Source organism: Paenibacillus sp. cl130 (genome assembly GCF_900116035.1).
Lineage (GTDB): Bacteria > Bacillota > Bacilli > Paenibacillales > Paenibacillaceae > Paenibacillus > Paenibacillus polymyxa_B.
In genome coordinates this window covers 1-217,894 of the sequence record NZ_FOYG01000011.1, presented here as the reverse complement: position 1 = coordinate 217,894, position 217,894 = coordinate 1, and the positions used below count along the sequence as shown (strand labels likewise).

The 217,894-nt window shown below is 44.9% G+C and carries 171 protein-coding genes, 1 rRNA gene, 1 pseudogene and 1 riboswitch; of the genes and pseudogenes, 23 read left to right on the top strand and 150 right to left on the bottom strand.

Going from position 1 to position 217,894, the window contains the following annotated elements:
• The 12 genes from BM358_RS24265 to rfbC form a co-directional block, all read right to left on the bottom strand.
• Positions 1–274, bottom strand: a 16S ribosomal RNA gene (locus BM358_RS24265); the annotation flags it as partial.
• 377 nt (positions 275–651) lie between these two features.
• Positions 652–2,667 carry an NAD-dependent DNA ligase LigA gene (ligA, locus tag BM358_RS24260; protein WP_028542090.1) on the bottom strand — a complete coding sequence of 672 codons (2,016 nt, stop codon included), beginning with the start codon at positions 2,665–2,667 and terminating at the stop codon, positions 652–654.
• Between the two features lie 89 nt (positions 2,668–2,756).
• Positions 2,757–5,081 carry a DNA helicase PcrA gene (gene pcrA, locus BM358_RS24255; protein WP_023990577.1) on the bottom strand — a complete coding sequence of 775 codons (2,325 nt, stop codon included), beginning with the start codon at positions 5,079–5,081 and terminating at the stop codon, positions 2,757–2,759.
• 41 nt (positions 5,082–5,122) lie between these two features.
• On the bottom strand, positions 5,123–5,833 hold the full coding sequence (locus tag BM358_RS24250) for a heptaprenylglyceryl phosphate synthase (protein ID WP_049828463.1): 711 nt from the start codon (positions 5,831–5,833) through the stop codon (positions 5,123–5,125).
• 126 nt (positions 5,834–5,959) lie between these two features.
• Complete coding sequence (locus BM358_RS24245) at positions 5,960–6,832, bottom strand: phosphatidylinositol-specific phospholipase C/glycerophosphodiester phosphodiesterase family protein (protein WP_023990579.1); 873 nt, start codon at positions 6,830–6,832, stop codon at positions 5,960–5,962.
• Positions 6,833–6,938: 106 nt separating this feature from the next.
• Positions 6,939–8,339 (bottom strand): undecaprenyl-phosphate glucose phosphotransferase, encoded by a 1,401-nt coding sequence (locus BM358_RS24240; RefSeq protein WP_023990580.1) that lies wholly within the window; start codon positions 8,337–8,339, stop codon positions 6,939–6,941.
• Positions 8,336–9,244 (bottom strand): glycosyltransferase family 2 protein, encoded by a 909-nt coding sequence (locus BM358_RS24235; protein ID WP_028542092.1) that lies wholly within the window; start codon positions 9,242–9,244, stop codon positions 8,336–8,338. The genes BM358_RS24240 and BM358_RS24235 overlap by 4 nt, the downstream gene beginning before the upstream one ends.
• 371 nt (positions 9,245–9,615) lie before the next feature.
• Positions 9,616–9,693: a putative holin-like toxin gene (locus BM358_RS27225; RefSeq protein ID WP_354005523.1), complete on the bottom strand. Its 78-nt coding sequence runs from the start codon at positions 9,691–9,693 to the stop codon at positions 9,616–9,618.
• Positions 9,694–9,892: 199 nt separating this feature from the next.
• Positions 9,893–10,804: a glycosyltransferase family 2 protein gene (locus tag BM358_RS24230; RefSeq protein WP_028542093.1), complete on the bottom strand. Its 912-nt coding sequence runs from the start codon at positions 10,802–10,804 to the stop codon at positions 9,893–9,895.
• Between the two features lie 191 nt (positions 10,805–10,995).
• Complete coding sequence (gene rfbD, locus BM358_RS24225) at positions 10,996–11,868, bottom strand: dTDP-4-dehydrorhamnose reductase (protein WP_028542094.1); 873 nt, start codon at positions 11,866–11,868, stop codon at positions 10,996–10,998.
• Between the two features lies 1 nt (position 11,869).
• Positions 11,870–12,889: a dTDP-glucose 4,6-dehydratase gene (rfbB, locus tag BM358_RS24220; protein WP_028542095.1), complete on the bottom strand. Its 1,020-nt coding sequence runs from the start codon at positions 12,887–12,889 to the stop codon at positions 11,870–11,872.
• Between the two features lie 27 nt (positions 12,890–12,916).
• Complete coding sequence (rfbC, locus tag BM358_RS24215) at positions 12,917–13,462, bottom strand: dTDP-4-dehydrorhamnose 3,5-epimerase (protein ID WP_028542096.1); 546 nt, start codon at positions 13,460–13,462, stop codon at positions 12,917–12,919.
• A gap of 83 nt (positions 13,463–13,545) precedes the next feature.
• On the opposite strand from rfbC, the gene BM358_RS24210 reads away from it, so the two are divergent.
• Positions 13,546–15,420: a hypothetical protein gene (locus BM358_RS24210; protein ID WP_028542097.1), complete on the top strand. Its 1,875-nt coding sequence runs from the start codon at positions 13,546–13,548 to the stop codon at positions 15,418–15,420.
• Positions 15,421–15,490: 70 nt separating this feature from the next.
• On the opposite strand, the gene BM358_RS24205 is transcribed toward BM358_RS24210, so the two are convergent.
• The 8 genes from BM358_RS24205 to BM358_RS24170 form a co-directional block, all read right to left on the bottom strand.
• The gene (locus BM358_RS24205; RefSeq protein WP_028542098.1) at positions 15,491–16,591 is read right to left on the bottom strand and encodes an acyltransferase family protein; all 1,101 of its coding nucleotides are present in this window, start codon (positions 16,589–16,591) and stop codon (positions 15,491–15,493) included.
• A 65-nt stretch (positions 16,592–16,656) separates the two neighbouring features.
• Positions 16,657–17,385, bottom strand: coding sequence for a sugar phosphate nucleotidyltransferase (locus BM358_RS24200; protein ID WP_028542099.1), 729 nt, complete (start codon positions 17,383–17,385; stop codon positions 16,657–16,659).
• 13 nt (positions 17,386–17,398) lie between these two features.
• Complete coding sequence (locus tag BM358_RS24195; RefSeq protein ID WP_028542100.1) at positions 17,399–18,535, bottom strand: glycosyltransferase family protein; 1,137 nt, start codon at positions 18,533–18,535, stop codon at positions 17,399–17,401.
• Positions 18,536–18,604: 69 nt separating this feature from the next.
• Positions 18,605–22,441 (bottom strand): glycosyltransferase, encoded by a 3,837-nt coding sequence (locus BM358_RS24190; protein WP_231517230.1) that lies wholly within the window; start codon positions 22,439–22,441, stop codon positions 18,605–18,607.
• 42 nt (positions 22,442–22,483) lie between these two features.
• Complete coding sequence (locus BM358_RS24185) at positions 22,484–22,897, bottom strand: FAD synthase family protein (RefSeq protein WP_013312205.1); 414 nt, start codon at positions 22,895–22,897, stop codon at positions 22,484–22,486.
• Positions 22,894–24,432, bottom strand: coding sequence for an asparagine synthase (glutamine-hydrolyzing) (gene asnB / locus BM358_RS24180; RefSeq protein ID WP_028542102.1), 1,539 nt, complete (start codon positions 24,430–24,432; stop codon positions 22,894–22,896). Before asnB ends, BM358_RS24185 begins: the two co-directional genes overlap by 4 nt.
• A 13-nt stretch (positions 24,433–24,445) precedes the next feature.
• Entirely contained in the window at positions 24,446–25,753 is a 1,308-nt protein-coding gene (locus BM358_RS24175; protein ID WP_028542103.1) for an ABC transporter ATP-binding protein, read from the bottom strand.
• A 10-nt stretch (positions 25,754–25,763) separates the two neighbouring features.
• Entirely contained in the window at positions 25,764–26,552 is a 789-nt protein-coding gene (locus tag BM358_RS24170) for an ABC transporter permease (RefSeq protein ID WP_028542104.1), read from the bottom strand.
• A gap of 150 nt (positions 26,553–26,702) precedes the next feature.
• Here BM358_RS24170 and BM358_RS24165 point away from each other — a divergent pair, with 150 nt between their 5' ends.
• The gene (locus BM358_RS24165) at positions 26,703–29,159 is read left to right on the top strand and encodes an O-antigen ligase family protein (RefSeq protein WP_028542105.1); all 2,457 of its coding nucleotides are present in this window, start codon (positions 26,703–26,705) and stop codon (positions 29,157–29,159) included.
• A gap of 83 nt (positions 29,160–29,242) precedes the next feature.
• Here BM358_RS24165 and galU read toward each other — a convergent pair whose 3' ends face one another.
• Positions 29,243–30,124, bottom strand: a complete 882-nt coding sequence (galU, locus tag BM358_RS24160) for a UTP--glucose-1-phosphate uridylyltransferase GalU (protein WP_028542106.1) — start codon at positions 30,122–30,124, stop codon at positions 29,243–29,245.
• A 188-nt stretch (positions 30,125–30,312) separates the two neighbouring features.
• On the opposite strand from galU, the gene BM358_RS24155 reads away from it, so the two are divergent.
• Both BM358_RS24155 and BM358_RS24150 read left to right on the top strand, forming a co-directional pair.
• Positions 30,313–31,344 carry a glycosyltransferase family 2 protein gene (locus tag BM358_RS24155; RefSeq protein ID WP_028542107.1) on the top strand — a complete coding sequence of 344 codons (1,032 nt, stop codon included), beginning with the start codon at positions 30,313–30,315 and terminating at the stop codon, positions 31,342–31,344.
• A gap of 14 nt (positions 31,345–31,358) precedes the next feature.
• Positions 31,359–31,796, top strand: a complete 438-nt coding sequence (locus tag BM358_RS24150) for a GtrA family protein (protein WP_256253398.1) — start codon at positions 31,359–31,361, stop codon at positions 31,794–31,796.
• 136 nt (positions 31,797–31,932) lie between these two features.
• Here the strand turns inward: BM358_RS24150 and BM358_RS24145 are convergent, their stop codons facing one another.
• The 3 genes from BM358_RS24145 to BM358_RS24135 form a co-directional block, all read right to left on the bottom strand.
• Positions 31,933–34,443: a U32 family peptidase gene (locus tag BM358_RS24145; protein WP_028542109.1), complete on the bottom strand. Its 2,511-nt coding sequence runs from the start codon at positions 34,441–34,443 to the stop codon at positions 31,933–31,935.
• A 766-nt stretch (positions 34,444–35,209) separates the two neighbouring features.
• Positions 35,210–37,123 carry a stalk domain-containing protein gene (locus BM358_RS24140; protein ID WP_028542110.1) on the bottom strand — a complete coding sequence of 638 codons (1,914 nt, stop codon included), beginning with the start codon at positions 37,121–37,123 and terminating at the stop codon, positions 35,210–35,212.
• A 48-nt stretch (positions 37,124–37,171) separates the two neighbouring features.
• The gene (locus BM358_RS24135; protein WP_023990600.1) at positions 37,172–38,416 is read right to left on the bottom strand and encodes a S1C family serine protease; all 1,245 of its coding nucleotides are present in this window, start codon (positions 38,414–38,416) and stop codon (positions 37,172–37,174) included.
• 359 nt (positions 38,417–38,775) lie between these two features.
• On the opposite strand from BM358_RS24135, the gene BM358_RS24130 reads away from it, so the two are divergent.
• Positions 38,776–40,401 carry a nitrite/sulfite reductase gene (locus tag BM358_RS24130; protein WP_028542111.1) on the top strand — a complete coding sequence of 542 codons (1,626 nt, stop codon included), beginning with the start codon at positions 38,776–38,778 and terminating at the stop codon, positions 40,399–40,401.
• A 112-nt stretch (positions 40,402–40,513) separates the two neighbouring features.
• Here BM358_RS24130 and BM358_RS24125 read toward each other — a convergent pair whose 3' ends face one another.
• The 3 genes from BM358_RS24125 to uvrB form a co-directional block, all read right to left on the bottom strand.
• Positions 40,514–41,725 (bottom strand): hypothetical protein, encoded by a 1,212-nt coding sequence (locus BM358_RS24125; protein ID WP_028542112.1) that lies wholly within the window; start codon positions 41,723–41,725, stop codon positions 40,514–40,516.
• A 412-nt stretch (positions 41,726–42,137) separates the two neighbouring features.
• Positions 42,138–44,999, bottom strand: a complete 2,862-nt coding sequence (uvrA, locus tag BM358_RS24120) for an excinuclease ABC subunit UvrA (RefSeq protein WP_023990603.1) — start codon at positions 44,997–44,999, stop codon at positions 42,138–42,140.
• Between the two features lie 171 nt (positions 45,000–45,170).
• Positions 45,171–47,162: an excinuclease ABC subunit UvrB gene (uvrB, locus tag BM358_RS24115; RefSeq protein WP_023990604.1), complete on the bottom strand. Its 1,992-nt coding sequence runs from the start codon at positions 47,160–47,162 to the stop codon at positions 45,171–45,173.
• A 208-nt stretch (positions 47,163–47,370) separates the two neighbouring features.
• Between uvrB and BM358_RS24110 the strand changes: the two genes are divergently transcribed.
• Both BM358_RS24110 and BM358_RS24105 read left to right on the top strand, forming a co-directional pair.
• Complete coding sequence (locus BM358_RS24110; RefSeq protein WP_028542113.1) at positions 47,371–48,198, top strand: flagellar motor protein; 828 nt, start codon at positions 47,371–47,373, stop codon at positions 48,196–48,198.
• On the top strand, positions 48,182–48,997 hold the full coding sequence (locus BM358_RS24105) for a flagellar motor protein MotB (RefSeq protein ID WP_028542114.1): 816 nt from the start codon (positions 48,182–48,184) through the stop codon (positions 48,995–48,997). Before BM358_RS24110 ends, BM358_RS24105 begins: the two co-directional genes overlap by 17 nt.
• Before the next feature lie 236 nt (positions 48,998–49,233).
• On the opposite strand, the gene BM358_RS24100 is transcribed toward BM358_RS24105, so the two are convergent.
• Both BM358_RS24100 and BM358_RS24095 read right to left on the bottom strand, forming a co-directional pair.
• Positions 49,234–49,461, bottom strand: a complete 228-nt coding sequence (locus tag BM358_RS24100; protein WP_023990607.1) for an aspartyl-phosphate phosphatase Spo0E family protein — start codon at positions 49,459–49,461, stop codon at positions 49,234–49,236.
• A gap of 204 nt (positions 49,462–49,665) precedes the next feature.
• Positions 49,666–51,075, bottom strand: a complete 1,410-nt coding sequence (locus BM358_RS24095; RefSeq protein ID WP_028542115.1) for a DNA-binding protein — start codon at positions 51,073–51,075, stop codon at positions 49,666–49,668.
• 254 nt (positions 51,076–51,329) lie between these two features.
• Here BM358_RS24095 and BM358_RS24090 point away from each other — a divergent pair, with 254 nt between their 5' ends.
• Positions 51,330–51,710 (top strand): helix-turn-helix domain-containing protein, encoded by a 381-nt coding sequence (locus BM358_RS24090; RefSeq protein WP_028542116.1) that lies wholly within the window; start codon positions 51,330–51,332, stop codon positions 51,708–51,710.
• An 86-nt stretch (positions 51,711–51,796) separates the two neighbouring features.
• Here BM358_RS24090 and BM358_RS24085 read toward each other — a convergent pair whose 3' ends face one another.
• The 9 genes from BM358_RS24085 to ftsE all read right to left on the bottom strand — a co-directional run bounded on the left by BM358_RS24085 (position 51,797) and on the right by ftsE (position 65,249).
• On the bottom strand, positions 51,797–53,194 hold the full coding sequence (locus BM358_RS24085) for a hypothetical protein (protein ID WP_028542117.1): 1,398 nt from the start codon (positions 53,192–53,194) through the stop codon (positions 51,797–51,799).
• A 187-nt stretch (positions 53,195–53,381) separates the two neighbouring features.
• Positions 53,382–57,437: a glycosyl hydrolase gene (locus tag BM358_RS24080; RefSeq protein WP_028542118.1), complete on the bottom strand. Its 4,056-nt coding sequence runs from the start codon at positions 57,435–57,437 to the stop codon at positions 53,382–53,384.
• A 302-nt stretch (positions 57,438–57,739) separates the two neighbouring features.
• A complete protein-coding gene (locus tag BM358_RS24075) occupies positions 57,740–58,123 on the bottom strand; it encodes a hypothetical protein (protein WP_023990615.1) in 384 nt (127 codons plus the stop codon).
• A gap of 273 nt (positions 58,124–58,396) precedes the next feature.
• Positions 58,397–58,954, bottom strand: a complete 558-nt coding sequence (locus BM358_RS24070) for a class I SAM-dependent methyltransferase (RefSeq protein WP_023990616.1) — start codon at positions 58,952–58,954, stop codon at positions 58,397–58,399.
• A gap of 177 nt (positions 58,955–59,131) precedes the next feature.
• Complete coding sequence (locus tag BM358_RS24065) at positions 59,132–60,448, bottom strand: PDZ domain-containing protein (RefSeq protein ID WP_028542119.1); 1,317 nt, start codon at positions 60,446–60,448, stop codon at positions 59,132–59,134.
• Between the two features lie 164 nt (positions 60,449–60,612).
• Positions 60,613–62,079, bottom strand: a complete 1,467-nt coding sequence (locus BM358_RS24060) for a S41 family peptidase (RefSeq protein WP_023990618.1) — start codon at positions 62,077–62,079, stop codon at positions 60,613–60,615.
• A gap of 206 nt (positions 62,080–62,285) precedes the next feature.
• Positions 62,286–63,569, bottom strand: coding sequence for a M23 family metallopeptidase (locus tag BM358_RS24055; protein WP_023990619.1), 1,284 nt, complete (start codon positions 63,567–63,569; stop codon positions 62,286–62,288).
• Between the two features lie 86 nt (positions 63,570–63,655).
• Positions 63,656–64,573 (bottom strand): permease-like cell division protein FtsX, encoded by a 918-nt coding sequence (gene ftsX, locus BM358_RS24050; RefSeq protein ID WP_013312238.1) that lies wholly within the window; start codon positions 64,571–64,573, stop codon positions 63,656–63,658.
• Positions 64,563–65,249, bottom strand: a complete 687-nt coding sequence (gene ftsE, locus BM358_RS24045; RefSeq protein WP_023990620.1) for a cell division ATP-binding protein FtsE — start codon at positions 65,247–65,249, stop codon at positions 64,563–64,565. The genes ftsX and ftsE overlap by 11 nt, the downstream gene beginning before the upstream one ends.
• Positions 65,250–65,472: 223 nt before the next feature.
• Between ftsE and BM358_RS24040 the strand changes: the two genes are divergently transcribed.
• Positions 65,473–66,891 carry a VanW family protein gene (locus tag BM358_RS24040; RefSeq protein WP_028542120.1) on the top strand — a complete coding sequence of 473 codons (1,419 nt, stop codon included), beginning with the start codon at positions 65,473–65,475 and terminating at the stop codon, positions 66,889–66,891.
• A gap of 71 nt (positions 66,892–66,962) precedes the next feature.
• Here BM358_RS24040 and BM358_RS24035 read toward each other — a convergent pair whose 3' ends face one another.
• Positions 66,963–68,126, bottom strand: a complete 1,164-nt coding sequence (locus BM358_RS24035; protein WP_028542121.1) for an S-layer homology domain-containing protein — start codon at positions 68,124–68,126, stop codon at positions 66,963–66,965.
• Positions 68,127–68,392: 266 nt separating this feature from the next.
• Here BM358_RS24035 and BM358_RS24030 point away from each other — a divergent pair, with 266 nt between their 5' ends.
• On the top strand, positions 68,393–69,181 hold the full coding sequence (locus BM358_RS24030) for an alpha/beta hydrolase (RefSeq protein ID WP_028542122.1): 789 nt from the start codon (positions 68,393–68,395) through the stop codon (positions 69,179–69,181).
• Positions 69,182–69,255: 74 nt separating this feature from the next.
• Here the strand turns inward: BM358_RS24030 and BM358_RS24025 are convergent, their stop codons facing one another.
• The 13 genes from BM358_RS24025 to argC form a co-directional block, all read right to left on the bottom strand.
• Positions 69,256–70,890, bottom strand: a complete 1,635-nt coding sequence (locus tag BM358_RS24025; protein WP_028542123.1) for a glycosyltransferase family protein — start codon at positions 70,888–70,890, stop codon at positions 69,256–69,258.
• A gap of 102 nt (positions 70,891–70,992) precedes the next feature.
• Positions 70,993–72,594, bottom strand: a complete 1,602-nt coding sequence (locus tag BM358_RS24020) for an ArnT family glycosyltransferase (RefSeq protein ID WP_028542124.1) — start codon at positions 72,592–72,594, stop codon at positions 70,993–70,995.
• Positions 72,591–73,010: a GtrA family protein gene (locus BM358_RS24015; protein ID WP_023990626.1), complete on the bottom strand. Its 420-nt coding sequence runs from the start codon at positions 73,008–73,010 to the stop codon at positions 72,591–72,593. Before BM358_RS24015 ends, BM358_RS24020 begins: the two co-directional genes overlap by 4 nt.
• A complete protein-coding gene (locus BM358_RS24010) occupies positions 72,973–73,980 on the bottom strand; it encodes a glycosyltransferase family 2 protein (RefSeq protein ID WP_023990627.1) in 1,008 nt (335 codons plus the stop codon). The genes BM358_RS24015 and BM358_RS24010 overlap by 38 nt, the downstream gene beginning before the upstream one ends.
• Positions 73,981–74,003: 23 nt before the next feature.
• Positions 74,004–76,463: a cyclic di-GMP-binding domain-containing protein, MshE-related gene (locus BM358_RS24005; RefSeq protein WP_028542125.1), complete on the bottom strand. Its 2,460-nt coding sequence runs from the start codon at positions 76,461–76,463 to the stop codon at positions 74,004–74,006.
• Positions 76,456–76,707 carry a hypothetical protein gene (locus BM358_RS24000; RefSeq protein WP_028542126.1) on the bottom strand — a complete coding sequence of 84 codons (252 nt, stop codon included), beginning with the start codon at positions 76,705–76,707 and terminating at the stop codon, positions 76,456–76,458. The genes BM358_RS24005 and BM358_RS24000 overlap by 8 nt, the downstream gene beginning before the upstream one ends.
• Before the next feature lie 515 nt (positions 76,708–77,222).
• Positions 77,223–78,635 (bottom strand): argininosuccinate lyase, encoded by a 1,413-nt coding sequence (argH, locus tag BM358_RS23995; RefSeq protein WP_028542127.1) that lies wholly within the window; start codon positions 78,633–78,635, stop codon positions 77,223–77,225.
• Positions 78,636–78,721: 86 nt separating this feature from the next.
• The gene (locus BM358_RS23990) at positions 78,722–79,957 is read right to left on the bottom strand and encodes an argininosuccinate synthase (protein ID WP_023990631.1); all 1,236 of its coding nucleotides are present in this window, start codon (positions 79,955–79,957) and stop codon (positions 78,722–78,724) included.
• Positions 79,958–80,017: 60 nt separating this feature from the next.
• Complete coding sequence (argF, locus tag BM358_RS23985; RefSeq protein WP_028542128.1) at positions 80,018–80,974, bottom strand: ornithine carbamoyltransferase; 957 nt, start codon at positions 80,972–80,974, stop codon at positions 80,018–80,020.
• A gap of 48 nt (positions 80,975–81,022) precedes the next feature.
• Positions 81,023–82,285, bottom strand: a complete 1,263-nt coding sequence (locus BM358_RS23980) for an acetylornithine transaminase (protein WP_028542129.1) — start codon at positions 82,283–82,285, stop codon at positions 81,023–81,025.
• A 53-nt stretch (positions 82,286–82,338) separates the two neighbouring features.
• Positions 82,339–83,178: an acetylglutamate kinase gene (gene argB, locus BM358_RS23975; protein WP_025723996.1), complete on the bottom strand. Its 840-nt coding sequence runs from the start codon at positions 83,176–83,178 to the stop codon at positions 82,339–82,341.
• 118 nt (positions 83,179–83,296) lie between these two features.
• On the bottom strand, positions 83,297–84,523 hold the full coding sequence (gene argJ / locus BM358_RS23970) for a bifunctional glutamate N-acetyltransferase/amino-acid acetyltransferase ArgJ (RefSeq protein WP_028542130.1): 1,227 nt from the start codon (positions 84,521–84,523) through the stop codon (positions 83,297–83,299).
• A gap of 103 nt (positions 84,524–84,626) precedes the next feature.
• Positions 84,627–85,676 (bottom strand): N-acetyl-gamma-glutamyl-phosphate reductase, encoded by a 1,050-nt coding sequence (argC, locus tag BM358_RS23965; protein WP_023990636.1) that lies wholly within the window; start codon positions 85,674–85,676, stop codon positions 84,627–84,629.
• A 389-nt stretch (positions 85,677–86,065) separates the two neighbouring features.
• Here argC and BM358_RS23960 point away from each other — a divergent pair, with 389 nt between their 5' ends.
• On the top strand, positions 86,066–86,986 hold the full coding sequence (locus tag BM358_RS23960) for an SMP-30/gluconolactonase/LRE family protein (RefSeq protein ID WP_013312255.1): 921 nt from the start codon (positions 86,066–86,068) through the stop codon (positions 86,984–86,986).
• Positions 86,987–87,084: 98 nt separating this feature from the next.
• Here the strand turns inward: BM358_RS23960 and BM358_RS23955 are convergent, their stop codons facing one another.
• The 4 genes from BM358_RS23955 to hpf all read right to left on the bottom strand — a co-directional run bounded on the left by BM358_RS23955 (position 87,085) and on the right by hpf (position 93,063).
• Positions 87,085–87,984 carry a YitT family protein gene (locus BM358_RS23955; RefSeq protein ID WP_023990638.1) on the bottom strand — a complete coding sequence of 300 codons (900 nt, stop codon included), beginning with the start codon at positions 87,982–87,984 and terminating at the stop codon, positions 87,085–87,087.
• 96 nt (positions 87,985–88,080) lie between these two features.
• A protein-coding gene (gene prfB / locus BM358_RS23950; protein ID WP_103744773.1) for a peptide chain release factor 2 occupies positions 88,081–89,194 on the bottom strand; the annotation gives its coding sequence in 2 pieces (ribosomal slippage) (positions 88,081–89,121 and positions 89,123–89,194; 1,113 coding nt in all).
• 445 nt (positions 89,195–89,639) lie between these two features.
• Positions 89,640–92,090, bottom strand: coding sequence for a preprotein translocase subunit SecA (gene secA / locus BM358_RS23945; RefSeq protein ID WP_023990640.1), 2,451 nt, complete (start codon positions 92,088–92,090; stop codon positions 89,640–89,642).
• A gap of 412 nt (positions 92,091–92,502) precedes the next feature.
• On the bottom strand, positions 92,503–93,063 hold the full coding sequence (gene hpf / locus BM358_RS23940; RefSeq protein ID WP_023990642.1) for a ribosome hibernation-promoting factor, HPF/YfiA family: 561 nt from the start codon (positions 93,061–93,063) through the stop codon (positions 92,503–92,505).
• Positions 93,064–93,496: 433 nt separating this feature from the next.
• Here hpf and BM358_RS23935 point away from each other — a divergent pair, with 433 nt between their 5' ends.
• Positions 93,497–104,572, top strand: coding sequence for a DUF7507 domain-containing protein (locus tag BM358_RS23935; RefSeq protein WP_028542133.1), 11,076 nt, complete (start codon positions 93,497–93,499; stop codon positions 104,570–104,572).
• Positions 104,573–104,731: 159 nt separating this feature from the next.
• Here BM358_RS23935 and BM358_RS23930 read toward each other — a convergent pair whose 3' ends face one another.
• The 4 genes from BM358_RS23930 to BM358_RS27030 form a co-directional block, all read right to left on the bottom strand.
• On the bottom strand, positions 104,732–104,929 hold the full coding sequence (locus BM358_RS23930; RefSeq protein ID WP_013312263.1) for a cold shock domain-containing protein: 198 nt from the start codon (positions 104,927–104,929) through the stop codon (positions 104,732–104,734).
• 261 nt (positions 104,930–105,190) lie between these two features.
• Positions 105,191–105,556, bottom strand: a complete 366-nt coding sequence (locus BM358_RS27040; protein WP_256253395.1) for a hypothetical protein — start codon at positions 105,554–105,556, stop codon at positions 105,191–105,193.
• A gap of 32 nt (positions 105,557–105,588) precedes the next feature.
• Positions 105,589–105,741 carry a hypothetical protein gene (locus BM358_RS27035; RefSeq protein ID WP_231517226.1) on the bottom strand — a complete coding sequence of 51 codons (153 nt, stop codon included), beginning with the start codon at positions 105,739–105,741 and terminating at the stop codon, positions 105,589–105,591.
• Between the two features lies 1 nt (position 105,742).
• On the bottom strand, positions 105,743–106,177 hold the full coding sequence (locus tag BM358_RS27030) for a hypothetical protein (RefSeq protein ID WP_226887713.1): 435 nt from the start codon (positions 106,175–106,177) through the stop codon (positions 105,743–105,745).
• A 792-nt stretch (positions 106,178–106,969) separates the two neighbouring features.
• On the opposite strand from BM358_RS27030, the gene BM358_RS23915 reads away from it, so the two are divergent.
• The gene (locus BM358_RS23915; RefSeq protein ID WP_028542134.1) at positions 106,970–107,818 is read left to right on the top strand and encodes a hypothetical protein; all 849 of its coding nucleotides are present in this window, start codon (positions 106,970–106,972) and stop codon (positions 107,816–107,818) included.
• 124 nt (positions 107,819–107,942) lie between these two features.
• Here the strand turns inward: BM358_RS23915 and BM358_RS27220 are convergent.
• The 32 genes and pseudogenes from BM358_RS27220 to BM358_RS23745 form a co-directional block, all read right to left on the bottom strand.
• A pseudogene (locus BM358_RS27220) lies at positions 107,943–108,280 on the bottom strand (aminotransferase class I/II-fold pyridoxal phosphate-dependent enzyme).
• Between the two features lie 765 nt (positions 108,281–109,045).
• Positions 109,046–109,945, bottom strand: coding sequence for a polysaccharide deacetylase family protein (locus BM358_RS23900; RefSeq protein WP_028542137.1), 900 nt, complete (start codon positions 109,943–109,945; stop codon positions 109,046–109,048).
• A 2-nt stretch (positions 109,946–109,947) separates the two neighbouring features.
• Positions 109,948–111,090, bottom strand: a complete 1,143-nt coding sequence (locus BM358_RS23895) for a GNAT family N-acetyltransferase (protein ID WP_028542138.1) — start codon at positions 111,088–111,090, stop codon at positions 109,948–109,950.
• Positions 111,091–111,147: 57 nt separating this feature from the next.
• Positions 111,148–111,390 carry an acyl carrier protein gene (locus tag BM358_RS23890; RefSeq protein WP_254348531.1) on the bottom strand — a complete coding sequence of 81 codons (243 nt, stop codon included), beginning with the start codon at positions 111,388–111,390 and terminating at the stop codon, positions 111,148–111,150.
• Positions 111,378–113,045 (bottom strand): HAD-IIIC family phosphatase, encoded by a 1,668-nt coding sequence (locus tag BM358_RS23885; RefSeq protein ID WP_028542140.1) that lies wholly within the window; start codon positions 113,043–113,045, stop codon positions 111,378–111,380. The genes BM358_RS23890 and BM358_RS23885 overlap by 13 nt, the downstream gene beginning before the upstream one ends.
• A gap of 31 nt (positions 113,046–113,076) precedes the next feature.
• Complete coding sequence (locus BM358_RS23880) at positions 113,077–113,922, bottom strand: TylF/MycF/NovP-related O-methyltransferase (RefSeq protein ID WP_028542141.1); 846 nt, start codon at positions 113,920–113,922, stop codon at positions 113,077–113,079.
• Positions 113,923–114,022: 100 nt separating this feature from the next.
• Positions 114,023–115,168 carry a DegT/DnrJ/EryC1/StrS family aminotransferase gene (locus BM358_RS23875; protein ID WP_028542142.1) on the bottom strand — a complete coding sequence of 382 codons (1,146 nt, stop codon included), beginning with the start codon at positions 115,166–115,168 and terminating at the stop codon, positions 114,023–114,025.
• Positions 115,169–115,187: 19 nt separating this feature from the next.
• Positions 115,188–115,814 (bottom strand): acetyltransferase, encoded by a 627-nt coding sequence (locus tag BM358_RS23870; protein ID WP_028542143.1) that lies wholly within the window; start codon positions 115,812–115,814, stop codon positions 115,188–115,190.
• A 12-nt stretch (positions 115,815–115,826) separates the two neighbouring features.
• The gene (gene neuC, locus BM358_RS23865) at positions 115,827–116,966 is read right to left on the bottom strand and encodes a UDP-N-acetylglucosamine 2-epimerase (RefSeq protein WP_028542144.1); all 1,140 of its coding nucleotides are present in this window, start codon (positions 116,964–116,966) and stop codon (positions 115,827–115,829) included.
• The gene (neuB, locus tag BM358_RS23860; protein WP_049828464.1) at positions 116,963–117,991 is read right to left on the bottom strand and encodes an N-acetylneuraminate synthase; all 1,029 of its coding nucleotides are present in this window, start codon (positions 117,989–117,991) and stop codon (positions 116,963–116,965) included. Before neuB ends, neuC begins: the two co-directional genes overlap by 4 nt.
• A 16-nt stretch (positions 117,992–118,007) precedes the next feature.
• Positions 118,008–118,724 carry an acylneuraminate cytidylyltransferase family protein gene (locus BM358_RS23855; protein ID WP_049828465.1) on the bottom strand — a complete coding sequence of 239 codons (717 nt, stop codon included), beginning with the start codon at positions 118,722–118,724 and terminating at the stop codon, positions 118,008–118,010.
• On the bottom strand, positions 118,724–119,743 hold the full coding sequence (locus tag BM358_RS23850; protein ID WP_028542147.1) for a UDP-N-acetylglucosamine 4,6-dehydratase family protein: 1,020 nt from the start codon (positions 119,741–119,743) through the stop codon (positions 118,724–118,726). Before BM358_RS23850 ends, BM358_RS23855 begins: the two co-directional genes overlap by 1 nt.
• A gap of 57 nt (positions 119,744–119,800) precedes the next feature.
• Positions 119,801–121,582, bottom strand: coding sequence for a motility associated factor glycosyltransferase family protein (locus BM358_RS23845; protein ID WP_256253393.1), 1,782 nt, complete (start codon positions 121,580–121,582; stop codon positions 119,801–119,803).
• A 128-nt stretch (positions 121,583–121,710) separates the two neighbouring features.
• Positions 121,711–122,055, bottom strand: coding sequence for a hypothetical protein (locus tag BM358_RS23840; protein WP_028542148.1), 345 nt, complete (start codon positions 122,053–122,055; stop codon positions 121,711–121,713).
• The gene (fliS, locus tag BM358_RS23835; protein WP_028542149.1) at positions 122,055–122,438 is read right to left on the bottom strand and encodes a flagellar export chaperone FliS; all 384 of its coding nucleotides are present in this window, start codon (positions 122,436–122,438) and stop codon (positions 122,055–122,057) included. The genes BM358_RS23840 and fliS overlap by 1 nt, the downstream gene beginning before the upstream one ends.
• Before the next feature lie 14 nt (positions 122,439–122,452).
• The gene (gene fliD / locus BM358_RS23830) at positions 122,453–123,922 is read right to left on the bottom strand and encodes a flagellar filament capping protein FliD (protein ID WP_028542150.1); all 1,470 of its coding nucleotides are present in this window, start codon (positions 123,920–123,922) and stop codon (positions 122,453–122,455) included.
• A 14-nt stretch (positions 123,923–123,936) separates the two neighbouring features.
• Positions 123,937–124,320, bottom strand: coding sequence for a flagellar protein FlaG (locus tag BM358_RS23825; RefSeq protein WP_028542151.1), 384 nt, complete (start codon positions 124,318–124,320; stop codon positions 123,937–123,939).
• 172 nt (positions 124,321–124,492) lie between these two features.
• Positions 124,493–125,263 carry a flagellin N-terminal helical domain-containing protein gene (locus BM358_RS23820; RefSeq protein WP_025719133.1) on the bottom strand — a complete coding sequence of 257 codons (771 nt, stop codon included), beginning with the start codon at positions 125,261–125,263 and terminating at the stop codon, positions 124,493–124,495.
• 298 nt (positions 125,264–125,561) lie between these two features.
• Positions 125,562–125,795, bottom strand: a complete 234-nt coding sequence (csrA, locus tag BM358_RS23815) for a carbon storage regulator CsrA (RefSeq protein WP_028542152.1) — start codon at positions 125,793–125,795, stop codon at positions 125,562–125,564.
• Positions 125,795–126,241 (bottom strand): flagellar assembly protein FliW, encoded by a 447-nt coding sequence (gene fliW, locus BM358_RS23810; RefSeq protein WP_028542153.1) that lies wholly within the window; start codon positions 126,239–126,241, stop codon positions 125,795–125,797. Before fliW ends, csrA begins: the two co-directional genes overlap by 1 nt.
• A gap of 83 nt (positions 126,242–126,324) precedes the next feature.
• Complete coding sequence (gene flgL, locus BM358_RS23805; RefSeq protein ID WP_028542154.1) at positions 126,325–127,233, bottom strand: flagellar hook-associated protein FlgL; 909 nt, start codon at positions 127,231–127,233, stop codon at positions 126,325–126,327.
• A gap of 24 nt (positions 127,234–127,257) precedes the next feature.
• Positions 127,258–128,838, bottom strand: coding sequence for a flagellar hook-associated protein FlgK (gene flgK, locus BM358_RS23800; RefSeq protein ID WP_028542155.1), 1,581 nt, complete (start codon positions 128,836–128,838; stop codon positions 127,258–127,260).
• 15 nt (positions 128,839–128,853) lie between these two features.
• Positions 128,854–129,354 carry a flagellar protein FlgN gene (locus BM358_RS23795; RefSeq protein ID WP_028542156.1) on the bottom strand — a complete coding sequence of 167 codons (501 nt, stop codon included), beginning with the start codon at positions 129,352–129,354 and terminating at the stop codon, positions 128,854–128,856.
• Positions 129,355–129,364: 10 nt separating this feature from the next.
• The gene (flgM, locus tag BM358_RS23790) at positions 129,365–129,640 is read right to left on the bottom strand and encodes a flagellar biosynthesis anti-sigma factor FlgM (RefSeq protein ID WP_013312286.1); all 276 of its coding nucleotides are present in this window, start codon (positions 129,638–129,640) and stop codon (positions 129,365–129,367) included.
• A gap of 196 nt (positions 129,641–129,836) precedes the next feature.
• Entirely contained in the window at positions 129,837–130,247 is a 411-nt protein-coding gene (locus tag BM358_RS23785; protein ID WP_023990675.1) for a TIGR03826 family flagellar region protein, read from the bottom strand.
• A gap of 745 nt (positions 130,248–130,992) precedes the next feature.
• Positions 130,993–131,460 (bottom strand): LysM peptidoglycan-binding domain-containing protein, encoded by a 468-nt coding sequence (locus BM358_RS23775; protein ID WP_028542157.1) that lies wholly within the window; start codon positions 131,458–131,460, stop codon positions 130,993–130,995.
• Between the two features lie 381 nt (positions 131,461–131,841).
• The gene (locus tag BM358_RS23770; protein WP_256253392.1) at positions 131,842–132,669 is read right to left on the bottom strand and encodes a ComF family protein; all 828 of its coding nucleotides are present in this window, start codon (positions 132,667–132,669) and stop codon (positions 131,842–131,844) included.
• Positions 132,670–132,755: 86 nt separating this feature from the next.
• A complete protein-coding gene (locus tag BM358_RS23765) occupies positions 132,756–134,870 on the bottom strand; it encodes a helicase-related protein (RefSeq protein ID WP_028542159.1) in 2,115 nt (704 codons plus the stop codon).
• Positions 134,871–135,070: 200 nt separating this feature from the next.
• Entirely contained in the window at positions 135,071–135,511 is a 441-nt protein-coding gene (locus tag BM358_RS23760) for a hypothetical protein (protein WP_025719114.1), read from the bottom strand.
• Between the two features lie 169 nt (positions 135,512–135,680).
• Positions 135,681–136,403: a response regulator gene (locus tag BM358_RS23755; RefSeq protein ID WP_007432713.1), complete on the bottom strand. Its 723-nt coding sequence runs from the start codon at positions 136,401–136,403 to the stop codon at positions 135,681–135,683.
• A 4-nt stretch (positions 136,404–136,407) separates the two neighbouring features.
• Positions 136,408–137,568, bottom strand: a complete 1,161-nt coding sequence (locus tag BM358_RS23750; protein ID WP_013312293.1) for a sensor histidine kinase — start codon at positions 137,566–137,568, stop codon at positions 136,408–136,410.
• A 47-nt stretch (positions 137,569–137,615) separates the two neighbouring features.
• Positions 137,616–140,333, bottom strand: coding sequence for a stalk domain-containing protein (locus BM358_RS23745; RefSeq protein ID WP_028542160.1), 2,718 nt, complete (start codon positions 140,331–140,333; stop codon positions 137,616–137,618).
• A 266-nt stretch (positions 140,334–140,599) separates the two neighbouring features.
• On the opposite strand from BM358_RS23745, the gene BM358_RS23740 reads away from it, so the two are divergent.
• Genes BM358_RS23740 through BM358_RS23730 form a run of 3 tightly spaced genes read left to right on the top strand, consistent with a single transcriptional unit; the run spans position 140,600 to position 146,081 of the window.
• The gene (locus tag BM358_RS23740; protein WP_023990682.1) at positions 140,600–142,009 is read left to right on the top strand and encodes an efflux RND transporter periplasmic adaptor subunit; all 1,410 of its coding nucleotides are present in this window, start codon (positions 140,600–140,602) and stop codon (positions 142,007–142,009) included.
• Positions 142,006–145,122 (top strand): efflux RND transporter permease subunit, encoded by a 3,117-nt coding sequence (locus tag BM358_RS23735; RefSeq protein WP_028542161.1) that lies wholly within the window; start codon positions 142,006–142,008, stop codon positions 145,120–145,122. The genes BM358_RS23740 and BM358_RS23735 overlap by 4 nt, the downstream gene beginning before the upstream one ends.
• Before the next feature lie 56 nt (positions 145,123–145,178).
• Positions 145,179–146,081 carry a TetR/AcrR family transcriptional regulator gene (locus BM358_RS23730; RefSeq protein WP_028542162.1) on the top strand — a complete coding sequence of 301 codons (903 nt, stop codon included), beginning with the start codon at positions 145,179–145,181 and terminating at the stop codon, positions 146,079–146,081.
• A 129-nt stretch (positions 146,082–146,210) separates the two neighbouring features.
• Here the strand turns inward: BM358_RS23730 and metK are convergent, their stop codons facing one another.
• From metK to BM358_RS23455, 53 genes are all read right to left on the bottom strand, one after another.
• Positions 146,211–147,413 (bottom strand): methionine adenosyltransferase, encoded by a 1,203-nt coding sequence (gene metK / locus BM358_RS23725; RefSeq protein ID WP_013312298.1) that lies wholly within the window; start codon positions 147,411–147,413, stop codon positions 146,211–146,213.
• Between the two features lie 332 nt (positions 147,414–147,745).
• On the bottom strand, positions 147,746–148,036 hold the full coding sequence (locus tag BM358_RS23720) for an alpha/beta-type small acid-soluble spore protein (RefSeq protein ID WP_013312299.1): 291 nt from the start codon (positions 148,034–148,036) through the stop codon (positions 147,746–147,748).
• Between the two features lie 141 nt (positions 148,037–148,177).
• Positions 148,178–148,756, bottom strand: a complete 579-nt coding sequence (locus tag BM358_RS23715; RefSeq protein WP_028542163.1) for a hypothetical protein — start codon at positions 148,754–148,756, stop codon at positions 148,178–148,180.
• A gap of 46 nt (positions 148,757–148,802) precedes the next feature.
• Positions 148,803–150,338 (bottom strand): stalk domain-containing protein, encoded by a 1,536-nt coding sequence (locus BM358_RS23710; RefSeq protein WP_028542164.1) that lies wholly within the window; start codon positions 150,336–150,338, stop codon positions 148,803–148,805.
• Between the two features lie 99 nt (positions 150,339–150,437).
• Positions 150,438–152,810: a copper amine oxidase N-terminal domain-containing protein gene (locus tag BM358_RS23705; protein WP_028542165.1), complete on the bottom strand. Its 2,373-nt coding sequence runs from the start codon at positions 152,808–152,810 to the stop codon at positions 150,438–150,440.
• A 542-nt stretch (positions 152,811–153,352) separates the two neighbouring features.
• Entirely contained in the window at positions 153,353–154,699 is a 1,347-nt protein-coding gene (locus BM358_RS23700) for an efflux RND transporter periplasmic adaptor subunit (protein ID WP_028542166.1), read from the bottom strand.
• Between the two features lie 19 nt (positions 154,700–154,718).
• Complete coding sequence (locus tag BM358_RS23695; RefSeq protein WP_028542167.1) at positions 154,719–157,856, bottom strand: efflux RND transporter permease subunit; 3,138 nt, start codon at positions 157,854–157,856, stop codon at positions 154,719–154,721.
• A gap of 352 nt (positions 157,857–158,208) precedes the next feature.
• Positions 158,209–162,228, bottom strand: coding sequence for an S-layer homology domain-containing protein (locus tag BM358_RS23690; RefSeq protein ID WP_028542168.1), 4,020 nt, complete (start codon positions 162,226–162,228; stop codon positions 158,209–158,211).
• A 190-nt stretch (positions 162,229–162,418) separates the two neighbouring features.
• Positions 162,419–163,549 carry a glycosyltransferase family 4 protein gene (locus BM358_RS23685; protein ID WP_028542169.1) on the bottom strand — a complete coding sequence of 377 codons (1,131 nt, stop codon included), beginning with the start codon at positions 163,547–163,549 and terminating at the stop codon, positions 162,419–162,421.
• Between the two features lie 137 nt (positions 163,550–163,686).
• Positions 163,687–164,448 carry a WecB/TagA/CpsF family glycosyltransferase gene (locus BM358_RS23680; protein WP_025724242.1) on the bottom strand — a complete coding sequence of 254 codons (762 nt, stop codon included), beginning with the start codon at positions 164,446–164,448 and terminating at the stop codon, positions 163,687–163,689.
• A gap of 8 nt (positions 164,449–164,456) precedes the next feature.
• Complete coding sequence (gene csaB, locus BM358_RS23675) at positions 164,457–165,593, bottom strand: polysaccharide pyruvyl transferase CsaB (RefSeq protein ID WP_028542170.1); 1,137 nt, start codon at positions 165,591–165,593, stop codon at positions 164,457–164,459.
• A complete protein-coding gene (locus tag BM358_RS23670; RefSeq protein ID WP_025724240.1) occupies positions 165,569–167,584 on the bottom strand; it encodes a DUF5693 family protein in 2,016 nt (671 codons plus the stop codon). The genes csaB and BM358_RS23670 overlap by 25 nt, the downstream gene beginning before the upstream one ends.
• A gap of 259 nt (positions 167,585–167,843) precedes the next feature.
• Positions 167,844–169,562, bottom strand: a complete 1,719-nt coding sequence (locus tag BM358_RS23665; protein WP_023990696.1) for a phospho-sugar mutase — start codon at positions 169,560–169,562, stop codon at positions 167,844–167,846.
• A 98-nt stretch (positions 169,563–169,660) separates the two neighbouring features.
• Positions 169,661–170,107 carry a 3-hydroxyacyl-ACP dehydratase FabZ gene (fabZ, locus tag BM358_RS23660; RefSeq protein ID WP_013312312.1) on the bottom strand — a complete coding sequence of 149 codons (447 nt, stop codon included), beginning with the start codon at positions 170,105–170,107 and terminating at the stop codon, positions 169,661–169,663.
• Positions 170,108–171,008: 901 nt separating this feature from the next.
• Positions 171,009–171,221 (bottom strand): DNA-directed RNA polymerase subunit beta, encoded by a 213-nt coding sequence (locus BM358_RS23650; protein ID WP_028542171.1) that lies wholly within the window; start codon positions 171,219–171,221, stop codon positions 171,009–171,011.
• 10 nt (positions 171,222–171,231) lie between these two features.
• Positions 171,232–172,059: a flagellar hook-basal body protein gene (locus tag BM358_RS23645; RefSeq protein ID WP_028542172.1), complete on the bottom strand. Its 828-nt coding sequence runs from the start codon at positions 172,057–172,059 to the stop codon at positions 171,232–171,234.
• Between the two features lie 13 nt (positions 172,060–172,072).
• A complete protein-coding gene (locus BM358_RS23640) occupies positions 172,073–172,957 on the bottom strand; it encodes a flagellar hook-basal body protein (protein WP_028542173.1) in 885 nt (294 codons plus the stop codon).
• 121 nt (positions 172,958–173,078) lie between these two features.
• Entirely contained in the window at positions 173,079–174,077 is a 999-nt protein-coding gene (locus BM358_RS23635) for a rod shape-determining protein (RefSeq protein WP_023990703.1), read from the bottom strand.
• A 171-nt stretch (positions 174,078–174,248) separates the two neighbouring features.
• Complete coding sequence (gene spoIIID, locus BM358_RS23630; protein WP_007432737.1) at positions 174,249–174,536, bottom strand: sporulation transcriptional regulator SpoIIID; 288 nt, start codon at positions 174,534–174,536, stop codon at positions 174,249–174,251.
• A 201-nt stretch (positions 174,537–174,737) separates the two neighbouring features.
• Positions 174,738–175,478 (bottom strand): M23 family metallopeptidase, encoded by a 741-nt coding sequence (locus tag BM358_RS23625; protein ID WP_013312318.1) that lies wholly within the window; start codon positions 175,476–175,478, stop codon positions 174,738–174,740.
• 70 nt (positions 175,479–175,548) lie between these two features.
• A complete protein-coding gene (spoIID, locus tag BM358_RS23620) occupies positions 175,549–176,988 on the bottom strand; it encodes a stage II sporulation protein D (RefSeq protein ID WP_028542174.1) in 1,440 nt (479 codons plus the stop codon).
• 227 nt (positions 176,989–177,215) lie between these two features.
• Entirely contained in the window at positions 177,216–178,571 is a 1,356-nt protein-coding gene (murA, locus tag BM358_RS23615) for a UDP-N-acetylglucosamine 1-carboxyvinyltransferase (protein WP_028542175.1), read from the bottom strand.
• A 323-nt stretch (positions 178,572–178,894) separates the two neighbouring features.
• The gene (locus BM358_RS23610) at positions 178,895–179,146 is read right to left on the bottom strand and encodes a DUF1146 family protein (RefSeq protein WP_013312321.1); all 252 of its coding nucleotides are present in this window, start codon (positions 179,144–179,146) and stop codon (positions 178,895–178,897) included.
• Between the two features lie 346 nt (positions 179,147–179,492).
• Entirely contained in the window at positions 179,493–179,906 is a 414-nt protein-coding gene (locus tag BM358_RS23600) for a F0F1 ATP synthase subunit epsilon (RefSeq protein ID WP_028542176.1), read from the bottom strand.
• Between the two features lie 69 nt (positions 179,907–179,975).
• Positions 179,976–181,376, bottom strand: a complete 1,401-nt coding sequence (gene atpD / locus BM358_RS23595; protein WP_013312323.1) for a F0F1 ATP synthase subunit beta — start codon at positions 181,374–181,376, stop codon at positions 179,976–179,978.
• Positions 181,377–181,497: 121 nt separating this feature from the next.
• Positions 181,498–182,364, bottom strand: a complete 867-nt coding sequence (gene atpG / locus BM358_RS23590; protein ID WP_023990707.1) for an ATP synthase F1 subunit gamma — start codon at positions 182,362–182,364, stop codon at positions 181,498–181,500.
• Between the two features lie 214 nt (positions 182,365–182,578).
• A complete protein-coding gene (gene atpA / locus BM358_RS23585; protein WP_013312325.1) occupies positions 182,579–184,093 on the bottom strand; it encodes a F0F1 ATP synthase subunit alpha in 1,515 nt (504 codons plus the stop codon).
• Between the two features lie 19 nt (positions 184,094–184,112).
• Positions 184,113–184,658 carry a F0F1 ATP synthase subunit delta gene (locus BM358_RS23580; RefSeq protein ID WP_028542177.1) on the bottom strand — a complete coding sequence of 182 codons (546 nt, stop codon included), beginning with the start codon at positions 184,656–184,658 and terminating at the stop codon, positions 184,113–184,115.
• On the bottom strand, positions 184,655–185,143 hold the full coding sequence (atpF, locus tag BM358_RS23575; RefSeq protein WP_023990709.1) for a F0F1 ATP synthase subunit B: 489 nt from the start codon (positions 185,141–185,143) through the stop codon (positions 184,655–184,657). Before atpF ends, BM358_RS23580 begins: the two co-directional genes overlap by 4 nt.
• A gap of 109 nt (positions 185,144–185,252) precedes the next feature.
• On the bottom strand, positions 185,253–185,477 hold the full coding sequence (gene atpE / locus BM358_RS23570) for a F0F1 ATP synthase subunit C (RefSeq protein WP_007432750.1): 225 nt from the start codon (positions 185,475–185,477) through the stop codon (positions 185,253–185,255).
• 104 nt (positions 185,478–185,581) lie between these two features.
• Positions 185,582–186,406: a F0F1 ATP synthase subunit A gene (gene atpB, locus BM358_RS23565; protein WP_028542178.1), complete on the bottom strand. Its 825-nt coding sequence runs from the start codon at positions 186,404–186,406 to the stop codon at positions 185,582–185,584.
• A gap of 29 nt (positions 186,407–186,435) precedes the next feature.
• Complete coding sequence (locus BM358_RS23560) at positions 186,436–186,816, bottom strand: ATP synthase subunit I (RefSeq protein WP_013312329.1); 381 nt, start codon at positions 186,814–186,816, stop codon at positions 186,436–186,438.
• Entirely contained in the window at positions 186,809–187,063 is a 255-nt protein-coding gene (locus tag BM358_RS23555; protein WP_023990711.1) for an AtpZ/AtpI family protein, read from the bottom strand. The genes BM358_RS23560 and BM358_RS23555 overlap by 8 nt, the downstream gene beginning before the upstream one ends.
• 171 nt (positions 187,064–187,234) lie before the next feature.
• Positions 187,235–188,404 carry a non-hydrolyzing UDP-N-acetylglucosamine 2-epimerase gene (wecB, locus tag BM358_RS23550; protein ID WP_023990712.1) on the bottom strand — a complete coding sequence of 390 codons (1,170 nt, stop codon included), beginning with the start codon at positions 188,402–188,404 and terminating at the stop codon, positions 187,235–187,237.
• A 109-nt stretch (positions 188,405–188,513) separates the two neighbouring features.
• Positions 188,514–189,143: a uracil phosphoribosyltransferase gene (gene upp, locus BM358_RS23545; protein ID WP_013312332.1), complete on the bottom strand. Its 630-nt coding sequence runs from the start codon at positions 189,141–189,143 to the stop codon at positions 188,514–188,516.
• A 356-nt stretch (positions 189,144–189,499) separates the two neighbouring features.
• Positions 189,500–190,765 carry an ABC transporter substrate-binding protein gene (locus BM358_RS23540; protein ID WP_023990713.1) on the bottom strand — a complete coding sequence of 422 codons (1,266 nt, stop codon included), beginning with the start codon at positions 190,763–190,765 and terminating at the stop codon, positions 189,500–189,502.
• Between the two features lie 15 nt (positions 190,766–190,780).
• The gene (locus tag BM358_RS23535; RefSeq protein WP_028542179.1) at positions 190,781–191,617 is read right to left on the bottom strand and encodes a carbohydrate ABC transporter permease; all 837 of its coding nucleotides are present in this window, start codon (positions 191,615–191,617) and stop codon (positions 190,781–190,783) included.
• Positions 191,617–192,525: a carbohydrate ABC transporter permease gene (locus tag BM358_RS23530; RefSeq protein ID WP_371263112.1), complete on the bottom strand. Its 909-nt coding sequence runs from the start codon at positions 192,523–192,525 to the stop codon at positions 191,617–191,619. Before BM358_RS23530 ends, BM358_RS23535 begins: the two co-directional genes overlap by 1 nt.
• Before the next feature lie 147 nt (positions 192,526–192,672).
• Positions 192,673–193,923: a serine hydroxymethyltransferase gene (gene glyA / locus BM358_RS23525; protein ID WP_013312336.1), complete on the bottom strand. Its 1,251-nt coding sequence runs from the start codon at positions 193,921–193,923 to the stop codon at positions 192,673–192,675.
• A 120-nt stretch (positions 193,924–194,043) separates the two neighbouring features.
• Complete coding sequence (locus tag BM358_RS23520; protein WP_023990717.1) at positions 194,044–194,631, bottom strand: TIGR01440 family protein; 588 nt, start codon at positions 194,629–194,631, stop codon at positions 194,044–194,046.
• A gap of 220 nt (positions 194,632–194,851) precedes the next feature.
• Positions 194,852–194,933, bottom strand: a riboswitch (ZMP/ZTP riboswitch).
• 78 nt (positions 194,934–195,011) lie between these two features.
• Positions 195,012–195,596, bottom strand: coding sequence for a low molecular weight protein arginine phosphatase (locus tag BM358_RS23515; protein WP_028542181.1), 585 nt, complete (start codon positions 195,594–195,596; stop codon positions 195,012–195,014).
• A gap of 104 nt (positions 195,597–195,700) precedes the next feature.
• The gene (locus BM358_RS23510; protein WP_023990719.1) at positions 195,701–196,261 is read right to left on the bottom strand and encodes a manganese efflux pump MntP; all 561 of its coding nucleotides are present in this window, start codon (positions 196,259–196,261) and stop codon (positions 195,701–195,703) included.
• 142 nt (positions 196,262–196,403) lie between these two features.
• The gene (locus tag BM358_RS23505) at positions 196,404–197,651 is read right to left on the bottom strand and encodes an L-threonylcarbamoyladenylate synthase (RefSeq protein WP_028542182.1); all 1,248 of its coding nucleotides are present in this window, start codon (positions 197,649–197,651) and stop codon (positions 196,404–196,406) included.
• A 154-nt stretch (positions 197,652–197,805) separates the two neighbouring features.
• Positions 197,806–198,498, bottom strand: coding sequence for a stage II sporulation protein R (gene spoIIR / locus BM358_RS23500; RefSeq protein WP_028542183.1), 693 nt, complete (start codon positions 198,496–198,498; stop codon positions 197,806–197,808).
• A 258-nt stretch (positions 198,499–198,756) separates the two neighbouring features.
• Entirely contained in the window at positions 198,757–199,950 is a 1,194-nt protein-coding gene (locus BM358_RS23495; RefSeq protein WP_028542184.1) for an FtsW/RodA/SpoVE family cell cycle protein, read from the bottom strand.
• Positions 199,951–200,025: 75 nt separating this feature from the next.
• Complete coding sequence (gene prmC / locus BM358_RS23490; RefSeq protein WP_028542185.1) at positions 200,026–200,925, bottom strand: peptide chain release factor N(5)-glutamine methyltransferase; 900 nt, start codon at positions 200,923–200,925, stop codon at positions 200,026–200,028.
• A 3-nt stretch (positions 200,926–200,928) separates the two neighbouring features.
• Positions 200,929–201,996 carry a peptide chain release factor 1 gene (prfA, locus tag BM358_RS23485; protein ID WP_023990723.1) on the bottom strand — a complete coding sequence of 356 codons (1,068 nt, stop codon included), beginning with the start codon at positions 201,994–201,996 and terminating at the stop codon, positions 200,929–200,931.
• A gap of 271 nt (positions 201,997–202,267) precedes the next feature.
• Positions 202,268–203,368 carry a redox-regulated ATPase YchF gene (gene ychF, locus BM358_RS23480; RefSeq protein WP_023990724.1) on the bottom strand — a complete coding sequence of 367 codons (1,101 nt, stop codon included), beginning with the start codon at positions 203,366–203,368 and terminating at the stop codon, positions 202,268–202,270.
• A 133-nt stretch (positions 203,369–203,501) separates the two neighbouring features.
• Positions 203,502–203,993 carry a GNAT family N-acetyltransferase gene (locus BM358_RS23475; RefSeq protein ID WP_028542186.1) on the bottom strand — a complete coding sequence of 164 codons (492 nt, stop codon included), beginning with the start codon at positions 203,991–203,993 and terminating at the stop codon, positions 203,502–203,504.
• Positions 203,990–205,090 carry a type 2 isopentenyl-diphosphate Delta-isomerase gene (gene fni / locus BM358_RS23470; protein ID WP_023990726.1) on the bottom strand — a complete coding sequence of 367 codons (1,101 nt, stop codon included), beginning with the start codon at positions 205,088–205,090 and terminating at the stop codon, positions 203,990–203,992. The genes BM358_RS23475 and fni overlap by 4 nt, the downstream gene beginning before the upstream one ends.
• 311 nt (positions 205,091–205,401) lie before the next feature.
• Positions 205,402–205,893, bottom strand: coding sequence for a DMT family transporter (locus BM358_RS23465; protein ID WP_028542187.1), 492 nt, complete (start codon positions 205,891–205,893; stop codon positions 205,402–205,404).
• A gap of 59 nt (positions 205,894–205,952) precedes the next feature.
• A complete protein-coding gene (locus BM358_RS23460; RefSeq protein ID WP_023990728.1) occupies positions 205,953–206,657 on the bottom strand; it encodes a Crp/Fnr family transcriptional regulator in 705 nt (234 codons plus the stop codon).
• 59 nt (positions 206,658–206,716) lie between these two features.
• Positions 206,717–207,142 (bottom strand): DMT family transporter, encoded by a 426-nt coding sequence (locus tag BM358_RS23455; RefSeq protein WP_023990729.1) that lies wholly within the window; start codon positions 207,140–207,142, stop codon positions 206,717–206,719.
• A 235-nt stretch (positions 207,143–207,377) separates the two neighbouring features.
• Here BM358_RS23455 and BM358_RS23450 point away from each other — a divergent pair, with 235 nt between their 5' ends.
• On the top strand, positions 207,378–208,874 hold the full coding sequence (locus BM358_RS23450) for a phospholipase D family protein (RefSeq protein WP_028542188.1): 1,497 nt from the start codon (positions 207,378–207,380) through the stop codon (positions 208,872–208,874).
• A gap of 34 nt (positions 208,875–208,908) precedes the next feature.
• Here BM358_RS23450 and cls read toward each other — a convergent pair whose 3' ends face one another.
• Positions 208,909–210,420, bottom strand: coding sequence for a cardiolipin synthase (cls, locus tag BM358_RS23445; protein WP_023990731.1), 1,512 nt, complete (start codon positions 210,418–210,420; stop codon positions 208,909–208,911).
• A 204-nt stretch (positions 210,421–210,624) separates the two neighbouring features.
• Between cls and BM358_RS23440 the strand changes: the two genes are divergently transcribed.
• The 4 genes from BM358_RS23440 to BM358_RS23425 are packed head-to-tail and all read left to right on the top strand — an operon-like array spanning position 210,625 to position 212,907.
• Positions 210,625–211,218 (top strand): TetR/AcrR family transcriptional regulator, encoded by a 594-nt coding sequence (locus BM358_RS23440; RefSeq protein ID WP_023990732.1) that lies wholly within the window; start codon positions 210,625–210,627, stop codon positions 211,216–211,218.
• Between the two features lie 44 nt (positions 211,219–211,262).
• Positions 211,263–211,604, top strand: a complete 342-nt coding sequence (locus BM358_RS23435) for a DMT family transporter (RefSeq protein WP_028542189.1) — start codon at positions 211,263–211,265, stop codon at positions 211,602–211,604.
• Positions 211,604–211,918 (top strand): DMT family transporter, encoded by a 315-nt coding sequence (locus tag BM358_RS23430; RefSeq protein WP_028542190.1) that lies wholly within the window; start codon positions 211,604–211,606, stop codon positions 211,916–211,918. Before BM358_RS23435 ends, BM358_RS23430 begins: the two co-directional genes overlap by 1 nt.
• 56 nt (positions 211,919–211,974) lie before the next feature.
• Positions 211,975–212,907, top strand: coding sequence for a 1-phosphofructokinase family hexose kinase (locus BM358_RS23425; RefSeq protein ID WP_028542191.1), 933 nt, complete (start codon positions 211,975–211,977; stop codon positions 212,905–212,907).
• A gap of 106 nt (positions 212,908–213,013) precedes the next feature.
• On the opposite strand, the gene BM358_RS23420 is transcribed toward BM358_RS23425, so the two are convergent.
• Positions 213,014–213,448, bottom strand: a complete 435-nt coding sequence (locus BM358_RS23420; protein ID WP_023990735.1) for an Lrp/AsnC family transcriptional regulator — start codon at positions 213,446–213,448, stop codon at positions 213,014–213,016.
• 157 nt (positions 213,449–213,605) lie between these two features.
• Between BM358_RS23420 and BM358_RS23415 the strand changes: the two genes are divergently transcribed.
• Positions 213,606–214,067, top strand: coding sequence for a VOC family protein (locus BM358_RS23415; RefSeq protein ID WP_023990736.1), 462 nt, complete (start codon positions 213,606–213,608; stop codon positions 214,065–214,067).
• A gap of 169 nt (positions 214,068–214,236) precedes the next feature.
• A complete protein-coding gene (locus BM358_RS23410; protein WP_023990737.1) occupies positions 214,237–214,701 on the top strand; it encodes a DUF3592 domain-containing protein in 465 nt (154 codons plus the stop codon).
• A gap of 11 nt (positions 214,702–214,712) precedes the next feature.
• Here the strand turns inward: BM358_RS23410 and BM358_RS23405 are convergent, their stop codons facing one another.
• The 3 genes from BM358_RS23405 to BM358_RS23395 form a co-directional block, all read right to left on the bottom strand.
• Positions 214,713–215,327: a LysE/ArgO family amino acid transporter gene (locus BM358_RS23405; RefSeq protein ID WP_023990738.1), complete on the bottom strand. Its 615-nt coding sequence runs from the start codon at positions 215,325–215,327 to the stop codon at positions 214,713–214,715.
• 74 nt (positions 215,328–215,401) lie between these two features.
• Positions 215,402–216,154 (bottom strand): molybdenum cofactor guanylyltransferase, encoded by a 753-nt coding sequence (locus BM358_RS23400; protein WP_177235836.1) that lies wholly within the window; start codon positions 216,152–216,154, stop codon positions 215,402–215,404.
• Between the two features lie 144 nt (positions 216,155–216,298).
• Positions 216,299–217,894, bottom strand: a 1,596-nt coding sequence (locus tag BM358_RS23395) for an S-layer homology domain-containing protein (RefSeq protein ID WP_177235835.1), incomplete at its 5' end; no start/stop codon positions are given.

Here is a 217,894-nt window from a genome sequence, read left to right as displayed (position 1 = left end):
TTTACCCCACCAACTAGCTAATGCGCCGCAGGCCCATCCACAAGTGACAGATTGCTCCGTCTTTCCTCCTTCTCCCATGCAGGAAAAGGATGTATCGGGTATTAGCTACCGTTTCCGGTAGTTATCCCTGTCTTGTGGGCAGGTTGCCTACGTGTTACTCACCCGTCCGCCGCTAGGTTGTTTAGAAGCAAGCTTCTACTTAGCCCCGCTCGACTTGCATGTATTAGGCACGCCGCCAGCGTTCGTCCTGAGCCAGGATCAAACTCTCCATTAAAGACCAACCGAAGTTGGTTTATAGAAAGAGCGATAAGCTCATTTTTAATGCTAGCGATTCTTCTTATAAAAGAAGAAATCTTTATTTCATCATCCATTTGTTCAGTTTTCAAAGAACTTGTCTGTTCTCGTTCATTCAACGAGCCAGGAATTAGATCATACCATGTTAGTCGCTTTCTTGTCAAGTCTTTTTTTGATTAACTTTTCAGCAACCTCGCTTCAAGAAATGTTATTCTCAAAGCAACGTCTAATAATATATCATGCCTAAAGTTATTTAGCAAGCATTTATTTATATCTATTTTATTTCCTACTATACAACAGATAATAAGGCAGCCACCCCGCCCCAGAGCGGAATGACTGCACTCATTGCAAAACTATTTATTCTTGTTCCAGCAGTCTGATAAATTCATCCTCATCTTCTATGGTGTCAATTCCGAGCTGTTGGGCCTTAGCCAGCTTACTCCCAGCCTTTTCACCAGCTATGACTAGATCCGTCTTTTTCGATACAGACCCCGCAACTTTGGCTCCCAGCGCCTCCAGCTTGGATACAGCTTCTTCACGCGTAAGCTGATGCAAGGTACCTGTAAGCACGACCGTTTTGCCACTGAAAAAGCTGTCTGTCTTCTTCTCCTGTGGAGCTTCAGGGGCTTGAGCTTTCACCCCTAGAGACAGCATCTTTTCAATTCCCGCCTGAGTAAATGGATCGGCAAAGAAAGCCACAATGCTTTCGGCTACAATCCCGCCTACATCCGGTAGTTCTATCAGTTCTTCCACCGTAGCGGACATCGTCTTGTGCAAATCACGGTAATGTTCAGCCAACATGCGTGTTGTCGCTTTACCGGTATTCGGTATACCCAGAGCATAAAGGAAAGAAGCCAAATCTCTCTCTTTACTCTTTTCTAGTGCCGCCAAGAGGTTACTGGCCTTTTTCTCACCAAACCGCTCCAGCTTCACAAGATCATCATATTGGAGTGTATACAGATCCGCAGGCTCGCGCACTTCCAGTTCGTCATGTAGCTGTATGGCCGTTTTGTCACTGAATGTCTCAATATCCATAGCATCACGTGAAGCAAAATGGGAAATACGAGCCACAATTTGTGGTTTACACCCCAGCTTATTGTCGCAAAACAAATGGGCACCTCGCTGCTGCAACGGAAACCCGCAGGCTGGACAATGATCTGGTACGACAATTTCCTCCCCGTCGTTCTCAGACGTTACCTTTCCTAATATCTCCGGAATGACATCATTTGAGCGACGGATAAACACACGTGCCCCCAAAGCAAACTTCAGGTTTTTGCGCTCAATGTCACCAGCATTGTTCAGTGTACAATTTTGTACAGTGACTCCCGCCAGCTCTACCGGCTCTACCCTTGCAAGTGGGGTGATTTTACCGGTTCGTCCTACATTCCACTCAACCGAGTTAAGCACCGTTGTCGTTTCCTCAGCTTCGAACTTATATGCCACCGCCCAGCGTGGGAATTTATCGGTATACCCGAGAGCCTCACGTGTGCGCATATCTGTAATTTTCAATACTGCCCCATCAATGAGGTAATCCAATCCGGCACGAGATTCTTCAATCTCAATCAGTTGCTCCATTACATCTTCAAAATTATCAAAGTAAGTCAGGTAAGGGTTTACCTTAAAATGATTTTCACGCAGGAAAGTCATCATTTCCTGGTGGCTGTCAAATTGGATACGGTCTGCATATCCCACATTGTAGAAAAATGCATTCAATCGTCGTTCTGCTGTCACTTTGGGATTCAAGTTACGCAAAGCGCCAGCTGCGGCGTTGCGTGCATTTTTAAGAGGGTCCACGGCAGTCTCATTATATTTGGACAGTACAGAGAGATTCATTATCCCTTCTCCCTGTACTTCAATTGTTCCATTTCGAAAAGGAATTGTAAGTGGCACGGATTTAATGGTCTTCACCTGTGCCAATATTCCCTCACCCACCACGCCATTACCGCGGGTAGAAGCCTGTACCAGCTGTCCATCAGTATACGTCAGGTTCAGCGTCAGTCCATCAAATTTAAGTTCTATTGCATAGCCTGGAGATGGCAAAGGTTGCTCCGGGTTCTTGGTATTGTAATCATTGACCAGTTTAACAACACGCGCGTTCCATGCACGCAGCTGTTCCATATTCTGAGCTTTATCAAGGCTCCATAATGGGGCAAGGTGGCGATGCGGTGTGAAACCTTTGAGTAACTCCCCACCCACACGCTGTGTCGGCGAATCCGGCAGCACAAGACCGCTCGTCTGTTCAAGCGCTACCAGCTCGTCATAAAGCACATCATATTCTTTGTCGCTGATCTTGGGTTCATCCAGTGTGTAGTAATGATAGTTATATGTGTTCAGTTCAGCAACAAGCTGCTCCATCCTGTGCATTGGGTTCATGCAGGCGTATCCCTCCGGGAACTTCATCAGGGCAGAGGCCTAAGCCAAGCTGCCACTCATGAGGTTCGAGATTTAATGATGTTTGAGATTTATTCTACTTTTGTAATTGGTGCAAAGCCAGCCAGCAGTCGTTTAACCCCTACTGGAGCCGGGAAAGCAATTTGAAGCTCCATATCATTACCCGTCCCTTTTACAGCGACAATGGTTCCAATCCCCCATTTGCCATGCTGTACCTTGTCTCCAGCAGCAAAAATGGAGGGGCCTCCTGCCGAAGCAGCCGGAGTTGCTTTCGCAGATGAAGATGTCGTTACTGTTACGCGGGGTGACGCGGAAGCGGACGAACCACTGCGGCTCATCGTATCAAACGAGCGTTCTCCACCAAAGTTGCTGCCACTACCTTTATTCAGTCCGCGCCCACCATAAGATCCGCCTACATTGCCTGAACGGCGGTAGCGGTCACGTTTAATGATCGTATCCTCTTTTAACTCGTCCGGAATCTCTTCGAGAAAGCGGGAAGGCGGGTTAGCTGTGGTGCGGCCAAACAGAGTGCGCATCTGTGCGCATGTAAGGAACAGTTGCTCCTCTGCACGGGTAATCCCGACATACGCCAATCTGCGCTCTTCCTCCAGCTCTTCGTTATCCAGAAAAGCACGACTATGAGGGAATACTCCCTCCTCCATACCGACAATAAATACGATAGGAAACTCCAGTCCTTTGGCGCTATGCATGGTCATCAATACAACCGCATCGCTTTGCTCTTCTTCATCGTCATTCATGGAATCAATATCGGCAATCAGAGCAAGGTCGGTCAGGAAGGAGACGAGTGACTTGTCTTCCGCTCCTTTTTCAAATTCCATGGTTACCGAAAGGAACTCATCAATATTCTCCAAACGCGAGCGTGACTCAAGTGTATTCTCGTTTTGCAGCTCCAATCGATATTGGGTGGTTTCCAGCATTTTTTCTGTTAACTCGGTAACCGACAGGTAGTCTACCATCCGACTTAAACCTTCGATCATATCGTAAAACTCTACCAACGCATTGCGCGTACGTCCTGCAAAGCCCAAATCGTCTACAACTTGAAGGACACGGAAAATCGAAACTCCACGTTCCGCTGCAGCTGCCTGCAATTTACCGACGGTCGTGTCTCCGATGCTTCGTTTTGGCACATTAATGATTCGGATCAAGCTGATGTCGTCGTCAGGATTGGAGAGTAGGCGAAGATACGCCAGCAAATCCTTAATTTCTTTACGATCATAGAACTTGATACCGCCCACGATCTGGTAAGGAATATCCGATTTAATCAAAATTTCCTCGACAACCCGAGACTGAGCATTCGTACGGTACAAAATGGCATGATGGCTATAGGTTTTGCCCGCATTAATATTCTTATGAATTTCTGAGGCGATGAAGTAGCCCTCATCATGCTCGGAGTCAGCACGGTAAACTTTAATCTTGGCTCCGCCTTCTTTGTCAGTCCATAGTTTCTTCGGCTTGCGGCCTGTATTTTGACCAATAACTTCGTTGGCAGCATTGAGAATATTTGAGGTGGACCGGTAGTTCTGCTCCAGCAAAATGGTGCGCGCTTCCGGGTAGTCCTCTTCAAAATTCAAAATGTTGCTAATATCCGCCCCCCGCCACCGATAGATGGATTGGTCACTGTCACCTACTACGCAAATCCGGTGATGCTTGTCGGCCAGCATTTTGCACAGCATGTACTGCGCACGGTTCGTATCCTGATATTCATCAACATGAATGTATTGAAATTTCTTCTGGTAGAAATCCAGTACCTCAGGTACTTCTTTAAATAGCTGAATCGTTGCCATGATCAAATCATCAAAATCAAGAGAGTTGTTGTTTTTGAGCCGTTGTTGGTACTTGGTATATACCTTCGCCACAATCCCCTCAAAATAGTCGCCAATCTTGCGCTCATACATTTCGGGAGTGACTAGTTCATTTTTAGCCGTACTCATCATAGACTGAACCGCTTTGGGTTCAAACTTTTTGGTGTCTATATTCAGATCCTTCATGCAGCTCCGAATGACAGACAATTGATCCGTAGAATCCAAAATGCTGAAATTGGAGGTGAAGCCAATCCGCTCGATATCCCGACGTAAAATACGCACACACATCGAGTGGAAGGTGGATACCCATACATCTCTTCCCTGTGGGCCAATCAGCTTGGATACGCGATCCTGCATTTCACGCGCAGCCTTGTTCGTAAAGGTAATCGCCAAAATGCCCCATGGAGCCGTCTTGCGGGTCGCGATGAGGTAAGCTATTCGGTGCGTGAGCACCCGTGTTTTACCACTGCCTGCGCCAGCCATAATCAGCAGCGGACCATCTACCGCCTCCACAGCCTGACGCTGAGGCGGATTAAGGCGAGCTACCGCCTCATGTATATCTATTGATTGCATGCGTGCATGCTCCTTTCCCTGAGCTTCCATAAATTCACGTTCTATACTTCCAATTTCACAGCTATCGTCTCCAGCGCCTTCGCCAAGTCACGATAAATGATGTTACCTACTACAATGGTGTCACAAACCGCAGCCGCTTGTAACGCGGTAGATTTATCCACGATTCCTCCCCCGTATAGGACACGAGAGCGCTCCGTACTGCGATGTATTTTTTGCACCAGCTCCATATCCCCAAAAGCACCGCTATATTCCACATATACAATCGGCAGATGCATGAGCTTGTCAGCAATCTGTGCATATGAGGCGGCAGATGAAGCACCCAGCGAAGCATCTGCTCCGGTAAGCTTAGCGACCGTGGAATCACCGTTCAAAACAATATATCCTTCCGCCACAAGCAAATCCCACGGGATCACATAACCAAGCTGTTCAATCGCACGTTGGTGCTGCCCTAGAATCCAATTACTGTCAGTGGTATTCAGTACCATGGGAATCATATATAGATCAAACCCTGGCACTACAGCCTCCAGATCGGACACCTCAAGCACACACGGCACCTCATAACGCCGAACCCGTGACAGCAAATCCACCGTATTTTCATAGGTTACGCCCGATGAACCTCCTACCATAATGGCGTCCGTACCAGACATACACACGGCGTCAAGTGCCTCGTCATCCAGTTCCTTGTCAGGATCAAGCTTAAACACATGCTTCCATGATTGAATTGAATCTGCCAACACACATTCCTCCAGCATCCATTGCTTTTGTTATGATCCAGTCGAGCCGAATTCCAATATCCAAAAGCGTTCTATGCTAAGTCTATGACAGTGCTTAAAAGGTGTCAATGTTCGTATCAAATGGGAACACCCCGTTCAGACAACTCATGGTCGTAGCGCATACAACCAACTGCGTTTACTAAGTTCTTTTTCCGTTAAAATATCTGTATAGAAACCTCGCACACCCATCTGTTCATACTCAGCCGCATCCTTCAACTCATTAATAGTATTTACGTAGCACACTGCCCCTGCCTGACGCAAACTTTCCACTAAAGCACCACTCACCCGATTCTCTGGTAAAGTTACTGCCGTTATATCATTTTGCTGTACAAATCGAATGATCTGGTCATCTTTATCCTCTGTGGCGTAGAGCGTATAAATAACGGATGGATAGGGATAAATACTCCGCAACGTTTGCAGCATTTCTTCATTGTAAATTTGAGGAACAATACGGGACAAAAGCTCGGGGTTTTTCTCCTGTGCCTGACGGGTCAGTTGTGCAAACAACTGTTTGATTTGGGCAGGGTCCTGTTCTTTCGTATCGGTCACAATATAAGCATCCGGGTATGTCTCCAATAGATCCAATACATCCTTCCAATCTACTGGAGTATAGGAACCGTGTATGGGTGTGTTTTTAAATTGATGATAGCTCCAAGGTTTTCCGCCCTGTTCTGTAGCAACTGCGTGTTCCTGTTGCATTTGCTCTGTAAAAGATTCTGTCCATTCATGGCGCGCCACCAAATGTCCGTCCGAAGTAAACATCAGGTCGACCTCGAATACGCGGCTGCCTTTTTTATAATTTTCCACAAACGCTTCACGCGCATTAGTATAGGCCAAACCATCAACGGCTCCCATGGCATGCGAAATCACACGGTGCGTGGTAAAGCCAGTATGTTCTTCTGTAGATTGCCCTTTGTAACCCAGTAAAAATGTGCCGGTTAATATTAAAAGAATGACCGCAGCAATTAGTCGTTTCATAGGGTGTCACATCCTTTTCGTACAGGTCAATACCCCACATACGCATACTCAAAACAACTGCCAGACGCAAAAACACCCTCCGGCTAAACCGAAGGGTGACTCTGGATTAATACGCATTCTTGAAACCATTGCGAATCGTACGGAAAATAATTTTAATATCGAATAAGAGCGACCAGTTCTCAATATAGAAAATGTCATGCTTAATCCGTTCCTCAATAGATGTATCTCCACGCAACCCGTTGCTCTGTGCCCAGCCTGTGATTCCAGGACGAACATGATGCTTCACCATGTATTTTGGAATTTCCTCACGGAACTGATCCACATAATAGGGTCGTTCTGGGCGTGGACCAACGACACTCATATCACCCAGCAGAACGTTGAAAAATTGCGGCAACTCGTCGAGACTCGTTTTACGAATAAAAGTACCAAAACGTGTGCGTCTTGGGTCATTAGCAGTCGTCCAGCCCGTATCTTCAGTTCCAGGGGGCAGCACCTTCATCGAACGAAATTTGTACATTCGGAAGGTGCGACGGTTCAAGCCTACCCGCTCCTGCTTAAAAATGATTGGCCCTCTGGATGTAATCATCACACCAATCGCCACCCCTAGCATGATCGGAGAGGTCAGGAGAATCGCGAATAAAGAGAATAAAATATCGAACAGACGCTTAAACAATCGATTCCCCGCCACATCCAGTGGAATATCCCGTACATTGATCATCGGCATACCTGCAAAGTTGTCAAAGTACGGGCGAGCCGGCAAATAATCGAAAAAGTCGGGGATTATAAGCGTGCGCACTCCAGCTTTTTCACACATGTTGATAATCTTGGGGTACTTATCATGAGCATCCAGCGGCAGCGCCAGAATGACCTCGTCAATCATCAGACGCGACAGCGTAGCCTCCAATTGATCTAAGCCTCCAAGAATCGGGCGAAAATGCGCCTCTTCCTCTTCACTCCAATGCCGCTTATCATCCAGAAAACCCACTACCTCGTATCCCAGATCAGGATACTGTCCAAGGTTATGATAAAATCGTTGGCCTAGAGTACCCGCCCCGAGAATAAGCATGAATTGCTTGTTGTATCCTTTTTGACGGAGAGCTTTAAGAACTTGCTTCAAAAAAAATCGGTAAAACAAAATAAGCAGAACGTTTCCAATCATATAGATTGCCAAATAGGACCGCGAAATGTCGATTTGCTTCACGAAGAACATCACACTCAACAGCACGAACAGGCCAACAATATGAATCTGGGTGACGCGGAATACGTCGTCTGCAAACCGTTTTTTGCGTTTGGGCGAATAGAGCGAGAATAACATCCCCAATACTACAGCAATCAGGCCGTAGATTAAGCTCCAGCCTCCATATACTTGAATAGGAAGCGGTTCTTTATAGGTGATCCATTCACTTTCAAATTTGAAAAACCAAGCGATCAGAAATGACAACTGAATGACCGCGAAATCCGCCACAATATATAATTGGGTTAAAAAACGCTGATTTCTGCGTATCATGCTTTCACCTCAGTACGAGATTGTTCCCCGCCGTCTGGCTTGACCGGTGCGGACAACTTATTTTTTAGAAAGGCCATTCCAAATTTCACGGTAATTCCCGCATATACAGCCATATTGGTGATCCAACTGTATTGCTGTTTATAATGCTTACGATGAAATACCCACATTGCTCTATGAAACTCATAAATAATTTTCAAAGGACGACGGCGAGCGCTGCCCCCTTTGATATGAATAATATATGTGCGCGGGTAGTAGTAAATGCCCCACCCGGCTTGCTTAATCCGGTAACACCAGTCAATATCCTCACCATACATAAAAAAGGTTTCGTCCAAACCCCCGACCTGGTCAATCGTCTCCCGGCGCACCAGCATAAAAGCACCTACCAGTACATCTACAGGATACTCATCGTCCGGGCTTAGATGCCCAAGCTGATATTGATTGTACTTCGGGTTATCCGGGTGACGCTTCGACCAGCCGAAAGCGTAGTAAAAAGAAGCTGACGGCGTTGGAAATCCTCGCTTACAAGCCTTGTCTAATGATCCATCCGGCAAGATGACCTTGCAACCCGATGCCCCCATCTCCGGATGCGTATCCATAAACTGAACCATTGTATCCAGCGTGTCCGGTTGCACCAACGTATCGGAGTTCAATAACAATATATAACGCCCGCTGGCTACTTCCATCCCCTGGTTGTTCGCCTTGGCAAAACCTGTATTATTCTTATTGGCTATCAACGTAATCTCCGGGTATGCAGCACGAATAGCCTCAACAGATCCGTCACTGGAGTGATTATCAATAACAATCACTTCATATCGGTACTGCGACTTTGACGCATACACCGATTGCAAACAATCCAGCGTCAATTGACACGTATTATAGTTGACGACCAGTATGCTTACATCCATATTTAAAACGCTCCTGACAAATTCAGTAATCTATTCTACTATCGCCTATTATAGCATACCGCGCAGACCACGGGGCGCAAAAAAGCACATAACTTGTAACCTTACATAGTTAGTAGAATTTCACAAAATTCGATTCCTGTCGCTCCAAAGTGCAAATATAGACAAACGAAACCATTTCGATCTATATATTGTTCATTGGGAGTCGTTTATTAGATTTTTGTAAAATCCTCGGTTGAGGTCTAAAATTCATCGTGGTAAGATATACATGGAAAAAGGGCTGGTGCCAGCCAGCCCCTGCGCAACCAACGCTCCAAGAGCGGACGGTTTTGGAACAATCAGGCCGAAAATAGACCCTTCCTTGCGGGGGCGGTCTATTTTCGTTTGTTAAACTCTAACAGTGTGACGATTAACGCCCCGAACGTCAGCATTAAACTGAGCGCCTCAAACACTGTCACAGGCTTCACCCCCCTCCTCGGGAGAGTTAGCCGACCGCCCTTGCCAGCTCTATCGGTTGCACGTTTCAATTATACTATATTTTTCCATAAAGGAACACGCATTCGATGGTATTTTATCTAGTATTCATTTGCACCTTTGACTATTTGACGCTCATATATGGAAAAAAGTTTCAATATTTTTCTTTCCATACCTCTATAACTTCCTCATTATGAAAACCAACTTATAAATCCAGTTGTCCAACCGTGACTGCCTATAAAATGGAGACTGCCAAATATATTTCATACGAGAAAATACGCCCTTTTGGTAGCTTTCCAGGAACTGATCCATATCTTTATACATTTGAGGAGACATGTCTTGTCCATAAAGTTGAATAAATTGCTGGGCTTGTTTGCTTAAAATATAGCGATTTTTTCCTTTTATAAATCTACTTAGTCTTTTCCTCCACTTGCTAACCCAGCCATCGGTAGAACCTCCTAGCACATTGTTTTGATGCTGCCGATACCAAATGGACGGCTCGGGGTCAAAAACAACCTCACCAAAAGAGGAGGTGCATAAATAAATCCACCAGTCATGCATAATAATGTTATCCAAAGAAGTCGGAATTCTCTTTTTCACGAGCTTGAGTGTTTCTGTATTGATCACCATGGTACAACCTACACACACATTCTCAATGAGAGCATTATAGAAGGATACAGGTCGTGGGATGTCAGCTGGCCATACTTTAAGTGGTTCCAATGTTTGAGAGACCATTTGTGTAGCAGAACAGTACATCAGCGGCCGGCTTCCATCCTGATCCCTCAGATGAGCCGCAGCCTGAGCAAGTTTGTTCGGCATCCACACATCATCCTGATCACAAAAAGCGTAATAGTCGAATGCCTCAGACGATCTTTGAATCAAATCAAAAAAGCTTTTAATAACCCCTACATTGCTCTCGAGGCATAAAATAATCTGTTGAGGATAACGTTGCTTCAGCACTCTCAACTTGGCAACCGTATCATCTGTCGAGCCATCATCACGAATTAGAATCTGAACTTCTACGTCTTTTTGATTGATGAGACTTTCTATTTGCTCATCTAAATAAGCTGCTCCATTATATGTAGACAATAAAATTTGTATGTTAGGTCTGTTCAGAGTAATGACCTCCTTCTTTTAAAATGTGTAATAGAGGGACAATAGGTTCCATCTGCTTATACATTATAATGCTCAGCGTCCTTAATCAACATAGGCTTTAATATAATAAAATCTCCCAATCATGAACTGATGGGAGATTGTTGATATTTATAATAAGGTTTTAATTACTCGGATTTACTAAGACACTCCTGCAAAAAATCACGCAATCCCTCACGCCATTCGCGCAAATCATTTAACCCGTTGGTTCGGATCGCTATATGCTCCATAACAGAGTTGCATGGCCGCGCTGCCGGTCTGGGGAATTGCTCTGTGCTGCACGGCTCCAATTTCGCTGTGATCTTGGCATCTAATATTTCCGCCGCATCCTGTAAAATAGCTTGCGTAAATTCATACCAGGTACAGGAGCCACTATTGGATGCATGGTATACGCCATACTTCTCCGTTTGAATCAATTCCGCCAAAAAACGTGCCAAATCCACTGTATAGGTAGGTGAACCCTTCTGATCATTCACCACCTGCAGGAGCGGCTTCTCCTGACCAAGCTTCAGCATCGTTTTGACAAAATTGTTCCCGTGCAATCCATAAACCCAAGATGTACGAACAATAAAATACCTAGAGGAAAGTGTTTGGGTCAATACCTCTCCCGCCCGTTTGGACTTTCCGTAGATACTCTGCGGATTGGTATTATCGTACTCATGATATGGCTGCTTTGCCGTTCCATCGAACACATAATCTGTACTGATATAAACCAGCTTGGCTCCAACCTTTTCCGCAGCCAGCGCCATATTACGTGTACCTGCCGCGTTGACTTGATAAGCCCCGTCTACATCGGTCTCCGCTGCATCCACAGCCGTATACGCTGCACAGTGGATTACGGCGTCAGGTTGATATTGTCCTACAATCTTCACCGTCTGCTGCAAATCCGTGATATCTAATTGTTCGCGATCGTAACCCAGGACATCATGTCCTTGCTCCTGAAAAACCTTTACTACATCTTTACCAAGTTGACCGGATGCTCCAGTAACCAATACCTTCATTCTACTCATCCCCCAAGCGGGAACCGTACTGCTTTGCATAGTATTGTTGATATTCGCCAGATTGAATGCGAGTCCACCATTCTTCATTGTCCAGATACCAGCGAATCGTTTCTTTAATGCCGGTTTCAAAAGAGTGCTTTGGCTTCCAGCCCAACTCATTCATCGTCTTCGTTGGATCAATGCCATAACGGCGGTCATGACCTGGACGATCCTGCACATACGAAATCAGAGATTCTGGCTTGCCCAGCTCCTCCAATACCGTTTTGACGATATGCACATTTGTCCGCTCGTTATTTCCCCCGATATTGTATACTTCACCCAGTTTACCCTGATGAATGACCAGATCAATTGCACTGCAATGATCCTCTACATACAACCAGTCGCGAATGTTCAAGCCATCCCCGTATACAGGTAGCTGTTGATCGCTCAGTGCACGTGAGATCATTAGCGGGATCAATTTTTCAGGAAACTGGTATGGACCATAGTTGTTAGAACAACGCGTGATATTCACTGGTAAACCGAAGGTTTCATGATATGCACGAACTAGCAGATCGCCACCTGCCTTGGATGCAGAATAAGGACTATTAGGCTGCAACGGAGTTTCCTCCGTAAACAATCCTGTTTCTCCCAGAGAACCGTACACCTCATCTGTTGATACCTGTACAAACTTGGTCACGTTATATTTCTTGGCTGCGTCCAGTAGCACTTGCGTACCCAATACGTTTGTTTTCACAAACACTTCCGGTTCCAAAATACTCCGATCCACATGTGACTCCGCTGCAAAATTAACTACCACATCGATTCCCTGCTGCATCAGCTGGTCAATCGCTTGTGCGTCGGTAATATCTATTTTGATGAAGCTATGTTTGGGATTATTTTCAATGGATTTCAAATTTTCCAAGTTACCTGCATAGGTAAGAGCATCTATATTTACAATTTCGTAATCTGGATGGTGTTTTAGCATATACAATACAAAGTTACTGCCTATAAATCCGGCCCCGCCGGTGACAAGAAGTTTCATACAGACCTCCTAAATCTTATTATTCCTCTAATCAAAATTAATGTTTGCGTCAGCCAGTGCTGGATGCTTCTGATCCTTCTCCGAAAGAATAGCATGAGAAGTTGGCCAATCAATCCCTAGTGCAGGATCATTCCACAGAATTCCACGATCATTTTCAGGTGAATAATACTCGTCTACCTTATACAGCACTTGAGTGTTAGGAACAAGCGTACAGAACCCATGAGCAAAACCCTTAGGCACCAGTAGCTGACGTCTATTATGCTCGCTTAAGATGACTCCGACCCATTGACCGAACGTCGGAGAACTTTTACGAATATCCAAAATCACATCGTAGATAGCTCCAGAAAGCACACGAATGAGTTTGGTCTGCGCTTTAGGATTAAGTTGGTAATGCAAGCCACGAATCACACCGGCTTCTGCAGACAAGGATTGGTTATCCTGAATAAAAGCATGGTCTATTCCGTTTTCTTTCATGATCTGTTCATTGTAACTTTCCATAAAAAAACCACGGTGATCACCATGAACCACGGGTTCAATGATTTTTGCACCTGAAAGTACTTCCTTTATTATCATTCACGAAACCTCCAACATCTTGAGTATATACTTTCATTTATGATTACTATAAGATTAATAAGCACACTATATTGGGAGGGAATATGCTTTTGAATTTATCGAGAGTTAATAAAAATTTTGTTTGGTCCTATTTGGTTTTGATGTGGCTACTTATCCCGATTCTAATACTGTTTAAAGTCGATTCTTACTATATTTCCATATTATTCGGTCTAAATATTGCGCAGTCGTTTGTCATAGGTGCTACATACATTTTACACATTAGTGGTATCTTAACATATGCCAAGAAAGAAATAATGGTGCAATACCTAGCTTTTGGCGGTTATCTAGTTGGGATAATATTCATTTACGCATTCCTTCAAAGGGAGCATTTCATTTATTATTGGGACTTTTCAGCCTATTGGAATACGTCCATACAATTTAATAACCTTTTAAGTACAGATTTTATAGCAGCATCTAAACAAATCTATGCAAGCATTTTAAGAGACGATTATTCCGTTTTCCCAACAGTCTTTCTCTCTTTACCATTAAAGTTCTTAGGTACAAGCTACATGAGCTATGTCTTGGCAATCTATACCTGCTTCTTGTATCCTTCTTGTTTGATACTTTTCTTATTATGTATCAAGATTGCTGATCAAATCCAGTTAAACACAAAGTTGAACGTTTTTATGATCTTTGTACTTACATTTACCTTTCCAATTATGATAGCTCCTATGTTAGGTGGATATCTGGATTCTATAGGACTCATTTTTATTTGCTTGTCCCTTGTTATCTTATTTAATAATGATTTTGAACGCTTAAATTTAAAAGCAGTTTTACTCTTAGCAGCTTGCTTGGTATTACTAACATTCACAAGAAGATGGTATGGGTTTTGGATCGTATCTCTTTTTGGCTCGATCAGTATCGCTTTTTTGTTCAAATGGATTCTAGAAAAAGAGTTTCGCTTCAAACAGCTCTTGCAGGTTATTTTAAATTTTTTCATTATAGGATCTTCAAGCGCGTTATTTCTTATTATATTCTTCAATGAATTTATTCAAAGAGCCCTAACCAATAACTTCAAAAACGCCTACTCAGCTTATTATTTTGGTGACGTCTTAAGTAACTTACAGAATTTATTTTATCATTATGGTGCCTTCATTTTTCTGATAGCTCTTGTTGGTTGCATAGGCTTGTTATTTATTAGTACAACTAGGTATATATCAATCTTTGTAGTTACGAACTTATTTATTACGTACTTTCTTTTTACAAGAATTCAAAGCTTAGCTTCTCAGCATTATTATCTTCTTACAGTGAACGTATTAATTCTATTTATTTGTGGCGTTATTCTTATTCTAAACTATTTGTCCAAGATAAAGTATGCAAAAAGTGTTTTCTTAGTTATTATAGTTTATTTAGTCGCTTGTAATTTCTTGGTAACGTTCACTAATGTAAATGCACGACCTGTTACCTATTTTTCTTCTTTATTCAGTGACTTTAAACAAACACCTAGAGTAAGAACGGATATACCTGTTTTAAAACAATTAACGGCTTATCTTAAGGAAATCTCATCAGAGCAGCATAAAGTATATGTTCTGTCTAGCTCTGGAATTCTTAATGATGACATACTCAGACAGATTGAAATGCCTGACAATAGCAACGCTCTTCCATTTATGAATCTGACCCATCACGTTGATTTAAGAGATGGCTTTCCAGTGTCGTTTTTTGAGTCCGATTATGTCGTGATCGCATCACCTACACAATACCATTTAGGTGAAAGTGGTCAAAAAGTTGTAGGTATTCTCGCAGAAGAGGTAATGAACGGATCTCTTAAAAATAATTATATACCTTTAAAGAGCTATACTCTTGATAATAACGTAAAAACCATAGTCTTGAAAAAAACATCATCCATCACGAAAGAAAAAATTGAACTTATACGTTCACAATTCAAAAAAATATACCCTGATAATCCAGATCTATTCTAATTCAATACAGATGTCGATGCATACACAAAAGCCCTCGAAAAAAATCGGGGGCTTTTGTGTAAGTTAATTATCAAGCATTCTTATAAGGAATAGTTGTTGTTTTAGAGCTGCCAAAACTAAATTTTTTGCCAATCAGGAAAGGTAAGAATCTATTAAATAGTTCAATAAAAAGAATACAACTTAAGAAGACAAGTAAGGTAGAAATAACAACAAATGAAATACCGTCTAAATACATATTTGTTTTAACAGAAAACTTCTCGTAAAAATTCACATTCTCCCAGAAGCTAAGTATTAAACCATGCAGACCAAATATAATTAAAGAATTCTTGCCAAAATAGGACAGTAAGCTAGACGACTCTATTTTTTTGGATACGTATATATAAAATATTAAACTAGCCAACACTGACAGATAAAATAATACATAATTATGTCCATAGTAATTTCCTGACATGCCTGGTTTATCATTTATTAAAAATAATAAAAGACCCAGGAAACCCGCCGCGTAAGCAAAATATGGTTTGTTAATTCTGATTTTTTCAATAAAATATTGCTCATTCAACTTGAATATATAACCACAAATAATTAAAGAAGCTGCATTAATTGACGTGCCAAATGACCAAGGAAGTGCATGTGTGTCAAGCTTACTTAAGAATGCACCAAGTATGGTTAGCAATATCCAAAATACATACATATAACTTCTTTTAGACGAAATTTTCAAGACTAAGTACGAAATGATCTGGGCTAAGAAGAGACAAGGTAGGAACCAAAGAGACATATTTAGAATACCCAAGTGATTTCCATCTGCATATAAAAAAGTTTCAATAACAACCATTGGATCAAGCGTTCCGACAATCCCCATCCAATGCATCCAACCAAAATACAATAATGAGCATATATAAAGAGTCGTATATGGTAAAAGAATTGTTTTGATTTTAGACCACAAAAAACTACTAAACTTATACTTTTGAAAATTAGAAGTAAACCCAGAAGCAAAAAAGAAAAGAGGCATATGGAAGGAATAAAAATAACCTATAATAAAGCTCTTATCCATCATCTCATTCCCTTTAAAACCATGAGGCACCAAATGTGAGAAAACTAAAAAAATAATTGCCAATCCCTTTAGTACATCCACCCACTTTATTCTAGTTGGAAGAGCATTCACAATTTGCATTTAAACAGTCTCGCTTTCTTAATTATTTAGTATCACCATAAGATGTCGCTAGTTCTATGATAATACTAAGAAAAAAGCTCATAATTCATTTCACTTACTAATTTGTTAGCAAGCATCAATGAACTATGTGTTCCCGCATCAGTCCACCAATTCTCTAAAATATCAAATGTAAGTTGGTTTCGTTGAATATAAGCGTTATTAACATCTGTTATTTCATATTCTCCTCTTGCTGAAGGAGTCAAGGTCTTGATGATATTGAATACCGAGTGGTTGAACATATAAATGCCCGTAACTGCATAATCACTCTTAGGAATCTCCGGCTTTTCTTCAATATTTACAATGTTATCGCCTTGTAATTCTGGTACCCCATAGCGGTTAGCATCAGGCACTTTATGAAGTAGTAATTTCGCTCCTGATTCTTGAAGTTTGAATTTTTCAACAAAAGATGATATATCATCTTTAAAAACATTGTCCCCCAAAATAACAACCATCTTGTCATTGCCAACAAAGTGCTCAGCTAAAAGCAAAGCCTGGGCAATCCCCCCGGCTTCATCTTGCACTTTGTAAGTCAGAGTAACTCCAAGGTCGACACCACTTCCTAAGAGATTAACTACATCTCCCATATGTTCTTTTCCGGTAACGATTAAAATATCATTTATATTCGCCTTTTTGAGCTTATCAATAGAGTAATATATCATCGGATATTTACCAATTGGCAATAAATGTTTGTTTGTAACTTTAGTAAGGGGGTATAATCTAGATCCAGTCCCTCCAGCTAGTATAATCCCTTTCATATCTAAGTTCCTCCTATTGAAGCTCTTTTATAAGCAGCTCCATAATGGTTTTTGCACGAGCTTCCCAATTATTATGGACTACGAAGTCCTCCAGTTGCTCTTGATCATAAAAAGGGCGTTGCAGGGTATCTATATCCTTTAGATATTTTCTTATTTCCTCTAAACTATTATATAGATAAATCCCTTCCTGATTTAAAAGCCTTGTTTCTTCGCTATCCACCGCTAATATCACTTTATTAAAACTCAAATACTCATAAACTTTTACTGGATTGATCGTATCAATTCTATCCGAATTCCTCAAAAAGGGGTATAAACAAATATCAAAAGCATCAATAATCGCACCAATTTCTGATTTAGGGACAGTCTCATAATATTTAATCCTATTATGCTGTTCAAAATTATAATTCAGGTTATTTCTCCCAACCAAACATACAACAAATTTCTCATCAAATTCAGTAATAGCCCTAACCGCTTCCACATCAAACCAGTGGTCAATCGCCCCTACATATCCAAAAATGTAGTAGCCTTCGTGCTTTAACCATTTTAACTCGCTAACAACCAAGCTAGCTACATTTATATTTAGTATAGCTGTATCAACAGCATTTTTCACCAAATAAGATTGTCTACACAATGTTTGAGAATGCTTATGCAAATGGTTACTTGTAGAAATAACAAGATCCGCCTTGGCAAGTAATTCAAGTTCCCACTTTTCGAGTAATTTCTTCATCAATGCATTGTTAGTTAGAAATACATAGTCGTCCATTCGATCAAACACAATCTTCTTATTATTATTTGATTTAATAAGAGGATAAAAGACTGGACTTCCCAACCAAATGATATCTGCACTGGAAACTAAATCTTCCAACTGTCTCTTTTCAAACCATTGATTCATATGAAATACGTCTAAGCTTTCAAAGCTTCGGGGTAATCTCAGACTGCCCGAAGGCCTGAATATTTGAAGGCTATCATTTATGGTTTGATTTCTTTTTTTATAATCTGAGTTCTGCCTTACAATACTATTAAGTATACTAATGGATGGTTCTACAAAGGTGATGTGAACCCCCGGCATTTTAGCAAACTCTTCGGCCAAATGTTGCGGACGTTGTTTTAAATCATCCCAATAGATCGGGGAGAAATATAAAATTTTCAATTTAACCGCTCCATACTAATAAAGGCGCCCCTTATTTTTATAAAAGAGGCGCCTTTAAAGTTTTATTAATTATCTATACGATCCTGCCAACTGTTTTCGCGAATTCATATCGTTTTCCTTCATTTGTATTAACTCTTCATACGCTTCAACTGTGTATTGTTTATACAGAATATCAATTTCAACGTCTCGATTTTTAGTCGGAATCTTCTGCAAATGATCTAATTCAGCTTTAACAATTTCGAGGTGATTCTTATCTGCCTCAATATCCGATTCCATCGGCGCATACAGATCCTTTTGCAATTGGTAATTGGTTAAAATACTGTTTCGCATTGTCTTTCTAACATGCTCAACAGTATATCGGGAGGTGTCCACATCATGAATGACCTTCATCTTAGGATTAAGACCAACCTTATAGCCGATTTCTCTCATAGCAAAAGATACAACAATTTCTTCTCCTCCAGCGTAATTGTTTCCTTTACGCCCATAGGCGCTTCTAAAGCCCCCAATTCGCATTAGCGCAGCATGTCTAACCGCAAAGTTGGCTCCATAAGGGAACTCCCACTGAAAATTAGAATCGATAATTTCGTCGCCTTCCACAATAAGCTGACTCCAGTATGCTTCAGTACCTGGTTTAACCACTTCAGGCCGTTCCTCGTGTAAATTGAGTATGATATTCCCACCCATGACCCCGATATCGGGACGATCTGAGAATCCTCTGATGGTTTCCTCAAGCAAGTTGGAGTTTGCGATAGCGTCATCATCAATATAGAGTATGACCTCCCCCTCTGCCCCAAATAAACCAACATTACGTGCAAAGGAAAGACCTTTTAATGGAGCCTCCATATATCGCAGGAAGGATTGGTCAATATTATAGGTTGCTCTGAACTCACGAACCAAATGATGAATCTCCTCATTCAGATAATCATTATTTACAACAATAATTTCATAGTCCGCTTTATCCAACGACTGTTCTATGACAGATTTAATCGCATTTGAAAGTTTCTCGCTCCGCTGGTACGTGCAAATAATAACGGATAATCCCTTATTATAAACGGGTTCACTTTCAATTACCGCCTCAATACGGTACAAGTGATCGTTCTTAACCTTCGTATTTATAAGAGAGAACAGAACTTCCGTATCCTGCGCAAAAAAGTCATAGTTGCTATCTGTTTCACCATTCATTTTATCTTTTATTTTCAGATCCCAAGGATAGTCAGCTACAAATGTATCTGTTGTATGCTCTGATTTATCTATAAGCAGTGCATACGTAGACGTTGAAGCATTAAAATCAATAAATTCAAAATCATGGACTTCACCTGTTTTTATATACAAATAGCAAATAGGCGTTGCCAAATTAAGACCAACAATCGTATTCACTTCATCTCTTCCAACCACAGTATGTCCTTTAGTCAGAACATAGTTCTTAAACTCACCAGTTTCAGTAGCATCTCCCTCAATGATCCACACTAATGGGGTCAGATAAAAATCTCTTCTAAAATCATCAAGTACCATGAGTTTATATCTGTTAGAGGTGATGCCCAGTTCTTGATCTAAAGCGGTCAGTGACTTATCGTGCCAGCGATAATCATATATAGGCTCATCGAACGTCACATGTTTGAGCTCAAATAGAGAGTTCACTCTCATCCAGTAATCATAATCTTCAAGGGTATGCTTATAACTAGAATAGTCACCCAATAACTGGGTTACCTTGGCCCTATACATAAAAGCTGCACCAATCGTATTGTTAGGATATACGTTTAACTCCAATGCAGACTTAGGCAGCATAACATTGCCACTGAACTGTGGTTCTTCATACCAGCCATGGTTGGAAATCACTTGACCGGCAGAGTCGATTAACCTCATGTTCGCATATACCATACCAATATTTTCATCACGTTTAAGATCAGCAACCATCTTCTCCAAGAAATTTTCAGGGAGGATATTATCTGCACTTGTCCACGTATGATATTCACCCTTGGCTAGCTTAAAACCTCTAGATAATGTTCTTGGTATCTTACGATTTTCCTGATGAACTACTCTGATACGATGATCTGCTTTAGCATACTTATCAATAATTTCTGCCGTTGAGTCTTTTGAACCATCGTTAATAATAATGAGTTCAAAATACTTGTAAGATTGCTGCAGAATACTATCAATAGCTTTTGATACATAATCCTCACCGTTATATACAGGAAGGACAACCGATATAAGATCCTTCTCAAACTCAATCTCGAACTTATCAAGAGCCAGAGAAAATGAGTTGTCTTTAGATACTTTATAATTGTAAAATTTATACTCATACCAGGTTAATAACTGATTGTAATTCCCTTCATCTTTGCGTAGATCAATCGGCTGATCCCCCGCGTTAGTTCTTTTAAGCTTATGCGACACTTTAGATTTTATCTTTTTCAGTAAAATAGTGGTGCCATAACTTTTCCATACTCTATATCCCTTAAGAACATATATCATTTTGGACTTGTGTAAGATATGTTTAAGTTTATTCGCCATTTTCCACCTTTTAGAGTTATAAATATTATGAATCTCTGTAGACAGTCTTCCATTATATTCTTCCAACTCACTGAACTGGGTGTTCAGTTCATTATATTGACCAAATAGTTGTCTATATTGATGATTTAATATATCCAAGTTGTTTTTTTCATTATTATAATCCTGTGTAAGTTGAACATATTGCTGTTCTAATTCATCTTTCTTTTCAGACAGAGATTTAAAATCTGCTGACATGCTGCTTATTACATTTTCCTGATGATCTCGTGTTTGAATCAATGTGTTAATCTGATCCATATGCTCAACAATGTGTTGTTTTTGCTGCTCTATTTCTTGGCTTTGAGTTTGATTATGAGTTTGTAATTCATTAAATTCATTTTTCAGGCGTGTATGCCCTGCTCTATAAGCATGGTCCACGTCATCTTTTAGAAATCTGTTAATTACATCCATACACTTATCTATCGTCTCTCTTCCTTTAACCGGAAACATCTCTAGAGTAAATTTCCTTCTTTGTTGTATTAGTTGTTCATCTAAGATTGCATTAAGTAAAGTTTGTTTAATATTGCCGTTATCGCTCACAAAAGGAACAATGTTTTGCTGAACTATTTGCTCTTCCAAAGGTAAAATCCCCTCGAAAGATTCTGTTTGGGGATGTTGGAATATTACAATTGGAGTGTCCGTAAACAGCGCATCAAATATAGCTCCAGAGCCGTCAGACAATATCACATCAGCTTCCTCTATTAAATGAACAAGAGAAGCCTTGTGATCAAGCACATCAGGGATATGCGACTTAACTAGACTAACCCGTTCATGCTCCAAAAAAGAAGTGCCATGATGCAATTTCACCTTCATATTAAAGGTATCTGACATTTCTTCAATATGGTTCATAACAAGCTCAATAGACGACTCATTCCCATACGTAGGCAAATAAAGCAAATTATATTTATCCGTTTCGCGCTTCTTCCTTTGAAATTTGGCGTATTTAATCATTCCTACGATTTCTGTCTGAGTGTACGCTGCCAGAACCGAGGAATCATACAGCCCATTACAAAAGATAAAATCGAAATTCCGACTCCATGTATCTAAATTCCAGTTTGGTTTAGCCATTCCATACTGGTATCTAAACTTATAATCGGACTTAACTTCCAAATAATAAGGGAGATAAGGATAGAAAGCTATTTTATATGCCTTGTCAGGTACAGAGCTTGTTAGAGTCACTTTTATACCGTTGTTCTTCAAATAATGATAGGTATCTAAGGACATGTCGCCCCAATCTTCTTCTTCAATGTGAGGGACATAAATATCACAAACGATCTGCTTTCTTTCACACTCCTCAATTAAAGGCTTAATCGTTTCATATAAAACTAGATTGTGAATGACAAAAGCTATAGATCTGTTCATATTCACTGCAAAACCTCTTCCTTTCAGGCAAAAATCTTATACTTATTTTCTTAATTTCAGTAATGTCTCATTCAGTAAAGTCGATGATGTACTCTTCGTATAGGGAAAATATATAATTTTCACTCCAACTTCCTTAAACTGCAACTCATACTGGTCCCAACGTTCATTTTGAAACCAATCATCACCAACGAACATTACGTCATATTTTAATTTTTGCCAAACCTCAAATTTATCCATGGAGTCCTGAGGAATTACAGTATCAACAAAGCTGATGTTTCTGACAATCTCAATTCTTTCCTCAAAAGGAATTACTGCTTTTTTGTACTTATATGAAACTAACTCATCTGTTGTCACACCAACAATGAGTTTATCACAGAGTGATTTAGCATTTCTCAACAAATTCAAATGCCCAATATGAAATAAATCGAAGACTCCGGAAGTATAGCCGATAATCATAAGATTTCTCCTAACGTAGTTAAATTGAAGTTAAACCATTTGTCGAATGTCGTCTTCCCTTCAATTTTCTCAGAAGATAGGACTCTTTCAAGTTGAACAGGAAAACCCACCTTTTTTCTGTTTACAATCTCTGCAGGGACAATATCTTTAAAAATTCTCTTGAGAGGAGCCTTAACAACCCCATCCTTCATTTTGTACAGAGAGTCTACACCTGCAAGCCTTTCAATTAATCTATAGTCCAAGAAAGGAGATCTTGCTTCTACGGAATTTAACATTGAGGCACTATCCAGCCTTTTAAGTAACCCTCTCAAATGGGCTTGCTGGAAGAATGCAGCTACGATTTTTTGAGGTGACTTTAACTTCATGAAAGGTGTCAAAGCGTCTTCTACAATCTCTATATCATCTTCAGATCCGTAGGTGTAGAGTTCACTAAAGGCTCGGATATCAAAGTCTGTAGCGCTACTAGCCCATCTGAAAATACGGTCATACCCAAAAAAAAGCTCATCAGCGCCTTCTCCGCTTAATATGACTGTATTTTTAGCAGATGCTTGCTGAGTCATATGATACAGTAACACTTCGTTGGGCACAGACAGAGGCTCTTTTTTTACAGTTATAAGCTCTCGAGCTAATGATAAAAAGTGATCAGGTTCAAACAATATCGGATGATGAATGGTATTGTATCTTGTTGCTGCGATTTCAGACCACTGAAACTCATTATAATCTTCAAAACCAACAGTCCAAGTATGCTCTACTTTGGCAAGTGCAGTAATAATCGTGCTGTCCAATCCCCCGCTTAGGTAACTTCCAATTTCAACATCTGCGATCTTACGGTACTCTACTGCAGAGCGAATTAGAAACTCAAGTTCCTCATCGGAAGGAGGTTCTTTTTCAGAGTAATCAATTTCCCAATATTTAATAAATTCGCCATTCTCGTAATAATATCCTGGTGGAAACTCTTTTATTTCATTATAGATAGTACGATCATTAAAAAAGCATCTCATCTTTTTATATTGTCTTACGGCTTCTTGATCTATAGAAATGTTGTGGACTAATGGGAGCAATGGAGCAATTTCAGAACTGAAAATGAACTCTTCCCCATATCTGTTGTAATAAAGCGGTTTTACTCCCATACGATCTCGTGCTACAAAAAATGATTTCTGCTGGACGTCTAAAACAATAAAACTGAACATTCCATTAAGCCAATTCAACATTTGGGGACCATATTGAATATAAAGCTTCAATAAAAGTTCAGTATCTGAGTTTGTTCTCATTTGAATTGAATAATTGGAGGCTAATTCTTTATAATTATAAATCTCTCCGTTAAATATAATCACATATCTTCCGTCATCAGAGAAAAAAGGCTGATCACTTCTCCGATCCAAATCTAAGATACTTAATCTGTTATGCCCCAGCATATAGTTTTCACTCTGATATACACAAAGTGGGGCCGTAGGCCCCCGGTGTTTCATTATATTTAATGAATTAAGAAATACTTCTTTATTTATGGCTACATTAGAAAACAAAATCCCACACATTTTATCACCAGCCTTAATTAATGACTTGCAAATCTATTGTGTTATCTACAAATATTAATCCTGGTACGTAATTATTCTCTGGCTTAGGAACCTCAAAAACAGCTGCTATACTTACGCTATCCAGATAAAGAGGCTCAAAAGGCTTAGGCTTCAAACCAATAGAAATGGTGTATTTACCACTTTCAGATAATAGATTACGGAAATTAAAGTTAACCTCCAGAATGCCCCCCGCTTGCATTTTCGGAACTAATTTTGCTTTATTATAGATATTCATGCCAAACACATCGACACCAGTATGGTTTCTAACCATGTAGCCAATGGTTCCCTCAGAATCTATATCTTTATAATATTGTGCCAATAAACGCAAAGTAACCATTTCTCCAAAAGGGACCTGGTTAACAACTTCTCCATTGACTAACAAGTCTGCTCTTATAAAGCGCGCATCTCCCGTTCCAGAACGAAACTCATTAGCACGTTTTGCAAAAGCAGGGTCCTCTTCTAATAGCAACAGCGAACTTTTCTTATCTGTTTCAGAATTAACAAATACATCCAAAGATTGAACACGTTTCATATCTGCAATTTCCTGGTTAACAATGTTTTCATAAATTTGTGCTACACGTTTCACTGGACCAATTTCGACCATGTGTCCTTTATCAATCAGCAGCGCTGTATCACAAAAACTTTTAATGGTATCCATGGAATGTGAGACAAATAAAACCGTACTTTTTTTGGAGAGCTCTTTCATTTTGGTAATACATTTTGCCTGAAAGTAAATATCTCCAACAGACAAGGCCTCATCCACAATCAAAATATCTGGATCAACATTGATAGCTACTGCAAAGGCTAAACGGGCAAACATACCACTGGAGTACATTTTGACTGGTTGATTAATGAAGTCCCCGATATCCGCAAAGGATACAATAGATTCAAGTTTACCATCCATCTCTATTTTGCTGTACCCCATAAGGGTTCCGTTCAAATATATGTTTTCCATTCCTGTTAAATCCGGATTAAAACCCGCGCCCAATTCCAAAAGAGCAGCAACTTTCCCATTCACTTTAATGCTTCCGTTGGTGGGAGTAATCACGCCTGTGATCATCTTTAAAAGAGTCGATTTTCCAGAACCATTTTTACCAATAATACCAATCGCTTGTCCTTTATTTATGGAAAAGGACAGGTCACTGATGGCCTTAAATTCAGAATGATACTTTTTTTTAAAGGGATGAACAGCCTCTTTTAATCGCTCATTGGGATTATCATATATTTTATATATTTTAGTGACGTTATTAACTTCCACAGCAACTGATTCTGTTTGATTCATCATTTTCTCCTCACAATACATCTGCAAAATGAGATTTCATTTTCTTGAAAATTTTGATTCCTATAGTACCTGCGATAATCACAATAGCCCAAAAGTAGATCGTCATTGATGGATGCTCCCAGAACCATTTGTGATCAATAAAAGTATCCCGATATCCCTCGACGATATAAAAAACAGGATTTAGTTTAAAGAAAAACTGATACTTATCTTCAACAATATTTAAATTCCAGAAGATCGGCGTAAGCCAAAAGAATAGCTGAATAAATACCGCAACAACTTGACCAACATCCTTTACAAAAACAACTAATGTCGCTGTTATGTAAGAAATGGACAAGGAAAGAAAAATCGTGGCTAATAAATAATAAAGGATTTGAATGTTATAAATCGTAAATTCTACATTGTATATTTTAAACATAATGAAAAGAACAATAATAAAAAATACATGTACAAAAAGAGCAGACAAAATTTTCACCATCGGCAGCAAACCAACTCGGAAAACAATCTTCTTTACCAAATAATTGTTTTCTATAATACTATTGGTTGCAGTTGCTAAGCTTTCAGAAAAGAATAACCAAGGCACCATTCCTGTTAATAACCAAAGTATAAAGGGAGTATCTCCAATAGGTACATTTTTAAAACCAACCTGAAATACGACCCAATAAACAAGTATAGATACCATAGGATGTATAAAAGCCCAGAGTACCCCCATGAATGAACCAAGGTATCTAGATTTAATATCTTTTTTAGACAATTCCCAGAGTAACTTTAAATTTTTCGAAAAGTTTTGAGTTAAATTCATACGAGTGTGTCACGACCTTAAACATGGTTTGGTAAGTCTCTTACAATACAATAATGTTAAAATTTGACAGGATTATTCTTGCGATATGGCTCTAACAGCTACGATATGCTAAAATGTTGACGTATCTACAAGAAAAGGAGATTGTAAACCTTGTCGAATCCAGTATACGGGAAACAGGCCAAAACGTCGACCCGTGACGATAAAAGGCCGGCTATGTTTTGGGTGTTAATTGTTGGCATGATTCTGTTTTTAGCTTGGGCTCCCTTCCAGGCTGCACTTTTTAATGGGCAAATGCTCGATTTTGAAAAGCCTCTCTATTGGGCTGTTATCATCGCCTCGATTCTGTTGATCCTGGCAATCGTATCTTATTATAAGAAATTCAAGCTGGAAGAGCAAAGGGATTGGCTGGCTGTATTAGTACTGCTGCTTCCCCTGTCTTATGTGCTTTCACTGACTTCAGCAGCTTCGCATTACCTGGCCATGAATATGGTGGTGGTACAGTGCATATATGCCGCTCTGTTTATCATCTCAATCTATCTACTACAAGATCGCTTAGGCAATAAGATTATTCACAACCTGATTATGACTGTTGCTTATGTCATTGTAGGCTTTGGCTTTATTAACTGGTTTGGACAGTGGGTACTTGCTGGCAAGATGGTAGGCTGGTTTACCCAATATGTGTATCAGTATCGTTATACCAATGCAGTTATGACAGATACAAATGGTCTCCGGCTGACATCAGTGTTTCAATATGCGAATACATATGCCGCCTTTCTAATGGCTTTCCTATTCGCTGCCGTTTTTTGTTTAATGAAATCAAAATCATGGTATGGCAAGGCTACTCATGGTTTCATGTTGGTGCCCATCCTGGTCTCGCTGTTCCTGACCTTGTCACGGGGCGGTCTGGTTATGTTGCCAGTCGTTTTCGTACTGCTTTTGCTCTTCTTTAAACCAGCACGTCAGATTATATGGATTTTGCATTGTGCCATTGCTGGTGTAGCGTCAATATCTATCTTGGCGCCAATTACAAATATGGGTTTACAACTCAACAAGACCTACAACGGCGGAGAGGCTGCGAAGGCTTGGGGGTTACTTATTGGTGTCTCCCTGGCTGTAGCTGTCGTACTGTGGCTTGTTGAACGTTATCTGGCACCGAAGTTGGAAAATGCCCTCAAAGGATGGGCCTCCCGCAAGTTATCCAACCTGTGGCTACCTGTTGGATCAGTTGTGGTGATTGGCTTGCTGGCTTTTCTGTTTATTGGAACTGGCCTGCGCAGCGTACTACCAGAAAACGTCCAGGTCCGGTTTGAAAATATCAATTTCCGGCAGCATAGTGTACTGGAACGTCTTGTATTCTATCAGGATGCTGCCAAATTGATTAAAGATCATCCTGTTATTGGCACCGGCGGCGGCGGTTGGGCTACTTTATACGAGAAATACCAAGATTATCCTTACACAAGCCGTCAGGCCCATAACTTCTTCATGCAGTATCTGGTTGAAGTTGGTATTCTCGGTTTTGTAATTTTCATGTCATTTATCTTATATATTTTCTATAAATATATCCGTAGCTATATGAGACAAGATGATGAAGAACGGGATTCTCACTTCCTGTATCTCATTTTGGCACTCTCAATCTTACTTCATAGCTTGCTAGACTTTAATCTGAGTTACGTGTTCATGGGCATACTGGTATTTGTGAGTCTCGGTGGTATGGCCGCTGCTATGGACAGCAAGCCGCTTAAACGCCTGTCCATGAGTGCTTCCGGATTCCGAATCATGTATAGTGCAGTCATCGGCATTCTAAGCATTGTGGTGCTTTTTGCAGGTCTCCGCTTCGTGCAATCGGCCAATGCTGCCACATCTGCCAAACAGATCATGGCGGTCAGCACATCTTTTGAGGAAATCCAAAGTGCCATTAATAAGGATCTTGAACTTCGTCCTACGCACCCAGATTCGGTTATAAGATTGGCTGCACTGTACAAGAATGTGTATGATCAAACGAAAAAAGAGGAATTTTATAACGCTGCAATAGAGGTACTTAATACGGGCCTGAAGGCAGAACCGTATAATAAAATCATGTATAACTCCAAAGTTAACCTTTTAAAAGCAAAAGGTGAGCATGAGCAAGCCTTCAGTATTTTGGAAAATAACATTTCCAACTTTGTCTGGGACAATGACTGGTACAATATGTTGATTACCCAAGCTTACACTATTGGTAATAAGGCACATGAGCAGAAAGACACAGCCAAGGAACAGAAATATTTCCAAGCAGGTCTCGCTGCTTATCAGAAGGTTCTGGATGGGGTAGCTCATATTAAGACGGTTCCACCTGAAATTGAGTTGACACGTACTTTTGAAGTAACTCCGGGTATTGCGCTCAGTACTGGAAAAATTGAGTTCATGTCAGGTAAGCCTGCTGAGGCTGCAAGCATCCTCAAAAACGGCTTGAAAGACGACCTGAGCGACGCTACAAATCGTGAGATTGCTCGATATTATATCGTCGCTCTGCAAAAGCAAGGGCGGGATGACAAAGCATTGTACGATAAACTAATAAAAGCTGATCCGAAGGAAAAAGAGCAAATTGCTCAGTTAAAATCGGAGAAATAGCAGAAAAAAAGAGACTATCAGATGATGTTATATCATCCGGTAGTCTCTTTTTTATTTTGATAAGGTGAGGTTAGGTGAGCTGTCTATTTTTGTTGGTCAATCTTTTCAATAACCTGTCTCATATAAGCCAGTACTTCATCCTTGATTTCGTTATGCTGCAGAGCATAATGAATAGTAGTTTCAATGAATCCCAATTTCTCGCCAACATCATGGCGATTCCCGTCAAACTCGTAGGCCAGGATCGGATTCTTTTCTCCCAGCTTGGACAATGCATCCGTCAACTGAATCTCCCCGCCTACTCCCGCAGATTGCTGACCCAGGATATCAAAAATATCAGGCGTCAAGATATAACGTCCCATGATCGCCAAGTTGGAGGTTGCTTCTTCCTTCTTTGGCTTTTCTACCAATCGTTCCGCTTCAGAGATTTTGGAAGTAAGTGCATGACCTTCAACTATGCCGTAACGATGTACCTCGTTCCAATCCACTTGTTTTACACCTACAACAGAACGCTGATACTCATCGAACACGTCTATCATCTGTTTGAGGCACGGATTCTCAGACTCAACGATGTCATCCCCTAAAAGGACGGCAAAAGGTTCGTCACCGATAAACTTACGTGCACACCAGATGGCATGCCCCAACCCTTTGGGTTCCTTTTGACGAATATAGTGGATATCTGCCATCTCCGATGGTTTACGCACTTCATTGAGCAGATCCCATTTTTCCTTCGCAGTCAAATTATGCTCCAGCTCAAAGGAGTAGTCAAAATGATCCTCAATCGCCCTTTTGCCTTTACCAGTAACGATAATGATATCCTCTATACCAGATGCAACAGCCTCTTCAATAATATATTGAATTGTTGGTTTGTCTACAATGGGAAGCATCTCTTTAGGCATCGCTTTCGTAGCAGGAAGGAACCGGGTCCCTAATCCCGCAGCAGGAATAATCGCTTTACGGATTTTCATAGGTTAAAACTCCTTTTCAACAAAACTTACTAAATTATTCAATAATTCGAGTAACGTTTGTAAATTGCTAATAGTTTATTATAGCACTTAGTCATTGCAATGTTATATACTTTAAGTAAACCATATTATAAACTAAAAAAGATAGAAATTTGAGTACCAGATATGCCAAAATTTGAGGAGAGAGTTCTTTGGATTCAATAATCAGTAACCCTGTTTTAACGTTAGTTATTCCCTGTTATAACGAAGAAGAAGTACTGCCTGAAACTATAAGCAGACTTACGGTCATTCTTGAGGAGTTGGCAGAGAGTCACCTCATTTCTAAACATAGTAAAATGTTGTTTGTTGATGATGGTAGCCGTGATAAAACATGGGACATCATAGCATCATATAATCTAAAAAATCCTTTTGTCAGTGGTCTCAAATTGGCGAAAAATGCTGGCCATCAAAACGCTCTATTATCTGGGTTAATGGAAGCTAAAGAGACATCTGATTGTGTAATATCCGTTGATGCCGACCTGCAGGATGATCTCAATGCCATCCGAGAATTTATAATAAAATTCAAAGAAGGTTATGACATCGTATATGGGGTTCGAAAAAGTAGAACCACCGACACATTCTTCAAGCGTTCAACAGCCCAAGGCTTTTATCGTGTTATGAGTAAAATGGGAGTCAATATTGTATACAATCATGCGGATTACCGTTTAATGAGCAAAAGAGTTCTCCAGGAATTAAGCAACTTTAAAGAGGTCAATCTCTTTTTACGTGGTCTAGTTCCGTTAATAGGTTATAAGTCTACTGAAGTTTATTACGATCGACATGAACGCTTTGCAGGAGAATCCAAATATCCTTTAAAGAAAATGCTCGCTTTTGCTTTTGACGGAATCACTTCATTTAGTATAACCCCAATCCGGCTTATCTCAGCTGTAGGTTTTGCAATGTTTGGGATAAGCTTATTAATAGCTGTGTATACCATTATTAGTAAGCTCCTTGGAACCACTGTCTGGGGCTGGTCTTCTTTAATGTTGTCCATCTGGTTTATAGGTGGTCTACAACTTGTAGCACTGGGGCTCATTGGCGAATATATCGGTAAAATATATAAAGAGGTAAAACAAAGACCCAAATATATTATTGAGACCCTATTAGATTCCCAAAGTACCCTAGATACTGAAAACACAAAAAAAGTGAAAAATAGTGAAAGGGAAGCTGTGGCTGTCCAATAAACAGATGCGAACAGGTGACTAATTTGACTTTATTTCAGAATAGCTTTTTCCGTTTTCTTGTCGTAGGTGTCCTAAATACAATATGCGGCATGTCCGTCATGTTCTTGCTCTTTAATACTTTAGGGACTAACTACTGGTTATCGACCTTTATTGGTAATTCTGTAGGTGCTACTGTAAGCTATTTCTTAAACAAAAGATTTACTTTCAAAAACAATGCAAGCCATGGACAAACCATTTGGAAGTTTATCTTTATCATATTGATATGCTATTTGCTATCGTATTGTCTCAGCTATCTAATCAGCCACTTCCTGATCTCAAGTCTGAGTATTAAAAACAATGCAATTTTAGGCAATCTGTCCATCCTAATCGGGAATATTTTTTATACTTTAATTAATTATGTCGGGCAAAAGTTCATTGTTTTTTCCAAAAAAACAAAAGCCCAAAAAGTATAACGATACGAGATTCATAGTAGTTCAGATGAACTTATTGATAAAAATAGGGTATGTGCTCTCAACGCACATACCCTATTTTTTCTTTTTCTACGTTCAAATATCAAAATAAATAACTGTGATAACCTATAGCATCCTTTTACTTCACCAGCTGCCCACGTGTAACACCCAACTGATTCGTTGCTTTAAGCGTCTTCCATACTTGTGTTCCGCTGATTTCTCCGCGCAGGGCACGGTTATAGAGATCAATAACCTCATGCACTTGCTCCGGTGTCTCCTCCAAAAATTCCACGCGGTAACGGGACACGCCCAGCTCCAGGAAGTTGGACAGATATTCCGCGCCGGATTGCTCAATCGCGTTGTACACCGTGTTGCGGCAGCCTTCATCCACACGGACCGGATGAGACATACCAATTCGATCACGCAGGGATGCGCGATGGTCCTCACATGGACGTCCACAGTTAGTGTAGTCGGTGCCTTCACTCATAAAGGTGCAGTATACGCAATGTTCAGTATGGAACATTGGCATATGCTGCTGGATCACGATCTCCAGCTTATCAGTACGTGTACGTCTGAGCATATCGACCATTTGCTGAATGTTCAGATCGTACGAAGGCGTAACCAGGTCGCAGCCGGAATCCAGGAACAGATCAGCCGCTTTATGGTTGGCTATGTTCAGCGAGAAGTCACCAATCAATTGCGGGTGATGTGCGTCCGGGTTCTCCAACCGATGTCTCAAGTAGAAATACAGTGCCCCTGGATTGCGTACCAACACAGCATCCGGCTTCAAGCGCAGGATGTTGTTGTGGTAGCCATTTTCACCCGGCATGTGAATACGCGGGGTCGCCAGCGCAATTCGGCGGCCTGCAGCGTGCACAGCCTCTACGGCTGCCGGGAATTGCTTGATGAATTCGAAATCGGCGTAAATGAATTCCACGCCGGCCTCAAGCGCAGCCTCCACCTGAGGGAGGCTACGGCACAGCGCGGTCAGCTCTGCCTGACCGCGTGCCACAGACGATGCCGGAGTCGATGCATCGTCATACACCTCGACCGTCCGCTTCGTGTACACGGGCGGTTTGGGGCGCTCGCCCGCGAGCAGTTCCACCGCCTGACGGCGGATACCGTTCAGCTCGCGCATCGGCACGATGACGTCCCCATGCAGATGGACGTCCAGCTCTTCCAGCTGGAACACCGTTCCGCCCAGTCGGCCGAACTGCTCTTCGAGCAGTTCGTGCGTCATCGGACGCTTCTGGGCAATCTCCAGCTCCAGCTCAGAGTCCACGCGGACCGTTGTGCCCTTCTGCACGTCGGTCCACCACGTCGACAGCGGTTGCCCCGGGGAGCCGCTGACCCGCACATGTACCGGGAAGACACGGTACGGCTTGTCCGTGTCATACGACTGGCGCAATCGCTTGTCCAGCGCCGGGTCGTTGGTCTTCCAAATACGGTCGCCCACGTGTACACGGCGCAGATCCACATCGTTGCGTCCCGCTACGATGTCAATGATCCAGCCTTCTCCGGCTTCGCCTTCAATCTTCACGCCTTTGCGGCGGATATCGTATACGCGTCCGCCTTCTTCTTTTTGCGTGGGATCTCCCGCATCGAATACAATACCATCGCCACGCTTGAGCGGTGCATCAATACGGCAAACTACGCCATCACGAAGGATTTGTTCCACTCGCCCAAGATACACACCCCGGCTTTTCGGGAACGTACCGTCAACCAGCTTCTTGTTATTGGTTCCTTCGAGAAAACCGTGCGTAAAGCCGCGTGAAAAGCTCTGCTGCAGCTCGCGAATATCTTCTTTGCTGGTCTTGGACGTATCGCCATCAAAATACTTATCAATGGCCTTGCGGTACTTGCTGACCACATTCGCCACATATTCAGGTGTTTTCAGTCGCCCTTCAATTTTAAAAGAAACAACACCCGCGTCGATCAGTTCAGGCATCAAATCGATCGCTGCTAGATCCTTAGGTGAAAGCAGATAAGTCACATCTGCCATTGGTTTCTGCTCTCCATCCACCATCAGATCGTAAGGCAAACGACATGCCTGTGCACATTCACCGCGGTTAGCAGAGCGGCCGCCCCACATTTCTGAAGTCAGGCATTGGCCAGAATAAGATACGCATAACGCTCCATGTACGAATACCTCCATTGGAATTCTCGCCTGATCGCCTATTTTTTGGATCTGTTTCAGGTTGTTTTCGCGTCCAAGCACGACCCGTTCCATATTGTACGGCTTTGTAAACTCTACCGCTTCCGGCGAGGTAATCGTCATTTGGGTAGAACCATGGATCGGGAAATCTGGTGAAATGTCGCGGATCATTTTCACCAAGCCCATATCCTGGACAATTAAGGCATCGACTCCAGCATCAATACAGGCATCGACCAGCTCCTTAGCGTCCTTCAACTCGTTTTCAAATACCAATATATTGAATGTTAAAAAACCTTTAACCCCATAGCTATGCAAAAACGCCATAATTTCAGGCAGTTCCTCCATGCGGAAATTATTCGCCCGTGCCCGTGCGTTGAACTTTTCCACCCCGAAAAAGATCGCATCAGCCCCGTTTGCCACCGCCGCACGCATACAATCCCAGTCACCGGCTGGTGCCAGAAGCTCAACATCTTCTCTTCGTACTACTGATTTCATCTTTGTCCTCCCTATATGGAGAAATAACTGATTAACCTTGAGCTAAACGTTATTTTCCAGAGCAGCGATGCTGCTTATTTTATAGCCCTATGAATTATCATCCTATCCGATCATCCCCACTCTGAACCACTGGCTCGAGGGATAAATGGCATCCAACTCAAAAAATCCGCATCACGAACATTTGCGGCATAATCATTCTTATCTTGTAACTAATCTAGTGTACCAGACTGCGCCCCAAGCTTCTACACTTTCCAAGCGATTCCTCGTAAAAATCTCTTACTAAAACATAAAAAACACCCCCATTCCCGTCAAACGGTACTTTGGAGGTGAGGAATCATATAAAACAAGAGGAACAACGAAGTAAACAGTGCTATCCAGCAAGAAGCCAAATGGAGATGGAGACTAGGCAACTTAGACGCGCTAGTAGGCCTAAGCCTTTTAGAAAAAGGCATCCTTGTGCGGTACCAGCTTACTCGACAATGAATCCGAAAAAAGGCGTTCGCGTTCGCTGATCTAAGTATCGTAAATAGCTGCCTACGCCCTTCCCTGCTTACCTCACTCATCAAAAGATTGGTGGTCTTTGGCGGGTGCCAGCGAAGCGGGCCATTTGAATCCGAAGAAGCGTCAGCGTTCGCCTTTGACCTGGGATTCTTACATATTAAATCACTTATACAATCCAAGAATCCCGGGTCAACAGCGATCGTAGGATCAAATGGCACGCGTAGCCTCTTCCCACCATACCTCGCTAATCTTTTACCCACACCTTCTACTTCACAAAATTAAACGAATTTAACGTCGAATCCAGTGCGTTAGACTGTACAGCCGTGTTGTTCGCATCATTCAATGTCGTTGTCACAGTATACGTTTTTCCATCACGTTCCAAAACCAATTGGTGGCCTGTGTAGCCAATGCCTTCCTCTGTACGATGGAATGTAAAGGACACTGCCGGAACACCAGCAAACGTTACGTCCTTAACTTCCTCAACTTTGAGGTTTTTATAGTTCTTTGCTTGCTTATCGTAGAAGTCCTTGAGCTGGGATACCGTTAGTTCAAATGATTGGTCGTTGTCGATTTTGACGGAAAAACGTCCTCCAGTAAACTGGTACTCTACATCGCCCAATTCAAATTGATCGCTAATCGCGGTCCAATATCGTGGGATATTCACCGTATATTCATAGGCTTTTGAAGTCTTTTTGACCGTTTTCGTTTTATCCGTCAAATAGTCGTCTTCTTCCAACTGTCCAAAGTTACTCGCTACGGTTTGAAAATCGATTTGAAGCGAGGAAATGAGCGCGTTGAACTGATCATTTCCTTTGCTTACTTTTTCAGGAACTGCGTATTCAGCCAAATAGCGGTATCCATTTTGCTGAATCAGCACATTGTACTCCTTGACCCAACCATCGCCAAAATTATAACGGTACTCCTGTACTAACCCTTGAACGCCTGCAACCGCCAGCGGATACGTCTTCTGTGCCTCATAAGCCGTGGACACAAAGGAATCGCTCAGCCATTTTTGCAGCTGCTGGCCCCAGTTCTCCAACTTTCCATCCGCTGGAGCTGAGGTTATTTTCACGCGGAAGCTCGATCCATCATTACTTTCATATTGCATCCGTTGATCGTCCATTTTCCAGCCTGCGGGTATGCTGAGTGACACACCGTAGTCTGGATTCCCGGCCTCGCGTGTGCCTCCTACAACAGTAGACAAGTCTTTAATACTTTTATCCTGCGCATTAAAGGAGGTCTTGAAGGAATTTAAAAGTCCTGCATACTGGGCCAGATCTTTATAATTCGTTGCTTTAGCATCGGAAAAATAAACTACATACAATCGTCCGTTGTCATAGTACTGACGATTTTCCCACAATACGCCGTCCCCATCCTTCGTAATGACACGAGCATAAGGTACCTTCGCTTTCGGGAAGGATTTTCGATCGATCACAGTTTCTCCCGTTTCCTTGGCTGCCTGCACTAATTGTTGCAACAGATCGTCCGCATTCAGTGGAACCGGCTGTGACGCTGTGTGCACCTCCATATAGTAGGCACTGTTCTCATCCATAAAAGTGGAGATACTCTCATCTCCACCTCCCTGACCGATGACGAGCCCTGTTGGATAGTTCATAGACCAGTCATAGTAACTGTTCCCGATCTGCGTCTTGCCCTCATCATTATCAATGTTCGGTGTCTCTTCAGCTACCGTGCCCGCCTCTTCTTGTGCTTCCATCCGAATAATGATTCCGGCACCTTTCTTCTCCAACTTACCGCCAAGCCCTTCTGCTACTTGACGCAGAGGCACCATGAGGATACCTGCTGACATTTCCGGTGGAGCTGGAAGTGTTACCTTGTGACCTCTCACCCATGCTGTACGGCTACCAATGGTCAGCGATACAACATGAGTTCCGCTGGTGATTTTAACCACATTATCTTCAGCCAATCTAATTTTGCTGTTAAATGCCTTTTTAAACACACCAGCCGGAACCATCAGTGCACCACTTTTGGAATAGGGCTTCGTGATATTTGCATTTTGGCCGTTTACGATGGCTGTATTGCTACCGCTTTGCAACCGCAATTCCAGCATGTTTTTATCTTGATCTGCTGCAACTGCTGGCAAAGCAGAAAGCAGAAGGGACAATGCGACAGCGCCGACCCCCAGCTTACGCATCATTTTTCTTTGAATATGCTTCACAGTAAATCTCCCTTTAGCTTTATTTTATAGATTCAAGAGCCGTTATTGTCACTTTCCAGTAGTTGCCCCTTGAGCTGGCTCCGATGTTTCCTTAGAAAGCGCTATGCCACCATCTTCAGCGGCTTCCGAACCGTTCGAATCTTCACCATCTTCTCCAGACTGAATGGACTCATAGATTTCACCATTATCCTGTGTCAGTACCAGCTTGCGCTTCACAATATCACCGTCCGACTGCATAAGCACATTCACCGTTTGACCCGGTTGATAGTTTTTAAGTAGCTCATTGACGTCAATGGCCGAAGCTACACGCTTACCGTTAATACTATACAGCTCATCGCCTTCCTTGATTTTGGCCTGAACGGCATTGGCTGAAGTAATTTTCGTAACTTTCAAAGGATCCTCGGTAGGTAATCCGACGATAGCTGACCAGCTCTCTTCCAGCCCTAGACCAAGACTGGCGCGCCGAACCTCTCCGTATTTGAAAAATTGGCCGATGACATATTTCACTGTATCCGACGGAATCGAAAAGCCCATATTTTCAATACCGACCGCCGAGAATTTCATCGTATTGATCCCGATAACCTCACCCTTGAGATTGACCAGTGGACCGCCGCTGTTACCAGGATTGATCGCGGTATCGCTTTGGATCAAACGATAAGCAGCATTGACACCGCGGTTCAGCCCGCTAACAACACCCGAGGTTGCCGAATTGCGAAGTGAAAAGGATATAGGCGTACCAATAGCCACTACCTGCTCACCTACCTGTAGACTGTTCGTTGAAGCTGCCAAGGTAGCGGGTTTGAGGCCGCTTGCCTTGATTTTGACTAATGCCAAATCACTGATCGGATCGCTGTAGCTGTCGGTGATTCCGTAAGATTTTCCGTCCGAGGTTACAACCACGGCATCACCTAATCCTTCGATAACATGCGCATTCGTCACAATCCATCCATCTGTACGAATGATGACACCCGTGCCGTGAGCCAGATTGTAGCGATCTCCTCCCGCTACGGTCTCTCCCGTGGCTGAACGGCCAATGATACCGACCACAGAAGGAGATACATTTTTAACAACCTGCGGCACACGATCGGCCGATAACGTATATGTACCATTTGCGCTGTTATATGCGCCGCTGGTTCCTAATGCTTTATTCATATCGCTTACGTTAACATAGACCCCACCATTAATGACTTTGGCCTTTAACGCAGTTCCACTGCTAGCTGCACCTGCCGTTCCAGAAACACATAGAGCGCTGCCCAAAGCCAGAACAACTGCCCTTTTCCCCATCTTACGCATATACTCACCATTTCCTCTCTTACATGACCCTGTTCTATCAGTTAGTCCAAATCTACCATAGAGGGGACACGTATACAATCGCTTTAAGCCCTATCTTTTTCTAAAAGACTCCGTTTGCTACATCCCTGTCCTCTCATGCTATTTATATTATAAATTTTCCAAATCCTTATATCAAAAAAATAAGCAAAAACGATAAATAATCGTTATACCGTTTAGGTCATTCCTTCGTTTACGGGCATAACCAACTATGATACCATCACATTATATCTTAGTTTTATTGTCGGAAATAAAGAATAAAATCATGAGTCCTCTATCCAAAACACTAAAGTATAAATAAGCACCTACAGGAGGTTAAAAGAATGGCCTACGAACCAATCTGGAACGCTCATCCCGATAAGCTTAACAAATTCGAATTAGTCAAGCTGGAAAAGGACGGTCTCGACGTTATCCGTACCATTATCGAAAACTATGCCAACGAAGGCTATGACTCGATCTCTGCGGACGATATGGACCGTTTCAAATGGGCTGGGGTATATCAGCAAAAGCCCAAAGATGGTCATTTCATGATGCGGGTCCGCATCAACACAGGGATCATGACTTCAGCACAGGCACATGCATTGGCGGACATATCCGCGCTATACGGACGCGGTCTTGTGGATGTCACCACTCGCCAAGCGATTCAATTTCACTGGTTGACGGTCGAAAGCTTGCCCGATATTTTCGAAAGGCTGGAAAAAGTCAATTTGTATTCCTTTGAAGCCTGTGGAGACTGCCCGCGTACCATTGTCGGTAATCCGCTGGCTGGCATCGATCCCAATGAATTGGTGGATACCCAGGAGATTGTAGATGAAGTAAATCGTTTTTTCTTATTAAACCGAGACTTCTCCAATCTGCCGCGTAAGTACAAAATGTCTATCTCCGGTAATACGTACAACAATGCACAGGCTGAAATTAACGACCTGTCCTTCACTCCGGCCACCAAGATCCTCGATGGAAAAGAAGTGGTCGGCTTCCATGTGATGGTTGGTGGAGGTTTGTCCGCCAAGCCGCATATGGCACAGTCTCTGGATTTGTTTGTTCGTCCTGAGGAAGTTCTAAAGGTTGCTATTGCTGTCACCACCATTTTCCGTGATTACGGCTATCGGGAAAAACGGCATCATGCCCGCTTGAAGTTCCTGGTTGCCGATTGGGGCCCGGACAAATTTCTGGCTAAGCTCACCGAGCACATCGGTGAAATGCCCGGACGAGGCGAGGACAAAACGATTGGCTGGCAAGCCGCCTATTTTGACGGTGTGCATCCTCAAGCTCAAAAAGGTCTGAACTATGTCGGTCTGAACGTGCCTGTCGGTCGCCTTAGTGCTGACGAGTTGCATGAACTGGCCGAACTGGCTGACCGCTATGGCGATGGGCAGATTCGTACCACGATGTCGCAAAATATTTTGCTGAGCGGCGTGCCGAATGAGCAAGTGGATGAACTACTGGAAGCCCCCGTGCTGCAACGCCTGACACCACAGCCCAAGCATTTTATGAGCCGTACGGTATCGTGCACAGGAAATGAGTTTTGCAATCTGGCGATTGTGGAAACCAAAAAACGGGCGGTTGACGTCGCCGAGTATTTGGATCAGCACGTGCAATTGGATGAAAAGGTGCGCATTCATTTTATCGGTTGCCCGAATTCCTGCGGTCAAAAGCATATTGCGGACATTGGTCTGCAAGGCTCGCTCATAAAGACACCGGAAGGCTTCGTCGACGCGTTCGACATCGCTGTCGGCGGAGCGCTTGGAGCAGGCGCCCAGTTTAACAAAGCGCTCAAAGGTCGCGTACGCGGGGATCAGGTTGGACCTGTACTGGCAGAGCTCATTCTGTTCTACAAAGAAAACAGGAGCGCTGGCGAAAGCTTTTACGCATATGTACAGCGTGTAGGGATTCCGACTTTTCAGGAAAAGCTGTCTGCTATTTTACAGTCCAGCCACGTTGCATCCTAAATATAGAGTCTATTAACAGCCTGCTTGTATGACATATACAAGCAGGCTGTTTCTTATCCTCATGGAGCCCCGCAATATTGTTTCCCTCACTTTCATAAAAAAAGACACCGGATTACTCCGGTATCAATATTTTCGCAAAATCGAGTACTGTTGGCTTATGAGCGCCTGTTGTAGATGTCACCACCGCGTAGCCTGAAGGTATCTTATATATCAATCCCGTATCATACCGGATGCCGAAGGAATTATCCTCCTTATAATGAGTCCTCGTTTCCCACACCTTCGTACCGTTTCCTTTCAAGCCTGTAATGGTGATACCATGCATCTTCGTGGTTTTACCCAGTGGATCATATTGATCACTGAACTGGACATACAACTGCTCCTCAGGCAGATACACCCGGTCAGCCGCATAGTCCTCTGTATTACTAAATAATTGCAGACCATTACTTAGCACCTGTGTACGCTTGCTGTTTCCTTTAAGCCCTGTTACAGCAATATGACCGCTCGGCAACTCACGTACTGCGGCAATTTCTTTACCTGATCCTAAGTCCAGATGGATGTCACGGATATCGCGACCATATACATCTGCTTGTACCCCAACGGGACCATCTGAACTGTTCAAAAGCGCATAATATCCATTGTGACTGCCGACCAGCCAACCCGAGGTCACTCCGGCCGTCGTTCGATTCCATTGTATATCGCCAGCTTCAGTGTATTTGAGTACAGTGAAGGACTGCTCCGCAAGGTTTAGATAGGAGACCAGGAAACTGCCATCCTCCAGTGGCTCCAAACCAACCTGCGAATCCTGCCCATAAGATATCAAGCCATCTGTGGGTAATGTTTTGGACCACAAGGTGTTTCCATCCTCGTCCAATCGTGAAGCCTGCACATCTCGTATTCCGTTCGGTTTTGTATAATCAATCAGAAACAGCAAGCCCCCATCCGACGTCTCCCGCTGGACTCCACTGCTGCTTGTTCCGGGTTGTACGTTCAGATCCTGTTGATGTTTCCATACAGCCTCCACAGAACTGTCCAGCTTGCCATATGTGACGTGTACTACACTTGCTTCTGTATCGTCCTCGACGTTCAGCATAAAGAACCCACCATTCGCTGCGGGTTGAATGTAATTGTGAGCGTTTCCTAAATCTTTAATACTACCAATTGCCGCACTTGTTTCGATTTCGGCTTGTTTGGGCGCAAACGCCTCGGACACCTCGGAGGCATAGGACGGTACAGCACTATATCCCATCAAACATGCCGCCAAAGCAGCTCCTGCTGCCCATGTATACACACGTGTACGTAAAACTCTACTTTGCTTAACCTTCAAGCGTTCCAGCTCCCTTCATGACTTCCTCAGAGATGTTGTATGAACCTCTTAGATGTGATAAAACTACAGACGGTTTCGCTTCAACTTGTAATGGTTGTCACGCGGGCACGGAACTTCGTATGATGCTATATAATCATGAGTTATATATTTACCTCTTCAAGCCCGAGCCTAAACATCCAAAACTCCAAAATTTAGAGACCACTCAGAGACTTTCTGTCGATGAATATACGTATATACTTATTATTCCAGCGCTTGGTAAACTATGTGTCACATGCTTTAACGCAGGAATTTGATAAAAGTTTTCTTTTTTTACAAAAAAAATAAAACCCTGCCAAGACGAAGGCATCAATACACTAGTTCGTATTCTGCCTTCCTGCCTGTGCAGGGCTTTTAAAACTATGCTAAACGGTATCTATAGATCGACTGTCTGAAGCGCTTGACTACGCTCTGTATCCCGTTCAAGGATCGGCTTTAAATATCGACCTGTATAGGATTCTTCGACTTTCACGAGCTGCTCCGGTGTCCCGGTAGCCAAGATCGTTCCACCGCCACTTCCGCCTTCCGGTCCCAAATCAATCAGATAATCGGCTGTTTTAATCACATCTAGATTATGCTCAATGACCAGCACCGTCTCTCCTGAATCAACCAAACGATGCAGCACCGTCAATAATCGGTCAATATCGTGAACATGCAGGCCGGTTGTCGGCTCGTCCAAAATATAAATGGTTTTGCCCGTACTGCGACGATACAATTCGGAAGCTAGCTTCACACGCTGTGCTTCACCGCCAGACAAGGTAGTCGCAGGCTGACCCAGCTTGATATACCCCAAACCTACATCCATCAGCGTCTGGATCTTGCGATGAATCTTCGGAATATTTACAAAAAACTCCGTTGCATCCTCTACCGTCATCTCCAGCACATCGGCAATACTTTTCCCTTTGTATTTAACCTCTAGGGTCTCCCGGTTATAACGCTTGCCTTTACACACTTCGCATGGAACATACACATCCGGCAGAAAATGCATCTCAATCTTGATGATGCCATCGCCTCTACAAGCTTCACAACGACCTCCCTTAACGTTAAAGCTAAAGCGGCCTTTCTTGTAGCCTCGTACTTTGGCCTCGTTCGTCTGCGAGAATAAGTCACGGATATCATCAAATACACCAGTATACGTTGCAGGATTGGAACGCGGTGTACGACCAATTGGCGATTGATCGATCTCAACAACCTTTTCGATATGTTCTAGTCCGCGAATTTCTTTATGCTGCCCTGGACGTACTCTCGCCCGGTTCAGATCACGCGCCAACGTTTTGTACAAAATTTCATTGACCAGTGTCGATTTTCCAGAGCCGGATACCCCAGTAACAGCTGAGAAAACACCCAACGGGATTTTGACATTCACATTTTTGAGATTGTTTTCCTTGGCTCCGCGAATCTCCAGCCACTTATCAGCAGGCTTGCGCCGCTCAGTATTGACCGGAATGAACTTGCGTCCGCTCAAATACTGCCCGGTTAAGGAATTCGGGTCTTCCATGACTTCCTGCGGAGTCCCCTGCGACATGATCATCCCACCATGGATTCCAGCTCCTGGCCCGATATCAATGATATAGTCCGCCGCCATCATCGTATCTTCGTCATGCTCCACCACAATCAACGTATTGCCAAGATTACGCATATGCTCCAAAGCACTAATCAGACGGTCATTATCTCGCTGATGCAATCCTATACTAGGCTCGTCCAAAATATAAAGCACACCCATCAGACTGGACCCGATCTGTGTCGCCAGTCGGATACGCTGTGCCTCACCGCCTGACAACGTGCCTGCCGCACGGCTTAAAGTCAGGTATTCCAGACCAACGTTAACGAGGAATCCCAGGCGGCTGTTAATTTCTTTTAAAATGAGATTGGCAATCGACTTCTCCTTCTCACTCAGCTCCAGTGTATGGAAAAAGTTTGAGGCTTCACCGATAGACAAAGCTGTCACAAAAGCTATATTACGCTCTTGAATGGTTACCGACAGGCTTTCTTTTTTCAGTCGGTGTCCCTTACAAGTGTTACATGGCTTTGCACTCATAAAGCCTTCAATAAATTCACGTATACCCTCAGAAGCCGTATCACGATAACGACGCTCCAGATTGGGGATAATCCCCTCAAAGGTCACATAGGCTTCCTTACGTTGACCAAAATCATTCTCATAGCGAAAACGGATCTTCTGCTCTCCCGTTCCATGTAAAATGAGGTTCATTTGCTCTGTCGTCAATTGACTAACAGGAATGTCCTGTGGAATACCGTAGTGCTCGCATACTGACTGTAAAAATTGAGGATAATAAGTGGAAGTTCCACCACTCCAAGCCTGAAAAGCCCCATCCTCGACACTTTTTTCAGGATCGGGAATGAGCAAATCAGGGTCAACCACCATTTTAACTCCTAACCCATCACAATCCGGACAAGCGCCGAACGGACTATTAAAGGAAAACATTCTTGGAGACAGTTCATCTATGCTGAATCCACAAATAGGGCATGCAAAGTTGGAGCTGAACCGCAACTCCTCTTGCCCCATAATGTCTACAAGCAACTGCCCACCTGAAAGATTTAGTGCCGTCTCAATAGAGTCGGATAGACGCGCACGCACATCTTCCTTGACTACGATGCGGTCTACGACCACTTCAATCGAGTGCTTCTTGTTCTTTTCCAGCTCAATCTTCTCAGACAATTCACGTAGTTCTCCATTCACACGTACCCGTACAAAGCCCTGCTTGGCTATATCAGTGAACAGTGTTTTATGCTCACCTTTGCGGCCGGATACCAATGGAGCCAGAATCTGCAGTCTTGTCTTTTCAGGATACTGCAAAATGCGGTCCACCATCTGTTCAACGGTCTGTGAAGTAATTTCAATGCCATGTTCAGGACAATGAGGATGACCCACCCGGGCAAACAACAACCGCAGGTAGTCATAGATTTCGGTAACCGTTCCGACGGTAGAACGCGGATTCCGACTTGTCGTTTTTTGGTCAATGGAAATGGCAGGAGACAGACCGTCAATCGAATCAACGTCCGGTTTCTCCATTTGCCCGAGGAATTGACGGGCATACGCAGATAAAGATTCCACATACCGACGTTGCCCTTCCGCATAGATCGTATCGAAAGCCAGTGACGATTTACCTGAGCCACTAAGCCCTGTCAGGACAACGAACTTGTCCCGTGGAATCGTCACGTCAATATTTTTGAGATTATGCGCGCGTGCGCCTTTGATGATGATGCTTTCATTCGCCAAATGTTTCATCTCCTTAGCCGTAGTTCACGTCATGCTATATCGCATTGGATTATCCCATGGAAGTGATATATCGCAAAGAGAACGACCACATAGGCCGCCCTCACTATTTTAAAAGCAAAGCAATCAAACATTTTATTTTCATATGTTTTGCTTCTAGCTTATTCTCAATGTTTAATCAGCTCGCAACTCCAGCAAAGCATCACGCAGCTCGGCTGCCCGCTCGAACTGTAGGTTCTTGGCGGCGTCTTTCATCTCTGCTTCCAGACGCTGAATGAGTGATTGACGCTCCTTCTTGGAAAGTTTACCCGTCTCATTAGGAAGGTAATCATTCTTTGACTCTGCCACCTTAGTTGCTTCAATAACATCACGAATCTTTTTACGAATGGTTTGCGGGGTAATCCCATGTTCTTCATTATACTGAATTTGAATCGCACGACGACGTTCCGTTTCCTTTAGGGCTTTATCCATAGAATCGGTAATCTTATCGCCGTACATGATAACACGACCGTCACTGTTCCGTGCTGCCCGTCCGATCGTCTGAATCAGAGAGCGCTCAGAACGCAGGAAGCCTTCTTTATCCGCATCCAAAATCGCCACCAGCGATACTTCCGGCAAATCAAGACCTTCCCGCAACAGGTTGATCCCGATTAGCACGTCGAAGGTCCCCAGACGAAGATCCCGCAAAATAGCCATCCGCTCCAACGTCTTAATCTCGGAGTGCATATATCGAACCTTGATGCCCACTTCTTTTAAATAGTCAGTCAAATCTTCAGACATCTTCTTCGTAAGTGTGGTCACCAGTACCCGTTCCTCACGTTCCATGCGAAGCCGTATCTCATTAATGAGATCGTCAATCTGCCCCTTGCTCGGACGCACCTCAATAATCGGATCAAGAAGCCCGGTAGGACGGATAATCTGCTGTACCATCGTTTCGCATTTCTCCATCTCATAGGGTCCTGGAGTAGCCGATACATAGACGATTTGACTTACCTTGTCCTCGAACTCTTCAAACTTCAACGGACGATTATCCAATGCAGATGGCAAACGAAAACCATGTTCTACCAGTACATTCTTACGTGCTTGGTCACCGTTATACATGGCACGAATCTGCGGCAACGTAACATGGGACTCGTCAATGACGATCAGCATATCATCCGGGAAATAATCCATCAGCGTATATGGTGTTGCTCCTCGCTCGCGGAATGTCAGTGGACCTGAATAATTCTCGACACCGGAACAAAAGCCAACCTCTTTCATCATCTCAATATCATAGCGGGTACGTTGTTCCAAACGTTGCGCCTCTAACAGCTTCCCTTGCTCCTTCAACTCCGCTAACCGCTCTTCAAGCTCACGTTCAATGTTGACCAATGCTACCTTCATCGTATCCTCATGAGTAACGAAGTGAGATGCCGGGAAAATGGCAATATGATCACGTTCACCGATCAATTCACCCGTAAGCACATTAATCTCGGTAATTCGTTCAATTTCATCCCCGAACAGTTCTACACGTATAGCGTGTTCCCCTTGGGAAGCCGGGAATATCTCGACAACATCCCCCCGTACACGGAAAGTACCCCGCACGAAGTTGATATCGTTCCGCTGATATTGAATATCGACCAAGCGGGACAAAATCTGATTGCGGGGTTTCTCCATGCCGACTCTAAGCGAAAGCAGCAAGCTTGAATATTCTTTCGGGGAACCCAAACCATAAATGCAGGAGACACTCGCTACAATAATAACGTCACGACGCTCAAACAGAGAGCTTGTCGCTGAGTGGCGAAGTTTATCAATCTCCTCATTGATGCTGGAATCCTTCTCAATATACGTATCGGAAGACGGAATGTATGCTTCCGGTTGATAGTAATCATAGTAGCTGACAAAATAATCGACTGAGTTATTCGGAAAGAACTCTTTAAACTCACTCGCCAGTTGAGCAGCCAAAGTCTTATTATGTGCAATAACCAGCGTAGGCCGATTCAACTTGGCAATGGTCTGTGCGATGGTAAACGTCTTACCTGTTCCCGTAGCACCCAATAGCGTTTGATGCTTCTTTCCTTCTGCAATTCCCTCTACCAATTCAAAAATGGCCTGAGGTTGATCGCCTTGAGGTTGGAATTCCGACTGAATTTCAAAAGTCTTATCGCTAACAACGATATCACTCATTGCCCTGCATCACCCTTATCGTCTAAAATGGAAACATCATGATTTTACACCAGTCGAGCTTTAACGTCTTTACCTGTAACTCTATGTCGATATTTCCCGAGCAATGATACTTGGGAAATATGGTTGGATAAGAATGTTTGTTCCCGTATTATACCTCTTTCTTACCGTGGATGCAAACGATAAGTCTTGAATAGGAGTGAATTAAATTTTGGATATCACCATCGTATTGGGCATCATCGCCGGAATCATAGCATTAATCGGTGGCTTCTTATGGGAAGGCGGCGAATTTACAGGGCTGCTTCAAGGTACATCGGCTCTAATTGTATTTGGGGGAACTTTCGCCGCAGTTGTGATCAGCTACCCAGCTTCCAAGCTGAAGACGATCCCCACCGCTCTACGGATGGCATTTAGCCGTGAGGACAATCCTACGAAGCAATATATAGAAGATTTGGTTTCCATGGCGGCCACCTCACGCCGATCCGGTGTGCTTGCGCTAGAGCGTACTTCATCAGAGCATCCGAATGCATTTTTGCGTGAAGGTCTTCAGTTGGTCATCGACGGCACCGAGCAGGAGCAGATCAAACAGATTTTAGAGCTTGAGTTAGATGCCATTGAACACAAACATGAAGGGTACGCCAAAATATTTGAATCCGCAGGCGGTTATGCCCCTACGATGGGGATTATCGGTACTGTCATGGGCCTGATCCATGTACTGGGCAGCCTGACCGAGCCTACTGCGCTTGGTCCGTCTATTGCTGTTGCTTTTATCGCAACACTATACGGCGTTGCTAGCGCCAACCTGATCTTCCTGCCCATCGCATCCAAAATAAGAGCAGCCAGTGAGAGTGAAATTATCACAATGGATTTGCTGCTGCAAGGTATTCTGGCTATTCAAAACGGAGAGAATCCAAAGCTTGTACGCAAAAAGTTGGAGTTCTTTATCCGCTCAGAGCAAAATATAGATCACAAACCGCCTCGTCGCTCACGCACAGAGGACGCTTCTCCAAAGGAGGACTTCCATGAGAGCGCGCGGTAAGCGCCGTGGGGGTCAAGGAGGCGGCGGAGACCATCGTGACCGCTGGATGATTACCTATGCCGATCTGATCACCCTGCTGCTCATATTTTTCGTTGTGATGTATGCCATGAGTAGTCTGGATGCTAAAAAATACGATGTCGTTGTTCAATCCCTCCAGGATACGTTCCACAAAGGAGATTCTATTTTGGAGCAAGGCTCGGGCATTACAGGTACTGCTGATCGTTACACCAGCAAGAATCCACCCACGACCAAGCAAACGGCAGCCGATAAAAAGGAAGCTGGATCGACAAAGCTCACCGAACGTGAACAAGCATTTCGCACGCAGGAAAAAGAGCTGCAAAATTTAATGGGTGTCATTCAAGAATATATTACGGATAACAAACTGGAAAACCAGATTTTTGTGTCAGATCAGCCGCGTGGTATTGTCATTACGCTGAATGACCGCTTTTTATTCGATCAAGGTAGAGCTGCACTCAAACAAGGCTCTGCCAACACGCTATCCAAGTTGGCCAGTCTGTTTCGAGATTTGAAAACACCAATTAGCATTGAGGGCCATACGGACAACATTCCGTTTACGCGCTCCTCGAACTCATCGACGTATAAGGATAACTGGGAGCTTTCCGGCGCACGGGCACTATCTGTACTCCGATTCTTTCTCGACAGAGAGCAACTTTCACCCTCAGGATTTCAGTATGCGGGGTATGCAGATACCCGGCCGGTTGGTGACAATAGCACCGAAGCTGGACGACAAAAAAACCGCCGTGTCGAAATCACCGTGCTTCGCCAGCTTCAACAGTAAAACCCAAAAACCTCCTGAGTCACGCAATAACGTGAATCGGGAGGTTTTTTTGATACATATTCATCATTAATACATGGCTTCCGCTCTGATGTAGACGCAGAACAATAAACCGTACGAACAACGTGTATAAGAGCGGCGTACGAGATGCAATAGAGATTATTTTGTTTATTCTATATCCCACTATGTATTAGAAGCCCTGGTGAAGTTAGGTTTTATCTTGTCATGATACTTGAAGATTAATAAGATAGGACAAGCTCGTGTTGCTTCTCTTGTATTTGTGAACTTTGGGGTATGCTCTGTTGTCTGCGATAGCTATATTTCCAGTCACTGTATTTATTAAGGAGTCGATCCAACTCCATGGACTTGATTAACACCCGCCGATCCTTCAATCCCACCTCATTCGCCAAATCATTTAGTTCCTTCCGCTTTTCTTCGATGCATTCCTCCAATTGTTTCCATTTCACATCAATAAACCTCCTGTTCGGTGTGGTATTTACATTAGTTTACAAGCTGATACCTTCCCTACAGGTTAAAAATATAATAAAACCCAATTCATCCCTTTAACGGGATGAATCAAAAAAACAGCCTTACCGAGGCTGTTTTTTGATAACTATTAACCGCCCATCCCATGGCCAAACAAAACAATGTTATGAGAGTATTCTAAAAAGCTAAAGAGCCCTATAATTAGAATGAACCTCAGGTTTTTTATTCGCACTTATCAAGACCTCCTCCATGATACTTTCATATTCTGATATTTGGTCTTTTGTTGCCTGCGCTCTAAATTTCCCAAATATTGCTGTGCAGATCATAAACTTTTCTTTGTTATTGATTTGAAGACATTTTCTCAAGCATTTTAAAACATAATAAATACCATTTTCATAGGAATGGCTATTAAACATATATATTGTTAGTTGATAACAAAAATCAGCATACGTATGATAACTAAATGATGGTTCATAATAACTGGTTTCCATAGATAATTCATCATTAAATGAGTTTAATTCGCGGGAAAACTGTTGGAGGATATTTTCAATTAAAAAACCATGCTTGTTAGCCGACTCTACTATCGTTAATAACCCTAATAAAATTTCTGGTGGGTTATTTTTTAAAAATTGAATATATATTGGCAAACTACCTGTATCGCCCATAAGAATTTTCAAGTTAAGTTGATTAGCATTTGCCCAAAGGGTGAACTTTTGTACTTCTTTTTGTCCAATCTCTCCTAAATTCTCAAACCAACTCAAATCGGCATAGCCAGAAATATACTTCATTGCTTCCTCATACTTCTCTTGTTTTTCCAGAGCATTACCCTTTATTAAGTAACCTTGACCATAGTAGACCACTAAATGTCTCTCAGTTTTCAATGTAACATTCTTTTTATTAGTTTCTCTGCTCTTACAAACAATAGTTGCAAGCGCTCTTAATTCATCTGCATAACGCTCTGTTTCTTTCCATTGATGCAAGTTGAAATAAAGATTTGACAGTTTAAGCAGACCATCTAAATGATATTCTAAGGGTACCCGATTTCTAAAGGGTACAAATCTTAGTGCGGCCTCCAAATTTCTTTCCATACTTTCACTAACAGAGATTGAAAAAATTCTATAATGACTGATTGCCAATCTCTCAGAATGTTGGTACTTTTCATTTTCAATAACACATTCATAGAAAGGAATAGCTTCCTTTAGCTTTCCTTCCTCATACAACTCTTCTGCTAAAGTGAAAATTGTAGGAATATGATTAAGATCCTCCATTAATCGAGATAGTACTTTCTCCACACACCTCAGATTCCCTACTTCAACACAACGAATCAGGAACGGCTTGACCCTTTTCCAATGAGGTCTTCCATCATAAAAACATTCATCCACATACAGGTCATACAACCAGCCTTCTGGATAATTAAATGCTTTGGTAATCAAGTCCATTTGTCTTACCGAGATAGGTTTAGGCGGATTGCCATTAAGCATAGCACTAAATATGCCCCGGTTAAGCCCCGTAGCTTGTCCAAAACTATTAAAAGTGTAGCCACCAAGTTTTAGTTCTTTCTCAATTTCCGAACGGATCGTGGTTGCATTTTCCAATAAAAACACCCCCGGCGTATTCAGATGATTTTAAAAATCACCCTCCTCGACAATCAATTACAATATACTAGAAATTATATGAATAAATTGGATGGTGGTCAACCCCTTTTCTACACTGTTTTATTATATTATGGAATTTGATGTTTATTAAATAGTTCTCACAAGAACTAAATATATAACAATTTAGGCAATTTAATTACCTCCACGCCTGATCTGGCTTTGTCTACACTCATACTATAGGAGTGTGGAGGTCTATGGAAACGACGAAACTTATAGGAACGAAAATTCGCCAATTTCGAAAATTGCGTGGTATTACACAAGAACAGTTAGCAGAAGCATCCGATTCAACAGGTTCCTATATCGGCAAGTTGGAGCGCGGTGAGGTCAATGTGCAGATCAAAACACTGGAGAAAATAGCAGAGGCGCTGAACACGAACGTATTTGCATTTTTTGACTATAATCCATATGAAGAACTCAAAAGCCAGCCCTGGATTTGGGAATGCATTCATATACTTTCCCAGCAGAATGAAGCAGGGCAAAATAAAGCTTATCGCATATTGAAGGAACTGTTCTCTTCTTCACAAAGCGAGCTTTTGGAGAGTAGCTCCGACACCCCTGATACACATGAGGAATAGTAAATTTCACTCAATTAACATGCACGAAAAATTAAAAGAGCTGTGTGATCTTCTACACTAGGTAGAGAAACATAGCTCTTTTTGCTCTAAGAGGTCATTTGCCTCATATTATTTTCCACTGCTTGTATCACTTTTTCATATTCTGTCCGTTGTTTTTCGGTCGAATGATCCTTATATTTCTCAAATAATAGCGTGATGGACTTGATATAGTAATTCTTATCGTTTAACTCTGAGGAGGCTTTTAAACTAATCAGCATACTGTCTATTGCCTCGGTATAGCTTCCTTTACTGAAATAGTATCGACTAAGCTCAAGAAAAAAACGAGAATATGTCAGCAGATCATTATTTGTATGATAATACGAAATATTTGTACGTAGCTCCCTAAATTCATTAATATTCTCAGCAAAAAGAGCCAGAGTATCGTCTACTGAGTAACTGTAATGATTGGCCGATTCTATAATGGTCAATAGCCCAAGTAATATTTCCTGAGGATTATTTCTAATAAGTTCAACATAGGCAGGCAAACTAGCCGTATCCCCCATCAGAATTTCTAAATTCAAACGGTTTGCTATTCCCCATATTTCGAATTTCTGTGCCTCTATCATTCCAATCTCATCCAGACCTTCAAATCCAGTTAGATTTTCATAGTAAGGTATGAACTTCATAGCTGCTTCATATAGCCCTTGTTTTTCGAAGGAGTTTCCCTGCATTAAATAGGCTTGACCATAATAAACGATTAGATGTCTTTCTGTATTTAAACGTATAACTTCGCGATTCTTCGCCCTCGCTTGAGCTTGATGCCAATAAATGCTTGTGACTAGTACCTCAAGTTCCTTCGCATAGTGTATAGCCGCCTCATAATCATAAAATTGGAAATATGCATTAGTCAATTTTAACAACGCGTCTAATTGGTAATTCTCGGGAAGATTCCTCCGAAACGGTGCAAACTTTATAGTTGCTTGACGATTATTATCCAAGTCAGTATTCAGAGAATAACAAAACAAACGATACTGGCAGATTGCCAACCGCTCCGAGTGGTAATATTTTTCATTTTCAATTACACACTCATAAAAGGGAGTAGACTCCTTTTTCTTTCCTGCTTCGTGTAGTTCTTCTGCAAGCTCAAATATCGTCGGTACATAGGACAAGTCCTCGGTTAGTCTTGACAGTACCTTTTGAATACAGTCTTCCCTCCCTAACTCTACACAACGTAATAAAAAAGGCTTAATCCGTTTCCAGTGTCCTTTTCCCTCATAAAAGCATTCATCTATGTATAACTCATACAGCCAGCCTTCGGGATATCCCAATGCCTTGGTAATCAAGTCCATCTGCCGAACCGAGATCGGCTTAGGTGGGTTGCTGTTAAGCATGGTGCTAAATATACCACGGTTAATTCCAGATACTTTACTGAAGCTGCTAAATGTATGCCCCCTTTGCTTTAGTTCTGTCTCTATCTTCGAGCGGATCGTAGGTGTATGTTCCATGCTAATCCCCCTCTTTAGCTTGAAGAATTATATTTTTCGTCTCTACTAACATTATAAGGTAATTTTAGTTCGTGATTTCTTAAACCTGAATATAATAATCAAACATATCTCTTGGAGTATTTTTGTACAAAAAAATGAGCAGGTGGGATACTAAATCCCCTGCTCATTTCAACGATGGACGCCTGTCTTAATTAGCTGTCGGTTCGGTTCCCCAAACAAGTACACCATTATGATACAACGTAGCCTTCGTATGATCGGCATATGAAGTTTGCGTGCCTTTATACGAGTAATCGTCACTTTCGTTGTAGTTCGACCAGTCTGTTTTATGAATACGGGTTTGAATTTCGCCCGTGCTTCCTCCAGGTGCTAACACGCCTCCATTCGAGTTGAAGCTGACTTCCAAATAATAATCAGCACCGGTTGCAGCTTTATCCATTTTAACCAGCTTACCATTCAGCTTCGAGCAGCTCAGCACCGCATAGTCGCAGTTAAATGTCTGGTCACGGTCACCGTCGATCGTGTAGTAGTAGCGAAGTTTCAACTCGTTGATCGGTACGGAGGTTGTACCTTTATTTAAAATTTGGAAATGCGGCTTCAAGTTATTGTCGTTCACATTTGTATCCGCTACGCGATACTGGAGCACAAATCCCGTTGTCGGCTGCTGAGTATCCGCTTTGGGTGCTGCGCTAGCCGTGTTCGAAACCGTTTGACCTGCATCGTTCTTCGCTACGACTTGGTAATAGTACATCGTGTCTGCCGTTACGGCTATGTCGGTGTAGCTGCTTCCGTATACATCGCTCGCCACTGTGGCGAAAGCGCCGTTTTCAGCTGTCGAACGCTTCACTTCATAGCTTGCTGCATTCGCTGATGCTGTCCAGCTCAGCTTTACTTTCGTCGTTTCGCCCGCTGCGTTCAGCGTGAAGCTGCCTGGTACTGATGGTTGCTCGGTAATGCCATACGTTTTTAAGTTAGTCGGGAGCTTGTCAAGCGTAATGACGTTCGGATGATTATACACTTTTTTCAGATGCTCAAGACTGTTTTGTTTGCCGTCTCTCAAGAAATCTCCATACCATGTAGCGAACCAGCTCCAATGGGCTTGATACGCCTTCATCAGATCAGGGTCCGGGATAGGTCCGTTTTCACTCATGGCAACTAGCTTTTTGTCCTTGCCCAATGTAACAAGGTCTTCATATTTTGCAATTTGCGGGCTGTAGTCGCCTGCTTGCGGATAAGAGTCGAAGCTCAAAATATCCACATACTCATCTCCCGGATACCAGTCGGGAGCAACAGAGTTCCAGACCCAGATCAGATTGTTCAATTTGTGCACATTAGTCAAACGGTCGTGCATCAAAATATACAATTTTTTAACAGGCTCAGGACCTTTAGCGCCCCACCAGAACCATTTGCCTTCCGCTTCGTGCAAAGGACGGAACAGGACAGGAACTTTCGCATCCTGCAACTTCTTCAATTGCCCTGCAATCACATCGATGTCGCGAATAAGCAATTTATAATCTTCGGACTCTGGATGATTCATCGCATATTCTATATCGAATGTAGTCGAATCGGCATAGAAGCCTCTCCACCATTCTTTTCCCTGCGTATCGATCAGACCTTTCGGCGCGTTCCAGTGCCATGCAAAGGTAACGATGCCCCCTTGCTTATCCCATTCAATCGCCTTTTCCGTCTCTGTGGAACTAAGACCGTGTTCCGCTCTGCTTGGGGAATAGTCAATCAGGTCAAGTGCCGCAATAGCCGGCTTTTTACCTACATTCGCTTGAAGCCAATCAATTTCGGGCATATCCTCTTGACCGGAAAGCATATTCTTCCCGTATTGATCAACCAGATAGTTCATCAATGCTCTTGCTTCTACCGTCGCATTCGGATTGGTGAGCGTTTTGGTTACTGCATGTGGTGGACGGTCAGCAGCTGGCTCCAGCTTGACGTAGTCGATATCATACCAGCCCCAGCCTGTTTCAAAACCGATCGTATTCGCCCCTGCATTCAACAGAACCTTACCACCGGACGTTTCTTTAAAATCAGCCGATTTCCAAAGTACCAGCTCGCCAGACGCTTTGCCGTTTAAAGAGAAGTTGGTGCGTTTGTCATCATGAGGCGAACGGTAGCCGATTGTAAGATTGTACAAGCCTGCCGCCTCTGCCTGGATCGTCATCGTCAGGGAATCCCCTGCATTGTGGAAATTAGTTACATAACCAGTACCGGAGAAGCCGGTCCCGCTGGATTCCACAATGGTTCCCTTCAGCGTGCCATCTTCGGCTTCATAGCGATCCTGTTCGTCTACAGGTGTTCGCGGAACCGCTTTCAAAACATTGGATTCGCTCGTTCCCGTCTTTGTTTTTGCGGTTATTTTATAATAATAAGAAGTGCCGTTCGTTACGTTCGTATCCGTATAAGACGTTTCGACCAAGTTGGATGCTACAGCAGCAAAAGGACCGTTTTCATACGTTGCCCGCTGTACGCTGTAACCTACAACTCCGCTGGAAGCGTCCCAGGATAAATCGACTTTCCCATCGCCAGCCTCAGCCCTCAGCGCAAAGCTTTCAGGATTTTCTGCAGGCGTATCATTGCCAGCAGTCAACACGATGTGATAAGCCGTCAAAGGCGGTACTGTATAGGTAAAGCGGTTGCCTGAAATTTGCGTGATTGGCGCTGCTTCCTTAATTTGCGAGCTATTTTTGTCGAAGCCCCATACTTTAGCGGAACCGTAAGTCGTCTCGCCGGAAAGATCAAATTGGGCGTCGAATGCACTGTCCATGCTTTTATTCATGACAACGAGGTGCAGTTCTTTGTAGGATGCATCCATTACGGAAGCATGCACCGAGCTATTAACAATATCCGACGTTTGTGCATGAACGCTGATATCACCGAAAGTAGAGCTTTTTCCGTCATAATTGCGGTAAAGTTTGTAAGCGGCACTAACGTAGTTGTTGGCACCATCCTTTAACTTCCAGTAGTTTGCCATATAGACGTCGTTTTTGCCCAAGATGCCCAGCACATCAGTCATAGCGATACCGCCGGAAATATCATTTTCGCCACCATAGCTATACTCAGTCAAAGCCAGCTTGGTTCCTGGGTAATACTTATCCACCGACTGCTTTAATCGAGGCAGTATAGGCAAGAATTCACTGTTCCATTGAGCAATCCAGCTATCTTCCTTGTAGGTCGGGTCCCACAAAGTACGAGGCGCTTGCATTCTGGCTTTCTTCGTTTCGTCGTTGCCTACCTCATTTGTAATTCGTATGCCCCCGCCCATCGCTTCAGGATACCAGTGTACATCAAAGACATCCAGCAATCTCTTGCCTTCGGCTTGCGAGCTGAGACGCATTTGATCCAGGTAATAGTCCACGAACCAGCTGTAGTTGCCTTTTACAGAGTTCCAATCAGGTGCAGTTTGAAGATCTTTATAGGCGCCAAAACCGTAAAGAACGGGCCCAAAAATTTCCGCACCCGCGTCAACCGCTTTAACAGCTTTGGATAAACTTACCGACCGGTCTACCAACTCTTTGGCTCCAACCTTTTCACCATGAATACGCGGATGCGTATGCGACCAGAGAGCGGGTTCATTGTCGAGCGCATATCCTTTCACGCCCGTTTTTGTTGAAGCAACGCCGTACTTTTTCACTAAAAAGTTGACGAATTCATCCGCATAAACCTGATTGTCTTTCAGATCAGGCTGCAATTGAAACGGCGCATTTTTAGCGTTTACGACCTCATTCCACCGAGCGGAAGGAGCCTTTTCGCTTTCCTGCACACTTCCGTTTCCATCCTTGGCCACATAACCGGCCATCGGCAGTGTGACTAAAGAATATGTGCCCTGCTTCAGCGATTGATCGTGAAACGAGGTTGCCACCGCACCTGGCTTTTCACATTCGGCTTTTGTCAATCCGGCGTTGTCGCATAAATAGCTATCGCTGGACTGCATCCAGTCGCTTCCTGCATTGGACATATTGTTTTCCCAGTTATATCCGGTCATTCGATTGCCACCAAGTCGTCTGGCAGTCAGATTCTCATCGCCTGCCAACTCCTGATTCGTACCGTAAATATAAGGGCTAATAGGCTTACGATCCTTGGATGTATCGACTTTAATGGTAACAGTCTTTGCCGTTTGACCGTGAACTACAGTTGGAGTCGGTAGAGCACCCCCTACTATAATCGTGCATGCCATGACGACAGGCAGCCATTTGGAACGTTTGGACCAAATACTACTACTATTTTTCGCCTTCATGCCGCTTCCTCCCTTCAATTTAAAAAGAGCGGCACCCATACGAATGCCCCTCCTTGAGGCTTTAAGGCCCCTTCCCTGTCCCCAAACGAGCTTATCGTTCCGTTGCAGCGTCATATCCGTGCTTGAAATGTTCCAGCCGAAAACAACACCCTCTTTCTTTGAAACTGGATTTATAATATTACCTTAACACAAAGGTATATTGACATTTTTAACTATTGTTTTAATTAGCTAGTATTAATTTCTTAAATAACCATATAGCTTGAGGTATCACAATAGCTCTTGCTCATCCACACTCGTCTTCCCTAGCGCACTTTATCCTTTTGAATAAGCTTATAATAGATGCGTGCAGGCTCTGATTCTCCAGTGGATAAAATGTATTCTGCCAAAGGTGCGCACAGTTTTTGGAGATAAAAGGAGTATAGCAGCTCGGCCGTGTCAAAATGAATTTTCAACACTTGCTTCATCAAGCCTTCGAATTTGGAGTAATCCAGTTCTTCCGGGGTAATATCAAACGGGTACTCAGGAAAGGTTTTTTTCTGAATTTCAACAAACTGCTCCCTAAGCTTCGGTTGATTGCCTGAACGGGCAGCCGAGAAATTCATCATAAAAAAAGATACAAAATCCGTCTCACGGTCACTTAACTCATAGTACTCACACCAACGCATGAATATCAGCGGTTTTACCATATATAAATCTCCTTTAACAAAAGTTCAGATTTATCATGAATCTTACAAAAATCTAGCGGGTTCCATCTTATGTAATATATAGGTTAAGCCCCATTTTAAAATATGATTCCTTAAATGAATTTTGCTTTTTAACATATCCCCTTCTTATATATCCATAAAAGTGCACAACAAAAAAAGACTGTTTCAGCATTTTAATGACGCTGACCAAGTCTTCTCATAATTATCCGTATATTCACATTCGTATTTATTCTAATCCTCTACATAGCTGCAAGGTTACAGGCTGCAAGTGAACACATAAGCGGGAGGGACATTGCAGTTTACCTTTTTAATCTGAATGTCAGCAAAAAAGGTGCGAAAAAAATTGTGTTTGACCTTGCTGTACTGGAACGTAATAAATTTGCCTTCCTGGCCCAAAACCTCAGCCGTTTGTCCCAAAATGAGGCTGGATAATGCAGCGGGCAAGCTGGTGAAAGGGAGCCCTGACACGACATAATCCACTTTTGGGACCTCATACTGTCGTATATACTGCGCTACATGCTCAGCCGATCCATGAATAATGTGTACCCTCTCCAGGTGTCCGTACTTGCTTTGTAGCGTTTTGTAAAACGATTCATTAGCTTCAATCACTAAAAGTAGCGTTTCTGGACGCTTGTTCAAAATAAGCTCTTGCGTAAACACACCGGTTCCTGCACCATATTCAATAATGCACGATGCTTTGTCAAAGTAAATCGGTGTGGCAATTTGTTTGGCCAACTGTCTTGAGCTGGGTATAACAGCGCCTACGCTACGTGGATGCCTGATGTACTCTCGAATAAAGTGAATCGCGTTCATCTTTTTCTCTCCCTGCTTGACACACATGATAGGCATTCGGTTCATCAACACTTCTTATTACATATTCATTGTATACCGATCAGAATATTGATTTCAAGCAGGCTACTGTCGGCATATAAAAAGAGCGTAGCCTTATTCGACTCTAATCAAATAATGACTACCCTCTTGTTGTAACATCTATTTGTCCATGGTATCCAAATGTGCACCCTCTGCCTGCGATGCCTGTCCAGCTTTACGTCGTCGTGCGCCTATGTGCATGGCAACAATCCGATAGATGGAGGCTGGCTGTATGGATACGGCCCAGCTCGCGTCTGCATCCGGTGCAAGCACGACCCCTAGCTGGTGATGATCGCCATCGTACATGCCTCGCTGCACAAACTTGCTCTCGCCCTGCAGATTGCGTACCTCCAGCTTACAAAAAGCAGAGTTGATTCGCAAGGCCTGGTGTAACTCGGCACGGGTATTCACAACAACCCCATTCACGCGGTAAATGGCCTCGCCCGGCAGTATGCCCATGGCTGTCGCTGGACTGTCTGGCAGCACAGCGAGAACACGCATCCCTTGCTCCGGATGGACAAACATCGGGCTAAGACGATTTTCCTCTATATTACCATACCAGATCAGCGCCTCATGAGCCAGAAAGGAGAATAATGCTGCGAGCAATATCAGCGGACTCCACCATGCAGCCAGCAAGCTCAGCAGAAGTAAAGCCACACTATACAGGAGCAAACGGTTCGAAGTAAGTACCGCCTTCTGTCGTGGTAGCTGGCCTAGCGTCACGCTGCTGAAGCCCATCAGGACTGGCAAGGCTGCCAGCATATACCCGGTTCCGGCATCGCCGCCGAACAAAGGTGTCCAGGGAAGCATGAAGCCTCCCTGAGTCGGTACCAACAACAACAACGGAATGGGCCAGAGGTCTTCCATACGATAACCGCCAACCAATCTTCCCCGTTTGCCCTCGACAAACAGCGGAGTGGCCGCCTTCCCCCCTTGCCAGCGAACCAACAGCGCCTCAGCCACATGCAGCACGGCGACCAACACCAACAGTGCTGGAATATCCAATCCGCGGATGGCTGCTACTGATGTTCCGAGCGCTCCCCCAGGTTGCCAGCCACTGGCCACGTTTAAGAAAAACTGAACCACACCTAGCAGACCTACCGAATAAGCGAGACACAGGTAACGGACGCGTACCAGCATGAGCAGTAATGTCGCTACCCACAGGCACACGATGGAAGCCGAGTTCAGATGCACACTGACGAACATTCCCAGAGCAGATAGCGCCATTCCAGCAAGCAAACCACTCCATACGACACGCCAGGTCTCTGCAGTCCAGCTATGCATTTTGGTATGAAATAGCTTGCGCTCCAGCAGCATTTGCCGACGATAACCAAGTGCTACAATGAGTATTGAGATATAATAAAACGGCTGCAAAAGCAGGTACAAGCAAGCATTCAAGACGCTCCATCCCCATTGTAATGCCCATTCCAAGTCCATTCACACTCCTTATGCCCCTGGCCCGCTGTATAGCGGATCACGTACATTTCATATCCATTTATTCTATATGAAATTGCCAACGTAGGGAAGACAAACCGACAGACTGCAAATAAATCCCAATATAAAAGGAGGCTGTTTCCAGCCCCCTTGTTGTAGCCTCACTATTATTTCGCTGCGCTTGTCTTCATTTCCTTCCGAATCTCTTCAATCCCCTGCTTGAGTTGATTATCATTTTTCGGATCACGAATTTTCTCAATCAGCTTGGCTTCCATCGCTGCTGCTGTCTTCGCATCAATGATGCCGCTAGCCGTCAGCTTCGCTTGTTTTTGGAAAGCAATAACAGAGCTTTCAGTTACTTTGTCAAAATAGCCATCCTCGCGACCTGGTTTGTATCCCAAGCCTTGCAGAATGATTTGTGCATTTTTCACATCACTGCTATTCATATTGTATTTCAAGGACTTTTCCTTGTTCAACGGTGCTGCTGTGAAGTATTCAGGCTGTTCCACCGCAATATTCGGCTTAATCCCTTTTTTATGAATCCACGTTCCATTTGGCGTTAACCATTTGGCAATCGTGATTTTGAGCAGGCTACCGTCACCCATTTGCTTGTCATAGCTGGTTTGTACAGTACCTTTACCAAAGGAATTTTCCCCGATCAACACAGCACCTGCTGATTGCTGGAGAGCACCTGCCAGAATTTCGGACGCACTTGCGCTGCCTTTATTCATTAGCAAAGTCACTGGATAGTTCTTACGTGATCCTTTGGATTTCTCTTCTTCACGCTTCTGATTCTTGTCTTCCACTTGTACAATCGTTTTGCCAGAAGGTACAAATTGCTGTGCAATATCAATGACCACGGAAAGCACGCCGCCCGGGTTATTACGCACGTCAATGACGAGCCCTTTAAGCCCTTGTTTTTCGAGCTTCGCTAACTCTTCCTTGAAACGTTCTGCTGTATTCAAGGAGAACTGGGTGATCGTGATGACGCCTACACCGTCGCTTTCCATATGAGCCGTTACAGTTTCCATATCAATGTTGTCACGGGTAATCGTGTATTCGAGCGGATCAGGAGAGCCACTGCGCTGAATTTTGACTTTTGCCTGACTGCCTTTAGGCCCACGGATTTTGGAAACGGCCTTGTTTAGATCCAATCCGTCCAGTGTTTCACCATTAACAGACAAAATAATATCCTTAGAGCGTAACCCTGCCTTCTCTGCCGGGGAGCCTTTAATTGGCGTGACTACAACTACTTTCCCGTTTTCGGCAGCTACTTCGGCTCCGATCCCAGTAAAAGAACCTTCAATGGATTGCTCGAATTGTTGGGCAGTTTCTTTACCCATATAAGAGGAATACGGGTCGCCGAGCGACTCCATCATACCATTGATGGCGCCATCCACCAACTTGGTACGATCCACATCCTGATAATATTGTCCCTGAATCAGGTCCATCGCCGTCTCAATTTTGCGGATATCACTTCTGGAGGTAGAACTGCTACCTGTCACACTCGCCAGCAGTCCTTCGCCCAGAGCGCTGTTCCCTACTGTAGTCGTTCCAGTATAGGCAAAAGTGAGCAGACTGCCGCCAAGCAGCCCGATCACCATCAAGAGTATCGCTGTACTTTTTTTCAACATCTAATCGTCCACCGCCTTCTCATTATCTTGTATCCTATTGCCTTACAACGCATATCCATCCACGAAGTATACGTCTAGCTTGTACGGAATATGTTAATTGTATCCTACTCCGTGTCTCAATGCACATGTTCTTCATCGGATATTAACCATTACAGCAAAGCCCTATCTACAACCGTAATGGCTATAAATAGGGCTTACCTTATCTACTATAAATAGTTCATCGGATTTACAGGTTTGTTATTTTCGCGCACCTCAAAATGACAGTGAGGTCCTGTGGAATTGCCCGTCGAACCAACTTCTGCAATTTTTTGACCACGTTTCACAGTCTGCCCGGTATGAACCACCGTACCGCCATTGCGAATGTGTCCGTATAGGGTCCATAGCCCGTCTCCATGGTCAATCACAACCGTATTTCCATAGCCACTCCACCATTCGGCAACAATGACAACACCATCTTCGGCTGCATGAATATCGGTTCCCTGAGGAGCCGCCATATCAACACCTGTGTGGCCTTTAAGCTTGCCGGTAATCGGATGTACCCGCATGCCAAAAGTAGATGAAAGTCGGTAATGGGATACAGGCGAAGCCAATGTGCCCGTTCCGCCTGTATACGTGCTGGCTGCCGCATGGCTGGAATTCGAGGCGGCGCCTGAGGATGAAGATGCATATCGTTTGGCCTCAGCCGCACGTGCAGCCGCTCTAGCGCGTGCTGCTTTGGCAGCCTGCTCCGCTCTAAGCTTGTTCTTCTCCTGCACCAGACCCACACGCTTGTTAGCGAGTGCTACCAGCATGTCATTTTGCTCTTCACTGATTTCATCTGACTCAGCAATATCATGATCGTAATTGGAAATCAGTCTTTGTTTCTCTTTTTCCTTCGAATTCAGTTCTGCTTTGGCGTCCTGCTTGAGCGCATAGAGCTTCTTGGCATTTTTATATTCCGTGTCCAGCTGTTTCTTCTTGCTTACGACCAATGCCTTGTCCTTTTTATGCTCGTCCAACAGGATTTGATCCTGCTCCACGATCGTTTTCAAGGAATCTACCCGGCTGAGAAAGTCACTAAAACTGGACGAAGACATAAGCACGTCCATATATGAGACGGTTCCATCCGTATACATCAAACGCACACGAGTTTCCAGCATTTTTTCCCGTGACTGGATACGATCAATTGCCTCAGCTAAATCTTTTTTAGTCGCACGCAGATTATCTTCCGTTTGATCAATCTGAACCGCAACACGAGTCAGCTGATCACTGACGCTGTTAATCTGAGCAAGCACAATTTTCAGGTTTTGCACGGTTTTATTTTTGTAATGTTGGGCATACTGTTTATCTTGAGCAGCCTTTTCCTGTTGTTGCTTGGCAGATTGGGCCTGCTTTTCCAATTGGTTCAGCTGCGAATTGATTTCACTCATGCTTTTGGCATATCCGTCAGAAGGCTGGATTAGCAATGCGGCTACCAAGGTAGCGGCCAACACAGATCCTGTTTTTTTCAACTTGCACTCCCCATCCTTTATCGCAAAATAACACCGGGCTTCCCCGTTCTAATTGATACCGACCACGACGTCCAGCCAACGCTTCTTTATACTTTTAAGAACTTACGCATGGACAGGGTACTGCCAACAATTCCGACCAGCATACCCAAAATAATCAGCAATGCACTCAACTGAATCCAAATGCCTTCAAGTGGCATAAGCTTCAACATATTCAGAGCTATATCGCCCTGAACGGCGGTCAGCAAACGCTGATAGCCAGTAAATAAAATACCTACAGTAATAAGGGAACCAATAAGACCAATAAGCGCGCCTTCGATAAAAAACGGCCAGCGTATAAAAAAGTTGGTCGCACCGACCAGCTTCATAATGCCAATCTCTCTGCGTCGTGCCAATATGGTCACGCGAATCGTATTCGAGATAAGGAACATGGACATGATCGCCAGTCCGGCGACGAATATAAAGCCTACATTACGTATGAGCTTCGTAATCGTAAAGAGCGTCTCTACGGTGCCTTTTCCATAACGAACCTTTAAAATCGGTTTCTCTGGATGCAACGTATTCAGCTTCTCAATCTTTTCAGCCACAAATGGAACCGTTGTTGGTTCAATAACCTCTACCACAATTTTGTCCGGGAGTGGATTGCTGTCCTTGTCAAAACCCTCCAGCAGCTCCTTGCCGCTGTCTCCCAAATCTTTGCGCAGCTCCTCCAAACCCTGAGCTTTAGTCACAAAGGTCGTTTTGCTGATTTCCGGCATCGCCGCGATTTCCTTTTGCAGTGTTTCGCGCATGTTCTGCTCTACATTTAGCTCCAGAAATACGTTAACCTCTACCTGACTATCTGCCTGATCAGCCAGGGAATTGACGTTGAGCACCAGCATGATAAATACGCCCAATATAAGTAATGACACAATAATCGAGGTGACGGATGCCACGGACATCCAGCCATTGCGGAATATGTTTTTGAAACCTTCCCGCACATGACGTAAGAAGGTATTAAAAGTCATATCCGTACTCCCCTCTTACCTGATCCCTTACGATGTTGCCATTCTCAATAGCAATTACGCGTTTACGCATGGAGTTCACGATGTCCTTATTGTGGGTCGCCATCACAATGGTCGTACCCCTAAAATTAATTTCGTCCAGCAACTGCATGATCTCCCACGATGTCTCGGGGTCCAGATTTCCCGTAGGTTCATCGGCAATGATCACGGAAGGATTGTTTACGATGGCCCGTGCAATCGCTACACGCTGTTGCTCCCCACCGGAAAGCTGGGCAGGCTCACGATTCATTTTTGTTTTCAAGCCAACCAGTTCAAGCACTTCTGGTACCCGTTTGCGAATCAGCTTCTTGGGAGCTTCAATAACTTCCATAGCAAAAGCCACATTCTCATAAGCCGTCAAACGCGGCAAAAGGCGGAAATCCTGAAAAATGACTCCGATGTTACGACGAACGTAGGGAATTTTACGCTGCTTGAGCTTCCCGATATTAAAACCATTGACTGAAATTTGCCCCTTGGTAGGTACTTCTTCTCTATAAATAAGCTTCATAAAAGTCGATTTCCCCGCTCCAGACGGGCCGACTACGTATACAAATTCATTACGGTCAATTCTGACCGATACTCCTTGAAGTGCGTGGGTTCCGTTAGTATAGGTCTTCCACACATCCTGCATTTCAATCACTCGATCACTTCCCGCTGCTTAATCATATTACGCATAACCTAATATCCTTCGACATATTCCATGCATTTCCTTTAAAAACTTCTCTATTTCATCATACCGTTTATCATTGTAACAAATTTGTTACCTAAATAGTACCGAAAGTTTTCTGCTTTTGGCACATATATATGAATAATATGGCACACGAGTACGCTATCAAGCTTATCAGACAGGAGACATCTGCATTATGAAAAAAATTCATTTATCTGTCATTTGGATATGGGCTGGTGTTCTGGCGCTGGCCATGTTGTGGGGGGGACTTCATCTGTACGCCGACAGACAAACGCTGCCGGAGGGAGTGAGGGTCGGAGGAGTCAACGTAGGAAGCATGGATTACACATCCGCTCTCCGGCTGGTGGATAAAAAGCTGGATGCATTAAAGCAACGCCCACTGCTTCTGACGGACAGTGACAGCAGTGCACAGGATATAAAACTTACACTCGGGGAAGCAGGGATTCGTTATAAAGCGGAGGCATTTCGGAATGCCGTTAAGGCGCTCAGCTCGGAGCATCTATGGACTCGTGTGCAGACACGTTTTAGCTTCGAAAAGGAATGGTCTATCGCATCTTTCCGACAGAAGGAGATATTGAAAGCCCAATTCGGAGTCGATTGGGAGGAGCAACGATATGGCATGCCTATCAATGCTGTGCGTCAGATTGACGGGAATGATCAGGTTCGTTATATTCCGGGGCGCTCTGCGCGACGTCTGGATTGGCCCAAACTGGACGCCGCACTGGATAAGGCGCTGCCCAAGGATTTTACCGCTTCTGAGGAGCCGATACGAGTGGAATTACCGTTCCTTCAGCTGGAGCCGAAAATTTCGGTGGACAGCCTGCGTAATGAAGGGATTGAGCGCAAAATCGTCCAGTTCTCCACCAGTCTCGGCAGCAGCTCGGAAGGACGCGTGTATAACGTCAATTCAGCGGCAAGCACCGTTGATGGTTTAATTCTCAAGCCAGGTGACATATTCGACTACGGTCAATTGATTGCCAAGGCTGAGCGCACTCATGGCTTTCGTGAAGCTCCAGTGATCGTGAACGGTCAGTTGGAGTCCGGCATAGGTGGCGGGATTTGTCAGGTATCCAGCACGGTGTATAATGCAGCACTGCGAGTCGGTTTGGACATTGTTGAGCGCCGCAACCATTCCTTGCCGGTCAGCTACCTGCCCAAAGGTCAGGATGCGACTTTTGCTACAGGGTCCATTAATTTTCGTTTTAGAAACAATACAGGCAAACATTTACTACTTCGTGCGGCTGTCCAAAACCGAACGCTTACTGTTAAATTTTTTGGTACATTTCCGTCCAATGTTTCGTATGAACTGGAATCCCATACGGTTCGCATACTTCCCATACCGGAGAAGAGACTCCGTAATGACTCCCTTTCCCCCGGCTTCTATCAAGTACTTCGGCAGGGCAAAGAAGGGTATGTGGTAGAAACATTCCGGGTAAAAAAGGTGGACGGAAAAACCGTAGATCGCACCCGAATCAGCCGCGATACGTATCGAGCGCAGCAACGCATTATAGCTAGTTATGGCGGTGGCACATCGTCTGAGCCACAAACACGTGAACCCGAGAAGTCTATTGTCGAGGACGGTATAAGCGAATAAACGAAAAATCCCCCTTCCACTGTCGACTGGACTTGTTCCAGACAGAGTGAAAGGGGGATTTTAGCTATAAATTACTCGCTGCGTTTACCCAAAACAGAAATTTCTACAGGCTCACTTTCGTTACCGTCTGCATCTTCAGCTTTGATTACCAGCCTAACCGTTGCTTTTTGAGCAAGCACACTGATACTAAATGTGCCATCATCTTTGGCTACTGCACTACCGATAGGCAGTTCATTGGAATAGGCGGTTACTGTGGAACCTGCTTTAGCTGTCCCCGTAATTGTACCTTCTCCGTCATACACATCGTTGACTTTCAGTGCTTTCGTAGTTGCAACCGCGTCAGCAGCTGTGTCTGTAGTGCTATCTGTAGTCGTATCCGTAGTTGTGTCAGTATCTGTGTTGGTATCTATGGTTGTAGAGTTGTCCGTAGTCGTGCTATCTGTGCTGGTACTTGTGCTGCTATCTTCTGTTTCACTGCCAGAAGTAGTCGACGTGTTACCATAAGTGGAATCTGTCACATTGCCGTATGTGGAATCCGTCACCGTTCCACCAGGAGTCGTCGTCAGATTATCAACAGGGCTCAGGTTGTAACCGGAAGCAGCGTCCAGAATAGCAATCGCCTCTGCACGAGTCAGCGACTTCAGTGGCTGGAATTTACCATCCGGATAACCGTTGATGATTTTTTGCTCCGCAGCTGCCGCTACACTTTTCTTCGCCCAAGCTCCAATTTTATCGGAGTCAATGAATTTAGTAACATCTGCTGCGTTACCGGCAGTGAGTCCAATAGCTTTGCCTACGATAGCCGCAGCTTCTTGACGTGTTACCTTACCATTTGGTTTGAGCTTGTTATCTGCATAGCCGCTTATGTAACCTGCATTCACGGCACTTGTCAGCTCGTTGTATGCCCAGTGAGAGGCTGGTACATCTGTGAACGTTCTGCTTCCATTACCGTTTACTTTTACACTGTCCGCATACGTTACGTCAGTCACAGCTGGAGTATCCTGCGTGAACGTACCCAAGCTGCGATTCAGAAGAACAATAAACTCTGCACGTGTGATTGCCGCATCTGGTTTCACCGCGCCGTCCAATTGTCCTGTGGCTGACCAGCGTTGCACCTGATCTCCCGCCCAATGACCACTTGTAGTTTGAGGAGCAGCTGCCGCTGCGCTGAATGCGCTAAGAATAAGACCTGTACTCAATACACCTGTAACTGTATTTCTTAACTTTTTTCCCATGCTATAAATTCCTCCTCTGATTGGATTCATCATTCTTTTTTAAACACTTTACCAGAAATCAAACCCAAATAACCCCCAAATTAAAAAAATCGTCCCATATAACCATTCCCCCTCCTAATGTAGGATAAATAAGAAACGGGACTTAATACCTAGTTATTCACTTGGATATGTATATTTAGACAGGCTAAGGTATACTGAATGAATACTCGGTCATATGCTGAAACACCGCAATGAGGTCACAAAACCCTAGGAAAAGAGGTCTTCTTATGGCTCTTATTCAATGTCAGTTTTATTCTGAAGTTCTTGGTCTGAGCACATCCATGAATGTTATTCTTCCTCAGGCAACCCGTTCGCAGATTGGACTGGAAGGCAAGCAAGGAACCGGGCCACATCCGACGCTGTATTTGCTGCATGGACTATCGGACGATGATTCAACCTGGTTACGTCGAACCTCCATTGAACGCTATGTCGCCTCATTGGGCCTAGCTGTCGTCATGCCCCAGGTACATCGGAGCTTCTATACGAATATGGAGCAAGGCGCGGCTTATTGGACCTTTATCAGTGAAGAATTGCCAGCTTTGGCACGTTCATTCTTTCCTCTGTCCGACAAGCGTGAAGATAATTTTGTAGCCGGGCTTTCTATGGGTGGATATGGTGCTTTCAAACTGGCGCTCCGGCATCCAGAGCGTTTTGCAGCCGCTGCCAGCCTTTCGGGAGTCATGGATTTACACGCATCACGCACCGATCCTATGCAAAATGCGATGAGTCCAGCGGAATGGCTTAACATTTTTGGTCCAGATGAAATACGTGGAACGGATCACGATTTGCTGGAACTGTTACAACGTCATGCTGCCTTGGGAACCTCACTTCCCCGGCTCTACCAATGCTGCGGCACGGAGGATTTCCTATATAAGGGAAATCAGGCTTTTCGTGAAACATGTAATACTGCCGGAGTTCCGCTGACCTACGAAGAAGGTCCTGGAGCTCATGAATGGGGATACTGGGACGCGAAAATTCAGGATGTACTGGCGTGGCTACCGCTCAAAGAGCACTAAACAGGTTAAAAAATCCCCGCAGCTTCCCTCATCGCACCATGGCGAAGGGATAGGCTCGGGGATTTTTATGCACATTAGGGATTTGTCGTGGTCTCCGTCGATGGAGATCCTTTAGTTAGTGACTTGGGTAGCACCTTGTACAAGCGCCACTCACCATTAAACTCACGTTCAAGCTGGACCCAAGGAGCGCCTTTTTCATATAAATTCGGATATACCATATTGATTTTACTCAGTGGCATGCCTGACATGATCTTAGGTACAAGGATATAATCCACATGGTTATCCTGCGGATAACTTAATGCCTTATTGAATGAATAATCACTGGTAATCAGGAAGCGTTTTGGATATTGGCTGTAGACAATCATGGTGTAGGCTGAAGCCGAATCGGTCATAATGGTAGACTTCGGCAGATGCTCATCCAACCAGACGGCAATCTTACGATCTGACTCCTGTCTCACATAGTTCACATTCCCCGTTCGTGTGAGAAAGCTGTTCTCATCCGGTGCAATATCCGGGCGAGTCAATGCATAGGAAAGTAATCCAGCGGTAAGCAGCAGACTGACGGACACCAGGCCAAAGGCTGCCCTCCGCCATCGTCCCTGAAGCTGGCTCAGCTCATAGGGCAACCAGGCTACGGTAATTGGGAACACGTACATAAAATAACGAAACCATCCGTACGAAGATTGCTTCATCATGAGTAAAAATTGCAACCCTGGCACTGACAGGAACAGCAGCAAAATAATCAATGTTCCCCATCGGAACAAGCGTCCACTCAACAGACGAATGAACAGAATAGCAAACAACGGTACCGAATACCAGAGTGTTTTGGAAGCAATAAATTTCAAGGCCACCAGCGGATTGGAGAAAATCTCTACAAACTTATCATCATTCAGCAGTTCTGCCGATTGGGCTGTGTTCGAATACTCCGAATTCAGGAAGTAAAAAGCATTCCCCATAATGAGATAGTTGAAGAAAATCCACAACAGCCCGGAAAAGACCACAGGGAGCAGAAGCAGTAACCAGGTTGCCTCGACCTTGTGCAGTTTTTCTCGCAAGGCCAGTTCACGTCTGCCCATGTTTCGATGAAGAAACAGGATCGCCAATACCACGCCACCCGCCATTGCCACGCCCAGAGGAACCGCTTCATAGCGAGTCCAGAACGCCATGGCAAGCGCTAATCCAGAAACAATCAGACTTGCCGTCATGCGATCCTTGAGCCACAATGCAAACTCAATCACCGTCATCATAATGAAGTATATGTATAGCGAATCGCTCAGCCCATTGGCACCAAACAGTAAAATAAACGGATTCAGTGCATACAACAGTGCCAGCATGATGCTCATCCCTGAGCTAAGCCCTGTTCTGACCCCCGCCCGATACAGCAACATAGCGGTCAAAGCGGCAAAGGTAGCACTAAGAATGACAGCAGCCAATCCATAGGTGGCTAATGCCGGAAAGATTGGATACAGCAGTAGAATCACCATTTCCAGAAGACTGGGTAGTGGATTCCAGATAAATCCGATTGCGCCCAGATGCGGGTCACGGCTGTACAACACATAAAATGCATTAGCTACGCGACTGAGCGCGTCTGTGTGCATATATCCCAGAACATAGCTGAAATAGATGCCCGCAGACAGTTCCAATGCAAGTATAAATACAAACAGACCTATAGCCATCCATCTGCTTGCAGACCATTTGCGAAAGGACATTCCTCTCGTTCCCCCTCAAACTTCTTGCGGTGATACAGCTGTAGCCTAATCACACCCCACAGCTGTATGCTTTCCTCCGCTACGATGCACTAAATATCATAATTATTTTGATTCTTCATGCTCTATTTTGTACAGTCGCCACTGACCGTCAAAGTCATGTACCAACGAGGCCCACGGCGCTCCCTTTTCGAACAAATCAGGATAGTTCCGGTTCACCTGATCCAGCGGTACCCCATCCACCAAGCGCGTGACCAAGACATAATCCACCTTGGAAGCAGGCAGATCCATTAAAGATTTCCCAAAATCGTAATCACTCGTAATCATAAATTTCTTTGGAATTTTACTGCTCAAAATGATCGGATAGGCGGCATAGGAATCTGTCAAAATGAGAGATGAACCATAATGCTCATCCAGCCACGGCGCTATTTTCCGCTCAATAATTTGACGTTCGTAGCTTTCATTACCACTATGCGTTAAATAGCTGTGTTCATCTGCTGCAATCGCGGGGTTCGTCAGTGCGTAGGATAACAAGCCTGCTGTTACCAACATTCCTGCTGTTACCAGTGAGATTCCGATCCCCCTCATTTTCCCCTTCAATAAACTTAGCTCATACGGCAACCAGGCAACTGTAATCGGGAATACATACATAAAATATCGGAACCATCCAAAAGAAGACTGCTTGAGCATCAGCAAAAGCTGAAGTCCTGGCACCGATAAAAAAATGGCCAGTAGCGTTAACGTGCTCCAACTCAACAGACGTTTGTCCAATAGTCGTATGAGCAAAATCGCAATCAACGGAGCAGCATACCATAAGGTTCGTTGCCCGATAAACTTTAGCATCAGCACAGGGTGGGCAAACATGGCCACAAAGCGTTGATCTTCCAACAAAACCGCTGATTGTGTGGAATTGGAATATTGCGAGCGTAAGAAGTAAAGCGGATCGCCCATGATAATCCAGTTAAAAAAGAGCCACAGCAGACCGGAAAAGACAAGTGGCAACAATAATAGAAGCCATGTCGCCTCCACCTTGTACAGGCGCTCTTTTAAAGACAATTCCGTTCTAACCCTCTCTCTGTTTGTACGCCACCGGTGCAGAAAAAAGATCGTCAGCAATACACCCAAAGCCATCGCAATACCCAGCGGAACTGCTTCATAGCGAACCCAAAATGCCAGTGCAAGCGCAAAACCGGATACGATCAAATTCGCCGCCTTGCGATCCTTCAACCACATACAAAATCGACTCACTGTCAACAGGATGAAAAAGATATATGGCGAGTCACTCAAGCCGTTGAAGCCAAACAGAAACATAAATGGATTCAGTGAAAATAATAGCGCAATCAGCAAACTGGTTGCACCGTGAAGCCCCAACTGTTTGCCCGTCGCATACAATAATGCCGCGCTCGCCCCTGCAAATAGGCTACTCACAATCACTGCCGCCAGCCCGTGGGAAGCGAGTACTGGAAATAAAGGATAAAACAACAGCACAATCAGTTCCATCAAACTGGGCAGCGGATTCCATACAAACCCGATAGCACCCAAGTGTGGGTCACGACTGTATAGCACATAAAATGCGTTAGCCACTCGACTGAGCGCATCGGTATGCATATAACCAAGATACCATGCAAAATACACACCCACGGCCAGTTCAAGAGCAGTAATACAAGCAAACAATGATAGAAATTTTCCGTGTTTTCTTAAAATCATGAAACCTCTTTCTGACGCTGTTGCGGAACGGAGAAGATCCAGTAACGGTTCCAGATATAATTATGAACAGGCACGATGATGGTAGTTAGTACTTCACCGATCAGATACGACCAACCGATCCAGTGAATGGTCACGTACATCAGAGCGGCATTTAAGAGCAAGCCACAGGTACAGACCAATAAATATTTAAGAAACTGGGTGCGGCTTCCCTCGCCGGTAGGCTCGAACGTCCAGTTTCGGTTCAGCACATACGAAACGAGCAATGTAACCACGAATCCGATTGTAGTAGCCGTTACTGCTGGTACCGTAAACAACTCCACCAGCAACACAAGCACACCAACATGGATACCTGTACCCAGCAGCCCCACAATACCGTATTTAATGATTGGATACTTTAGATATGAACGTCTGATCATGTTGATTAAACTCCCTGTCCACCCACAATCGGTCAGCATTCGCCCGTTTATCTGCTATCAGATAGCGAGGCCTAGCTTTGACTTCGTGATATATGGCGGCAATATATTCTCCTACCACACCAATTGACAGCATGAGTACACTGCCAATAATCAAGAGCAGCAAAATGACAGTGGTAAAACCGGTCACAGCATCACCCGTTAATTTGCGCATTAAGGTCTGAATCCCCAATACGACTGAAATCAGCATGAAAATGAGGCCCATCAGACTCACTACCCGCAACGGTACTGTCGAAAACGAAACGATCGCTTCTGCTGCCAGTCGAGTCAGCCCTAGCGGACTCCAGCGGCTTGGCCCCTCTTCGCGTGGAGCCACCCGGAATGAAATCTGGGTTTTACGGAAACCTAGCCAGGCCGTCATCCCGCGGAAAAACGGCATCCGCTCTGGCATCGCCATCCAGGCATCCACCACTCGTCGATCCAGTAGCTTATAATCAGAGGCATCCTTGAGATTAAAGCCCGTCAAGCGGTTCAGGGTCGCGTAGAACAAAGAAGCTCCGAGCTTTTTGCCCACCGACTCTTCTCCCCGAAATTCTTTCACACATTCGACCAAATCATAACCTTCATTTTGCCATAAACGTACCATTTCACCAATCATTTCAGGAGGATGCTGCAAATCACCGTCCATGACAATGATTGCATCGCCAGAGGCATTTTCCAAACCTGCACACAACGCCAGTTCCTTACCGAAGTTCCGACTCAGTCGGAGCGCGAGCAAAGAGGGCATACGACGGGACAATTCGGACAGCTTGAGCCACGTATCGTCTTTGGAACCATCATCTACTATGATGAGCTCATAGCGTGAGGTGACAACAGACAATACCCCATCAATTACCTTAAGTGAACGCTCGAGATGCGAGCTTTCATTGTACATGGGAATGACGACGGATAAAAAAGGTGTTTTTGTCTCCATTCTTGCTCCTTCTTTCTTCATATTCAGGAGGACTGTGCCGGGGTATCATCCAAATCGTGCATATCGGTCAGACCATGTGTCGTCTTCTCCCAATAGAACGGCTTGGTAATGAGCTGCCAAGCGGCTTTCACCGCAGCTATACTCATAAGTACCCAATATAACGGCGAGAGTAGCCCATATTTGACCATCGCGTATGAAAATGTTCGTTCACCGCGCTCTTCCAGTTCCCCGATGACCCAATACATTCCGGCCACGTTACTGAATACGAACAGAAAGTTACCGATATAAAATTCCGCGCTGGCCAGGTAATACACATACCCCGGGAACAGCTTGGGAATAAAGGATAATTCCCAGCCAAACCATAAAATAAGCAAGCCCCAAAAAATCGGATTCAGCAACGGCAACATCGGAGTTGCCAAAATCATCACCTGAAAGCCGAAAAAGCCCTTCCAGCCCACTTCGCGCACCAGCTTAACCGGATTGCGCATATGAACCAGCCATGTCTGCATATACCCCTTGATCCAGCGTGACCGCTGACGAATCCAGTTGCCCACGCGGCTGTTAGCTTCCTCCCATGTGCGGGAATCGACAATAGCAGTTTTGTAGCCGCCTTTATACAGACGTATGCCCAGATCGGCATCCTCGGTTACATTGTAGGGGTCCCACGCATTAATATCTTTCAATACAGATACCCGAAAATGATTGGATGTGCCGCCTAAAGGAATTGGGGTATCTAACTGCATAATACCCGGCAGCAGTAACTCGAACCACATACTGTATTCTTGAGTGAACCAGCGGGTCAGCAAATTTTGTGTACTATTAAAGTAGTTGAGCTTCGCTTGAATACATGCATAATGCTCAGGGAGTGAATCGAACGCTGCAATGACCTTTTTAAGCTGATCAGCGTCGGGACGATCCTCAGCATCGTAAATCACGACAAACTCGCCACGTGCCCGAATAAGTCCATAATTACATGCCTTCGGCTTGGTTTTCGGCAAACCGTCTGGAACGACCAGTGTCGTGTAATAGGCCGGCAGCTTCATTTCCCGAAGTAGCTCGATCGTCTCAATGTCATCCTCTTCAATCAGCAGCCGCACATCCAGCTTGGACTTTGGATAATCCAGCTGCTCCAAATTCCGCAACAACATCGGAAGCACGCCCGCCTCCTTATACATAGGTACAAGAATGGTATAGATCGGCAGTTTCTTTTCATCCATGGCGTCAACCTCTTCCTTCGTAAAACGAAGCTGCGCCCCACGCCGGGAACCGAGATAAATAATGCCAAATTTAAATAGCGTCATCGCAAAATAAAACAGCTGAATCATCATATTGATGATCAACACCGTTTTCCAACTGTTCCACAAGAGACCGAGCAGTGTAATCATACCCATAGCTGCGAACACCCAAAGTTGTCCCTTTGTAAAAGTCGTCCGCGCCGAATTGTGCGGTTCTTTTTCCAATAGCCCGGTCGTGCTCTCCTGCATCATTTCTTCACCGTAGATTTTACCCCAGAGCTGCTCCATCTCTTCCTTCGTAGCAAGCACCTGCTCTACCGGCATACCCAGGATTTCCTCCAGCTTCAAGCGTCGCTCTTCTGGCAACGGATCGCTAACCGCCACAATATATCGGTTCATATACTGATGGATGACGACCACGCCATAAGCCATTGCCACTTGCTCGGGTAGTTTGTACGCCGCATCCAGCGCGAGTTCCTCACCAATACGCCCGATTCGGTTCTGTGTAGCAATCGCGCGGTACAGATCCGCAGGTTCCAGCATTTGCAATGACAGCAAGATGTCTCCCAGTAGTCCGCCGCTCTTCGCCTGGAACTCCAGTGCGCGCTCCAGTTGTTCCGGTAATATATAGCCGGAACGAACCAGCATATCGCCTAGGCGCTCCTTGGACTCGTCGCCGTCAACCTGCTCTTGGAGCTGCTCGGCTGTAATGAAGCCCATCTCTACAAGAATATCACCCAACCTGCCACCGTAACGCTTCTGGTTACGGATGGCATCTGTCAGCTGATCGCGGGTGATCATCCCGTTCTCCACCAGTTGATCCCCCAGACGGGCCTTGCCGTTTCGTCCACTCTGCGTTCCTGTTGCCGCCTCTTCGCCTTCCGTACCAGGGATACTGGAACCAGCGCCCATAGCAGTTCCTGCTGCTGTCTGTTCCTGCCCAGAGGCATATTGGACTTGAGCCTCCTGCACCTGTCCATCCTGTATCCCTTCATCCAGCAATTGTTCCACAGCTGCTGCTGTATCATTGGCGTTCTGTATCGCCTGGATACGAAGTTCGGTATCCTGAAGTCGCCGTTCTAACTCTTCAATATGAAAATCAAGCTTGTACAGCACCGGGGCCTGCTCTAACCGCTGAGCCTCTAGCTGTTGTTGCAGTTGTTCGATTCGCTGACGCTCTTCTTTTATTCTTCTCTTGGTTTGGCGAATTGAAACTCCTCCAACCTGCCACCTAAGCTTGTCACCCATGAATTCCCGCCCTTTCAATCCAGCGCCGCTCTTCCGCAAGCGCATCCGCAAGCAGCTGCTTTAACTCCGCATCCCGCTGCTTTTTCCGTTCCAGCGCCGCGTGGAAAAGTTCCCGCTCCTCACGCAGTAACTCCTCCGCTTGCATCCGTTCCTCATGCAATGAAGATATCAGTTGATCGGCTTCAGAAGCGCGATAACCGAACCAAGCGCTCTTTAACTGACGCGCCGTCCTTTTAGTTCTCATAATACCTCCCTAGATCATCCCGACTCTGCCTTCAGCTACATCGCTACTTTAGAGCTTTTACTTGCCGTTCTCCCGAAACCAGGACATACCTATGTTCTCATTCAAGCCCTTCATTTACACATTTATGAAATTGGCCTAATCAAAAGTGCCTCTAGTAACTTGACATTTATTTATTGAATATAGTTCTTGTCCTATTGAATTGGTAATTCAATGAAAAACTTAGTGCTATTCTACCATAATCATCGTAGGCGTAGTATACAAAAATGTAAATTCTAGAAACTTTCACACTAGCGTATTAGTAGGTATTTAGAACTATAAATTAAATGCTATGAAAAATACCTTCCAGGAAATCTATGCATTTCATGATCATTGGGATCATGAATAAAACAAATACCTCAAAAAGCACAAAAGACACCGCGAACGGTGCCTTTGAAACCTAGATTGCTAATTCCTTAAAATCTGATTTTACACAGCATCCCGCTACTGTGCAAGACAATAATATCTTTCTTTACTGATTAATTTTTCGGCTTGTGCCCTTCAAACCATGTTGATGTATTCGCCAGGAGCTGTTCACTGCGCCCAATGGCTGCCTGTACCTGCCCAGTAGCGGTTCCGCCATATACATTCCGTGCATTAACTACCGCTTCTGGTTGAAGCACCTCATAAATACGATCGTCGAACAGATCCGAAAACTGCTGAAATTCGTCCAGTGTCAGATCAAGCAAATATTTTCCATGCTGGATGCAATACAGCACGGTTTTGCCAATGACCTCATGCGCCTGACGGAACGGAAGCCCTTTGCCGACCAAAAAGTCCGCAATATCAGTTGCATTGGAGAAATCCTGGTTGACCGCTTGACGCATGCGATCCTTGTTCACCTTCATCGTGGCGATCATCGGTGCGAACAGTTGCAAGGCTCCTTCCAGCGTGGCAACGGTATCGAACATCCCTTCCTTGTCCTCCTGCATGTCCTTGTTGTATGCCAGCGGCAAGGATTTCAGTACAGTCAACAAGCCCATGAGGTTTCCATAGACACGTCCGGTTTTACCACGTACCAGCTCGGGCACGTCCGGGTTTTTCTTCTGCGGCATAATGCTGCTGCCTGTGCAAAAAGCATCATCCAGCTCGATAAAACCAAACTCCGTGCTGCTCCATAGCACCAATTCTTCGCTCAGACGAGACAAATGCGTCATAATCAGCGAGGCGCCAGCCAGGAACTCTACGATAAAATCCCGGTCGCTGACGGCATCGAGGCTATTTTCATATACGCCATCAAATCCCAGTTGCTCGGCTACAAAATGACGGTCGATCGGAAAAGTGGTCCCGGCCAAAGCGCCAGCACCGAGCGGCAACACGTTAATCCGCTTGTAGCTGTCTTTGAGTCGGTCAATATCACGCTCCAGCATAGACACATACGCCAGCAGATGATGTGCAAATAAAATAGGCTGCGCACGCTGCAAGTGTGTGTATCCAGGTACAATCGTGTCCAGATTATCCTTTGCCTGCCCGATTAATGCAGCTTGTACATCATGCAGCATACCCACCAGCGATACCACACGTCCGCGCAAATACAAGTGCATATCCGTTGCTACCTGATCGTTACGACTACGCCCAGTGTGCAGCTTACCCCCGACCGGACCAATGGCCTCGATTAGATTTTTTTCGATATTCATGTGAATATCCTCATCCGAAACAGAAAATTCAATTTCCCCACGGCGGATACGCTCTAGGACCGTGTGTAGTCCTTCCTTGATCGTGTCTGCATCCTCCTGCGGAATAATTCCACATTTCCCCAGCATGGCCACATGAGCCAAACTGCCTTGAATATCTTCTTCCGCCAACGCCTGATCAAACCCGATAGAAGCCGTATATTCCTCTACCAGCTTGTTCGTTTGCTTCGTAAACCGTCCGCCCCATAGCTTACTCATTGCATGATCCCCTCTCTGCAATACAAGCCGCCCTCGTCGTTTGGACAAGAACGGCCCGCATCCCGTACATTTTTTAGGTTACATCATTATTTATGATTTTGTGTTACGCCCGCGTTGACCTTCAAACGCAGAGCATTCAAGCGGATAAAGCCTGTTGCATCGCCTTGATCGTAGGCTTGTGTCGGATCGGCTTCCATGGTCGCAATGTCCGGGTTGTACAAGCTAACTGGACTTTTAACGCCTGCACCGATAACGTTGCCTTTGTACAGCTTCACCCGCACGGTACCACTGACATTTTTCTGACTCTCATGAACCAGAGCCTGCAAAGCGACACGTTCCGGTGCGAACCAGAAACCGTTGTAAACCAAGGTAGCATAACGGGTAATCAGACTATCACGCAGATTCATAACCTCGCGATCCATCGTGATAGATTCCATTTTACGGTGAGCTGTGAACAGGATCGTACCGCCCGGCGTCTCATAGACTCCCCGACTCTTCATACCAACAAAACGGTTCTCCACCATATCCACACGTCCGATACCATGCTTGCCGCCCAGTTCATTCAGTTTTTCCATCACTTGCAGTGGATTTAGCTGTTCTCCATTCAAAGCGACGCAGTTACCTGCTTCAAATTCCAACTCCAAATATTCTGCTTCATCAGGAGCGTCCTCAGGCGCGTTGCTGAGCAAGAACATTTCTTTATTTTCAGGAGCACTTGGATCAAACCAAGGGTCCTCCAGCACGCCGCTTTCATAGCTGATATGCAGCAGATTACGGTCCATGGAGTATGGCTTGGCTGCAGAAGCAGTTACCGGAATGTCGTGTTTTTCCGCATAGGCAATCATTTCTGCACGGCCCGGGAACTGATTGCGGAACTCTTCCAGCCGCCAAGGAGCGATCACCTTGATATCCGGCGTCAACGCCGCCGCGTTCAGCTCGAAGCGTACCTGATCGTTACCTTTGCCTGTTGCCCCGTGAGCAATGGCTGTTGCTCCCTCGGCAATCGCAATATCGACCATCCGCTTAGCGATCAATGGACGTGCAATACTCGTTCCGAGCAAATATTGTCCTTCATATAAAGCACCCGCCTGGAACATCGGATAGATAAAATCCTTGGCGAATTCATCACGCAGATCATCAATGTACACTTTGGAGGCCCCCGTAGCGAGTGCTTTTTCCTCCAAACCGTCCAGTTCTTCCTTTTGACCGATATCTGCGGTGAATGCGATGATTTCAGCATCATAAGTTTCTTTGAGCCATTTCAGAATGACCGACGTATCCAGACCGCCGGAATATGCGAGTACGATTTTTTCTTTTGCCATTGTTGAAGTCCTCCCCGATTGCTTACCTTTATCTTCTTTACCTATCAATACCTATCAATCTTAAGCCATTAAAGCAACTAACAGCGCTTTTTGCGCATGCAGACGATTCTCCGCTTCATCAAAAATGACCGAATTCGGACCATCGATTACGCCTGCGCTCACTTCTTCCCCACGATGCGCAGGGAGACAGTGCAGGAATAAATAATCCGGCTTCGCCAGCTTGACCAGCTCCTCATTCACCTGGAAGTCGGCAAAAGCAAGCTCCCGCTCCTTCTGCTCTTCCTCAAAGCCCATGCTCGCCCACACATCTGTGTAGATCGCATCCGCATCTCGTACTGCTTCCTGCGGACTTTGGGTTATAACGATCTCACTACCTGTCTGTTTGGCAATTTCACGGGAAGCTGCGACCACACTCGGGTCAGGCTCGTATCCAGCTGGACTTGCGATGGACACATGCACTCCAAGCTTCGCTCCCCCAATCAAGAGGGAATGAGCCATATTGTTACCGTCTCCGATGTAAGCCAATTTGAGCCCTTTTAGCTTACCCTTTTGCTCATACAAGGTTTGATAATCAGCTAGCACTTGGCACGGATGAGCTAAATCACTCAATCCATTGATCACAGGAACGGACGCATACCGCGCCAACTCTACAACATTATCGTGCCCAAAGGTACGAATCATAATGCCATCTAGATAACGTGACATGACTTGAGCCATGTCGCTAATCGGTTCGCCGCGTCCCAGTTGAATGTCATTTTTGCTGAGGAAAAGAGCATGCCCACCCAATTGATACATACCGACTTCGAAAGATACCCGTGTACGTGTAGAGGATTTTTCAAAAATCAGTCCGAGCGTTTTCCCTTTTAGCGGCTGATAGGTTTCTCCGTTTTTGTGCTTACGCTTAATTTCAATGGCGAGATCAATTAAATACTGGATTTCCTCTGGAGAGTAATCGTCCAGTTCCAGGAAGTCCCGCCCCTTCAAATTCATCTGCTGCAGTGCGCCGCCCTGGCTCATGCTATCGTCTCCTTTTACACTCTAGTCTAGGATGATTTGGCCTTTACACTAAGCCACATGCTCCCGAATCAATTCAGCAATCAATGTTACAGCCTGATCTATTTCGTCTTTCGTTACATACAAGTTAGGCAACAGACGAATCACGTTCGGTCCTGCTGTAATGAACAGAATCCCCTTCTTCTGTCCTGCCAAAACAAGCTCCGCTACCGGTTCTGCACACTCAATACCGACCATCAGACCTTTTCCACGGATATCCTTTACAAAAGGACTATCTCCAAGCTGCTTTTGCAGACTACGGAAAAGGTAATCTCCCATCTCAGCTGCACGTTCTGGTAGCTTGTCATCAATAATCGTTTCAATAGTAGCTTGAACCGCTGCCATAGCAAGTGGCGTACCCCCAAAGGTAGAACCATGACTGCCCGCTGTGAACGCTTCACGCAAATATCCTTTGCCTAGCATCGCACCCACAGAGAAACCACTGCCCAGTCCTTTCGCCAATGTAAAGATATCCGGCTCTATACCATAATGCTCAAAGGAAAACAGTTTGCCCGTCCGTCCCATACCTGTTTGCACCTCGTCAATGATCAGCAGCAAACCATGCTCGCGGCACAGCTTTGTGATCACATCTACGAAAGCAGGGTCTACCGGATACATGCCGCCTTCGGCCTGCACCATTTCCAGCATAATTGCCGCCGTATGCTCACTGATGGCTGCTTCAAGCGCCGTCTGATCATGAAGCGGAACACTTTTGAACCCGGCAGGAAGCGGTAAAAAGCCCTCTTTAACTTTATCCTGACCCGTAGCGGTCAAGGTTGCCAGCGTCCGTCCGTGGAAGGATTGCGTGAACGTAATGATTTCGTAGCGACCGGTCTGCTTTACCTTCTGGTGGTAACGACGCGCCAGCTTAATTGCAGCTTCATTCGCTTCGGCCCCGCTGTTGCAGAAAAACACAGCATCCGCGCTGCTATTGGCTGTCAGCAAGGCAGCGGCTCGTTCTTGCCCCGGAATATGAAACAGATTGGATACATGCCACAGTTCATCGATCTGTTTTTTCAATCGCTCAGCTACTGCTTGAGGCGCATGGCCGAGATTGGTAACGGCAATGCCTGACATGAAATCCAGATAACGCTTGCCCTGATCATCCCACAGCCAGCTTCCTTGTCCTTTTACCAGTGTAAGCGGGTATCTTGCGTAGGTTGGAAAAAGAGAGCTTTCTGTCTGCGCTTTTGCCGACACCTTTTCCGTTTGCACTCCGCTTCCATCCGTACTTGGCATTTCCTCGCTCACCAGCGTATTCGGTTCCTTACTCATTATGTTCACGCTCCTTTATCGTTTGGTTATATAGGTCGAGCTATATATTGTAATTACTGCATACGCACGATGCGTGTTCCAATCGATTCTCCGCCCAGCACACGGCTTAGTACCTGCGGTTCGCTACCGTTCACAATGACGACTTCCTTCACTTTGCCGTGGATACAGGCAATAGCCGCTCTCACTTTCGGGATCATGCCACCGTATATTTCACCTGTGCTGATCATATCCTCAATCTCCTGTACAGTGATAGAGTCCAGCACTCTCTTTTCTCCGCCATACTTCTTCAATATGCCTGGTACATCTGTAACGACGATCATCCGACTGACCCCCAGATGAGAGGCTACCGCACCCGCCGCTGTATCCGCATTAATGTTGTAACGCTGACCCGATCGATCAATCCCGATGGGTGCAATAACAGGCATATAGTCCATATCCAGTACACCTGTAATAATCGAGGCTTGAACGGATGTTACCTCTCCGACCCAACCGACCTCAGCGGCATTCGACACAGGCTTGGCTTCGATTAAATAGCCATCACTGCCTGACAACCCCAACGCTCGGCCCCCATGCATCCCTATTCTACGTACAATCTGCTTGTTAATGCTGCCTGCCAGTACCATTTCCACGACATCCAACACAGGTTCGGTCGTTTTGCGTAATCCATGAATAAACTCCGTTTCGATCCCCAGCTTCGCCAAGTTGTCGGAAATCGCAGGGCCACCGCCATGTACAATGACAGGTTGAAGACCTTCCGACTGCAAACGCGCCAAATCTTCAAAAAAGGAATCAGGTAACGCAGCCAGCGTACTTCCTCCGCATTTCATCACAAAATTACGACGTGCCACTCCCGCATGATTCGCTTGATCCGCGTGTTCCACTGCCGATTGCATATCATCTCTCCTTTTCTTCTCTGCATATCCGTGCCATTTTCAAATGATACTGGACTTCCATCCGCTCGTTGCTTCTAACAACTACTATCCTTATTCAATCCGTATTTTATTCTGGTACCTATGTCCGATAAGCTGCGTTAATCCGCACATAATCATAGGTTAGGTCACAGCCCCATGCTGTAGCGGTTCCGTTCCCGTGATGCAAATCAACAATAATCTGCACCGTATCTCCCCGCAAATAGGCTAGCGCCTCTTCTTCGCCAAAAGCGACCGGACTCGATTGGCTTAGCACAACAATATCACCCAAGCGAATATCTACCGTATCTGGATTAACAGGTTCTCCGGCACGCCCTACGGCCGCAATAATCCGTCCCCAATTCGCATCTGCTCCGAAAACGGCCGACTTGACCAGACTGGACCCAACCACTGTCTTGGCTATCGCTTGGGCGGACGCATCGCTTACCGCTCCGCTTACAGACACCTCTACCAGCTTCGTAGCACCCTCTCCATCGCGAGCAATTGCCTTCGCCAGCTCTCGGCAGATATAGGTGAACGCCTCGGCAAAAGCGTCCCAATCGGGATGCCCTACGTGCAGCTCACGGTTGCCAGCCAGTCCGCTCGCCATGGCGATTAGCATATCGTTCGTGCTCGTATCCCCATCCACCGTAATCATATTAAAGCTGGTATCCGTTGCCTGCTTTAATAGTTGATGAAGCGCCGTCTGTCCGATCACTGCATCACAGGTCATAAAAGCGAGCATCGTTGCCATATTCGGATGTATCATGCCCGATCCCTTGGCCGCCCCGGCGATGTGTACGGTCACACCGTCCACCTCAACCGCCACACATGCTTCCTTTTTAACCAAATCCGTTGTCAGAATGGCTTGGGTAAATTGCTCCGCTCCATCGTTTGCCCCGTTCATACGGTCAGGTAAGGAGGATATTCCGCCAAGCACACGATCCATTTTCAAATGCTCGCCGATCACGCCCGTCGAGGCGACGGCTACATTGCTCTCAGCAACACCCAGTTCACGAGCCGCAGCCGAACGCATAGCGTAGGCATCCTGCTCCCCTTGCTGTCCCGTACAGGCATTGGCGTTCCCGCTGTTCACCACTACTGCCTGCAATCGACCATCTGCCAAGCTCTCGCGGGTCACCTTCAGCGGTGCAGCTTGAAACACATTGGTGGTGTACACCGCAGCAGCTGTCGCCTCTACCTCACACCGAATCGCGCCCATATCGTTGCGGTTCGAATTTTTTAGTCCGCAGTGTAATCCCCCGGCTGTAAAGCCACGCGGAGTTACAATGTTCCCCCCGTTTACTACTGTAAACTCTACTTTGCCCATAATTATGTGCCCTCGTTCGCAACATATTCGATGAATGGCAGCTGCCTGTATTCGAAATTCCGCTCGCTGACGTTTCCTGCATCTTGTTGCGGTTACTTGCTACTTACGGATATACCGGTATGAAGCCCAGCCCGAGGGTCTCCTCCCATCCCATCATCAAATTTAAATTCTGAATCGCCTGTCCAGCTGCACCCTTCACAACATTATCAATGACAGAAATAATCGTAAGACGCCCGGTTCGGGCATCTGCTGCAAAACCGATGTCGCAGTAATTCGAACCCAATACTTCCTTCGTTGCTGGCCATATACCTTCGCCACGTACACGGACAAAAGGATGCCCTTTATAATAATCCCGGTATAACCCGATAAGATCCTGATCTGTATGGTCACCCTTCAGCGTGACATAAATTGTACTCATAATTCCTCGGGTCATGGGAACAAGTTGTGTCGTAAACGTAATCGTAACGTCCTCGCCCGCAATATCACCTAGTACCTGTTCGATCTCAGGGATGTGTTGGTGCTTATTCACCTTATAAGCCTTGAAATTCTCGTTCATTTCCGCATAATGCGAAACAAGACTTGTTCCCCTACCCGAGCCGGATACACCGGATTTGGCATCCACAATCAGCGACCGATGGTCAATCCAATCCGCTTTCAGCGCAGGAATAATCCCCAGCAATGTTGCGGTCGGATAACAGCCTGGATTTGAAATAAAAGAAACGCCCGCCAGCTTTTCTGCATACACCTCACTGAGTCCGTATACCGCTTGCTTGAGATACTCGGGTGAAGCCGCAGGCTTTTTATACCATGCTTCATACGTTTCCCCGCTTCGAAGCCTGAAGTCCCCGGAAAGGTCAATGACTTTCAGTCCTGCATCAAGAAGCTGCGGCACTAACTTGGTACTAACGCCCGATGGCGTAGCAGTGAAAACCAGATCGGCCTTGGCAGCAATTTCGTGGACTTCGACACCGTCCAAATCCTGCACCACAATGTCCGTTAGATGTGGAAACCCGTCACTGATTGGGACACCCGCGCTGGACGAAGAAATAACAGATACAATCTCTACTTGCGGATGATGAACCAAAAAACGAATCAGCTCCACCCCGCCATACCCGGTGGAACCGACAATTGCCACTTTTAACTTGCTGCTCACAGACCTTCCTCCATTCCGTTCCTATGAAATATGTATTATTATACGACTCTATTCATATAAATACAACACCTCATGTCATGTTATTCCTCCAAATTTAAAATATGCGCTCTTGTCTATTCTTTTGACGGACAAGCTGTACGAGCTATAATAAAGGAAATAAAAAATAGACAGAGAGTCTCTTGAATACAGTCTGCCGTTTTGCATAAAGAAAAGGGGGGATATTCCCTTTAAATTATCTCATATATTGGTATTCATCTCGATTGGCCGTTTGCTGCACTTTATGAACTTGTTGAACATGAAGGGAGTCACATGGGCTGCATCTAGTGAATCTGCGCAGAGGAGCCGCTGAAGCGGATAATTGGGGTCGAAAATAAACTTAAACGTTAGGGGTGCTACACATCGAAACATATACAGCGAATATCGTTATAGATGCAAAGGCAAAGTTAGGCGAGGGTCCCAGCTGGGATCAGCGGTTTCAGCGTTTATTTTGGGTCGATATTGAAGGTTTTCAATTGCATATCTATGATCCTTCTACGTGCACAGATCGTACAATAGAGGTTGGTGAACATATTGGTGCAGTTGTACCTTATCTCAAAAATAAAGTGATCGTAGCGCTGATTAGCGGTCTATATTGTTTGGATATTGAGACAGGGGCCAAAGTATTGATCCATGATCCTGAGGAAGGTAAACTAGGTAATCGTTTTAATGATGGAAAATGCGATCCTACAGGACGTTTTTTAGCAGGAACAATGAGCCTAAATGGCGAACACGCGCAAGGAGCATTGTATAGTCTGAGCACAAAAGGCAATGTCTCCTTACTGGTTGATAAAGCTTCCATATCTAATGGATTAGCCTGGAGCGCAGATCATCGTACAATGTATTACATTGATACTCCAACATTGGAGGTCGTCTCCTTCGATTACGATGTGGCACAAGGCACGATTAGGAATAAGCAACTGGTGGCTAGATTGGATGAAAGTGAAGGGTATCCAGATGGCATGACAATCGATGCAGAGGGCATGTTGTGGGTCGCGCGATGGGGTGGTAAACGTGTCTCCCGTATCCATCCTGCTCATGGAGAAGTGATTGCTGAGGTGTCACTCCCCGTCAATTGTGTGACTTCGTGTGCTTTTGGCGGTGAACATCTGGATGAGTTATATATTACGACTGCTCAAGATAATGATAGTGCCGATCAACCATTAGCAGGCGGTCTATTTATGGTCAAAACAGGGGTAAGAGGAACGCTAACCTCGTATTTCAATCAAGGACAACCGGCAAATTGGCTTGAACGATTAGTAAAAAGAATCTAGGAAAGCCATTCTGAAGAGAGAGGAGCCTAATTAGTAGGCTCTCCTGCTCTCCTACATTAATTCAGTTAAGAGCATACCTCCAGACAGGCCCCTTTGTTTTAGCTTTCCTTCTTAAACCCTTCACCCAATACCTCACGAGTATTACTAATAATCACAAAAGCTTCCGGGTCTACCAAGCGGACGAGCGTCTTGAGGCGAGTTACCTCGTTTTGTCCGACTACAACCATAAGAACAGGACGTTCTTCGTTCGTGTAACCGCCCCGCCCTGCCAGCTCTGTCAATCCTCGGTCCAAATCCTGCAAAATAGCCTGCGTGATCGTTTCTTTCTGATTGGATATGATGTAAGCTACTTTGGAGTAGCTCAGTCCCATTTCCACAGCATCAATGACCTTACCAGTTACAAACAAGCCAATCAACGCATACAGCGCACGTTCCGGTGAGAGGGCGAAACCAGCCAGTGTAATCACCGTGCCATCCATCAACATGACACAGAGAGAAAGACTAAAGCCCGTATACTTTTGAATAATCTGCGCCAAAATAGCCAGTCCACCCGTCGAGCCCCTGCCCCGAAATACAGTCCCCAAACCCAACCCTACTCCGATTCCACCATATAGCGAAGCCAGCAACGGATTTGTTGTCGGAACTGCCCAGTCCTTCGTGACATAAACGAATAGCGGCAGCATAATACTTCCCAGTAAAGAACGCAAACCGTATTTTTTCCCTAACAGCAGGACCCCTGCTATAAATAACGGAATATTCATTCCCCACTGCGTATAGGCTGGTTCCAGGCCAAACAGGTCCTCACCCAAGATAGACAAGCCCGATACACCCCCGGATGCAATCCGGTTTGGAAGCAAGAACATGTTAAAGGTCAGCGCTGTAATGAAAGAGCCGAGTATAATCAGCAAAATGTCGGTCACGTTGCGTGCGGGTCCGCTGGCGGCAATCAGAGGCTTACGGCGTCTTCGGCGGGCAGCGGGGGGATTCAATTGAGACATCATTCGTGTTCTCCTTTAGTTAAAAATACCGTTACACAAAAATTCCTACAGTCCGCAGGCACATGGTCTGCAGACTGTAGGAAAACGTACAGGCTATTATTCTGCGTCCAGCTTAATTTGGCTGCGCAGGTAACCATCGATGAACGGATCGAGATCGCCATCCATGACAGCTCCTACGTTGCCAGTTTCCACGCTAGTACGATGATCCTTAACCATGCTGTATGGATGGAACACGTAGGAGCGAATTTGACTGCCCCATGCAATATCGGACTGTTCTCCGCGGATTTCGTCCAATTGCTGACGCTGCTCTTCGATCTTACGCTCGTAGAGCTTGGAACGGAGCATCGTCATTGCCTGCTCACGGTTCTTGATCTGGGAGCGCTCATTTTGACAAGTTACCACAATGCCGGAAGGAAGATGCGTAATTCGAACGGCTGAGTCGGTCGTATTAATATGCTGACCACCTGCACCGCTGGCCCGGTACGTATCAATTTTAAGATCCTCTGTCCGGATCTCAACGTCCACATCATCCGCAATTTCCGGTACGACATCGCAGGATACGAACGACGTATGCCGACGACCCGAGGAATCAAATGGAGAAATGCGAACGAGACGATGCACGCCTTTTTCTGCTTTGAGGTAGCCATAAGCATTATAGCCCTTGATCAGCAGCGTTACACTTTTGATCCCTGCTTCATCACCCGCAAGGTAATCCAGCGTTTCTACCTTAAAACCGCGTTTTTCTGCCCAGCGTGTATACATCCGTAGCAGCATTTGACCCCAGTCCTGCGACTCGGTTCCACCCGCCCCCGGATGCAACTCCAAAATGGCATTAAGCTTGTCATATGGCTGATTCAAAAGCAATTGGAGTTCAAACTCTTGAAGCTTGCTCAGCAAAGATCTGATACTATTTTCAATTTCTCCAGCCAGTGTTTCGTCGCCTTCCTCATCAGCTAGCTCAGCCATCATCCCCGCATCCTCATATTCCTGACGGAGCTGTTCATAGCTGTCTACAGAAGACTTAACCGCGTTCATTTCCGCGATCACGGCTTGAGCTTTATCGTTATCATCCCAAAAATCAGGCGCAGCCATCTTTTCCTCAAAGTTTGAGATCATTTCCTGTTTGAGATCTAAGTCAAAGAGACCCCCTAAGGTTTGTTAGTTTCTTGCCTATTTCTCTTAAATCATGTTTTACATTTGGATCAATCATGATGACATTCTCCTTTTAATATAGGGTTAGGGGAGTAAAAGCGTTGTGAGTTACGGCTGGGTGAAGAGACGCTGCGCGAATGATTTGATCTTACGATCGCTGGCGCTTCTCCAGATTCAAATCCTCCGCTTCGCTGCCGACCGCCGTAGAGTCAAACGACTTTTAAATTATCGGCTCTGGTATGTGAGCCGAGTCAAGAACTGAATTAACTGACAAACAAGCAGAGACCAGCTTGCTTGTCATAATTGTTTAAAAAGAATTGAGATCAAGCTAGCCATTCATCAATGTTCAAACTGATCCTCCAACAGAGACCTATAAGTTGAAAACATCAGTCTCACCCCTGTATGGCACAAAATGGCCGACGGTCAGTGGTGAACTGCCGCCTGCCATTATATGCACTGCAGGGAATAGTGTATCTCAAGATCTCTCCCTTAATTTCAATCCGTTATTTTCTACGCGGACGCGAAGGAGCGGATTTCTTTTTAGGAGCCGCAGGTTCACCACTCGTCGAGATTTTGTCTTCGTCGATGACAGCCTGACGCTCTTGATTGGATTCAATTTGTGCTTTCATGATGTATGTCGCTACTTCCTCTTGGATGCTAGCAATCATAGCATGGAACATTTCGAAGCCTTCAAATTGATATTCGCGCAGCGGATCGGTACCGCCGTAAGCACGCAAGTGAATACCTTGACGCAATTGATCCATAGCATCAATATGGTCCATCCATTTGCTATCGACTGCACGCAATACGATAACCTTCTCGAACTCGCGTACCATATCTTCGCCAATCATTTCTTCACGGCTGTGGTATCTGTTGGTAACTTTCTCGAAGATCATATCCACGATCTCCTCTTTTTCCTTGCCCCACAGGTCATCACGCGTAAGTGTATTTTCCTCAAGCAGGTTGTTGTTCACATACTCTGCTACTTCTTCAAGCTCCCAGTTTTCAGGAATGTCATCGCCGCAATGAGCTTCCACTACGCGCTCAATGACAGGCTTGATCATGTCGAACACAATTTCCTTGATGTTCTCTGATTCCAGCACCTCACGGCGTTGCTTGTAAATAATAGCACGCTGCTGGTTCATTACATCATCATACTGGAGAACAACTTTACGCTGATCAAAGTTGTTGCCTTCGACACGTTTTTGAGCTGATTCGATAGCACGTGTAATCATACGGCTCTCGATAGGTTGGTCTTCCTCGAAGCCCAAACGCTCCATCATACTCAGCACGTTGTCCGCACCAAAACGCTTCATTAACTCATCGCCCAGCGATAAGTAAAACTGTGTGGAGCCCGGATCACCCTGACGTCCTGCACGTCCGCGAAGCTGATTATCAATACGACGGGATTCATGACGTTCTGTACCGATGATGTGCAAACCACCGAGTTCTGATACGCCTTCGCCCAGTACGATGTCAGTACCGCGTCCAGCCATGTTGGTAGCGATGGTAACTGCGCCAGCTTCACCTGCACGGGAAATAATCTCAGCTTCCTCAGCATGATACTTGGCGTTAAGCACTTTGTGACGAACGCCTTTGCGTTTCAGCATTTCAGAAAGAAGCTCCGAGTTTTCAATAGAAACCGTACCTACCAATATCGGTTGGTTCTTTTTGTTGCGCTCCAGGATTTCATCCACCACTGCATGGAATTTGCCTTTTACGCTCTTGTATACAACGTCAGGCATATCTACACGCTGGTTAGGCCGATTCGTTGGAATTTGGAGTACTTCCAGACCATATATTTTTTTGAATTCTTCTTCTTCTGTTTTCGCTGTACCCGTCATCCCCGCCAATTTGCGGTACATACGGAAATAGTTTTGGAATGTAATCGTCGCTAGCGTCATGCTTTCATTTTGTACAATGATGTTTTCCTTCGCTTCAATGGCTTGATGCAGACCATCACTGTAACGGCGTCCAGCCATCAGACGACCTGTAAACTCATCGACAATCAGGACCTCACCGTCAGCTACGACATAGTCCACATCCAAACGCATAATGGCATTAGCCTTCAATGCCTGTACAATGTGGTGATTGATTGTAACACTTTCCTGATCGTACAAGTTTTCAAGACCAAAGAAATTCTCGGCCTTGGATACGCCGTTTTCGGTCAAAGCAACCGACTTCACCTTAATATCCAGAGTGTAATCTTCTTCAACACTCAGGCTCTTCACAAAACGGTCAGCCGCGAAATACAGCTCTGTCGATTTCTGAGCTTGTCCTGAAATAATCAATGGCGTACGGGCTTCATCGACGAGAATAGAATCGACTTCATCAATGATACAGAAGTACAACGGACGTTGTACCATCTGCTCTTTGTAAAGCACCATATTATCACGCAGATAATCGAACCCAAACTCGTTGTTTGTACCGTACGTGATGTCACAAGCATAGGCTGCCTGCTTGGCGGCATGATCCATATTGGCCAAATTCAGCCCTACGGACATTCCCAGGAAGTTATAAATCTGTCCCATTTCTCCGCTGTCACGTTGCGCCAAATAGTCATTGACCGTAACCACGTGCACGCCTTTGCCCAACAGAGCATTCAAATAAACCGGCAGTGTTCCTACCAGTGTTTTACCTTCACCGGTTTTCATCTCGGCAATTTTACCTTCATGCAGCGCAATACCACCGAGCATCTGTACGTCATAATGACGTTTACCCAGCACCCGCTTGGACGCTTCGCGAACCGTTGCAAAAGCTTCCGGCAAAATTTCTTCAGCCGTAGTCCCTTGTTCGACCCGAGCTTTAAATTCTGCCGTCTTCGCTTGCAACTCCTCATCCGAGAGCTTTTCGAAATCCGGCTCTATCTTATTGATCAGTTCAACCGTCTTCATTAAACGCTTGACGTCACGTTCATTGGTATCTCCGAAGATTTTCTTAACAATTCCTAGCATGGTTTACCCCTTTCGCGCAAAACAATTAATAGAATCAATTTCACAATAAGAAAGGGTCCATGATGAAATTGATTCCCGATATGTTTGACAGGCCCGGCTGTACCAGCCCATCGTGCGATGTTCTTTGCATAAATTGTAACAGTTTGTAGGACATGCCGCAACACAAGCAGCCTCCAGATTTGCATCCGGTTAAAGATACCAAAACAATTGACGCACGAAATACACAACTTAGTTACGCTTATCCAAGTTAAAATTTCCTTACATTTACAAAAAAACATATAAAAGAGCCCTATCCCGCCAGGTTCGCAAGGATAAGGCTCGTGTTGTTTTCATTTTCCTAATATCCATGAAGCATGCTTCAATCGAAATCGTTCTATTCATTTTAAAATGTGAAAAGTTCCTACTTCATAGGCTATTCCCGTTCGATCAGACCGTATTTACCATCATTGCGCTTGTAAACTACGTTAACTTCTTCGTTGTCAATATTGGAAAACACAAAGAAATTATGTCCAACCATGTTCATTTGAAGAATAGCTTCTTCCACATCCATAGGTTTCAATAAGAAACGCTTGGTGCGGACGACTTCCAGCTCATCCAGTTCTACATCCTCATCTTCAGCAACAGCCACGCCACCTGCCGGATCTTCCACAAAAAGGGTTTTCAAACTGCCTTCCTGACGGAATTTACGGTTTAGCTTGGTTTTGTGCTTGCGAATTTGCCGTTCAAGCTTGTCTACCACGGCATCAATGGATGAATACATGTCATCGCTCTCGTCTTCGGCACGGAGTACAAGCCCCGGCAAAGGAATGGTTACTTCTACAGTGTGCAAATCTCTGGTTGTGCTTAACGTTACACTTCCATCAGACGTCGGGGGTGCATCGAAATACTTTTCAAGTCTGCTGAATTTCTTATCAACGTAGTCCTTCAAAGCGTCGGTAACCTCGATCTGTTGACCTCGTACTGTTAAGTTCATAGGGCACGCCTCCTTTGCTCCTTCAGTATAGCACATATGTTAACGCCAAGTAAAAAAAGAGACCAACATTTCGAAGCTATTTTACAAAATTCTTCTTTTTTCGCTAAAACGCTTCCGATAACGTCATTCTTTGAAAACAGGTATGTTTAAAATTGACTTGCATACATATGTGAATAATGAGTGCATATATAAATATTGCCCCGCTGACGTCACGACAAACAACTATTTTGGGCTTCATGCTAAGCGGTTTTATCGAAAAGGGGGTGACCTTTTCCCGCTGGATTAGGTACATGGGCTTGTGCGATATGCAAGGCCTGGTTATAACGCAGGCAATTTATACGAAAGGATTATTACACCCAGCCTAGCTGGCTCTTCCTATACGAAAATCCTAAGATAACGGATTTGGAAGAGATGGAAAGTAGGAAGCTAATCCATGGCTTTTATTCAGCGTTACGTAACGAACCAGACGGGGGCTGTCACCTTTATAGGGAATACACTTGGGCTGGCACGCTCTAATTCGGTAGGAGTGCCGGGAACAGCGACCAGCATTGGCGCGTTCATCACAACTAATACAGCCTCTCGCTTCGGTACGTATCCATTTGGCACGACTTCTACCTTTACCAGTAACTCATCGACAGCATTCCTTGTGCTCCCTGCGGGCAGTACGGTGCTGTATGCTGAGCTTATTTGGGGAGGAAGTTATGCCAACGGCAGTACCAATGTATTGTCCAGCACCAGCAACCCTGTCACATTTCAGACACCTGCTTTATCTACTACGGTCAGTCCTGAATCTGCAACATCGGTCAACGTCACTAGTCTCAGTACCTATGTGAGAACAGCGAACGTCACAAATCTGGTCATTCAAGGTGGCGCTGGTGCGTATACGGTCGGAAATGTGACGGGCACCATCACGGTTCCCGATTCCACCAACACCAACCATGCCGGCTGGACGCTGGCTGTGGTGTACAATAACCCGTCTCTGCCCTTCCGCAACCTGTCGCTACGTGTTGGTGGTGAAGGGGTCAGTACCGCTACAGGCTCGGTCAATGTAGTGGTGAGCGGCTTTGCCACACCTGTGCAGGGGACTTTGCGTGGTAGGGCGCTGATTAGCGCCCAAGAGGGTGACGTGGACATTACGGGTGACCGTGCGTTGTTTGGACCTACCACATCGAGTTTGACTGCGCTGTCTGGGCCTAATAATTTTTCGACTAATTTTTTCGCTTCCCAAATTAACGGAGACGACGGTACATTGGTCACGACGGGGACCTTCGGTACAACTAATGCCGTGAATGGAGCACCTGGAACGCAGGTCACGGGTGGACGGCAAGGTTGGGACATTACCAATGTCGATATTTCCTCCACGCTGCTCAATAGCCAAACCACAGGTGTCCTCCAGCTGACAACAAATGGTGACATTTACACTGTAAATGCCAATGCCATTCAAATTGATATCAATGCTCCACTGGTGACCCTGACCAAAACTGCCAGCTCTACAGGCTTGGTTATTGGCGATACTGTGACCTATACGGTTAACATTTCGAATACGGGGCTCGTCAGTGCTTCCAACACAGTACTTACCGATACCATACCAGCTGGGGCTACCTTCGTACCCGGCAGTGTTGTTGTCGCGGGCACAGCCCAGCCAACAGCCAATCCCGCTACAGGTATCACAGTGGGCAGTGTAGCTCCTGCTTCCACGGTGACCATTACATTCCGTGCAACCGTCACTTCATTGCCAGCAAACACCCAGCTGGGCAATCAAGCATCGGCATCCTTTTCCTTCCAAACCGTGCCTGGAGGACCTGTCATTTCTGGCAACGTTCCGTCCAACACTGCCAGTACACCAATCTACCAACCTGTTATTGGAATTGTTAAAAGTGCCAATACAACGGCTGCTACAGTTGGAGATACGATTACGTACACGTTTCAGATATCCAACACGGGCAGCATTGCTGCAAATCTCAGCTTTTCGGAGAGCATTCCCGCCGGATCATCCTTCATACCGGGCAGTGTGACCATTGGTGGTTCTTCCGTGCCTGCTGCCAATCCCGCTACTGGTTTTTCAGTAGGAACGATTAATACAGGTGCTACTGTACCCGTGACCTTCCAGGCCCTCGTCAACGCGGTTCCCGCCTCTGGTAATTTGACCGATCAGGCGGCTTACACGTATACCTTCACACCGCCTGACGGACGTATATTGAACGGAAGCGGGACGTCCAACACGCTCACCATTCCCGTATCCTCACCAAATGTGACCGTGACAAAAGCCTCTTCCCTGGCGGCAGCCGCAGTCGGAGAGACTGTTCAATTTACCATAACCGCCACAAACAACGGAATCGCCAATGTGACCAATGTAGTCGTTACCGATCCGCTTCCAAGCGGAGTTGCCTTTGTACCTGGTAGCGTCACCGTGAACGGAACTGCTTCTGCGACTGCTACACCTGTGAACGGTATTCCGATCGGCACTTTAGCTCCAGGCGCATCGGTTACGGTTGTATTTCGGGCAGCCATTAATTCTCTACCTTCTCCTGCACAAATCAACAATCGTGCAACTGTCAGCTTCACTTCCGGGGCCTTTACCGGATCATCTTTGTCCAATCTTGTAACCATACCTGTCGTTATTGCAGCGCCGACGATTACCAAAAGCGCCAGCTCCAACCGTGCCAGCGTTGGCGGGACGATTACTTATTCATTTCTCATCGCTAATACCGGAACAGCCGTATTAAACACGACCTTGACGGAAACTGTACCGACAGGCTCCACCTTTATTCCCGGAAGCGTCATTGTCGGCGGGTCCTCAGTGCCAGGCGCCAATCCTAATACGGGAATTTCAGTAGGCACCGTAAACCCTGGTGCACAAATTACAGTCTCATTCCGGACGACAGTGGATTCGCTACCACCCGGGGGTGGATTAAACGATCAGGGCCTGCTCCAATACTCATATCAGTTGCAAGACGGAAGAACCCTGTCGGGCTCGCTTCTCTCCAATATTGTTTCCGTATCGATTTCTCTTCCCAACGTAGCAGTAACCAAGTCTGCGGGATTCACATCCGTTAGTGTTGGCGAAACGCTGACCTACAGCGTGAACGCCGTTAATAACGGAATTGACCCCATCACAAACACCGTAATTACCGATCCACTCCCCGGCAGCGTGTCATTTGTACCCGGAAGCGTAACCGTCGGTGGTTCACCTGTGAGCACAGCCGACCCAAGAAGTGGCATTCCAGTCGGCACCATTGGCGCAGGCGCATCCGTGCAGGTGTCCTATGCTGTGCTGGTCAATGCCGTTCCATCCGTGCAGCCGCTGCAAAACACAGCCAGTGTCAGCTTCACCAGTGGTGCTTTTACCGGAACATCCCAGACAAATACCGTCTCTGTGCCGGTTTATCAGCCTCGTATCAGTGTGGTCAAATCTGCAAATACAACAGCAGCTACGATAGGCGACACGATTCTGTACACATTGTTAGTCACGAACAGCGGCAACTATAATGCTTCTGTAACGCTGACAGATGCTATTCCTGCCGGGTCCACATTTATGGAGAACAGCGTGGTAATCAATGGCGTTAGTCAGCCTGGAGCCAGTCCAGCAGCAGGTATTTTCATCGGAACCGTGTCGCCGCAAAGCCCTATCACACTGACATTCCAAACTGTAGTGGCTACCCTTCCAACACCATCCCAACTGACAGACCAGGCCACCGCCGCCATTTCCTTTACGTTGCCCGATGGGCGAGTGCGAACAGATAGCACATCGTCCAACGTGTTATCCATTCCTGTGTCTGCGCCGAATGTGTCCATTTCGAAGACTGCAGACCGTTCCACCGCCATTCCGGGTGATTCGGTGTTATACACCCTGACCGTACTCAACAACGGAATCCAGACCGTGAGCAATGTGGTCGTTTCCGATCCTATCCCGGCCGGCTCTCAATTCACTGCCGGTAGCGTAACGCTGAATGGCTTCACAATAGCCAGTGGAGATCCGTCTTTAGGTATCGTAATTGGGAGCATTGCCGCTGGAGGGGGAGCTACAATCACTTTCAGGGTAACGGTATCCTCTCCATTAACAAGTTCTCCGCAGCTCACCAATCAATCGCGTGCCAGTTACACCAGCGGTGCTTTTTCAGGCGTATCAGTATCTAACCCGGTGACGGTAGCCGTCAATGCCCCAGTGCTAACTGTCAGTAAAACTGTAGATCCCATACAGGCAACGGTTGGCGATATCGTAACGTATTCCGTGGCGGTGACCAACAATGGTAACATTGCTGCTGCTGCCACATTGACAGACAATATTCCCGCAGGCTCAACACTGGTACCGAACAGTGTGGTCGTCAACGGTGTTCCTGTTCCCGGTGCCAGTCCGGAAGCAGGTCTGTCTATTGGCTCCATTGCACCTGGAGCCGCGACTCAAACAACTTTTCAGGTGGTGATTACTTCCGTGCCTTTACCTCCCCAACTCACCGACCAGGCGAATATCAGCTTTTCCTTTCAACCGCCGGATGGCCGGATTGTTAACGGCAATGTCTCGTCCAATATTGTCACAATTCCTGTATCGTCACCCAATGTGCAAGTAAGCAAAAGCGCTTCGGTAGCTGACGCCGTTCCTGGGGATACGATAACCTATACCATTACAGCTACCAATAGCGGAGTCCAAACCGTGACGGATGTTCGGGTAAACGATACGATACCGTCGGGCTCCACTTTTATTCCTGGCTCGGTTATTGTAAATGGAACGACATTGCCGTCAGCCAGCCCCTTAACGGGGATTCCAATCGGTTCCATCGCTGCTGGTGCGTCAACAACCGTCACCTTTTCCGTGTCTGTCAACAGCCTGCCTGACCCACCTCAGCTGAGTGATCAGGCTACAGTTTCTTTTACCAGCGGTACACTGAATTTCACATCACTCTCCAACACAGTTGTCGTCCCTGTTTACCAGCCTATTGTCAGTCTTGTTAAAACTGCAAATACGAGTCAAGCAACGGTAGGCGACACCGTAGTCTATACACTCACTGCTCAAAATACAGGTAATCTAGCAGCGACCGCCACCTTCACCGATGCCATTCCATCTGGTTCCTCCTTTATACCGAATAGCGTCACCGTGAACGGTCAGCCTGTTGCTGGAGCCAATCCCCAATCAGGGGTACTGGTCGGAAACATTGCAGCGGGGGCTTCTGTCGCTCTTACCTTTCAAGTGGTCATTAACGCTGTCCCTGCTGGCCTGGGTCTGTTAAATCAAGCTTCGGCCACATTCACCTTCCAGCCACCTGACGGTCGCACATTAAATGGAAGCGCACAATCGAATCCGGTGTTCATTCCCGTATCCAATCCGAATGTCACCGTGACCAAAACGGTCAATCAGACCTCTGTAGCCTTCGGCGATACCATTACGTATACCATTAACGCAGCAAATAGCGGCATTACACCCGTAACAGGGACGGTCTTTATCGACCCGATTGCGGATGGCACTACTTTTATACCTAACTCCGTACAAGTCAATGGTGTCACTATACCGGGAGCCAACATCGCCACAGGCGTATCCGTAGGCACTATCCCTGCTGCCAGCTCAGTAACGGTCACCTTCCAGGCAACGGTAACATCCTTGCCAGCGTCAGGTTTGTCAACGGATCAGGCAACGGTCTCCTTTAATTCCGGGGCTTTCGCAGGTCAATCCGCCTCGAATCAGGTCAGCCTGCCTGTATTTCAGCCAATCTTGAATGTGACCAATACCCTCAGTGCAGATCGTGCAACCGTAGGGAATACACTTGGCTTTTTCATCACTGTAACCAATACCGGCAACGCGCCCGCAGAAACGGTCGTGCTTGATCTGTTGTCCAGCTCGCTTAGTCTGAATCAAAATAGCGTACTGGTCAACGGTTCGCCCATTCCCGGAGCAGACCCGATTACAGGCATTAATATCGGTTCGGTCGCCCCAGGTGCGACGGTAACCGTCTCGTTTAGCGCCGTGGTCATATCAGTACCACCTGGCTCCATACTAACCAACCAGGCAACTGTGAGCTACACGTTCCAATTGCCCGATGGACGAACGCTGAGCGGAAGCGGAGCGGCCCTGCCTGTATCCATTCCGATCTCGTCACCGAATGTAACAGTCACGAAGGCAGCTGATGTGGCTGTCGCTGTCGTGGGTGATTCTGTCCCCTATGTCATAACTGCGTTCAATAACGGACTCGATCCTGTTACTAGCGTAATCGTCACGGATACCATTCCTTTTGGAACCGCCTTTGTCCCGGGCAGCGTTACAATTAATGGTACGCCTGTTGTTACAGCCAACCCACAAAACGGTATTCCTGTCGGAACGCTTGGAGCTGGTGGCGGAGCTACCATTCGCTTTTTGCTTAACGTACAATCTCTGCCGTCGCCAGCGTCCATTACCAATGAGGCGACCGTAAGCTTTACTTCAGGTGCATTTAATGGATTTTCGGTATCCAATCCCGTTACCATCCCTGTGTATCAACCGATCGTCACTGTAACTAAAAGCGCGGGAACGGGAAGAGCTACGGTTGGAGATACTGTAACCTATACATTCTCCGTTACAAACTCTGGAAACATCGGTGCAGATACCGTCCTTAGTGATCCCATCCCGGCTGGGGCTGCCTTTATCCCTAATAGTGTAGTGATCAATGGCACCGCCGCACCTGGCTCAGATCCAAGTGTTGGGATTCCATTAGGTATCATAGGTGCAGCTACGACCGTCACTCTGACCTTTCAGGCAGTCATTACCTCACTGCCCGCATCAGGTACATTGGTCAATCAGGCGACCGCAGCTTACAGCTATCAGCCTCCAGATGGTCGTGTCCTGACTGGAAGTGCAGTATCTCCGTCCGTGACCGTCTCGGTCTCTTCGCCAGATGTGGACGTTATCAAAACAGCATCCGCTACAGATGCCGTAGTCGGAGATACCATTACGTATACTGTGATTGCTACGAATAACGGAATCAGTCAAGTCGTCAATGCCGTTGTATCTGATCAGCTGCCGCCCGGCACCAGCTTTGTTCCGGGTAGCGTAACCGTAAATGGAACTTCTGTACCTGCTGCGTCACCAAGCTCCGGTATCCCTGTAGGCACCATTGCAGTAGGTGGTTCGGCAGCAGTTACATTCCAGGTCTCCGTCGTTAGTCTGCCGCAGCCGCCGCAAATAACCAATCAAGCGACCGTTAGCTTTACTTCAGGCGCGTTGACCACGTCTTCGCAATCCGATCCGGTTACCTTGCCTGTTTATCAGCCGATCATCGGCCTGACCAAAACCGTCAATACCGTCAACACACAGATCGGATCAACATTGGTCTATACCCTGACGCTAACTAATACCGGAAATATTGCCGTTATACCTGTGCTGTCAGATAACATCCCCGCAGGTTCTGAACTACTGCCTAACAGCGTAGTCGTTAACGGCATCCTTGTCCCGGGAGCTTCGCCAGTTACAGGCATAACGCTCGGATCACTGGCCCCTTCAGGCAGTATTACAGTGAGTTTCCAAACCATCGTCTCGTCTCTGCCAACTCCACCTATATTGACCGACCAAGGGCAAGCGGACTTTACCTACTCACCACCTGACGGTAGAGTACTGAGCGGTTCTGTCACATCGAATACAGTCAACGTTGCTGTGTCTGCACCTAATATTCAGGTAATTAAAACATCCAGCCTGGCAGCCGCTGTAGTCGGAGATACGATCAGATATACACTGAGCATCACGAATAGTGGCGTGGATTCAGTCACAGATACTGTTGTAACCGATACAATTCCTGCAGGTACCTCCTTCGTTCCGGGCAGTGTCCTAATCGACGGAGTAGCCTTCCCTAATGCCTCTCCGGTTGCTGGAATTGCCATCGGAAACGTCGCACCTGGAAATACATTCGTCGTCAGTTTCCAGACAACTGTCCAGTCTTTGCCGCAGCCACCACTGCTCTCAGATATTGCAGCCGTCACGTTTACTAGCGGAACGTTCACTGGCACTGCCTTTTCCGATCCACTCATCGTACCTGTGTTCCAACCGTTAATTGCAATTACTAAAGCATCCAGCACTCTTAACGCCTCCGTCGGCGATACACTGACCTACACGATTACAGCCGTGAATAGCGGCAATATTGCAGCAGCGCTTACCATCAGTGATAGCATCCCGGCCGGATCGACTTTCCTTGCCAACAGTGTCAGCATTGCTGGCAGTCCGCAACCTGGATTGTCCATCGAAACTGGCGTTCCAGTTGGATCCGTGTTGCCAGGCGGAACGGTATCCGTAACGTTCCAAACCATTATCAATACACTGCCTAATCCACAGGTACTGGTCGATCAGGCATCAGGCTCATTCACTTTCCAACCACCAGATGGCAGAACTGTATCCGGATCTGCGGTATCCAATTCAGTTAGTATCTCTGTATCCTCACCAGACGTTAGCATTGTCAAAGGAACGGCGGCTACCGACGCCATTATTGGCGATATCATCACCTACACACTGGCTGTCTCCAACAATGGGATCAGTACAGCCAATAATATAGTGGTTTCAGATATGATTGCGGCGGGAAGCTCCTTTGTAAATGGCAGTGTTACCATAAACGGAACTTCCTTCCCTGATGGAAATCCTGGATTTGGTATTGCCATCGGTACGCTCGCTCCAGGAGCTGTTACTACTGTTACGTTCCAGGTTCGAGTCGATTTCTTGCCCACACCGGCACAATTAAACAATCAGGCATCCGTTAGCTTTACCAGCGGGGCATTTACTGGTAGCTCAACATCTAATGTAATAACCATTCCGGTCTTCCAGCCGATCCTGACAGCAGTCAAAACAAGCAATACCAATAATGCCACAGTCGGAGACATCATCACTTACACGATTGTCGTATCCAACACGGGTAACATTGCAGCCTCAACTACTGTAAGTGACAATATTCCGGACGGCTCTGTATTCCTTCCGAACACAGTCTCGATTAACGGCATTGCAGCTCCCGGTGCAAGTCCGGTTTCCGGCATCCCGACTCCAGCCATACCACCAGGACAATCGGCAACCGTCACTTTCCAAGTGCTGGTATCTTCCATCCCTGCAACCGTATTACTGGTCGATCAGGCTGAGGTAGACTATCGCTTTAATGCACCAGATGGGCGAGAGGCAGGCGGTTTCCATTTATCCAACATTGTTGAGGTTGCCGTGTCACCGCTAGACATCACATTAAGTAAAAGCGTAAGCTCACCTTTCGCCACTACTGGCGATACCTTGACGTATGAACTCGTGATCCTCAACGAGGATACGAATACCGTGCAAGATGCCCGTTTGCTGGATACTTTGCCAGAGGACATCGAGTTTATTACAGGTTCAGTTCAGATTAATGGATCTACGGTGGTAGAAAGCGATCCCGGCACTGGCATATCTTTGCCACCGTTAGAAGCGAATACCAAGACTGTCATATCCTTTGATGTCCGTATCACAGCGACAGAACAGCCAGGACCACGTACGAACCAGGCGCGTTTGTTACTCTCAAATGGTGAAGAAGCGAGTGCCGTTTTGTCCAATGCTGTCACCATTGCCTTACTTCAGCCTGTGGTGAAACTGACGAAAATAGCCAGCACGGAGAGCGTACAGCCAGGCCAAAGCATCACCTATTCCATCGTCGCAGAAAATACGGGAAATATCGGTGCCTTTGGCTTGTTAACGGACTCATTGCCATCGGAGCTTTCTTTTGTTCCCGGCTCTGTTTCGGTTAATGGAATCCCTCAATATGGGGTCAGTCCAGGGCAAGGCATTGCCCTAGGTACCATCGCACCAGGAGAAAAAACGACTTCCGTCTTCTCCGCGCTTGTCGTTCGTGCCTCCGAGTCTGGCACACTGGTGAATCAAGCTTCACTGGCTTACTCCTACCAGCTGCCGGACGGACGAAGCACGAATCTGGTAACTGCTTCACCTTCTATCTCGGTTAAAGTAGCCCCTACTGCTAAAGGAGCCTTGTCAGCTGTGCTACGCACAACAGTATCTACTGTCGCATTAGGCGATGCTGTGCCTTATCAGCTGACTCTTGTTAATGATGCAGGCTCAGTCATTACCGATGTAGTGTTAGCCGATTACGTACCGATTGGAACCATCATAAACCCGGACAGCTTGAAAATTAACGGTTCTCCACCTGCTTCTAGCAAGCCAGGTGAACCATTATTTATCGGCAGCTTACAGGCGGGACAGACAATGGATGTATCCTACAGCGTGAACGTTCAGTCTCTGCCTCTCGGAGGACGTCTAAACAATAGCGTACGGCTCCATTATGCTGGCAATGAGGGTGCGAGCGAGGTTACCAGCAACACCGTGACTATAACTGTTTTTGATCCACAGCTTGCCGCAAGTATCTCTACGGAAAATACGGAGGCCATCGCAGGAGAAAGCCTTACTTATACGGTACTGCTCAACAACTTTGGCAACGTAACATCCGAAGTTACACTGCAAAATTTCATTCCTGCCGGGACTCTATTGATTCCTGACAGCATACAGTTGAACGGTCAATCACTGTTGGGAACCGATCCTGCTGTCGGTGTTAGTCTGGGGTCTGTGGAACCTGGACAGTCATTGACACTGACTTATCAAGTGACCGTATCGGAGACGCCTCCATCTGGCTACATCGTAAATCAAGCTGCCTTTGCCTACTCGTTTATGTTACCTGGAGGAAGAGTCGTATCAGGGACATTGACTACGAATACCGTTACCATCCCAGTTGTATTCCCACTGCTCGAATTAGTTAAAAAAGTGAATACCACGGATGCCTCTGTAGAAGACATACTCACCTTCACCATTCAGATTACAAACAAAGGAGGAATTCCAGCACAGTATCCGCTGTTCACAGACCCGTTGCCGCATGGACTCATTTATGTACCCAACAGCCTAACTATCCAAGAAAAAGCACAGCCAGGCGCTAATCCCGCCGCAGGTATCACGCTTCCGGATATTGCACCAGGGGAGACGCTCACCCTTACGCTCCAGGCACAAATTCGTGAAGCACCAACAGAGGGAACATTCAGCAACCAAGCCACCATCGAATATACCTCACGTCGTAGTGGAGGAGAGACCATCCAGGAAACAACCCAAACCAACACCGTCGGCGTGACCGTTATTGCAGCCATCCCTAAACTTACACTTAGCTCCAGCGCTTTGCGTGTCGGGCAAGAAGATACCCTGTCCTTCACCGTCCATGTGGAAAACATCGGCAATACTCCGCTGGAAGAACTCTTGCTCACTGCACCATTTGCAGCCGAAGATTTCATTTTGTTGCGAACTGTCACCGTGAATTCTGTGCCGCTTCCGCATCCTAACCTGCTCCAAGGTATTCCGTTAGGTCGGCTTGACCCAGACCACAAAGCCGTTATCGTCTTTTCTTTCGACATCGAATCTGCGCTCCGCGCGTATCTGATCGCCCAGGTCATCCTGCGCTATCAATTCCGCTATCCAGACGGAAGCGTAGAGAAACAATCTGCCTCCTCCAATACCATTTTTGTGGAGATGGCTGACTTTGATGGTTCTCTAGAGTAAATGTTCTATTGTGTCGAGCTCCTTACCACTGGGTAAGGGGCTTTTTTATGTAATTAGAAAACATAAAAAAGCCCTGGAATATTTTCCAGGGCAGTTGCTAGCGCGTTATCCATTGCTAACCATCTTACCAATTATGTAGGTCGGCTATGCCGGGGATGATTATAATTTGGTTACGTTAGCGGCTTGTGGTCCACGTGCGCCTTCGACAATGTCGAACTCCACGTCTTGTCCTTCTTCAAGTGTTTTGAAGCCTTCTGTTTGAATTGCGGAAAAATGTACAAATACGTCGCCGCCGTCAGACGTTTCAATGAAACCATAACCTTTTTCTGCGTTAAACCATTTTACTTTACCTTGCATGCACTAACATTCCCTTCGTCATCAAATGAAGTGAAGCTCTCGCCCACATTTCCGACTATACCACCCAAAGTTATCCATTGTCAATTGGAATTGATAATGTTTTCATTCATAGTTATTCCAATTTTACAAAGCAATCTATTTCTATAGATTGAAATGGTATATTAGGCAAAAGAGTTTACTATACAAGTATAGTAAACTCTTTGTGAATGTTTGAAACTCCTAGGGAAAAAACATTGAAAATTTTTGTTATTTCTTTTTTACTTAATTATAGTAAACTACCGTTGGCTGGGGCTCAATTCCTTTTGCATAGTTGTAATTCAAGTTACTTACAAAATCAATTACTTTCTTTGTATCCAGATCATACACAAGAATGTCTGGATCTCTTAGCCATATCAATAAAATCCAGGCGTCTCGGCGTAGTTCTGCACTGGTGTCAACAAAAGAGGAACTGTGATACGGTGGATTGCCAGAACTATATGCAGATTCAAAATAGGTAAAAAGCGTATCTGCATTTAGAACAATCAAAACAGCATTATCAGAGCTTGCATAATTTGAAAAGTTGAATTCTCTTGACCATTCCAAATTCGGGTTTGCCACCGTTGTATTGGCAATTTGGGTCCCATTCACCTTAATATCTCCGTTTGGATACTCAATGACCGTTAGTAGGATGTTAGCTTGGCCGTCTTACCATTAATCGGTGTATCCGCTGGCGAGGCCGCATTCATGTGGATACTATAGCTTTCACCTACCGTTCCTGTGGAGGTAACACGAAGTCCCCAGTCCCCTGCTTTTAAGTCTGTAGCAAACTTCAATTCAGAGGCCTTTCCTCCAAAAACCCGTCAAACTTGCTGTTCCCGTGCTCCAATCAATCGAATACAAGTCAAATCTATAATTGGGATTACTGGATTTGATCTGAGCCAGAATGCTTCTATCCGTAGGTACGTTAAAGAACCAAAAATCTGTTGGATCAGTTGTCGTTAAAGAATCAGTGAAACTCATGAGGTCACCGTTCACATTGAAATTAGACATTAATGTAACCCGGCGATTGTTCACTTTAAGAGTCTCACCATATACAGCCTCAGTCGTGCTGGTAGGTTCCAGCATTTGAGTCGTACTGACCGAAAATGGCGTAGGGCTCCCCTTCTCCGTCGTACTTGATGAACTGGCCTCAACTGAGGCTGGAGCTATTGACATACTTAAAACTAAAATAGCTAATAAAATTCCAGAAAGATATTTTCCCCACTTCATAAACATCATCCCTTCTCAGAATATTTAAAATTATTCATAGATTGAAAATAATTCCTATGGATGATGTACTAATTCTATAACACGCTTAATTATTCTTTATTCTAAGGTTTCGTCTTAGACGATCTTACGTTGAATCTATGAACGAGCCTTGATCAGCACCCTCATCATACAAAGAGAGCACTGTCGGCAGGGGAAGCTAGGAAGGTTCATTGCACCTCTTCTTTCGAATCCCTCGTCCAATAATACCAACTTTCCATTTTTTGAATTCTGTAACCACACTTTATATATAAATTCAATGCATTGTAATTTCGACCTTGTGTTGAAACTACTAGTTGTTCAATCGGCCTGCTTTAGTTTATATAACTCATCCACTTTTTCAATATCAAAAATATGTGGATAACAAGGATATCTAGTATTTTCAAATAATCCAGTCATCCTATTTTGTATAACAGGAAAGTCATGTTCCGTCGCTAAGAGAACTTTTATTTTGTGCATTAGTATCTATTCTAGTCTCAAATGTTACTTTAGCATCCACTATACAAATCCTCTTACCATATGACACCTCCATTAGTAGTTAAGCTCTTTTATACTATGTTGATAGAGATGTCGAAGTATCTCGTATGTTGTCGCAACATAATAAATTACCGCCAGTTATTCAAAGACAGACCTTATTACGTCCTAAAATTAAATCCACTATTAAACTTTATTTTGAATATATAGACATTAATGTTTATACATCCCTTTTGTTCTTTTGTATTCTTGGTAAGTAAATCAACTCAAAGGAGAATATAAATGAAAAAGATTTTTATCCCACTCTTACTTTCCATGTTTTTTGCATTATTTATCGTTTCACCCACTTTTGCTGCTACAAGTATTGGGTCAGTATTAGTGCAACCCGAGCAAGGTTGGACAAGATATAATCACGACTCAAGTGAGATAACCTATTTAGGTGGAAAATGGACGCTGGATCCAAGTTCAAAATCTTATAATTCTACAATTGGTAATAAGGATACAGGTATTAAATTTAATTTTACCGGTTCTAAAATCCGATATATATCCACTACATGGTCATCTGGATCATCTAATACTGATGTTATAATCGATGGTCAAGTCGTTGGTAAAATTAACTTTGCTGGTCCTGAAGTGTACCAGAAAAAAATGATGTTTGAAAAAACGGATTTAAGTCCAGGTGAACACTCATTCGAATTGAAAAATAATGGTACCAACTATATTTTCTTCTACGGTGTGGACATTGAAGGAACTTTAAAACCATTCAATCTAATAAACCCAACTCCTGTGGACCCCGTGCCTGTAGATCCAACGCCAACACCAGATCCAACACCAAGTCCTAATCCTGATCCGTCTGAACCTACTGAGCCGACCGAACCAGCACAACCAACTGGCGACCGAGCTATTCTGACTGTAACCATGGACAATGGATTTGATAATGAATTTGATCTGAGTAAAAAAGAATTGAATGCCTTCATCACTTGGTATGACGCTAAAGATGCTGGTAGAGGTGCTTCATTCTTTGCCATTGATAAGCACAATAACAACAAAGGTCCATTCAGCAACCGTAAAGACTACGTAATCTTCAACAAAATCCTTACGTTTGAAGTAAGTGAGTATTCAACTAAATAATAAACAACAAAGGACTCCATAATGGTTACATACCAGCGGAGTCCTTTTCACATCTACTCTAAATTCAAACTGCTTACGGAAGAAATAATATCCGTTAATCACAATAGATTCCGGCGTTATTTTCTCAACTACTCCTCCGCAGTCTACAATCTCCTTCCTTTATATTCCTAAGAATTTCTTGTGCTGCATCCTCTACAACTGCCAAATTGTATCTATTCGCCAAATCTAAAATTTTATCCATGTCACAAGCTACTCCAGCATAAGCACGGAGACAATTGCTTTTGTTTTATCTGTGATCGCATTTTCTATAAGATATTCATTAATATTCATAGTATCAGGTCGAATATCCACGAATACAATCTTAGCTCCTCTTAAAACAAAGGCATTGGCGGTGGATACGAATGTATAAGAAGGCATGATAATTTCATCACCCTGTTGAATATCCAAGAGAATAGCAGCCATCTCCAGAGCATGTGTACAAGAAGTCGTTATTAATGTTTTTTACATCAAAAGTTCTTTCAAACCAGTTTGCACATAAACGCGTAAATTCTCCATCCCCCGAAAGATGTCCACTAGAAAATGACTTTTCAACACACTCTCCTTCTTTACCTACGATTGCCGGTACATTGAAATTTATCATTATCATCTCTCATTTCAGCAAATTATGTGGTGAAGCCCATGCAGCCTAATAAAAGTGTGGTGATTTAGTCATAGTCTCTATAATTTCTCTCATAACCTTTTCACTGTCAAAAATTTCATCCGCCCTATTTATCGCTACAGATCTTTCGCGTTCCCTAAATACAGGATTTTCCCAATTTTTTATAGATGTCTTTACATCATCAAAACTGTTAATATGATAGTACCCTCCTGTCATGTGAGCAACATCTCCGAAGGCATATGTAAAAACGGGTAGACCTTGCCGCAAACCAATGGCAGCAGAAGTACCGCCTCCAGATCGAACTGTGTTTAAATAAGCATCACAGGGGGTATGGTCATTACATTTCATATAGATCGTCTAGTTCTGTTAAAAAAGAATCGTTTAGCTCCGTATCAAGGCGATTACCCACTATGTCCAATACAAATTTTTCCTCAGCCAACCCCAATACTCTCTATCATTTTAGTCTGTGGATATGTATATTTATAAGTAAACACACTCTCAATAACGGATTCCCGAGACCTATTCAATCTGCTGTGCACAGTAGTTCGTTCCCGTTCACATCCTACAGATCACAAATACGATGACGTCCCTAGGGGAGGTAGACGTATACAGTCTATTCTATCCATCCAAAATTCTCTGTTGTCAGAAATCCCCCCTTCTCTTGTACTAAAAGCACCAACAAATCCATTCTTCACTAGAACTGGAGTTAGTTTGTCCAACATTAACTTTTGGTTAACTCCACCACCAAAAGCAGGCGTATACCAGATCGGGTTTATACCTAAAACACTCTTCATCCAATCTTTACAAGGGCCGATTTCAATATCATAAAATTCCTGTGGATCGCCATTGTAAGGAATATGATTATGAGCATGCACACCTATAGTCATTCCTGCCTGGCTCATTTCAACTATTTCTTCTGTACTTATATAAAAATCATTTATAAATTTTTGCTTATCGGGAAACAAGGACTGAAAAATAGACTCGAGAAAGATAGTTGCTTCCGTAACAGATAATTTAAAATTAAGCATAAATTTATTGTATCTGCGGAGTTTCTTCTGTTCATACTTATAGATTTGGCTCTCCTCTTCCACACCGCTCGTATCATATGCCTCACTCAATAATTCCCACAACTCTTCATCGGATTTGAAGGAGAGTACCGTGTGTACCAAATGAACTAATGGAACGTTACCTGTGAGGTGTGGACCAGACATGATTGTAAAATATGCAGGAATTCCTTTTCTTTTCAAGATGTCAAAAGCAACTGTATACTGATCTTTTGTACCATCATCAAACGTTAGTACACACCATGGTTCCGAGTTGGACTTATCAATCTCGTCTAACGAGATAATTCGATGTGTCTTGCTAATTAAATCTAGCTGTTCTTCAAAGTCATGGGGATGCATGGGAACAATCCCACCCCATCCTTTCTTCTCACGTACATAGTGGTACATCGCAGCAATATTACCCATTATCAATTCCACCCTTTAGGAAGTGGCCAAATGTTGGGACGATCCATATCTCCGTCAGTTTTAACAAGATATATGTCATTCACTTCCGTATTTTGAAAGTAACCTTCATTTTTTTTAATTTTCCATACAAAATTAATGGGATTAACACGATAACGAAAAGGCTGGAACAGGCCTGCCAATCCACATTCCTTTGGCGTGTAGTCTATATTTTGTTTTTTAAAACCGATGGATTCCAGAACATGCTCTAAACGATTTGAACTTAACTGAAAATCCGCCGCAACACACCCTTGGTCACGAGCCCATGACAAAACCCCAGATACCATCTCAATCAAACGATGATCTGCTATTCCTTCCCAAACCTCCGCATTAGCTGGGATGATTTCTATAATCCTTAATACTTTTGTGCCGTGGGTACTCCCCTCTGGAGCATATACTCGATCTAGACGTGCAATTACAATCCCCTCAGCAGTGGAATCACCGAAAAATAAATACTTATAGCCCGCACTATTTATATATCTCCATTCCCAAAAGGAGGCGCTACGGTACTGCGAAAGTGAGAATCGATGTTGAATACTTTTAATGTATAATTGCTCTAACTCCTCACCCGTAATATTGAGTATTGGGCTGTATGAATGTATCAATCTTTCCTCAACACCTGATATCCATTGTCCAATAACCGAATGATCGAATGAATCATTTAGTAGGTTAACATAACCGTTGGCGTCAAGCGGAATGATGTAACGGTTCAAATGATCTGAATACGAATACCCCATACGTTCATACATAGGTACCACTTGAAGATTACAACCTAAGGTCACGCACACCGAATTATACTTTTCAGCTTCTTTCATAAGCATAATGCCCAAGCCACTGTTTCTATACTTCTCTGATACAATCCACATGGCGAAACTGATACCTTTATATTGTTCTCCGTTAGAACTATACTCACTAGGAATGACCCCAAGGAACCCCTCAATACAACCATTGTCAATCAGCAGTAAACTTTCCGATAAACCATTCTCGTCAATCCGATACTGCCAATCAAACAATTCTTTGTTATAGATAGCATGCTCTGGGGACCAATTAATTCTCATAAACGCAACCAGCGACTCATAATCAGAATCTTTATATTTTACAATTTCCAATAGCTTTCCCTCCTTTTCACGCGTTATATTTTTCTACATAACATTTCGAAGAAAATATCAATTATGAATATTATTCAAAATATGCAAAATGCTTTGCACTGAATCTATATTAGCTATTTCATCAATGGGAATAGACACATTAAAATTAGCTTCAAGTTCCATCACTAAATTCAATTGATTGAGCGAATCCCAATTTTCAAAGTCACTTTTTACCGATCCCAATGTCACTTTTTCGACAGACACATTCATAATTTTAGATATTATCGATTGAACTAACTCAAATTTATTCAAAAAGAGCACTCCTTAAGTAAGATATGATGAGGTAAGAATATCTCTCCTAGATCTAATTCATTGTTTTTGGATACATCCCTATACTTCTTTGAAATAAAGTCATAAAAAGGTTTATTCTTTTCTGTTTTTATATACATACCCTTAATACTATGGGGGGAAAAATGCTTGGTAACTAAATAAAGCATTGCTTCCTCAATTCCCTTGCCCATGACACGACAACTCATAACAAAATCATGGATTTCAGCCTGACCTTCATCATCACATGAAACCGAAATCAGTCCTGTATAACCTGCATTTCCAAATTTGTCTTCCACTTCAAATAAGATTGCATGATTATTCGGCAGTTCACTCCAGGACCAATACTCTTCAATCGTAAACCTGCGGGTTGCCATGTTAAACTGATTCGTTTTATTCATTAACTGGACAGCACGTGTTAGCAATAATTTATTCAATTTATGTGGAGTCAGCTTAATTTCAAGTGAATGTAGCCATTCTTCCAATGATTCTACGTTTAACTTTATCGACTCTCGCTTTTGCTCCTGTTTGAACCAGTCTGTTCGTTTACGATCCTCCAACGTTATAGCAGGAGTCTCGAAACAATCCAGTTGGCTAATAAAAACAGGGTATTGGGTAACATCAATAGGTAGGTCAGGTACATATACTTCTGGAAGAGCCTGCTTGATACGATCTCTTTCAGATGGATTATCGTCTAGAAATACAACAGATTGCAGACCTAGGTTGAGCTCCTTTACAATTTCAACCACATTGGCAGCCTTGTCGTTCCAGTTGATTCGAATTGAAGAAAAGTCCTTTTTTCTCAGAATCATTTCCGGATGCTGTTCTATCATTTCTAGTGCTATCGGTTCGCTGTTTTTACTGCATATAGCCAGGATGACACCTCGGTTACTCAATCTGTGCAATTCTTGCTGAAAAAGCTTGAAACTCTCACCGACGGGATCAATCCCCCCCAGTTTGATGTTGTCAATACCATCGTCACCAATCACGCCACCCCAGAGTGTATTATCCAGATCACAGATAATTAACTTTTTACTTTGTCCGTATAGACCACTAATGATTGATTTTAGCTCATTGGATACAAAGAGAAAAAAATCGCGAGAGAACTGAATTTTCCCAAGTGCATACATTTTAGCATCGTAGCTTTTTTGCTGGATTGCTGCATACCAATAGCTAGAATCAAGAATGATAACATGCTCGTGCTCTTGTAGTCGTTCTGAAAGACGTAGATTCATTTGCATAAGTACATTGCTTAATCCTACATTGTGCTTTAATGTCATCGATTGTATCCAACGGTAATGAGGTGGGAGGGACCAAGACACAACAAAAATATGTTTTGCTTTTCCCTCAGCCCTGATAATAAGCTCGCAAAATTGATCGACTTCATTAAGAACATCACCGATATTAATTTCCTTATACTCCAGCAGTTTATTAAAAGAAGGAATTACTTTCTCAGGACTTGTCCATAAAAGCAACATATCCTTTTTTTCCGACCATACGGAGTGATCAGAATTCATAAGAACCTGATTTACTTGATTATAAGGAGCTTCTGTCACTTCTAACGTCAAATCTTGATAAGATCCCTCTAGAAAACGAACCATCGGATTTAGATTAGAATCAGAGAGGATTAATAGTTTATTTTTTCTCATTTATTTTCTCCCCCATAAATCAAGGTTCAACTTACTTCATAATGGCGACACTACCACATAAGTCACTTATAGGAGTGTACTTAACACCATGTTCTCTACAATACTCTCTAACCGCCTGTTTTACACCATGAAATCGAGTACTGTTGTAGTCATGGATTATAATATATCCCCCATCTGACATCTTAGGATAGAAAAATTTTAATCCTTCGAGAATAGGCTGATACAAATCAACATCCAAACTAACAAATGCAAAAGTTTCATTCACGTCACTTGCTGATTCTGGAAAATACCCTTTTTTCACAATACAATTTTCTTTATACATCATTTTATTCAGTACTAAGTTCACATCCGAATTGCAAAATTCTCCTGCAACCGAGTTCGAAAAATCACCTTTATTTTCGTTATCAATATCCTTCTGGTCAAAACCGCTAAAGGTATCAAATAAATATAGTTGACGATCAGGAAAAACCCGGTTAATATACTTAGAAAATTCCCCTTTAAACACACCGAGCTCTGCTACACTTCCCTTTACTCCGCACTCATTTATTTCATCAGCAATTTGCCGTAATAGAGCCAGCCTAGTATCAAATTTCAAACTCATAAAATAGTCAATAATTTTTTCCTTTTCAATCGACAACTCTTCAGTTAGCTGTTTATACACTGATTCTCCATGAATATTCGCTATAATTACATAATCGAATACAAGCTTACAAATTTCATTAGGAGCAACGACCGGTTTGGACAAAAATTTCGAGCCTTGTTTAGATCCATCATTGTCTGCAAATGCGATAACCTCGAATTCATCACTTAATAGATAATGAACACGAAGTCCTCCGTCACCTGCACCAAAAATAACTACCTTTGCTTTATCAATCAAATTCTACACCTCTCCCGAAATAAGCATCATAAACATAATGACTGAATAAATGCTCTTTTTATGCAAAACATAGCTGTGCTAATTGAGTTCAATATTATATTCATCGAAAAAAGGCCTTCATTTGATTAATAACAAAACTCTGCTCATCCACCGACATATTTGTTCCAGAGGGCAAACAAACTCCTTTTTCAAATAATATTTTGCTAATATCCAAGCCACCTTCATGAGCATAATACACGGCATCTTTAAAGAGTGGTTGCAGATGAAGCGGCTTCCATACTGGTCGAGATTCAATATTATCTTTTCCTAAATAACCTATTAAATCACTAACGCTTGTACCAATAATTTCAGGGTCTATTATCATTGTTGTCAACCATCGAGTAGACTTACCAAAACTCTTTTCCGGCATAAATTGTATTCCATCAATTCCTGATAGCTCATAGCTATACTTTTCAAAAATTTCTCGTTTCTGTTGAATGCGTTCGTCCAACACACGAAGCTGCCCTCTCCCTATACCAGCTAGGACATTACTGAGACGATAATTGAAGCCTACATCCTCATGCTGATAATGTATCGCCTTTTCCCTCGCCTGAGTTGCGTAATGTCGCGCTCTACTTAGTGCTTCTAAATCATCTGAAACCAGCATGCCCCCACCTGAAGTAGTAATAATTTTATTTCCATTAAATGAAAGAATGCCGAATTTCCCAAGCGTTCCACTCATTTGCTTGCCGTAAGTTGCTCCGAGTGATTCCGCAGCATCTTCTACAATTGGCACCTCGTAATAATCACATATTTTTTTCAACCGATCGTAGTCTGCACTCTGCCCATACAAATTGACTATAACTACAGCTTTAGGTTTCTTTCCCTTATCTGCATAAGTCTTGAATGCTCGCTCTAGTGCCTCAGGGGACATATTCCAGCTGTCTGGTTCCGAATCGATAAAGACAGGAATTGCACCTTGATATAAGATCGGATTAGCACTGGCAACAAAGGTAAGAGAAGAACAAAAAACAATATCATCCTTTTCCACACCAAGCAATATCAAAGACAAGTGAATTGCTGCTGTTCCAGAACTTAGGGCAACTGCGCCTCCACATCCTAAGTAATTTGCCACCTCTGATTCAAAAGCGTCTACATTTTTACCCAAAGGTGCAATCCAATTCGTTTCAAAGGCCTCTGCGATATATTGTTGTTCAAGCCCGCCCATATGCGGTGAAGATAAATAAATTCTATCTCTATTGGACATTTTGTTTCATTCCTTATCCTTATAGGTTTTTTATTACTTTGGCCGGACAACCCACAGCTATGACGTTCTCTGGCAAATCGCGGATGACACATGAACCGGCACCAACGATGGTATCGCACCCTACACGAATACCAGGTATAAGACTTGTACCTATTCCGATATGAGCACAGCACCCGATCTGAACTCCACCTGCCATATGTACACCTGGGGAAATATGCACGAAGTCTTCTATTCGGCAATCATGATCTATAGTAGCCGCCGTATTAACAATGACATGCTCTCCAACGTATGCGTCAGCGTTAATTACAGCATTAGGCATGACAACCGTCCCCTCGCTAATGAATGCGCTGGGTGCGACTACAGCGCTTGGGTGAACAGCAGTACCAAATTGGACTGAAGCAACTTTTAATTGACTTACAATCTTCCTTCTGGTTGTATTATCTCCGATTGCCACAACGAACAGCGCCTCTGGATACAGAGATAATAGTTGAGCAATCTGATTACGGCCCCCCAAGATCGGCAATCCGTTCCATGCTTCTTCTTTACAATGGTCATCCAGAATACCAATGATTTCTTCACCACAGGACCGTAAAATATCCACGATAACCTTGGCATGCCCTCCTGCTCCAAAAACAATATAGCTCAAGGCCGATCCTCCTTAATAGGTAATTGTCTTTTGAATAAGCTGCTCTGACTTGGATGTTCGGTTCAATATATCTACGATGCGAGAGCTGGTGTTATCTCTACTGTAAATATTGTCGGCTGCTTTAACAATTTGTTGGAAAGGCTCAGACATTGCGTACTCTATTGCAGAAGTCAATTCGAGCTCGTCAGCTGCAATATCTATTGTGTTCACAGAACGCTCTCTGCCTGTCTGACGAGTTCCAATATTAATGACTGGAACATGAAAGGAGGCTGCCTCAATAATCCCCGATGAAGAATTTCCAATTAATATTTTTGCATTTTTCAACATCGTCAGATAATCAAGTTGCTCAAAACTGGTTATAAGATGCATCCCTTTTCTTGCAGAAAACCGATTATATACATCAACGATCGCATCAGCTCCAGCATCCGAATTGGGCATCACACAAATTACCTCATTCTCCCCAGCCAAGAGAACTTCCATCATCTTACCAAGGATGTGCATATCCGCTTCTTCCGTGGTGACAGGATGATAAGCAAACAGCACATAATCTTTATCTATATTCAGATCGTATTTACGTTTCGTCCTCTCTAGCTCAGGCAGGGAAGTGTTCATCATCGTTTCAATTCTCGGAGCACCGACTACATGAATTCTCCAAGGTTCTTCGCCAAGCCTAATTAGGCGCTCTCTGCTTCCATTTGTAGACACAAAGTGAATGTGGGCCAACTTACTAATCGCATGCCGTACAGACTCATCAATCGTGCCGGAGACTTCTCCACCATGCAAATGAACAAGCGGAATGTTCATGTGAGAGGACACAATCGCAGCTGCAAGCATTTCTCCCCGATCTCCTAATACAACAATAAAATCTGGTTCCAAAGCTTCTACGGCTTGTGTCATGCCCATGATTGCTATTCCAATAGAGCGAGACATATTAGCATGAGTAGATCCTTGCAGCAGACAGTCTACCTTAGCAGATACACGAAATCCGTCCTTTTGGATAGCGTCTAATGTATACCCATGCTGTGGAGATAAATGCATTCCTGTAACCAACAGGTGGAGCTCCAGAGCATGTTCTTCCTCAAGAGCCCGCAAAACCGGGTAATATATCCCGTAATCAGCTCGTGTTCCGGTAATCACCAATACTTTTTTCATTGCACATCATCCCATGATAACAAATAGTCTTCATGTACATCCTTTAAAAGCTGCTTACCAACCAAGTCATCAAAATATTTAGGCTCTATTCCAGTGCCCGGACGCTTGATAACTAGATCTTCTCGAGTTAATTGCTGGCCTGTTTTTTTAAGTGTTGCCATCACAATACTTTTTCTTGCAACGGCTCTGGTGCTTTCCTCGGAAGGCATACATCTTTTAACACCATCCCCTAAAGCCTGCTCCACATTTCGAATCGCAAGAACCATCTTTGAAAAGTCAGCAGGCTCCAGTGAAGCCTTATGGTCAGGACCTGGAAGATTTCGATCCAATGTAAAATGCTTTTCAATAATTCTCGCTCCCAGTGCTGAAGCTGCTACAGCGATCTCAATTCCAGCCGTATGATCTGAGTAACCTGTGACCTTATTAAAAGCTGTAGATATTGTCTTCATGGCCAGCAGATTTACATCTTCCAGAGGCGCCGGATAGTCAGAAGTACAGTGTAGTAATAGTACTTCACTTTTTTTTATTGCTTGTAACGATTCTCCAATTTCATCCAAATTAGACATCCCGGTTGATAGAATAATCGGACGCCCATAGCTATCAAGCTTCTGAAGAAAGGGGATATTGTTCATATCTCCTGATCCAACCTTGAATGCGTCAATATGAATTGAATTCAGAAACTCAGCACTTTCTTCATCAAAGGGCGTGGAAAGGAAATCTATCCCTTTATCCTCACAGTACCTTTTCAATAGAACAAAATCCTCAAAGCTCAATTCCAGCTGTTTTAGCATATCTAGTTGGCTTTCAGCTGAATTGGTATTTTCCGTCTGGTAATTAGCCTTCTGGGCATACTTGGTTACCAGCTTTTCGCTTTTAAAGGTTTGGAATTTCACCGCATCGGCACCGCATAAAATCGCTTGATCAATACATTCGAATGCAAGCTCCAATGATCCGTTATGGTTAACTCCTACCTCTGCGATAATATAGATAGGGTGGTTTTCATTATTTGATAAGAGGTTTTTCATGTTATATTCCTCCCTCCTACTGCAAGGATTCCTTGTGATTGGATTCTCTCCAAAAAAACTCTGCCATTTTTAAATCAAGCTCGTCATCTATATCAATAGATCGTTCTTTAGGCATAATGTAGCCACAATTATTAGGACCAACCAGAGTGTCACTATTCATTAACAGATCTCTTTTTACGATATAGATGGCTCCGTTTAAAGCATGCAGTTCTTTCAGATCTTGTCTCCTCAAATGCTCCCGTTCACCTTTCAGGTAGGGCGTAAGCCGTCCGTTATCCATTTCCCTTAGTAGATAGGGTTGCACTCCAGACAAAGTGACACTTTGAAGTGAATCAGCCTGATGGTCTAAAAATATTTTATATGCTTCTTTAATGTCCATAGCATTTCGCAGTGGAGATGTGGGCTGCAGCAGCATAATAACATCAAAAAATTGATTTTGCGTCTGCTCATAAAATTCAACTGCATGCTTCAATACATCAATGCTTTTGGCCTTATCGGTAGCCAGTTCATCGGGCCTTATAAACGGAACAGCTGCTCCGGCTTGGCCCGACACACGGGCAATCTCTTCACAATCCGTTGAAACTATAACTTCGTCCACACAACCACTACTTAGGGCAGCTTCAATGCTATATTGAATGAGCGGCTTATCATGTAACAATCTTATGTTTTTACCAGGTAAACCTTTTGATCCACCCCGTGCAGGAATAATCGCCAAACATTTGTGATTGCTCATCATACAACACCTTTTGTGAAGCCCAATCCGTTCTGTTCAATAAGCTCCCGAATGGCTTTCGGGAAAATCTGTGGTGCAGTCATCGAAGAATATTCTTGACGAATAGCCTTTTTAAAACCTTCATATTCTTGCTCTGCGGTATGAAACAACGAAGGAATGATATACATCTGTCCATTCTCCAACGCTCTTTCAGATTCCTCAAGCGTCATGAGTTCCTCATATAGCTTCTCACCCGGCCGGATTCCGGTCTCAATGATTTCTCCACGATAGGCTTTACCAACTGCCTCTTCATATGAATCAACCAAGCATTGGGCCAAATCCGTAATTTTGAGAATCGGCATTTTCAGTACAAATACTTCCCCGCCTTGCGAATAGTGCGCCGCATCTATGACCAATTGAGCGGCTTGAGGAATAGACATCATAAACCGAGTCATCTCTGCATGTGTGACCGTCACCGGTACCCCTTTAGCAATCTGATCACGGAATAAAGGAATAACAGAACCTCTGGACCCCATAACATTTCCAAAGCGGACACAAGAAAAGATGGTACGTTTGCTCCCTTTATACAAGTTGGCGGCAGAAATTAAACGTTCTGATAGCAGCTTCGTAGCTCCCATCGTATTTGTTGGATTTACTACTTTATCTGTGCTGATGGCTACTACTTTTTCTACATTATGCTCAATAGCCGTCTCTATCAGATTTTGTACGCCAATAACATTCGTTTTCACTGCTTCCATAGGGTTATACTCACATGCAGGCACATGTTTGAGAGCAGCAGCATGAAAAATATAATCCACATCCTCCATAGCATAACTCAATCTTTGCTTGTCCCTGATATCACCGATCAGATAGCGGATATTCGTAAATTCTTTTAATTCCTGCTGCAGATCAAACTGCTTGCTCTCATCCCTGCTAAAAATCCGTAAGGCTTTAGGGTTATAAGATAAAATATTACGTACAATTTCGCTTCCAATCGAACCTGTGCCGCCCGTAACCAATACAATCTTGTTGGTAAACATAATGACCTCCGGAGTGTAAAACGATTAATTTATATATCTTTTTGGACCACTGCATCACTATCTGTTTTTTTTATCTAAACGGCGAATCGATTCCGAAAACATTTCTTCAAGTATTGGGATTTGTGCTGTGATATCCTGTAGCAGCTTACCTAGATGCTCATAGATTAGATCAGACTTACGAGTCAACTGATGTTCTGTAACAATCACAGGGAGCAACTGATCAAAACGCGCAATTTCGATAGGCATAATGGACTCAAATATAGGTGAGAACCATTCCCTGTTGGCAATCAATCCCCACATCTGCTCTATGGATTCCATCATATTTTGAGCCTTTGCTGGTTTAGTCCGGCTAAACTCGCGTAATTTATTCATAAGCTTGTGAATTGCTGCAATCTCAGAGCGTACATTGGAAAGATCCTCACGTGTCGCTATCAGCTTATCTCTGACATCCTGCACCTTATTCATATCAACAGCAATATTTTTTTCATTTATCAAATCGGCAATTGCATCAGAATTAACATGTTCAGAAACCAACAATTCATAGATCTCTTCGATAGGCTTGAATGGAGCTCCCTCAATCACTGCACCGTTGCGACTTGAATTGACGAATTCGATTTTCGGAAGTGCCGTAATGAGATTTTCGAGTCCATCCTTCATCAGGGAGAAACTTCCGTCTGTAGTGTTGTACGTCCCCTTTACATTTAGCACTTTTTTAGGTGCCTCCTGCACTTTCTTATCTGTGGTTTCAGTTGCAAAATGTTCAATTCCATCTGCGTAAAATTTGTTATCAGGGAACGACAAATCCTGGCCTGCAAGTATGATCCGTTTAGCCCCTAAACATGCTGCTGCTTGAATAGCCGTTCCTGCAACTGTTTCTGTAGGGGAGATAAAGAGTTCCTCTTGACTGAGTCCAAAGAAATACTGGGATACAGCATCACTTTTCATAATACTATGAATTTTTTCTGCGCAGTTCTGATCGCAAATCTCATAATAAGATGAAGAGGTAAACAATAAAGGTTGTTCCCTTGTTACAGAAGAAGCAAAGATCTTCTTATTGACTGGATGTCCATCCATAATGACAGCAAGGTGAGGCCGTACTCCATGCTTTACTAAAGCCTGAATGCTGGAGCCTGCTGAAATAATCAGTACATGAGGACGTAATTTTTTCAGCCATTCGATATCTTCTTCTAACGATGGACCTGATGATACAACAACTACTGTTGCATCTTCAAACGCGTAAAAAAATCGCTCAATGGAAGGAGTGTATAACACATCAGATAGGTGATATAGAAAATTGCGAGTCCATTCTTCTCGAAACCGATTCTCTGTATATTTATCTACCAAAAAACTCTGACGGTAATCTTGGAATTGTTCTTTCACTTCACGTAGCATACTCATATCATCTGATAAATACTTACGCAGTGCGATAAAAACCAAGTCTTCCATCATATAACTGCTCAACATATGAAACATTATTCTAAGCTGAGATTCCCCAACCGATAGCCAGTACAAGTTGGGATGTTCCAACAAAAGACTGAGGTCATACTCTGTCACTGCTTTTCGAAAAAGCTGCTCATTCGGCTCATACACAAAGAGCCAGTGGTCGGGATATAATTCGAGGAGATCCGCAATGCTGAGTCCCCTTTCAAATCCATATACAAAAATAATCCTTCCGTTCCCAATAACCCCTTTGGCAGCATTAAGCCAAGCTGTATCCCTTTCAAAGGGCTCTGTAAACAAAATTTCAGATAATTCATCATTCGGTGAATTATCTACTTTGGCTGCAACATGAGGGAATCTTTGCTCTAAAATTGTATGGTTTAATTGTAGTTGAGACAAGATAATACCACCGTTTCGCATTAATATTTGTTAATTAGTATATCGGATTTACTCTTAATGGAATGAACCTTTTCACAAAAATACCCCCATTCTAAATCGAATAGGGGGTACGCTCCATAAAGCATTTTTTATTTGCGATGATCAATAAACAAACTGTCTACAGAATAAGCTTGCTGGTATGCATGCTGCTGCACACGAATGGCTCCGCGTTTCTCCATCCAGTGGCCAGCCTCATCCTTTAGTACATGCATACGCTGCAAAATTACAGAATCATTACTTAGTATGCCACGAATTTTCTGTTTATCATTTTCCGTTAACGATGGTTGATAGGACTGCATTTGTTCTACAATGCGCTGTCTTTGATCAGCAAACTGTTCGAATTCTTCTTCACTTAAATTCAGAAGGTTAGATAATACTGCTTCTGTCCTATGTTGCAGCTCTTCAAGGAGTACTTGTATATTAGGATCTGCCATCACACACTACCAACTACACCAGGCATTTTCATGGCTTCCAACCAAGCTTCCCGTAGGTCAGTCAAATGTTCCAGCACCTCTTGTGCCGGAGAGGCTATTTTGTGGACATTCGCCTCGATCAGCTCATGCAGCATATATTCATACACTCGCAATAAGTCATGGGATATTGGATACTCAAAATTCAACGCAGATATCAGCTCGTGTACAATCGCTTGCGCTTTACACAAATTATTATTTGCTTTCTCGTTATCCTTATTCTCTATTCCCTCAATCCCCGCACGAACGAAACGAATAGCCCCATCGTACAACATAATCAGCAGTTTAGGCTTGGATGCAGTTTGCGCTTGAGTCTGCCGGTATTTCTGATAGGGTGTATTGATCAATTATAAAACCTCCTTTATGACAACATACTTGTAAGACTGGAAGATGTGCTATTGTATCTGTTAATGGATGTTTCCATCGCGGTGAATTTTTTGAAATAATTGGTTTCAATCCTAGTTAGACGACTTGTCATGTCACTGATCCGGCGGTCTAGGCTCAATAATTGCTCTCCCATTGAGCTCGTAGAAAGAAATGAAGCGGTTAGATCAGAGCTAACCTTGGATGTACCCGCAGTATCCGCCATCCTTTGAAGTGATGCATTCGAAATTTTCTTTAGTTTAGCAAGAATACCGTCTTGTTGCGTATATTTATTAGTTAACGCCGTGCTTGGATCCTGTTTTCCAAAAAAATTCGAGATAACATCTGGATCTTTTTCAACCGCTGCACGCAATTTGTCTGCATCTAGAATAAGCTTGCCCTTGGTATCATACGTACCCGTAGTGATTCCTAGCTCAGACATCATTAAGGGCTTATTTTTACCATCCGCGTCAACTCTACCGATATCTACACCTTGGATCATAGCATTACGCATTTCAGATAATGTATCCTGCAGGATAGGATCGTTTCTAAGCATGCCGCTCTTGGCCTTCGTTGTCCATAGCTTGACTTCATCATCACTCATATCCGCTTTTTGTTCCGTTGTAAGCGGAGCGTATTTTTTATATCTCTCCTCACTAACCTTGCTATTGAGTGTAGCAAGAACATCATTATACGCATCGACAAAGCTTTGAATATTTTCGACGATCTTATCCGTATCCTTGGTGGCTTCTATTCGTGTTGCAGCACCGCCTGCTGTCTTAAGTGTAATATCAACACCATTTATTGTAAAGTTATTGGAAGACTTCTTTACATCTAGACCATTTACCTTTAATACAGCATCAGTTCCGTTCGTTGAGGATAGTTTAAATTCACTACTAATTTGAGAATCAATATTGAATGTTTGCGAACCAGTGGTCTTACTTGTTAATGACAAACCGGATTTAGCATCATATAGAGCTGTCACCCCTGTCTTACTGTTATCGTTGATCTTTTTGACAAACGATTCAATGGTTTCATTCGCATCCACATTAATGGTAGAATTACCAACCTGGACCGTGCGAGCTGCCCCATCTGCGAATGCCAATTCAGTACTGACCTTTTCAGTCCATGTACTGTTCGAGACTGATCTTGCCGCAGTGGCCAAGCTCGTCACCGAAATATCCAACACTCCACTAGCCAACGAAGAAGCCGTTGCAGATAGTGCATCACTATTACCAGTTACTGTAACTTTCTGCGGATTTATTGCAGCGGTGCGGCTTAATGTAGTCATTTTATCTTGAAATGAAACTATCTTAGTGCTGCTTTCGCGATAATTTTCCCTTTTCCATTCCATCAATTGTTTCTGCTGATTCATTTTATCGAGCGGTACACGCTCAGCTGTCATCAGCTTTTTGACCATTGAATCAATATCCATACCTGAAGCTAGGCCACTTATTCTAGTTACCATAATTGTATATCCCCCTATACTTTTTTATCGATAATGATTCCTGCAATTTCCATCATTCTAGCCGCTATATCCAGAATTTTCTCGGGAGGTACCTCACGAATCAGATCGCCCGTTTCCTTATTCATCACTTTTATCATGATTGCATGTGTCTTTTCATGCACAGAGATCTCGAATGTCTTCTGTGGGCCTTGAATAGCATCAATTACTTTCTGCAGCTCCAAAACTGCTTCCTCATGTGTCGGCTGTTTCTGCACAGTACCAACTCTATTGGTTGTTTGGACGCCATCTTGTGTAGCAGCATAATTGGTTTCGGCATCCGAAGGGGCTTCACGTTTTATTCCTGCTGATGGCTGAATCGGCAACAGATTTCCACTACCAGGGGATATCATCGAGTCCATAGAATAACCTCCATTAATAGTTCTTAGACACAATAAAACCGTTCTGTATTTGAAATGCTAATACATTATATATCGGTAAATGAGTGCAAATATTTATGAAAAAACTAAAATAAAAACAAAAAAAGATCCTGCGAGAAGCAGGATCTTTTTTTGTAATGGCTGTCGTTTAAAATTAACGAAGCAACGACAGTACGCCTTGCGGCGCGGAGTTCGCTTGTGACAACATGGATTGCGAAGCTTGCAGCAAGATGTTGTTTTTGGACAGAGCAACCATTTCTTTTGCCATGTCAGTATCACGAATACGGGATTCGGAAGCTGTCAGGTTTTCAACAGTCGTGCCCAGGTTGTTAGAAGTGTACTCCATACGGTTTTGAACAGCACCCAAATTAGCACGTTGTTTAGCTACTGCTTCAATTGCTGTAGTTGCACTTGTAAGTGAAATATTGGATTTGAGTCCTCTGAAACCAGTAGAGCTGATACCTTTGATTGAGATGGTAAATGCGTTATCATCAGCTTGGATTTTCACTGTACCACCGGAAATTGCGATACCATTGAATTTAGTGTTGGACAGGATTGCGTCAATTTGACTTCCCAATTGACCAAGCTCAGCATTAATGTTGGATTTATCACCAGCACTGTAAGTATCGTTGGCTCTTTGAACAGTCAGTTCTTTCATACGAGTCAGCATGGAGGAGACTTCGTTCATAGCACCCTCAGCTGTTTGTGCGAAAGAGATACCGTCTTGAACGTTACGTTGTGCTTGTTCCAGACCACGGATTTGACCGCGCATTTTTTCGGAAATGGAGAGACCAGCAGCATCGTCAGCTGCACGGTTGATGCGCAGACCCGAAGACAATTTTTCCATGTTTTTGCTTGCTGCTGTGTTGTTTAATTGCATGTTACGGTGTGTATTTACTGCAGGTAAGTTGTGATTGATAATCATTTTAAATTTCCTCCCTGAAATGGTTTGATTCCCACGTCCTTGTGGTATAAGCGTCTTCACAGGTCGGCCGCCCTGAAGAATTACCGCTCTAAAATATATATCGACCCCAAGACTAGAATTGTTTATAGCATTTCGATTTTTTTTGAAATATTTTCTTAGGAGTTACGACTCGGTTATATCGATTTACACTTTTACCTAATGACGACTTGTCCAAGGCAAATCTGACAGCTTATTATGAGCCTAACAAAGGCCCACACTTTACTCGTGTCGGCCTTTCACAATCGCAATTATTGTTAAATCAGGACTTCCTCTTATCCATTTCCAACATCGCATTTTGAATAGCATTCGAATCCATAACAGCAATTTGATTATTTTGTTGAATAGCCTCAAAGACTTCCTTTCGATAGATATCAATATCCTTAGGAGCAGAAATACCAAGTTTCACAGTATCGCCATCGACGGAAAGAACCGTGACGACAATATCATTCTGAATTACAATGGATTCACCCTTTTTACGTGTTAATACCAGCATTAGGACTCACCGCCTTTGCTGAACTCTATTTCATTCCATAAGGGATGCTTGATAGTATATTTCGTATTCTGCAAAACAATTTGCTTCCCCGTTCGCTGCTCAATGTTAAAGATTAATGGCGCAAGCAAATTAACCGTCGTTTTGGATTGATCGCTGTTCCATGTGCAGATACATCGTACTGCTATCTGTTCTTGACTGGTAATTCCAATATCCTCTAGGGCATCATCAGATAGTTCAAATTCATAATCTTTAAAGAAATCAAATGGATTTACAGTAATAAAAATAGTCGCAGGCTGCTCAACTGCGCTAAAAAGACTAAACAATTCATTGTGCTCCTGTAGTTGAAATTCCCGAAGTTGCTCAAATCCTGGTATTCCTTTCGGAAACACATAAATAGTAGTATTTGTATCTTGGTTCTCTTCATCTAATTTCTGTTCTAGGTTCATAAGTAACTCCTCCTATAAATAGTAACAAAAAAGCTACGGACCACTCGTCCATAGCTTCAAATCACAAATGTCAAAGATAAGAATCAGCTCATAAAGTCCATCAAAGATGGCTGCATGATCTTAGCAGATGATTTCAGGGCAGCCTCATAAATGGTTTGGGCAGATGTAGCTTGAATCATCAGACTAGCAACATCCGCATCTTCCGTTTTAGCTTGAAGTGTTGTCAAATTCAAATTCCGCTCTTCCAAACGGGATTGTATCAGTTCAACCCGATTCGTACGTGCACCCACTTCAGACAAACTGGTCTGCATTTTAGTAAAACGGGACTCAATACCTGAAAGTTGACTCGATATTGCCGTACTATTTCCGCTACTTAGTGCAGAAGATATAGCATCCATAACCTTAAAAACATTATCAGCATCTGTTGATTTCCCGAAAAAGTCACCGCCTGATGTATTTACCCGAAATGCATCTTGATCCCCAACTGCATAGCTGACAGCGGCTTGATCCGGATCAATCTGATCATAACTCGTTACCGTTGCTGATAGCTGATACGGCGCCTGATCATAATTTTGTCCATTAAAGACATACTTCCCACGAAGCTGGCTGTTACCAATATTCATCATTTGTTCTTTTAGCTGATCAACTTCCAGTTTAATCGAATCCAAGCCGGATTGAGGTAGTGTTTCACTTGAAGCCTGTACTGTCAGCTCTTTAAGACGCTTCATTACATCACTGGCTTGTTGCATGGTTGTATCAGTGAAATCTAACCAGCTAACAGCCGCATCTGAGTTTGTCTTGTATTGTTCATTAGAAGCTAACTCAGCTCTGTAACGTAGCGCATAAGTCACCCCTACTGGATCATCTGAAGGCTTATTCAACTTACGACCAGTCGAAATCTGATTCTCCATTTTACCCATATTATTATTATTTCGATTCAGGTTACTGAGCAGTTGCATACTGGTCATCCCTGAAGTCACTCGAATTGGCATGGCTTACTCCACCTTCTCGTTATACTAGAGACCTACGCGGCCTGTACCATTAATCAGTTTGTCCAACAGTTGATCAAAAGTTGTCATGAACCGGGAAGCTGCACTGTAAGCATGTTGAAACTTAATCATGTTCGACATTTCTTCATCCAGTGACACCCCGCTGACGGATTGGCGATTCAAGTCCACTTGCTCAGTCAACAGCTGCGCATTTTGCGATTGACGCTCTGCTTCCTGGGTTTGGACGCCTAATTGCCCAACAATTGCACTGAAGAAGTCATCTACCGTAGTAGATTGAGCTTGAGTCGTATTAAAACCAAATTTCACATTTTTCAGGCTCGCCATAGACAATGCCAAAGCATTGTTACCCACGGTTACCTTCTCATTGGCCGTCCCCGTTCCATCTACACGCAAAGAGCTGGCAATTTTATTGGGATCATCTTGAATATCCTTATTCAGCGTAATGTTACCTGCTGTAATAGCAGCTCCATCTTTGGAGGTAAAGAACGCTCCGCCCTTTTGTGGTGTCGTACCACTAAGGGTGTATCCCAACTGATGGAGTCCATTAATCCCTTGTACAGTTACTTTCAAATCCGCGGTCAAGGTTCTGTTGTTATTCGCATTCGAGTAAGTCACTGCTGCATTGTTGACACCTGAATTTAGTACCGTTCCCTCAGGCAGAACTGTACCTGCAGGTAAAGTAATTTCAATGTTACCATTCGCCAGCGTATTAGCTAGCTGATCCATCTGAGTTTTGTAATCTGCTACATATTTATCTCTGGATAAAACCATACCGTACACTTCGCCACCAGTTAACGTTCCACCTTGATATGCAGCCTCAAGGCCAGCCGCCGTAATAGCAGTTACCTCAGTGCCCGCTACAGCTATCTGTCCCGCCACCGTTACCTGATATCCGTTATCCAGCTGAGTTACCTGTACATTCGCAAGCTTGGACAACTTATCAACTGCATAATCCCGCTGATCACGCAAGTCATTCGGATTATCCCCAAGCTGTTCCAGCTTGTAAATATTACTATTTAGGTCCGCTACAGACTGCAATAACGAATTCATCTCGGATATTTTTAATGTAACGTTATTAGTCAAATCAGAACTAAGTGCATCCAGTTGCTTGCTGGCCTGGTTCATCGCATCTGTCAGAGCAAGTGTAGTCTCTTTTACAATTTTGCGATTCGTGACATCCTGAGGGTCTTGGCTCAAATCGGACCATGCATCCCAGAAATTATCCATGACCTTACGGATACCTGTATCCGAAGGCTCATTCATAATGGTCTCCAGCTTGTTCAGTGTGTCATAACGGATGTCCCATCCACCTTGAGAAGAACTTTCGTTACGATACTGATCGTCCAAAAACGTCTGACGGACGCGCTCAATAGCAGTGAATTCAACCCCTGTACCCATTTGACCTCGTACAACGGAACGATTCAAACCGTAGGCTTCCATAGATTCCGAGGCCTTCATACTAACCACTTGTCTGGAGTAACCAGCTGTATTGGCATTTGAGATATTGTGTCCGGTTGTATTAAGTGCTGCCGTTTGTGTGTTTAAGCTTCTTTTCGCTGTTTCTATACTATGAAATGTTGAGACCATGTTTTCCTCCTTCAATTAGGCACGTGTATCAAATAGTCCCGCTCGTACAGTAGAGGTGCTTTTGTCAGCTGGACGCTGATAAACCGCTTCAGATTCCGCATAATATGACATACTCTCAATAGAAAAATCAATATAGGAAAGCGCCTGTTGTATAAGCTGTTGATTCAACTCATTTAATTTTTTCAATTCTACAAGCGTAGCCGCTAGATTTTTTTGAATGTGAAGGAGGCGCTGCTTGTCTTCTACATCAAACACAAGACGAGACAACTCCGTAATATTAAGATTCAGCTTGGACTTAATACCACGTTCCTGCAAAAATTCATATGCTGCCTGCAGGCGTCGCTCATCCAGCTGTTCAATGTGTCTGGACATCTTCGATTCCTGGTTCATGACTAGAATGAGCTGATCTACCTTATTTGATATCAGTGCTTCTTTTTTTTGATTTCCTAATGCAATCAACTGCTCGTGAGCCTCTCTAAGCTGCTCCAGCACATCAATCAATCGATCTAAAGGCATATTCCTTCACCTAGCTTTCAGAAGACTGCTTGAAGTAAGGTAACAGCTTCTCTGCAATTTTATCGGCATCCACACGATAAGTACCAGAAGCTACTTGCTGCTTAAGCTCCTGAATTTTCTTAACACGGTCTGCATCACTGCTGCGGTTCAGCATTTCCATTGCTTCCGGAGAAATGGAAACCTCGTCCTTGCGGCGGGATTTCTTTTGTTCCTCTTGACGTCCTGTTTCAATATTGCGCTGATATGGATTAATAGCTCCGATGCGGTTGGTCTCGTTAATTTTCATAACTTCCACCTTCCTTAGTTATTTGATATGGTCAGAATGTATCAGACGACATAGCGTCGAACATGGTTCGTATTATGCCTCACTTCTTTATTTTGTGCATGGTTGCTAAAAATAAAAAAACCGATAAGCTCTATAAAGATTATCGGCGGTATTTGAAACTTTTTGAATAGCTGAATGCGTTTTTAATTCCCCTGTACTACTTTCCACGAAGTTTATCAATCGCGCTGTAGGTACCTGAGCCCATATTATTACTTTGATCCTGATTACTACTTTCGCGTACAGCCTGATGCAGGTCTTTAGTCAGACGTGTTCGACAAGAATCGCACATATGCCCTTCACGAATCGGTATCCCGCATACCTCGCAAGGATACGTCATATTGGGCGCATTAGCAATGGAAATACGTCCCTCACGTATAAATGTCGTGATTTGCTTTACGGATACCTCAGTAGCCTCTGAAAGCTCATGCATATGAATGCCCTTATTTTCACGTATATGTTTGACACAGCGTTCGTATTCAAATTCAATTTCTTTAATACAGTTCTGACAGATTCCCCTGACGTTCTTAATAAACAGCTTTCCACAGCGAGGACAGTTATCCAAATTCATCCTCTGTAGCGCCCCTTTCCAATTTCCGATCTTTAATTACTTTTATCCTTACATTAACTTATAATGAAGAGCCTCGTCTAGCAAATATTTCAAAAAAGATTTTCAGATTTTACACAATTGCACATCTTATAAGCTATCATATAAAAAGTATAAGAGAGAATGATCCATCAGTAAAAGTTTGTCTACATCTATATGCATCAATATGCAATGACATAAAATAAAGAAAGCTCATGGAAGCTAATAGTTCAGCCTATTGCATGTGTTTATTTATCGTCAAACATTGCTCCATACTTTAGATAGAAATAAAATAAGCGCCATTCCAGTTATTTTCGGGAATAGCGCTTCATTATACAATTAAAATAGCTATATATGAATATGAGTAAATGTAGAAATTAAATATCAAGATGAGGGGAAAACCGGGCGAAACAATCCTCAGAAGAATTCATGTTCACCTGTGCCCCGAATGACATCAAGAAAGCCCTGTAAATCCGGGGGAACGGCGCCCATACGAATGCTCCGCACATGGAGTGTGGGTATTCATAAATCTCATGGACCTAACATCATCTCAACTTATAACCTATCTTAAATCAAGCTAGATGCACCAGTAGAAATTTGCAGCCCAAAAAAACAAGCTATTTCACAAATAATTATTCAAAAAAGCATTGTTTTAATAGAGGCCTTCCCGTATACTATAGTCAAACGCTTGGTTTAAAAAACACATTTTATTGTACAGTTATAATGATAATTATTTATTTGTGTTTGTTTGCGGTACTTGCAGTTCTTGCCCTACTTTAACCAGGTTGTTGATTTTAACCAGTTCTTCAACAGTTACACCGTATTTTTCAGCAATAGAAGCCAGTGTGTCGCCTTCTTGAACATTTACTGTGATTGTATTTACAGCTGCTGGTGTTTCAGTTGTAGTCGTTGTTGGTTTTGTGGTTGTTGCTTGATTATTGTTCTCAGTAGCTGGTTGAGCTGGTGTTGTAGTTGCTGCATTTTCAGTAGTTTCAGTTCCAAAAAGTTTTGCTTCAAATGCTTTTTGAGCTTCTTCTTGTTGTTTGATGATCAGTTGTTCTTCAGCTTGATCCTTAATTTGGTCAGAGTTCGATTTTGCCATTACTTGACCTGTTGCAAGTGGACTCAACAAAGATACTGCACCTAAACTAACTGCCAACATGCTAGATACTGCTACTTTTTTCATTACGTTTTTCATGATTTTTCTCTCCTCTTTTTAGCTTTAAATTTTAATTAACTGCTTTACTACTGAGCGAGACACTCCCAATGTCCGCTCTTTAGTCATTAGCTAATCACTTATTACCAATCATGTTAGCTATCAACAGATAGAAATTGTACTCCTCTTTTCCAAAAAAATCAACCTCTAAATTGAAATATTCTGTTTTCATCCCTCACTTCCTTACTTTTTGTTTGTCTCTATATTTTAATTATATACCTCTCTCTAGCTCGTTGTCAAATCCTGCTGATTGTACGGCTTAAAAGACTTTTGCTCTATCATCTAATTCTTCCATTAAGGGAATTATACCCTTTTTTCATAGTTTAAAGCAAAATAATCATGAGAAATACTGGAGATTTGGACTTATGATCTGGCTAAAGTCAGGCAAAAAATAGTCAAATGTATTCCTTGCTCTAATGCCTTTTCTCTCAATACACGTGCACACGCCTGCAATGTGCTCCCCGTTGTATAAATATCATCTACAAGCAAAACGGTAACGGAAAGCTTATCCTTCGTAACACATTGAGATTCAGCTTTTAAAATAAAAGACTTCAGCAAATTTGTCATATTGGGGTGGACAGAAAACGCATTATTCATTGTGTTCATGCGTTCCTTTTTTGATTTAAAGCTTTGTTTGCCTGTATCTTGTGGACGAGCAAGTAATGATAGGAAGGGTAGATTATTCCGCCTAGCGATCTCTTCTGCCAAGATCCGAGCCTGATTGAAGCCTCGCTCTGTCAGCCTCTTCTCACTTACCGGGACACAGGTCACTACATCCACACTCCACAAAGAACGCTTGAAACGAGAATGTTTAAGACTTGCAAACTCATACCTCATCGCCTGATAGGCTCGATTCATGATCTCACCCAGCAGGGAACCATACTTTTCATTCCCGCGATATTTGAACTGTCCAATCCATTCTCTCATCATCGGCGTATAGCTGGTTGCACTCCGATTGCATACAAAGTAACGTACTAATCGGTCAAATTTTACGCAATCCGGGCAAAACGTCGGACGTCCGCAATGAACACAACGAATGTTGTAAACCCAGGGAATTTGAAGCGAACAAGAAGTACATATCCCAGAGAATTCAGAAAAACGTCCTGTGAAAGTGCCGCAAGCGATACATGCTTGGGACTGACGTTGGAATAACCAATTCAAAAATAGACGGGTTCTTGGATTCATCCCCATACCAGAATGCACCTTTCTTGGTAGTTTACGTACTGACATTGTTTCAGGTTTCACATTTCCAAAAAAACTTTTTTTATTTAATACATTTAGTGCTTCAACTCCTTCAGGTATCCTTTTTTCCGAGCCAGTGCATTCATTCGTTTAATTTGTCTAATCGCTCTCTTTTGGCCTCGAGTCCATTGGGGCGATGTAAAAATAACACCTCCACATGGATCATCCTTGGACCTTCCCGCGCGACCAGCCATTTGGACAAGAGAGGCTTCATCAAAAAGACTGCTGTCCGCGTCTAACACATACACATCACTCCGTGGAACAGTCACCCCTCGCTCCAAAATAGTCGTTGTGACCAGAACTCGTATTTCAGTAGCTCGAAATAAGCGCACTTTAGCGGTTCTTTCTTCATCCTGTGAGGAGGTTCCAGCAATAGGTACATCAGGCAATTGTTTAATCAGCAGCTCCACAAGTCCCTGAATATGTGAGATTCGTGTCACAAACAGGAAAACCTGTGCTCCACGTTGTATGGATACGCGTAGGCGTTGAATAAAGGATGCGGGAAGCCGACCTTTTTGCAGCCAATGTTGCACTGAAGCAGTCCCCAGGCGAAATGGGACAGGTAGGGGATGACGATGAAAACGAACGGGAACCTTGGCGTGTGGCAGTAGACCGCGTGCAGCCTCTTTCTGCAAAGCATGGGGTGGTGTAGCAGACAAATAGATAAACTTTCCCTTCGGCTTACATACTGCTCGTGCAGCAAAGGCAAGCATAGGATCATTGTGATAAGGGAACGCGTCAATCTCGTCAATCACAACCAAGTCAAAGGCTTGACGATAACGCAATAGCTGGTGTGTCGTTGCCAGTGTCAGCTGTCCCCTTTGCCAGCGTTCTACGCTCCCCCCATAGAGCGTCACCATGCTCACATTGGGAAAAGCAATGGCCAAACGAGGCGCTAACTCAAGTACCACATCGCGGCGTGGTGTTGCCACAAGTGCCGTCCCTCCGTGGTCCAACACATATTGCAAGAGCGGAAACATCATTTCCGTCTTGCCTGCGCCTGTTACAGCCCAGAGCAGAAAACGTTCTACCGTAATAACGTGCCCTTGCCGATCAGCGCTATACCTTGCACCTTCGCCAGGTTTCTGCGAAGACTGCCTGCTGCGGGCAAGGGGGCTGCCCTGCGAAGCGGCAGCACCTGATCCCCGGCACGCAACCATGTCGCGCCGGAACAACGCCCGGAGCCCACGGCCTTCCGGGCGAAAACGTCCCTGCACTTCGCCGTGCGGTGCGGCCAAAAAGCGCAGCGCCGCTTCGGCGGCGGCACGCTGTGCAGGGCTCAGCCTCCAGCGGTCGAGTTCCGTCGCCGGGGCTGTGCCTGCTGTGTGTGGCAGGGCGGGTTTCGCTGCACCGCGCAGCAGCAGCGAGCATTCACGGCTGCGCCCCAGCGCGAGACATGTCTCGCAGTAAGCGCACGCCTTACGTCCGCACGACGCACAGCTCGTGCGGTACACTATCCCGCTGCCACAACGGTTGCAGCGGAGTTCATGCGTACGCGCGGCAGACCATCGCGTACGTGGTGCTGGAGCGAGGCCAGCAGCAAAGCTGAGTCGGCCTTGCAGATATGCAAGCTGTGCAGCGGATCGCCAAGTACGCTCCAAACCTGGCGCTGCCTCTGCCAGTAGCGCTTCGGCTTCCGGAACGAGTAACTGGCGTCCTGACAACAAATTAACCAGCTCATTCGCTTGTCGTGTTAAACACTCCCTATCCAATCCATCAATTCCCGTGACGAGGCTCCTTTTTTGAATAGAACGTAAACCTCCGTTTGTTTCTCGTCCCTCATTCCTACTTTCTGTGCGAGAAGTCCGCCCTTGTCCACCATCCCAAATGCATATATTTTCTACTCCTCCAGATAAAATCCGTTCTCCGTCAAAAGGCTCAAGAGCCAGTTCACTTTTTAGCTGTGCGAGAATATAAGCCCACCACTGCCGTTTTCCCCATCGCTCCATATCTGCTAATTCCTTAAATGTTTCGCACAGCTTTGTCCCCCAGGACAAGGGAAGCTCATCTCCTAATAACACCCATCTTTCGACAACATTCTCTTGTCCCTCATCTTGATTCATCCACCATGTCATATCTACTCGAATATCCACAGATAATCGGAGAGTCCAATTCCCTTTATACTTCACTGCATATACTGCAATTTTCACCTTCCCCTTCTCCTCCCATTCATGATTTTTGCGGTTCTTGTCACCCCAGAGAACAGCAAAAAAGCACACTCCTATGGCTAATAGCCTGAAGTGTGCTTCACATCAAGTAGATCTCAATGAGATCCCTGTCGTCTTGCCTATGCAACTGTTTATAAACATTTATATCCGATTTTGACCACGATGTCCACAATCCCCTGTCGCTAAGGAACAAGTGGGGCGTCCGCCAACGACTTGACCGTTCTAAGATCAATAACAACCTGCTTTTCACCGCCTGACTTCGGTAAGACCGGGTTCCCCGGTGAAAAACGACTTGAAATGACTGAAACATCCATATGACTATAGCGCACTAACCGTGTCAGAATCGGTAGCGTATCGTCCATAGATTCATCATCCAGTACTGTCACATGTAGCGGCCTCCGGTGTAGCCAGGCAAGTATGTTCAGCGAACGCATCACCCATTCCACACGATCTCCGTCATTGGACGTAATCACAATATAGCGAGTCGCACGATGACCCGGAGATATTGCGCGTGAATCTTCACCATTGTGATAAGCCTGAACCGCCTGTCGTATATACATAAGATGAACGACTGCGGCTCCCACACCGTATATAAGCAATATCCAAACCAAGTGAGCCGTCACGAGGGTTCCACCTCCTCCTATAGCGACAATATATGCCGTATAACAGGAAGAGGTGTCACGGTTATGTACTGGGTTTCCGTATGAGCGGACATATCGCTCCAAAAGAAAGGCGGTACAGCATTCATATCTATTAGCAGCTACATCGTCTAATGCATGGAAAAACTACACTTTACAGCGTAACCCATCCATATTTGATTGAGTTAATAACTGCTTGTGTACGGTCATCAACCTCCATTTTTTGCAGAATGCTGCTGACATGGTTTTTGACCGTTTTCTCACTAATGAATAAATATTCACCGATCATCTTGTTGCTCTTACCTTCAGCCATCAGACGCAGCACTTCAGCTTCACGACGGGTCAATGGATTATTTTCACCTGCGACAAACTTCACGCCGGCTTCCTTGGTATGACCTTCAGCCATAGCCCCTGTTTCGTTCAAGTAGGTCATCCGGCGAAGCTGCTGAATGAGTTTACCCGTTACCTTCGGATGGATAAACGCATATCCTTCATGAACCGAACGAATTGCATTAATGAGGGACTCGGCCTCCATATCTTTTAACAAATAACCATTGGCTCCCTTGCGCAACGTCTCGAATACATAGCTTTCATCATCATGAATGGATAAAATGATAACTTTGACATCCGGGAACATCTCACGCAGTTTTTCGGTTGCCTCTACACCATTTTCAATTGGCATATTAATGTCCATAAGAACAATATCCGGTTTCTCTACGTTACAGAATTCCAACACTTGAATACCGTCGCCACATTCTCCGATGACCTCAATGTCGTCCTCCATATTCAAAATACGTTTAAGTCCTTCACGGAACAACTGATGATCGTCCGCTAAGAGAACTTTAATGGGTGCATTGCTAATTTCCTGATTTTCCATGTTGTTACTCCTTTCCCTTTTCCACGTTGGTTGGGATATGAATCACTATCTTGGTGCCTTGATTCTCAGCTGATTCGATCTCCATTCTCCCCTCGAGCAGTTCAACCCTTTCCCGCATACCAATCAGACCAAAATGCCCATGATCTTTGCTTTTTTGCTGAAAAAGCTCTGGCTTGAAGCCCAAACCATTATCCTGCACCACGATTTTTACAAGCTGCGCCTGATAGGTAATCTCAACAAGCACATAGGTAGGATAAGCATGCTTGGCAGCGTTGGTCAAAGCTTCCTGGATCAGACGGTAAATGGCTGCTTCCATCGCGGAAGAGAGACGGTGTTCCTTGCCCCTTGTTTCAAAAAGCGATCTAATCTTCGTTTTTTCTTCAAAATCCTGCACATATTTCCGGAGCGTCGGAATAAGTCCCAGGTCATCCAGGGCCATAGGACGCAAATTGAAAATGACCTTTCGCATTTCCTCAAGACTGGAGCGAACCTGTTTCTTCAAGTCTACTATTTCGTCCTGAACCATCTTAAATTCCTGCTTGGCGATCATTCTTTCCACAATTTCCGTCCTAAGCACTAGATGCGCAAGGAGCTGCGCAGGTCCATCGTGAATTTCACGGGATATGCGTTTGCGCTCCTCTTCCTGAGCTAAAATAATTTTCAGACCAATAAACTGCCGGTTTTTGGCCGATTCGATGATCCGCGTCACTTGTCCCAATTCGCCTGACAAATATTCCAGCACGACCCCCATCTGCGAACCGATGGTTTCGGCACGCTCGACAGAAGCCTCGACACTTTTGGCCCGCTTTTGAAGATCATCTCTTCTGGCTTTGAGATACATTTCCTTCTCACGGAAAATCATCACATCGAGTTGAAGCTGTGTTGCCTTCTCATAAGCCTGCTTGATATCCTCTTCCGAATAGCGAACGAAGTCACGGCTGACCTCAGTCAACCGAATGCGGGACCGCCGATAGTTCATTTCCAGCTGGTCCACCTTTTCGATCGTTTCTGCCGTTTCCTTCAAGACGCTCTGGAGCTCCTGATTTAACGTGACCAGCTCGGTCCGGGCCGTGTCCAATATTTCGAACATCTGATATTTGCTGTTCTCCATCACCTGGATGGCATTTTTAATGACTCGGTCTATGATATCGGCTTGAAAGTCCACAAATGTTCTACTCCAATCCTAGCATTTCAAGTATATATCATACCATATCATGACTGAAGGGTGATGGTCTTCGTTTCTTGTTCCCATTTTACAGTCATTCCTAACTGCTCAGATACGAGTCTCAATGGGACTAAAGTCCTACCTCCTAGCACAACGGGTGCAACATCAGTGCTTTGCCGCTTCCCGTTCAGAACAACTTCTTTTTTCCCTACGGTCAAATCCATCAGTACACCGCCGCGCATAATGGTGATCCGCTGATCGCCCGCATTCCATTTGGCTTGTCCGCCAAATGCGTCCAGCACATACTTAATCGGAACATACGTTGAGCCATTGCGGGTCATCGGAGCTGCATCAATTGTTGTAGGCGTTCCGTTCACCGTCATTGATTTTTGTCCGATCATCATCTGAGCTGTTCCCTTTTTGAGTCCTTCTGTGCCGACCGTTCCCGGTGTATTAAAAGAAATATTATCAAAAGCAATTTTGCCTGTTTTAGCGCGCTCGTCCTGACCCTCTGCCACATTGACCACATAAAGACGCTTCAGCTTCGCCGGATATGAAATATTCAAACCGCTCATATCTGCATTAATGGTTTTCCAGCCGTTCCAGTCGATCACTTTAGCGAGATCAATATATGCTGTTTTGCCTTGAGCATCCTCTAGCTCTGCACGCAGCCAGTTCAGACTCTTATCCCCTCTGACATCAATCGAGATGGAAGTAGCCGCCTGTTCAAGCGTTTTCCCGGATGTGCCGTTCAATTGAGCGTAAGCATACATTTTACCACTGCCGTTCGTCATATCGTAGTTCAGCTCTAGCACTTTGGAATTGGCATGGTCACCATCTCCTTGTACAACAGCCGCTGTGCCAGTAACACCTTCCACATTCGAAGTAAAATCAACCGGATACGAAACATTTTCGAAGTTCTCCCAGTTGTTTGTACTTGCTCCGCCAGCAGAAAGGAAGACGACAGCGCTGAAACCATCATAGCGACCGATGGCATAGCCCGTTTTTACGCCTGCATCCACCGTATTTACTGTAAGCTGATTGTCCTTGACACTGCCCCTAAAGCCGATGAACTCCCATTTGAGCGCATCTGACGTAATGCTGACACTCTGTCCATCTTTTGTCTTTGCCGTTACCGGTACAGCGATTTTAGCTCCAGCGGTAAGCGAGCCAGTTCCAGTGCCTGCGGTAAGTGATGAAATTTCATCTGCTCCAAGCACCGTGACCTTGGTTGTTGCGCTGGCTGAGCCACTGGATGCCGTTAAAGTAGCCGTTCCTGGTTTGGCTCCCTTTACAACGCCGCCGCTCACTGATACAACAGCCGGATTGCTGGATTTCCACGTCACTTGTACTTTCGAGGTATCAAATGGATTGTAGTAGTTGTCATAGCCTTTGAAGGAATAGCTTCCGGTCTGTCCAATCAGCAGCGTTTTATTGCCCTTGATGGTGAAGCCTTTGAGCGTTCCTTTAGGAGCATTGGTATATACCCCTACTCCATTTACAATACTACGTTGCTCTGTACCATATTCTGTATTGAACGTAAGCCCCGCTGTCGTATCTCCCAAATCACGTGTCACCATAGTGGTAGAGCCGCCCCCGTCAAGGTTCATCCCCTTCCAGACGCCAATATCCTTCATCAGCGTTTGCAGCTCGCTCAGGGATACACCAACGCTGTTCCCATTCTTCTCAACAGCAATGACATAAGCGTAACGCTTGTCACGAGAATATCCCAGAGCTGTACGCGCACGTGTCCCGCCTATGCTTGTTGTGCTCCGGGAAAAAGAGGTTTTCTGGCCGTCATTTACTAATATGGTATGTCCACCAATCATCATCTGAAGGTTAGAAGGATCTACTTCACTCCCTGTCGATTTAACACGAAGATGATAGCTCGTTTCTACGGTTTGTCCCACGGTCAGATGCGCTTTGGCATAATCAGCGGCTTTACCATGAGTACGTAAAATATAGCCATCCTGCGGAACGGTCATATTCAACGTAGCATTGTCGGAGACTTGTGTAACTACACCATTTTGTACCAAGATCTCGGTGGGCGTTGTCGAACTGTTTTTGGGGCGCTCAATTGCTTTCCAAGCAGATGTATAAATATACATAGCATTAGAGTGACTATAGTTGCCCCCACTCGTCTCAGGGGAATACGAAGCCTTGTTCATCCCCGCCAAAGAGAAGGACGACCCATCTCCAGCTTTCACTGTACCTTCAAAAGTAAACTGCTCCACCATCGGAGAACCATCCTTGGTTACAGCAAAGGCATACATACCCGTTAAATCAGACGGAGTAGACATCAACACACCCTTGGATACTTGTCCACCGATCGGCGCTCCCTCGCTGGAAGTATTAAAATAATCCCCGTTTACACCAGCAACCGCCCCGGTCTCTTTTGCCATGCCACCTGTGCTCTGACGGGTCGTAAACTGTCCATTCTTCCCCGTCATGACATCCAGCTTAACGTACGGATTTTGCAAGTCCACTCGAATGATATCAGCCAGCGCTGTTCCTTTGGAACCTTTAAAACGATATTTCAATAATGTTGCACCCGAAGTAATGATCTCTTCGCCCAATTTTACAGTTGAACCAGAGGCTGCACTTGCGATTGGAGCAGACATCCAACCATTCAAGGGGATTAGAGCCCCAGTTCCAGCAACCGGACCGACCCATAATACCCCTGCCAGTGTTAACACGGCCCATCTTCTAGCCATTCCTCTGCCATTAACTTTCACTTCACTCTGTTTCTTATTACTTAAAAACATTTGGATAATAGCTCCCATCTTCAATGTATTCAAACGGTTTTGTTCCGCGCGTGTACTCTATCAATAAACAAAAAAATCCTCTTATGTTAATAGACTTATTATATAGGCAAAAGTTACGAAAATCCCGTCAACTAATTCATAAAATCTAAAACGATGAATTGACGAATGCAATATCGGCGCACTATAATACATTTGAACTTATTAGTTCAAATAATACTGGTTAGTTCACAACTCCAATTATGACCCTATCGGAAGGATTGATAATCATGAATAAACAACGGGCCATCATCATATTCACTTTATCCCTGAGCATCGCACTCACCGGATGTTCTACAGAAAAAAAAGATGCCGCTCTAGGTTCATCAGCACAGCCAACCGTTGTGCGCACTGCAATCGTCAAATCCACACCCCTTCATACCGTCTATAACTTGTCAGGCACTCTTCAGGCTTATGAGGAGAACACACTGGCTTTCCAAAATGGAGGCACTGTAGCCAGTGCATATCTCACTGTCGGTACTGCTGTACAGAAGGGCGCCGTTATTGCTAGTCTGGATGACGCTGACTACAAACTTCAGGTGGCACAGGCGACAGCCTCCATCTTGGAAGCACAGGCTGGTATTGATAACGCACAGGCTAATTTACAGGCTGCTACCTCCGCGATTCAATCCGCCGATGCAGGCATTACAGGAGCTCGCGCGAATGTTAACAAGGTCAATAAAGGCGCACGTGCTCAAGAGAAACAACAAGCGCAAGCTACTGTAGATAAGGCACAAAGCGCTTATAACAAGGCCAAGACGGATAGCGAGCGTACACAGAAGCTGTTTGAGGCAGGCGCTGCTACCGCATCAGATAATGAAAATGCTCGCCTGAATGCTACCGCAGCCCTGAAAGACCTGGAACAAGCCAAGGAATCCCTGTCCCTTTTGCTGGAAGGGGCCACAGCCGAAGATCATCAATCCGCCCAAGCTTCCTTTCAAGATGCGCTTGCAGGTAAAAGCAAAGCCCTTGCGGCCAGTGAACAGGCTGCGGCTTCCCAAAAACAAGCCCATGCCAACTACGAAAAAGCCCTTGTCGCCAAGGGTCAGGCAGAGCTAGCACTATCACGCACCCGTTTAACCTCTCCCGTGAACGGCGTAATCTTAGACAAAATCGTGAATACAGGTGATTTGGTCGCGTCAGGGCAAGCCGTCTATCGCATAGGCTCCATCGACCGCCTCAAAGTAATGCTTCCTGTACCAGACAGTGAAATTAAGGATTGGAAAAAGGGTCAACAAGTAGAATTGGCGCTCTATGAAGAGACTCGTCAAGGTACGGTGTCTAACGTCTATCCTTCAACCAGCACCGACACGGGAAGGGTTAACGTAGAGATTGTTATAAACAATCCACAGCGAGACTGGTTACCCGGTCAGGTCATTAAAGCTGCTCAACAGGTGACCGACAAGAATGGGATTCTCGTTCCTGCCGAAGCAGTCATTAACACGGGAAGCAAGCCTTTTATTTTCAAAGACATTCAAGGAAAAGCTGTTAAAACCCCTGTGGAGCTTGGTAATCAGGTTGTAGATAATCAGTTGCAAATCGTATCGGGACTTCGTGAAGGCGAACGTATTATCGTTAAAGGGGCAGAAAACCTATTTGATGGAAATGCGATTCAGTCGGAAGAAGGCGGGCGCCCATGATTGAGTACATCGTAAAAAAACGAAAAATTACATTGCTGTTTTTTGTCATGCTGATTTTGGTCGGAATCTTCGGCTTTTTCCAGTTACCACAGCAGGAAATGCCGGATGTCACCATACAGAATGCTATGGTAACAACAGTCTACCCTGGTGCTTCACCACAAAAAGTAGAACAAACCGTAACTAAAGAGCTGGAGAAACGCATTAAGGAAGTTGAAGGTGTTAAAACGATTAGTTCGACTTCTGGTAACGGATTCTCCTCAATTTTAATCGAATCCAAAAACGGAGTTGATCCTCAAACGGTTTGGGATGATATGCGTAAAAAAGTGCAAGATGCACAAGCTGATCTTCCTCAAGGCGCTGAAGTGCCTGTTGTAAATGACAAACTAACCAGCTCTTTTATTGGCTCCTATGCCCTAACAGCTGACTCTTCCGCACCACTCTATAAACTAAATGATTTAACAACAACTTGGAAAGACCAGCTTAATACCATTTCTGGCGTATCTAGCGTCAAATTCAATGGTCTCCCTGATCAAGAAGTACGTGTCCATATTGACAATCAGAAGCTTCAGCAATATCAGCTGTCATGGGGACAAGTAGCTCAAGCGATCCAGTCTCAAATTGATCGGGTTCCTACCGGTAATATTGAATACAACGGACGTACCTATCAACTTATTGTTCGCGAGTCCGAAAAAGCTGATGAATTGAATCAGGTCCTTTTGACACGCACCAAAGAAGGTAATCCTGTATATTTGAGAGATGTCGGCACAACGGAGCTGGCACATCCTAATACAGAATACTTTGCCTATGTAGAGGGTAAACCGGCCATTACGCTAAGTATTGGAGCAGAAACAGGCACAGACATCCCTTCTATGAGTGAAAAGGTCAATACCAAGCTCAAAGAGCTGGAGAAAACACTCCCCGCAGGTGTCCACTTTCAAACTCTTTTTGCACAAAAGGATCAGGTAAGCCATATCTTTGACGACTTAAAGCGTGAAACGATTCTTGCGATTGCAGCCGTTATTCTCGTTTGTATGTTGGGGCTGAATTTGCTCACCTCTGCATTTGTTGCACTGGCCATTCCTATTTCGGTTTCGATTGCCATTATCTTTTTGCCTATGTTCGGCATCACTCTAAATCAGATTTCCGTTGTCGGTCTGATCATCGTACTCGGCATACTCGTGGATGATGCCGTAGTTGTAAATGATAATATTGAGCGTAGACTTACGGAATTAGGAGAATCACCCTCAGTCGCAGCTGTAAAAGGTACCAAAGAGGTCATGCTTTCTATTTTGGTTGCAACTCTGGCCACCATCTCAGCTTTCGCGCCATTGTTGTTTCTTCCTGGAAATGTAGGTGCCTTTATTAAACCCATTCCTGCTATTGTCTCCCTGACCATGCTTGCCTCTATGATTATGTCGCTCACCATCATCCCTATTTTTCGAGAATGGTATGAGAAGCGCAGACAGGCTCGTCACCCTCAGGGTAAGTCTAAACCAGCAGGCTTGCTCGGCCAGCAGATTCATTCTTTAAATAAGCTCTATTCACAAAAACTGATGCCTAAGGTCATTCAGCGTCCCTTGTTGACAGCCATGGTCGGACTCATGCTTGGAACAGCCGCCTATGGATTAGTTCCCTTTACCTCAGTTGAACTTTTTCCTGAGTCGGAAGATCCTCATGTTGCACTAAATGTAAAAATGCCTGTAGGCACTTCAATTGCGGAAACCGACCAGGTCGTTAAAGACCTTGCAGGCTGGGTGAAAAAGCAACCTGAAACTTCCAAGGTCGTCTACAGCGCTGGAGGGACTGCCCCACAACTGTTTAGTGACATTAATAGTATGGGTGGAAATATTAGTTATAACGAAACGGTGGGGCAGATTGCTGTCGTCGGCAAAGAAAACGTATTCGATCTCAATACGACAGTTGATGCTTGGGAACAACATGTTAAGAAATCCTACCCTGGAGTTACAGTTACGATGTATGTTCCTCGTCTCGGGATTCCAGTGGGCAAGCCCGTTTCCATTCGTATCTCAGGTCAGAACCTGAATGAACTGCAAATCCTTGCCCAAAAAGCAAAGGAGCAGATCGCGACAGTAGAGGGCACAACAGGCATCGTGGATGATATAGGAATTGAACGATATGCACTGGAGCTTGAGGTCAACAAACAAACGATGGATCAGTACCTGGTAAGCTACACAGATTTGACTCGCACCCTGCTTCTATTAAAAGAAGGAGCCCAAGTCAGCCAATTTGATACTGGAAACAGTCTGGTAGACATTAAAATGTATTTGAATCACAGTGACGAGGAGCCAAGTAAGCTTTTCCAACAATTAAGTGTAGTTAATGCAGCTGGTAAGCAAATTCCATTAAACCAGCTCGTCCAGATTAAGCCGTCATTTGCTATTCAGCAAATCAAGCATTACAATATGGAGCGGACGATTACGGTGGAAGCCGATTTGAACGGACGAACTGCAAGCGAAGCGATGGTTGATGTTGAAAGTAAGCTGGCGCAAATGAAGTTCCCAGAAGGCTACAAATGGGAGGTTGGTGGGGAAACCTCTGACCAATCGACCATATTCAAGGACTTAGGACAGCTGGCGATCGTTGTAGTCTTGCTCATTTTACTCTTGATTACTATGCAATTTTATTCTCTCTCCATTCCTATTATTATTATGACGACCGTGTACCTGGCAGCAGCCGGCGGGATTATTGGTATTTTCTTGACCGGTATGCCTATCGGTTTTATGAGCATCATGGGAATTATTGCACTCGCGGGCATTGTTGTGCGGAATGGGATTGTGTTAATTGAATTTATCGAGGATGCACGACATGAAGGAATGGAATTAAAGGAAGCCGTAATACAGGCGGCCGCTGCTCGCTTCAGACCGATTTTATTGACATCTTTGGCAGCTATTGTAGGTATGATTCCATTAGCACTATTGGGAAGCCTGCTCTTTAAGCCACTGGCGTTTACCGTCATTTTCGGTTTGTTATTCTCAACCTTGTTAACCTTGTTTGTCGTGCCGTCCTTGTATATGATCATGGCCAAGTACAAGATGCGCCGTCAACTCAAAAAACAGCAGCACACAGTTATCACAAGTGACCAACCTTTGTGAGGTATGAAGTGAATTCGCATGCTGTCGAGTTGGTCGGTCCCTAGGGGGAAGTATGTATGGAAAGTAAAAAAAATGATATTTTACAGGCGGCCATTCGGCTGTTCTCCAGAAAAGGCTATTATTCAACATCTGTTGAAGAAATCGCCAAAGAAAGTGGGATGGCGAAGGCATCCTTCTATAAATATTTTCAAGGAAAAGAAGAACTCCCTCTAGAAATGTGTATCATTCTGGAAAATAACATTGAACAAGACATCCGGGCTCTCTACAGTAAACCTGATCTTTCTAAGCACGATAAACTACATGGTTTTATTGTACTTTACTTGAAAAATCTCGTTGAAAACAAAGTGTATCTCATGATGGATCTTCCTGAGCCTTCCATGCTTATTTTTCAGAATGAACATCTCAATTACGCGTTCGAGAATCATGAATACAAATTGTACAAATGGGTTCGCGACTGCCTGATTGATATTTTTGGACCGAGCATTGAAGATCATGCATGGGATATGACCTTTGTACTTAAAAGCATTGTGTTTGAATATATTCGCTTCTTTGCCGATCGGATGAATGATGAAACGATTGAACATCTAACGCAGTTTATCATCTTCTTATCCAGTTCCTTGGCAACCAGCCTGAACAATGCTGATTCAGCTCCACATTTGTTCTGGAGCAAGCAAGGCTGGTTGCCTGAAAGTGCTCTAAGTAATCCCTTTGACCAAGGCCGTCAAATTAACAGCCTTCTCCACTCCTTGGAAGACAGTATACTGCTGTCTTCGTGGAGTTCAGAGGAGAAACAGGAGTGTCAGCAAATCTACGCTCATTTAAAGGAAGAGGCTCTGAAATCGAACCCTCAGAAAGGCCTCCTGAAAGCCCTTTTTGCGTATTTGGAGCAGTACAAGGAACTGCAAAAGGTTTGTCGTTTACTTAAAAATTTATTGGACCATGCACCGATATCCGAGTAGTCACTCAGCATTCGGTACATCCGAGCAAATTCATACTTAACAGTGAAACACATCAAAAAAAGACTGTTCATGCAAAGCATGAAACAGTCTTTTTGGGTTATTACTTTTATTTTGATAACATACGAGGAGTTACAGCCCCGCTTGTTCTTTTAGAATTTCAGCTTTATCTACGCTCTCCCATGGTACATCCAAATCTGTACGGCCAAAGTGACCGTAGGCAGCAGTTTGCTTATAAATTGGACGACGCAGATCCAACATGCGAATAATGCCTGTTGGGCGCAGATCAAAGTTATTTCGGATCAATTCAACCAGCTTCTCATCACTCACTTTACCCGTACCGTATGTATCGACGTTAATCGAAACAGGCGTAGCTACACCGATGGCATAAGCAAGCTGAATTTCCACTTTGTCTGCCAATCCTGCTGCTACGAGGTTTTTCGCTACATAACGAGCAGCGTAAGCAGCGGAACGGTCCACTTTGGTCGGATCTTTACCGGAGAATGCTCCCCCGCCATGACGTGCATAACCACCATACGTATCCACAATAATTTTACGGCCTGTCAGACCTGCATCTCCTTGAGGGCCACCGATAACAAAGCGTCCTGTCGGATTAATGTAATACTTGGTTTGCTCATCCAATAATTCGGCAGGGACAACTGGCAAAATAACCTTTTCTTTGATGTCTGCTTGAATTTGCTCCAAAGTAGTATCCTCAGCATGCTGCGTAGAAACCACAATAGCATCAATACGAACAGGTTTACCATTTTCATACTCTACCGTTACTTGGGTTTTACCGTCTGGACGAAGGTAATTCAGTGTTCCATCCTTACGTACTTCAGACAAGCGTCGTGCAATACGGTGAGACATAGCGATAGGCAAAGGCATCAACTCAGGTGTCTCGTTCGTAGCAAAACCAAACATCAAGCCTTGATCCCCAGCCCCAATGTTTTCCGTTTCTTTATCTACTTCAGCAGGATCACGGCTTTCCAAGGCAGCATTAACCCCTTGAGCAATGTCCGGCGACTGTTCATTCAAAGAAGTCAATACAGCGCAAGTATTATAGTCGAAACCGTATTTCGCACGTGTATAGCCAATTTCCTTAATCGTATTACGTACAATGGATGGAATATCCACGTATTCCGATTTGGAGCTGATTTCACCAATGACAAGAACGAGACCAGTAGCTACCGATACTTCACATGCTACCCGTGCATTAGGGTCATTAGCCAGAAAGGCGTCCAATACAGCATCGGATATCTGATCACAGATTTTATCCGGATGGCCTTCTGTTACAGACTCGGACGTGAACAAATGACGGCCTTTTACAGACATGAATTTCAACCTCCCACAATTAAAATACATGAGGATTTATAAAAAAATCCTGACATGGCAATGGTATTATTCAGATACCTTCAAGCCAACAAATGGCGGGAGATATCTTGTTACACCTGATTAATAAAAAATGAACCTTTTCCGGTAGGAAAAGGTTGCGTACAAGCCTCAAATGCCATGATATCCTATTTAAAACAAGGTGTCAATTCATACAGCCCAATTACAACTTTCGAAATTGAGGTAAGTTTACATGCAGACCATTTTCGATTCACATGTAAATAACCCCTGTTTATACGCTAATATATAATCAAAAACTGTAAAATTATTGCAATTTACAATGTACCATATTCAGATAAGCTACGTTCAGCAGATTGTATCAATCGCTTAGTAATTTCACCACCAACTGAACCGTTCTGTCTTGAAGTTAAATCACGCCATGCTACATTTTCGCTCCCCGCAAACTCCCCCAATTCTGCAGCAAATTCACTGTCAGCCTTAGGTTGTATATGTGTATATTGGGGATTATAAACAGGCAGCCCAAATTCAGCAGCGATCTCATACTTCAAATCATCTAACCTGGCACGGCTTTCAGGAATTAATCGTCTTTGACCTCTTGATGCCATCGTATACACCCTCCACTAAACGTATTGTCTTTCATGGGGGTAGTGTGCAGCGATTAGGTTCAACTTAGCCAAGAACAATTTGCTATCCCAAGCAGTATTTAAGAAAAAGAGCCACCGAAAGCAGCTTATATACAAAACAGTTTACTGAACAGTATAACCGCCTCGTACCATAACGACCAGACCAAACTTCTGACCTTCTTTTACTTGAATACCTCTTCCTTCTCTAGGAAACGATAATAAATGATTTTTCTCGAGAGCCTGATTATGAACAATTTCCGTTCCAGAAGTAATATCAATAGCACCACTGGCATCCATACTATACACAACGGCATAACCATTACGTAAAATAAATTCCGAGCCTGCTTTGGCAATCAGTTTTTGACCAGGCTTTACATCAACAACCTTTAAAGCCTCTGTCTGCTCTGGTGTGGAAGCTTTTCCTGCACTAGAAGTTCCTGACGCCGTTGTGTTAGAAGTAGTATTTGTTGCTGGAGCATTCGAACTAGTCGTTTTACTACTCGTGTTACTTGCTGGTACTCCACCTTTAATTGCCTGAGCAATTTTTTGGTCGACATAGCTTTTGGTTACGACTGGATCATCAGCTGTACCAGGTTGTCCAGAACTGGAGGCACCATTAACTGAATTGTTCATTAAGGAGCCAGCAACAATTCCTCCTCCAAGTAAAACAGCAGCCAACGATACTTTATAGCATGATTTCATGAAGTCCTCCTACAGCAGGTTATAGCAAGTATAGGTTAAGCTTTAATTATTGTGCGCTAGCTCCAGAAGAACCCTGCATAGCCCAAGGCTTATCAAAAGCCAACTTCAAAGTATCAATATTTGTAACTATATCCTCAGCCTGTTGCTCAGCAGTAGTCACTTTCAAATTAGCTTCATAAACCTGAAGCTCTGTAGCCAACCCAACATCAAACTGCTTCTTAGCCATATCAGCTGCACTTCTTGCACTCACCAAACCAGCTTGAATCTGTGAGTACTGGCTTTCTAATGCTTTGATGTTGTTATAGATTGTTCTTACTGCTTCTTCGAGTTGTCTCTTTGTGCCTTCTGTTGCATACTGAGCTTTTTCAACATTAAGTTGCTCAGCTTCGTAAGGTGTGTTTCCTGGCGTACTAAAATTGTAGAGCTTCAGGCTCAATTCAGCTAAATCCACTTTTTGCTCGCTCAGCCAAATGGCCGTGCTACTAGTAAGTACTTGGCTTACTTTTGTCTCTACATTATCTTTAAATTCAGAATAAACAGGTTTATCCTTCAATTCATAACGTTGCTCTGGTTTGTAGCCAATCACTTGGTTCAAAGACACATAAGCACTATCAAGGTCCTTTTTAGCCTTCTCTAAAGCAGCTTGATTTTGAGTCAACTGATTGGTTGCTTGTGTAACCTCATAATCACTCGACATTTGATTATCTCTTTTAATTTGTGCGACTTTTAGCTTGCGCTCCGCATCTTCGATATTCAATGCAGCAAGCTTGACGGCATTCTGCTTTTGAAGGAGCTTGTTATAAAGATCCTTTACGTTATATTCAATACCTTCTTTGGTCATATCCAAGTTCTTTTTAGCAGCCTCATAGTTAAGGTTCGTTTGAGCATAACCTTTGAAAGCTTTATCAGAAGCCTCATCACCTGCTTCTGCTGGAACAAAGTCAATATTCTTGCCAGCTTCCTTCATGATTTTCCCAGTTTGATCAATATTCGTTGCTGCTGTTTTAACTGTAGTACTATCAGCTATAGCCAGTTTAACGGCATCATCATAGGCCAAGGAATCATTATAGTAGGTATCATAGGTAACCTTTGTCACAGGAGCTGTGAGAGGCTTACTGGACAAGCTATTGGCTTCGCCAGTTGTACTTCCATCTGCTTGGTTTGAAATAGTAATTGTACGTGTACTTTGATCCCAATTTACTTTGGCGCCTAATGATTGGCTCACAAAACGTAAAGGAACAAGTACTTGACCCTTTTGAATTTGAGTTGCCGCATCGAGTTGTACAGGAGCACTATTCTTATAAGCAAGCTTGGAACCAACATTCAAAGCCAATGTATCTTCATTTTTAGAAGCAGTTACTTTTTTAGCTTTGCTGTCCCAATCGACTTTCGCACCCAAGCTTTCAAAAACACCACGGAGAGGCACCAAGGTTGTATTTTGGCTAACAACTGGGGACTGGGTATATTGCTGAGTTACACCGTTAATAATAACCTTTATATCACCTGCTTGAGCTCCTGCAAAATTGGCAAATGCAGAAGAAAGAACTAATGTAGAAAGTGCTGCCACTCCAAAACGTTTCATAATTTCTCTCCTTTGTCAATATGACTAATAAAAGAAAAGGGCTCCAAAAGGAACCCTCTTCTCATCTAATTCAGTTAACTCAAAAGAGTTGCTCTTAAATTAGTTGTTGTTTTCAACAGTTACTGTTTTAGCAGTTGCATCGTAGTTGATGGATGCATCCAACGCTCTGCTCACCCAGAAGATAGGCAGTACAGTACGGTTTTTGTTAGTTACAGCTTTAACGTCCATACGAATCACAGAACCGTTAACAGTCAACAGGTTAGTGTTCAGTTTGATTTGAGCAACGCGGTCACCTTTAATCAGGGTAACTGTGGAAGTTGCTTTGTCAAACAGGATGTTTTGTGGGGATACACCCAAAGCTTCAGCTGCATAACGTACTGGCAAGTAAGTGCGTCCGTTTTCAGCATAAGCAGCTACATCAGAAGTTTTACTTTCGCCGTTCACAGTGTAGGAAGTGCTTCCCAGTGTGAAGACAGCTTTAGTTTTAGTAGCACCTGGAGCTGGAGTTCCAACAGTTGCGATTGCTACTTCAGCAGCTGCAGTGTTGTTGTCTTTCCAGTTTTGAGTGTTGTCAGTTGCGCCTTTGTAAGCAGTGTAAGAAACTGCGCTACCTTTCAGCTTAGCAACGATGTCGCCTTGAGCTACAGTACGGTCAACAGTCAGCTTAGGAGCCGAGATTGTGATTGTACTTGGAGTAGCACTTTCGCTATCGATGTAGAAGCTCAGACGGCCTTTGTTGCTTTCGCCGTAAGTATCAGTAGATACGCTCTTCACTTTAACGTCACCAGCTGTAACTTTTACTTCTGGAGTAGAAGCAAAACGTACGCCTGTTGGCAATTCCAAGATTACTTCACGGCTACCGTCTTTCTTAACGAAAGCTTCTTTAGCAGCTTCAGTGATTGTGATATCGCCAACTTGTTGGTCGCCCAGACCAATTGTCAGGGTTGGTTTGGAAGCAGCAGCCAGAGTAACTGCTTGTTTCACAGTTGCAACCTTAACAGTACCGCTCAGACCTTGGCTACCAGCAACATCAACGTTCAGATCGCCAGAGAAACCTGGTTGCGTAGCAACTTCAACGTTTTTCAATTTCAGACTACCAGCATCAGTTGTGCTGTTAGCGTTGTTGAAAGTCAATTTCAAAGTACGTTTGTCAGAGTCAGTATAGGAAACCTCTGCTCCACCCAAACCGTTAGTGTTCTCCATAGAACCGGAGAAGTTGCTTCCTGGGTTATTGCTTTCAAAAGTTGACTGCCAACGAGCACCTTCAGGCAGACGCAAAGTTACAGTACGTCCTTTTACGAAAGAACCAGCAACAGTTTCTTTAATTGTAACATCACCAATTTTTTGCTCATCATGACCAGCAAGAATTGTTGATGGAGTAGCAACGGAAACGCCACCACCGATTTGACCATAGCTACCAACTACGAGGGAGCTAACATCAGTTGTTGCATTACCAGAGATACTAACTGTAACGTCGCCTTCTTTTGCACTGTTTTCATCATCAACATAGAATCCTACAGGCAATTGGAAAGATGTTTGGTCGTCACTTACTTTTTTCAAAGACAAAGTAAGCGTATCGCCATCAGTAGAGTAGTTCACATCTGATGGTTGAATTGCTTTGTCTGTCTTAGAAGTAAACAAAATAGTGGCTGGGCTTTTAGGAGCGGAATCCCATTTGAAACCACTAGGCAATTTCAACTTAATGTTGCTATTACCCAAAGAACCAGCTGTTTCTTCTTTAACTTTCAAAGTTGCAGTAAAGTTTTCTTCACTGGATACTGTATCAGCAGCAGACAAAGATACTTGACCGGAAGAAACTACGTTTGCAATTGTTGCTTCACCGCTAGTGAAACCACTTGCAGAAGCTGCATCAAAAGTAGCTTTTACAGGTCCATTGCTAGGTCCGTTAACATTAATTTTACCAAAGTTCAGGTAAAGATCAACGCTATCTTTAGAGTTAGTAAAGTTGAAAATCACTTTTGCAGAGTTATTAGTGAGCTTCTCTACAGTCACACCTTCGCCCTTAACGTATCCAGTTTCTGCACGAGCTGCAGCATCTTCATCGTTATCGCCTGGAGCAATGTAAACACCCAAACCATAAGTAGAATCAATAGCAGTAGGGACAACACCAGGATTAGTAGCAAATTCAAAACCTTTAGGCAATGTAACAGTGAAAGATTCACCTTTACCAACAGAAGCTTGGCTTATGTTAACTTTTACTCTACCCAGAGTACTGTTAGTAGTTTGGCTTGAACCAATGCTAGGAGTATTAACAGCAGAGTAGCTAGAAGCTGCATGGATTGCAGTTGGTGCAGTCAATGCTGCGATTGGAGCTGCTACACCAGCAACCAATGTTGCTGTTGCCAGCACGTTGATCATTTTTTTGTTAAACTTTGTCATAACCTTTTTTTCTCCTCCTTGAATATAACCAGAAATATTATTTTTGTCTTTTTGTCGGATCTTGTCACTCATCAGTCGTTACACCTCCTTTCCGAGCTTTATGAGAACCCTTATAAAATGATATCTGTGACAATATCACAGAAGCTTGGAATCTAGTTGAAAGAAAGCGTCCATTTATGACGTACTCCAGTATTATACAATGTGATAACAATGCAGTAAAGATTTTTTTTAGCGAATTTTGTCTTTACGCTTTTGTACCCCTTTGTTTCATACTCACCCAATTAGACGTAGCATGGGTTCAAAAAGTTGCGTCTGTTTCAAAAAAAATTTTTATTTTTTTTGATTATGTATTCCGCTTCCCACAGTCATAATTATACTATTAAACCTGTTCCTCCGTCATCCTACAACTTTTACCTTATCAACCTTAAATGTACAAGGGTTATTTTCGTACATTTAAGTCGGCCTTTAATGGAGTATATTCGTTAAGAATTATCCATAGAATAAATAAAGCACATAAAGTCTATAGATTCCCTTGAAATCTAATACTCTAATACACTTTAAGTAGTAGGAATGACGGAGTAACAGTGATTTACGGTAAATATAACCGAGACAAATTACTTCACTACATTAATCTTCGCGCCATCCGTAAGCAGACTAACGCCCTTAACGACAACATTTTGTCCTTCAGCAAGCCCCTTGGTTACCTCAATCTGTTTGGCACTTTCCTGGCCTGTCTGCACTTCTACCCGCTTAGCAACAGTTCCTTCCACTACATAAGCATACTTTTTCCCTGCCTGCTCCGTAATGGCATCCTGCGATACCAAAATGTTTTTAGAAGCTTCTGATTTCATGTATACAGTTACAACCATCCCTGATTTTAATTCACCAGAACCATTAGGAACTGAAATCTCGACAGGATATGCCTTGAGATCATTATCCATTACCGGATTGACGGCCGATACTCTGGCCTCAATTCGCTTATCTAAGGAGTCCACACCTACAGTCACAGATGAACCCACCTGCAACTTAAGAAGCTCAGATTCAGAAACGTTAACTTTAGCAATAATAGGATTGGTATTCGCTATTGTAGCAACCGCGGATTGTGCACTAACCATTTGCCCCTGGGTTCCTGTTACTACCGATATCGTACCGGAAATCGGAGCTTTGACTACAGAATCCACCAGTTGACTACGTGCTGTGTCTAAACTGGACTTAGCTTGATTGACAGAAGCACGAGCTACGTCAATGCCGGTTTTCTGTTGTGCAAGACGTAATGATTTTTGAGCATTGCTATATGTTGTTTGTGCACTTTCCTTGGACGTTTGCGCATTGTGAAGTGTGATCTGTGCATTCTCCACCGCAGTCAGAGCTCTTCTATGCGCTATTTGAGACTGCTCTAACTCGGATTGAGATAGAGCGCCCGCACTAAACAACTGTTGGTTGCGATTGAGCGTATTTTGAGCATCACGCACAGAACTCTGAGCATCAACCAGACTGGTCTGAGCTTGGGTGATAGTGTTGTCTTGCTGGACAAGCGCACTTTTGGCTTGATCCACGCTGGATTCTGCCTGCTGCACCGATTGTGCTGCGCCAGACTCAGCCTGTTTTAAATTAGCCAAGGCAACCTGGTACGATTCCTGGGATTGCTTAATCGCGTCCTGCAGGTCCTTTTGGTCTATAGTGAACAATGTGTCGCCTTTGCTTACTCTTTGCCCCACTGTAAGATTAATACTTTGAATCTTACCACTAATTTTAGGAGACACCTGAGCCGTCTCTTTGGGAGCAAAGCTTCCAATAATACCTGTTGAATCGCTAATACTACCTTTGGTCACTTTGGCCACTTGGACCGGAATGGCCTGCTGCGCCGCAGTTGGAGCGGCGGGGGCCTCCCCCCCACCGCAACCCGCTAATGCAACTGATAAAAGCAAAGTTGTAGCAATCAGAGCACTTTTTTTATTCATTATGTTTCTCCACCTCACCTTATATATGAACACTTTTTTGTAGTTTCGCTTCTTTTTTTAATTCTCTCTTCGCTTGTCTTTTTAATTTCCGATTCTTACGTTTTTCTATCATATTATCCATGATGACGTAGACTACCGGAATAAGAATCAATGTAATAACAGCTGCGAAGGATAACCCGAACACAACAACAACTGCCATCGGTGCTTGTGTCTCGTTACCACTGCCTGTAGCAAATGCCATTGGGAGCAAAGCTAGTACAGTAGCCAGCGTGGTCATCAAAATCGGACGCAACCGCTCAGACGCTCCATGAATAATAGCTTCATCCCGATCTTGGCCGTCTTTTCGGAGCTGAATTATAAAGTCAATCATAACAATGGCATTGTTGACGACCAAACCAACGAGCATGATATAACCGGTCAAAGCTGATACGCTAAGACTCGCTCCTGTAACAACCAAGCCAATAAGCACACCTATTAATGTAGGCGGAACCGAAAACATAATAACAAAAGGCGTAAGCAAGGATTCAAACTGACCTGCCATAACCATATAAATAAGCACAACAGATAGCAGTATAGCTATTGCCAGATTTGTAAAGGACTCCATCATTTGCTCATTTTGTCCGCCTCCTGTATCTGCACTATAACCTTCAGGGAAATGAGTGTTTTTCAAGAGGGCATCTATTTTTTGGTTAATGGTAAGAATGTCTCCTGTTCCATCTACGTCAGCAGTAATTTGCACTTGACGCGTTTGGTCTTCACGAGTAACAGTATCCGGTACAGTCCGTTTATCAATACTTACTACGGAAGACAAAGGCACATCAATACCTTGTGAAGTAGTGATCCGTAAGGCCTGAAGATTTGACAAATCATGGCGATTTTGCTCTGGTAACGATATCTTCACATCAATCTGATCTTCGCCTGTACGATAGCTTGTGGCGACTGATCCATTAAAAGAAGTATTCACTGCAGATAAGATTTGAGTTGCTGATAAGCCATATCGACTCGCAAGCTCACGATTAACGGTAATCTCATATTCTTCGCGAACGGCACTCAAGCTACTTTTCACATTGACTGTACCTGGTATCTTTTTCACGTCCGCAACGAGATTGTCCGAGAGTTCTCTCAGGACGTCAATATCGTCACCTTTTAGATTAATGTTAACAGCCGCTCCACTCGAAAGGCCCGTTGCAGACGCCAGTGTAATCTCTGCATCCGGAATACTATCAAATTTCTTACGAAGGCCCTCAACTACACCATCTGTTGGCTGATGTCCATCCTTCAGCGTTACGCTTAGATCCGCCGAATTGGTTGGAGCTGCACCTGAAAAGGCCGAATTTCCACCAGAACCAACCGTTACTGTCATTTTATCCAGATCAGGAACTTTCAAAATTTCTTTTTCTATATCTTGAACAACCTTTTCCGTTTCTTCCAAGACCGTTCCATTAGGAAGTTTCACGTTAACTGTGAATTCACCAGTATCGGATTCCGGGATAAATTCAGCCTTGACCAAAGGAACCAGAGCCCCTGCTGCTACAAACATTAATAAAGTAATGATTAAAACAGATTTTCTATGGTTAATTCCCCACTTCAGTATACGTCGATACCCACCCTTAAATTTCTCGAAGCCGATATTAAACCATACAATAGGGTTAATACCTTTATAAGTACCTGAAGAGTATATGGATTCATCCGGTATGGTAGGTAACCAACGTGAGCCGAGCATTGGTACAATTAGAAGCGATACAAACAAGGCTGCAATATGGGAAAAAATAACAGTTAACGCCAGCGGTTTAAATAGAACTCCCGCAATTCCATCAACAAAAACAACTGGCAAAAATACTACGATCTGTGCAAGTGCAGACGCCATAACGGCATTCCCCACCTGCTTGGAGCCATCAATAGCCCCTTGTAGCATGCTTTTCCCTTCATGTCGCTGCCTAAAAATATTCTCAATAATAACAACGGCAAAGTCGACAAAGGATCCTAACCCCAGAAGCAAACCGCTCAATGAAATAACATTAATGGTTTGTCCGGTGAAATACATCATCATAAACGTAGCTACGAAAGAAATTGGAATAACGATAGCAGCAATAATGGTAGAACGTATACTATTCAAAAATAAAAGCAATACAATGGCTGCGATAATAAGCCCCAATATAGCATGCTCTACTAGTGAGTGTACGGAGTCGCTAATCGGTTTGGAAGCATCTGTTACCATCTCCAATTGAGTTCCTTGAGGCAATTCCTTCCGTATCGAATCTAAACTATCCTTCACAGAATTGGCTATTGAAAGGGTATTCCCCCCTGTAGCTTTAGTAACAGAAATATTGACACTTGGCTTTCCATTAAAGGTAGAAATGGTTGTAATATCATCCAAGGAATCTTCAACTGTCGCAATGTCCTTTAGCTTAACGCTCCCCTTCCCTACTGGAATTGGCGTTTCACCCATTTCTGAAACAGCTTTATATTCACCCTGAACCCGAAGTTGGATTTCTGTATTGCCTCGGTACACTGAACCAGCAGAACCAGCTACGTTATTAGACGATAGCGCTTGGCTGATTTGATCCAGCGTAATACCATAGCTTTGAAGCTTGGCTTGATCTACAGTAATCTTCACAAGCCGTTCTTGCCCGCCTGACATGCTGACTGAAGCTACTCCCGCAATTCTTTCAAGCCGCGGCTGAATAATATCCTCAGCAATAGGCTTCAGCTTGTTAACATCCTGGTCCCCTGTAAAAGAGAGTGTAATAACCGGCGTTGCGTTAAGATCCAATTTAAGTACGCGCGGTGAATTTGCCGCCTTTGGAAGAGACCCTCGAACTCCATCAATTTTATCTCGCATGTCGAGGGTTGCTTGATTTATATCTACTCCCCAATTAAATTGAATTATGACCATAGATGATCCTTCTGAAGACTCAGACTGGATCGTATCCACATTCTCAATAGAAGCCAGACTCTTTTCAATAGGTTTGGTCACCAATTCCTCAACTTCTGTCGGTGTCGAGTTCGGAATACTGGTCGCTACCACAGCGATAGGCAACTTCATATCCGGCATCTGCTCGACAGGAAGCCTTAACGCAAAAATACCGCCCCCGATTAACAAAACAAGAATTAACATAAATACTGTTACAGGACGGCGTATTGAAAACTGAGACATCTCATCACTCCCCACTCACTTCTCTATGTAATATTTAAGCACACACATCCTCTACTACGATGAAATAGGCGTAAAGTTTCAGATAAATGTGCAAAAAAAACATATAGAAAAATAATAAACACATTTTGAGATAAATACTTAAAAAAAAGCAATTAATTACAGACGTTTAAGCCAAATCCAAAACCAAAAACATTGTAAGGCTAATCCACAATTTTTACCTCATTGATATTATGGCATAGGCCCTTAATCCCAGTCAAATAGCTGATTTATAAAAAACATCCCTCTCATGTATATGAAAGGGAATTACCATTTCGCATGGAGGGATGTTTAATAATTTCAGGTGTTTTGTTGATTAGATTTTAGGAAGCAGCTTTTTATCAGCCATAACTTTAGCTACAATAATCGCTGCATCTCCGCGCAAGGTCAAGGAAGTAGGATTAAACATATATCCCTTTTTCAGATCGCTTGCATCCACAGGTGACCCTGTGATAAAGCCTTTTTTGGCAATAGCCAATATAGATGCTTGCGCATAGTAATCAATCTTGTCCGCATCTTTAAAGGTCTTAGACAGGTTCTTCATGATCTTGTCATGATCTGTTTCCAGCTTCAAATTCAATGCCTTGGCAATAATGACTGCTGCATCTTGGCGTGTGATTACATCTTCCGGCATAAAGATTCTTGGTTGCGAACCTTTGACAATACCGGCGCGTGCAGCTGTTTCAATATAACGATAATCATAGAGCGCATCTGCTGATATCGTGTTTGGAATAGACACGTCGTCGAAATGCTTCGCTCCGCTGAAATTAAGCGGAATTTGCAGACCTTTGACGATCATAGACGTAAATTCGCCTCTTTTAATGTAGCTGTCTGGTCCAAAGCTATTAATCGGATCCATTGGGTTCATAACACCTTTAGCCAAGATGGCTTCGATGTAATCTCTGGCGTATTTATGCTTAATGACATCACTATACGTTTCTCCAACCTTAGCAACTACATAGTAACCGAAACGATCAAACGGTACCTTAATGGTATGTTTTTTCGGATCCACCACACCACCAATGTTCTGCCAATCTTTAAGATCAGAATCAAAATAGAACACCGTCATTTGTTTCCCTGCATCCTGAGCGATACTGTTATCATACGTCAAAGTTAATGTTGCACGCTTGGATGGTACTAATTCATTAGAAGGATCACGCCAGTAGAAGTTTTTAATCTTGCTACTGTCATTTTGCGACTTGTTAGCCAATTGATAAGGATCGGCACCATAAGTTACCGGATCGTAATCATCTGTTTTAATGTCATCTGCTGTACCTGGGTCAATCCAGAATACTGGACTTGACTTGGTAAAACGATTTGGGAATTCTCTGTTAAAGTATCTACTTCCATCTGCAATCAAGCTCTGCATATCCGACAATGCTTTTTCGGTTTCAAATTCATGCCGATCGACCACACCATCTTCGCTATTTGCTATTGCAAAGTACAAAGTGTGACCAGAGAAAACCTGGTTTTTGAACTGTTGCGGTTGATCGTAGTCCCGACGAATCAGACTCGTTCCCTTTGCAAAAGCAAGTGTAAGATTACCATCGAACACTTTGTGCGATGTTTTCATCGCTTCCATGTACTGCTCGCCAGGAATATTAGTAGGCACATATTTAACAGTAATGGTCTGTTTCAGTTTTTCTTTGCCTACAGTAACCACTACGTCAATTTTATTATCTTTGTTGGCTTTTAGACCTGTAACGATGGCTTTGTAAGTTGATGGATAATCAATGGTACCATCATAATCAGAGTCGAATCCCTCTTGAACTGCTGTTTCTTTACCTACCGTAACACTATCTGCATTACCTGCGTTTACAACAACTTGCACAAAGTTTTGATTCACGATTCTCTTTTCAGGGAGCGGACGCAAAATATCAAAAGATGTGGATTGACCGGATACTTGCAGTCGGAAAGTAGCAAATGGTCCGCTCTTGCCGCTATTGTACAAGGTAATGTTATAAGCTACTGGTGTTCCATCTTGCGAAATAGTTTGGTTTTTCAACACAAAGCTGAAATACTTTTTGTCCGGATGGTAGTACACAAGCAGGTCTTTTAAATCTTTATTTGTAAATTTATCTGTAGTAGAACCGGAATTGTATGTTGTCTTAGCATCTTCTGCTGAGAAAAACTCGTTACTCAGCGTCCAGTTGACTTCACTGTCATCCGATCCCTTAATCTCCAAAATATATTGATCTTTATTAGCAATATCACTTAACGAACCACTTACCTGATCTGCTTTACCCAAATCAGCAATACTGAAAGTACCAAATACATTGATATTTTTCAGAGATGTGTTGTAGTTAGTGTCATCCACTTTGGTGAAATTAGCATCTTTTGATTTCGGAGCAATTTCGCTGTATTTCGGCGTATTGCTCAAGCCGCTAACTGGTGTAAAAGGGATGATTCCTTGTGTGTTTGGAACAGGAATTACTGGAATATTCGTCTGTGTAAAGTTTACTTTTACCGTATTGCTATACTCAATACCTGGCTTGTATACAAACTTGATTTCATTATTCCCGTTCGCCAAGGCATTGGCTGCGGCTGTCTCTGAGGAAGCAGCAAGCTTGAAGTCCGCTCCTGAACCATCCAGATCAACCAATACATTATTAACATACAGGAATACATTTCGGTTACTTCCAGTGTAATGAATATCTGCTGCGTTGCTCACATCAAGCAATTTACCTTTAAAGTAGCCCAGCTGAGTCAATTTATAGGTATTCAAGTTTGAGCTGGATGTATTCAACGGAATTTGTTGCCCATCATAAATCGTGTCGTATTTCATGAACGGACCCTGCAACAGATTCACCGTTGCTTTAATTAACTTGGTAGAGTCACCATTCAGATAAAAATTCAGTACATTTTGTCCTTCTTTAGGCAAAGTGTCTACATAAGCAACAATTTTCTTCACTTGCGTTGACTTACCATTGATTGTACGAATTACATCTTGAGGAGACCCTACAGTATGAACCGATACTCCGGAAAGCTCATTAATTGAAGAAGGTGCGCCATTAACAACGATAAACTCCATACCTACAGGTACAGATGCAGCATCTGTAGTCTTGTTCTTCATAGAGCTACCTGTTAATTTCATAGCTTCATCTAGAGCAGCTGCCTGATCAGACCCGCTTCCATTAATTCTGTTCAACAATTGAGTATTAAAATCAGGAAGATAGTTAACATCATCAATATACGGCTGAGTGCTACTGCGCAATGTAAATTGGACAGCCGATGGAGCTGGAGGTGTACTGCTATCCGTATAAGTTATGCCCAGGGATGCCCTGGTCAAATGATCAAGTACAGCTTCCGAAGGTACAGTCACCTGAAATGGATATACTTTATAGCCATTTGATGTAACTATATTTGCAGTATCAATTGTGGCATCAACCCCAGTTGCACTACCCACAGCACTACCATTGTTACTCACATCGGTAAAACGTGCATTGATTGTGGCCACTCCTGGATCGGTCGCACCAGCTGGTACCAAAACGTTACCTTTTAAAACCACACCACTTGTAGACGATACAGTAAAGTCAGGCGAAGTGGTCAGATCGGCAGAAACATTCCCATCCTTGTTCAAGGTCAAATCAGAGAATTCCGGTTTACCCGTATAAATCGTAATTTCACGTGTAACTGTGAGGGCCTGAGTTCCGTTGCCCACTTTAATAGTCACTATATTTTTACCTGGACTGAGTACCACACTACCTGTTAATTTATATGCGGTATAAGAGTTAACTGTGTACGTATTACTGCTTTTTGCAGACGTGAGCGTTACACTGTCAGCATTAGGAGCCGTACCTTGAATGACTACTTTTACATCATCCGTACCGCTATTGCGTGCGTCTGTCAGCACCGCTGTCTGATTCTCTAGCAACTGCTCGGTTGCACCATTCAGCGTAGCAGATAGATCATAAAGCTTGGGCCCATCCTGATACTCAATGTAAATGGAGTCCTTCATATCAGCCGAATTTTGGCTACTTTGAAATGTAATCCGGTTCAAACCAGGAAACAGTTTAATGTCTGTAACTTTAAGCGTAGAACCACTGACCGTAATTCCGCCTTTTTGACTCTCGTTCTTATTAACCACGTTAAGGTTTGTTCCATTTTTAGAGAGTTGGAATACACTATAAGATATAGTACTTCCGTTCACTCCGTTAATCGTACCGTTAACTGTAACTCGGTCAGTGTTTACCATTCTAGCCGAATCCACATCATATTTTTCACTTGGAAAAATAAAATAAGTTCCCGTCGCAGCATGAGCCGTACCTACCAGGGCCGCCGGCACCAAGCCAATGATGAGACCAACCGTCAGCAACATGGATAGCAATCGTTTCAAATCATTGTCCTCCTTTGATTCTGTCGCACCTTGGGGTACGTAATCATTCAATACTTTTTTTATCGGTAGTAAACATACAAAAAATTAGTAAATTCTCAAAAAAGGAGGGAGTTTTTTTACAGCAAACATCAAAAAAGCCTTCAAACCCGCGGTATACCGCCAAGCTTGAAGACTTACTTTTAAATTAAAATTATAATTTCGAACGTGTTTGGGAATCTGGCTTAGCCAGCAACCGAATCAGTGTATTAATAACTGGGCGTTTGGTTTTGCCAACAAGACCAATAACCTCTGCACCGATCTGTAGGAAGAACATCATAATACAAATCACGACAAAGGTGACCCAGTTCGCTTCATTAAGCGCAGCAGACGATTGAATCACCGCCAATACACCGAAAAATGCAGCAATACCGTAGATAATCAACACCGTCTGTCTGTGACTGAAACCTAGTTCGCGTAAGCAGTGATGCAAATGACCTTTATCCGGAGAGAAAATCGGTTTTTTCTGCAACTTGCGACGAATGATAGCAAAGAATGTATCTGACAAAGGTACACCGATAATAATCAATGGCGTAATAAAAGATACGATAGCAATTTGCTTGAAACCAAGCATGGATAGCATGGCCAGAGAGAAACCTAAAAATAATGACCCTGTATCACCCATGAATATCTTCGCAGGATGAAAGTTAAAAAATAAGAATCCGATAATACTGCCCAGCAGCACAAGACAAAGCATAGCTACCATGTAATTGCCCATCAGTACCGACATCACAAAGATAGTTCCAATCGCAATTCCTGAGACACCTGCAGCCAGTCCATCCAGACCGTCAATCAAATTGATGGCATTCGTTACACCTACGATCCAAAAAATCGTAAGCGGAATGGAAATCCAGCTTTCCAAAGATGAGTATGCATCCTGAAAAGGTACATTTACAAAATCTACACGAATATCAAAAGCAAACACGACCATACACGCAACGGCAATTTGAGCCAAAAATTTCAATTTTGCATTGAGATCAAAACGATCATCGAGAGCACCAATCAGTGTAATCAGCGTACCACCAATCAGAAAGGCTGCGATAAAGTTAATATCCCGAGAGGACAGCATTCCGTCAGGCACAAAAGGTAACACCGCCAATAAGGACAACAGAAATGCCAAGAAAATCCCCAGTCCGCCAAGACGCGGCATAATTCGGGTATGTACTTTTCGGGCATTCGGTACATCGACGGCTCCAACCTTCACAGCGAATTTCTTGACGAGCGGTGTCAGTAACAGCGCAAGTCCCAGTGCCATGATGAACCCAATAATATAGATCAATAACATTTGATCATTCGACCCCCAATTTTAAAGCAATCCCTTTTCAGATGTAACCGCATTGAATTATACTCTGATCAAAAATAAATACCAAGCTTCATATTCTGGCAAATTAGCGGGTTTTGTAGGCAGATTCAAGCTATTTATCACACTTTTGTGACGTTTTCTTTTTCGCGCATCACTTTCGCGGCGAATTTCGGCAGCGCAAGCATTCTTTTGTAACGGCTTGGCTCTTTAAGGAGTCTATATAACCATTCAGCCCGTAGCTTTTGAAACAATTTAGGTGCGCGTTTGGTTCTGCCTGATATAACATCGAAGCTACCGCCAACCCCCATCATCACCGGTACACCCAGCTGTTCCTTATATTTACCAATCCAGGGTTCCTGCGTGTCCGCTCCACGTGCTACAAACAACAAATCAGGATTTGCTTCACGAATGGCTGCAATCACGGCTTCATCCTCTTTAGGTCCAAAAAAACCATCACGCTTGCCACAAACCGTAATTGCGGGATAAAGCTCATGTACCCGCTTTGCGGTCGCTTGAATCACCTCAGATGTTGATCCCAGTAAATAAACCTTCCAATGATAGTTTTCTCCAGCTGCAAGTAATTCATGTAACAAGTCAAAGCCCGCTACCCGCTCAGGTACAGGATGTCCTACATAGTTTGCAGCCCAGACCACACCAGTCCCATCCGGAACAATCAACTCTGCCTGTTTCATCACGTTCATGTACACTGGATCTTCCAATGCAGCCATTACCATAATCGGATTGGCAGTGATCACTTGATGGGGCTGGCGAGACTCCACTGCTTGAACTAATACATTTAATGTATCTTTCATATTAAGCCTTGATACCGGAACACCGAAAATCGGGACGGTAGGCACATTCGTAACCTTATCAACTGTCACTGTATCCATCATCCTTTGCGACACAAGTAATTAACGATATGCTGTGCCGGTAAGCGAGCCTCACTTTTTAACAAAGCAATGGCCGCTCCCTGGCTCTCGATCCATTGACTTCGCTGATCTAGCAACCGCATAGACTCATTAGCCAGTTTTTGTCCATCCAGTGCCTCTGTAGTGCCTACAGGCTGGCTACCGACACGGCTGAGGAAATGGTCAATTTTAGGATCGTAGGATATCCCCAACGGAGGCACCTGGTGGGATGCTGCATAGATCAAGCTGTGTAATCGCATCCCGATCATCAAACTGCAACGGCTGACTTCCAAAAGCATCTGTTGAGGATCGGTGACTTGATCACACATGCTGACAAGGCTCCCCGTCCCCCTAATATCCCCCAACAAATCCATTACCATCCTTGAAGCCTGCTCGTCATCAGGCAGATGGAAAGGTAAAAAGCGTAAGTGTACACGGCGCTCAGCAGCTAATCTTTTTAAGCCGTCCGCAATAGCCGTTAAATCGCGACGTTCTTTATCCCAGTAACGTACAGATACGCCAACGATTGGAATTTTATCCATATCAGTCTCAAATGCTGCTTTATGCAGCTCGGAACCCGCGGGCAATGGAAGCCCCATTACCGGATCAGGAACAACTTTGACAACCGGGCGCTTCAGTTTCATAGTACCCAGCAGTGCGGCAGACTGCTCATCTCTTACAGAAACATATTCACAGCGCTGAAACACAGAACGGATCATAGGATAAAATATCTTCCGTTGTACCGGACCAATGCCCTGAGCATATACAAACGTCGGCTTTCCAGCCCATTGGGCCAGTTTCAGAATTGCCAGATAATACGGAATGCTTTTAGGGCTTGTTGCATCCTGGAGCAAACTCCCGCCGCCACTTATTAGCCCATCGCTGTTTTTAATCGCTCTACGAACTTCCCCCAGACTCATCCGCGGTACAGCTTCTACTCCGTACATTTTCTGTGTCCAAGCGGGGTCAGAAGACAGAACAACAGGCTTGATTGTAATCCCCGCCTGACGACTCTCCTCCTCTAAAGCTGTCAAAATCGACTTAAGCACGGCCTCATCTCCACTATTGTGAGAGCCGTAATAACCCGAGATGATTATCGTTTGAGCTGTGGTGACCATTTCTTCCAACACCCTTCCAGCACTTGCCACACGACAATTGCGATGATTCCCAGCACCAGACCGAAGCCCAATCCTAACAGCCCGCGACTAAGCGACAGTGCCGCTGGAGAGTGAATGTGAGCAAAGGTATCCACCATAGAGGCTTGGCCAATAGCAGCTATAATCAGTAAATAGATTGCTTTGCGATATTTCAAAGCCAGGAACGCCCCTGCAATAAACAGTGGGTGAGCCATCAAAAATTCCTTATTGCGCGGACGTACACCAAACGCATTTTCAAGGAAGTTCCGGAAAACCAGCTCCGTGTTCGACACCGTACCCGCATTTCCGGTACGAGTCAAATAGTAATAGCCTGCGGCTGCGATAACAGCCAGTGCGATCACCCACAATACAGTAATCGGCGTACGTAGCAGCTTGGAAATTTCCTCCCGTATAGAAACACCACGATAAAAGAAAATATATATCGCTGCTAAGAAGATCGGCAGAATGTGAAGCAAGCTTACACCTCTAAATTGGTTCAGCACAAGGCTGTAAGCAATACTATTCAACAGAGCAATAACAAAAGGCACTGCAGCCAGCGACAAAATCGCTGTCTGTACGTACAGTATAAGCGTTTGAATCAAACGCTGACCTACAGAAAGTTCGGACCCCTGTTCACGTTTAATTCTAATCGTACGCACGGCGATAATCATTGCAACCGTAGGTCCGCTAATCGCCGCGAGTAGGGCTAGACCTTGCTCCATCAAGCTGGAGTTCAAAACATAAAGTCCTGCTGAACCTACCAAACCGAGTGAAAATGCCAGCAAAGTCAATGCCGGGACGAAATAGGACACCATAATGGAGAAGAATGCCAGTGCACCCAGTACGACAATCATTTTCAGATAGCGCTGAATGGACGAATCGACGACTTGGAACGGTTCAGCCTGTCCAAGTTCAAACCCCTTTTTCTCCATCCGTTGTACAGCGTTACCCGGCTTGTCCAAGCTGTGGATTAGGTTATCTACCGAATCCTTCACCTTGGCTTCAGCAATACTACGGCTAGGCGCGGTATTCAGATACAACATGCGAATATTACGATCCTTGGTAGCCAATGCAAAACGATCGGCCAACGTTTCCACATCGAGCGTTGAATCTTTATCGCTCAATGAGTATAAACGCACAACGTTATAGTGGATATCGTAAGCGAGCTTATTGAAGCCTGCTTGCGGTTTTTTTAAGTTTTCGATAGCAGCTAGGCCAATATCGTATTTGTTCAGCAATTTAGCAAATGCCGCCAAGCTATGCTCTTTCTCGTTATCAGTGAAGCCTTTGACTGAATCACCTTCAAACAAAATGCGTTTTACACCATTCTGCTGAAAGGAAGCAAGCATCTCTTCCGTCAACTCCTGGTTGTAAGGAAGACTGTCGCTCATCCGTGGAACAATAAAAAATCCTTTGCTCCGAAGCTGCTTCATCGCAATCGGGTCAGGCTGCATGGGCTTGAGATACGCATCCTCTGGAGATGTTTCCACAACTAACCCTTCCTGTCCCTGATAAGTCCAAGGTTTTACATTGATGTCCAGGCTTGTAAACGTACGTAAAATTAACGGCTTTAATGCCTCGGCATTTTCTTTATCAGCGAAAACAATATACGTAAAATTCTCATTTGCAGGTGAAAGCCGTTTTTCCATATCGGCAACGTTCTGAGTCGTATAGGTTACGACGCGACCCGCTTTACGGAAATCATCCAACGTACTTTCATACATAGCCATGCTGTTCACACCCGCTTGCTGTAAGCGGTCAAGTTGCTCATTCAGATAGTCCTGCGGGTGAGCCTGATACGAGGCTGCCTCCGTCAAATCCCGATAATCGAATACAATCTCTACTTTTTTACTCGAGGATTCTGTCTTCACACGATCGGCGATGACCGGAATGGAAGCCAGCAAGCCGACAGCCACCAAAATCCATAACCATTTTCGAGAAGCCGTATTCCAATACTGCCATTTCTGATACACCAAAGAACCTCCTTAATATTCGGGATTTTGCAAAATTCAATGCTGCCCACCTTGCCGTACTCAGCCTTTTGGTAGGTCACTCATTGAATTTTGCAAAATCCTCCGTTGCCGGAATAAGGCTATTTTCCCAAAGCCTCTTCCAGGTTATTCTGCAATACAGAAATGACCTCCACGGCGTACTGCCCTTTGCCGTGAGAGGTCACCGATTACTAAATCTTATCCAATTACCTTAACCTATTCTATTATAAAGGGATTTTTCTCAAGCGTCTACGCGAGCCATAACAGCATCGACCAGGTGGCTAATTCTTTGCTCCGCGTCTGACAGCGAGGAACCGCGTACCGCAAAGTATACTTTGATTTTTGGCTCCGTTCCCGAAGGGCGCAGGCAAAACCACGAACCGTCCTCCAGTAAAAATTTGAGTACATTTTCCTGTGGAAGTCCGTCCAGACCTTGTGAGTAGTCCAGTACCTTGTCTACCTTCACGCCTGCAATCTCTTGAGGCGCGTTGCTACGCCAATCGGTCATTTTGCCCTGAATTTGTGCCACTCCATCCTTACCCTTAAGGGTACGAGACTCCAGCTTCTCAAGGAAGTAGCCAAACTGCTCATACAGCTCTTGTAAAACATCATAGAGCGTCTTACCTTGTGTGCTGTAATAAGCAGCAGCTTCAGCGATCAGCATAGCCGCCAAGACAGCATCCTTATCGCGAGCATAATTCCCTGCCAAATAACCATAGCTCTCTTCATAGCCAAACAGGTAGGTGTACTCGCCAGTTTCGTCAAACTGGTTCATTTTCTCGCCAATATACTTGAAGCCAGTTAGCGTGTTAAACACAGTTGCTCCAAAATGTTCGGCAATGACTGCACCCATTTCGCTGGTTACGATGGTTTTGATAACCGCCCCATTATTCGGAAGCTTGCCTGTTTCTTTCAGCTGATTCAACAAGTAGTAAACCATGATCGCGCCAGACTGATTACCGGACAATACCACATATTCGCCATCACGGTTTTTCACAACTGCACCCATACGGTCAGCATCAGGGTCTGTTCCGATCAACAGATCCGCACCAATTTTCTCACCCAGCGCGATTGCCAGTTTAAACGCATCACGTTCTTCCGGGTTTGGCGACTTGACAGTCGAAAACTCAGCATCTGGCAGCTCTTGCTCAGGCACTATATGCACCTGTTCAAAACCGATCTTCTTCAGCACACGACGAACCGGTTCATTTCCAGTACCATGGAGAGGTGTAAACACAACTTTGAAGTTTTTGCCAGGTCCGGCTGCAATCAGCTCACGGTTCACACTCACACTGGCTACCGTATCTACAAACGCTTCATCTTCCTCTTCTCCAAGCCAAACCAACAATCCCTGTGCCTCAGCTTCTTCACGTGTCAGACTGCGAATGTCGGCAAAAGAAGGAACCTCACGGATATAACCAATTACCTGTTCAGCCTGATCAGGAACAAGCTGACCCCCTTCATCGTTGTATACCTTGTATCCATTGTACTCAGGAGGATTGTGACTCGCTGTCACAACAATCCCTCCACTGGCTCCCAAATGACGTACACTAAACGAAAGCTGTGGCGTTGGACGCAAGGAAGGGAACAACTTAGCCACGATACCATTGCCTGCCAGCACCAAAGCTGCATCCAGAGCAAATTCTGGTGAAAAATGACGCGAATCATGTGCAATGACAACCGAAGGTTTGCCTTCTTTACCAGCATGCTGTTCTAAAATATAGCGAGCCAGCCCTTGAGTCGCACGTCCAATGACGTAACGGTTCATCCGGTTACTTCCTGCCCCGATCACTCCACGCAGACCGCCTGTACCAAATTCCAGCTCTTTGTAAAAGCGATCCTCCAGTTCCTGCTCGTTGCCTTCCAATGCGCGCAACTCCTGTTTGGTCTCTTCATCAATATAAGGGTCTTGCAGCCAGCTCTCAATGCCTTCTAATGCTTTTTTACTCAACTGCGTCATACGGAATTTCCCCTCTCCATTTTTGGGTTGTCAAAACAGGATTTCTATGTACACATGCACTCAGTTCAGACGTCGTGCTTATGTCGGCAGAGCTTTATTTATTGGGGAGGGTCAGATAAAGCAAACATAATTTCGCCCTCAGCTACTACCGTATCGCCTACTTTAGCCGTAGCTTTCCCTTTGCCAAATGCGCCTTTGGAACGAGTGATTTCCACTTCAAGCGTAAGCGTATCCCCAGGAACCACCTGTCCACGGAAACGGAAACCATCCAACCCTGCCAAGAACCCGATTTTGCCACGATTGCTCTCTAGATGCAGTAATGCGACAGCCCCAACTTGAGCCAGTGCTTCGGTGATCAACACACCAGGCATAACGGGATACCCCGGAAAATGTCCAATGAAATGAGGCTCATTCATCGTTACATTTTTAATGCCCACTGCTCTTTTCCCTTCCTCCAGCTCAATAATACGATCCACCAATAAAAATGGCGCTCGATGTGGGATAATCTCCTGAATTTGATTAACATCCAATTGCAATTTGTCCATTTACCTTAATAACTCCTCCCGCTTGCAGGTTTGACTCTGTATCAGTCATGAGTTACTGCAAGCATAATATTACCCCGCCTGCGCTGCATAAAAACAGCTCTTGGCGGCAACAATGTTAGATATCCTTCACCTACTGCAGAAGTGGAGGTTGAGATAAGGGGCTTTTTCCGCCGGTTATGCAACCTGAGGCGCGAAGAAGCCCTTTTGCCCGTGCTTGGTTTTACCCCGCAGTGTTATAAACTTCCCCATCATTATACAGTTATCAGATACAAAAAGAAAATTACGCGGAAGTACCATATTGGGTGCTCCTATTATGGGGGTGAAGCGAAGTTTCATTTGAGCCAAGGGGGGAAGGGCTACGTGATTTATTTGATCTTCCGATCGCTGTTGCCCCTAAATTTTTTCATTTTATAATACCTGCAAGGTTAAAATTTAGGGGCAAAGGCGAACGCTATCGCTTCTCCAGATTCAAATAAACCCCTCCGCCGAGTTACTTTTGGCTCAAAAGGAAAGCCTCGCTTCAATAATACTCGCTTGCCGTGAAGGGCAGTGAAACAACCGAAGGCCTCTGCGATTGTGTCCAATGGCTGCAAGCTGCCCGTCACTGCGTTTGAAGGCTCCTGCCTGAAGGCATAACAAAACCCTGCGCCACTGGCACAGGGTTTTGTTATGCTATACTCCCCACACAAATTGCGGGGGGTTATTTTAATAAAAGTGGCCCTGATGGCGGGTAGCAGCGGAGCGAAGGATTTGAATCTGGAGAAGCGCGAGCGTTCGCCTTTGCAACGGGATTTTTACATCTGAATAATTTATCAAATAAGAAAATCCCGCTGCAATAGCGATCGTAAGATCAAATCATTCGCGGAGCGACCTTTTCCCGCCCCCACTCATTTAAAGTAAACTAAGGCGCAAATATAAGATCAATCACATGCTGCCAGGTTTTCCATTCGAATACGCCTGACAACCCTTGCTTACCTACAATTACATATCCTGCAATTAAGCCGCCTAACAGCGAGAACAGAAGCAGCAACGGAACTACGAAATAACGAGCAGTACGCCAGCGGGACTTCGTCTTTTCAGGCACCGGACGGGAATCAGATTGTTCTTCTTTCATCACCAAATCCTTAAGCCCTCAGATTGTTGGCCAGGTTCATCATCGTATCACTAGAAGTTAATGCCCGTGCCGCCATTTGATACATCCGCTGAACTTGCATCATATCCGTCATTTCGCCCGCTAAATCCACATTAGATTCCTCAAGATAACCGGAACGCAAAGATACGTCCGCTGGAACAGCACCTGCCACACCTGCAGCTCCGAATACATTTGCCTCTGTTACACCATTCAACAACACGAATAGGTTATCATCCCGCTGTTCCAGTCCTTCTGGACGCTGTACATCCATTAGCTTGATTCTCTGACCAACTGTCGGAGCCCCAGTTCCATTAGCACGAATCAGCAATTCACCATCCGAGTTAATAGCCACCTTGGAACCCGCTGGAGCAGTCACAGGAACATCATTGTTATCCAGCACGGAATAACCTTCAGCAGTGGTCAACATCATCGTCGCACTATCATTCGGATCAGGAACAAAATGAAAGCTACCGTCACGGGTCCAAGCTTTTTGCCCATTTCCCTGAACTTCAAACATGGCATTACCTTGAATCGCCAGATCGGTAGGAAGTCCCGTCTCCTTGAGCGGACCTTGCTCCATATTTTTCATGATTGCGGCCGTTTTAACTCCGTAGCCCAAATTATAGCCGAGCGGCATGGCCCGTCCATTTTGGAGATACGTTGAAGGCTGTTGCTGCACATTGGCCAATACATCTTCAAAGGAACCCTGTTTACTCTTATAACCCACTGTATTGATATTAGCAATATTATCGGCAATTAAATCCAAACGCTGCTGCACACTGGCCATAGATACCATTGCGCCAATCATGGAGTTGTTCATCACTTACCCCCTGTTATACACGGCCTACTTCATTAACGGCCTTGTCCAAGCTTTTATCATAAAATTGAATTACCTTCTGATTCGCCTCATACGCTCTTAACGCAGCCATCATATCCACCATCGACTGTGAAGCATCTACATTAGATACCTCCAGATAACCTTGACGAACGGATACAGCATCGTTAGCAGTCATCATTCTAGCTGTAGCACCGTCAGTATCATTCAGGCGAAAATTTCCATTGCCCTCACGAACGAGCTGGTACGGACGATCAATGACACTAATACCGAGCGTCGTTCCCAATGTCTGGTTGGACTGGCTATCTACCAATTCGCCCCGCTCATTTACTTTAAGCTCTGAGACAGCCCCCGTCAATTGAATCGGGTTTCCATTCGTATCCAGCACCGCTGAGCCAGTCGATGAAAACAATGCTCCCGCTCCATTTACTTGAAAATGTCCATCACGTGTATAACGAACGTTACCATTACTGTCCCGCACCGTAAAAAATGCTTCTGGACGGTAGGTGACTTCACCGTTAGCATTGATGAATTTCCCTGCCTGATCAAAAGCCATAGGTTGACCAGTAGCTGGGTCGTTCACATTAATATTGGACTGTATCGCAAAATCCGTCGCTTGTCCACTGTCCTTTAATGCTCCCTGAATGTAAGGGGAGAGGCTTTCCTCAGCAAAAACGCCAGTATTGAGCTTGCCGACCGTACGGTCCGGGTTATCAGGGTTACCACCCGTCATGGAAATAAGCATTTCGGGGAAAGAACGCTGAACACTGTTCTCCTGTTTGTATCCCGTCGTATTCATATTAGCAATATTTTGCGTCACGGTGTCATGGCGTCGTTGTTGTGTCATCAATCCGGCGGCCGCAGTATATAAACCTCTCAACATGTATCGTGCACCCCAATCCTATACTCTGCTAAAATCACATGCTCGCGCGGAGGCACGAAAGCCAAAATGCTAGGCAACCTGTCTGACCGCACACGAGTCTCTTATAGTCACTATCGGCAGATTAGAACTTTTTCTTAACCACATGATCCAAATTATCCAGCATAATTCCTGTACCTTTAACAACACAATGCATCGGATCTTCGGCAACCAGTACTGGAACACGCAGTTCTTCAGCAAGCAGCTCGTCCAATCCGCTAAGCAAGGCACCGCCACCAGTCAAAATAACACCACGGTCAATAATATCAGCTGACAGTTCCGGTGGGGTCTGCTCCAATACAAACTTGGCCGCAGCAACAATCGCCGATACAGGATCTCTAAGCGCATCCTGCACTTCATCCGCAGAAATACTTAACGTTTTGGGCAATCCGGATACCATATCCCGTCCACGGATGTCCATCTCTGCACGACGTCCGCTCGGATGCACGGTTCCGATAGCAATCTTGATATCCTCAGCCGTACGTTCCCCGATCAGAAGCTTGTACTTCGTTTTTACATATTTCATGATGGCTGTATCAAATTTGTCCCCTGCCATTTTAATGGAAGAAGCCGTTACGACATCCCCCATAGAGAGGACTGCAACGTCAGTCGTTCCGCCACCAATATCCACTACCATGTTGCCGCTAGGCTCAAAAATATCCATTCCTGCTCCGATGGCAGCCGCTTTTGGCTCTTCCTCCAAAAATACTTCCTTGGCCCCGCTACGCTCCGCCGCTTCACGAATCGCTTTTTGCTCCACTGAGGTAATGTTCGTCGGCGCACAAATTAGAATACGAGGGTGGCTGTACCAGCTTTTTCCCCCTACCCGATTGATAAAATATTTTAACATCGCTTCTGTTACTTCAAAATCAGCGATGACACCATCACGTAATGGACGGATGGCTATGATATTACCAGGAGTACGTCCCACCATACGGCGCGCTTCCTCTCCGACAGCCAGAACTCTTTTTGTATCGCTTTCTATCGCGACAACGGAAGGTTCGTCAAGAACAACCCCCTTCCCTTTGACGTGGATAAGCACGTTGGCCGTACCGAGGTCGATACCGATATCATTACTGAACATATTAAAAAGGCCCCCAAAGTGATATTTTAAAAAGCTAAGATTCGACAAGAAGCGGCAAATATATGTATAAACCTACGGTTACATGTCATTTTTCGTCTTGTACCATCTTTTAACATATCATACTTCAGGGGGTTGATTCAATGGCTTTGCCAGCCAATTCACTATATATTTTTAGGACTTGCCAGAAACGAGAATCTCCCTTCGTTTGCCACTCGTTTTTTTGTACTTAATTTTCGTCGCTTCTCCTCCCCGCAGATGGCGGATGGATTTATGGTATTCGAGAATGTGCTTCACCTGATCGGCAAGATCCGGGTTGATTTCAGGCAGCCGTTCGGTCAGATCTTTATGCACCGTGCTCTTGGAGACACCAAATTCCTTGGCAATCGTACGGACCGTATTCCTTGTTTCCACGATACAGCGACCGATTTTGATGGTCCGTTCCTTGATGTAATCGTGCACGCTCCCGCCTCCCTACTGTGGATAGTTTGGTACATTATATGAGGAGCGTGCCTATATATTCGCGGTTTGGCGGGAAGACATGCTTCGGAAGGCCTATTTATTTGGAAAAAGCAGCTTATGTTTACCTTATGCACAAAAACTACACAAGAAAAAAGCGGGGAATATGGATTCCCCACTTTGCATGCAAAGCCATGACCAAATTTATTTTTTAGGAAGCAGACCAGCTGGATTTACAGGCTTGTCATCCTGATACACTTCAAAATGCAGATGTGTTTTCAAATCCTTTTCAAGCTCGTTACGACCCGCTGAAGCAATCACATCGTTTTGTTTCACTTGATCGCCTTCTTTTACTTTCAGATCACTCAAGCTTTGGTACACCGTTTTGAGATTATTATCATGCGTGATTTCTACGACACTACCTACCAGCGGATGTTGTTCCACACGAGATACTTTGCCACTCAGGGCGGCTCTCACTTCAAACGCCTGATCGTCGGCCCGGGAAAGATCAATCCCAGTGTTAGCGGTAAATGTTTTATCGTACTCTACCATAGCTGCCGCCTGCTCATCAGCAGTCGCGTTCTCATCAAAGAACGGCTTTACGACCTGTACTGCGCCAGCATCTGCTACTGGCCATGCGATATTTTCCGACTGGGCAACTACTTCCACGCTTTCTGGCTGTTGTCCGTTAACATCGGTGTTCACTGCACTTGTGCTTTGTACCGATGGACTAGCTGGGTCAGGTTTGAAAGACTTCTGGCTGGCATCCTGATAGACCCATACTAAGGTTAGTATAATGGCTGCTGCGGCAATGTAGGCTGCCGGGTATGCCCACCTTTTGGACAACAGCTTTTTCCACGAAGACGGCCGTGAAGCTCTTCCACCCTGAAAGGTTTTGGGTGTTTCTTCATGGTTTTGGTTCTGGTTTTTATTTTGTTCATTCATTTGCTCATCACCTCAGTAACCAGTGTTACCGGGTGCAACTCTTTTATACTTCAAAGTTTCGAAATATTTACTAACTTAGAATACGAGAGGCTTGCGCAAAAGAAATGCCAGTATAATAGTGAAGGAGAATTTGAGTGGCAGTATGACCTTCCTTGGCCATTCCATTGGCTCCCCACTGGCTCATACCAACACCATGACCATAACCATAGGTTGTTATAGCAATCCGGTCCCCTTCAGCCTTCCACGTAAACTCAGCCGAACGCAGCCCCAGTTTGTTACGGATTTCCGGCCCTGTAAAGATTGAACCACCAACCTCAATCTTCTTGATGCGATGTCCTTCTGTCTTAGAGAGTATACGAATCTCTGGCATTCTCCCTCCTCCAGTAGAAGCAGCTATCGCAGTACGACTCAACCCCAATCTATCGAACACACTCTGACGACTCAGTGTGACGGTTTCTGTATAACGTGGGGCCAACTGCTTGTCCCATGGACTTGACACACTTCGTAAATAGGGCACTGCCTTCGCCCATACATCCTCTGAATTTTCGGTGTAGCCATTGCTAGTAGAAAAAAAAGAGGCCGTAATGGGCTTGCCTTCATATACCATGATCGTATCCTTGGTGTCTCGTACGGCCTGCTGAATTTTAGCCAGCTCTGCGGATTTACCAGAGTGCCCCCATTCTCTAGTAAGTTTAGCTTTAGAGATATAAGCCTGATGTTTAACAGTATCCGTCACATCTGCTCCCGCCGGGGCACCGCTGGTGTCATCAGCCAGCAAACGCCGGGCAATGAAGGTACGCGCGGCAATGGCCTGCGCTTTCAGTGCCTCGCCCTCGAAGCTGGGCGGCATTTCGGCGGCTACTACGCCGACAATGTATTGCTCCAGCGGTAACGTCTCCGTGCGACCGGTAGACGTGACGTACACACGCACGTCCGGCTCTGCCGCCACCGGCCCGCTGCGCGTTGGAGCAGCGGGCACCGCCGGTATCGGCGGGACACCCGGCAGGCGCGTGACGGACGTCTCGCCCTTTGCCGTTACGCTAGGTGCAGCCGGTGCTGCCGTGCGACTGCTCGGTGGCACGGACTGCGCCGTCTGGCGAGGCCACGCCATTAGCGCGGGCACAGCCATGGCAAGCACCAGCACCCCTGCCATGGCGGCGAATGGCAGCCATGGGCGGCGGCTGCCCCAGCGCGGGGCACGCCCGGCGGAAGGACGCAGGTGCGGTAGCGGCACCTGCAGCGGGCTTGCAGCGCGTGTGTCATGGACCGCTGCTCCAGCAATAGGCAAAGCCGTATCAACGGAGTTCACAGCGGAAGGCACGGCTGTTGTACGCCGATTGGGCTTGACGCCAATCGGCAATGTACCTCTTGTGTCCGGCTGCTGTTGCATAAGCTTATTTTTTTGTAACGAAGTAGCTATAGAGCCAGAACCTTCCTCCGCAAGTGAAGCCTGGCGATGTTCCTTAGGATGATGAATGGGTATACGGATGCGAACCTGTGAATCTTTCATAGGCTGAAACCTCCATCAAAGGGCTAAGTGTCCGGCTGGAAGTACTGATATACTCCAGCAGATATTTTCAATCATATGAAGTCGTCCACTTTGATAGAACCGTTTTAAGAGAACTGAAAGAATGAAAAAAACTGGTTGCAAACAACAAAAAAACCAAGCCCTTTCGGACTTGGTTCCTTATTGTTCAAGAATATACTTATGCAACATGAAGCGACATACGTTAAAGCTTAGGCGAGGGAAGGCTGGATCTTCTTAAACAGATTTCCCGACGTCTCTTCCGGCATTACGCGCTCTGTACTGGGCGAATGATTCAGTTTGGACTCTTCCACGGTCACTCTGTAAATGTCCGCTCCCAATCCAGTCAGCTTCTCAGCCAAATGAACGTAACCGCGATCGATGTGATGTACGCCGGATACCTCCGTTGTACCTTCCGCAATGAGTCCGGTCAGAATTAACGCAGCACCTGCACGCAAATCTGTAGAGGTTACTTTCGCACCTGTCAGCTTAGCATTACCAGTTACAATGGCGGAACGACCTTCAACCTTAATTTCCGCATTCATGAGATGAAATTCATCCACATGCATGAAACGATTTTCAAACACGGTTTCCGTAATAATGCTCGTTCCTTCAGCGGCAAGTTGAAGTGCCATCATCTGAGACTGCATATCGGTAGGAAAACCAGGATAAGGCAAAGTTTTAACATCAACGGCCTTTAACGGCTTATCTGCAATGACACGAATTCCGTTCTCATCAGGTTGAATGGTTACACCCATTTCTTCCATCTTGGAAATAACCGGTCCTAAATGATCGGATATTGCGCCTTCTACATATACGTTCCCGCCTGTGATCGCAGCAGCAACCATATAAGTACCTGCTTCTACCCGGTCGGGAATGACCGTATGTTTTACACCATGCAGCTTCTCAACGCCTTCAATACGAATAACGCCCGTGCCCGCACCGCGTACTTTGGCACCCATTCCATTCAGGAAATTTGCGAGATCAACAATCTCAGGTTCCTTAGCAGCATTCTCGATGGTAGTTACGCCCTCAGCAAGAGTAGCGGCCATCATAATATTCTCGGTTGCTCCTACGCTGGCTACATCCAAATAAACTTTAGCTCCACGCAGACGCCCGTTACTTTTAGCTTCAATAAAACCTTGGCCCAGGCTAATCTCCGCGCCCAATGCCTCAAAACCCTTCAAATGCTGATCAATTGGTCGCGTTCCGATTGCGCATCCGCCTGGAAGCGAGATCCTTGTACGTCCCAAACGTGTAAGCAGCGGCCCCATAACCAAGAATGATGCGCGCATTTTCCTAACCCACTCGTAAGGGGCTTCACAGGAAATTATCTTCCGCGCGTCAACACGAATGACCTCATCTTGGTATGTAACGCCTGCTCCTAAGGACTCCAGCACTTTGTTAATGGTCATCACATCGTCTAGAGGAGGTGCATCAATAATAACACTTTCTCCTTCTTCTCCTAGCAGAGAAGCGGCGATGATCGGCAGAACTGAGTTTTTGGCTCCGCTGACTTTGACACTCCCGGTCAATCTGTTGCCACCGCGGACGATAAATTTGCTCATCTATGGTTCCCTCCGCGCGTCATTTCCCTTTTCCATTCTGGAAAAAAAGAACATATTCCGCTATTTTCATGCCTTGCTTTTTCATTACATAAAAAAACAAGATTTTACTAATACCCTAACTGCCATCATACCACTGATTAAAACAAGTATACAAGCGTTTTTTGTACTTGACGACCATTGTACTCTAACTGATTCAGCCAGCTATACATGTATGGTTCTTTTGTTTACCATTGTTAACAATATGACGCGATGTTATTCGACAATTCCCGCAGAGACACAGTCATAAGGTCATATAACCCGCCCACTTCATGTTAAAACAAATTCTAGAGCATCTGACTCCAAGAAATGTAGCTCAACAGGAACCCAGAAACCAACTGTCCCAAAATTATAGCAAGAAACAAGTGTAGCAATCTGCCTTGCGGTCCTTTGGGTTGCCGGATTAACAAATCCAGCTTAAAACTCTGTAAAGCCCACCAAGCTAACGCTATACAGATGAGCGACACGATCATGGAGATCAGCGCGGTCATACTCGCCGATTGACTTAGCTGTTCAGCCAATTGCTGTTTCCCGTTCAACCATAATTCCTCCCATCTGCGTCACAGACTTCTTTATAATACTCGGCGAACGCCTAATATGCCAGTGCTATTTCTGTTTTCAGGACATTTATTTCGACAAAATGTGATTAATCACTTCTGTTTCGTGAATTTAAAAGGTACTAAATACCTAGCAGCCGGGCAAGAAATAGGACTGTATATTTGGTAATAACAGCTAAAAAAGGGCCCGATCACAGTGATCGAAGGAAGCAAGGTTCTCCCTCACCTTCTACCGGACATTCTTTGGCAGAAATTATGAAGTGGTCTCCTTGTCGTTCCATCCGTATACTATGCCGAACCCTTTTAAAATTCCACTTAAAATCCAATATTAATTCTTATTGGTTCTGATGCTTGTAGCATCTAAACGGTTAAGCGCCCGTTGCAGAGCTACTTCCGCCCGATGATGATCTATCTGTTCCTGCTTGCTCTGGAGCCGCAGTTCTGCCCGCTCCCTTGCCGCACGGGCACGCTCCACATCAATTTCTTCGGAACGTTCCGCACTCTCAGCCAAAATGACCACTTTATCCTTGCGGACTTCAAGAAAGCCCCCATTGACCGCGATCACTTCGGTTTGACCACCGATTTTAATGCGTATCGGTGCAATCTTCAAGGGAGTGACCAAGGGAAGGTGTCCAGGTAAAATCCCAAGATCGCCTTCCGAGCCGCGAACACTGATGCTGTTTACCTGTTCTGTATAAACCAGGCGCTCCGGCGTCACAATCTCTAGTAAATACGTGCTCACTTGAATCCCTCCTGGAAGCTGTCCGCAGACAGCTCACTTCGTAAGGCTCGGCTATTCTTTGCCTGTTGTTTACAACGTTTTAGCTTTTTCAACTGCTTCTTCGATGGCTCCTACAAAAAGGAAAGCCGCTTCTGGAAGATGGTCATACTTGCCTTCCAAAATTTCTTTGAAGCTTCGTACAGTTTCTTTAACCGGCACATATTTACCTGGGAAGCCGTTAAATGCTTCGGCAACGTGGAAAGGTTGAGAAAGGAAACGCTGGATTTTACGTGCACGTGCCACCAACATTTTATCTTCTTCACTCAGCTCGTCCATACCCAGGATGGCAATGATATCCTGAAGCTCATTGTAGCGGGCCAAAATTTGTTTTACCCCTTGTGCTACATTGTAATGCTCTTCACCCACAACGTCTGGAGCCAAAATACGGGAGCTTGATGCGAGTGGATCAACCGCCGGGTAAATACCCATTTCGGAAATTTTACGTTCCAGATTCGTTGTAGCATCCAAATGGGCAAACGTTGTAGCAGGAGCCGGGTCAGTGTAGTCATCCGCAGGCACATAGATCGCCTGAATGGAAGTAACAGAACCTTTTTTAGTAGAAGTAATCCGTTCTTGCAATTGACCCATCTCAGTAGCCAGCGTAGGCTGGTAACCTACTGCTGAAGGCATACGTCCCAACAGGGCCGAAACCTCAGAACCTGCTTGAGTAAAGCGGAAAATGTTATCAATAAAGAGCAACACGTCACGGCCTTCTTGGTCACGGAAGTATTCCGCCATCGTCAGACCTGTGAGAGCTACACGCAAACGTGCACCCGGAGGCTCGTTCATTTGTCCGAACACCATCGCTGTTTTGTTGATAACGCCGGAATCTCTCATTTCATGGTACAAGTCATTTCCTTCACGTGTGCGTTCACCTACACCCGCAAATACAGAAATACCACCATGCTCCTGAGCGATATTGTTAATCAATTCTTGAATGGTTACGGTTTTACCTACACCAGCACCACCAAACAATCCGACTTTACCACCCTTAGCATAAGGAGCCAGCAAGTCGATAACTTTAATACCGGTTTCGAGCATCTCTGCTTGAGTTGTCAGCTCATCGAAAGAAGGAGCTTGACGGTGAATCGGATTTCTAGCCGTTTCACTCATATCAGCACCATTATCAATTGGCGTTCCAAGCACGTTAAATACGCGTCCAAGAGTAGCTTCGCCGACAGGTACTGAAATAGGTGCTCCCAGATCTATGGCTTCAGCCCCACGAACCAAACCATCTGTGGAAGACATGGCAATACAACGCACACGGTTGTCACCTAGATGTTTTGAAGCTTCGAGCGTCAGATCAATTTTGACTCCGCTCTCCAGCACAGTCCCAATATGAATGGCATTCAGGATTTCCGGAAGTTGTCCACGTTCGAACTCAACGTCGACAACCGGACCCATGATGCTCACTACGCGTCCTTTGTTCATCTTTTGGTTTCCCTCCTACAAGCTTGCACAGCCGCAAATCCGAACCACTCTGATTTGTTTTGCGCCCGCAATTTATCATAATAGTGTAGACCCTGCTATAAAACAGTCGCAACAAGCCTGATTAAGACTGAGCGCTTGCCCCTGCAACGATTTCCGTAATTTCCTGGGTAATAGCCGCTTGACGAGCACGGTTATAGGTCAAGGAAAGCTCACCAATTAACTTGGAAGCATTCTTCGTAGCAGATCCCATCGCCGTCATCTTCGCTCCCAGTTCACTAGCTTTACCATCCAGCAAAGCGCCGTAAATGAGCGTTTCCGCGTAACGCGGCAGCAATACTTCCAGCACTCCTTCTGGTGAAGGCTCATACTCATAGTTAATTGAGGATGAAGCTGTAGCTGAATCCGGTGTTGCCATTGGTAACAGACGGTCAACTGTTGGAATTTGAGTCAATGCGTTGACAAAGCGGTTATAGCATAGATAAAGCTCATCAAATTCTTTAAGTTCAAATCCTTGTACAGCCTTGCTTGCAATTGTTTTGATATCTGCAAAAGCAGGTGTATCCGACAGATCTGTTACCGATTCAGCGATAGGAAATTCACGACGTCTGAAATAATCCCGTCCTTTTCGTCCAATGATGAAAATCACAAATTCATCCTGTGAACGGTGACGTTCAGAAATCGTCTGCGTAACCTGTCGTAAAATATTGGCGTTATAACCACCAGCCAGACCACGATCAGATGTAATGATGAGATAAGCAGTCTTTTTAACCGGACGCGTTTCCAGCATTGGATGCTTGATGTTATTCGCTCCAGAAGCAATACTACTCACAACTTCCTTAAGCTTTTCCGAGTAAGGACGAGCCGACTCCGCTTTCTCCTGAGCTTTTCTCAGCTTGGATGCAGCGACCATTTCCATCGCTTTCGTGATCTGCTTCGTACTCTGCACACTTTTAATCTGACGTTTAATCTCGCGCATACCTTTTGCCATGATTTCACCACCTTTAAGCTCCAGCAAAGCCAAAGCTAACTTCGTAAGCAATCCCTTAGCTTGGGCCAAGTCCAAGCACTTCGTAAGATTCAAATCCAGCCGGACATATGTTAAAGGGCCTGTTATTGAGGGTAAAACATGCCAAGGAAGCCAAAACCCGGAGGGCACGCTTCCTTAGTACATCTTTCATCATAAACAGGCAAATTCCAATGTATTAAACCGACGTGGCGAATGATTTTTTGAATTTCTCGATAGCCGCCTTCAAAGCCGCTTCGTTATCAGCAACCAGGTCTTTCGTGTCGCGGATAGATTGAAGCACGTCTTGATGGTCAGACACCATGAAAGACAGGAAGTCTTTTTCAAAACGTTTTACATCCGCTACAGGTATATCATCAAGGAAGCCTTTTACAGCAGTATACAAGCTCACTACTTGTTGCTCTACAGCAAGCGGTTGGTTAACACCTTGTTTCAAAATTTCCATCATGCGTGCGCCGCGATCCAGACGGGCTTTTGTGGATTTATCCAAGTCGGACCCGAATTGGGAGAACGCTTGAAGCTCACGATATTGAGCAAGATCCAGACGCAGGGAACCTGCTACCTTTTTCATCGCTTTAATCTGAGCTGAACCACCTACACGAGATACAGAAATACCTACGTTGATCGCCGGACGTTGCCCTGCATAGAACAAGTCAGCTTCCAAGAAGATCTGTCCATCCGTGATGGAAATAACGTTGGTTGGAATATATGCAGAAACGTCGGAAGCCTGTGTCTCGATGAACGGCAATGCGGTAAGTGATCCGCCGCCCAACTCATCATTTAGCTTCGCTGCACGTTCCAGCAAGCGAGAGTGAAGATAGAAAACGTCACCCGGATATGCTTCACGACCCGGTGGACGACGCAGCAACAGGGACAGTTCCCGGTAAGCTGATGCTTGTTTAGTCAAGTCATCATAAACTACAAGGACATGCTCGCCTTTGTACATGAAATACTCACCCATGGCGCAGCCAGAGTAAGGAGCAATGTACAGCAATGGTGATGGTTCGGAAGCAGATGCCGTAACGACAATCGTGTATTCCAGCGCACCGTGACGACGCAATGTTTCAACAACTTGAGCTACCGTGGATTGTTTTTGACCAATAGCGACATAAATACATTTCATGCCGTTACCTTTTTGGTTCAAAATTGCATCAATTGCGATAGAAGTTTTACCTGTTTGACGGTCACCGATGATCAACTCACGTTGACCACGACCAATCGGAACCATCGCATCAATAGCTTTAATCCCCGTCTGCATAGGCTCATGTACCGATTTACGGGCCATAACGCCTGGAGCCTGACTTTCAACCGGACGGAATTCTGTTGTAGCAATCGGTCCTTTACCGTCTACTGGTTGTCCCAGTGGGTTAACTACACGTCCGATCAATGCTTCCCCTACAGGGACCTGCATGATTTGACCTGTACGTTTTACTTGACCGCCTTCACGAATGTCGGAGAATTGACCCAAAATAACAACACCGACATTGCTTTCTTCCACGTTGAGCGCCAAGCCCAATACGCCAGTGTCGAATTCAACCAATTCACCGGCCATAACTTTTTCCAGTCCGTAGACGCGGGCAATACCGTCGCCGACTTCAACAACAGTGCCGACTTCAACGACCTCGATATCATTTTTATATTGTTCAATCTGACTTTTAATCAATGAACTGATTTCCTCAGGTTTGATACTCAAGTGTGTTCACCCCTATCTTCTATACTCGTCTGTTAAAGGATTTCTCGAGACGATCCAGCTTGCCGGCCAGACTGCCGTCGTACAGTGTATCGCCGATAACCACTTTCAATCCGCCCAGTAGACTCGGGTCCACTATATTTTCCACACGGATTGTTTTATGTTCACGGGTTCCGAATTCCTCGGCTACCGCTGTTTTTTCCTGATCACTTAAAGCATAAGTCGAATACACCTTTGCATGAGCAATTCCCAGCTTGTATTCCTGAATATCGAGGTATCCGGCAAGGAGAGATTCGAACAAATCTGCTCTACTACGCTGAATCAACAGCTTGATCGTGTTAATTAGCGAGGCAGAAAGCTTGCCTTCAAAACTGTTAGCCAGAACTTGAAGCTTGACCGCTTCCGTAATGTTAGGAGAATTAATGAATTTACGGATTTCAGCATCCCCCGATACAGCCTCTACAAAAGCACGTAGCTCCTGCTCGGTTTCCATAATGGTCTGTTCCTGCTCTGCCACTTCAAACAAAGCTTTCGCATACCGTTTGGCTACTACCGTATCCCGGCTCATGCTTTGCCTCCTACCTCTTTAAGGTATTGGTCGACAAGCTCTCCCTGGACTTGGTCTTCCTTGATTTCCTTTTGAATCAGTTTGGAAGCAATTTGTACCGAAGCTTTACCCACTTCGCTGCGCAGTTCGGCAACCGCCTTATTACGCTCGCTTGTGATTTCACGAACAGCTTCGTCTTTCAGGCGGACAGCTTCGTCTTTAGCCTGAACAATAATTTGCTCCGCTTGTTTGTTACCTGTTTGTTTTGACTGCTCGATAATGTCGTACGCTTCCTTACGTGCCTGCTGGAGAGCCTGCTTTTGCTCCTCAACATAAGCAGCAGCCTGTTCACGCGTCTGTGCCGCTTCATTCATTTGCTGTAATACAAGCTGACGCCGCTTCTCCATAACGGAAAAGAGAGGGCCGAATGCATAACGCGTCAGTAACCAGTACAAGATCAAAAATGCAATGATTGTGAAAACGATACTTGTCCAATTTAAACTCAATTGAAGTCACTCCTTTCCGGTGAACGTCGGTTCTGGATCTTTCATGTTCAAACGAACAAAGAAGGCGCGGATGGCTGTGCCTTCCCCGCCAAACCTTGCTTCCATTCAATTAAGCACCTGCGTAGAAAATGAATGCCAGAACGACCCCGATGATTGGCAGGGCTTCGACCAGACCTACACCGATAAACATTACCGTTTGCAACGTTGCTTTTGCTTCAGGCTGACGAGCGATACCTTCAACTGTTTTACTTACGATCAGACCGTTACCAATACCTGCGCCCAAAGCGCCCAAACCTACTGCGATTGCAGCTGCGATATATGCCCAAACTCCCATTTTAAAAATCCTCCTTAGTGATGTGTATTTATATTGTACATGTATTTGCAGTTAAGAGCGAAGCGTACTCCTGAACTTAACTAAAAACCGGAAAACGAGCTTGTCTAATGCTCTTCTTCATGCGTGTCAATGGACTGCGAAATGTATACAAACGTCAGAATCGTGAAGACGAACGCTTGAATACTGCCGACAAAGATACTAAATCCTTGCCAAACAACGAGTCCCAATACGGAAGCAATCCAGCCTCCTACACCAAGTGCTGTCAATTTCAGCAGAACACTGATCAAAACTTCGCCGGCAAAAATATTACCGAATAGACGCATACCATGTGTCAATAGTTTTGAGAACTGCTCAATCAAGTTAATTGGCAAAAAGAATGGAAATGGCTGAACGTAATGCTTGAAGTAAGCTTTGGTATTGCGGAAGATTCCCAGGAAATGAACCAGGACAAAGATCATTAAAGCGAGTCCAATGGATACCCCTGCATCTGCAGTAGGTGATTTCCACCAGCTGATGCCTACATGGGCAGCTTCGCCTGGGTGAGACGCCTGTGCTTGTTCTAATGCTTCTTTGACTGGAATGATTTCATGTCCAAATACTTGGGCACTTTGCGCATTATCGAATTCGGTCACAATCCCGAACGGTAAGCCCAGCATATTCCCCACGAAAATGAACATGATCAGCGTCATCCCCAAGGAGAGGAATGGCTTCCCTTTTTTCAAATCCATCGTGCTGGTAATCAGTCCTTGAACGAATTCTACGACCCATTCCATAAAATTTTGCAACTTGCTTGGATTGTCCACAGACAAATTGCGCGTTGCAGCAAATGCCAGTCCAAATACAATCGCACAAGTCACAATAAGCATAATAATGACGGACAAGTCAATGTTAAACCCGCCCAATTGGATAATCGGTGATTCATGCAACATGTTTTCTCACCCCTTTCTCAGTTGAGCCATCATTTTTCCTGAAGCGCGAATATGATGCCTATAATTAACAGAAGAAATTGCCCAGTCACCAGGCTTGCCATTACAGCGATCTCATGGAAATAGGCCGGAAATTCTATCGCCAGCACCACTGCCAAAATTGAGGTCCCTAATCGAACGCCAAAGCCAATACCAAACACTCTCTTCTTTCTTTCACCGGCGGCCGCACTCGCAACCTGTCGAATTTTGTAGGCCATATACAGCACATTTAGACAGCTTACTCCCGTTCCCAGAATGATTCCGTGAGCAATGTCACGATGTTGGGGCATGAAGGCGGAGACCAGGAAACACAGAGCCATAATACCAAGCGCTACGATCCATAACATTTTTTGCATACGGGTCATCTCATTCATGGTTATCCCTCAGTACCTTTCCGATCACAAGGGCAATACTTAATGCGCCTACAACCAAGCCTGCGAGAACGCTTACGCCAATCCAAATTCCGGAGCCACCAAGTTTGGCATCAAGCCATTTTCCTGCATAGAAACCACCCAGTGTGCATATCGCCAAATCAATGCCGATCGCGCTCACCAGTCCTATAGCCTTAAAGGCATTTCCGGTGTTATTTCGGTTGTTGTTTTGCTTGGAAGGTTTGACCACTTTTCCATGTCACCCCTGCAATTCCAGTCCATTTTACTTAAATATAAGATACTTTGTCAATTGAGATATTTTAGTGCCCTAAAGTATAAAATCAAACGACAAAGCATCTTAAATTGCTGTATCCCTTGGTAACCGTACAGTTTAACTGTATGCTTGCCTTGTAAAGAATAATTATATCGGACGAACACCTTTTGTGAACATTGTGTGAAATTCTTCAGGACGTTCGGATTGAACACCATAATGGTGCAAAATCGCATTGACAATTCTTACTGATGCTTGGCCATCGCCGTAAGGATTCGCTGCTTGGCTCATAGATTCGTACAACGCGGAATCTGTCAAAAGTGCCTTGGTCCGATTGTACACGTTCTCTTCACTCGTACCCACCAGTTCCAAGGTGCCCGCTTCAATTCCTTCCGGTCTTTCAGTCGTATCACGCAGCACCAGAACAGGTACTCCGAACGAAGGCGCTTCTTCCTGAAGCCCACCGGAATCCGTAAGGATCAGATGTGTATGTGGGTAAAAATTGTGCAGATCCACAACATCCAGCGGATCAATCAGCTTAATACGCGGATGGTTGCCTAAAATCTCAAATGCAGGTTCCTTCACAGCCGGGCTCGGATGAACCGGGTAAACAATAGCGATATCCTCAAACTCATCCGCAATTCGCTTAACCGCATTAAAAATCTGACGATGCGGTTCCCCTTGGGATTCCCGGCGATGTGCTGTCATAAGAATCAGGCGTTTGCCCTGAGCCCAGTCCAGTACGGGGTGCTCGTAATCCTGGCGAACCGTATACTGAAATACGTCAGTTACTGTATTGCCTGTAACATATATTCGCGATTCAGGCTTATTTTCCTTCCGCAAATTTCCAGCCGATAAAGAAGTAGGCGAGAAATGCAGATCAGACAGCACGCCTGTGAGCTGACGGTTCATTTCTTCAGGATATGGAGAAAGCTTGTTCCACGTCCGCAAGCCTGCTTCCACATGCCCTACTTCAATCTGCTGCATAAAGGCTGCATAGCTGGCGAGGAAAGTGGTCAGCGTATCGCCGTGAACCAACACGATATCGGGCTTGGCCTCACGCAATACAGGTTCCAGACCTTGAAGTACCCGCATGGAGATTTCATTAAGTGTCTGGCGATCCTTCATTACGTCCAGATCATAGTCAGGGTGAATATTGAAAACTTCCAGAACCTGATCAAGCATCTGGCGATGTTGAGCCGTAACGCATACCACGGACTCGATATGCTCCGGGTGACGCTGAAGCTCCAAAATAAGAGGAGCCATCTTAATCGCTTCCGGACGCACACCAAAAATTGTCATCACTTTGATTTTGGACATTTTCTGTTGAACCCCTTTTCATAATAAATGTCCGCTTCACAGATCTTCCTTATTCAGAAAAACGACCTGTCATAACGTCCATAGATTTTGCCGAACCGCCAAAGGCAGTCTACTTGGTTCCGTACAAGCGGTCTCCCGCGTCACCAAGACCTGGAATGATGTATCCATGATCATCCAGACGCTCGTCCAATGCAGCGACGTAGATGTCTACATCAGGATGCGCATCCTGCACAGCTTTGACTCCTTCAGGAGCAGCAATCAGATTCATCATTTTAATTTGAGTGCAACCTCTCTTTTTCAACACATCAATCGCCGCAATTGCCGAGCCCCCCGTTGCAAGCATCGGATCAATCACGATCAATTCACGCTCAGTTACATCTGTAGGCAGCTTCGTATAGTATTCTACGGGTTGCAGCGTCTCAGGATCGCGGAACAGTCCCACATGGCCTACCTTTGCTGCAGGCAGCAGCTTTACTACGCCATCCAGCATACCCAAGCCTGCACGCAGAATCGGAATAAGACCCAGCATACGTCCTGAAATCACTTTACCTTCTGTCTCAGCAACCGGTGTCTGCACCGTAATGCTTTCCAGCGGGATATCCCGTGTAATTTCATAAGCCATCAATGTTGCTACTTCATCCACCAGCTCGCGGAAATCCTTGGTGTTTGTCCGCACATCGCGGATAAATGTAAGTTTGTGTTGGATCAAAGGGTGATCGCAAACCACCAGTTTCGCCATAATATATTCCCTCCGGTATTATCGTCACGTTCTTTCGCGCCAGCATATCGAACTATCCTGAGTCGAAAGGATCTATGTAACCTATTTGTACAAACCAAATAAGCACAGATGCAATGCGTGCCTGTAAATCCTGTTTATTATAACATTCCCTTGATTGATTTAACACCTGCCACCGCAACCTTTTGTCAAGGGAAAGATATGACATGTAAAATACTTATTAAGACCACTTCACGCGTGACTTTCGTCACATAAAAACACATCAAAAAGGCCCTGGCGGCACTTGACCGTCAAAGCCTGTGGACTTTAAGCTTCCTGCCCGACCTATCCCCTTTGCATCCTCATGCAGCGCTATTCTTTTATCTATACTTCAAATTGTCCCATGCTCCCTGAAATTGCTGAAGCATTTCATCCTTCGTGATAACCCCTGCAATATAGGCTTGCATACTACTGCTTAAATCCTGATTCAGCCCCTTCGGGAAGCGTTGGAAGTTCCAGCTCCATATCTTGCCTTCCCTCACGTGCCGAGATATTTCTGCACCTAGATCGCCTGTCGTCTCGTCACTGGACGTGATACTTTTGAAGGCGGGAACAAACTTAAATTCCTTGGTGATATAATGCTTGCCTGTTTCTGATGTGACCAACCAATTGAGGAATTCTTTTGCCTCCTGCTTCACAGGCGAATTTTTGTTGACCACCCAGTTCGAGGCTACTCCGACAGCGAGTCTACCTCCTGTGGAGGGATCATTGTCTATAGGAGCAGGCAGAATACCCAAATTCAAGTTAGGATTAATTCCATCCATTTGCGGTTGCGTCCAGTTCCCCTGGTGCATCATAGCAGCCTTACCTGTCGAAAACAGTGTCACTTGTGTATTGTAATCCGTCGTGAGCGGATTGCGGTTCCCATATTTTATAGTCAGGTCAAGCAACTTCACCCACTGATCGAACACGGGGTTACCGGGGATGCGAGCCGTCCCTTTGTTTAAATCTGCAACATAACTTTCCGGGTTCGGCTGTCTGGCAAACGGGATATTGATAAAATGGTTTCCCAGAACCCACCATTCCGCATACCCGTTAGCAAAAGGTATAATCCCTGCTGCTTTCAGTCGCTTAGCTGCTTCCTCCAGTTCATCTATCGTCTGAGGCAATTTGGTTATGCCCGCTTTTTTGAACAAATCCTTGTTATAAACAAAACCAAATCCTTCTAGGTTCATAGGCTGTCCATAAATCTTACCGTTAACCGTCATCGGCTTACGAGCAAAATCGTCCAGGTCCTTCACCCATGGCTGATCCGACAAATCCTCCAAGTACTCCAGCCACGTATCGCGGTCCTGGTAGCCCTCATTTGTAAAAATGTCCGGCTGATCGCCTGATGCGAATTTAGCCTTCAACGAAGCACCATAGTCCGTACCACCACCGACAGATTGGATATCCAGCTTGATGCCAGGGTGCGTTTTTTCATATTCTGCCTTCAGCTTATTTAGCGGTTCCGAAATCTCTACTTTGAATTGATAAATGTGTATCGTTTTCGTCTCACTCTGTTGAGCCTTCGTATTTCCACAACCTGCAAGTGTACATGCGAGCAGCACCATCAAGGAGATGACAAGTAACGCTGTTTTTTTCATCGGTTATCCCTCACATCAGCCTTTGACCGCACCGGCTGCAATGCCAGAAACGATGTATTTTTGCATCACCAGAAAAAACACAACAACTGGCGCGATCCCCAATACCAGTGCTGGCAGCGCCAAATCCCATTGCTTGGTGTACTGACCAAACAACATATAGGTTGCAATCGGAATGGTGCGCAACTCTGGAACATTCAAAATGAGTGAAGGCAACAGATAGTCATTCCAGATCCATAAGGTGTTCAAAATAAGTACGGTTACGAACATAGGCAGCAGCAGTGGACAAACAATGCGAAAGAACACCCCGTACCGGGATGAACCGTCCACCCTTGCCGCCTGCTCGATCTCAATAGGTACCGTTTTAATAAAGCCATGAAAAAGAAAAACGGACAAAGGCGCTCCAAAACCCAGATAACATAAGATCAGTCCCGGTATACTGTTGTTCAAGCTCAATACGTTGGACACTTCCATAAGCGGCAACATAATTGATTGAAAAGGGACTACCATCGCAGCCACAAGCAAACCGAATAGGCAACGATTAAAAAGAGTGTCATGCCGAACCATCTGGTAAGCGGCCATTGAGCTGATTAGCAGCAAAAGCGCATTACTGACGATCGTGACAATCAGTGAATTCCCCAGTGCTGTGGGAAAGTTTATTTCATTCCAGGCGTTAGCATAGTTTTCAAAACGGAAGGTTGTCGGCCACGAAGCGGAATGGGCCAAAATGTCGCCAAAGGATTTAACGGAGTTTACGAGCAAAAAATAGAACGGAACCAGAAAGATTAACCCGATCACAATAAGCAATAATTCAGCAGCCCATGTGCCCAAACGATAGTTTGACGTTTTTCCCATTACATTTCGACCTCCTTTTTCTTCGTGAGACGCACCTGAATGCTGGTAATGATCGCAACGACCACAAAGAAAATCATAGCTTTGGCAGTCCCTAATCCAAGTCGATTATTTGTAAACGCTTCATTATATATGTCCAACGCTACAGACTCTGTCGACTTGAAAGGTCCCCCCTTCGTGAGAGCCAAATTCAACTCAAATACTTTAAAGGACCAGGATATCGCCAGGAACAAGCAGACGGTCACCGCTGGCATAATAAGTGGCACTACGATATGACGCAAAATCTGTCTTCGGCTTGCACCGTCGATTTGGGCCGATTCAATAAGGGCATGCGGGACATTATTTAACGAGGATATGTAAATAACCATGAGATAACCTGCATATTGCCATACAAACACAATGACAGTCCCCCAAAAAGCAGTTGGCCCATCACCCAGCCACGGCAGTTTAAAAAAGGAAAGCCCTGTCGCCTCTCCTACCGCAGAAAAGCCTCGTACAAAAATAAATTGCCAGATAAAACCGAGCAGCAAGCCGCCAATCATATTGGGCATAAAAAATACAGTTCGCAGTGCATTACGGGTACGCAGCGGTTTGGTAAGTGCATAGGCTAGGAAAAAGCCAATCAGGTTTGTCAGAATGACACCACATACGGTAAACCGGACCGTAAACCAGAACGCATTACGGAAATCTGTATCATCCCTAAAAATATGAACGTAATTCCCTAGTCCGAGCCATCGGATATTTTCAGATACTCCATCCCAGTTCGTCATGGAATAATACAGCCCCAGCAGGAACGGAATGACCATAATCAAGACGAAAAACAACGCCATCGGTCCCACAAATACGAGTTGCTGCAATAATTGCGCGGATTTTCTTTGACTCAATGCAATCACTCCTTTGTCGTAGATCATGAAGGAAAGCGCGCATAAACCCTTACTGTAATCGCTTATTACCCAAAAATGTATGTTTCGAGTCGTTCGGAAGCAAAAAAAGGCTGTTCTCCTCCGGCTTATGGAAGGAAAACAGCCTTTAACATAAAGATTATGAATATCGATGAATTAGTATTGAGTTCCTGGATAGATCGGGAACTTGTCTGTCAACTCGCCAACCGCTTGGCTTGCTTTGGACAATACAGTATCATCTTTCGGGTTTTTAAGGGTTTCAGCAATGATTTTACCGATTTTGACCATAGCCTCTTCATCCATACCACGAGATGTTGCAGCAGGTGTACCAATACGAATTCCGCTTGTTACGAATGGACTGGTCGGGTCAAAAGGAATCGCATTTTTATTGACCGTGATGCCCACGGAATCCAATACATGCTCCGCTTCTTTACCTGTGATATTCAAATTGCGCGTATCCAACAGCATCAGATGGTTATCCGTACCACCCGATACAATGTTAATCCCCTCAGCCAGCAGTGTTTCAGCCAGCACCTGTGCGTTGCGGACTACGTTTTGCGCATAGGTTTTGAACGATGGCTGGAGCGCTTCACCCAAAGCAACCGCTTTGGACGCGATCACATGCATCAGTGGCCCCCCTTGAGTACCAGGGAAAATAGCTTTATCAATCGCTTGCGCCCATGCTTTGCGAGTCAGAATCAGACCCCCACGCGGACCACGCAGCGTTTTGTGTGTCGTTGTTGTTACAAATTGGGCATGCGGAACTGGACTTGGGTGAATTCCCGCTGCCACAAGACCTGCGATATGTGCCATATCCACCATGAACAAAGCACCTACATCATTGGCAATGGAAGCAAAAGCTTCAAAATCAATAGTACGCGGATATGCACTCGCGCCAGCTACAATCAGACGAGGACGATGCTTAAAGGCTGCCTTGCGCACTTCATCGTAGTCGATGCGGAAGTTGTCTTCGCGTACACCGTAAGCAGCAAAGTTATACAACAAGCCGGAAGCGTTAACCGGACTTCCGTGTGTTAAGTGGCCACCATGCGCCAGATTCATACCCAGTACAGTATCTCCAGGTTTGAGAGCTGCCAAATACACCGCCATGTTGGCTTGTGCTCCAGAGTGAGGCTGCACGTTAGCATGCTCGGCGCCGAACAATTCTTTTGCGCGGTCACGTGCGATGTCTTCAACGATATCTACATGCTCACAGCCACCATAGTAGCGTTTGTTCGGATAACCTTCAGCATATTTATTCGTCAGCACGGAGCCCATGGCTTCCATTACTGCTTCACTGACAATGTTCTCGGATGCGATTAGCTCGATATTGTGGCGTTGTCGTTTCAGTTCAAGTCCCATTGCTTCCATCACTGCCGGGTCACTTTTACGCAGGTGTTCCATCATGATTGATTACTCCCTCTCCATAGTCAATTGTTGGGTATACAAGCAAACGCCTGCTCCTCTGTTGGGTACCTCATCATCAATGCAAAAAAGATTAGTACAAACATGCCGCCATGCCAAATGCTAATCGCAGTTTCCGCCGACTTCTTGCTCCAGACTGTACACCGCCCGTTGTCCGCCAATAAGTGGAGGACGGGTGAACGCTGCTGTCACACGTGCTTCGCCAATCCAGCGAAGGCTTGGGCGAAACGGAACAGCAATGGGTCGCAGATGCATGCCAATCAGCGTTTCGCCGATGTCTATCCCGGCATGAGCCTGCACGTTCGCCGCCAAACACGCGTCGCTCATAGAACGATAGGCGACGGTAGCCATAGAGCCTCCTGCTGTACGAACAGGAACAGCTGCAACCTCCATCAGTCCCAATCGCTCCAGCACAGCCCGTTCAACGACCAGCGCTCGGTTCAAATGCTCACAGCATTGAAACGCCACATCAAAGCCATACTCCCTGCGAACAGACTCTACTCCAGACAACAGTTGCTGAGCCACATCGAGCGCTCCCGCCGTACCAATCCGACTTCCAGCCACTTCACTTGTGCTAACGCCGATAACCAGCAGGCGACCAGCCTTGAGACTGGCTGCTTCTGCGATTTCCCGCACGACAGAAGTGGTCTGTGCTTCCAGCGGAATCTCATGATCTAATTGTTCCACCATTGGAACCTCCTTTGGTTGAACAGCCTCTCAGAGACTAGGCACGGTCTCATGCCCCAAGTTCAACACACTCTCTCCTGATCACAATCTGACTATATTATAGCCGATGTTTCAGATTTCGAGCAGAAAAAATGGAAGAATCTTTAATGGAATCAACTCTCAGCTAAAAATCTGGCATAACTTGTATATGAAAAAAAGAGCAGTCCACACCTATGTGGAATTGCTCTTTTGCCCAGGCGACCGGCCGTATATCCGATGCTCCATCGTGGTTAATCCCACTTTTGTCGCCAGTTACATCGGATTCTCATTTTTCCACCTTATCTTAACGGATTAACCGCCGAAAATCAACAGATTCCGTACAAAACAGATGAGTAATACCAATTTTATTCGGAAGATGCCTTTAGCTTGTCCAGCAGCTTATGTAGTGCCGTACGGATTTCCGCAGCTGTGACATCGTAATCTTCTCGCGAACCGCCAAACGGATCAGAAATATCAAAGCCCGGAATCCGTTGGTGTAATTCAATCATTCGTTCACGCTCCTGCGCCGATAGCTCTTGTCCGAGTGAAGCCATCAACTGCTGTGAAGCATATAAACTATCCAACTCCTGTACATCATTCAACACCGCATCCCGGTTCTCCACATATTCCTTAAGCGTAAATACTTTGCCCGCCGTTTGGGGAAAGCGCTGAATTACGTGCTGTTTATGTCCTTGCGTCAAGGTTAAGATCAGATGCGCCCACCCGGCAAGCCCGTCGCTCAAAGGGGTTGAAGTGATCTGATCGGATATATCATGATCACGTAGAACCGCCTCTGCATGTCGGGATATCGGCGTGCCTTCCATCGCGGCTACTCCCGCAGAACGCACTTCCAGTTCTAGCCCATGCTCAGCAGCCAACTTACGCAGCATCCCTTCAGCCATTGGACTGCGACAGGTATTCCCTGTGCATACGAATAAGATATTCTTCAACGTTTTCACCCCCCGTATGTTAAAAAAATATATAAACAGAGGATTACTATAATTCTAATCCCTTACTATAATCCTGCATTTATTTTACACTGTCTACGCTAAAATCAAAACATAAACATAAAGCCGAATGCCAGCAAAATGGCACCGCCCACTGCTTCTCCATAATCTCCTAGATTGCGGCTGACCTTGCGACCCAGCAACAGGCCCAACATCGCCATTGCTCCCCCGCAAAAACCAAACGCCAGAACGGACAGCACCAGATCACTCTGGAACATACCCAGTGACACTCCTACAGAAAATGAGTCAACGCTCACCCCAAGTGCAAACAGCAAAAGGCCTAAAGGCGAACGATGATCCAACACCTGTACGCCGTCCCCTTTAAAGGAATTATACACCATATGCCCGCCCAAAAGGATGAGTAACCCCCCTGCGAAGTAGGCCGTCACATGACCTAATAAAGAACTCATATAATGGCCTGTGAACATTCCCAGCAATGGCATCAGAATGTGAAAAAAGCCAATAACAGTACTGATGCGCAGCACGTCTCGCAGGCGTATCCCCTTCATGCCGATCCCTACGCCCAGCGATAACGCATCCATTCCTAGCGCTACCGCCATGATCAGAATCGTTACAACCTGCCCGGCATGGGCAGAGGCTGCCAGCATACTCCATCCCTCCATTATCCGTCTGTTCTTGTACACGTTATGCGGACAAGGGGGAAATCAGTACAAGCATACACTGAAAGTACCCAATACCGAGATAAGGAGGGAGGAAAATTTAATATAAGAGGCTCTGATTCGACAGAAGCTACAAGCGGACGATTCGGTGACCTGCCGCTTTAAGCAGGCGGTTCATGACGGCGTCTCCCAATCCTTTCGGCGGACAGGATTCCGACAAAATGTAGGTGACGCCGTCCTCGTCGCAGCGGCGCAGCACGCCGTACAGGCGCTGCGCTGCCTCATGGAGCGCGTCCAGCTTGCCTAACGTGTAGACGCGCTCTCCGGCGTAGCCGGCGGCATGCTCGTCGAACGCGAGCACTGCCGTGCGCTCCCCGCGCGCGGAAGCCTCCGCCAGCGCGGCGCGAATCCAGCCCGTCACCTCAACGGACGACGGGCCTTGTACCACGCTCAAGCGGCCTCGCGGCGCGTAGTGCGTGTACTTCATGCCTGGCGAGCGCGGCGCCGGGCTGTCCGCGTCTTCCCCGGGCGTAGCGGCCAACGCCGGGTCCAGCACGACAGCGCGAGCAACCGCAGCGAGCTGCTCAGCCGTCACGCCGCCGGGGCGCAGGATGGTGACGGTTCCGTCGTCACCCGCCTGCACTACCGTGGACTCCAGTCCCACCCCCGTGGGACCTCCGTCCAAAATGCCGCCGATGCGGCCCTCCAGATCCTCCCGCACATGCTGTGCAAGGGTGGGACTGGGTCTTCCCGACCGGTTGGCGCTTGGGGCAGCCAGTGGACAACCCGCTTCAGCGATCAACCGAAGCGCTATCGGATGATCCGGCATGCGCACACCAACCGTGTCCAGCCCGGCTGTCACACGTGATGACAGTGCCTGCGGCACTACCGGCAATACGAGAGTCAGCGGTCCCGGCCAGAACATATTTATCAGCGCTCGGGCTGTATCGTTTATTTCTGCTACCATACCCTCTAATTGATCAGCATCAGAAATATGTACAATGAGCGGATTATCGGAAGGGCGTCCTTTGGCAGCAAATACCGCCTCCACCGCTTTTGTACTACGCGCATCGGCCCCCAGGCCGTACACGGTCTCCGTAGGAAAGGCTACCGTCTCTCCAGCTTGGAGGAGTAAGGCGGCCTCGCGTATGCCCTTTTCCGCCGTGATCCGAGTCTGTTCATCCCAAATTTCGTCAGAAACATCCCCGTCAGTGTTGCTCACAGGAACCAAACATCTTACATCCCACCATTGTGTATGGGAAGACTTCAATGCCTGCTTCAGCTCGCGAATTCCCTGTTCATCTAGCTTTTGCTCAGGTTTTTCCTTTTGCACAAATTCTCCGCGCAAGTCTTGCATTTGATTCGATTTATCGCTCATATCAGATCATCCCATATCTTATTGTCATACAGGCCAGTGATTTCGTTTGATCCCCATAAAGCTACTTTGAAAGATCAGTTCATTTGGCTCTGCCATGTGTATATCTATCGTAAGCTCCATTATAGCATATGGGGAAACTTACACTCCTCAACGTTTAGGCAAACAAACCACTCACCCAGTTACACAGTCCCGTAAGTGCATCCCACAGAAAAAAACGTACTTCCGGCTCCTTGTCAGTAGCATTCGTCCGACTATCTCCGTGATTCGTTTTTGCTGATACCGTTTGTGCCGTTGCTTCCCCACTGCCTGCATCAATAAAACATAGCGGAGGAAACAGCACGCACCACCAATTTTGACCTTTTCCTTGCCCCAGCGTAACCCGAAGTGCCTCATAATTCCCTGCCGGGTAGACAAGACCACCGTACATTTTCGTTGGGAAAGGTACGCTCGCCAGTTCCACCTGATGATCATATGCAATGCCGCGACGAGCCAGTTCCGTACCTACCAAACGGTCAATTTCAGGTAAATGAGCACCAATCAATGATCTAGCTTGATCTAAGCTTTGCGGGTTTTCCAGCTCACCCACCCAGGCATTCATCTGCTGTACAATAGCATCCCGTATTTCGCGTTTAACCAACTGATCCTCCGGGCGATCCGAATTGGCCAAAATACGCAGTCGAATGGAGTCATGTGGAATCACTTCCAGCCCTGCTGTTGCCACTCCTGATGCTAAGGTTCCTCTTGTTCCAGTGGTCATAGCAGCATCCGTCTTTTGACCTTCCCAAGACATCATTAATATCGAAATACAAAATAGTATCATTGCGGCTTGCTTTACCCAACTTCTCATTTTCGTCCCCCCAAACCCAAACTCTATCATGTCTATCAGTCTGTCCGGTTTGGGAGAGTCTAAACCTATGATTCTTGTAAAAGATTCAGGACCACTTTACAGATTTTTTTTCAAAAATACCCTCAAATCATGCTACACCAAGCTTCTGACCCTCACCGAGGAATATGAAAAAGCCCAGATTTCACAATCTGGACTCTCTCGTTGCACCGTTTCAACTCACACAAATACCAATCATTATCTAGCCACATTCCACCTGTACTAGGCTTTTTTCGCCTTCGTCAAGCTTAGTCTGGAAGGCTGTGGCAGATCATCCTCCAGCTCTTGGCCGTGCACCTTAATACTCATAACCAAGCCGATACTAGCCATGTTAATAAGCAACGAGGTACCACCATAACTTATGAACGGGAGCGTAATCCCCGTAAGCGGCATAATGCCCAGAAACGCACCAATATTCTCAAAAATCTGGTACAGCAACATGGACACAATCCCGACAATAATATACGGTCCGGCGCGATCCCGGCATTCCAGCGAAATCAGGATCATGCGGTGAATCAAAATAAAATATAACAATAGCAGCACTGAAGAGCCTACAAAGCCAAATTCCTCCGCTACGACCACAAAAATAGAATCCGCGTACGTATAAGGAACACGCCCGGACTGTACCGAGGTTCCTTGCAAAAAGCCCTTGCCCATCATCCCGCCAGAGGCTATCGCCAGCTTGGCATTTTTGGTATGATAAGACGCCTTCGCGGTTGCCTCTTCCGGTACCAACCAAGGGTCCAAACGCTCAACCCAGTGACTACGGCCAATCCCCTTCATAAAGGAGTCAATCTCATCGTGAAACGAAATATAAGCTTTGATCCCGCCGCCAACAGCGACTGCAAATACGATGAATCCGATCAACGCATGGGATGCCTTCACATTACCAATCCATAGCATACCGATGACGATAACAATGTAACCGAGCGCATTACCCAAGTCATTTTGTGCCATAACCATGGCAAACGGGACAAAGCTCACCAGTGCGACCGGAAGAACATCCTGAATAAAATACAGCTTGCTCTTGCGCTTTTTGATCAGCATATAAGTTAGAAAAACGATAAGGACCAGCTTGAATACCTCAGCAGGCTGAAGATTCAAGCCACCAATTTTCAAAAAGCCCTGAGAGTTGTTAACCGTCCCGCCAAAAAATCCGAGACCCAACAAGAATATTCCGCCTCCATATACGTACAAGGCTTTTTTAATGAATATCCGAAAATCGACCATCGCTAAACCCAAAATCGCCACAAAACCCAATATATAATACCCGATCATCTTCTGGTAGTCATTGCCGTGCTCTGCCAAGTTCGTAGGGCCCCTACCTGCGCTGTATACCGTTATGATACTAATCGCCATGAGCAAAACCAGAATAAAGATAACCGGACCGTCAATTTTTTTCAATTTCTGAAGCATGATTTCCCCCTGAGCCGTTTCTCGGTCATACTCCTCTTATTCTAAAGGAAAGACTCGCAAAAAGAAAATGCAGCACTACTCCGAGACACCTAGGACATGTCGCTCGATCCCTGCAAGGTCAGGAACGATTATAATGTTCTTCCAATGACCTGCCTGTTCAAGCAGACCAGCCACGTCTCTGGCCTGTCCCATCCCCAGCTCAAACCCGATTAGCCGCGGCGGAGCCTGAAGGAGTCCGAGCTGCTCCAGCATTGCTCGATACGGGCCGAGCCCGTCAGGACCACCATCCAACGCCATCCGCGGCTCATGGTCGCGTACCTCTGGCTGTAAGCCAGCGATGTCAGCAGCCGGGATGTACGGCGGGTTGGACACGAGAATGTCCACCGCCGTTCCCACGAACGGCGCCAGCAGATCGCCCTCGCGGAATTCTACGGCTGCGCCGTTCGCAGCAGCATTATGAGTCGCTACTTTTAACGCGGCAGCCGAAATATCCCCTGCCGCCACGCGCCAGCTCGGTCGCTCAGCCGCCAGCGTCACGGCAATCGCGCCGCTGCCTGCGCCGATGTCGAGCGCCTGCGGAGCGCCGCTTGGCCACAGCCGGTCGCCGTGCTGGAGTATCGCCTCGACGAGCAGTTCTGTCTCGGGGCGCGGAATCAGCACCGACGGCGAAACCGCGAACGGGCGGCCATAAAATTCCTGCCGTCCGATAATATACTGCGCCGGTTCACCCGCAGCTTTGCGGGCTATAATCCGTTCCCACGCCTCCTTGACGGAGGAAGGGAACGAATCACCCAGAGCAGCGTAAAACGCCGTGCCTTCCAACCCGAGCACATGCTCCAGCAGTAAGCGGGCATTGTGCTGCGGCTCCAGAACACCACAGCTTCCTAAAAAAGAAGAAGCCTCAACTAAGGCTTCTCTGACACTCATGTTCCGTTCCGGCGACATCCGATACACACAATCGCGTTCGTTCCCCAAAACTTAAACCTCTTGTTCCATCAAATCAGCCTGCTCTGCAATCGTGAGCGCTGATACGATTTCTTCGATCTCCCCGTTCATCACCTGGTCCAGCTTATGCATAGTTAGGCCAATACGATGATCCGTTACACGGCTTTGCGGGAAGTTGTAGGTCCGGATACGCTCACTGCGGTCTCCAGTACCTACTTTGCTCTTACGCTCGCCTGCATATTTGGCTTCCTCTTCCTGACGCAACATATCCGAAATACGGGCACGCAAAACTTGCAGCGCCTTCTCCTTATTGGAGTTCTGGGATTTGCCGTCCTGACAGGTTGCCATAATACCTGTAGGCATATGTGTCACACGCACCGCCGACTTGGTCGTATTAACGGACTGCCCGCCTGCACCGCTGGAGCAGAACGTATCCACGCGAATATCCTTGTCGGAAATTTCAATATCCACTTCTTCTGCCTCAGGCATAACGGATACTGTAGATGTCGACGTATGAATACGTCCACCTGATTCTGTTGTCGGAATCCGCTGTACGCGGTGTGCGCCGCTTTCGAATTTCATTTTGCTGTATGCACCACGGCCGTTAATCATGAAAATAACCTCTTTAAAGCCCCCGAGATCATTCATGTTCGCGTCCATCAGCTCTACACGCCAGCCTTGGGTATCGGCATAACGAGTATACATCCGATACAAGTCAGCTGCGAACAGTGCCGCTTCGTCACCACCCGCTGCACCACGAATCTCGATAATAACGTTTTTATCATCATTCGGGTCCTTCGGCAGCAGCAAAATACGGATTTTTTCATCCAGCTCCCGCTTGCGAACACTAAGTTCATCAATCTCCATTTTGACCATTTCACGCATCTCGTCGTCCAGCTTTTCACCCTGCATGGTTTTTGCAGCTTCCAGCTCTTCAACGACATTTTTATATTCGGTATATGCTTCATAAGCAGGCTGTAAATCAGACTGTTCTTTGGAATAATCTCTAAGTTTTTTGCTATCGTTCGCTACATCCGGATCGCAGAGCAGTTCGCTCAGTTTATCGTAGCGGTCCGCCAATGATTGCAATCGGTCCAACAAGCGATTCACCTCTTCAGTTAAATTAATATGAAACCAGCTTCAATTTCACTGGCTACAGCTCTTTATTATACCAACTAATTCATGAATTAGCTACAAGAAATACTGACTAATTTAGGATTTTGCAAAAATCCACACAACATGCAATACAATAAAAAGTCGCCGCCCTAATATAGGCAGCGACCACATAATCTAGCACATTTCAGAACACAAATACATTGAGTTATCGTCTTTTATATATCCGAATCGAGCATTGTACTCTGGAAATTATATATTAAACATTAAAACGGAAATGCATAACGTCTCCGTCCTGCACTACATATTCCTTACCTTCCAGACGAAGCTGACCACGTTCCTTAGCCCCGTTCATCGAACCAGCAGCGACCAAATCGTTGTAGGATACAACCTCGGCACGGATAAATCCGCGTTCAAAATCCGTATGAATTACGCCCGCAGCACCCGGTGCTTTCGTTCCTTTGTGAATAGTCCAAGCGCGTACTTCCTGCACACCTGCTGTGAAATACGTATACAGGCCCAGCAAGCGATAAGCTGCTTTAATCAGACGATTCAATCCGGATTCAGCTAATCCTAGCTCCTCAAGGAACATCGCCTTGTCTTCGCCTTCCAGCTCAGCAATTTCAGATTCTACCTTGGCGCTGATCGGCACCACTTCTGCATTTTCATCTATGGCAAAATCGCGTACCTTTTGCACATATGGATTGCTGTCAGCTTCCGTTACGCCATCTTCGCTAACATTAGCTGCGTAGAGTACAGGCTTCATCGTAAGCAAATGAAGATCGCGTACAATCAACCGTTCTTCATCCGACAATTCTAAGCTACGCGCCGGTTTATCAGCATACAGCGATTCCTTGATCCGCTCCAACACTTCAACCTCTTGGGTGTACTGCTTGTTGCCACCCTTCATGTTTTTGCGGGAACGTTCAATACGCTTGTCTACGCTTTCGATATCCGCCAGAATCAGTTCCAAATTAATAGTCTGAATGTCGCTGATCGGGTCAATTTTGCCGTCCACATGGGTAATGTTCTCATCTTCAAAGCAACGTACCACATGTACAATCGCATCCACTTCACGAATATGAGCCAGAAACTTGTTACCCAGACCCTCGCCCTTGCTCGCACCGCGCACAAGTCCTGCAATATCAACAAATTCAAATGCCGTTGGCACTGTTTTATTCGGTACAACCAGTTCAGTCAGCTTATCCAACCGCTCGTCCGGTACTTCAACGACACCCACATTTGGGTCAATCGTACAAAATGGATAGTTTGCGGATTCCGCACCCGCCTGCGTTATTGCGTTAAACAGTGTTGATTTGCCCACGTTCGGCAGACCCACAATCCCCGCTTTTAAAGCCATAATCAGAACAACTCCCGTTTATATAAAATATGCGTTATGCCATCCGTTAGTTTACCAACCCACATTATATATGAGAACCTATACACGCGGCAAGCATACGGTTATGAAATTCAGGATTTTGCTATATCCCTATTTAGATTTCTTTGCTCATCTGGATATCCGTAACCCGGTATCCCGATTTGCGATATACATGCAAAGCTCGCTCATTATGCCCAAATACATGCAAACCGATGCGGACAGCTCCCAGTCTGCGAGCCTCCTTTTCCAAAGCCTCCATCGCCAGCGTACCTAGACCTCTCCCCTGGTATGAATCGTATACAAGAATATCCAGTAGAAAAGCTTCTTTTCCTTGCGCGCCGTCCGTAATATTGAACCAGATATAGCCAGCTTCCTCCTGACTCTGCCCCCCGGCATCGGAAAACATCAACATATACAGGTGAGCATGAGGTGTGTCTAGCCTCTGTGGCAGGTATCGAGCAAAACTTTCTGCCGCACGTTCTGGTGCTTCTTCTACCGTCCATGTACCTGCTTGGATTTTCTCATCCGCATAGTCGGCAAGCGAGCGTTGTTCAAATCGATCATATTGCTCCGCATTCATCTGAACCAATGTAATAAGTCCGCTCATCCATTTACCTTCTTTCTTAGTCGAGTCGTGTCTTTAAGCCCTTCTATTCCATCTACCCCAATCCCAAACATGACCGTTCGGAGTTCCAGCTCCACCTGCTCCAGGCGTGCTTCCAGCGCTTCGCTGGAGTCAACCGCCGAACCGAGCAAAGAACGCCCGAAGCCTGCCATGTCAGCCCCCAGAGCGAGCGCCTTCGCTGCATCGACACCGTCTCTCAGTCCACCGCTACCGATCAGAGCACCATGTGGCTGAGCAGCTCTAACTTCCACGATACAATCAGCGGTTGAATTTCCCCAATCCGCAAACGCCTCCGCCGCGGCACGACGCACAGGATCAGGATTACGAAATTTCTCCACTTGGCTCCAGCTTGTCCCACCTGCGCCAGCGACATCAATAAAGGCAGCACCCGCATCATACAGTCTCGATGCCGTCTCGCCATCTATGCCCCAGCCTACTTCCTTCACTCCTACAGGCACTGAAAGCTGACGACACAACTCCTCGATGCGCTGAAGCAGGCCGCTAAAATCCAAATTCCCTTCGGGTTGAAAAATCTCCTGCAATCCGTTCAAATGCAGCACCAACATATCTGCTCCGGCAATTTCCACTGCACGGCGACAATCGTCCACGCCAAATCCGTAGTTCAGCTGCACCGCACCCAGATTGGCAAGGACCGGGATGCTGGGTGCTAGACGGCGAACCGCAAAGGTTGAAGCTAATTCTTCCCTTTCCACCGCAGCCCGTACCGAACCGACGCCCAGCGCCCAGCCGCGTCTCTCCGCTGTCTCTGCTAATCGCTCATTAATCGCTCCTGTCTCGGCGCTGCCGCCTGTCATGGAGCTAATAAGCAGCGGTGTTCGTACAGCCTGTCCTAAAAAGGTAGTATCCAGACGAACCTCGTCAAAATGCAACTCCGGCAGAGCGCAGTGCTTAAAGGCATATCGCTCTAGCCCGCTGGTGATGCCTTGTCCGGCCACATCTTCTTGCAAACAAAGGCGGACGTGCTCAATCTTCCGTTCGCCTGTCCGTGCGGCAGGTAACAAAGAGCCGGATCTATTAAAACCGTCAGGTGCTCCTTTTTCATTTTCTGTACTACTCATCTATGTTCCACCTCATCCAAAGTCACTCTGTTTATTGTATCAAGTTCAAGAAGCACAAATAAGACCGTTCCCGAACACGGTAACCGATCTATTTATCGTCTCTTATATCAAATATCGTAGCCCTTAATGTGGCTATTTTAAGATACTTTCATTGTATCATGGATGGAAAAATATATACACGATCGTGAACATTTTTTCTTTCGGAAACTCTACAGAAAAGCCGCTCCTAATTGAGCTGCCGCTTTTCTGCAAAATGCCTATTCGAAAGGACAATCCCTATCCCAGCAAGATAAAGGTCATTACAATCTCCTTTATCCCTTCATCGAATCAGGTACAGATGAAATGCTTTCTGCTTGCTCCTTCGTACGCCCATGTCCAAATTTGAATACGAGAATACCACTGATAATGACCAATACACCGATCAACTTGCTAAAGGTAAACGGAATCTTTTCTAATCCCAGCCATCCTAACGAATCCCACAACAGGGCGGTACCTAATTGTGCCGTCAATACAATGGAGATTGCATAGGTCGGGCCAAGTCGCTTCATTCCTTGTACCAGACAGAACACAACACCGACACCAATCATGCCACTGAACCAGTACCACGGCTGCATATGCTGTAAAGCAAATGTATTTTTCCCTTCAAAAATAAGACTCCCGAGTAAGGAAGCCAAGAACCCTGTTCCCAGCACCAATGTTGTTGTGGCCCACGATCCTGTCCGTTCATTCACCTTATTATTGAATATCGTTTGCAGACTGACCAAGGCACCTGCGATAATCGCCAATACAATTCCTAATAACATATTTTAACTCTCCCTTGATGATCCCTGATATTCTTCTGCCTTTATCCTAAATGCTCCTATTACAATGATTCATAAATATTATGTCCTGCCAGTTCACTCAAACCTTTTCTGTCCCGAATGACAATGTAACCTTTTGTCCGTTCAACCCATCCATCTTCAATCATTTTGCGAATGACACGGTTGAGATGTCTATAGCTGGTTCCGATCAAATTCGCCACATCTACCAGACTAGATGCACGTAATTCCTCATGAAAAGCCGTATTCGATTCGTCAAAAGAAACCGATAGCAGGTAGCTCGCCAGCCTGACTTCCACCGGATACATGAGATTGAAACTGGAAAAGTCGGAGTCCAGGCAAAACTTTCGCGTGACAATATCCAATAGAAATTGCAGCAAAGGAGCATAGTCTCTGCCGTATTTGTTCATCCATTGGTGGTGAATACCGATCACATAGATCGGAGACACTGCCTCTACTGTGTTGATAACGTGACTACTCCGAATATATTCAACATCTCCTATGACCTCGATCGGTGTTTTGAAGCAAAGGATCAGGGTTTTCCCTTCTGTAGAACTGGTATAAATCTTGACCTTGCCCTGCACCAGTATATATAGATGTTCGATGGAATCTCCCTGTGAACAGAGCTTTTCCCCTCGCTCCAAACGATGCAACGACAAATAAGGATGTAGTGGCTCGTAGAGTATGGATTCCAACTCATGCAGCTGCAAAAAATATTTTAGCTGCTCTTGATCCTGAATTTCTCTCATTCCTAAGCTCACCTTCAATTTCTACATACTAAGCTTTCTTTACAAGTTAAAATTCTATTTTAGAGCTTCAGAATAATTACACCCGCGATCATCATACCAATACCTATAAATTGTGGCAGCTTCATCTTTTGCTTCACTATACCGAACCATCCCTTAATATCTACCAGGAAGGTTAAACACAACTGCGCAATCAACAACGCCGAGATCGTGAACGTAACCCCAATATGTTGGATTGCCGTGACTTCACTAAATATAATAATAGCTGCAAAGGCACCGCCCCAAAGATACATCGGCTTTACCTGTTTCATTTCAGCTACATTGCCATCCCTTGTAAACATCCAGACTAATGCTGCCAAAATAAAGCCTATTAGCTGAGTAACAGTGGCCGCCGGCCATGTACCGATATCCTGACTAATCCGTGTATTCGCTACCCCCTGTAGCGTAATACACGCTCCTCCCAGAAAAGCAAACAAGATTCCTCTCATAAATCGTTATTCTCCCCATGTAAATGACTTTTCTATATATTAAAGTATAGGGCAGACTCTCTATAAAGGACATATGTCCTCAATGAATAGTAAAACATACTCCATTTCATTCCATTCAGTATCCGCGTCAATCCTGCACACTTGCGTTAATAACTTGACAGTATCCCATCATAAAACTGCATGTTCCGGCACGATAAAATGGAATGCAGCATTCAATTGAGGAGTTGATCGTCATATGACTACACGTGATCCGCTGCATTCTGTGCCGGAATATCAAAGAAAAACCGGGAAAAAGGGCCGTACTCTTAAAATCGCTATTCTGGTACTTATTCTCTGGCTGATTACCGTCATGCTGTATCAGACCCATAAACCATTGCCTCCGTTCGTCTCCTATGAAAGTCAGGAATATTCAACCCATGAGGTAAACTTCTGGACGGATTTGACCTATCCCACCGGGGATGGAAGCACTGCACAGCATGAAGGACAAATTTTGAATCGTATGCTCGGGATCATTGATGAAGCCCAACAATTTATTGTCATCGACCTGTTTCTGTTCAATGACTATAAGCATAAAGGTCAACGCTTCCCCCAAGTCAGCGCACAAATGACCGATCATCTTATTGCCAAAAAGAAAGCTCATCCGGATATGCCTATCTTTTTCATTACAGATGAAGTCAATACCAACTACAATTCTGCCCCCAATCCTTTGTTGGAGAATATGAAGCGAGCAGGGATTCAAGTCGTGCAGACCGATGTAGACCCGTTGCGGGACTCCACCCCCATATATTCGGCAGTGTGGCGTACCTTTTTCCAATGGTTCGGGCAGCAGGGCACAGGCTGGATTCCCAACCTGATGGCCAGTGACGGACCTGATGTAACGGCTCGCTCCTATCTTAAGCTGTTAAACGTCAAGGCCAATCACCGAAAATTGGTTGCCAACGAACAGACAGCGCTCATTTCTACAGGCAACGTGCACGACGCGAGCGCCTATCACTCCAATGTAGCGCTGGAGGTGAAGGGGCCTATCATCGGAGACATTTTACAAACAGAGCAGGCGGTGTTGGACTTTTCGGGCGGTGGGCAGCTTCCTGCCTATACACCACAAGCTGAACCCAAAGTTCCATCGAGTAAGGACAGCTACCGGATCAAATATCTAACTGAGGGCAAGGTGTACACCTCAGTTCTGGATGGCATTGCGCAGACGAAAAAAGGTGACAGCATTCATATGGGCATGTTTTATTTGGCTGACCGCAAAGTATTGAACAGCCTGCTGGATGCCTCTGCGCGCGGTGTAAACATCCAATTGCTGCTGGACCCCAATGAAAACGCGTTTGGTCAGGAAAAAATCGGCATCCCCAATCGTCCGGTTGCCCAGGAGTTGTCCGATAAATCGGGCGGGAACATTCAAATTCGCTGGTATCATACCACCCATGAGCAGTTCCATACCAAACTGATTTATATCGCCAAGGCACAAGGAGAGCATATCATTTGGGGTGGCTCTACCAATCTGACCCCCCGTAATCTGGATGATTTGAATCTGGAAAATGAATTGTGGGTGGCCGCTCCGGCGGACAGCAAGCTGACCCGACAGGTTGCGGCCTATTTTGATAAGCTATGGAATAATCAGGGGGCTGAATACAGTTTGGATCTAACAGCTTACGAGGATCATTCAACATTTTGGAAAGATATTATATACCGTCTACAGGATATTTTAGGCTTTACTACATTTTAACTACGGGATACTGCTGCAGCGAATTCGTTTATGCTTACAGCAGCGGTGAAAGCAGCCGCGCGAGAGATTCCATCAAACGTTTGAACAGACGTTTTTTCATGAATTCTTCGCGTACGATCAGACTGGCAGAGTGCAAATCTCGTTCGTAGTCTGTTACCATCTGCTGCACACTGTGCGTTTGAATTAACAGAGCGTTAACTTCAAAATTCAAATGAAAGCTACGCATATCCATATTGGCTGTCCCGATGGTCGCAACTTCCCCGTCAATGATGAGGAGCTTGGAGTGGAGGAACCCTTTTTCATATTCATATACCTTGACTCCAACCTCCAGCAACGACTGGAAGTACGAATGGGACGCGAGGAACGGTAGCCATTTATCCGGTTTTGCGGGAAACAGAATACGCACGTCCAACCCGGACAGGGCAGCCATCCGTAAGGCAGTCAGGATATCTTCATCCGGGATAAAATAAGGAGTGGCAATCCAGACTGATTTTCGGGCAGATGTGATCATGGAGAAAAAGAGATTTTTAAGTACTCTCCGCTCATTATCCGGGCCGCTGGCAATAATCTGCACGCCTCCATCCGTAATGGGTTCAATATTGGGAGACAGATATTCGCTATCGAGCACCGACTCGCCCGTCATGTGAAGCCAATCCTGTAAAAATATAAGCTGCAACGTCCGCACAGCTTCGCCCTTCACAATCATATGCGTATCACGCCAAAAGCCGTAGGCTTTGTTGCGGCTGAGATACTCATCCCCTACATTTAGTCCACCAATTAATCCGATATTACCGTCGATAACTACAATTTTACGGTGATTACGATAGTTTACCCGGCTGGAGAAAAACAAGATCCGAGCACCACCGTATGCAACGACCTCTACTCCTGCATCTCTCATTTCCTTCAAAAATGACTTCGACAACTGAATACTGCCCACCGCATCGTACATAAACCGAACCTTAACACCCGCTTTGGCCTTTTCGATCAAAATCTTCTGAATGCTGGTACCGATATCATCCGACCGGAAAATGTAATATTCCATATGGATATGATGCTGCGCCTTGCGCAGTTCTTCCAGCAAAGTGGAGAAGGTTTCATCTCCATTGTTCAGAATTTGAGTCTCTGTCGCAAAATAAATCGGGGAGCGGGCCAGTCTGCGGGCCAAACGCATCAACTGCTGCTGCTCATCTGTAAAGCAGGTCAGATCCCGTTTGACTCGCAAAGCATCCTTTTCAATGCGGTCGTAAGCCTGTTGGTCACGCAATGCCTTTTTGTCATACTTGCGACGCTTGAATACATTTTGCCCAAACAAAAAATAAAGAGGAAGTCCAACGACTGGCAGCAATGCCAGCAGCAAAATCCAGGACATCGTGGTGGAGGGATTACGATTCTCCGTAAAAATAATCAGACTGATGGAGATCACTGTCAGGGTGGAAAAAATACTGATGACAGTTCCTTCATTTTTGCCGATGTAATTAAACAAGCCAAAATAATAAATAATAAACACCATAGCCGCGATCAATACGGCCAGTAAGCTTCGCCTCATAACTAACCTCACTTCCAGTGGACTGCATTTGACAGGTATTCTTCATTATATTGTACATGAGCCCCTTATTTCTTCCCACTTTTTTATTAAAATGTTGATAAAAAAATCCAAAGAAAAGCTTTATACAAAACGCAATGATGCTGGGTTGACACTTACTTTTTTTCGTGTAAAAATAAACTAACGAACGTTAGGTAGGTGAAAATAATGGGGATGGAAGAGATTCGAAAGGCCGCTCTTTTTCAGTTTGCCACCAATGGGTATGAGGGAGCCTCCTTGAGCAGTATTGCCGCTGAGGTCGGTATCCGAAAACCGTCTATATACGCGCATTTCCAAGGCAAGGAGGATCTGTTTCTACAGGTGGCGAGGTACGCTTTTCAAGAGCAGAATTTACGTATTTTCGAATACTTTACGGAACGTAAAGATCAGCCGCTTAAGCATACCCTGCATGACTTCTTGTTTTGGATGGGACAGGAATATGAGAGCAACGACTCAGCCAAGTTTATGCTTCGCTTTTCCTTCTTTCCGCCTGTATCGTTGTATCACGAGGTGCTGGATATTGTTAATCCTTTTCTGGATAAAATGGAGCGAAAATTAACTCGCCGCCTCCGGAATACACGGGATCGGGAACCCTTTGGGCATATGGAGCCAGTGGATGTGGCTTTAGCCTTCATGACACTGGTGGACGGAATTATGGTGGAGCTACTGTACAGTGGAAGCATCAACTACCACCGAAGACTGAACGCTGCATGGCCTATTTTTTGGCGTGGGATTACGTTAACCTCACCTCATGAAGCGTGAAGCCGTCGAACTTATAAAATCTATTTTTGAGGAGAACATTCATCATGAATCGCAGTTGGATTTACGTTTTTGTTGGCGGCCTGATTGAGGTCGTATGGGTATCGGGTTTGAAGCATGCGGATTCTGCACTCGCCTGGGCTGTAACCGTGCTGGCTGTGATAGCCAGCTTTTATTTGATCATGAAGGCTGCGAAGCGTTTGCCTGTAGGCACGGTATATGCTGTATTCACCGGACTGGGGACAGGGGGAACGGTCGTAGGCGAAATGCTGCTATTTGGGGAACCGTTTCAATGGTCCAAAACGCTGTTAATTGCCCTTTTGCTGGCAGGTGTGGTCGGCTTGAAGTTAGTTACCGACCGTGATGTTCAGGAAGGGAGTGGTGCATAATGGCTTGGATTGCATTGGTTATCGCGGGATGCTCGGAAGTGTTAGGAGTCATCGGTATGAAGGGCGTTACGGTGGGCAAAGGCTGGAGGTCCTTAGTGCTTATGGTCTTATCCTTTGTTCTTAGCTTCTCTCTACTCAGCTATGCCATGAAAAGTTTGCCTATGGGAACTTCCTATGCGGTATGGACAGGCATCGGAACGGTTGGCAGCACGATTACAGGCATGTTCTTGTACGGTGAACAAAAAAGCGTACTGCGTGTTTTATTCATCGCCATGATTCTTGCCGCAGCATTGGGATTAAAGCTGATATCTTAGCATGAGCGAATGGCATCAAATGTTGCAAATTGCTGATCTTAAAGGAGTGATGCCTTGTGATTACCACCGTAACGCTTAACGCGGCTGTGGATAAAATCTACACGGTTGCAGGCTTCGGTTTGAATGCCGTCCACCGCATTAAAGGCGGCCTGACGGTACCGGGCGGCAAGGGCGTGAATGCCGCTCGCGTCATTCGCACGCTAGGCGAGCCTGTACGAGCGACCGGGTTTGCTGCCGGACACACCGGACGGCTGCTCATTGACGGGTTGAGCGCAGAAGGCGTAAGTGCCGATTTCATTGAAACGGCACATGGGGAAACCCGTCTCGCCATTACCGTGCTCGACCCGTCCGCGCGCACGCAGACCGAGCTGATCGAGAGCGGACCGACCATTGGGCCGCTTGAATTAGCCGCACTGCGGCGCAAAATCGAGACCCTTGCCGAGGATTCGGCTTGGGTCGTATTCTCCGGCAGCCTGCCACCCGGCTGCCCGCCCGATCTGTACGCCGAGCTGTGCACGCTGGCGAAGGCGCGCGGCGCGCGGGTGGCGCTGGACGCGAGCGGTGAGGCGCTGCGCTTGGGGCTGCACGGAAAGCCCGACCTCGTGAAGCCTAACGAGGACGAGGCCGCCCACTTCGCGGGAATCGACGCAGCGCGCCCGGATGCCGCTGAAGCGGCGGCAGCAAAGCTGCTGGAAGCCGGAGCGCAGCTGGCCGTCATCTCGCTCGGCGCGCGCGGGGCGCTGGCGGTAACGAGCGATGCGCGCTACCTCGTGAGCCTGCCAGACGCGGACATTGTCAGCGCGCTCGGCAGCGGTGACGCCATGGTCGCCGGGCTGGTCACCGGCGCGGCGACGGGGCTGGATCTCCCGGCCATGCTACGGCAGGGAGCGGCCTGCGGCACAGCGGCAGCTCTGCACGCCATGGCCGGGAAGATCGAGCTCCAGGACGTGAAACGTCTGGAGCAAGGCATTACGGTGACGCTGTTGTAATTCAGCGTCACTTTTTTTATTTCATCCAAGCATTCGCTTGTCTTCATTTCACAAATACAGTTATTCCGAATGCTCTATATTCCAAATGTTCGGTTCTCCGATTGGCTTACAGCAAAACCCTGTTTTCCAGTATATTTTTCATACAAATATGCGACTTCGAAGGACCTAGCTTAACTAGGGAATCCTGAAGCTCTGCAATTTCCTCTACCGACGCGGTTTGTACCTTCATGAGATAATTAAATTCTCCACTAATGCGAAATAAATCGGTGACTTCCTTCGCCTCTCTACAAAATTCAACCAGCTCTTGGCAATGTTCTGTCTTTATTAGAATAAATGTAGTCGTCCCTCGATTCATTTCCCGTAAATTAAATACGGTGCTATATCCAGAAATAATCCCTCGTTCTTCAAGCTTGGTTATCCTTTCTTTAACAGACGGCTGTGACATCGAGATTTCTTTACTGATTTGGGAAATAGTTATCCGAGCGTCATGCTGTAGCAATTTCATGATTTTGTAATCTATATCGTCAATGTGATGCTGCATATCGAGCCCTCCTAACCTGAATTTAAAAAATAATATTTTTCACCCAAATTAACTTTTATTTAATAATTAATATAGTATAAAAACCTTACTTTAAATATATAAGCACCACATAATTATTCATATAATAAGGTTCACTTACATATAAGGAGGATCTGAAATGAGCGTAAAGGGACTAGCGCATGTTGCCATACAAGCCCGTGACTATCAAGCGACCATTGCATTTTATACCAAGGTATTGGGATTTAAAAGAGGACATCACTGGAGTCTTCCGTCTTTTCGAATTCAAGAGGCTTCCATGCTGATCTCACCCGATCAGAGAACCTGTCTCGAAATTTTTGATAATGATGCTGTCATTCCTGCCCAAGGAAAAAAAGCTTCATCCGAGCAAGAGATTGCTCACGGGGCTTTATTACACTTGGCATTTTACGTAGACAATGTAGATGAAATATATCAAAAAGCCCTTGCCCACGGAGCAAGAACCTTTGTGGAACCCAATCAACTTACACTTGGGGAACCTCCTCTGATTGTAACAAATGCATTAGTCCACAGCCCTAATGGTGAGGTTATCGAATTTATCAAGGATGTTGATTTTGATATGTCCCTATCGAGCAAAAAGTAATCCTCGCAGCATTAAAAAGATCCACTTCCCGGTGAAGTAGGATCTTTTTATATTCCATACAGCTCTGCCGTTATCTCTATGGAAGAATTAAACTGTTTCTAAAAAAAGTCCGATATATTGATTATCGCTTTGTTTAAAGGAGTAGATTATCATCTCAATTGATTTCAATGTGTATTGGTTTCATTTTAGCTCCGATCTGCTGATGCCATTGTTCAGCTTGATTGGACTGCTACTCATCTATTTGGGATTCAGAACGATCCGTCGTCATCGTTATCGTAAACGCCACTGGGTCCGTACCAAGGGGCAAATCGTTGATGCGCATATCGAAGTAGATATTGATGTCGTTCCCTTTGACCGAGATGATCCGGTAGATACTAGCTACACCCGCCGATTAAAGGTACGCTTCTATACAGCTTCAGGTGAAGCCGTAGAATTCTGGAATCCTTATAGCACCAACCTAAGCCTCAACCGGGTTGGCAGCAAAATTAAGGTATTATACAATCCATCCAACCCTCGGGACGCCCGAATTGCAGGCGGTATAAATGGTGCTGGCTGTCTGGCCTTTATGCTGTTTTTGATCGGTGTTCCCTTTGCTTTGAGCGGGGTATTCGCTGTTTTGAAGTTTTTCCTCTAACCAGGCTTGGATCACATACTGGTAATAAAATTTATCGCCATATACATCGCCAGGCCTAAAATAATCAGTGCCGATATTTTGTTGAGCACAGTCCCAAACTTCCCTTCTGAATCCATACGTCCCACGAGACGCCCCGCCGTTGCCAGACCGATAAACCATATCCAAGATACGGACACGGCAGCCAGACCAAAGGCCCAGCGTTCCCCGCCGTCATATTGAAGGGAGCTGGTTCCAATTACCCCAACAGTGTCGAGTATGGCATGTGGATTCAATAGCGAAACCGAAGCAGCAAAAATCATCTGTCGTTTCGGGCGCATCGCCTGACTTTCTCCTGAGGAAGCTGCCTTCGACCTCCATAGAGTCCAGGCCATATATAGCAGAAACAAACAGCCCGCTGCATAGAGTACGTTCGTGAGCCATAGAAATTGCTGCAAAATAAGAGACACGCCCCCAACCGCAAGCGTGATCAGGATTGTATCACAGATACCCGCTGTAATGACAGCAGGCAGTGCATTGCGAAACCGCGACTGGGACGCCCCTTGATTAAACACAAATACATTTTGTACCCCTAAAGGCAAAATCAAACCCAGCGCCAATAAAACGGCATGGATAATAGCTTCCAACATGTTATGTACTCCCCTCAAAATCATTACACTTCTTCTCTCTCATGTCCTGTTATTTCCTTCCGTTCTTGACGTGGTTATCGTTCTGGTTTTTCCAGGTTCTGTGCACGTTTGGTACGTTTTTGTATATGCTCCAATTGCTCCACTGTAGTCTGATAATCTTGCGGGTAGTTCATATTAAACACAGCTTGCCGCCACATCTCTAAGCTCGCACCTGGCCAATCGCCCGCTGTCTCATAACGAACGTTCAATGAATCTAGCCAGTCGATCAGACGAAGACGGTCACTACGCAGACATTGCTCGGCAGACGGCAACACACTTTGATGGTATATGCCTAGCAGCGGATGTATACGTCCATCCACCGAGGCGATCACTGCCTGTAACGCAGGTTGTGCTGGCTGGGGCAATGAGCCATTTCCTGTCAAGGTTATATGATCTCCTTGTACTTGTTGCTTTCCTTGTTCACTGCTTGTCTCTTGCGCCGCTGTCCAGTTCGTTGCGTGAGTAAGCAAAGCACACAATATCTCTGGCTGCACGAAGGGCATATCGCAGGCAACGACAATGCCCCACTCCGTTCTGGAAGCAGAAAGCCCCGCATGAATGCCGCTCAAAGGCCCTAAGCTGGGATACAGGTCTTTTGTCGTTTCCAGATCAAACTCTCTATACTGTTGTGCATCCCGGGTCACTACAATAACCCGTTTTGCTACCTGCCCTAGCACAGCAGCTATTCTCTCCAGTACCGTAATCCCTCCCAGCTGAAGCAGCGCCTTGTCCTGTCCCATTCTGCTGGAGCGTCCGCCTGCCACGATAATTCCAGTCACCTCCACCATCACCATCGCACCTCCTTTTTGCTAGACAAATTCTATCATTAAACACGGATAAATCTAATAATATCATCTATATAAAGTATAAAAAATGGCGATCCACCTGGATCGCCAAAAAAAGAGGGTGCCTATTCGTCTAGTTCATTACTTTTAATTCGTGAACTTAATAAGTTGCAAAAATCGTTTTATTATGGAAGTAGCCTCCGCCCGGGCCGCCTGCTGTTTGGGCGCAAGCAAGTCGGGAGAGACACCCTTAATTAAGCCTTGCTCTGTAGCCTGCGCCATAGCATCTTGAGCCCAAGGAGAAACAGTAGATGCGTCACTGTAAATCTCTTTATATTTCTCATTAGCAGGACCAGCATTCAGTGTTTGAGCATAATGTACAGCCTTTTCTGTAATAACCACGATTTCCTCACGCGTAATTAACCTTTCTGGTCCAAATGACTGATCCCCATAACCACGAATCAAACCAGCTTCCACCGCAGCTCCAACACTACCAGCATACCAGGCATTTTCTTTCACATCTGTAAAATGTTCCGTTAACGGCTTTTCCTGCATACCAAGTCCGCGAACAAGCATTGACACAAATTCAGCTCTTGTTACAGCCCGATTTGGTTCAAAAATATCAGACTGAACACCTTGGACAATCAACTTGTTTGCCAGCATCTCTACATCTTTCTGCGCCCAATGATTTTCTAGATCCTTAAACTTTTTGTCTGCTGAGACTACAGCATAAATGCTGTTATGGTTTGATTTGATGATTGCCTCTAATTGTCCATTCACATTCCGAATCAATACAGGAACAGATGACAACACACCTGTCTGAGGATCAAACCATACGGCCGCTACATGCTCAGGATCAACTTCATGATCGAGAATCAATTTCCGTTCCACGTAATGCCCGAAAAATTCAGTGATCTCTTGATCTCCAGCCATAAGCTTGAAATCAACCGGGTTTACCACAACATTCGCTAAACCCGTGTCAGCAATAGCTTGTCGCACTTGTGCACCGTTTTCGCCTGACAACGCTGAAATTTCAACGATCAGGTTGTCTTCAGGATATAATGAGACCAATTTGTCAACTAATTCAGCAGAAAGAGTAAACTGGGCTACTGCTGTGTGAATGCTAATCGGCACCTTTGTATTTTCTTTCTCATATTCCTTTAAAAAGGTAGAAGGTATACTCACTTTTGCTGCTTTATTGTACCCCGAGGCGTCCACGACCAACTCTTTCTGCTCACCGATTGTAACATTCAGGGCTTGGCTGACGTCTCCATCATTCAAACCAATAAGTTGAATAGTGCGGCTCTTATCGGCTACTGTCTTAGCGTCTGTTGATACGACACCCGTCTTGGTCTCTGTTTGGGAAGTCGCTGACGAGGTATTCTGAGCTGACGTTTCTTTATCCTTAGAACGATGTGAGCGCTCATCTAGCGTACGGAACGTCCAATCCTCCGGCGTATGCATACCCACATACGGATTCATCGCCAAATCCGTCAGTGCTCCCGAGGTGATTTCCAGATAGTAGGACTTTCCTTGTTCCAGTCCACCCGATAACCCAATGTACGCTATATTTTCCTGGCCTTTTAACGTAAAATTCGAATTCCCAGCTCCGGATACCCGCAGCTCTCGCACTACAGCCCCACCCGAGACTTCACGGAGTCTTACGTAACCGTGGTTCCACTTCATCGGCTCATTAAACTCCAGCATAAAGCCTGCATACTGGCCTGCACCACTAAGCTCTGA

Coding starts and splice junctions, on each gene's coding strand:
- ligA (WP_028542090.1), bottom strand. CDS start 2,667: ATGAACCCAATGCACAGGATGGAGCAGCTTGTTGCTGAACTGAACACA.
- pcrA (WP_023990577.1), bottom strand. CDS start 5,081: ATGCAATCAATAGATATACATGAGGCGGTAGCTCGCCTTAATCCGCCT.
- BM358_RS24250 (WP_049828463.1), bottom strand. CDS start 5,833: ATGCTGGAGGAATGTGTGTTGGCAGATTCAATTCAATCATGGAAGCAT.
- BM358_RS24245 (WP_023990579.1), bottom strand. CDS start 6,832: ATGAAACGACTAATTGCTGCGGTCATTCTTTTAATATTAACCGGCACA.
- BM358_RS24240 (WP_023990580.1), bottom strand. CDS start 8,339: ATGATACGCAGAAATCAGCGTTTTTTAACCCAATTATATATTGTGGCG.
- BM358_RS24235 (WP_028542092.1), bottom strand. CDS start 9,244: ATGGATGTAAGCATACTGGTCGTCAACTATAATACGTGTCAATTGACG.
- rfbD (WP_028542094.1), bottom strand. CDS start 11,868: ATGAAGGTATTGGTTACTGGAGCATCCGGTCAACTTGGTAAAGATGTA.
- rfbB (WP_028542095.1), bottom strand. CDS start 12,889: ATGAAACTTCTTGTCACCGGCGGGGCCGGATTTATAGGCAGTAACTTT.
- rfbC (WP_028542096.1), bottom strand. CDS start 13,462: ATGATAATAAAGGAAGTACTTTCAGGTGCAAAAATCATTGAACCCGTG.
- BM358_RS24210 (WP_028542097.1), top strand. CDS start 13,546: ATGCTTTTGAATTTATCGAGAGTTAATAAAAATTTTGTTTGGTCCTAT.
- BM358_RS24205 (WP_028542098.1), bottom strand. CDS start 16,591: ATGCAAATTGTGAATGCTCTTCCAACTAGAATAAAGTGGGTGGATGTA.
- BM358_RS24200 (WP_028542099.1), bottom strand. CDS start 17,385: ATGAAAGGGATTATACTAGCTGGAGGGACTGGATCTAGATTATACCCC.
- BM358_RS24190 (WP_231517230.1), bottom strand. CDS start 22,441: ATGAACAGATCTATAGCTTTTGTCATTCACAATCTAGTTTTATATGAA.
- BM358_RS24185 (WP_013312205.1), bottom strand. CDS start 22,897: ATGATTATCGGCTATACTTCCGGAGTCTTCGATTTATTTCATATTGGG.
- asnB (WP_028542102.1), bottom strand. CDS start 24,432: ATGTGTGGGATTTTGTTTTCTAATGTAGCCATAAATAAAGAAGTATTT.
- BM358_RS24175 (WP_028542103.1), bottom strand. CDS start 25,753: ATGAATCAAACAGAATCAGTTGCTGTGGAAGTTAATAACGTCACTAAA.
- BM358_RS24170 (WP_028542104.1), bottom strand. CDS start 26,552: ATGAATTTAACTCAAAACTTTTCGAAAAATTTAAAGTTACTCTGGGAA.
- galU (WP_028542106.1), bottom strand. CDS start 30,124: ATGAAAATCCGTAAAGCGATTATTCCTGCTGCGGGATTAGGGACCCGG.
- BM358_RS24145 (WP_028542109.1), bottom strand. CDS start 34,443: ATGAAATCAGTAGTACGAAGAGAAGATGTTGAGCTTCTGGCACCAGCC.
- BM358_RS24135 (WP_023990600.1), bottom strand. CDS start 38,416: ATGCGTAAGATGGGGAAAAGGGCAGTTGTTCTGGCTTTGGGCAGCGCT.
- BM358_RS24130 (WP_028542111.1), top strand. CDS start 38,776: ATGGCCTACGAACCAATCTGGAACGCTCATCCCGATAAGCTTAACAAA.
- uvrB (WP_023990604.1), bottom strand. CDS start 47,162: ATGAGTGATATCGTTGTTAGCGATAAGACTTTTGAAATTCAGTCGGAA.
- BM358_RS24105 (WP_028542114.1), top strand. CDS start 48,182: ATGAGAGCGCGCGGTAAGCGCCGTGGGGGTCAAGGAGGCGGCGGAGAC.
- BM358_RS24090 (WP_028542116.1), top strand. CDS start 51,330: ATGGAAACGACGAAACTTATAGGAACGAAAATTCGCCAATTTCGAAAA.
- BM358_RS24085 (WP_028542117.1), bottom strand. CDS start 53,194: ATGGAACATACACCTACGATCCGCTCGAAGATAGAGACAGAACTAAAG.
- BM358_RS24080 (WP_028542118.1), bottom strand. CDS start 57,437: ATGAAGGCGAAAAATAGTAGTAGTATTTGGTCCAAACGTTCCAAATGG.
- BM358_RS24075 (WP_023990615.1), bottom strand. CDS start 58,123: ATGGTAAAACCGCTGATATTCATGCGTTGGTGTGAGTACTATGAGTTA.
- BM358_RS24070 (WP_023990616.1), bottom strand. CDS start 58,954: ATGAACGCGATTCACTTTATTCGAGAGTACATCAGGCATCCACGTAGC.
- BM358_RS24065 (WP_028542119.1), bottom strand. CDS start 60,448: ATGGACTTGGAATGGGCATTACAATGGGGATGGAGCGTCTTGAATGCT.
- BM358_RS24060 (WP_023990618.1), bottom strand. CDS start 62,079: ATGTTGAAAAAAAGTACAGCGATACTCTTGATGGTGATCGGGCTGCTT.
- ftsX (WP_013312238.1), bottom strand. CDS start 64,573: ATGACTTTTAATACCTTCTTACGTCATGTGCGGGAAGGTTTCAAAAAC.
- BM358_RS24040 (WP_028542120.1), top strand. CDS start 65,473: ATGAAAAAAATTCATTTATCTGTCATTTGGATATGGGCTGGTGTTCTG.
- BM358_RS24035 (WP_028542121.1), bottom strand. CDS start 68,126: ATGGGAAAAAAGTTAAGAAATACAGTTACAGGTGTATTGAGTACAGGT.
- BM358_RS24030 (WP_028542122.1), top strand. CDS start 68,393: ATGGCTCTTATTCAATGTCAGTTTTATTCTGAAGTTCTTGGTCTGAGC.
- BM358_RS24025 (WP_028542123.1), bottom strand. CDS start 70,890: ATGTCCTTTCGCAAATGGTCTGCAAGCAGATGGATGGCTATAGGTCTG.
- BM358_RS24020 (WP_028542124.1), bottom strand. CDS start 72,594: ATGATTTTAAGAAAACACGGAAAATTTCTATCATTGTTTGCTTGTATT.
- BM358_RS24015 (WP_023990626.1), bottom strand. CDS start 73,010: ATGATCAGACGTTCATATCTAAAGTATCCAATCATTAAATACGGTATT.
- BM358_RS24010 (WP_023990627.1), bottom strand. CDS start 73,980: ATGGAGACAAAAACACCTTTTTTATCCGTCGTCATTCCCATGTACAAT.
- BM358_RS24005 (WP_028542125.1), bottom strand. CDS start 76,463: ATGGGTGACAAGCTTAGGTGGCAGGTTGGAGGAGTTTCAATTCGCCAA.
- BM358_RS24000 (WP_028542126.1), bottom strand. CDS start 76,707: ATGAGAACTAAAAGGACGGCGCGTCAGTTAAAGAGCGCTTGGTTCGGT.
- argH (WP_028542127.1), bottom strand. CDS start 78,635: ATGAGTAAGCTATGGGGCGGACGGTTTACGAAGCAAACGAACAAGCTG.
- BM358_RS23990 (WP_023990631.1), bottom strand. CDS start 79,957: ATGGCAAAAGAAAAAATCGTACTCGCATATTCCGGCGGTCTGGATACG.
- argF (WP_028542128.1), bottom strand. CDS start 80,974: ATGAGCCAGGGCGGCGCACTGCAGCAGATGAATTTGAAGGGGCGGGAC.
- BM358_RS23980 (WP_028542129.1), bottom strand. CDS start 82,285: ATGAGTAAGGAACCGAATACGCTGGTGAGCGAGGAAATGCCAAGTACG.
- argB (WP_025723996.1), bottom strand. CDS start 83,178: ATGCAATCGGCAGTGGAACACGCGGATCAAGCGAATCATGCGGGAGTG.
- argJ (WP_028542130.1), bottom strand. CDS start 84,523: ATGGGCAAAGTAGAGTTTACAGTAGTAAACGGGGGGAACATTGTAACT.
- BM358_RS23955 (WP_023990638.1), bottom strand. CDS start 87,984: ATGTCTCAATTGAATCCCCCCGCTGCCCGCCGAAGACGCCGTAAGCCT.
- secA (WP_023990640.1), bottom strand. CDS start 92,090: ATGCTAGGAATTGTTAAGAAAATCTTCGGAGATACCAATGAACGTGAC.
- hpf (WP_023990642.1), bottom strand. CDS start 93,063: ATGAACTTAACAGTACGAGGTCAACAGATCGAGGTTACCGACGCTTTG.
- BM358_RS23935 (WP_028542133.1), top strand. CDS start 93,497: ATGGCTTTTATTCAGCGTTACGTAACGAACCAGACGGGGGCTGTCACC.
- BM358_RS23930 (WP_013312263.1), bottom strand. CDS start 104,929: ATGCAAGGTAAAGTAAAATGGTTTAACGCAGAAAAAGGTTATGGTTTC.
- BM358_RS27030 (WP_226887713.1), bottom strand. CDS start 106,177: ATGAAGTGGGGAAAATATCTTTCTGGAATTTTATTAGCTATTTTAGTT.
- BM358_RS23915 (WP_028542134.1), top strand. CDS start 106,970: ATGAAAAAGATTTTTATCCCACTCTTACTTTCCATGTTTTTTGCATTA.
- BM358_RS23900 (WP_028542137.1), bottom strand. CDS start 109,945: ATGGGTAATATTGCTGCGATGTACCACTATGTACGTGAGAAGAAAGGA.
- BM358_RS23885 (WP_028542140.1), bottom strand. CDS start 113,045: ATGAGAAAAAATAAACTATTAATCCTCTCTGATTCTAATCTAAATCCG.
- BM358_RS23875 (WP_028542142.1), bottom strand. CDS start 115,168: ATGTCCAATAGAGATAGAATTTATTTATCTTCACCGCATATGGGCGGG.
- neuC (WP_028542144.1), bottom strand. CDS start 116,966: ATGAAAAAAGTATTGGTGATTACCGGAACACGAGCTGATTACGGGATA.
- neuB (WP_049828464.1), bottom strand. CDS start 117,991: ATGAAAAACCTCTTATCAAATAATGAAAACCACCCTATCTATATTATC.
- BM358_RS23855 (WP_049828465.1), bottom strand. CDS start 118,724: ATGAGCAATCACAAATGTTTGGCGATTATTCCTGCACGGGGTGGATCA.
- BM358_RS23850 (WP_028542147.1), bottom strand. CDS start 119,743: ATGTTTACCAACAAGATTGTATTGGTTACGGGCGGCACAGGTTCGATT.
- BM358_RS23840 (WP_028542148.1), bottom strand. CDS start 122,055: ATGGCAGATCCTAATATACAAGTACTCCTTGAAGAGCTGCAACATAGG.
- fliD (WP_028542150.1), bottom strand. CDS start 123,922: ATGGTAACTAGAATAAGTGGCCTAGCTTCAGGTATGGATATTGATTCA.
- BM358_RS23825 (WP_028542151.1), bottom strand. CDS start 124,320: ATGGACTCGATGATATCCCCTGGTAGTGGAAATCTGTTGCCGATTCAG.
- BM358_RS23820 (WP_025719133.1), bottom strand. CDS start 125,263: ATGATTATCAATCACAACTTACCTGCAGTAAATACACACCGTAACATG.
- csrA (WP_028542152.1), bottom strand. CDS start 125,795: ATGCTGGTATTAACACGTAAAAAGGGTGAATCCATTGTAATTCAGAAT.
- fliW (WP_028542153.1), bottom strand. CDS start 126,241: ATGAACCTAGAACAGAAATTAGATGAAGAGAACCAAGATACAAATACT.
- flgL (WP_028542154.1), bottom strand. CDS start 127,233: ATGCCAATTCGAGTGACTTCAGGGATGACCAGTATGCAACTGCTCAGT.
- flgK (WP_028542155.1), bottom strand. CDS start 128,838: ATGGTCTCAACATTTCATAGTATAGAAACAGCGAAAAGAAGCTTAAAC.
- BM358_RS23795 (WP_028542156.1), bottom strand. CDS start 129,354: ATGCCTTTAGATCGATTGATTGATGTGCTGGAGCAGCTTAGAGAGGCT.
- flgM (WP_013312286.1), bottom strand. CDS start 129,640: ATGAAAATTAACGAGACCAACCGCATCGGAGCTATTAATCCATATCAG.
- BM358_RS23785 (WP_023990675.1), bottom strand. CDS start 130,247: ATGAATTTGGATAACTGTCCTCGCTGTGGAAAGCTGTTTATTAAGAAC.
- BM358_RS23775 (WP_028542157.1), bottom strand. CDS start 131,460: ATGAAAAACGTAATGAAAAAAGTAGCAGTATCTAGCATGTTGGCAGTT.
- BM358_RS23770 (WP_256253392.1), bottom strand. CDS start 132,669: ATGGGGATGAATCCAAGAACCCGTCTATTTTTGAATTGGTTATTCCAA.
- BM358_RS23755 (WP_007432713.1), bottom strand. CDS start 136,403: ATGGAAAATCAGGAAATTAGCAATGCACCCATTAAAGTTCTCTTAGCG.
- BM358_RS23745 (WP_028542160.1), bottom strand. CDS start 140,333: ATGTTTTTAAGTAATAAGAAACAGAGTGAAGTGAAAGTTAATGGCAGA.
- BM358_RS23740 (WP_023990682.1), top strand. CDS start 140,600: ATGAATAAACAACGGGCCATCATCATATTCACTTTATCCCTGAGCATC.
- BM358_RS23735 (WP_028542161.1), top strand. CDS start 142,006: ATGATTGAGTACATCGTAAAAAAACGAAAAATTACATTGCTGTTTTTT.
- BM358_RS23730 (WP_028542162.1), top strand. CDS start 145,179: ATGGAAAGTAAAAAAAATGATATTTTACAGGCGGCCATTCGGCTGTTC.
- metK (WP_013312298.1), bottom strand. CDS start 147,413: ATGTCTGTAAAAGGCCGTCATTTGTTCACGTCCGAGTCTGTAACAGAA.
- BM358_RS23720 (WP_013312299.1), bottom strand. CDS start 148,036: ATGGCATCAAGAGGTCAAAGACGATTAATTCCTGAAAGCCGTGCCAGG.
- BM358_RS23715 (WP_028542163.1), bottom strand. CDS start 148,756: ATGAAATCATGCTATAAAGTATCGTTGGCTGCTGTTTTACTTGGAGGA.
- BM358_RS23710 (WP_028542164.1), bottom strand. CDS start 150,338: ATGAAACGTTTTGGAGTGGCAGCACTTTCTACATTAGTTCTTTCTTCT.
- BM358_RS23705 (WP_028542165.1), bottom strand. CDS start 152,810: ATGAGTGACAAGATCCGACAAAAAGACAAAAATAATATTTCTGGTTAT.
- BM358_RS23700 (WP_028542166.1), bottom strand. CDS start 154,699: ATGAATAAAAAAAGTGCTCTGATTGCTACAACTTTGCTTTTATCAGTT.
- BM358_RS23695 (WP_028542167.1), bottom strand. CDS start 157,856: ATGTCTCAGTTTTCAATACGCCGTCCTGTAACAGTATTTATGTTAATT.
- BM358_RS23685 (WP_028542169.1), bottom strand. CDS start 163,549: ATGTTATTGATCTATATTATTGGGTTCATCATGGCACTGGGACTTGCG.
- csaB (WP_028542170.1), bottom strand. CDS start 165,593: ATGGTCACCACAGCTCAAACGATAATCATCTCGGGTTATTACGGCTCT.
- BM358_RS23665 (WP_023990696.1), bottom strand. CDS start 169,562: ATGACGCAGTTGAGTAAAAAAGCATTAGAAGGCATTGAGAGCTGGCTG.
- fabZ (WP_013312312.1), bottom strand. CDS start 170,107: ATGGACAAATTGCAATTGGATGTTAATCAAATTCAGGAGATTATCCCA.
- BM358_RS23650 (WP_028542171.1), bottom strand. CDS start 171,221: ATGAAAGAAGAACAATCTGATTCCCGTCCGGTGCCTGAAAAGACGAAG.
- BM358_RS23645 (WP_028542172.1), bottom strand. CDS start 172,059: ATGAACAACTCCATGATTGGCGCAATGGTATCTATGGCCAGTGTGCAG.
- BM358_RS23640 (WP_028542173.1), bottom strand. CDS start 172,957: ATGTTGAGAGGTTTATATACTGCGGCCGCCGGATTGATGACACAACAA.
- BM358_RS23635 (WP_023990703.1), bottom strand. CDS start 174,077: ATGTTCAGTAATGATATCGGTATCGACCTCGGTACGGCCAACGTGCTT.
- BM358_RS23625 (WP_013312318.1), bottom strand. CDS start 175,478: ATGAATGAACAAAATAAAAACCAGAACCAAAACCATGAAGAAACACCC.
- spoIID (WP_028542174.1), bottom strand. CDS start 176,988: ATGAAAGATTCACAGGTTCGCATCCGTATACCCATTCATCATCCTAAG.
- murA (WP_028542175.1), bottom strand. CDS start 178,571: ATGAGCAAATTTATCGTCCGCGGTGGCAACAGATTGACCGGGAGTGTC.
- atpD (WP_013312323.1), bottom strand. CDS start 181,376: ATGAACAAAGGACGCGTAGTGAGCATCATGGGTCCGGTTGTCGACGTT.
- atpG (WP_023990707.1), bottom strand. CDS start 182,364: ATGGCAAAAGGTATGCGCGAGATTAAACGTCAGATTAAAAGTGTGCAG.
- BM358_RS23580 (WP_028542177.1), bottom strand. CDS start 184,658: ATGAGCCGGGATACGGTAGTAGCCAAACGGTATGCGAAAGCTTTGTTT.
- atpE (WP_007432750.1), bottom strand. CDS start 185,477: ATGGGAGTTTGGGCATATATCGCAGCTGCAATCGCAGTAGGTTTGGGC.
- atpB (WP_028542178.1), bottom strand. CDS start 186,406: ATGTTGCATGAATCACCGATTATCCAATTGGGCGGGTTTAACATTGAC.
- BM358_RS23560 (WP_013312329.1), bottom strand. CDS start 186,816: ATGAATGAGATGACCCGTATGCAAAAAATGTTATGGATCGTAGCGCTT.
- wecB (WP_023990712.1), bottom strand. CDS start 188,404: ATGTCCAAAATCAAAGTGATGACAATTTTTGGTGTGCGTCCGGAAGCG.
- upp (WP_013312332.1), bottom strand. CDS start 189,143: ATGGCGAAACTGGTGGTTTGCGATCACCCTTTGATCCAACACAAACTT.
- BM358_RS23540 (WP_023990713.1), bottom strand. CDS start 190,765: ATGAAAAAAACAGCGTTACTTGTCATCTCCTTGATGGTGCTGCTCGCA.
- BM358_RS23535 (WP_028542179.1), bottom strand. CDS start 191,617: ATGGGAAAAACGTCAAACTATCGTTTGGGCACATGGGCTGCTGAATTA.
- BM358_RS23530 (WP_371263112.1), bottom strand. CDS start 192,525: ATGATCTACGACAAAGGAGTGATTGCATTGAGTCAAAGAAAATCCGCG.
- glyA (WP_013312336.1), bottom strand. CDS start 193,923: ATGATGGAACACCTGCGTAAAAGTGACCCGGCAGTGATGGAAGCAATG.
- BM358_RS23520 (WP_023990717.1), bottom strand. CDS start 194,631: ATGGTGGAACAATTAGATCATGAGATTCCGCTGGAAGCACAGACCACT.
- BM358_RS23510 (WP_023990719.1), bottom strand. CDS start 196,261: ATGCTGGCAGCCTCTGCCCATGCCGGGCAGGTTGTAACGATTCTGATC.
- BM358_RS23505 (WP_028542182.1), bottom strand. CDS start 197,651: ATGAGCGATAAATCGAATCAAATGCAAGACTTGCGCGGAGAATTTGTG.
- spoIIR (WP_028542183.1), bottom strand. CDS start 198,498: ATGAGAAGTTGGGTAAAGCAAGCCGCAATGATACTATTTTGTATTTCG.
- BM358_RS23495 (WP_028542184.1), bottom strand. CDS start 199,950: ATGCTTCAGAAATTGAAAAAAATTGACGGTCCGGTTATCTTTATTCTG.
- ychF (WP_023990724.1), bottom strand. CDS start 203,368: ATGGCTTTAAAAGCGGGGATTGTGGGTCTGCCGAACGTGGGCAAATCA.
- BM358_RS23475 (WP_028542186.1), bottom strand. CDS start 203,993: ATGAGCGGACTTATTACATTGGTTCAGATGAATGCGGAGCAATATGAT.
- fni (WP_023990726.1), bottom strand. CDS start 205,090: ATGAGTAGTACAGAAAATGAAAAAGGAGCACCTGACGGTTTTAATAGA.
- BM358_RS23465 (WP_028542187.1), bottom strand. CDS start 205,893: ATGTTATTAGGAATTGTATTGGCGATTATCGCAGGTGCCTTGGTCAGT.
- BM358_RS23460 (WP_023990728.1), bottom strand. CDS start 206,657: ATGAGAGAAATTCAGGATCAAGAGCAGCTAAAATATTTTTTGCAGCTG.
- BM358_RS23455 (WP_023990729.1), bottom strand. CDS start 207,142: ATGAGAGGAATCTTGTTTGCTTTTCTGGGAGGAGCGTGTATTACGCTA.
- BM358_RS23450 (WP_028542188.1), top strand. CDS start 207,378: ATGACTACACGTGATCCGCTGCATTCTGTGCCGGAATATCAAAGAAAA.
- cls (WP_023990731.1), bottom strand. CDS start 210,420: ATGAGGCGAAGCTTACTGGCCGTATTGATCGCGGCTATGGTGTTTATT.
- BM358_RS23440 (WP_023990732.1), top strand. CDS start 210,625: ATGGGGATGGAAGAGATTCGAAAGGCCGCTCTTTTTCAGTTTGCCACC.
- BM358_RS23435 (WP_028542189.1), top strand. CDS start 211,263: ATGAATCGCAGTTGGATTTACGTTTTTGTTGGCGGCCTGATTGAGGTC.
- BM358_RS23430 (WP_028542190.1), top strand. CDS start 211,604: ATGGCTTGGATTGCATTGGTTATCGCGGGATGCTCGGAAGTGTTAGGA.
- BM358_RS23420 (WP_023990735.1), bottom strand. CDS start 213,448: ATGCAGCATCACATTGACGATATAGATTACAAAATCATGAAATTGCTA.
- BM358_RS23415 (WP_023990736.1), top strand. CDS start 213,606: ATGAGCGTAAAGGGACTAGCGCATGTTGCCATACAAGCCCGTGACTAT.
- BM358_RS23405 (WP_023990738.1), bottom strand. CDS start 215,327: ATGTTGGAAGCTATTATCCATGCCGTTTTATTGGCGCTGGGTTTGATT.
- BM358_RS23400 (WP_177235836.1), bottom strand. CDS start 216,154: ATGGTGGAGGTGACTGGAATTATCGTGGCAGGCGGACGCTCCAGCAGA.